A 230,686-nucleotide genomic window follows, 5' to 3' on the forward strand; every position below is an offset into this window, starting at 1 on the left:
GGCTGGCGTACCGCTGGCCGGCACCAACTGGATACCGGGGAAGAACGGCTTCTAGAGCATGATCCTGAAAAGTGAATTCCGGTTTCCGGAAGAGATCACGCTCGAACGAAGAAACAGCACACCGAAAATACCATAAGCGAGGAACTATAATGGGGAACGATCTCGCCGCATTCGCCAAGGAGAACGGCGTCAAATATTTCATGATCTCCTACACCGATCTGTTCGGCGGCCAGCGCGCCAAGCTGGTGCCGGCGCAAGCCATCGCCGACATGCAGAAGGACGGCGCCGGCTTCGCAGGGTTTGCCACCTGGCTCGATCTGACGCCGGCGCATCCGGACATGCTGGCGGTGCCGGATCCGGATTCGGTCATCCAGTTGCCATGGAAGCCCGACGTCGCCTGGGTCGCCGCGAACTGCATCATGGACGACAAGGAGGTCGACCAGGCGCCGCGCAACACGCTGAAGCGGCTGATCACGGAGGCTGCCGGCGACGGCATGCATGTGAAGACCGGCGTCGAGGCCGAATTCTTTTTGATCTCGCCGGACGGCAGCGTCATCTCCGACAAATACGACACGGCCTCGAAACCGTGCTACGACCAGCAGGCCGTGATGCGCCGCTACGACGTCATCGCCGAGATATGCGATCACATGCTGGCGCTGGGCTGGGGCCCCTACCAGAACGATCACGAGGACGCCAACGGCCAGTTCGAGATGAACTGGGCCTTCGACGATGCGCTCGCGACCGCCGACAAGCACTCGTTCTTCAAGTTTATGGTCAAGTCAGTGGCCGAGAAGCACGGCCTGCGCGCCACCTTCATGCCAAAACCCTTCCAGGGCCTGACCGGCAATGGCTGCCATGCTCATATCTCGGTGTGGGACAAGACGGGCAAGACCAATGTCTTTGCCGACAATTCGATGGAACTCGGCCTGTCGGCCAAGGGCAAGAATTTCCTCGGCGGCATCATGAAGCATGCCTCGGCGCTTGCCGCGATCACCAACCCGACGGTCAATTCCTACAAGCGCATCAACGCGCCGCGCACAATCTCCGGCGCGACCTGGGCGCCGAACACGGTCACCTGGACCGGCAACAACCGCACCCACATGGTGCGCGTGCCAGGCCCCGGCCGCTTCGAACTGCGCCTGCCGGACGGCGCGGCCAACCCTTATCTGTTGCAGGCCGTCATCATCGCCGCCGGCCTCGACGGCATCCGCTCGAAGGCCGATCCGGGCAAGCGCTACGACATCGACATGTACCAGCACGGGCACACGGTGAAGGGCGCGCCGAAACTGCCGCTCAACCTGCTCGACGCGCTGCGCGAGTTCGACAAGGACAAATCGTTGAAGACGGCGCTGGGTGAGGAATTCTCGTCGGCTTACCTAAAGCTGAAGCACCAGGAATGGAATTCCTATGCTTCGCACTTCACGCAATGGGAGCGCGACCACACGCTGGACATCTAGCCGTACCAGCGGTGCGAGCGACCTCGGAATGAACTGATGAAATACTCGATCTTCTCGCTCGCACGGGCCGCCCTTTCCGGCCACAAGAACTGGCAACGCACCTGGCGCGACGCCACGCCGAAAGATCGCTATGACGTGGTGATCATCGGCGGCGGCGGCCATGGCCTTGCCACGGCCTGGTTTCTCGCCAGCGAATACGGCGTCAGGAATGTCGCCGTGCTGGAAAAGGGCTGGATCGGCTCCGGCAATGCCGGCCGCAACACCACGATCATCCGCTCCAATTACGGCCTGCCGGGCAACACCGGCTTCTACGAATTGTCGATGAAGCTGTGGGAGCGGATGGAGCAGGACCTCAACTACAATTCAATGGTCAGCCAGCGCGGCGTCATCAACCTCTACCATTCGGACGCGCAGCGCGACGCCTATGCGCGACGCGGCAACACCATGCGCATCAACGGCATCGACGCCGAACTGCTCGACCTCGCGGCGGTCAAGAAGATGATGCCGTTCCTGAACTTCGACAATGCGCGCTTTCCCGTGCAAGGCGGGCTGTTGCAGCGGCGCGGCGGCACGGCGCGGCACGACGCCGTGGTCTGGGGCTACGCCCATGCGGCGAGCGGTCTCGGCGTCGACATTATCCAGAATTGCGAGGTGACAGGCTTTGTCAGGGACGCCAACGGCAAGGTGACCGGCGTCGAGACCTCGCGCGGCAGGATCGGCGCCGGCAAGGTCGGCATGGCGGTCGCCGGCTCCTCGTCGCGCGTCGCTGATATGGCGGGCCTGCGCCTGCCGATCGAAAGCCATGTGCTGCAAGCCTTCGTTTCCGAGGCGATCAAGCCGCTGATCCCAAACGTCATGACATTCGGCGCCGGCCATTTCTATGTCAGCCAGTCGGACAAGGGTGGGCTGGTCTTCGGCGGCGACATTGACGGCTACAACTCCTATGCCCAGCGCGGCAACATGCCCGTGATGGAAGACGTCTGCGAGGGCGGCATGGCGCTGATGCCGATGATCGGCCGCGTGCGCCTGCTGCGCCAGTGGGGCGGCATCATGGACATGTCCATGGACGGCTCGCCCATCATCGACAAGACGCCGGTCGACGGCCTCTACTTGAACGCCGGCTGGTGCTATGGCGGCTTCAAGGCAACGCCAGGATCGGGCTTTGTCTTTGCCCATCTGCTGGCCCGCGACACGCCGCATGAGGAGGCCGCACGGTTCCGCCTCGACCGGTTCCGGACTGGCGCCATGATCGACGAAAAGGGCCAGGGCGCCCAACCGAACCTGCACTGAGGACGGCCAGAAAATCATGCGTATTGTCTGTCCCTTCTGCGGCGAACGCGAACTCGGCGAGTTCACCTATCTCGGCGACGCCAAACCGGTGCGGCCGGCGGCGGATGCCGGCGAGGATGCCGTCTTCGACTATGTCTATCTGCGCGACAACATCGCCGGCGTGATGAACGAGAACTGGTACCATGGCGGCGGATGCCGGGCTTGGCTGAAGGTCACGCGCAACACGCTGACGCATGAGATTTCCGCGGTCGAACCGGCGCCGGGTGCCGGCGCGGCGAAGGTTGACGCGTGATGGCCGGCGCGCAGAAAAACCGGCTGGACAATGGCGGTCTCATCGACCGCACGGCGCCGCTGAACTTCCGTTTCGACGGCAAGAGCTTTTCCGGCTTCCAGGGCGACACTCTGGCGTCGGCACTCGTTGCCAATGGCGTCAAGCTGGTCGGCCGCTCGTTCAAATACCATCGCCCGCGCGGCATCCTGACATCAGGCTCGGAAGAGCCCAACGCGCTGGTCGAACTGCGCACAGGCGCCAGGCGCGAGCCCAACACCAAGGCAACGACGGCCGAGCTCTACGAAGGGCTCGAGGCCGCCAGCCAGAACCGCTGGCCGTCGCTGCGCTTCGACGTCATGTCGGTCAACCAGCTGTTCGCGCCGATCTTCGTCGCCGGCTTCTACTACAAGACCTTCATGTGGCCGGCGAAATTCTGGGAAGCGATCTACGAGCCGGCGATCCGCCGCGCCGCTGGCCTTGGCCGCGCCGCCGGTGTTGCCGATCCCGACCACTACGACAAGGCCTGGGCGCATTGCGACGTGCTGATCGCCGGCTCCGGTCCGGCTGGTCTGGCAGCGGCACTTGCCGCCGGCCGCGGCGGCGCCCGCGTCATCCTGTGCGAAGAGGATTTTGCGCCCGGCGGGCGGCTGCTGTCGGATGGCGGCACGATCGATGGCCTGCCGGCCGCCGAATGGTTGTCGCGGGCCCTGGCTGAGCTCACGGCAATGCCCGATGTCCGCATCATGACCCGCACGACACTGTTCGGCGTCTATGATGGGGGCACCTATGGCGCGCTGGAGCGGGTCAACGACCACCTGCCCTCGCCGCCCGAACACCAGGTGCGTCAGCGGATGTGGCGGATCGTTGCGAAGCGCTGTGTTGTCGCGGCCGGCGCCATCGAACGGCCGATCGTCTTTGCCGGCAACGACACGCCCGGTGTGATGATGGCCTCGGCGATGCGCACCTATGTCAAGCGCTACGCCGCCACTCCCGCAAAACGCGTCGCGCTGTTCACCAACAACCAGGATGGCTGGCGCACGGTCGAGACCGCACTCGCAGCCGGACTGCGGATCGCCGCGGTGATCGACGCGCGGGCCGACGTCTCCCCTGCCCATCGCTCGCTTGCCTCCAAGGGCGGCTTCCCGGTGCTGCACGGCGCTGTCAGCGGCGTTGACGGCGGCAAGGATGGCGTCAGGAAAATCGCCGTGTCGCTGACCGGGGGCGCGCGCGCCGAGGTCGAGGCTGACGGGCTTGCGGTTTCCGGTGGCTGGAATCCGGCGGTCGGGCTGACCTCCTATCATCGCGGCCGGCCAAAATGGCGCGACGACATCGCCGCCTTCGTTCCCGACGGCGCGCCGCCCGGCATGGTCGCGGCGGGTGCCGCCAATGGTGCCTTCGGCCTCGGCGCCTGCCTGGCTGAAGGGTTCGCCGCAGGTGCTGCAGCAGCGCGCGATGCCGGGCGTGCCGGCAAGACCGGCTCAGCCCCACTCGCCGGCGACGAGGCGTTCTCGCTGACGCCGCTCTGGCACGTTGCCGGCAAGGGCAAGGCCTTTGTCGACTACCAGCACGATGTCACCGCCTCCGACATCGAGCTGGCGCAGCGCGAGGGTTTTGAATCGGTCGAACATCTGAAGCGTTACACGACGCTCGGCATGGCGACCGATCAGGGCAAGACCTCGAACGTCGCCGGCCTCGCCATCATGGCTGCGGTGAGCGCCCGCTCCATTCCCGAGACCGGCACGACGATCTACCGGCCGCCTTATGTGCCCGTCGCCATCGGTGCCTTCGCCGGCCATCATCGCGACGAGACTTTCCACGCCACAAGGCTAACGCCGTCGCATCACTGGGCAGCCGAACGGGGTGCCGTTTTCGTCGACACCGGCCTGTGGAAGCGCGCGCAGTGGTATCCGCGCGCGGGCGAGAAGGACTGGCTGGACTCTGTGACCCGCGAGGTCAAGGCAGTACGAAGCGGCGTCGGCTTCTGCGATGTCTCGACGCTCGGCAAGATCGACGTGCACGGCCCGGATGCCGGCGCCTTCCTCGACCGCGTCTACATCAACACTTTCTCCAACCTCGCCGTCGGCAAGGCACGCTACGGGCTGATGCTGCGCGAGGACGGTATCGTCTACGACGACGGCACGACGTCGCGGCTGGCCGAAGACCACTACTTCCTCACCACCACCACCGCCAAGGCCGGGCTGGTGATGCAGCATCTCGAATACTGTCGGCAAGTGCTGTTCCCGGAACTCGACGTCCAGTTGACTTCGGTCTCCGACCAATGGGCACAGTTCTCCATCGCCGGACCGAAGACCCGCGATCTGCTGAAGGAGGTCGTCGACCCGGCGGAGGATCTTTCCAACCAAGGTTTCCCGTTCATGGGCGCGCGGGAAGTCGCCTTGCGCGGCGGTATCAAGGCACGGCTGTTCCGCATCTCTTTCTCCGGCGAGATGGCGTTCGAGATTTCCGTTCCCGCACGCTACGGCGAAGCGATGGCGCGCAATCTGATGCTGGCCGGCCGGCCTTTCGGCGTCACGCCTTACGGCACCGAGGCGCTTGGCGTGATGCGCATCGAAAAGGGCCATATCGCCGGACCGGAACTGAGCGGCACGACGACGGCCGCCGACCTAGGCCTCGGCAAGATGATGTCCACCAAGAAAGATTTCATCGGCCGTGTCATGGCCGGGCGCGAGGCGCTGGTCGCGCCAGACCGTCAGGTCGTCGTCGGAGTCAGGCCCACCGACAGAGCGCGCCGGCTGCGCTCCGGTGCGCATATTATCCCGAAGGGGCAGACGCCCGGGCCAGGCAACGACCAAGGCTATGTCACCTCGGTCTGCTTCTCGCCGACATCAGACCAGTGGATCGGGCTCGCGCTCGTCGAGCGCGGCCGCGAACGCATCGGCGAGATCGTCCATGCGCACGACCCGATTCGCGGCGAAGACTATGATGTCGAACTGTGTCATCCCGTCTTCTACGATCCGGATGGAGGGCGCCAGCGTGGCTGAGTTTTCCTGGGACATCCGCAGTCCGCTTGACCGCGCGCTCGTGTCGGGTGCGTATGGCGCACGTGGCGATGCCGGCGTCTTGCTGACCGAGATCCGCAATTTCGACCTCGTCCAGGTGATGGCGCGACGCGGCAAGGCAGCCGACATGGCCAAGGCCGCGAAGGGCAGGTTCGGCGTCGCCGCTCCGGAAACGCCGAAGGCGGTCACCACGGCGGACGCAACACTGATCTGGTCGGGGCCGGATCAGTTTTTCGTCCTGTCGCAAGGCGGCAAGCATGGGACGGGGGCGCTTGCGCCTGCCTTTGCCGCATCGACGTCGCTGTCCGACCAATCGCACGCGCGCGTGCTGATCAGCGCCTCCGGCGCCAAGGCACGCGCAATGCTGGCCAAGCTGTCTTCGATCGATCTGCACCCCGATACGTTCGCGGTTGGGACGGCGGCCGCAACCTCGATGGATCACACCAGCGTCACGATCTGGCGCGGCAATGACCGGGCGGATGGCCAGGCGGTGTTCAACGTTCTTGTGTTTGCGACTTTTGCCGAAAGCCTGTGGCATACGATGCTCGACTCGGCTGTGGAGTATGGCGTCAACATCGGGCATTCCGAGGAATTGACCTAGTCTAGCACCTTACCGTGGCCTTCCCTTCTCCCCCCGTGGGAGAAGGTGGCCTCGCGAAGCGAGGTCGGATGGGGGGTGCTACAGCTTGGCAATGACGGTGATCCGTCACGCACCCCTCAACCGTCTCGGCGCTCCGCGCCGATCCACCTTCTCCCACAAGGGAGAAGGGAAGATGGGCGCTTCACCTTGCCAAACGCAACCGCACTGCTATTCTTGCTGCTAAAATAATTTTACACACAGGCAAACTTGTTTCTCGAACCGCAAGGCTGAGATGAGCCAGTCGCCCTACCCCACGATCACAACAGGACCGCCGCGCCCGAGCCTCATCCTGAGGCCTGGCCAGATCGCGCTGCCGCCGGGCATGGAACGCTACACGATCCAGGGCAATGGCGCGGTGCTGATCGAGGTCGAGGCGGGTGATACGATCACGGTCCGCAATGTCGAGGGCGGCCAGGCCTGCGAACTGCTGGCCTGGGACGCCACGGGCGTCACCGATGCCGCCATCCTCGGCGAAAGATCCAACAGCAATGCCGCCGGCATCAAGGATTTGCTGACCGCTGGCGATGACAGTCTCGGTGCCTTGCGGCGGGGCATCGCGCGCCGGCAAGTTCAGCTTGACCAGGCCAAGGCAGTCCGCGTCTTCGGCAGTGCCACGCCTGCAGGCACCGAACAGGGTTTTACCGTCGCTCGCGACGGCTCGATGATCATCGCCGCCCCCGGCGGCCCGATGCTGGTCGATGGCCACGACACGGCAACGCCGCTTACGGTTGTCGTGCGGCGCGTCACGATCCGCCTGAAAACAAAATCGCAGCTTGCCGATCCCCTCGCCGATCCGGTGCTCGACCTACGCGTCCATTCGGCAACCGCCGAATCCTATTTCGTCAAGGCGGGCGACTATCTGCAGATCATCGATGTCGACGGGCGCCAGTGCACCGATTTCCAGTGCTTTTCGGCGCGCAAGCTCGACAAGGGCCTCGACCATCCACTCGACGTGACGACGACGCGCACGTTGATGGGATCGAGCTATCCGATGCCGGGCCTGCACTCGAAATACTACGACCAGGACATGGAGCCGCTGGTCGAGGTGGTGCAGGATACGTGCGGCCGGCATGATGCCTTCGCACTCGCCTGCGCGGCGAAGTACTATGACGACATCGGCTATCCCGGCCACACCAACTGTTCGGAGAATTTCAACGGCGCCCTGGCCGGCAAGGGTGTCAGTCCTCGCGCCGGCTGGATGGCGATCAACTTCTTCTTCAACACCGCGATCGACGCGCATGGCATCATGGTCTCGGACGAGCCGTGGTCGCGCCCCGGGGACTATGTGCTGCTGCGCGCGCTGACCGACATCGTCTGCGTCTCCTCCGCCTGCCCCGACGACACGACGCCGGCCAATGGCTGGGACCTGACCGACATCCACGTGCGGACCTATTCCGGCCAGCACAAATTCTCGCGAGCGATCGCCAGACGCATGACGCCCGATTCGGAACCGAAAATGACCCGCGAGACAGCCTTTCATTCGAGCTTTGCCAAGCACACCCGCAACTTCGCCGAGTACAGGGGCTATTGGCTGGCCAACGCCTTCGCCAAGGATGGGCCGATAGCTGAGTACTGGGCCTGCCGGCAGGACGCGGTGATAATGGACCTGTCGCCGCTGCGCAAGTTCGAAGTCACCGGCCCGGATTCCGAAGCGCTGCTGCAATACACGCTGACCCGCGATGTGAAGAAACTCGGCGTCGGCCAGGTCGTCTACTCCGCCATGTGCTACGAGCATGGCGGCATGATCGACGACGGCACGTTACTCCGGCTCGGCAAGGACAATTTCCGTTGGGTCGGGGGCGACGATCTTTCCGGCGAATGGCTGCGCGAGACGGCAAAAAAGCTCGATCTCAACGTGCTGGTGCGCTCATCGACCGACCAGATGCACAATGTCGCCGTGCAGGGCCCGAAAAGCCGTGACATCCTCAGGGACGTGATCTGGACATCACCGTTACAGCCATCAATCGATGAGCTCGAATGGTTCCGCTTCGCCGTCGCCCGCATCGGCGGCGGCAACGGCGTACCGGTCGTCGTCTCGCGCACCGGCTATACCGGCGAGCTCGGCTACGAAATATGGTGCCATCCGCGCGACGCCGAAAAGGTGTTCGACGCCATATGGAAAGCCGGCCAGCCGCATGGGCTGAAACCAATGGGCCTGCAAGCGCTCGACATGGTGCGCATCGAGGCTGGACTGATCTTCGCCGGTTACGAATTCTCGGACCAGACCGACCCGTTCGAGGCCGGCATCGGCTTTACCGTGCCGCTAAAGAGCAAGACCGATGATTTCATTGGCCGCGAGGCGCTGATCCGGCGCAAGGAAAACCCGCGGAACAGACTGGTCGGTCTAGACATCGACGCCAATGTCGCTGTCGGCCATGGCGATTGCGTCCATGTCGGCCGTGCCCAGATCGGTGTCGTCACCTCGGGCATGCGTTCGCCGGTCCTGAACAAGAACATCGCGCTGGCGCGGCTCGACGTCACCCATGCGGCCATCGGCACCGAGGTCGAGATCGGCAAGCTCGACGGCCATGCCAAAAGGCTGCCGGCGCGTGTCGTCGCCTTCGCCCACTACGACCCGCACAAGACCAGACCGCGTTCCTGAGCATTGCCTCCAGGACAGGCAAAACCGCGCACCAGCAGTGCCGCGAGCCTTATTGTCGCGTGCGCGCGCAAGCGTGATGTGTACGGTTTCACAAAACGCTTGACCTGAAAGCGCGCCGGATCAATCTTCACTCTTAAGAAAAAAATACGACTGAGTGGAAACATTAGAGTCGTGTTGTCGTGGGCCGGGGAGCAAGCTTCGCAAAGTCGAGGCATCGCCGGCGGGGAACATCGAAAAAGGGGAAGTCACTGACATGAGCACCATAAGTACGGCCCTGGAGCAGCCTGCCGATAGCAAGCTGCTCAGGCATATCGACTGGCGCGGCGCCTTCTGGGTGGCAAGCGGCGTTCCGGCACTGGTTCTGTTTTCGATCGGCGGCATTGCCGGCACGACCGGAACGTTGGCCTTCCTGATCTGGACGGTGTCCATGATCATGGGTTTCCTGCAATCCTTCACCTATGCCGAGATCGCCGGCCTGTTCCCGAACAAGTCCGGCGGCGCCTCGATCTACGGCGCAACGGCTTGGCTGCGCTATTCCAAGTTCATCGCGCCGCTGTCTGTGTGGTGCAACTGGTTCGCCTGGTCGCCGGTGTTGTCGCTCGGCTGCTCGATCGCGGCCGCCTACGTCCTCAATGCGCTGGCGCCGGTGCCGTTGTTCACCGAGACCTCGGCGGAAGTCGTCGCCTATATCGCGGCGCATGCCGGAACGGCGCCCGCCGACGCGATTGCAGCGGTGACGACCGCCGCGACGCCGGCAATCCGCAACTGGACGCTGTACAGCCACACGCTGGGTCCGGTCTCCTTCACCTTCAATGCGACCTTCTTCATCGGCGCGGTACTGATGCTGATCATCTTTTCGATCCAGCATCGCGGCATCCTCGGCACCGCCAATGTGCAGAAATATATCGGCCTGCTGGTCATCATCCCGATGCTGATCGTCGGCGTCGTGCCGATCTTCACCGGGCAGATCAACTGGGCCAACTTCTCGCCGCTGGTGCCGCTGGCGGCCGCCTATGCGCCGGATCCCGGCGCCTGGAATATCGCCGGCTGGACGCTGGTGCTCGGCGGCATGTTCATTGCAGCCTGGTCAACCTACGGCTTCGAGACCGCCGTCTGCTACACCTCCGAGTTCAAGAATCCCGGCACCGACACGTTCAAGGCCATCTTCTATTCCGGCCTGCTCTGCATGCTGTTGTTCATCCTGGTGCCCTTCACCTTCCAGGGCGTGCTGGGCCTCAACGGCATGCTTGCAACGCCGATCGTCGACGGCTCCGGCGTCGCTGACGCGCTTGCCGGCATGGTCGGCGGCGGCAAGCTCATCCACAGCCTCCTGGTGATGCTGATGATCCTGGCGCTGGTGCTGTGCATCATGACGGCGATGGCCGGCTCCTCGCGCACGCTCTACCAGGGCTCGGTGGACGGCTGGCTGCCGCGCTATCTCAGCCACGTCAACGAACATGGCGCGCCGACCCGTGCCATGTGGACCGACCTCTGCTTCAACCTGATCGTGCTGGCCATCGCCTCGGCCGATGCGACGAGCTTCTTCTTCATCCTCGCCGTGTCGAACTGCGGCTACATCATCTTCAACTTCCTCAACCTCAATGCCGGCTGGATCCACCGCATCGACAACGGCCATATCGCACGGCCATGGAAGGCGCCGACCTGGCTGCTCGCAATCGGAGCGATCTTCGCCTATGTCAACGCGATCTTCATGGGCGCCGGTGCCAAAGTGTGGAACCCGATGGCGTTGTGGGCCGGGCTCATCACCGCGGCGCTGATCATTCCGGTGTTCTGCTTCCGCCACTACATCCAGGACAAGGGCAAGTTCCCCGACCACATGCTGGCCGATCTCGGCATGACGGGAACCGACCTCTCGGTGAAGAAAGCAGGCATGCTGCCCTACCTGACGCTGGTCGCCGGCGTGGTGGTGATGCTGATCGCCAACTGGGTATTCGTCATCTGACAGGGCAACTTGACAAATATCGGGCGCGCTTCGGCGCGCCCGATGCTTTTCGGCCACCAGCCTTCACCTCACCCAGCCTTGCGGATCGACGCTTCCGTATCTTCGAAGAACCGGTTGGGCGGCCGCTTCAGGCCGAGATTCTCGCGCAGCGTCGAGCCCTCATACTTCAGCCTGAAGATGCCGCGCCGCTGCAGCTCGGGCACCACCTTCTCGACGAAGTCGTCGAGCCCGGCGGGCAGATAGGGAAACATGATGTTGAAGCCGTCCGATCCCTCGGCGACCAGCCATTCCTCCATCTCGTCGGCAATCGTTTTCGGCGTGCCGACGAAAGCAAGGCCGGAATAGCCACCCAGTCTCTGGGCCAGCTGGCGCACCGTCAGGTTTTCATCCCTAGCCAGTTCGATGACGCGCTCGCGGCTGCTCTTCGAGGCATTGGTCTCCGGTATTTCCGGCAGAGCGGCGTCGGGATCGAAGGCCGACGCGTCATGCCCAAGAGCGATCGACAACGAGGCAATGCCGCTCTCGTAATGGACCAGGCTGTCGAGCTTCGCCCGCCTGGCCCGCGCTTCCTCGACACTGTCGCCGACTATGACGAAGGCGCCAGGCAGGATCTTGATGTCGTCGCGGGAACGGCCAAGTTTCTGCGCCCTGGCTTTTACATCGGCGAAGAAGCGTTGGCCCGACGCGAGATCGCCATGGGCGGCGAAAATGACTTCCGCCGTTTCCGCGGCCAGCTGCCGCCCGGCCTCCGACGCGCCGGCTTGCACGATGACCGGCCAACCCTGTACCGGTCGCGCGATGTTGAGCGGTCCGCGCACGGAGAGATGTTCGCCCTTATGGTCAAGCACATGCAATTTGGCGGGGTCGAAATAGAGGCCGCTTTCGGCATCGCGGAGGAAGGCGTCGTCGGCAAAGCTGTCCCAGAGGCCGGTGACGACATCGTAGAATTCCCGCGCCCGGTGATAGCGCTCGTCATGCTCGACATGTTCGTCCAGCCCGAAATTCAACGCCGCATCGGGATTGGACGTCGTCACGATGTTCCAGCCGGCGCGCCCGCCGCTGATATGGTCGAGCGACGCGAATCGACGGGCGATGTGATAGGGCGCGTCAAAGGTTGTCGATGCGGTGGCAACCAGCCCGATGTGATCGGTGACGGCGGCAAGCGCCGACAGCAAGGTGAACGGCTCGAACGAGGTCACCGTGTGGCTGCGCCGAAGCGCCTCGATCGGCATGTTCAGCACGGCCAGATGATCGGCCATGAAGAAAGCGTCGAATTTCGCCGCCTCCAGCGTCTGTGCGAAACGCTTCAAATGCGCGAAGTTGAAGTTGGCGTCGGGATAGGCGCCCGGATAGCGCCAGGCGCCGGTGTGCAAACTGACGGGACGCATGAAGGCGCCGAGCCGCAATTGCTTTTTTTCTGCCATGGGAAGACACCCTGATAAGGACGAGCGGTACCGCTCCGGTGCCGCTCAGCATGGAACCGCTTGGCCGCACTGGGAAGGAATTCTGTTTTGCAGAATCGGCGCCAGGGAGCATTTTAATCGGCGTGATGGGATCGGCCGTCGCGCCGGATCATCCGCCATCGACATCAGCGACGACGGATGATCCGCGCCGCGCTATTCGGCCGCCAGCGCCAGTTGCGGCCTTTCCGGCAGTTCCGTCGCGGATGCTTCTGCGACGGCGTCGACACCACGCTTCTTCGGCTCGCGGCCAAAGAACAGGGCGTAGCCGGCGGGCAGCACCAGGATGGTCAGCACGGTGGCGACCACGATGCCGCCCATCATCGCATAGGCGAGTGGCCCCCAGAACACGGCGCGCGAGATCGGGATCAGCGCCAGCACCGCCGTCATCGCCGTCAGCACAATCGGCCGGAAACGGCGCACAGCCGAGCCGATGATGGCCTCCGAGCGCTCCATGCCTCTGGCGATGTCCTGGTCGATCTGGTCGACCAGGATAATCGAGTTGCGCATGATGATACCGAGCAGCGCGATGACGCCGAGAATGGCGACGAAGCCGAACGGCGCGCCGCTGATCAAAAGGGCCGCGGCCGCACCGATGATGCCGAGCGGACCGGTGGCCAGCACCAGCATCGCCTTGCCGAAGTTCTGCAGCTGGATCATCAAGAGCACGACGATGATGGCCAGCATGATCGGCGCCTTGGCGGCGATCGAAGCCTGGCTTTCGGCTGAATCCTCGGCACCGCCCTGGATTTCGATCTTGTAGCCGGGCGCCAGGCCGTCGCGCAGGCCCTGGATGTCCTTGTACATCTTGGTGACGACGTCGTTGGACTGCACGCCGTCGGGCAGCGTGGCACGTACGCTGATCGTCGGCAGGCGGTCGCGGCGCCACTCGATGCCTTGCTCTAGCACCGGAACCACCTTGGCCACCTGCGACAGCGGTACGAAACCGCCGAAATCGGTCGGGATATAGACCGAGTCGACCGACGACAGCAGGCTGCGGCTGGCGTCCGGCTCGCGGGCGACGATCGACACCGTCTCCTCGCCGTCGCGGAAATTGTCGAGCGGCGCGCCGGACATGGTTGCCTGCAGCATCTGGCGGATGCGCTGCGAGGTGACGCCGAGCGCACGGGCACGGTCCTGGTCGATCACCAGCTTCATCGCCGGCACCGGTTCGAGCCAGTCGTCATGGACCGCGCCGAGCAACGGATTCTCGCGGAACTTCGCCTTCACCTGGTCGGCGATGCGGCGCACCTCCTGGCGATCCGGGCCCATGACACGCATCTGCACCGGCCAGCCGGTTGGCGGCCCGAGGAACAGACGGTCGACCTTGGCACGGATCGAGGGGAAGTCCTCGGCCAGAACCGTGCGCAGCTTGACGATCAGCCGCTCGCGGGCCGGCTCGTCATTGGCCATCACCAGCATCTGGGCGAAATTCGGATTGCTGAGCTGTTGGTCGAGCGGCAGGAAGAAGCGCGGCGCGCCTTCGCCGATATAGGTGGCGATGAAGCGCTTGTCCTTGTCGTCCATCATCTTGGCCTCAAGCGCCTTGGCCTGCGCTTCGACCTCCTTGATGCTGGTGCCTTCCGGCAGCCAGAGGTCGACGAGGATTTCCGGCCGCGACGATTGCGGGAAAAAGTTCTGCGGAATGAACTGGAACGCCCACAGGCTGGTGGCGAAGGTTACCAGCGTCATGACAAGCACGATGATGCGATGGCGCACCGCCCAGCCGACGGTAGAGCGAAGCCGGCGGTAGAAGCGGGTGTCGAATGCATCGTGATGGGTACCGGCGTGCTTGCGCTGCTTGAGGATCATGTTGCCGAGCCACGGCGTGAAATAGACCGCGACGAACCACGACACGATCAGCGCGATGCCGACGACATAAAACAACGTGCGCACATATTCGCCGGCCGTGGAGGCGGCGAAGCCGACCGGAATGAAGCCGGCGGTGGTGATCAGCGTGCCGGTCAGCATCGGGAAGGCGGTCGATGTATAGGCGAAGCTCGCCGCCTCGATCTTGACCAGGCCCTCCTCCAGCTTTCGCTCCATCATCTCGACGACGATCATGGCGTCGTCGACAAGCAGGCCGAGCGCGATGATCAGGGCGCCCAGCGAAATGCGCTGCAGGTCGATGCCGAGCTCGTACATGATGGCGAAAGTGGCTGCGAGCACCAGCGGAATGGCGATGGCGATGACAAGGCCCGAACGCCAGCCGATCGACAGGAAGGAGACGACAAGCACGATCAGCAGCGCTTCGCCGAGCGCGTGCATGAATTCGGCCACCGCGTCCGTGACGACGCCCGGCTGGTCGGAAATCTGGTCGACCGACACACCATATGGCAGCGCCTCCTCGAAGCGCTTGTAGGTTGCCTCGACATCCTTGCCGACATCGGTGACCTTGAAGCCCTTGGCCATGACGACGCCAAGCTGCACGCTTTCGTGGCCGTTGAAGCGGTACTTGCGCTGGAAGGGATCTTCGAGCCCCGAGGTCACGGTGGCGATGTCGCCGAGCCTGGTGACCTGGCCGCCGGCACGCAGGCGCAGTTCCCTGATATCGGCGGCCTTGGTGACGTCTCCTTCGACCGAAATGCGCACCGAATTGACGCCGGTGTCGACGGCACCGGCCGGATCGACATTGTTCTGGCCCTTGATCGCATTCTGCAGGTCGGTCAGCGTCAGGCCACGTTCGGCCAGCGCCTTGGACGACACGTCGATATAGAGCTTTTCCGGCTGGTCGCCGATGATGACGGCCTTTTCGACGCCCGGCGTGGTCAACAGCATGTCGCGCGCCTGGATGGCGAATTTCTTCAGCTCGGGATAGGAGAAGCCATCGCCGCTGATCGAATGCAGCGTGATGAAGGTGTCGCCGAACTCGTCGTTGAAATAGGGGCCGAGCAGGCCCTGCGGCAGGTCGCCGGATATGTCGCCGACCTTCTTGCGCACCTGATAGAAGGCGTCCGTCACCTCGGCGGCGTTGGTATCGCCCTTGATCTGCACCGTGATGATGGCGCTGCCGGCGCGGGTGAAGGAGCGCACGAAGTCGAGATGCGGCGTTTCCTGCAGCTTGCGCTCGATCTTGTTGACGACCTGGTCCTCCATCTCCTGGATCGAGGAGCCCGGCCAGATCGCCTGCACGACCATGACGCGGAAGGTGAAGTCGGGGTCTTCCTTCTGGCCCATGCGCATCAGGCCGAGCGCACCGGCGATGATGATCAGCCCGAACAGGAACCGCGCTATTGAGGGGTGGCCGATGGCCCAGCGCGAAAGGTTGAAGGGCCGCTTTTCTTCAGTGGAGGTCGTCATCGGTGCTGTCCACTTTGCTGTTTGCCGGCGCCTGGTGCCTCGAAGAAGCGCGGCGCGCGAAAACGAAATCAGTTGCGTTCGATACTGGCTTCCGGGCGGCGAGGCTTTCCGAGCGGAGAGACACTCATCGCGGTGGGACGCTAGGGTCGATGCGGGGGTACATCGGCCTTGACGTCTCGACCTTCGGGCGCACGCCGCCCGGAAACCTGCGGCCGCGGGAACGCGCGGCCGACCTGTCTGTCGTCAGCGCAGTCGGCTGGCGTCGTCACCATCGGCCGAGGCGGATTGCTGCGCGATGCCGCCGGCGAGCTTCACCTTCAGATTCTCGGTCATGAACTGTGTGCCGGCGGCGACCACGATATCGCCGGGATTCAATCCTTCGGCGACGCGCACGCCATCGGCGGCGAACTTGGCAACCTTCACCGGACGGGCGTGGACGGTGTCGGCGCCACGATCGACGGTCCAGACGATCGACTGGTTATCTTTCTCAGCCAACGCGCTCAGCGGGATCGATACGAGTTGCTTTTCGTTGGCCGCCGAAGCCTCGATATTGGCGGTCATGCCGAGAAGCACACGCTGGTCGTTGGGCAGGCTGACGCGGACGGCGAAGGTGCGCGACTGCGGATCGGCGCTGCCGGCAACCTCGCGGACCTTGCCGTCGAGCGTCAGTGTGTTGTCGGACCAGAAGCCGGCCTTGACCGGCTTGCCCGGCTTGAACTCGGCGATCTCCATTTCGGGGACCGCGATCAGCACTTCCTTCTCGCCGTCGACCGCGACGGTGACCACCGGCGCGCCGGAGCCGACCACCTGGCCGACATCGGCATTCACCGCCGTGACGATGCCGTCCTTGTCGGCCTTGAGGTCGGTATAGCCGACCTGGTTCTTGGCCTGTGCAAGTGACGAACGGGCGGAGTCGCGCGTGGCGACCGCCTGGTCATAGGTCAGCGTCGCCTGTTCGAGCTGCGATTTCGGCGAGAAATTCTTGGCGAAAAGCTGCTCGGCGCGCTTGCGCGCAAGCTCTGTCGTCTCGACCTGCCGTTCGGCGGCATCAAGAGCTGCCTGCGCGCTCTTGACCGAAAGGTCGTAGTCGGTGGGATCGATGCGGGCGAGCACATCGCCCGGCGCCACGTGCTGGCCGATGTCGACAAGGCGCTCGGTAATCTTGCCGTTGACGCGGAAAGCCAGCGCGCTTTCGGTGCGGGCCCGCACCGAACCGGAATAGGAAAGCGTGCGAGTGTCATGCGCCTGGGCAATCTCGACGACCTTGACCGGGCGGATGATCTCCTTGACCTCCGCCTTTTCCTGGCTGCAGCCGGCAAGCGTGAGCCCTGCAACGACCAAGCCCGCGACCGGCAGCCGGCGGATGATGGAATTGGACAAAGACATCTGGTACTCCCGACTGAGGCGAACTGTCGACACCGGCGACCGGCGGCTATTTCAAGGCTCTGATGGCGTAATCGATAAGTTCGTCGGGCATTGCCCGGTTGGTCTTGGCAAGGCACTGCGCCACCATCTGCGGGTGGCAGAGAATGACGGTGGCGGCGCCAAAGCAGCGCGAGGCGGCTTCGGGATCCTGCTCCCTGAACTCGCCGGTCTCGACGCCCTCGCGGATCACCTCGGCGAACAGGTCGTGAATGCTGTTGACGTGCTTGTCGATGACGCTCCAGTCGCGCTCGAGCGCGACTATGACCATTTCATGGACCTTCTGCTCGTCGAGCATGGTCTCGAGCGTCATCTTGTACTGGGCATGAATGTAGCGACGCAGCCGCTCCTCCGCACTGATCGGCAGGTGCATGATCTCGTAGGCCATCTTGTAGCTGGCGCCGAGCATCCGGCCGCAAACGGCTTGGTGGATTTCAACCTTGGAGGCGAAGAAACGGTATATGTTGGCCGGCGACATCCCAAGTTCGCGGGCTATGTCCGCGACATTCGTCTTGCCGTAGCCATAGTGCCGGAATAGGCGCTCGGCGCAGTCGAGAATGCGTGTCACATTCTCCTGCCTGGCGGCATCGGCCATGATGTTGGCTGCTTCGGACATGGGTCCCTGTCGTTTTACGAGTGACGAATTTTAATTTTCGTCACTCGTAAATTGAAGAGAGGGCGATGTCAACGCGAAATCGACGTACGCGTATAATTGGTGACAGATGGTGACAGAAGGCTGACGCGACAACCGGCGCTCGCGATAGGAGGCAGTCGCTGATGAGTTCGTCATCCTAGGCGGAGCAAGGAGCGCAGCGACGCGGCGCAGACCCTAGGATCCATTCCATGACGTCGGTCAAAAAATGCTGCGGATCAATATGTTACATCAAAAGGCCCGCAGCGAGCCATTCCCAACCGCTGGAGCACGGCCGCGAGGTCACGGCATGGATCCTAGGGTTTCCGCGACGGAGCTTCGCTCCTGCTCCACCCTAGAATGACGAAGTCGCCGGTCCGCGGCAAATTGTCGAGGTCTAGCAAAAATGACGGTGCGCTCACGCCACCTTGGCCATCTCCCGCAGCCGGAACTTCTGGATCTTGCCGGTCGACGTCTTCGGTATCTCCGCAAAAATCACCGCTTTCGGCACTTTGAAACGGGCAAGCAGTGCACGGCAATGCTCGATGATCTCGGCTTCGGTCGCGGTCTTGCCGGGCTTCAGTTCGACATAGGCCACGGGCACCTCGCCCCATTTGTCGTCCGCGCGGGCAACCACACCGCACGACGCCACAGCCGGGTGTTTGTAGAGTGCGTCCTCGACCTCGATCGAGGAGATGTTTTCGCCACCCGAGATGATGATGTCCTTCGAACGGTCCTTGAGCTGGATGTAGCCGTCGGGATGCATGACGCCGAGGTCACCCGAGTGGAACCAGCCGCCGGCGAAGGCTTCGTCGCTTGCCTTGCGGTTCTTCAGATAACCCTTCATGACGATGTTGCCGCGGAACATGACCTCGCCGATCGTCTCGCCGTCGGCCGGCGTCGTCTGCATCGTCTCGGGATCCATGACGGTCAGGCCTTCGAGGGCTGCGTAGCGGACGCCCTGCCTTGCCTTCTTGGCGCTGCGCTCGCCTTTTGCCAGACTGTCCCATTCACCGTGCCATTCGTTGACCACCGCCGGACCATAGGTCTCGGTCAGGCCGTAGAGGTGGGTGACGGCAAAGCCGGCATCGGCCATGCCCGACAGCACGGCTTCCGGCGGCGGCGCGGCCGCGGTGTTGAAGGTGACGGTCTGCGGGAATTCGCGCTTGTCCTCATCCCGGGCATTGATCAGCACCGACATCACGACCGGCGCGCCACACAGATGGGTGACGCCATGATCGGCAATGGCATCGTAGATCGGCTTCGGCCGCACCCAGCGCAGGCAGACATGGGTGCCGGCCTGGACGGCGAGCGTCCAAGGAAAGCACCAGCCGTTGCAATGGAACATCGGCAGCGTCCACAGATAGACGGCGTGCTTGGCCATGCCGGCATGGATCGTGTTGGTGTAGGCCATCAGCGCCGCACCACGATGGTGGTAGACGACACCCTTCGGATTGCCCGTCGTGCCGGAGGTGTAGTTGAGCGAGATGGCGTCCCATTCATCGTCCGGCATCGACCAGGCGAAGCCCTCGTCGCCGCCAGCGACAAAATCCTCATAGTCTGATGCGCCGATCCGCTCGCCTTTCGGATAGGGCGCGTCGGCGGCGTATTCGGGATCATCATAGTCGATGACCAGCGGCTTGACCTTGGCCAGGTCAAGCGCCTGCCGGACGACACCTGAGAATTCACGGTCGACGATCAGCACCTTGGTCTCGGCATGGTCGAGCTGGAAGGCGATGACCGCAGCGTCGAGGCGAGTGTTGAGCGAATGCAGCACCGCCCTGGTCATCGGCACGCCGAAATGCGCCTCCAGCATTGGCGGCGTGTTGGACAGCATGACGGTGACCGTGTCGCCCTTGCCGATGCCGCGCTTCTGAAGCGCCGAGGCAAGCTTCAGCGAGCGACGCCAGAAATCACGATAGGAGGTGCGCTGGCCGCCATGGATGATGGCGGCATGATCAGGATAGGTCTTTGCGGCCCGCTCCAGATAGGTAAGCGGCGTCAGCGGCTGATGGTTGGCCGCGTTCCTGTCAAGATCCTGTTCGTAGCGATTGCCCATCCCGGTCTCCCCAAAGTTCTTTTCGAGCTTTCTAACCCCAGGACTCTTGTCAGGCCATCCCCCCGGAGGGCCGAAAATGCTATGCTATGCAGGCTTTGTAGAACGGCGATCCCGGATGCACCTTGCCGAGAGACGATCGTGTCCCCGCATCTGAATTTGACTTTTGTCGAGAGCCGTGACTAATGTCAGCCGAGGAGACGGCATGGCGATCCGACCGGCAGAACAGCTCATTCACAAGGCCGCCTGGCTCTACTATGCGCATGGCCTGCGGCAGGACCAGGTTGCGAGCCAGCTTAACATTTCCCGTGCTTCGGTGGCCATGTATCTGCGCAAGGCGCGCGAGACCGGCATCGTCAACATCTCGACCTCGACCCAGCTGTTCACCGACGACGTCATGGCGCGCAAGCTCGAGGACGCGCTGGGCCTCGACGCGGTCTGGATCGCGCCGGAGAACGGCCACATCCCCGACCCTTCGACTGATATCGCCGTGCTGGCGGCGAGCGTCTTTCTGGAACTGGTCAAGAAGGGTGACCGCATCGGCGTCGCCTGGGGCCGCACCGTCTACATGATCGCCGACATCATGTCCTATGCCGACCTGCAGGAGGTCACGGTGGTGCAGCTTTGCGGCAACCTCGGCGCACCCTACTCCTATCGGCCCGACCAGTGCACCATGGAAATCGCACGCCGGCTCAACGCCAAGGGGTTGAACTTCTATGCGCCGCTGGTGCTGTCGACGGAAGAGCTGGCGCGCGCGCTGCGGGACGAACCGGTGATCCGCGAGCAGTTGTCGGGAATCAAGGACTGCGATCTCGCACTCTACTCGGTCGGCGCGGTCGACGCCGAGAGCCATCTGGTCAAGTGCGGCGCGCTGACATCGGGCGAGATGGCGGAGCTGCGCAGCCGAGGTGCCGCGGGCGTCATTGCCGGGCAGATCATCGACGCCGAGGGCAAGGTGCTCGACTGCAGCTACAACCGCCGGGTGATCTCCGCCGAGCTTGCCTCGCTGCGCGCCATCGAAAAACGCCTGATGGTGGTGCAGGAGGACAGCAAGTTCGAACCGCTGCTCGCGGCGATCGCTGGCGGGCTCTGCACGCATCTGGTGGTCGGCGCGCATATGGCGCAGCGGCTGCTCGATCATGCCGGAGCGGCAACCCAAAAGGCATCCTGAACCAGCAACCTTTCGCCGGCGCATTGTCATCAAGGCGTCGCGGCATCCTGTTTCACCACCCAAGACAGCAACTGGACGAAGCGAACATGAAGAACCTGTGGAACGACGAAGCGGCGGAGAAACTTGTCGCCGACTATGCCAAGAAGGGCGTCGGCCGCGACCTGGCCTTGCGCGTCTACACCACGCGGCTGCTGGGCGGCGTGCCGCAGCTCGTCCTGCATGGCGGCGGCAACACCTCCTGCAAGATCAAGGCAACCGACCTCGTCGGCGATGAATGGGACGTGCTCTGCGTCAAGGGCAGCGGCTGGGACATGGCCGTCATCGAGCCGCAAGGCCTGCCGGCGGTCAAGATGGGCGCCCTGCTCAAGGCGCGCGCGCTGGACAAGCTCTCCGACGAGGACATGGTGGCGCTGCAGCGGGCGAACCTGATCGATCCCTCTTCGCCCAATCCCTCGGTCGAAACGTTGCTGCATGCCTTCCTGCCGCACAAATTCGTCGACCACACCCATTCGACCGCGATCCTGGCCATCGTCGACCAGGAAGATTCGAAGCCGCTGGTGAAGACGGTCTTTGGCAGCAAGATGGGCTACGTGCCCTACATCATGCCAGGCTTCGACCTTGCCAAGGCGGCGGCCGACGTTTTCGATGCCGACCCGACCGTTGAAGGGCTGATCCTCGACAAGCACGGCATCTTCACCTTCGGCGACGATGCCAAACAGGCCTATGACCGGATGATCCACTATGTGAACGTCGCCGAGGACTATGTGGCCAGGCACGCCAAGCCGAAGGCGGCAAAGGCCGCGCTGCCGGCAAGGCTCGCGACGCCGGCCTCCATCGCTCCGATGCTGCGCGGCGCCGTCGCGGTGTCGCGCGGCGAAGGCCGCTTCGACCGCATGATCTCCGACTTTCGCACCTCCGACGCGATCGTCGATTTCATCAACTCGGCCGCGATCGCCGACTATGCCGGACGCGGCGTGTCGACACCGGATCTGTCGATCCGTATCAAGACAGGCCCGATGGCGGTGCCGGCGCCCGATGCCGACAAGGCGGGCGACTACAAGGCCATCATCAAGAGCCATGTCGACGCCTTCGCCAACGATTATCGCGCCTATTTCGAGACCAATGACGCGCTCGACGACGTCAAGCGCATCATGCTCGACCCGATGCCGCGGCTGACGCTGGTGCCGGGCCTCGGCATGTTCGGCCATGGCCGCACGCTGAAGGATGCCAAAATCGCCTCCGACGTCGGCGAAATGTGGATCGAGGCGGTGCGCGGCGCGGAAGCGGTCGGACGGTTCCATCCGCTGTCCAAGGCTGACCTCTTCCCGCTGGAATACTGGTCGCTCGAACAGGCCAAGCTTGCCTCCAACAAGCCGAAGCCGCTGACCGGCCAAGTGGTCCTGATCACCGGCGGCGCCGGCGCGATCGGGGCGGCAACGGCAAAACTGTTCGCCGACAATGGCGCCCATGCCGTCGTTGTCGATCTCGATGCCGACAAGGCTGCTGATGCCGCAAAGAAGGCCGGCAACAATTCGATCGGCGTCGCCGCCGACATCACCGATCCAGCCCAGGTGCGTGCCGCCTTCGACAAAGCGGTTGCCGTCTTCGGCGGCGTCGACATCCTGGTCTCCAATGCGGGAGCTGCCTGGGAAGGCCGGATCGGCGAACTCGATGATGCGCTTCTGCGCAAGAGCTTCGAGCTCAATTTCTTCGCCCACCAGTCGGCGGCGCAGAACGCCGTGCGCATCATGCTCGAACAGGGCACAGGCGGGGCGCTTTTGTTCAACACCTCCAAGCAGGCGGTGAACCCCGGTCCAAAATTCGGCGCCTATGGCGTACCGAAGGCGGCGACTTTGTTCCTGTCCAGGCAATATGCGCTCGACTACGGCGCCCATGGCATCCGCTCCAACGCCGTCAACGCCGATCGCATCCGGTCCGGCCTTCTGACCGACGCCATGATCGCCAGCCGCTCCGGCGCGCGCGGCGTCTCGGAGAAGGACTACATGTCCGGCAATCTGCTCGGCCAGGAAGTGACCGCACAGGACGTGGCTCAGGCCTTCCTGCATCACGCGCTGGCCGAACGCACCACCGCTGACGTGACGACTGTCGACGGCGGCAACATCGCGGCGGCGCTGCGGTAGGCATTTTCGGCTGACAACAAAAAAGGGCGGCTCACGGCCGCCCTTTTCATATCTGTCGTGACGATCCTTACTTCGCGTTCGGGTTCGGCATCCAGGCCGGCATGGCGACATCGGCATGGGCGAACTGCGGCAGCTTGGCCGACAGGTCTTCCATGTTCTTGATGTCTTTGTCGATCAGTTCCTTCTGGGTGATCAGCGTCGGCGGCACAATGACGTTGTGGCCGGGGTCCTCACCAGCGAGCAGTTGTGCCAGAGCGCGCACCGAGACCTGGCCGACAACGGCCGGGTTGGTCGCCGCGGTCGCTGCCCAGGCGCTGTCGGGCTCGCGCATCGCCGCGATATCCGAAGTCGAGATATCGGCCGAATAGATCTTGATGCCCTTGTTCAAGCCGGCTTCGTCGACGGCGATCTTCACGCCCTTGGCGAATTCGTCATAGGGGGCGAACATCACCTTGATATCGGGATGTGCCGACAGCACCGAACGCGCCTGGTTGGCGACGGAGTTGGCGATCGGGTTGTCGAGCGTGCCGAACATGGCCACTTCCTTGATGCCCGCATACTTCTTCTTCACGTCGACCCAGGTCTCGTTGCGGCGGTCGAGCGGCGCGATGCCGGCGACATAGACATAGCCGGCATTCCAGCTTTCGCCATTGTCCTTGACCGCCTGCTCGAGCGCGAGGCGGGCAAGGTCTTTGTCCGACTGTTCGATCTGCGGGATCTTGGGGTTTTCGACATTGACGTCGAAAGCCACCACCTTGATGCCGGCGTCGACAGCGCGCTGGGCGGCGTCCTTCATCGATTCCGTCAGGCCGTGCTGGATGATGATGCCCTGTACGCCGAGCGCGATCGCCTGGTCGACCATGTCGGACTGGAGGGCGGCGTCCTGGCGGCTGTCGAGCACGCGCAGATCGATGCCGAGCGCCTTCGACTGCGCCTCGACGCCCGAGAGATAGGCCTGGAAGAAGTCACCAGTCGAGAGATAGCGCACCAGCGCGATCTTGACGCCGGGCTTGTCGAACGGCGCCGGCTTGTCCGCGGCCAGCGCGGGAAACTGCATCAGCATGGTTGCCCCGGCCAGCCCGAGCGCCACCTTCCCCAGAAGTCTTCTTGTGATGTTCACCTTGTTTTCCTCCACTCTTGTTGAGCCCAAAAACCTATCCGGCCGAAACTATCTCCGGCCCCTGCCCGACAAGGCAAAGGTGAAGACAAGGGCGACGACCAGAACCACGCCCTTGACGAAATCCTGCGTGTAGTAAGGCGCGTTCATCATCGTCAGGCCTTGCAGCAGGATGCCGACGAACAGCGCGCCGACGGCGGTGCCGAAGGCGTTCGGCTTGGCGGCGCCAAGCACCGCGTAGCCGATCAGCGCCGCGGCGACAGCATCGAGCAGCAAATTATTACCCGAGGCGATATCGCCGCGTCCAAGCCGGGCAGCGAGCAAAATGCCGCCGATCGAGGCAAAAACTCCTGAAATAACGTAGGCCCAGATCTTGTATGCCTTGACAGGGGCACCGGCGAGTTCAGCGGCGCGCTCATTGCTGCCGACCGCATACATCATCCGGCCGAAGCGCGTGTATTCAAGGAAGAACCAGATCAGCACGGCAAGTACCAGCAATACGACCACCGACACCGGAATGAGGTTCGGGATGAAGAAATCGAAGCGGTGGCGGCCGAGCGCAAGGAAGGCGTCGGAGAATTTGCCGTTGGCGACCGAACCGTCGGGCATGGTCATGCCGGTGGCGATGGAGCGGCCCTCGGTCGGGATGCGCTGCAAGCCGACAAGCAGGAACATCATGCCGAGCGTGGCGAGCAGGTCCGGCACGCGCATATAGACGATCAGCCAGCCATTGATCAGGCCGACAATGGCACCGATGAGCAGACAGACGACCACGGCGACGACGGCATTCTGCTCCAGCACCACCATGACATAGGCAGCCGCCATCATGGCCGATGTGGCGACCGAGCCGATCGACAGGTCGAAGCCGCCGACAACCAGCGTGGCGGTGACGCCGAGCGCCAGCACGCCGGTGATGGCGACGGACTGGAAGATGAAGACGGCACTTTGCGGCGAGACGAAACCGTCGGCCGCGATCGCGAAATAAGCGACGAGTCCGACCAGCAGGACGATGAACCCGTAGCGGATTGCGTGGTCGCGCAGCATCATTCAGCGCACCCCGGCGCCGCTGCCCACTTTAGCCAACTCGAACCCATGGTCTCTCCATTCCAATTCCATCGACCGCCACGCTCAGGCAGCGCTGTGCAGCGGCCCGCCGGCGACCTCGGCCAGCAGGCGATCGAGATCGACTTCGGCGTTGCGGTGTTCGCCGACGATCGTGTGTTCCGACATCACCAGGATGCGGTCGGCCGTCTCCAGCGCCTCGTCGAGTTCGGTGACGAACAAAAGCGTCGCGCGGCCATGGGCGCTTGCCCTGAGCTTGGCGGCGATGTCGCGCCTGGCCGAGATATCGACGCCCTGAAAAGGCTCGTCGAGCATGAACAGCGCGGCGTCCTGCGCCATCCAGCGGGCGACCATCACCTTCTGCTGGTTGCCGCCCGACAATGCCGACATTTCGTCCTTCTCGGAGCGGCAGACGATGCTGAGTTCCTCGATCTGCCGGCGCGCGGTTGTGCGTTCGAGCCGGCGCTTGAGCACGCCCATGTTCGACATCCGCTTCAGGAACGGCAGGCTGACATTACGCTCGATGTTGAAGCCGCCGACAATGCCGCTGGTAGCGCGGTCCTTGGCGACGAGGAACACGCCGGCCGCGATCGCATTGCCGGCGGATCGCGGCGCGTAGGGCCTGCCATTCATCGTCATCGTACCCGACAGCGGCTTGCGCACACCGAACAGCGTTTCGGCAAAAGCGGTCTTGCCGACACCGACGAGGCCGGTGATGGCGACGACCTCGCCATCGCCAAGCGTCAGCGAGATCGGCCTGGCGCCCTGCGCGATGCGCAGGCCTTCAACGGTCAGGACCGGCTTGGCGGAACTTCTGGCAACGATCTGGTCGAGATGGATCTTGCGGCCGAGCATGGCATTGACCGCGCCTTCATAATCGAGCGGCTTGGTGTCAAAGGCACCTGAAACGATGCCGTCACGCATGGAGACGATGCGATCGGCAAGCCGCCTGATGTCGGACATGCGGTGCGAGATATAGAGGATCGCCACGCCCTGCTCGCGCAGCCTGTCGACCAGGGCGAACAAACGGTCGGCTTCGGCGCTGGAGAGCGAGGAGGTCGGCTCGTCGAGGATCAGCACCTTCGGCTGGTGCGCCAAGGCGCGTGCGATCGCCACCATCTGGCGATCGGCCAGCGAAAGGTCGTTGACGCGGGCCTTGAGATCGATGGCCAACCCCATGCGGTCGGCGACGGCCTTGGCCTCGCGGCGCACCCGGGCCGGATTGAACAGGGTCGGCGCGCCCTTGCCGCTCAGCCTGTCGAGCGTCAGGTTGGTGGCGACATCGAGGTCGGCCACGACACCGTCATTGATGTTCTGATGCACGGTGACGACGCCGGAGCGGATCGCTTCGGCCGGCGTGTTCGGCGCAAAGTCCTGCCCGGCAAGCGTCATTGTGCCGCCGCCACGCTCGTAGACGCCGCTGATGATCTTGACGAGGGTGGATTTACCGGCGCCGTTGGCGCCCATCAGCACGGTCACTTCGCCGGAATGCAGCTCGAGCGAGATGCCGCCAAGCACCTCGTTGCGGCCAAAGGATTTCCTCAGTCCCTCTACGCGGAACACGGCATTGCCGACCATGCGTTCCTCCCTGACCTCGACGCTATGGTCAATATCGGCAATTGTCAACACGATTGACAATTGCCAGACAGCTTCCTAGCTTGGCCCCGCCGCTAAGGCTCCCTTATGATCGGAGCGCACAGGCGGGAGGGAGACGAATGACTGGGAAATTGCCGTTCGAAGCATTGTCGGTGGAGACGCTTGCAACGCGCCTCGGCACGAACGAGGCGCTGTGCGCGAAGATCGGCAAGGACACGACACGATGGAAGGTCCGCGAAGTCGGCGACGGCAATCTGAACCTGGTGTTCATCGTCGAGGGTGCCGGCGGCGGCGCCATCGTCAAGCAGGCCCTGCCCTATGTCCGGCTGGTCGGCGACAGCTGGCCGCTACCGCTGAAGCGATCCTTCTTCGAGTATCACGCGCTGACCCGTCAGGAGGCGCGCGCGCCGGGCTCGGTGCCGGCGATCTATCATTTCGATGAAGGCCAGGCGCTGATCATCATGGAGTATCTGGCGCCACCACATACCATTCTCAGGCGCGCGCTGATCGACGGGCGCCAGTTGCCCAACATTGCCAGGGATATCGGCCTGTTCATGGCCCGTACGCTGTTCCGCGGGTCCGACCTGTCGATGGTGACCAGGGATCGCAAGGCCGATCTGGCGCTGTTCGCCGACAATGTCGACCTCTGCGACATCACCGAGAACCTGGTGTTCTCCGATCCCTATTTCGACGCGAAGTTGAACCGGCATACCTCGCCGCAACTCGACGGTCTGGTCGCGGACCTGCGTGCCGACCGCGACCTCAAGGTGGAGGCGCAACGGCTGAAGCACATCTTCGCCGCCAATGCCGAGACGCTGCTGCATGGCGACCTGCATTCCGGCTCGATCATGGTCACCGACACAGAGACCCGGATGATCGATCCGGAGTTCGCCTTCTACGGGCCGATGGCCTTCGATGTCGGCATGCTGCTCGCCAATTTCTGGATGTCCTTCTTCTCGCAGCGCGGACATGAGCAGAAAGGCAAGCGCGACGCCATGCGCACCTATCTGCTCGGGGTCACCGCACAGACATGGGCGGTGTTCCGCGCCGAGTTCTCGCATCTGTGGCGCACCGAGCGCACCGGAATGCTCTATCAGAGAAGCCTGTTCGAGGATCAGGGCGACATACTCGCCGCGGAGCAGGCGCTCGATCACGTTCTGCACCAGATCTGGACCGATCTTCTCGGCTTTGCCGGCATCGAGGTGCACAGGCGCATCCTCGGCCTTGCCCACAATGCCGATTTCGAGACCATTGCCGACGAGGATCTGCGCGCCTCCTGCGAGGCGAAGGCGCTCAAATTCGGCCGTCACATCGCCGTCAACCGGCGGCGGATACACAGCATCGACGAGGTCAACAATCTGGCCGCGCTGATCGAACAGGAGAGCAGCATTTGAACGTCGGCGAGCGCCACTATCGCACCATCTGGCTGAGCGACGACGGACGTTCGGTTGACATTATCGACCAGCGTTGGCTGCCGCATGATTTCCGCGTCGAGACGATCGGCACGGTTTCCGGCATCGCCACCGCCATCCGCGACATGTGGGTGCGCGGCGCGCCGCTGATCGGCGTCACCGCCGCCTACGGTGTCGCCCTGCAGATGGCCGACGACCCATCCGACGAAGCGCTCGATGCCGTTTGGGAAACGCTGCACGAGACGCGCCCGACGGCGATCAATTTGCGTTGGGCGCTCGATGAGATGCGGCGCTTCCTCAAGCCGCTGCCAAAAGAACAACGCGCCGAAGCCGCCTATCGGCGCGTTGGTGAGATCGCCGACGAGGATGTCGGTCTGAACCGCGCCATCGGCGAGAACGGTCTTGCCGTCATCAAGGCGATCGCGGCGCGCAAGCAGCCGGGTGAGACGGTCAACATCCTGACGCATTGCAATGCCGGCTGGCTGGCCACCGTCGATTACGGCACCGCCACCGCGCCGATCTATCTGGCAACCGAAGCCGGCATTCCGGTCCACGTCTATGTTGACGAGACCCGACCGCGCAACCAGGGCGCCCAGCTGACCGCGTGGGAGATGGCAGGCCACGGCGTGCCGCACACTCTGATCGTCGACAATGCCGGCGGCCATCTGATGCAGCGCGGGGCGATCGACATGGTCATCGTCGGCACCGACCGGACCACCGCCGACGGCGATGTCTGCAACAAGATCGGCACCTATCTGAAGGCGCTCGCCGCCGCCGACAATGACGTGCCGTTCTATGTCGCGCTGCCCTCGCCCACCATCGACTGGACGGTGCATGATGGGCTCAAGGAAATCCCGATCGAGCAGCGCTCGGCCGACGAGGTCTCGCTGGTATGGGGCAAGACCGCCAGCGGCGAGATCGCCCAGGTGCGCATCTCGCCCGAAGCGACGCCCGCGGCCAATCCGGCCTTCGACGTGACCCCGGCGCGGCTGGTGACTGGCTTGATCACCGAACGCGGCATAGCCAAGGCATCGCGCGAGGGCCTGAAGGCGATGTTCCCCGAACGGGCATAACCCATGCCGGCTAGTACAGCGGCTTGCTCATGTGGTTGGGCGTTGGCCATTGCGTGGTGACGCCGGGCTGCACCGGGCGCTCGAGATAGGTCGACAGCACCACATAGCTGCGGGTCGAGGTGACGCCGGGCGTTTCGTAGAGGCGAGCGAGCAGGCCTTCCAGCGCCCGCGTGTCTTCGGTGCGGACCTTCAGCAACATGCAGGTGTCGCCGGCGACGGTGTGGATTTCCTCGACTTCCGGATATTGCGAAACCGCCATCAGCTCCGGGGTCTTGCCCCAGCCCCTGGTGTCGATATGCACGAAGGCCAGCAGCGGCTTCTTCACCGCCTTGGGGTCGATGATCGCGGCTGTGCCGCGAATGGCGCCGCTGCGCCGAAGACGCTTCACCCGCTCATGCGCGGCTGGCGGCGAAAGCCCGACCCGATCGCCGAGTTCCGCATAGCTGACCGTGGCATCGTCGACGAGAACGCCTAATATCTTTCTGTCAATTTCGTCGACATCGCGGGGCGCCGGCGTGTTCCGCGGAATGGTATCTGTTTCTTCATCCATATCGACAATCCTGATTGCCACAGAATTTAATACGGTCATTATGGCCATATGTCGAACAGCAATCAAGTAACAGCCCTGCCAACGGATGCCAGGCCGCCGATCCCGGCCCTCGCCTATCTGTTGACCGGATGCATCGCCGTGATCGGCTCGAATTCGCTGGTCCTGGGCCCGATAGCCCCGGCCGTGGCGTCGTCCTTCGCGAGCAGCGTCCCGACCGTGATGATCGCGGCGGCCGCCTTTGGGCTCGGGACCTCGGCAAGTGCCCTGTTCCTGGCCCGCTATATCGACCGGCTCGGCGCCCGCCGGATGCTGCAGGGGGCATTGCTGTTGCTGGCCATGGCCCTGGTTGCCAGCGCGGCCGCACCGATACTGACCGTGCTGGTCGCGGCCCAGCTGGTCGCAGGTATTGCCGCCGGCGTCGCCATGCCGGCGATCTATGCGAGTTCGGCGGCGATCGCGCCGCCCGGCCGCGAAAGCGGGACCATCGGCGTCGTGCTGACCGGATGGACGCTCAGCATGGTGGCCGGTGTTTCGCTCTCGGCCGTGCTTGCCGATCTCGTGCACTGGCGCGCCGTCTTCGCGGCCGTCGCGGTACTGGCAATGCTGGCGCTGACCAGTCTCACGATGACCTCGCTGAGCGACATCAGGAAGAGCGGCCCGGCCCCGACGCCGCTGGCGGCGCTCGGCATTCCCGGCATCGTGCCGCTTCTCATCGCTTGCGCCGCCTTCATGACCGCCTTCTACGGTGTCTATGGCTATCTCGGCGACCACCTGCACAGCGGACTTGGCAAACCGGTGAGCGCCAATGGATGGGTAGCCCTTGCCTATGGCATCGGCTTCGGCACGGCTGCTCTCCTCGACGGGGTGATCGATCGCCTGGGCGCACGCCGCGTCATGCCATTCGCCTATCTTCTAGTCGCCATCGTCTATGTCGCGATCGCCGCGAGCAGCCACAGTTTCGGCCTGACGCTCGCCATGGTGGCGGTTTGGGGGCTTGCCAATCATTTCGGACTGAATGTCCTGGTGATGAGCCTTTCGGCGCTCGATCCCTCACGGCGTGGCACGATCATGGGCCTGAACAGCTCGGTAACCTATCTGGCGGTCTTTGTCGGCACCACCGGTTTCGGGCCGCTCTATTCCAGCTTCGGCTTTGCGGTCTGCGCGATGGTTGCGGCACTGCTGATGCTGGTTGCCGCAGCGGCGGCAGCGTGGCGCACGCGACAGATCGCTTCTTTTACGTGATTGCTCCAGTCGACGGAACGTGATTGGCCACCGGCCTTTCGCCCGGTTGACAGTGACACCCCCGCCCCTCCATACAAAAGCCCGTTAATGTTCTCAGGGCGGGGTGAAAGTCCCCACCGGCGGTAAGGGTCTCAAACCCAAGCCCGCGAGCGCTTTCCAGTTTGGAAAGGTCAGCAGATCCGGTGTGAATCCGGAGCCGACGGTTAGAGTCCGGATGAAAGAGGACGAAACGGAAGACGGACCGCATCGGCGGGCCGGATTCCGTGTCGTGCGTCCTGATTCTGGTTCGAAACGGAAGGATGGACCCATGAATCAGCATTCCCACAAAGACTATGAAACAACCCGCATCGCCGTCATTCGAGCGCGCTGGCATGCCGATATCGTCGACCAGTGCGTAAGGGCTTTCGAAACGGAACTCGCCGAACTAGGAGGCGACCGCTTCGCCGTCGATGTCTTCGATGTGCCCGGCGCCTACGAAATCCCGCTGCACGCCAAGACCTTGGCTGAGACCGGCCGCTATGCCGCGATCCTCGGCACGGCCTTCGTCGTCAATGGTGGCATCTACCGGCATGAGTTCGTCGCCGGCGCCGTCATCGACGGCATGATGAACGTGCAACTGTCGACCGGTGTGCCGGTGCTTTCTGCGGTGCTGACGCCGCACAATTTTCACGACAGCGCCGAGCATCACCGCTTCTTCTTCGAGCACTTCACGATCAAGGGCAAGGAAGCGGCCAACGCCTGCGTGCAGATTCTCGCCGCCCGGGAAAAGATCGCGGCATGAAATCTTCCCGGCCGGGTGGAAATCGCGATAACACCCGGTAGTATTTGCGAAAATACCGAGTTCGGGGAGGATGCCGGTGCAGACCAAGAAGATCATCAATGACGGCAACCGCGCCGTCGACGAGATGCTCGAAGGGATCCTCGCCGCGCATCCTCGCCACCTCATGAGCGCGGACGGCAGCCCGCGCTCGATCATCGCCCGCGACGGGCCGCGGCCCGGCAAGGTCGGGCTGGTCATCGGCGGCGGCTCCGGCCACGAACCGACCTTTCTAGGCTTTGTCGGCAAGGGACTGGCGGACGCGGCGGCCATCGGAAACGTCTTTGCCTCGCCGCCACCCGATCCGATCCTGGAATGCGCCAAGGCGGTGAGCGGTGGCGCCGGCGTGCTATTCATGTACGGCAACTATGCCGGCGATGTGATGAATTTCGACATGGCGGCCGAGATGGCCGCGATGGACGACATCGAGGTGCGCACGGTGCTGACCACCGATGACGTCGCCTCGGCGCCGCGCGACCAGCGGCAGAAGCGCCGCGGCGTCGCCGGCAATTTCTTTATCTTCAAGGCGGCCGGCGCCGCCTGCGACCTCATGCTCTCCCTGGACGAGGTCGAGCGCATCGCGCGCAAGGCCAACGACCACACCTTCACCATGGGCGTGGCACTGTCACCCTGCTCGCTGCCGCAGACAAGGCGGCCGAATTTCGAGATCGGCGCCGACGAAATGGAGATCGGCATGGGCATCCATGGCGAACCCGGCATCGCTCGCGGCAAGCTTGGGAGCGCCGACGAAATCACCGACGAGATGCTGGACAGGATTTTCGCCGAGATGGCGCCGAAGCGCGGCGACAAGGTCGCGGTGCTGGTCAACTCGCTCGGCTCGACGCCGCTGATGGAACTCTACATCATGAACCGCCGGGTCAAGCAGCGGCTCGACGACATCGGCGTTTCGATCCACGCGACCTGGGTCGGCAACTACTGCACCTCGCTGGAAATGGCCGGCGCCTCGGTGACGCTTTTTCATCTCGACGAGGAGCTGCAGATCATGCTCGACCACCCCTGCGACTGCGCCATGTTCCGTGCCGGCTGACGAAGGAGCGTTCCCGTGACCATCGATGCCGCCGACTTGAAAAGAATGTTCGATACGATCGCGGTGGCGATCGAGGCCGACAGGGACAGGCTCTGCCAGCTTGACGGGGTCATTGGCGACGCCGACCACGGCATTGCCATGGCGCTCGGCTTCAACGCCGTGCGCGATGCGCTGGCGCCACTCGACCTTGCCTCGATCGAGCCGACGGCGCTGCTCAACACGGCGGCGAAATCGTTCCTGAATGCCGTCGGCGCTTCCTCGGGTCCGCTTTATGCAACGGCCTTCATGCGCGCCGCCGCCGCCGCCAAGGGCAAGGCGACGCTGGCGGAGGCGGACTTCATCACCCTGTTCCAGGCAATGGCGCAAGGCATCAAGGATCGCGGCAAGGCGGAACCTGGCGAGAAGACGATGGTCGATGCCTGGCAGCCGGCGGCCGAAGCAGCGGCCGCGGCCAATCTTGCCGGCAAGAACTTGGCTCAGAGCCTCGAAGCGGCCCTTGCCGCCGCCGGGCGCGGCGCGGAAGCAACCAAGGACATGATCGCCGCCAAGGGCCGCTCCTCGCGGCTCGGCGAGCGATCACTCGGGCACGTCGACCCGGGGGCGGCGTCGGCCGTCACCGTGATCAGCGCGATACGCGACAGTGTCGGCCCTATAGCTTCAGATCGAAGCTGACCTTGACGGCATGTCCCTGGGCGTCCTTGGCGATCTGGCCGGAATAGGATGCGCCGAGTTTGGCATTGGACGACAGGAGAACGTCGAACCCGGCTTCGACGGCCAGGGCATCCCTGGCGATCGGCACGCCCGAAATGGTGAAGGATGCTCCGGTGTTGAAGGCCAGATCGGAGGTCGGGCCGACGTTGCCGTAGGCGTGCTGCCAGCCCAGCATGCCGTGCAGGGCGGCCCCGGTCACCCCCGTGTCGAACTGGGTCGAAGCGCGAACGCCAAATGTCGAGAAGGTGTTTTCGGTCGTCGCCTTCTGTGCCGTCAGCGCCGAAGTCGCGCCGCCGGTTTCGGCGAAACCATCGGTGTTCAGATGGACATAGGCGAGGTTGGCGAAGGGTTCGAAGGCATTGTGGCCGATGTCGAACCGGTAGGCCAGTTCGCTGAAAGCTTGCGCCGTCGTGGCATTGTAGTCGGCGGAGACCTGTTCGCTGAAGGCAGGAAAGACCACGCTGCGCCTGGTCTCGATGTCATGCCAGCCATAGATCGCGCCGGCGCGGAAACCGAACTGTCCCAGTTGCGTGCCGGCATAGACGCCGAGATTGTAGTTGTCGCTCGAACCGGATGAAGCCCGGTCGGTGACATCGAACCTCGAATGGCTGTAACCGCCGAGCACGCCAAGCCGCCAGCTTCCAACCGGTGCGTCGGCGCCACCGATGAACCCTGTCGTGTTGCGGCCGAAGGCCGCGGCATCGCCGGAACCGTTCGTATCGCCCGTCATTGCCAGCGCCTGACTCCAGATCACGATGCCATCGGCATTGGCGGGCGCGGCATGCACGCCGCCGGCATCGATGCTGGCGGTTGTCAGGACCGGTGCGGAGACCGCATCGAAGGCGGAGCGAATTCGGCTGCTGGCGGCATCCCGCGCGAAGCGGCTGTCCTCCACCAGAGCGCCGCTGATGTCGGTGTGGATCTCGCCGGAAAGCGCGTTTCCATAGGGACGCAGATAGCGATAGAAACCGACCGCCTCCACGGTGGGGTCACTCTCCAGCGCTTCCCGATTGAGGATGTACATCGACCAACCGTCCTTCGTCTGGTTGAAGGAAAGCCCTTCGACTTCCTGTTCGCGGCCGATGTTCAGATTGCCCAGATTCTCGACTTCGCCGGTCTTGAGGTTCGCCCGGTAGATGATCTTCTGGTCATTGTCGGTCGAAAAATACATCCAGCCGTCCAGAAGCTTGCCGCCCTGTGCCTGGTCGATGGTGTGCGTCAGCGGGATGTATTCCTTGAAGCTCCAATCCGACAGATTGTAGACCGCTATCTCCGTCGCGTTCTCATAGGCCATGCCGTAGCCGAGGCCGTTCTTGGCATCGACGGCCACCCAGCTGGCAATATCATGGATGCCATGGGGCGGATTGAGCGAAAATGCCTGACCGGTGAAGCTCAGGTCACTCGCGCGATACACCGCGAAAACCGGGTTTTCGTATTTGCCCCCGGTGACTGGGTCGCGCTGGCTCGAGTCCAGCGAAATATAGAGAAGCCCGTCGGCATAATCGATGTCGCCGATGTGGTTCAGCCCGATATCGGAATATTGGGACGGAAGCTTGAGGACATCGGGAATGGCGGGCGAGACAGTCAGGGACGGGTTATAGTTCCTGTCAGTGCGCTCGAGAATATTGGTGCCGGAGAAATACCAGTTCGTGCCGTCCGTCGTCACGCCCTGTTGCTTCGCGGATATCGCGTCGCCGGTGAAGGTCGTCTTCTCGACCATGATCCAGGGTTCGACGGCAAACGCCGGCACCGATGTCATGGCGAGCGCGCTGGACAGAACGATGCAGGAGGCTATGGTTTTCGGAAGACAGGCCGTCCCCTTGAGGGCGGCTTTGCTGGCGTGATCGATCATCTTGGAAGACATTTCTGACGCGTTCCTGTTGGTGTTTGTAATCGACGGCTCGACGCGCACGACATCGACCAACGACGCTGGCAATCGCCGGCGATGGCAAGACACGAGGTTTTGTGGCTCTTCGGGTGCTATCTGCGCTGTGGTTCGTCGATCGCTCTGGTGGAGAGTTCAACGATGTGCTCACTAGGGCGGGGACGTGACAATCATATGAATAATTGGAATAGTATGAAGAATTCAGCCCCTCTCTCTCGGGCGTCCCGGATGACGTCGCGCATGGCCGGCTCGTCGCATTCCGGTCTTCACGGCAGACTGCTCAATGAGATCGGCCTCAGCATCGTGCGTGGCGAACTGATTCCCGGCGACCAGTTGCCGAATGGCGACGATTGGAGCGCCTCCTATGGCGCGAGCCGCACGGGCCTGCGTGAAGTCGTCAAGGTTCTGGCTGGCAAGGGCATGGTGGAAATGCGCCCCCGGACCGGGACCAGGGTGCGCCCGCGCAAGTATTGGAACTTCCTCGATCCCGATGTGCTCTTGTGGCGCTTCGGCTCGAGAACGACAGCAGAGGAGGCACGTTCCCTGTTCGAGCTGCGCCGCGCGATCGAACCGACAGCCGGGGCCTTGGCGGCGCAGCGCGCCAGCCCGGAGCAGATCGCCGATTTGCGGGCAATCCTCGAAGAGATGGAACAGGCCGGTGATGACGGCGAACGTTTCGCTGTGCCGGATCTGGCTTTCCACCAGGCGATCCTGCACATGTCGGGCAACGAGTTGATCGGTTCGCTCGCCGCTTTGATCGAGACCGCGCTGGTGATCAGCTTCCGGCTTTCGGACGACAACCCAGCCGGTCAGCGCCATTCGCTCAGCCTGCATCGGCAGATTGTCGAGAATATCGAAAAGCGCGACTCGGTAGCCACCAGCAAGGTGCTGATCGACCTGCTGGACGGAGCGGAAGAGGATGTGCGGCGTTCCCTCGCCGCCAGGCTCGGCAGACAGAAGTAGGCCGGCATCGCAGCATGCACGGCGCGGAACAAGCCCGCCCGGCTATGCCACGGGCCCGCGGCTCATGCAGGCTTCACCGCGTCGAGCCTGTTGATCGCCTCGACATTGCCCGCCGATGGCCCCTTTTCGTCGAACTCGGAGGCAAGCCACGTGTCGACGATCGCCTTGGCCAATTCCGGGCCGATGACGCGGGCGCCCATGGTGATGATCTGGGCGTTGTTGGATTTCACGGCGCGCTCGGCCGAATAAGTATCGTGGGTGAGCGCGGCGCGGATCCCCGGCACCTTGTTGGCAGAGATCGATACGCCGATGCCGGTGCCGCAGAACAGGATGCCGCGATCGTTCTCGCCGTCGATGATGGTCTGGGCGAGTTTTTGCGAGAGGTCGGCATAGTAGCCGGCCTGGCTGAGATCACTGACCTTCAGGCCGGATTTGGTGGCAAGGTGTGCGGCGATGACATCGAGCAGCGGCTTGCCGGCGCTGTCGGCTCCGATGGCTATTCTCATGGTTTCCCTTTCGTGTTTGGATGATTTCAGATCGCCGCCGAAGCGCGGCCGAGGATGTCGATGTAGCCATCCGCCTGCCAGGCGGAGCGGCCGATGAAGAGCCCATCGATATTGGGCTGACCGATCAGCTCGGCGGCATTGCCGGGATTGACGGAGCCGCCATAGAGCACGGGCGGCACGGACGGCAGCAGGCCGCCGGCGACCTTCTTGATCAACCTCTGCTGCTTGTCGGCATAGTCGGAGCCGGCCGGAATGCCCCTGTCGCCGATCGCCCAGACAGGCTCATAGGCGAACAGGATTTTCGCGCCCTTCGCCTCGCCCTCGAGGAATTGCAGAGCGCCCTCGACCTGGGCGCTCAACACGGCATCGGCCTTGCCGCCTTCACGCTCGGCCAGCGTCTCGCCGACGCAGATCAGCGGTATCAATCCGTGCTTCACGGCGGCCGCCGTCTTCAGGCCGACAGCATGATCGGTCTCGCCGAAATGCTCGCGCCGTTCGCTGTGGCCGAGCTCGACCAGATCGAGTCCGCAATCCCTCAGCATCAGCGGCGAGATCTCGCCGGTCCAGGCCCCGGCATCGGCCCAATGCATGTTCTGAGCGCCGACCTTGACGCGCGTCGCCGACAGCGCTTGCTTGACCTCGCGCACCGCCGTGAAAGGCGGGATGACGAAAGGCTGGATGCGGTCATCGAAGCCTGGGATGAAACCGGTCAGGCGCTCAGCGAAAGCCATCGCCTCGGCGAGCGTCTTGTTCATCTTCCAGCTTGTGCCGACCCAGTAAACCACGCGTACTGCTCCTTGCTTTTGTCCAGCGATCAGTTGACGCCTTCGGGATCATGATCCCTTGTCGATCACCGTCAGCGACACGCCGGCGGCATCCAGCGCGGCACGCATCGCCGGCTCGGGCGCGCGGCCGGTGAAGACCGCGTCGAACGCGCTGAGATCGGTGAGGAAGTGCAGCGCCGTGCGGCCGAACTTGCCGTGATCGACCAGCAGATATTTGCGGGTCGCCGCCGCCATCATCAGCCGCTTGGCCTGCACCACTTCCTGGTCCTGGTGGAAGGCGGAAGCGCCGTGAATGGCGGAGGAGGACAGGAAGGCGACGTCGGCACGCAGCGATTTGAGCGACGCCTCGGCCAGCAGGCCGAAGAAGCCGTGGAACTTCTTGCTGTACTGGCCGCCGAGCGCGATGAGGCTGATGCCGCCCGCGCCTGCCAGATCCTGGATGACGGCCAGATTGTTGGTGATCACGGTCAGCGGCCGCAGATCGGCGAGATGCCGCGCAATGCCGCCAGCCGTCGAGCCATCGTCGATGATCACGGTCTGGCCGGGCTCGATCATGCCCACGGCGGCAGCCGCAAGGCGCTGCTTTTCCTCGGTCGCCTGCTTCTGGCGGTAGCGGAAATCGCTTTCGAACAAACCGCTCGGCTGGATCGAGGCGCCGCCGCGCACCTTGCGCAAGAAGCCGCTTTCCTCAAGCTCGTCGAGGTCGCGGTGCACGGTCATCTTGGAGACGCCAAAGAGCAAAGCCAAGTCGTCGACGCCGGCCTGACCGGCGTCCATCAGAAACTCCATGATCCCTTGACGCCTGATATCGCTCTTCATTGCCGCTGACCGCCAACGCGTGGCTCCCTGATCGAACTCAAATGATAACACCTATCGTCGCAAAAGTGACAGACATTTTGTGATAATGGGACAACTTCTTGGGATATTTCGCTTGCCCTGATCGCGGCGCTGTAACAAGAATTGCGGCCGGGACGGTCCGTCACGGTTGCGGTTGCGCCGAAATCCGGCCAGAAGCATCGGGGGCTGGACGATGCGCGGACAGTCCGCAACCACAGGTTCGAAACCAGATACGGGAGACTATTCGTTGGCTCGCATCACACTGAGACAATTGCTCGATCACGCCGCCGAATACGGCTATGGCGTGCCGGCCTTCAACATGAACAACATGGAACAGGGCCTCGCCATCATGGAGGCGGCGGAAGAGACCAAATCGCCTGTCATCCTGCAGGCAAGCCGCGGTGCGCGCGCCTATGCCAATGACGTGGTGCTGGCCAAGCTGATCGACGCGCTGGTCGAGATCCACCCCGACATCCCGGTCTGCATGCATCTCGACCATGGCAATAACGAAGCCACCTGCGTCACCGCGATCCAGTACGGCTTCACCTCGGTGATGATGGACGGCTCACTCAAGGAGGACGGCAAGTCGCCGGCCGACTACGCCTATAATTCGGGCATCACCAAGCGCGTCGTCGACATGGCGCATTGGGGCGGCGTCTCTGTCGAAGGCGAGATCGGCGTGCTGGGCTCACTGGAGAGCGGCGGCGGCGAGCAGGAGGACGGCCACGGCGTCGAAGGCGCGATCAGCCACGACCAGCTTTTGACCGATCCCGAGCAGGCTGTACAGTTCGTCAAGGACACTCATGTCGATGCGCTGGCGGTGGCCATGGGCACCAGCCACGGCGCCTACAAATTCTCGCGCAAGCCGGATGGCGCGGTGCTGGCGATGAACGTCATCGAGGAGATCCACCGCCGCCTGCCCAACATGCATCTGGTCATGCACGGCTCGTCCTCCGTGCCGGAGGAGTTGCAGGAGATCATCAACAAATATGGCGGCCAGATGAAGCCGACCTGGGGCGTGCCGGTGGAAGAAATCCAGCGCGGCATCAAGCACGGCGTGCGCAAGATCAACATCGACACCGACAACCGGATGGCGCTGACCGGCGCGATCCGCAAGGTGCTGACGGAAAACCCGAGCGAGTTCGACCCGCGCAAATATCTGACGCCGGCGATGGCGGCGATGCGCAAGCTCTGCAAGGAGCGCTTCGAGCAGTTCGGCACCGCCGGCAACGCGCCGAAGATCAAGCCGCTGCCGGTCTCGGAGATGGCCAAGCGCTACAAATCAGGCAGCCTCGACCCGAAATTCGGCTGAGTGCCACCGACCGAAAACCTGGCTTCATCTTCGGGCAGGAGCCACACAGGCTCCTGCCCGATCTCTATTCGGCCCTTGGCAAAAGGCTGGGCCTGCCTGTCTCGATGAACGGCGCCCAATAGTCGACGGACTCGCGGATCATGGCCACCACCTGGTGGTCGACCGGCTCACGCTCACGGAACGACAGTTCGAGGCAGATCTCGTTGTCGGTGCCGCCGCCACGCCGCACCGTCTCCAGCAGCTTTTCCGGCGTGATGCGGCCGTCTCTGTTGTAGGCTGATGTGAAGGGCCAATGGCCGCCCTTGTTCATCGACGACTGCTTGATGTGGATGATCGGCGACTTCCTGGGAAAGGCCCCGGCCCAGGCATAGGGGTCGATGTCGGCCGGATTGCTTGATGTGACGTCGCCGTGGTCGATGTCGACCATCATCTCGAGCGGAATGGCCATGCCCGCGGCGTCGATCGCGTCTTGCAACAGCCGGCAGTTCTCGATGGTGTGCCCGAACTCCCGTCCGACCGACATCGGCTCCCAGAACAGGTAGCTCAGGCCGGCCGCGCGGGCATGCTGGGCGACCTCGCGCCAGCAGTCCAGCGCGATGTCGAACAGCTGGGCGCGGCGTTCGGGATCGTCAAAGTCGCGATGGGTGAAGATGGCGAATTGCGTGCCCATGCCGCTGGCGCCAAGCTCGGCCGAGATGTCGGCGAAGGTCTTGAACCAGTCGACATAGTAGCGGCGCACATCCGCGTCGGGGTGGCCGAAATGATTGAGCCGGCCGTAAGGGCCGGTCATGCCGGAGGTGACACGCACGCCGGTGCGGGAGAGTGCGCCGCGAAACAGGCGGACGAATTTGACGATCGTCGCCGCGGGCCAACCCGGATTGACGAATTCATGCGTGAGTTGCACGTCCCGGATGCCAATGTCGTAGGCGATGGTGTCGATCAGGTCAGCCGGATCGGCAAAACGGTTCACCAGCGGATTGGTGTTGAGGGAGAGCGTGAAGGCCAAGGCGCGCTCCCTCTTTCAGCGTTGGCTGGTGGCGAACAGTGCCGTCATTGCAACGTCGCCCCCTCGCGGTTGAGTTGCTGGCGGTATTTTTCGGCGTCCCAGTTCAACAGTTCGGCATTCTCCTTAGGACTGAGATAATTGACGCGCGCCGCGCCATCGACGCGGGCGACGACGTCGGCCAGACAACGCGCCATCGCCTCGGCGCCGGCATTGGCGTCCCGGCGCATCAGCACGCCCTTGCCGGGAAACAGGAGGGACGTCGGCGCGGCTGCGGTGCGGGCGACGATCGCCGCCGCGTTCTCTCCGGGACCGGCGATCACCGAGCCGACGCCAAGGAAGATGACATGATCCGGGTAGAGGCTGCCGGAAGCCGCGATGCGGCAACTGGCGAGGTCGGTCGCGACGTCATGCGCGGCGGCCGACGCCGGCAGCCGGTAGTCGCTGCCGGCGGCGAGCCTCAGCAAAGCGTCGAGATCGGGGGCTGGGGCCGGCCGCGGCGGCCTCGCGAGCAGCCCGGTCACCCGTTGTAGAAGCAAGGCCGCTTCGGCGACCGTGTCGGCGGCGACCACCAGCCCATGATTGCCAAGCACGAGCACGTTGGTCGCAGGCTTCAGCCGCTCGGCGATCCCTTGCGCCAGCGGGAAGCCGGGCCTGCGATAGGGCACGAAGGCCCAATCGAGGCCGCGCAGGCGTTCCTCCAGCAGGGCTTCGGCATTGGCCTGCACGGCGATCGAGATCGTCTCGACGCAATGGACGTGGACGACGATCTTCTGCGGCAGCAGAGCATGTACCGTCGTCTCGATGGAGGGCCGCAGCTGGCGAGGATTGAGGTCCGCCAGCGTGAACTGACCGGCAGTCTCGGCCGCCGGGCTGCGCTGCGCCACGGCGTCCAGCAGTGGCGCCAGCGCGACCGGCACCATGATCTCATCGTCGCGCGCGTTCTTCAGCCAGGTGCCCGAGGCTTTGATCCACAGCACGCCGGCCTGCTTGATGGAGGTGTTGCCGCCGGCGCCCTGGACCAGCAGCGGATCGGCGCCGATACTGGCCGACAAGGAGCGCAGCATGCGGAATTCACTGGTTCCAGTATTGACGAGCCCCCCCATCAGCCTGCCTTCGCCAGCCGGTTCGCGCACCAGTGCTCGAAAGCCGTCCTCTCCTCGGCGGACAGATGCAGGCCATGCTTGGTGCGCCGCTGCAGGATATCGGCCGACGTCAAAGCCCACTCCCGGTCGAAGAGATAATTGGCCTCGCGCTCAAAGAAGTCCTTGCCGAAGCAGCGTCCGAGTTCATCTATCGAACGGGCCGCGCCAACCAAAGCTCGTGTCCTGGTGCCGTAGAGCCGACCATAATGCTTGAGCAGCGATGCCGGTATCCAAGGATACTCGTGTCCGAGGTCGCCAAGAAACTGTTCGAAATCGGCATTGGCGATGTCACCGCCGGGCAGATGCGCCTTCGCGGTCCACGGCTTGCCCATTTTGGGGAAGAACGGGGCGATCCTGTCCAGCGCATGCTCGGCCAGTTTGCGGAAGGTGGTGATCTTGCCGCCGAAGACAGAGAGCAGCGGCGCCTGCCCGTCCGGTGCGTCGAGCTCGAAAATGTAATCGCGGGTGACGGCGCTGGGGTTGTCGGCATTGTCGTCGTAGAGCGGCCTGACGCCGGAGAACGAATAGACGACATCGCCGCGCGCAAGTCCGCGCTTGAAATAGCGGTTGACCACCCTGATCAGGTAGTCGATCTCGCTCCCGTCCGCCGCCACATCCTCAGGCCGTCCATCATAGGGAATGTCGGTGGTGCCGATCAGGGCGAGATCGTTCTGATAGGGGTTGATGAAGATCACACGCTTGTCGCTGTTCTGGATGAGATAGGCCTGACGCCCCTCCCAGAATTTCGGCACGACGATGTGGCTGCCCTTGACCAGGCGGACATTGCGCCTGGAGTTCTGGCCGGCAACGCGGTTGACGATGTCGTTGACCCAGGGGCCGGCGGCATTGATCAGCGCGCGGGCCCGAACCATCGTCCTGATGCCCGTCCTGCCGTCCTGCATCTCGACAACCCACAGGCCGTTCTCCCGGCGGGCGGCGGTGCAGGCGGTGCGGGTGAAAACCCTGGCGCCGCGCTCGGCGGCGTCGAGCGCGTTGATGACGACGAGGCGGGCGTCGTCGACCCAGCAATCGGAATATTCGAAGCCGCGCCGGAAGGCGTCCTTGATCGGCGCGCCCTCGGGCGCGGTGCGCAGGTTGAGCGTGCGCGTCGCCGGCAGCCGCTTGCGGCCGCCGAGATGGTCGTAGAGGAACAGGCCGAGCCGCACCAGCCAGGCTGGCCGGTCGTCCGGGCTATGCGGCAGCACGAAGCGCATCGGCCAGATGATGTGCGGTGCCGATTCCAGGAGCACCTCGCGCTCGATCAGCGCTTCGCGCACCAGGCGGAATTCGTAATATTCGAGATAGCGCAGGCCGCCATGGACGAGCTTGCCCGAGCGGGAGCTGGTGCCTTCGGCGAGATCGTCCTTCTCGCACAGGATGACGGAAAGGCCGCGGCCGGCGGCATCGCGCGCAATGCCGGCGCCGTTGACGCCGCCGCCGATGACGAAGAGGTCGACGATTTCAGCGCCACCGCTCATGTCGCCATGGCCTCGATGCCGATTTGATGCGTCATGGCCATTGCCTCAGCATGGATTGACCGGAGGCAGGCCGGCGAGGTAGCGGCGCACCTCTTCGGCGGCCTGTTCGGCGGCATAGGTGACGGTGCGCACCGAAGCGCCGGCAATGTGCGGCGTCAGCGTTACATTGGGGAGCTGCAGCAACGGCCAGTCGGCAGGCACCGGCTCGACCGCGAACGTCTCCAGCATGGCGCTGGCGATCTGGCCTGAAACAAGCGCCTCGTAGAGGGCGTCATAGTCGACCAGCGGCCCACGCGCGGTGTTGATGAAGATCACTCCCGGCTTCATCCGCGCGATAGTGTCCGTGCCGATCATGCCGCGCGTCTCCTCGGTCACCCGGGGATGTAGCGTGACGACATCGGAGCGGGACAGCAGATCGTCCAGCGCGACGAGTTCGACGCCGGCATTGCGGTCGTCGACACTCAATTGAACATAAGGGTCGCAAACGAGGACACGGCAACCGAAGGCGCGCAAAAGGCGGACGACCTTGGTGCCGATATTGCCGTAGCCGATGACACCGACGGTCATTTCGTTGAGTTCGCGACCGGTGCGGTCAGCGCGGTAGAGATCGCCGCGCCATTCGCCCTTGCGCAAGGCCTCGTGGCCGACCCGGATCAGCCGCGTCTCGGCCAGGATGGCGCCGATGGTGAACTCGGCCACCGCGGTCGCGTTGCGGCCAGGCACATTGACCACGGTGATGCCGTGCGCCTTGGCCGCGGCCATGTCGATGTTGATCGGGCCACCGCGCGAAACCGCGACCAGCTTGAGACCCGGCAGGCGCCGCATCATGCCGTCCGACAGGGGCGCCAACTGGGTGACAAGGATTTCGGCATCGCCGATGAAATCGACGACCTCGTCGGGGTGGCCGAAATACTCCTTGATCTTGTCGAGGCCGAGCGCCGGATCGCCGAACTCCATCGGCTCGTCGGGCCAGGCCGTCTGCAATGTCCTGATATCGAGGTCGCCGCTCGCGACCTTCTCGATTTTGGCGCGAAAAACCTCCGGAAGCATGAAGTTGTCGCCGATGATCGCTATTCTCTTACGCATACTCGATTTCTCAACTTGCCTGCACTGAAGCCATCGCGCGCCAGACCGGCCGCAATGCCTGGTGCGCCAACATGTAGGATGGGGTCATCTTGTCGTAGATCGCGGCGAGGCTGCGATCGCTTGGCTCGGCCTCGCCAAGCAGCGGCGTCACCCATTCGCCGACGCATTCGTCCATGGACGGGTAGAGACCGACACGTACAGCGGCGATCATCGCCGCGCCAGCCGCTCCTGCCTCCTCGCGCGCGCTGGTGCGGATGTCGGCCCCGACCGCCGCACCCAGGATCTTGCGCAGTGCCGGGCTCCTGGCCGCGCCGCCTGTCAGGCGGACTTCGCGCGGCAACGGCCCCATGGCGGCGTAGCAGTCACGCGCCGCGAAGGCCAAGCCCTCGAAGACGGCGCGGACGAGGTCGGCATAGCCGTGCCGTGAGGAGATGCCGACGAAGCCCGCCCGCGCATTGGCATCGACGAACGGCCCCCGCTCCCCCGCCTCCGACACATAAGGCTGATAGAGCAGCGAGGCGGGCTGCGAGGCCGCTATCCAGGCATCGACCAGCGCGATCATCTCGCCATTGCTTCGCGAAATGCCTTGGGAGGCGAGGATGCCGGAGGCAAGGCCAAGCACCCAGTCGATGTTGAGCGTCGCCGCCATGTTCGACTGCATCTGCGCGAACACGCCGGGCGCCGGCATCGCCATGGTGTAGCCCGTCGCCGCGTCGTTCAGCTGTACATCGTCGGGTGTCTCGGCCAACCGCATATGCATGCCGGTCGAGCCGATGATCGAGCAGCCGGGCTTGCGCTCGCGGTCGAGCAGGCCGGCACCAAGCGCGGTGCAGACGACGTCGACATAGCCGAGCACCACCGGCGTACCGGCCAGCATGCCGGTGGCGCCGGCCGCCGCCTGCGACAGCCCGGTGCCGTGCCTGGTGCCGTCGACGATCGGCGGCAGCAGATGCCTGAGATCGGCGACGCCGAGCACGTCGAGCACATCGTCGCAATAGTCGCGAGTATGGAAATCGCCGAAGGTGAAGGTTCCCTCGGAGGGATCGGTGGCGCGTTCGCCGGTCAGCTTGAAATAGAGCCAGTCCTTGCAGTGGAAGGCGGTCGCCGCCTTGCCGAGCATTTCGGGCATGGTGCGCTTCATGAAGACGAACTGCGAACCTTGCTGGCAGGCGGCAAGCCCGCTGCCGGTCTTTTCGAAGCGAAGCCGGTCCTCGGGACGCGCACGGATCTCCTCGACGATGGCCGCGGCGCGCGCGTCGAGCCAGAGCCAGCCCTTGGCCACCGGCTCGCCCTTGGCATCGATCAGCCAGGTGCCATCGCCTTGCCCTGTCACCGCGATCGCCACCGTCCGGCTGGCGAGATCGGGCACCTTGTCGGCGAGCTGGCGCAATGTCGTGGCGGCATCGCTCCATGTGCGCGCCAAATCCTGTTCGGCGCCGCCGCCCGGCAGCGTTTCATAGTGGTTGGGCAGTGCCGCGGCTGCAATCTGCCTGCCCGCCGTGTCGAAAGCGATGGATTTGATGACGGAGGTGCCGGCATCGATGCCGATCAGTATGTCGCGCATCACGCAAGCTCCATGCCGTGCGAAATCGCTTTGCCACTGGCCTGGTCGAAGACATGCAGGTTCTTCGGATCGATGCTGACATTGATCGGCGCGCCAAGATCCAGGCGGGTGCGATCATGCTCGACCAGCACCAGCGAGCCGCCGGCGAAGTCGGCGGCTATGTGCGTCTGGTCGCCGAGCCATTGGTTGGCCGAAACCCTGGCGGGAACACCTTCCTTCGAGCGCCGGACCGCATAAGGCCTGATGCCGATGACAACCCGCTCGCGGCTGAGCAGTTGATCGCGAACCGGCGCGCTGAAGGCGTCCTTGTCGTAGTCGAGCGAAAGGCCGTCGGGCAGCCTGAGATTGATGCGACCGGCGGCTGTCGCGACATAGGCCTCGAAGACGTTCATCGGCGGCTCGCCGACGAACGTGCCGGTGAACAGGTTGGCCGGGCGCTCCTTGATCCTGTCCGGCGTGTCGAACTGCTGCAGCACGCCACCCTCCATCACCGCGATGCGATCGGCCAGCGCGTTGGCCTCGGTCTGGTCGTGGGTGACCAGGATCGCGGTCAGGCCGCGCTCCTTGATGAAGTGCTTGATGCGGCCGCGCAGCACGGCGCGCAGCTGCGGTTCGAGCTGTCCCATCGGCTCGTCCAGCAGATGCAGATCGGCCTCGCGGATCAGCGCCCGGCCGAGGCTGGCGCGCTGCTGCTGACCGCCGGAGATCGAGCTTGGATAGCGCTCCAGTATGTCCTCGATCTCGAGCAATTTGGCGATGCTGGCGACCTTGGCGTCGACCTCGCTCTTCGGCAGCCTTGCCGCCTTGAGCGCGAAGGCCATGTTTTCGCGCACGGTCAGCGGCGGGTAGAGCGAATAGCCTTCGAAAGCCATCGCCACATTGCGCTTGACCGGCGGCAAGGTGTGCACCTGTCGGCCGCCAACAGCGATCGCGCCGCGCGAGACCTCTTCGAAGCCGGCGATCATGCGCAGCGTGGACGTCTTGCCGCAGCCGGACGAACCGAGCAGCGCCACGATCTCGCCCTTGGCGATTTCCATGGTCAGGTTCTTGACCGCGTGGACGCCCCGGTCGATCGGGCCATAGAACTTGTCGACGCCCGAAATGGCGAGTGCGCTCTGGCTCATGCCGCTTCTCCATTGCGCAAAGCGACAACGTTCTTCGAGCCGATACGCTCGCCGCTGGCGTGATCGAACAGCAAGGCGCTCTTGCCGTCGACGGCGATATGAGCCTTGCCTTCGCTGCGGCCGGGCGTTCCGGCCGGGCGTGAAACCAGGATCTCGCGGCCGCGCACGGTGCGCACCAGCGTGACGATCTTTTCGTTGAGCGGCGTCTCGGCCTCGACCGTCACGGGGATGGCGCCCGGGATGCCTTCCTCGACGAAGCTCAGCGCTTCGGGCCGCAGGCCGATCACGCAGTCGCGGCCGACCGCCGTCTCATAGGCGCCGGCCAGATGGACCTGGACATTGGACAGGCCGACATAAATCCCCCTGGTATCCCGCGCGGGCTTGACGTCGAGCAGGTTGATGGTGGGGTCGCCGAACAGCCGAGCGATCTCGATATTGGCCGGCTCTCGATAGATCTGCTCAGGCGTGCCGAGTTGCCTGATGACGCCTTGGGACATGACGGCGATACGGTCACCAAGCGCCATGGCTTCCTTGTAGTCCTGGGTGACGTAGACGACGGTGGCGCCGCGATCGGCAAGCAGGCGCGGCAGTTCCAGCCGCATCTCGAAGCGCAGCTTGGCGTCGACATTGCGCAAGGGATCGTCGAGCAGGAGAAGCGGCGGCGAGCCGACAAGCGCGCGGGCAAGTGCCGTACGCTGCTTCTGGCCGTTGGAGAGCGCGCGCGGCTTGTGGGAGAGCACATGGCCGATCTTCAACAGCTTGGCGACGCTTTCGACGCCGGCCTTGATCGCGCTTGGTGACGACCGCTTGGCTTCCAAGGGCGTCGCGATGTTGTCGAATGCGCTCATATGCGGAAACAGCGCGAAATTCTGGAAAGCCATGCCGACGCCACGGAATTCCGCATCCACATCTGTCATGTCGTCGCCGCCGATGAAGATCTTGCCTTCATCGGGATCGATGACCCCGGCGACCAGCCGCAGCAGCACCGTCTTGCCGGCGCCAGAGGGTCCGAACAGCACAAGGGTTTCGCCATCGGCGACGGTCAACGACAGATTGTCGAGGACGGTCTGGCTCTTGTAGCGCTTGACGATGTTTCTGAGTTCGAGGCTGGCCATGTCTATCCTTTCACCGCGCCGAGCGAGAGGCCTTCGACCAGATAGCGCTGCGCATAGAGGGCGAGCGCCAGTGTCGGCGTGATCGAGAGCACGATGGCCGCCGAGATCTGGCCGTACTGGATGCCCGAGGAGGTGATGAAGGCGAGCGCGCCGACCGTCACGGGCTGCTTGTCGGCCGACGCCAACACCAACGCGAAGACGAAATTGTTCCAGGCGAAGATGAAGGCGAGCAGGCCGGCGGCGGCGATGCCGGGACCGGCGAGCGGCAGCGCGATCTTGCGGAAGGTGGCGAACCAGGAATGGCCGCCGATGCGGTAGGCATATTCGATGTCGGCCGGGATATCCTCGAAATAACCGCGCACGATCCACAGGATCAGCGGCAGGCAGATCAGCTGGTAGACCCAGATCAGCCCGATATAGGTGTTGGCGAGCCCGAGCTTCTGGAAATAGAGGGTGAGCGGCAACAGCACCAGGAGCGCCGGCGCGAATTTGAACGACAGCAGCGTGAAGGCGATGTCCTCCGAGCCGCGGAATTTATGGCGCGCGAAGGCGTAGGCCGCCGGCACGCCGAGCAGCAGCGAGACCGCGACCGAGGTCACCGACAGGAACACCGAATTCCAGAGATTGCGCATGAAGGCGATGTCGAGCGTGCCGGCGGCGGTCATCAGCTTGCCGGTGATCAGCGCCGTGTAATTGGCGAGCGTCGGCTCGAAGACAAGCTGCGGGGGGATCCGCAAGATGGTCTCGTTGGTCTGGAACGACATCATGAAGATCCAGACGATCGGGAACATGAAGAAGATCACGACCAGCGTCAGGGCTATGCCACGCAGGATGCGTTCGAGAAGCGAGGTATGTTCCATCCCGGCCTCCTATGCCTGGCCACGGGCGCGTTCGCGCAGCCGCAGCCAGTTCTTGATGAAGATGTTGGAGAGCAAGTAGGTGATCGCCCACAGGATGATCATCAGTGCCGCCGAGCGGCCGACATTGGTCGACTGGAAGAAGTTGAGATAGGCCTCGACCTGGAAGACGGTCAGCGTGTCGCCTGGCCCGCCTTGGGTCATGGCATAGATGATGTCGAACTGCTGGATGGAATCGAGCAGGCGAAACAACGTCGCCGTCAGGATGTAGGGCGTCAGCATCGGTAGCGTGATGCGGAAGAAGACAAAGCTCCTCGGCACGCCATCGAGCGCCGCCGCCTCGAAGGGCTGCGTCGGCAGGCTGCGCAGGCCCGCGAGCAGCAGGATCATGATGAAGGGCGTGTAGACCCAGATGTCGACGAGCACGACGGTGAACAGCGCCGTGGACGGCGACGAGGCCCAGCGGAAATCCTGCAGCCCGATGAGGCTGGCGAGATAGCTCAAGACGCCAAAGCCGGGATTGGTCATAAGCTTCCACATCAATGCCGCAAGCGCGGGCGCCGTCATCAGCGGCATCAGGAGCATGATCGAGATGAAGTTGTTCAGCGTCGAGCGCTTCTGCAGCAGCAGGGCGATGGCAAGGCCGAGAAGCAGTTCCAGCACGACGGTGGTGCCGGCATAGAGCAGCGAGACCTTGAGCGTGTTCCAGAACTTCGGATCGGTGAAGAAGGAGATGTAGTTGTCGCCCCAGTTGAACTGCCGCGCCCAGGGCTGGCTCAGCCGATAGCGCTGGAACGAATAGACGACCGAGGTCAGGAACGGGATCAGTATGCCTATACAGACAAGCAAGGCCGGCAGGCTGAGCACGTAGGGCAGCACCCGCTTGCTGATCCTGAAGCCGGATGGCCCGGTCCTTTGGGTTGTGACGGCGGTCATCCGCTGCTCCGTGATCCCTGTTGCTTCGCCCTGCCGGCCGCCCGAGGGAGCCGGACGGCCGGTGGGCGAGTTGGCGGCAACCTCGCGGTGCCGCATCGCAGTCCTGAAATGGTGGGCAGGACTGGCCTGCCGCAGCAGGCCAGTCTCCGGGGTCCGGCCTAGCCGAGACCGGCTTCCTTGAGCTGGCCGTTGATGCTTTCGGCAAGCCTGTCGAGGCCCTCGTCGACCGGCACTTCCTTGGCCACCATCTTCTGCAGCGTCGCCGCCCATTCGGTGGTGAGGTCGAAGAACAGCGGCTGCGCCGTGAACTTGATCGAGGCACCGGCCGCCGAGGCGTCGAACATCTCGACGTAGCCCGGATAGCTCTTGTTCAGCTTCTCGCGGAACATTTCGTCCTTCCAGACCGACTGGCGGACCGGATCGACGAAATCCATTTTGGTGGCGCCGAACAGTCCGTGCTCAGGACCGGAGGCCCATTGCAGGAAGTACCAGGTCGCGTCCTTGTCCTTCGAGAAGTTGGACATCGCCAGCGACCAGATCCAGATGTTGGGCGTCGAGGCCTTGGCCTCAGGATTGGCGGTGAAGGCGGCATAGGCAAGCTTGCCGGCCATCTTGTTGTCGCCGCCATTCATGAAGTAGCCGAGGCAGTCGGCGTCGAAGATCATCGCCGAGGCGCCGGCGCCGAGGTCCGTGCCGACCTGGTACCAGGTGTAGGTCGACCAGTCCTTGGGGCCGCTCTCCTGGATCATCTTCACCCATTTGGCGTGGAAGGCCTTGGAGCCGGCCGTGTTCATCGCGGCCGCGAGCTTGCCATCTGCGGAAACAGTCAGGTCCTTCTCGTTGAAATTCGAGTAAGCCGACAGGAAGCCCGGATGGATCGTCGCCCAGGAACGCGAGCCACGAACGCCTATGCCGTAGACCCCGCCGCCAATGTCCTTCTGCAGCTTGGCAGCGGTGGTGATCATCTCATCCAGATTGCCGGGAACGCCGACGCCGGCCTTGTCGAACATGCCCTTGTTGTAGGTGATGTTGTTCTGTTCGAAAGCCCACGGAATGCACCACTGCTTGGCGTCTTCGGAGCCCAGCGCACCGCCCGGCTTGCCGTTCCAGGCGCAGGACGACTTCACGCCCGGCAGGATATCGTCCCAAGCATAGTTCGGGTTGGTCTTGGCCGGGTCCTTGATCCATTCGTTGAGGTCGGTGATCCAGCCTGCCGGACCATAGGTCCAGGTCATGTAGGCACCGGTCATGAAGGCATCGTATTCGGGCGAGCTTGCCGAAAGCGCCGCCGTGACCTTGTCGAAATAGACGTCTTCCGGGAACACGTCGTAGACGACATTCATGCCGGTCAGTTTCTTGAAGTTCTCGAGGTCGGCGATCATCGCATCGGCATAGGGATGCTTGTTGAGCAGGAGCTTGATGGTCTTGCCCTTATGCGCCTGCCAGTCGAAATCGGCGGCGAGTGCGCGGGTCTGCCCCAGATTGAGCAGCGTGCCGGCGGTGCCGGCCGCAAGGCCCATCGCACCCAGGCCCTTGATCAGTCCGCGACGGTCGACCTGTCCACGCAGGAAGGCGTCTATGAGGTCTTTCTCTTTCTCATGCATTTCGTCTTCTCCTCCACAGGGTAGTTTCAACCAAACTGATGCCGGCTACCCGACCGGCGTCTCCTCCACGAGCGATCGCGCCGTCCGCTCGTCTGTTATCAGGCCCCTGAGATAGCGGCCTTCGAGCACCGACTTGATGGCGCGAACCTTGATCTTGCCGCCGGCGACGGCGACGATCCGGCGGCTGGCAATGTCCTCCCGCGTCAGCGCCAGCGCCCGGTTGGAAACGGTGGTAGCCACCGCCTTGCCGGCCTCGTCGAAGAAATGACCGAGCAATTCGCCGACGCCGCCATTGCGGCGGATCTCCTCCATCTCGCCCTTTTCGATCATGCCGGTGGCAACCAGCGATGCCTCGCGCTCGGCGGTGCCGATACCGGCGAACAAGAGGTCGGCGGAGCGCGCGAGATCGAAGACCTCGCTGATGCCCTTCTGCCCGAGCAGCACGGTCCGGTCCTCGGCGGTATTGGCGAACATCGGCACCGGCATCACATAGGCTTCGGCGCCGGTGCGTTCTGCCAGGCGGTGAATGACATCATGCGGGTTGGCCGAGAATTTCCGCGTCAGGCCGCCAAGCAGCGAGACGAAGCGGATCTTGTCGGTCGAGGTGCGCGGCAGATACTCCACGCAGGCGGTCAGCGTGCGGCCATGGCCGACACCGATCAGCGCCTCCTCGCCGCGCTCGATCTCGCGCTTGAGGAACTGCGCGCCGGCAATGCCGAGCGCCTTGAGCGGCAGATCCTCGGAATCGAAATCCGGAACCACCTCGCAATAATCGAGGCCGTAGCGGCGGGACAATTCGTCCTCGAGCTGCACGCATTCGGAGACTTCGCCGTCGATATAGACCTTCACCAGCCCTTCCTGGTTGGCCTTGGTGATGAGGCGATGGGCCTTGAGGCTGGTCAGCCCCAGCCGCTTGGCGACCTCGGACTGGGTAAGGCCGCCGGCATAGTGAAGCCACGCGGCGCGCGTCGCCATGCTGGTTTCGTCGTCGCGCAGGAGGCCGTTGCCAAACCCTACCATTTCCACCCTTTGATATTTTTATCAGTTGTTGCAAAATTTTTCACACGACTCGATCAGAGTCAAGCGCCAGCCTTCCCCCGTCGTGCACGGAGGTTCAAAAGGGCTCCTGGCCGCCCAGGGACACGGAGAGCGCGCGCGAGTGCGCCGCGCCTGCGTTACTTCGCAGGCCGCCTGCCCGGTGGCCGGTCAATTCGAAGGAAAAAGATCTACTGCAAGGTCCTTGCGGCGGACGGCATGGCGCGGTCGTGCGCGACGCCCAGATCCTCCGCGCCGATCGCCCTATCGAGGCCGGTCGCCACGACGGAAACCCTGAACCGGCCTTCCATGCTCTTGTCGAAGATCGCGCCGACGATGATGTCGGCGTCTTCATAGACCTCCTCGCGAATGCGGGTGGCGGCTTCGTCGACCTCGAACAGGGTCATGTCGCGGCCGCCCGATATCGAGACCAGGACGCCCTTGGCACCCTTCATCGATACTTCGTCGAGCAGCGGGTTGGCGATCGCGGCTTCGGCCGCCTTCATCGCCCGGCTTTCGCCTGACGCCTCGCCGGTTCCCATCATGGCGCGGCCCATGCCGCGCATCACCGATTTGACGTCGGCGAAGTCGAGATTGATCAGGCCTTCCTTGACGATGAGATCGGTGATGCAGCTGACGCCGGAATAAAGCACCCGGTCGGCGAAGACGAAGGCATCGGCGAATGTGGTCTTGGCATCGGCGATCCGGAACAGGTTCTGGTTCGGGATGACGATGACCGTGTCGGCGCTTTCGCGCAGTCGCTCGATACCCTCTTCGGCCATCTGCATGCGGCGCCTGCCCTCGAAAGTGAAGGGCTTGGTGACGACCCCCACCGTCAGGATGCCGGCCTTGCGCGCCGCTTGCGCAATGATGGGTGCGGCGCCGGTGCCGGTACCGCCGCCCATGCCGGCGGTGACGAAACACATATGCGTGCCGGCCAGATGGTCCATGATCTCGTCGAGCGATTCCTCGGCCGCGGCGCGGCCGATCTCGGGCAGCGATCCCGCGCCCAGCCCCTCCGTGACGTGCGCGCCAAGCTGGATCAGCCGCGTCGCCTTCGACATGGTCAGCGCCTGGGCATCGGTGTTGGCGGCTATGAATTCGGTTCCCTGAAGCTGCTCCGCGATCATGTTGTTGATGGCGTTGCCGCCGCCGCCACCGACGCCGATAACGGTGATCTTGGGTCTCATCTCGGAGATTTCCGGCTTCTTGAACTCGGCCATGCCTGCTTCTCCTTCGCCAATTGCGCGCTTCACGACCCACCCGCGGATTGCCTGCAAGACATTGCAATCGAGCGGCATGACGCGAATCAGTCCGTTCGGATGGATGCCCCAAAAAGCCAGAGAGAGGCCGGACGTGCAAGTGCGTGGAAGCTCAAGATTTGTGATGAAGGGGCCGACATCGTGCGACCGGCTGTCCGATCCCGGGCGATTGACCCTGATCCGGCCTTCTTCAGGGCGCCTTGCGCTCTGGAACCTGGCTGGTCGCCCGCTCCAGGATCGGCATCATCAGCGCGAACAGCTCCGCCTGCGATGACAGGCTGCATCTGTTGTAGAGCTGTTTGCGGAAAACCTTCACCGTCTGCGGGCTGACCCCGAGGTTCAAACCGATCGATGGCGAGGAGTGTCCCTGCAAGATGAGGAGCGCCACTTCGGCCTGACGCTTGCTCAACAGCACATTGTGATGCGTCCGCATCGCCGCGATCAGGCTGTCGGTGATCGACATCGGGCGCGGAGCGACCGCGGGCGGGGCTTCGGACGCAACCCAATGCGCGCGCAGCAGCGACATGATCGCCGGCTCATGCGCGCGCAGGCAGTCCTCGGCCTTGGCCGCGAAGGCCTGGCCGGAAGAACCGTCCTTGCCCATCGAGATGGTGATGGTGGCGTTCTCCCCGATCGGCAACACGACCGATATTTCGTCGGTGATGCCGATCCGCCCGTAATACCACTTGAAATAGCGGCTGCGGCGAAACTGGTCAGGCGCCACGTCGAGAAGACGATAGAGCCCCGGCGCGCCGCGCCTCAGGTGAAAATGATAGATCGGATCAAGCAGATAGGCGGCCGGCAGATATTGTTCGGCGAGATAGCGAAACACATCGGGACCATAGATCTTCTTGTAGAGCACGTTGGGTACAGCGGTACCCGAGAAAACGATGACGATGACATTGTCGTAGCTGAGGCAACGCCGCAGATACTCGGTAACAGCCGGATAGAACTCGCGTTTGCCGATCGCATCGATGGCCAGCGCCAGACCTTCAAAGATGGACTTTGTCACCAATCATACCCCAATGGGGGTATATACCCCCAAGAAACGATGCCCGTAGTGTAAATCAAAAAAAACAGGGGTACGAGAGAATTGTCCAGCATGCCATTCAAGAGAGCGCACAGGCCGGGATCGCGGCGCGGATCTTTGCCGCGATGAAACGCCCCGTCGATCATGGCGCCATGGCCGTTTCGGGCTACACGGTTCCCTGGCACATAGCCGCCGGAGCGCCGGTCGCGCTTCATGTCTCCTCGTCCCGGCCGGTGCGCGACGTGCGGATCGTGCGGCTCGATACGCCCACGGCCGAATTCATGGACTGGCGTGTCGAACCGACAGGGAATGCCGCGTCGCATCGCGACTTCGACCACGGGTCCTTCCCCAGGATCGCGGCAACGGAACTGGCCAAGACCACTAAGATCAGCGGCGTCGCCTTCGAAGTGTATTTGACCCGAAATGACGGCGCCCGCGTGCTCTTCGAATGCGGAAATCTGCGCCTTGGGTTGCAGGACGGACGTCTGACATCGAGCCATGACGGCAAGCCGCAGGAAATCGGCGAGATTTTGCCGGCGAATACGTGGCTGACGGTCGAGATCTCGTCCGATGGCAATGCGACGATCCTGAAGATCGGCTCGGACGACCTCTTGTCGCCATATCGCCTGCATCGTCAATTCGATCGGCCCTGGTCTCCCATCGGCGACATGGTCTTCGGCGCCAGCGCGGCGAACGATGTCAAAACGCTGAATGCCAAGTTCTCGGCGATAGCGCTGCAGACCGCGACGGGACACATCGCCTGGACGTTCCCCACCTTGCTGCCGAGCGGCCCGATCGCCTCGGCCGGCGGAGACAGCGTCCTCTTGCTGGAAACCGTCAACCAGCCGGCATTCTGCATGACCTCGCGGCGCTGGGATGGATCAAGTTTCGACCCCCGGCTGGTGCCGTCGCATTACGATGCGGTGCATTGCCATGACGACGACATGGGCGCGTTGCAGTGGCCGGCCTCGTACCATGTGCATGTCCCCGACGAGGCGCCCGCGGGCGTCTATGCCTTCGAGGTCGGCCATGACGAAGGCGCGGAGCGCATCGTCTTCTTCATCACCTCATCCGTGCGCCGTACGGCGCTGCTGTTCCTCGTACCGACGGCCACCTATCTCGCCTATGCGGATGAATTCCTGCCGGCGCATCTCTACGAATGGATGTGCGAGGATCGTGGCCACCGCTTCGCGATCGATAACAACCTGAAGTCGCTCTACGACTATCACAGCGATCTCAGCGGCGTGTCGATCGCTTCCTACAAGAAGCCGAAGGCGACGCTGCGCGACGACTATAATTACCCGCTCTGCGGTTGCCCGCACAATCTGCCGGTCGACCTGCATTTCCTGCGCTTCTGCCACAATAACGGCATTGCCTTCGACCTCATCACCGACCGCGACCTGCATGAGCGGGGCGTTGCCGGCTTGCAGGATTATCAAGCGGTCATCACCGGCAGCCATCCCGAATACATGTCGGTCGAGATGGAACATGCGCTGCGCCAGTTCGCCGCGACGGGCGGCGCCATCGCCTATCTCGGCGGCAATGGTTTTGCCGGCAAGGTGGCATTCCAGGACGATCTGATGGAGTTGCGCCGTTCGCCGCTCGAGGCGGGCCGCACCTGGGACGGGCCGATCGCCGAACAGTCGCTGTCGATCACCAACCAGCCGGGCGGCCATCTTCGCGCCAGCGGGCGTGGCGAATTCTCGCTGACCGGCGTCGCCATCTCGCTCATGGGCTTCGATGGTGCGCGGCCTTTCACGCGTACGCCGGACAGCCATCACCCTTCAGCCGCGTGGCTGTTCAAAGGGGTCGCCAACGAGACCTTCGGCGACGAGGGCATCGTGCTTGGCGGCGCGGCGGGCTACGAGGTCGATGCCACCGATCCGCATCTCGGCACCTCTCCCGATACGATGGTGATTGCGCGCGCAACCGACTTTCCGGACAGCTTCGTCCACGACGCGACACGCTGGTACGAGGGTGGCGTGGACGAACGCGCATCGCGGCGCTGCGCGGAGATGACGCTGCGCCATCTGCCTTCGGGCGGTCTGATCTTTTGCGCAAGCTCGGTCGCCTGGTGCGGCGCGCTGCCGACCGGCGATGCCATGAACGACGTCGGCAGGATCACGAAGAATTTGCTGACGCATCTGGCGGCGGCAAAGAGCCGGACGAACCCGGACCGACAGCAACAGAGCGGGGGCCAACCCGCCGCCCGATCGGGTTCGACGGCATAGCGACATTTCAACATCACACTTTGGGAACAAGGACCAGGATCATGGGATTGAGAAAACATTTCATCGGGGCGGCCGCCCTGTTGGCACTCGCCACCGCAATGCCGTTCGCGGCACAAACGGCAAGGGCACAGGACCTGCCGGTCGAACCGGGCGTGTTCAAGCTCGCAATATCGCCGTGGCTTGGCTACGGCATGTGGTACATCGCCCAGGAAAAGGGCTTCTTCAAAGCCAACGGGCTGGAAGGCGTCGAGCTGACCAATTTCGTCGAAGACAAGGACATGGGCGCGGCGGTTGCCGCCGGTCAGGTCGACGGCGACAATGAGTCCATCCAGCAGTTGCTGGCCAAGGTGCAGGCCGGCATTCCGATCAAGGGCGTGCTGCTGCTCGATGCCAGCACAAAGGCCGATGCCATCCTGGTCAACAGCGACATCAAGACCGTCGCCGATCTCAAGGGCAAGCAGGTTGCCTTCGAGCGCGGCTCGACCAGCGATCTGCTGCTGAACTACGTGCTGCAGAAGAACGGCATGACCATCGACGACGTCAACGTCCTGCCTATGCCGGCCGCCAGCGCCGGCACGGCTATCATTTCCGGCACCGTGCCGGCGGCCGTGACCTATGAACCGTATATTTCGGCCGCTATCGGCGCTGACAAGAACATCAAGGTGCTGGCCGAGGCCGGCGAGGCGCCAGGCTTGATCAGCGACGTGCTTTCCGTGCCGGAGGAGACGCTGAAGAAGAAGCCGGGCCAGGTGCAGGCCATGCTGAAGAGCTGGGACCAGGCGCTCGACTATTACCGCGCCCACACCGAGGAAGGCCGCGCGATCATCGCCAAGGGCGTCGGCGCCGAACCGGCGGATCTCGCCACGGCCTTCGACGGCGTGTCGTATTATTCGGTCGGCGAAAGCCAGAAGGCACTGAACGGCGTGTTCAAGTCCGACACCTATCCCGGCATCGTCAAGGCGGCGATCGCCGCCAAGCTGATCGACAAGGATATCGCCTACGACGCCGCCATCGACCCGACCGTGGCACATTCGAAGTAAGCGTTGCCAGACCGGCGGGCGAGCCAATGCGGCTCGCCCGTCAATGGCGGGAAGAAATCCAGACATGACCAGCACCGCCGTTCAAGTGGCCTTGACGTTCGATTTCGATGGCTATTCGACATGGATCGGCAGCCATCGAGCGACGTCGCCGAGCATGCTCTCGCGCGGCGAGTTCGATCCGATCGGCGCGCGCCGCATCCTCGACGTGCTGGAACGGGCCGGCATCCCGGCAACCTTCTTCGTGCCTGGCCATTCGGCGCTGGCCTTCCCGCCGGTGGTGCGCGCCTTCCGCGATGGCGGCCACGAGATCGGCCATCATGGCTGGGTCCATGAGAACCCCGTGCTGCTGACGCGCGAGGAAGAGCGCACCGTCCTGCTGAGAGGCCTGGAAGCACTGGACAAGGTCGCCGGCGTCAGGCCCTCCGGCTACCGGTCGCCGGCCTGGGACAACAGCCCATCCACCGTCGAACTGCTGCTCGAGTTCGATTTCGAATACGAGAGCTCTATGATGGGCAACGACCACGAACCATACTGGTGCCGGATCGGTGACGCATGGTCGACCACGGAAGAATTCCGCTTCGGCCTGCCGGTCGACCTCGTCGAAATGCCTGTCGCCTGGCATCTCGACGATTTTCCACAATTCGAATTCCTGGCGACCGACAAGGGCTATCTGCCAGGCGGCCGCGCGCCGTCGACGGCGCTTGAGATCTGGAAGGCCGAGTTCGACTTCCTCTACCAGCGGATCGGCAGCGGCGTGATGGTGGTGACCATGCACCCGCAGATCATGGGACGTGGCCACAGGCTGCTGATGTTGGAAGAATTCATCCGCCATGTCGCCTCGCATGAGCGCGCCGGCTTCACGACTTGCCAGGACTATGTGCGGCATTGGCGCAAAGGGCGTTCGCCTTCGCTGCCCGCGGATGCCGGCGATAACAGGTTGGCCAGATGAAAACGGCAATCGTGACGGGGGCCGCCGGCGGGATCGGCGCGGCTATCGCGATGCTGTTCGCCTCATCAGGCGCGACCGTGATCGCGCTCGACCGGTCGTTCACCGGTGTAAGCGAACAGGCCACCGGTGCCGGCCAGATCCTGTCGGCCTCTTTCGATGTCGCCGACGAAGCCGATTGGACTGCCATTTCCGACATGGTTTCCGAGCGGTTCGGTCATCTCGATGCGCTGGTCAACAACGCCGCCATCTTCAATCCGGTGCCGTTCCTGGAAGAAAGCGTTGCCGGTTTCCAAGCCGTTACCGATGTCAACCAGCTAGGTACGTTCCTCGGCATGCGCGCTGCCGCGGCGCTGATGCCGGCGCAGGGCGGTTCGATCGTCAATGTCTGCTCGACGGGCGGGTTGAGGGGGTTCAGCGGCGCCTTCGCCTATTCGACCTCGAAATGGGCGATCCGCGGCATGACCAAGGTCGCAGCCCGCGAACTTGCCGGCCGCAACATCCGGGTCAACGCGGTGCATCCGGGCCTGGTCGACACGCCGATGCTTGGCGAGAACACCGCTGAAAACCTGGCTGCGATGACCGCCTCCGTGCCGCTCAACCGATTGGCCAGCCCGCAGGAAGTCGCGCATCTCGTGGCGTTCCTGGTGTCGCCCGGCAGCGAATACATCACCGGGTCGGAATTCACGATCGACGGTGGGCAGACGATCTAGAGACTTAGAAAAGAGCTGACGATGGAAAGGCGATTTCTGGGAAAGACCGCAGTGGTGACCGGCGCCGGCAACGGCATCGGCCTGGCCACGGCCAGGCGCCTGCAGGCCGAAGGCGCGGAGGTGCTTTCGGTCGACTGGAACGCGGACTACCTGGCGGATTGCGCGGCACCGAAACTGACGATCGATCTCGCAGAGGACGATGCCCCGACGCGGATCATAGCTGCCGCCAAGGCGCGGTTCGGAACCGTCGACATGCTGATCAACAATGCCGGCGTCGCCGGACCGAAGGCGCTGGCCGACAGCAGCGACGCATTGATCGACCATGTCATGGGCATCAACGTGCGCGCGGCGATGCGGCTGACGCGCGACATGCTTCCCCATCTGACGAAACCCGGCGGCTGCATCGTCAATGTCTGCTCGGTGTTCGGCGAGATCGGGTTTCCCAACACCGCGCCCTATGCCGCGTCCAAGGGCGCATTGTCGCAACTGACGCGCCAGTTGGCCGCCGACCTGTCGGCCGACGGGATCCGCGTCAATGGCGTGGCGCCCGGCGTCATCAACACGCCGATCGTCGCCGAGCGGATCGCTTCGGACGCCTGGTACCGGCGCGCCATGATAGAAACCACGCCGATCCGGCGCGTCGGCACGGCCGAGGATGTCGCCGGCGGCATCCTGTTCCTGTGCGGTCCGGACGCCCAGTTCATCACCGGCCATATCCTGAACATCGACGGCGGCTGGCTGGCCGCGCGCGTCGCCCCGTGAGGGGCGTTTCGACAGCACGAAGGAAATAGAATGTCACCTGTAGCAATCCACGACCTGGCCAACATGTCCTCCGAGGCGCGCACACGCCTGCTCGAGCGGACCGAGGCCGATCTCACCGACACGATCCGCAAGGTCGAGCCGATCATCGCCGCCGTGCGGACCAGGGGTGACGACGCCCTGGTCGAGCTTGCCGCCAAGTTTGACGGCGTGACGCTGGACCGCACGGCGTTGAAGGTGTCCGCGAGCCAGATCGCCGGCGCCGAGAAGGAACTTGATCCCGAGATCGTCGCGGCGATCCGGCTCTCGGTGGCGCAGGTGAGGCGCTTCCATGAGGCGCAAATGCCCGACAATCTCTGGCTGAGCGAGGAAACCGAAGGCGCGCTGATCGGCGACCGCTGGACGTCGATCGATTCCGTCGCCTGCTACGTGCCCCGCGGCAAGGGCTTCTTTCCGTCGAGCGCGATCATGACCGCCGTGCCCGCCAAGGTAGCGGGCGTGCCTAGGGTGGTCATCGTGACGCCACCCGGGCCGGACGGTTCGGCCGACGCCGCCACGCGCTTCATCGCGTCCTTGATCGGCATCGAGGACATCTATCTCTGCGGCGGCGCCCAGGCGGTGGCGGCGGTTGCCTACGGCACCGAGACCGTGCCGAAATGCGCAAAGATCGTCGGCCCAGGCAGTCCATGGGTCAGCGCGGCGCGCCAGCTTCTGTCGAACCGGATCGATCCGGGCAGTCCGGCCGGTCCGAGCGAGTTGCTGGTCTATGCCGACAGCTCGGTTCCGGCCGCACTTGCCGCATTGGAGCTGACGGTTGAATCGGAGCATGGCCCTGACTCATCCGCCTTTGTCGTGACGACCGATCGAGCCCTGGCGGAGGCCATCGCCGCCGCGGTGCCGCAGTTCTGGGAGGCGATGGGGGAGTATCGCGCCGATTTTTCCCGCACGGTGCTCAACGGCAGGAATGGCGGCATCGTGCTGGCGCCTTCGATCGAAGCGGCTTTCGACTTCATCAACGACTACGCGGCCGAGCATCTGGCCGTGCTGTCGACATCGGCCTTCGAGCTGCTGCCGAGGATCCGGAACGCCGGCGAGATCCTGCTCGGTCCGCATTCGGCAATTCCGATCGCAAACTTCGTGCTTGGACCGAGCCACGTCCTGCCGACGGGCGGGCGCGCCAACACCGCCTCGCCACTCGCCGTCTTCGATTTCATGAAGCGCTCCTCGATCGCCTATTTGTCCCAGGCGGCTTATCAAAGGCTGGCGCCGGCGGCGCGCACCTTCGCCCAATATGAAGGCTTCATGGCGCATGCGAATTCGGTCTCGGAGATCCGCGACCGTATCTTGTCGAACAGCAGCCCTTTCACCGGCCCGTGAGACGACGATGACCCTACAGAACGACACAACCATCTCCAAGCAGACCATGCAACGTCCCCAGCGCAAACCGTTGCTGAGCATGGCGGCGGAGATTTCCGGCTCGACCTATCTCTTCATCGCCATCTGCGCCTTCCTGCTCTTCATCGCGGCGTGGTTCCTGGCGACCGGGCTTGGCGTGGCGAAGCCGATCTTCCTGCCCTCGCCCGCCGCCGTCGTTGCCAAGCTTGGAAAGCTGGCCGCCGATGGAACGCTGGCCAGCGATATCGGCAACAGCGTCTACCGCATCATGGTCGGCTTCCTCATCGCCTCGGTGATGGCGTTGGCGACGGCCATCCTGATCGGCGCCTACCGCTTCTGGGAAGCGGCGATCGAACCGTTCCTCGACTTTGTCCGCTACATGCCGGTCGTGGCCTTCGTGCCGCTGACCATCCTGTGGAGCGGCACCGGCGACATCCAGAAGTTCCTGATCATCTGGATCGGCACCTATTTCCAGCAGGCGCTGATGTTCAAGGACAACATCAAGCGCGTTCCCACGGACTTCATCGGCTTCGGGCGAACACTGGGGATGAGCGATTTGCGCGTGCTGATGCGCATTGTCGTGCCCTCGGCGATGCCGCAGATCTGGGACACGCTGCGCATCTCGCTGGGCTGGGCATGGACCTGGGTGACGCTGGCCGAACTGGTCGCCGCCAATTCGGGGCTTGGCTACCGGATCACGGTCGCCCAGCGCTACCTGCAAACCGACATGGCGATCGGATACATTCTGGTGCTCGGCATACTGGGGCTGGCGACGGACCAGATCATGCGTTTCCTCGGTCGGCATTTCTTCAAATATGAGAGGAAGTCCTGACATGCAGGCGCATCCCAAGCTGAAGATCTCGCATCTGCAAAAATCGTTCACGAACGGACGTTCGACGATCAGGGTGCTTGACGACATCAACCTCGAAGTCGGCGACAACGAGTTCGTTTCGCTGGTCGGCGCGTCGGGCTGCGGCAAGAGCACGCTGCTGTCGATCATCGCCGGCCTGCAGGACTATGAACAAGGCGAGATGCTGGTCGACGGCAGTCCGATCAACGGGCCGGGCCGCGACCGTGGCGTCGCCTTCCAGTCCTACACCTTGCTGCCATGGCTGACGGCACTGCAGAATGTCGAGTTCGCGCTGCGCGAGACCGGGCATGATGCCAAGGACATCCCCGAAGTGGCGCGCCAGCATCTCGACCTGGTGAAGCTCTCGCGCTTTGCCGACAGCTTTCCGAGCCAGCTTTCCGGCGGCATGAAGCAAAGGGTCGCCATTGCGCGTGCCCTCTCCTACCGGCCGAAGATGCTTCTGATGGACGAGCCTTTCGGCGCGCTCGACGCGCTCACCCGTGGCCAGATGCAGGAACTGCTGATGCAGATCTGGCAGGAGCATCGCCTGACCGTGATCTTCGTCACCCACGATGTCGAGGAGGCGGTCTATCTGTCCGATCGCATCTTCGTCATGGGCCTCAACCCTGGTCGCATCAAGGAGTGCATCACCGTGCCTTCCATAAGGCCGAGGCCGACCGGCATTCAGCATGACCGCGACGTCCTCGAACTTCAGGCGCAAGTGCTGAAGTCCATTCGCGAAGAGACCCGCCGCGCCGAGTTCGATTGAGCGTCAGGCCAGGAGCGGCCCATCGTTTCAACCAGAGCGGCGCGGCGAATTCCGGCGCCTGACGAAATGGACTAGGGTCGAGCCCGCCGCGATCCGCGAGGGCGGCGGCAACCTTTCTGCGACGGTGGCGATGATCATCTTCGAGCCAGCGAGCGAGGCGGTTCTCGAGAAAGCGAAAAAGGCCGCAGCCGCGCGCTAAAGGACGGCATTCGTACCGGAGAGCGGAAGCGCTACTCGCCCCGGCTGCTTTGCCGACACAGCTTGCGGCGCCGCGATCGAAGCGTCTATCATACGGTGACAAATTGCTCGCCGGAGTCCCGCCGTGCTCCGCCCAGACGGGATTGTCCGCGGTTATCAGGGGTAGATTTCAGAACGAATGAAGTAGTGCCCCGCCAATGGCCGACAGAACACAATTCGGGTTGAGCGCGGTCGACACCGTGCCCCTGCATGAGAAGGTCTATCTGGAGCTTGTGCGGGCCCTGATGTCCGGTCAGTTCACGCCCGGACAGAAGCTGACCTCGCGCAAGCTCGCCAAGGAACTCGGCACCAGCGACATGCCGGTGCGCAGCGCCTTCATGCGGCTGCAGGCGCTGCGGGCGCTGAGCCCGATGCCGAACGGCAGCGTCGAGGTACCGGTGATCTCCGCCGACCGGTTCTCGCAGTTGACCGCCGTGCGTACAATCCTCGAAGGCTCGGCGACGGAGCTCGCGACAAAGCTTGTCAACGGCAACAATCTGAGGACGATCCGCCGCCATTGCACGGAATTGACCTTGGCTGCGCGCAAGGGCGATATCGGTGACTATCTCAGGAAGAACTACGCCTTCAAATTCTCGATCTATCGTCATTGCGGCAACGAGCAGCTGATCTTCCTGGTCGAGACCGTGTGGATGCAGGTCGGCCCCTTCCTCAGGAATCTCGCCATGGGGTTCGAGGACGATCTCTCCTTGATCCTCGCCATCGACTATCACGAGGAAATCGTCGCGGCGATCGAGGCGCGGGACGCGGCGCGCGCCCGCGCGGCCATCGTGCGCGACATCGACGAGGGTGCCGCACACATCCTGCGGCAGGCCAGATTTCCGGACGCCAGAACCTAGGATTCCGGCAACAGCCTTTCGAACCCAGAGGCCGATCATGCCGGCTCGGCGGCGAACCCGGCACACCGAATGCCCCTTGGCTTTCCACCCTCTTGTCTCTATGTTGCGATCGCAGATCGCGCAATTGGTTTTGAAATGCCTCCCGACATCCCAGCTAGTGACTTGAAAAAATAAGGAAAAATTCCCGGCGGCGGCCGGATATTTTTCCGAAAACTCACAAGCATCTTTACCAGGGATAGCGCAGCCGGCACGGCTTGGGCGCCTTCGAAAACCAGAGGTTTTAAAATTGAGCGATGCAGTTGCGGACGTTCTGAGCTGGCTTGAAAGCAGAAACGACATCCAGAGCCTGAGGGCGGCGGTGTGCGACCTCAACGGCGTCATGCGGGGAAAACGCATCCCGGTCGAGCAGGCCCGCAAGGCGCTCGAAGGCAAGCTGCGCATGCCCTACTCGCTGATCGGGCTCGACATCTGGGGCGAGGACATCGAAGGCAACACGCTGGTTTTCTCGACCGGCGATGCCGATGGCCTTTGCCAATGGACGGGACGCGGCATCCTGCCGGTGGACTGGACCGCGCATCCGACGGCGCTCGTTCCTCTCTGGCTTGCCGATGAGAGCGGCGCGCCCTATCTCGGCGATCCCCGACGAGCGCTGGCCCGTATCCTCGACCGCTACAAGGCGCTTGGCCTGACCCCGGTCGCGGCGACCGAACTTGAATTCTATCTGGTCGATCCGCAGTCGCAGCGGCCGGTCGGACCTGTCTCGCCGGTCACAGGACGGCGTCTCGATTCCGATGCGGCATTGTCGATCGACGAGATCGACGACTTCGAAGCCTTCATCCACGACGTCTACGAGGCCTGCCGGGCGCAAGGCATTCCCGTCGACACGGCGATTGCCGAAAACGGCGTCGGCCAGTTCGAGATCAACCTCAACCATGTCGCCGACGCTTTGCGGGCGGCCGATGACGCCGTGCTGTTCAAGCGCACGGTGAAGGGCATTGCCCGCAAGCACGGCTTTGCCGCCTGCTTCATGGCGAAGCCCTATGGCGACCGTGCCGGCAACGGCTTTCACGTCCATTTCAGCCTCGTCGACGCTGAAGGCCGCAACGTGTTCGACGACGGCACGGATCAGGGCTCGGAAACCATGCGCCACGCGGTCGGCGGCCTGCTGGCCGCGATGGCCGAGAGCACCTTGGTGTTCGCGCCGCATTTCAATTCCTACCGCAGGCTCCGCCCGCGCTCCTATGCGCCGACCGCGGTCGCCTGGGGCTACGAAAACCGCATGGTCGCGATCCGCATTCCCGGCGGCCCGACCGGGGCGCGCCGCATCGAGCATCGCGTGTCGGGAGCGGACGCCAATCCCTATCTGGTGCTTGCCGCCATATTGGGCGCGGCCCTGATCGGCATCGAAAGACAGATGTCGCCGGGCGAGCCGACAGGGAACGACGGACAAGGCGTGACACCAGCCAAGCTGCCGCCGGACTGGGCCTCCGCGATCGCCACCTTCGAAAGCGGGACCCATGTGGCGGAAATCTTCCCGTCGATCCTGCGCGACTCCTTCGTCGCCTGCAAACGCCAGGAATTGAACACCTTTGCCCTCAATGTCAGCGACTTCGAGATCGAGACCTATCTCGAGAGCGTCTAGCGCAACTAACCATCGGCATTGGAGCTTCGTCGGCCTGATCGCGCCGCATCTTGTCCGGCTCGTCGGCTTTTCCCGCGCACGGCTTCACCTCGCCGGCGCGATGCTTCTGGACGCCCTGCTGATGATCGTCTCGGACTGGCTGTCGCGCATGGCGGCCTTTCCCTACGAACTGCCTGCCGGTCTGTTCGCTTCACTGCTCGGCGGCCCGTATCTTGTCTACCTGCTTGCCAGGGGCGCGGCGCGCCAAGGCTGAGCGCCTCGAACTCCCGGGATCATTCGGCCTTCAGCACCGAGACCGCCGCCTCGCTGTTGTGGACATAGTCGTTGGCGTCGGGCTGCTTCTGCACCAAAAGGATGAACAACAGGTCGGTCAGCGTCAGCTGCGCGTCGCGCGCGGTGATGGAGGAGGAGCGCGCTCGCTCCTCGTCGGCGATGGTGTAGAGGCGGATGTCGGCGACACGGCTCAGCGGATTGTCGTGCAGGCCGGTAACGGCGATCACCATCGTGCCGCGCCTGTGGGCAAGCTCGGCGATGCGCAAGGTCTCGATGCTGGCGCCGGAATAGGAGAGCGCGAACAGCACGTCGCCAGGTCCGAGCGTCGCGGCATTGGCCATCTGGATGTGGCTGTCGCTGTCGTGCAGCACATTGCGGCCGAGCTTCATCAGCTTGTAGGAGAAGTCGCGCGCCACCAGCGAGGAGGCGCCGACGCCGACCAGATGGATGCGGCGCGCGCCATCGAGCAGTTCCAGCGTGCGGGAAATGATGCGCTCGCTGTTGGCGGCGACGGTTTGCTGCATCGACAGCAGCTTGCTGCCGATCAGCTTCCTCAGGATGACCGGATAGGTGTCGCCGACCTCGATCGAACCGTGGATGACACCGGCCGGCACCTGCCAGTCCTGCGCCTTGGCCTCGCTGACGGCGAGCTTGAGCTCCTGGTAGCTGGCATAGCCGAGCTTCTGGCTGAACTTGACGACACTCGACTGGCTGCGGCCGATCTTGGCCGCAAGGGCGGCCGTCGACAGGCGCAGCATCTGGTCGGGATTGTCGACGATGTACTGGCCGATCTCACGATCACCTGGCGCCATGCCGTCGAGCTTCGCATTGATCGTCTTGAGAACGGACATGAACCCTCTGGAGCGTTTCGGTGCTGAGAGGAATAAAATATTCCAAATTCGATTGACAGCCAAGAATGCGGAATTAATTCTCGAACCGGACCGGCCAGGTTCGGAATCGGATGGACCTTCCGGAGAGACCGGACCCGCCGCCCGGCTTCGACATACAAGGGTTCAGCCATGGACAGATTGCGGATCGTCGGCGGACGAAGACTGGAAGGCGCGGTCACCATATCCGGCGCCAAGAACGCGGCCCTGCCGCAGATCGCGGCTGCCCTGCTCAGCCCCTACCCGCTCGAACTGACCAACCTGCCCGATGTGACCGATGTCGAAAACATGCTCGGCGTGGTGCGGCTTCACGGTGCGGACGTGACACGGTCGGCCCACGCCGCGACGATCGATACGAGTGCCGCCGTTTCGAAGGAAACGTCTTATGACACGGTGCGGAAAATGCGCGCGACGGTGCTGGTGCTGGCGCCGCTTCTGGCCCGTTTCGGTCATGCGCGGGTTTCGCTGCCCGGCGGCTGCGCGATCGGCGCGCGGCCGGTCGACATGCATGTCGCCGCGCTTGCGGCACTGGGCGCCAGGATCGCCATCGAGAACGGCCTGATCGTCGCCTCCACGCCGAACGGGCTTCTCGGCACGCGCATCGTGCTCAGCTCGCCATCGGTCGGGGCAACCGAAACCGCCATGATGGCGGCGACCATAGCCAGGGGCGAAACCGAGATCCTCAACGCGGCACGCGAACCGGAAGTGGCTGATCTCGCCGCTTGCCTCAACGCGATGGGCGCGCGCATCGAGGGCGCCGGCACGCACCGCATCCTGATCGCCGGCGGCACCAGCTGGCACGCGGCCCGGCACGACATCATACCGGACCGTATCGAGGCCGGCACTTATGCGATTGCCGCGGCGATCACCGGCGGCCAGCTTGAGCTCACCCAAGCCCGGCTCGAACACATGGCCTCGGTGGTGCAATTGCTGGAGGCCACCGGCGTCAGCGTCTGGCCGGGCGACCGTGGACTCATCGTGTCGCGCGACCGGCCACTCAAGGCCGCCGATCTTACGACGGAGCCCTATCCGGGTTTTCCGACTGACCTGCAGGCGCAGTTCATGGCGCTGATGTGTTGCGCCGACGGGGCCTCCCTGCTGCGCGAGACCATCTTCGAGAACCGCTTCATGCATGTGCCCGAACTGATGCGGCTCGGCGCCAACATCAAGCTGCAAGGCACGATGGCTTTGGTTCGCGGCGGCGAGAAACTGCATGGCGCGCAGGTGATGGCCACCGACCTGCGCGCCTCGGTGTCGTTGGTGCTGGCGGCGTTGGTCAGCGAAGGCGAGACGATCATCAACCGCGTCTATCATCTCGACCGCGGCTATGAGCAGCTGGACCGCAAGCTGCGCCTTTGCGGCGCCGACATCGAGCGGCTGAGCCCATGAGCGGCCCGGACTGTTTTCTCGGCGTCGACGGTGGCGGCACCGGTTGCCGGGCCCGTATCGAGGATGCGGAAGGCAACGTGCTGGGACAAGGCCTGTCCGGCCCGGCGACAACGCGGCTCGGCATCGAAGCGGCATGGGCCTCCATAGCCAAGGCCTTTGGCGCGGCACTCGAGGAGACGGGTTTCGGGCCGGCCGAGACCGCAGGGATTCGCGCCGGCATCGGCCTTGCCGGCATCGGCCGCAAAGGCGCGCTGGGGGCGTTGCGGGCGATCGCGCATCCCTTTGCCAGCATCGACTTCGTCAGCGACGGGGTCGGCGCTTGCCTGGGTGCGCATTCCGGCCAGGACGGCGCCATCGTCATTGCCGGGACTGGCTCGATCGGGCTCGGCTTTGTCGAGGGGCGCGACCTGCGTGTCGGTGGTTACGGCTTTCCGATCTCCGACGAAGGCAGCGGCGCCGATCTTGGGCTGAAGGCCGTGCAGCTGGCGTTGCGCGCCCATGACGGCCGGCACGAGCGGACGGCGCTGCTGGCGGAGGTGATGCAGCGCTTCGACGGCGACCCGACGGAAGCGGTCGCCTGGATGGACCGCGCCAGCGCCACGGATTACGCAGCCCTGGCGCCCATGGTGATGCGCCACGCCGACCAGGGCGATCCGGCCGGACGGCGCATCGTGCAAAGTGCCGCCGAGCAGATCGACACGTTGGTGCGGGTGCTGTTCGAGAAAGGCGCACCGCGTATAACCCTGCTGGGCGGCCTCGCCAGCCCGCTCGAACCCTGGCTTGCGCCCGATGTCCGGCGCCGGCTGAAACCCGCCGACGGTGACGCCGTATCAGGAGCGATCATCCTTGCCAAACGATCGCACCGCGCACGGTAAGCTTCACTGAAAAGGAATAAAATATTCCAGATATTTGTTGACGATGTGAATATCAAATTCTAAAAAGTTAACGAGGGAAAACTGATCGGGCCGGCCGGAGCGTCCCTGAGTGCTGGCGCCGGTTGGGGCCGTGCTCGACGCCGGTCGTGCGACAGGACTTTTTGAAAGCATTGGAATGACGGAACAAGGATTGATGTCCGAGCTGGACCGGCTGGTTTCCGAAGGCCGCAACCCGCGCACCGTCGACATAGACCTGCTGCCGACCATCGATGTCCTGCGCAAGATCAATGACGAGGACAGGCTTGTCCCCGCGGCTGTTGAAAAGGTGCTGCCGGAAATTGCCGCAGCGGTCGACCGCATCGTGCTCGCCTTCCAGAAAGGCGCGCGGCTGATCTATATCGGCGCCGGCACTAGCGGCCGGCTCGGCGTTCTCGATGCTTCGGAATGCCCGCCCACTTTCGGCGTGTCCGAAGATATGGTGATCGGCTTGATCGCCGGCGGACCCGACGCGTTGGTTCGGTCGACGGAAGGCGCGGAGGACGATCCGAGGATGGGGGCGCGGGCGCTGCAAGATATTGGCCTCACGGCCAACGATGTGGTCGTCGGCATCGCGGTCAGTGGGCGCACGCCCTATGTCATCGGTGGATTGACCTATGCGAAGCAAGTGGGCGCAACGACGGTCGCCTTGTCGTGCAATCCGGCGTCGACCATTGCCGGCATCGCCGACATCGCCATTTCGCCGGTCGTTGGCCCCGAAGTCCTCACCGGCTCGACCCGGCTGAAGTCCGGGACCGCGCAGAAACTGGTGCTCAACATGCTGACCACGGCCTCGATGATCCGCATCGGCAAGAGTTTTCAGAACCTGATGGTCGACCTCAACCCGTCCAACAAGAAGCTGGTGGCGAGGGCAACCAGGATGGTCATGCAGACGACGGGCTGTACGGTACAGCGGGCCAAACAGGCACTTCATCAGACAGGTAACGATGTGAAACTGGCGATCCTGGTGACGATCACCGGCATGGATGTCGAGGCGGCTCAGGCCGCCCTCGCGAAGGCCGGAGGTTTCCTGCGAAGGGCGATCAGCGAGAGCGCGGTGTGACACCGCTTGAGACAAGACGGCGCGAAGCCGCATAGACTGGGCCGATACTCCAAAGCGTGTGTGTCTTGGAAGCGGCTCGCGGAAACTGCAAGGCATCAAGTCAAATCATAATGGGAGACGAAAATGATAGGGCATCTCACAAGAACGCTGCTGTCGGGTATCACCCTGGCAGCGATGCTCGGCATCGCGACGGTTCCGACGCAGGCGGCGACGTTGCACATGGCCTGGTCGCAAGACGCCACCGGGCTTGATCCGCACAAGCAGACGGCATTCTCGTCGCTGCGGCTTTTGGAACTGATCTATGAGCCGCTGGTGCGGGTCGATGCCAGCCTGCGGATCATTCCAGCCATCGCCACGTCCTGGGAGTTCTCCAAGGACGGCAAGGAACTGACCTTCAAGCTCGACCCCAAGGCGAAATTCCAGGATGGCGCGGCCGTCACCTCAGCCGATGTCAAGGCCTCGTTCGAGCGCATCCTCGACGAGAAGACAGGAGCGGCGGCCCGCGCCAACTTCCTGTCGATCGCCGGCATCGACACGCCCGATGCGGCGACCGTCGTGTTTCATCTGTCACAACCCGACGTGCCGATCCTGACGGCGATGAGCGACGTCAACGCGGCGATCGTCCCGGCCAGCGAAATCAAGGCCGGCTCGATCGGCACCAAGGCGCTCGGCTCCGGCCCGTTCAAGCTCGACAAATGGGATCCCAACGCCAAGGAAGTGCTGAGCGCCAACAAGGGTTGGGCCGGTGGCGCGACCGGCGTCGACGGCATCGAGATCAGCGTGCTGCCTGACGAGGCCGCGATCCTTGCCGCCATGCGCACCAAGCAGATCGATTTCGCGCTGCTCAACGACCCGCTGGTCGCCACGCTGGTGCCGAAGGAAGCCAGCCTGCAGCTGAACCGCGTGCCGGTTCTCGCCTACCACGTGCTGCAGCTCAACCCTTCGCGCAAGCCGATGACCGAGCTCAAGGTGCGTCAGGCGATCTCCTGCGCCATCGACCGGCAGGAGGTGCTGGACACCGCCTCGCTCGGCGAAGGCAAGGTCACCGGACCGCTGACCATCCCGGCGCTGGCGACCGATCCGAGCCAGCTGTTCTGCTACAAGCGCGACGTGGAAAAGGCCAAGAAGCTGATGGCCGAGGCCGGTTTTGCCGATGGCTTTTCGGCGACCGTGATCGGCGCCACCGGCGAGCCGCCGACGGCGGCGGCGGAAGCACAGGTCATCCAGTCGCAGCTCGCCGAAATCGGCGTCAAGCTCGACATCAAGATGATGGAGCTCAACGTCTATGTCGATGCCTGGCTGAAGGGCGATTTCGACATGGCGATCGCGCTCAATGGCGGCCGCGCCGACCCCTACACCATGTATAACCGCTACTGGACCAAGGCAGGCAATCTGCAGAAGGTGGCGAACTACATCGACGATACGCTGGACAGCCAGATGCAGCAGGGCCGCGCCGAAACCGACCCGGCCAAACGCAAGGCGATCTTCGCCGCGTTCGAGAAGCACCTCGCCGAGGTGTCGCCCTGGATCTGGCTCTACACGTCCTACAGCTACACGGCCCAGCAGAAGAACATCGCCGGCTTCGTGCCGACGCCGACGGGCACGCTGTTCAGCCTGAGCAAGGTTACCATCCAGCAGTAGCCCTGCCAGGCACTAGAGCCGGATGATTCAGGCCGAATCGACCTGAAATCTGAATCCGCCTCTAGATCAAAGGGATAGAGCATGATGTCGTCCGAAAACCGCTTCACACTTTTCGGCATCATGCTCTAGACGAGAGGTATCCTTCGCGTGAACTATCTGATGCGGCGACTGGCGACGTTTCCTCTCGTCCTGCTTGGCGTGTCCATCCTGGTCTTCGTGGCGATCCGGATGGTGCCGGGCGATTCGATCACGGCGATGCTGGGCACCGAAGCCGGCCTGCTGACGCCGGCGCAGCGGGATGCGCTCGCCGCCTATTTCGGCATCGACCAGCCTTGGTTCGTCCAGTACTGGCGCTGGATCGGCGGCATCCTGCACGGCAATATCGGCATCTCCGTCACCTATGGCAGGCCGGTTCTCGACGTCATTCTCGAGCGATTTCCGCTGACGCTGGAACTGGCTCTGCTGTCGATGATCATCGCGCTCGCCGTCGGCATGCCGGCCGGGATCTATGCCGCCACGCATAATGAAAAGCCATCCGACCTTGGGGTGCGCATCGTCGCCATGATCGGCCAGTCGACGCCGAGCTTCGTGCTTGGCCTCTTGATCATCTACGCGCTGTCGGCCGGCTTCGGCGTGCTGCCGGCGATGGGCGAATTCGCGCCGCTCTGGCAGGATCCCTTGCGCAATCTCAGCCAGCTGATCCTGCCCGCCATCACGCTCGGCTTCGCCTTCGCCGCGTCCGTCACCCGCATATCGCGTTCGGCCATGCTCGACGTGTTGAGCGACGATTATGTGCGCACCGCGCGCAGCAAGGGCGCGCCGGCGCGCAGCGTCATCTGGCGGCATGCCTTGCCCAATGCGCTGATCCCGGTGGTGACGCTGAGCGGCATCGAATTCGGCTATCTCCTGGGCGGCGCCGTCATCGTCGAGCAAATCTACGCGCTGCCCGGGCTTGGACGCATGGTGCTCGACGCCATCCTGCAGCGCGACTACGCTCTGGTGCAGGGCAGCGTGCTGTTCATCGCCTTCAACTTCATGATCGTCAACCTCCTGGTCGACCTCGCCTATGTCGGGCTCGATCCGCGCATCCGGCTTGGAGAGCAGTGATGCGTATCCTGCGCGCCATTTTCGGCCATGGCAGCGGCCGCATCGGAGGCGTCATCGTCGGCATCTACCTGCTGATCGCCATCCTCGGCCTCGCCGGGCTGACGCCGCACAATCCGATCACGCAGTTCCGCGTCGACCGGCTGCATGCGCCAAGCGGCGCCTACTGGATGGGCACCGATTTGTTCGGCCGCGACGTGGCCAGCCGGCTGATGGCGGGCATCGGGCAGTCCTTCACGGTCGCCTTCTTCTCGGTTGCCTTCGCGACCCTTGCCGGCACGGTTCTCGGGCTGGCGGCAGCCTGGCTCGGACGCCGCTGGGACGGCGTGGTGATGCGCATCATGGACGTGCTGCTGGCCTTCCCGGCGATCCTTCTGGCATTGCTCATCGTCACCGTCGCCGGGCCGGGCACATGGACCAGTGTCGTCGCCATCGGCATCGTCTACACGCCGATCTTCACCCGCGTGGTGCGCGGCCCTGCTTTGTCGCTCAAGGCGCGCGAATTCGTCGACGCCGCGCGCACCTTCGGCAGCAGTTCGAGCTACATCGTCACGCGGCACCTGCTGCTCAATCTGGTGGCGCCGCTGACCGTGCAGGTGACGCTGGCGCTGGCCTGGGCGCTGCTGACCGAAGCCGGCCTGAGCTTCCTCGGTCTGGGAACACAGCCGCCCGCCGCCTCGCTCGGCCTGATGCTGAGCGACAGCCGCAATCTGATGGAGACCGCGCCCTGGCTGATGATCTTTCCAGGCCTGACCATCATGATCAGCATCCTTGGCTTCAACCTTCTGGGCGACGCCTTGCGCGATATCCTCGACCCCAGGATGCGGAGGGCGCCGGCATGACGCCGCTGCTGTCCGTCCGCGATCTGCGCGTCGGCTTCGGCCGCAATCCTCAAGCCAATGAAGTGGTGCGCGGCGTCAGCTTCGACCTCGCCGACGGCGAAACACTGGCCATTGTCGGCGAAAGCGGCTCCGGCAAATCCGTCACAGCGCTGTCGATCAACCGGCTGATCGATTTCGGCGGCGGCCGCATCATTGGCGGCTCGATGAAACTGAAGCGTACCGACGGCAGCCTCTTCGACCTGATGGCCGCCACCGAACCGCAACTGACCGGCATTCGCGGCGCCGAGATCGGCATGATCTTCCAGGAGCCGATGACATCGCTCAACCCGGTTCTGACCATCGGTACGCAGATCGAGGAATCGTTTCGCCTGCACCGCGGGCTGACCGGCAGGCAGGCCACGGCCGCGGCCAAGGATGCGCTCGACCGCGTGCGCATTCCCGACGCAGCGCGGCGGCTGAAATACACGCCCAACCAGTTGTCCGGCGGCATGCTGCAAAGGGTGATGATCGCCATCGCGCTGGCCTGCAATCCACGCCTGCTGATCGCCGACGAGCCGACCACGGCGCTCGACGTCACCGTGCAGGCGCAGATCATGGCCCTGCTGGCCGAACTGAAGCGCGAGACAGGCATGTCTGTCATCTTCATCACCCATGATATCGGCCTCGTTGCCGGCATCGCCGACAAGGTGATGGTGATGCAGAACGGGCAGGCCGTGGAGCAAGGCGAGCTAAACCAGATCCTCGATCACCCGCGGCATCCCTACACGCAGCATCTGCTGCAGGACGTGCCGCATTTCGCCAACGGAAGCGCTACGCGCGCGGACGGACAGCGCGCCGGGGACGCACATGCAGAACCGGCCTTGAAGGTCGACGGACTGGTCGTGAGGTTCCCCCTCAAGAGTAATTTCTTCAGTCGCGCCACCGGCGCCGTGCACGCCGTCGACGGCGTCGATTTCGACCTGATGCCGGGCGAGACCTTGGCCATCGTCGGTGAGAGCGGTTCTGGCAAATCGACAACCGCGAAGGCGGTTCTCGGCCTGGTGCGCGCGACACGCGGCAGCTTCTCGGTCGGCACCCGAGCGGCTTCCGCCGAGCGCGGCACCAAGCCCGTGCAGATGGTGTTCCAGAACCCCTATGCCTCACTTAACCCGAGGCTGACGATCGAGAGCATCCTGGCCGAACCGGTGATCGCCACCAGCGGCCGGGTGAATGCGGAAACGCTGGCGAGGATGGCGAACCTTCTGGAACGCGTCGGCCTGCCCAGGAACAGCCTAGGGCGCTACCCGCATGAATTCTCCGGCGGCCAGCGGCAGAGGCTTTGCATTGCCCGCGCGCTGATGCTCAATCCGTCGGTCGTCGTTCTCGATGAAGCAGTGTCGGCGCTGGACGTCTCGGTGCAAGCCAAGGTGCTGGAGCTGCTGGTCGACCTGCAGCGCGAGTTCGGGCTGGCTTATCTCTTCATCTCGCACGACATGGCTGTCGTCGAGCGGATCGCTCATCGCATCGCCGTCATCTATGCCGGCCAGATCGTCGAGATCGGCGACGCGGCCTCGGTGCTGTCAAAGCCGAAGCATTCCTATACGAAGAAGCTGATATCAGCCGTTCCAACCATCGAGCGGCGGCGTGAGCATTTCGAACTGGACACACGCCAAGTGCCTTCGCTTGTGCGTCCTCGGGGATTTGAACCGACGCCGGCGCGGTGGGAGCAGTTTGGGCCGGACCATCGAGCAAGGGTTGAGGCGTGACTTCAGTTCCCTCCAGCGATCTTCAACAGCTCTTCGACCGGGTGTTTGCGCCACTAGCAGCAGCTGTATCCGCCAAGCGTATTCCCGGCGGCGTGCTCGGCATTGTCGACAGCAATGGCCACCGCATCGCCAGGGCGATCGGCTCGGCGCAGTTGGTGCCGAGGCAGCGCTCCATGCAGGTCGAAACCTGGTTCGACCTTGCATCGCTGACCAAGGTCATCTTCACCACGCCGCGCATCCTGGCGCTGGCGGAGGACGGCGTCATCGATCTCGACGCGCCGCTGATCTCGGTTCTGCCTGACCTTCGCCAGTATGACGCAGGGGCCTGGGAGCGGCAGGTGACGTTTCGCCAATGCCTCGGCCACCAGACCCCGTTCCCCGCCGTCGAGCCGATCTACACTTACGGGCGTGACCCCGACCTGCTGCGCGCCTTCATCCTGCAGCGCGAATGGCGCGCCCGTGACCCCGTCTATTCCGACATCAATTTCATCCTGCTCGGCTTTGCGCTGGAACGGCTTTCGGGCAACACCATCCGCGACCTGGATCCTGGCCCCGGCTTTGCATGGTCAACGGAGCCGGATGTCGCCGCGGCGACCGAGGACTGCACCTGGCGTCATCGCGTGCTGTCCGGCGAAGTCCATGACGATAATTGCTCGGCCCTGCAGGGTGCAGGTCATGCCGGCCTGTTCGGAACGGCCGCTTCGGTGCTGGATTTCGCGCAGGAGCTGCTGACCGGCGCTTCCAAGAATTCGATCGCGCTGATGCGCACGCCCTTGTCCGCCACTCGTACTCATGGCTGGGAGCGCCCGTACGAGGGCTGGTCCGGCGGGTCCTTGTGCAGCCCGGGAACGATCGGCCATACCGGCTTCACGGGCACCGGACTGTGGGTCGATTTCGACAGAGGCAGGGCCTGGACCTTGCTCACCAACCGGATCCATCCGACACGTCATTTCGACAGCGGAATCGCTTCGCTGCGGCAGACGGTCGGCGATCTCGTCAATGGACTCTAGGAGCTAGATGATGGAACCAATCTGGGCTGTCGGCCTGATGACCGGCACCGTGCTTGACGGCAATATCGACGTCGCGCTGATCAAGACCGACGGCGAGCGGATCGACGATTTCGGCACGTATCGGCTGATGCCCTATCCCCAATCGATCCGCTCGCTGCTGGAAGAGACGCTGACGGCCGCACGGGCCTGGAACTTCGTCGGGCCGGAACCGGCGATCTTCCGCAAGGCCGAGGAAGCGCTGACGCGTGCCCAGTCGGCAGCGGTGAAGGAATTGGTCGAAGGCTACGGCATGACGATGGCCGATATCGGCGTCGTCGGCTTCCACGGCCAGACCGTGCTGCATCGCGCGCCGCAGGTCGGACGGCTCGGCCAGACCCGGCAACTCGGCGACGGCGAGCTGATGCACGCCATCTTGGGCACCAAGGTGGCCTATGATTTCCGGTCGGCCGACATGCGCGCCGGCGGGCAAGGCGCCCCCCTGGCCGCGGCCTATCACACCGCGCTGATGCGCAGCGCTGGCGCCAGCGGCGAGGTCGCCGTGCTTAACCTCGGCGGCGTCGCCAACATCACCTGGTGGGACGGCGCCGACAATGTCGTCGCCTTCGACACCGGCCCCGCCAACGCACCGCTCAACGATTTCATCAAGTCGAGGGGGCTAGGCGAAATGGACCGCGACGGCGCGCTTGGCCGGGCGGGAACGGTCGACGAGGCAAGGCTCGCCAAGCTGTTGCAGCATCCTTATCTCAGCAAGCCCTATCCCAAATCGCTGGACCGTTTCGACTTCGGCGCCGCCATGGCCGATGGCCTCAACGTCGAGGATGGTGCGGCCCTGCTCACCGCCTTCACCGCCGGCGCCGTCGGCAAGGCCCTCGACCTCTTGCCACACCGGCCGAAGAAGCTGGTGGTCAGCGGCGGCGGCCGCCACAATCCGACGATGATGGCCATGCTCGCCAGCCGCGCCGGTGTCGAGGTGGTGCAGGCCGAAAGCCTCGGCTGGAGCGGCGACGCGGTGGAGGCCGAGTGTTTCGCCTTCCTCGCGGTGCGCGTGCTGCGCGGCCTGCCGATCAGTTTTCCGAGCACCACGGGTGCGCCGCAGCCGATGCGCGGCGGAAAGCTTGCCGGTTAAACCAGTTTCTTCTGCAGGAAGATGCGGCTGCGCCCGACCGGAAAATCGGCCAGCGTTCCGAAGGGCTGATAGCCCTGGCGCCGGTAGACCTTGTCGGCGTTCGGGTTGAAGGTGTCGATCAACGCGCCGTGGCAACCGCGCGCCACGGCTTCCTGTTCGGCCGCGTCCAGCATCTTGCCGGCCATGTGCTGGCCGCGCAGCCTCTCGTCGACCCACAGCCATTGCACGTAAAGCCAGCCCCAGGCCGTGTAGCCCGAAATGCCGGCGACAATCGCGCCATCCTCGTCACGCACGAACACAGCCAGCGGTTTCCTTTCGGACGCGCCGACATCGCCATCGTTGAACACCGTCAGGCGCTCGCCGAGAAAGGCCAGTTCTTCCGGCAAGGGGTTTGCCGTTGTTTCTAGGTTCGTCTTCATGGCTCTTTCCGGAAAGCTCGGCTGGATGGGAGTGAAGCGTTACGAGGCGCAAAGCCCTGGCGCAATGTCTATGTCGGCTCTCGAACAGGGTGCGGATCTCCGCCATTGCGGAATTCGGATGCGGCGATGCCGTAGCGCTTGAGCTTGTCGTAGAATGTCTTGCGCGGCACGCCGAGCGCGTCGATGGCCCCGCGCACATCGCCACCATGGTCGCGCAGCGCATCGCGGATGAGCTGTGCCTCATATTGCCCGACCCGCTCCGGCAACGCCGCCGAGGGTTCCGCAAGCCGCGCGGGCGCCTCGGCTTCGTCGTCCGGGCCGAGACCGAGCGCCACGCGATCGGCAAAATGGGCGAGCTCGCGCACATTACCCGGCCAGTCATGCGACTGGAGATGATCGCTTACCGCGGCGTTCACCTTTGCGACCGGCCGACCGAAGCGCTCCGCCGCCTTGCCGAGGAAATGCCCGAACAGCATGGGGATATCGCCGCGCCGCTCACGCAGCGGCGGAATGCGCAGCGTCACCACGTTGAGGCGAAAATAGAGGTCCTCGCGGAAGTCGCCGCGCTGGTCGGGCCGGCCGAGATCGACCTTGGTCGCCGCCACGACCCTGAGATCGAGGCGCCGGGTCTCGTTCGAGCCAAGCGGGGTCAAGCTGCGTGTCTCCAGCACCCGCAGCAGCTTGACCTGGAGAGCCGGCGGCATGGATTCGATCTCGTCGAGGAACAGCGTGCCGCCGCTGGAATGCTCGACGCGGCCGATCCGCCGCCGCTGCGCGCCGGTGAACGCTCCGGCCTCGTGGCCGAACAGCTCGCTTTCGATGACGGTCTCGGGCAGAGCACCGCAGTTCAACGCCACGAAGGGCTTTGCCCGGCGCCGGCCCCACCGGTGCAGGAGGTCGGCCACCACTTCCTTGCCGGTCCCGGTCTCTCCTTCCACCAGCACATCGACATCCATGTCGGCGATCTGGCGCAAGGTTTCGCGCAGGCGGCGGATCGAGGGCGCTTCGCCGATCAGCGGCAGGCCGTCGGCAGCCTGTGCCGCGGCTTCACGCAGGCGCCTGTTCTCCATCACCAGCCGTCGCTTCTCGCTCGCCCGTTTCAGCGCCTCGACGAGCCGATCGCCGGCATAGGGCTTCGGGATGAAATCATAGACGCCGTCCTTGAGCGCGGCGACGGCAAGGTCGACATCGCCATGCCCGGTGACCAGGATCACGGGTATATCAGGGTCGATCGCCTTGATGCGATCGAACAGCTGCAGCCCGTTCATGCCCGGCATGCGGATATCGCTGACGACGACGCCATCGAAGTCCCTGTCGACGACAGCAAGCGCTGCCTCCGCGGCGTCGCGCGCGACCACCGTGAAGCCGGCGAGTTCGAGCAATTGCGTGGTGGCGTGCAACAGGTCGGCATCGTCTTCGACGAGCGCCACCAGCCCTGGTCCCTCGTTCATTCAATTCGCCTCAAATCAATGGTGAAGGATGCCCCGGCGGCGCTGTCGGGATCGAGCCGCAGCGTGCCGCCCAGTTCCTGGGCGATCTCCTGCGAGATCACCAGCCCGAGGCCGAGCCCTTTCTCCTTGGTGGTCTGGAACGGCATGAACAGATTGCCCGCCGCTTCCGGCCCGAGGCCGGGACCGTTGTCGCGCACCGAGATCAGCACCCTGTCGTCGCGCTCGGCGAGATCGATCTCGATGCGGGGATCTGGCTGGTCCTTCATGGCATCGAGCGCATTCTGCAGCAGGTTGACCAGGATCTGCTCCAGCCGGATGCGGCTTGCCATCACCATCGGCGATGCATTGCCGCGTGGCTTGACGATGGTGACGCCGGAATCGCGGATGCGGCCGGAGAGCAACGACAGTGCGCCGTCGATCGCCTCGCGCACCGGCAGCGGCGAAGCGGCGACACCGGGCCGGCGGGCGAAAGTCCGCAAGGTGCTGGTGATGGCGCCAATGCGTTCGGTCATCGAGACGATCGACGTCAGATTGCCGGTTGCCGGTTCTGTCTTGCCGCCTTCGAGAAAGCGGCCGGCATTCTCGGCATAGGTGCGGATCGCGGCGACCGGCTGGTTGATCTCATGCGCGACGCCCGCGGCAATCTGGCCTAGGATGGAAAGCCGGTTGGCCTGGGCGAGATCGTCGCGCAGCCGGCGGACCTTGGCTTCGGCGCTCTCACGCTCGGCGATTTCGCCGGCGAGTGCCGAGTTGGAGCGTGTCAGTTCGGCGGTTCGCGAGGACACCCGGCTTTCGAGCTCGGCATTCATGCGCGCCAGCGCCTCTTGCCGCAGCCGGCGTGCGCGGCGGCGTCTTGTGAGCACATAGGCAAGCAAGCCGGTCAGCAGCAGCCCAAGCAGCGTCGTCAGGCGCGCCGTGTTGGCGGCGGACGAGAGGGCGGCGTCGGCCGGCGTCAGCAGCCAGAGGCGCCAGCCCGGGACCGCATCGGGCAGGCCCTGCACCACCTCGACGAACTGGCGCGGCTTTCCCGAGCCCTCGATCGTCGCCAGGCCGTCGCCGGCAGCGCGCCGCATCGGCAGCGGTTCGAAGGCGGCATCGGCCAATTGCAACTGCTCGTGGGCAGCGGCGGCATCTTGGGCGGAGAGCGGCGCCAGCGCGTGAAACCGCCATTCGGGCTCGCTGGTGGCCAGAACGACGCCGCGTTCGTCGGTGACGAAAACCAGGAACCCGCTGGAGCGCCAATTGGCCTCGACACCGTCGAGCTCGACCTTCAACACCACGACGCCCAGCGGCTTGCCGTTGTCGTCGACGCGACTCGAAAGATAGAGACCCGGCCGGCCGCTGATCGTGCCCAGGCCATACTGGCTGGCGGAGCCTTTCGCCATTGCCTCGTTGAAATAGTGGCGGAAATTATAGTCGATGCCGACAAAGCTGGTCGGCTCGCCGGCATTGCTGGCCGATATCGCGATGCCCGCCGTGTCGATGACGTAGATGGCGGAGGCCGAGGCATCGCCGGCGATCGCCTTGAGCTTGTCGTTGAGAGCCGCTTCCTGCATCGTCCCGGCCCGGCGCAAGGCCCCGCGCACCGCGTCGTCGCGTGCCAGCACCAGCGGGACGAGGCGCTGTTTCTCGATTTCGCCTGTCAGCGTCCCCGCCGCCAGCGGCAGGGCGGCAAGTGCCGTGTCGCGCAGGTCACTGGTCGCCTGGCCGGTGGCGATGCGTCCCGCAATGGCGATCGCGCCGGCCAGTATCGCAAGGGCGATAACGACGATCAGCCAGCGGCCTTCGCGCAGCCGGCCAACCGCCTCGCGCAGCGCTTCGCCGCCGGCGAACCCGGCCGAGCCGCTATCAGTGCGTGCCTGCGGCGTCTGCCTCTCCCTTTTCTCGCGGCCTTGTGGCCACACTCTAATGCGAAATTCCGCCCAGGCAAACGCCTCCTGTGCGGAAATCCGCACACGCCTCCACCGAAGGCAGCCGAAGAATGCCCGGAATCCCGGGATTCCGGGCTTTCCCCGATCTGGCACAGCGCTTGCAAAACTCCCTCCAGCGGCGGGCGACCGGAACGCCGCGATGGGAGAAGTCACGCAGGACGGGTTCCGTCCATCCGGCCAGGGAGAGTTCGATGCACATCGCAGACCAACCGGGCGCGGCCGCCGCGCAGCGCAAGCCCCTCTATGCCCAACTCTACGTGCAGGTGCTGGTGGCGATCACCGTCGGCATCCTGCTCGGCCATTACTATCCGTCGATCGGCGAGAGCATGAAGCCGCTCGGCGACGCCTTCATCAAGCTGGTCAAGATGATCATCGCCCCGGTCATCTTCCTGACGGTGGCGACCGGCATCGCCGGCATGAGCGACCTGCAGAAGGTCGGCCGCGTTGCCGGCAAGGCGATGCTCTATTTTCTCACCTTCTCGACGCTGGCGCTCATTATCGGCCTCATCGTGGCCAATGTCGTACAGCCGGGCGCCGGCTTCAACATCGACCCGGCAACGCTCGATGCCTCGACCGTCAACACCTATGCCGCCAAGGCGCATGACCAGTCGGTCACCGGTTTCCTGATGAACATCATTCCCGGCACGATCGTCGGCGCCTTCGCCGATGGCGACATTTTGCAGGTGCTGTTCTTCTCGGTGCTGTTCGGCATCGCGCTGGCTCTGGTCGGCGACAGGGGCGCGCCGGTGCTCAACTTCCTGCAGGCGCTGATGGCGCCTATGTTCAAGCTGGTCAGCGTCTTGATGAAGGCCGCCCCCATCGGCGCCTTCGGCGCCATGGCCTTCACCATCGGCAAATACGGCATCGGCTCGGTCATCAACCTCGCCATGCTGGTCGGCACATTCTACGCGACGTCGCTGCTGTTCGTGTTCGTCGTGCTGGGTGCGGTCTGCCGTTACAACGGGTTCTCCATCCTGTCGCTGCTCCGCTACATCAAGGAAGAGCTGCTTTTGGTGCTGGGCACTTCCTCGTCGGAAGCCGCCCTCCCCTCGCTGATGGAGAAAATGGAGAAGGCCGGCGCCAAGCGCTCGGTGGTCGGCCTGGTCATCCCCACCGGCTATTCCTTCAACCTCGACGGCACCAACATCTACATGACGCTGGCCGCGCTGTTCATCGCGCAGGCGACGAACATCCACCTGTCGATGGGCGACCAGATCCTGCTGTTGCTGGTTGCCATGCTGTCCTCGAAGGGTGCCGCCGGCATTACCGGCGCGGGCTTCATCACGCTCGCCGCGACGCTTTCGGTGGTCCCCTCCGTGCCGGTCGCCGGCATGGCGCTGATCCTCGGCGTCGACCGTTTCATGTCGGAGTGCCGGGCGCTGACCAACTTCATCGGCAACGCCGTCGCCACGCTGGTGGTCGCGCGCTGGGAAGGCGAACTCGACGAGGCCAAGCTGGCGAGAGCCCTGGCGGGTACGGCCGACGACAGCCTGCCGGCGGACATCGTTCCAGCCGAGTGATCCCGCGGGAACGCACGATAGCGAATGGCCGGAGGCATTGCCTCCGGCCATTTCATGCCTCGAAGACGTCAGGCGGCGCGCGTTCCGCCAAGTGGCGCCAGCGCCTTGCCATCGGCGGCGAACAGATGGCAGTGGGACGGATCGACCTGCATCGCGACGGGGCTGTGCAGCGGGGTAGTGTCGGTGCCTTCGGTCTGCACGACAAGCCTGGCCGTCTCGCCGATATCGGCATGCAGGATAGTCAAGCCACCGAGCCGCTCGGCCAGCACCGCCTCGCCCTTGAACTGGCCCGCATCGGCGATGCGGATATGCTCCGGCCGGATGCCAAGCAGCAGTTCGCTGTCCGGCGCCAGCCCGCCCGCAGCGGCTGGAACGACCAGGCTGGCACCGCCCGGCAAGGCGACCGCAACGCCATTCCCATCCGCGGACACGACCCGCACCGGCAGTATGTTCATCTTCGGCGAGCCGATGAAGCCGGCAACGAAGACATTGGCCGGGCGGTTATAGAGATCGAGCGGAGAGCCGACCTGCTCGATCGTGCCGCCATTGAGGACGACGATCTTGTCTGCCATGGTCATCGCCTCGGTCTGGTCGTGCGTGACATAGACGATGGTGGCGGCGAGCCGCTCATGCAGTTGCATGAGTTCCAGCCGCATGTTGACGCGCAGTGCCGCATCAAGGTTCGACAGCGGCTCGTCGAACAGGAAGACTTTCGGCTGGCGCACGATGGCGCGGCCGATGGCGACGCGCTGGCGCTGGCCGCCGGACAGTTCCTTGGGCCGCCGGCCGAGCAGATGCGACAGCTGCAGCACGTCGGCCGCGGCCTTGACCTTGGCGTCTCGCTCGGCCACCGGCAGGCCGGCGATCTTCAGCGCGAAGCCCATGTTCTCGGCCACCGTCATATGCGGATAGAGCGCGTAGGACTGGAACACCATGGCAAGGCCGCGTTCGGACGGATCGACCTCGTTGATGCGCGCGCCGTCGAGCATGAGCTCGCCCGCTGTGATCTTCTCCAGCCCCGCGATCATGCGCAGCAGCGTCGACTTCCCGCAACCGGACGGGCCGACGAAGACGACGAACTCGCGGTCGCCGACATCGAGGTCGACGCCCTTGATGACCTCGGCGTTGCCATAGGACTTGCGCACGCCGCGCAACTTGAGCTCAGCCATTGAAGTCCCTCCTCTTGTCCGGATAGATGCTTGGCCCGACAGGCATGCGGGCGGCCAACGCATCCAAATCATCAAACAGCACAAGGCTGGCGGCGCCGACCAGCCCGGCATGGCGGCCGAGCTGCGCCTGGACCACCGGCACGTCGCGATAGGCACGCATGGCGCGTTGCCGAATGGTCGCCTCGATGACCGGATGCATCAGGTCGAGGCCATTGCCGATGCCGCCGCCGACGACCAGCACGTCGGGCGAATAGAGATGCAGAAGATTGGTGAAGCCGACGCCCAGCCAGCGGGCTTCCTCCTCGAGCAGGGCCAAAGCGAGATCGTCCTGCAACCGCGCCGCCTCGACCACATGGCGTCCCGTAACCTCGGCGTTGGCCGAAAGGCGACGCAGCGTCGAGCCATCGAATGCCGACGTCGCGGCGTTGGCGCGGCGGCCAAGTGCCGTGCCCGAGGCGACGGCCTCGAAACAGCCGACGACGCCGCACATGCAGCGCTCGCCTTCATTGGTGATGGTCATGTGGCCGATCTCGGCGGCAAGGCCGCGACGGCCGTGCAGGATGCGCCCATCGGCGACGACACCGCCGCCGATGCCGGTCGAGACCGTGACGAAGACCAGCGAGCGTGCGCCATGGCCGGCACCGAAGCGCCATTCGCCAAGTGCCGCGGCGTTGGCGTCGTTCTCCAGCCGCACCGGCAGGCCAAGCCGCCGCTCGAGCATGTCGGCCAGCGGGACGTCCTGCCAGCCGGCCAGCGTCGGCGGCCCGACGGCGATGCCGGCCAGCGGATCGAGCGGTCCAGGCGCGCCGACGCCGACGCCGACAATGGCAAGCCCCGGCGCCTCGGCATGCACGGAGGCGGCCAACGCCTCGATCTGGCCGATCACCACGTCGGGGCCGGCCTGCGCCTGCGTCGGCACGGCGGCGAAGGCCAGGATCTTGCCGTCGCGGTCGACCAGCGCGGCACGAAGCTCGGTACCGCCAAGATCGATCGCGAGGGCGGCCTCGGTGCTCATGCCGCGACCTTCAGCCCGTGCAGCCAGCCGATGCGACCGGCCAGATCCTTGTCGCCAAAGGCAAGCGAACCGAGCACCACGGTCTCGGCGCCGGCGGCACGCAGCAGCGGCACGGTCTCGTGGCGGATGCCGCCATCGGCGGCAAGAACGACGGCGTCCTCGCGACCAGCTTCTCGCAGGATGGCGCGGGCAGCACCCAGCCTGTCGCAGGCCGTCTCCGACAGGCCCTGGCCCTTCACGCCGATCGCGGTGCCCAGCAGCGTGACGAAGGCGACCTCGGAGACGAAAGGCTTCATCACCTCGACCGGCGTCTCCAGCCTCAGCACGACACCGGCTTCGGCGCCGAGCTCACGGGCCAGCCGTGCGGCGCGCAATCCCGCCTCGCCGTTTTCGGCATGGACGCTGATCATGTCGGCGCCGGCCTCAATGAACTGGCGCGTCTGCGCCTCGACGATTGCGGCATCGACCATCAGATGGACGTGGATGGGCTTCGCCGTCAGGCCGGCAATGCGGGCGACGAGATCGGGGAAGAACAGGAAGGACGGCGCGAAATGGCCGTCCGCCACATCGATGTGATGCAGATCGACATAAGGTTCGATGCGCTTCAGGTCGCTCTCGAAATTGGCGAGATTGGCCGACCAGAGCGAGAATTCGGCGATCAGGCGATCGCGCGGCAATGCGGCGATGGCGGCCGGGCCTGACAGAGGCTTTGAAGTCATGATTGGTCCTGGTTGTTGAAATTTCTGTCGAGAAAGGCGCCGATGGCGGCGCGGATTTCGGCGAAATGGCGATCCTTGTCGGTGGCCTTTGGCGTGACCTCGGCGAAGACCGCATTGCGGATGGTCTCGGCGAGCTCACGGGCGGTGGCCAAGGGATGGACGAGGTCGATGCCGCTGCCGATGATGAGCGTGGGTCTTGCGAGGCTGGCGGCTAGCGCCCGCGTCACGCCGGGCCCGTCATTGGCGATCGCCTGCATCACCTCGGCAAAGACATCAGCGTTTTCGCGCTGGAAGAAGCCGAGCAGCGAGGCGAGATTGTCCGGCGCTTCCGTGCGAAAGCGGGCCGATGTCGCGGAGGATGCGAAGGTGTCCCGGGCCTCAGCCAGTGGAAGCCGGCGGATGAGGTCCGCTACCTCCGTGTAAGGGCGCATGTTTTGCGGCGCCGCAGCGAAGGCCCAGGCGGGACGCACCAGCACCAGGCCAAGCACGCGGTCCGGGTGGCAGGCGGCAAGCCGCAACGCGATCGCCGCACCCATCGAGATGCCACCGGCGATGAAGCGGTCAAGCCCGGCCGCATCGGCGGCCGCCAACACGTCATCGGCGAACATCGCGATCGAGAACGGACGCTTGCTGCCAGCGCCGGAGCCGCCCTGCGCGCGGCACTCGACGGTCAGCCGGCGGCACGACGGGCCGTCAGGAAAATTCTGCGCCACCTGATTGGCATCGCCGCCGAGGCCGTGCTGGAAGACGACGGGAAGCTCGCCCTGTCCGGTGTCGAAGACACGAAGGGCGGCATCGTCGCGATGCATGACCGTCGGCGCGGCGCTCATCACAGCAGTCCCCGCAAGAAGGCGGCGACACCAGGCGCCTCACCAGCGGACAGGCCGTGGGTGACGAGCGCACCATCGAAACCCGCTCCCTTCAGCCGCGCGACGAAATCCGGAAAATCGACGATGCCTTGCCCTGCCGTGGCGAAGCGGCCGTCACCATGCCGATCCTTGGCGTGCGCCATGGCGATATGGCCGGCGGCCTCCTCGATCGCGTCCGCAACGATCGCACGCGCTTCGTCCGGCGTCGCGTGCTCGAACAGGTTCGCCGGATCGAGCACGATCTTGAGATGGCTGGAGCCCATGTCGGCGATCAGGCGCGTCGCATCCGCGGCGGAGGTGACGATATTGGCCTGCTCGGGCTCGATGCCGAGATCGACGCCGGCTTCTTCCGCCAACGCCAGCGCCTTCGCCATCTCGGCAGCCATGTCGGACCAGGCGGACGGTGTGGCATTGTCGGGATGATACGCCCATTGATCGGCGGCATTGCGCGAACCGGTGCAGAGCGTGACCAAGGGAATATCCAGGGCAGAAGCCGTCTCGATGACGACGGCAAGGCGCCGCAGGCCATCGTCACGCACGGCCTTGTCGGGATGCGCCATATTGTACGTGCCCGACAGGGCGACGAGCGAAACGCCTGATGATTGCGCGGCAGCGCGAATGGCTAAGATAGCTTGTTCTGGTACCGCATCCGGCATCGACGGCAGGCCGGCGCAAGCGAGATTGAACTGCGTCGTCTCGTATCCGGCCTGCTTCACCGCGGCCAGCACAGCGGCCGGGTCGCTGCCCGTGAAAGTCTTGGCGAAAATGCCGAGGCGCATCAGACCGCGCCCGAAACCGAGGCGAGTTCGACCCGCTCGCCGGATACAACCGAGCGGGCAATCGCCACCATGGCGCGGATCGAGGCGATACCGTCCTCGACATTGGCGCCGCGCATCGGCGCGCCGTTCAGTACGGTATCGGCAAGACCTTCCAGCTGGCGGCGGAAAAAATGGCCGTCGGCGCCGAGTGGTCTGCGCGAGGTCGCGTCCTTCTCATGGAAGATGTCGACCTCGCTGGCGCGGAAGTACCAGGGGTTGAACGTCTTGGCGATGACCGAACCGTTTTCGCCATAAAGCTGAAACCCCTCGTGCCAGTCCATGCGTACGGCCACCGTGAGATCAAGATGGCCGAGCGCGCCGCTGGCGAATTCGGTTTCGACGAACCAGCAATAGGCGCCGAAACGCTCGTTGAGGCGGGCGCGCACGGCGGTGATCTCGCCGCACAGGAAGCGCGCGGTATCGACGAGATGCGAGCCGTGCGCCAGCATGAAGTACTGCCGCAAATCGGCCTTTGGATTGCCCGAAGGTTTCCTCGCCAGCTTGCTGGTGACGGGCAGCGGCTGAATGGCGTCGGTGTTGGTGTAGCGATGGGTGGAATCGCAATACCAGGCCTTCAGCGCCAGCACCTCGCCCATCTCGTCGCGGACGAAGTCGCGGGCCGCCTCAAGCGCCGGGTCGAAGCGCTTCATGTGACCTACCTGCAGCACCTTTCCGGAGCGCTTCACCGCTGCCGCGAGAGCCTCGCCTTCCTCGACGGAGGTGCCGATCGGCTTTTCGCACAGAACATGCTTGCCGGCATCGAGCGCCTTGATCGACATCGGCACGTGATAGGCGTCTGACGTCGCCACGATCACCGCCTCCAGCTCGGGATCGGCGAGCATCGCGTCATAATCGGCATACATCTTCCGAGGCTCGTAGGTGGCGCCCATGCGGGCGAGCAGGTCGGGCGCCGCGTCGCAGATGGCGTAGAGGTCGGCATTTCCGGCCTTCGCGCAGGACTGCAAATGCGCGAACTGCGCGATGGGGCCGCAGCCGAGCACACCGACCCTGAGGCGTCTGTCTTGTTTCTTGATCATCGTCTCGTTCTTCAGGCGCCGTAGCCGCGCATTGTCTGGCGGTTGGTCTTGACCGCGCCGGCGGGATCGGCGGCGGCCGTCTCGGATTCCTCTTCCAGCACCAGCCAGCCGTTGAAACGCGGCGCGGTGTTCGCGATCTCGATGACCGTCTGGGTGTCGCAGACGCCCTTGCCCAGCATCGCCCAGGTACCGTCGGCGTCGACGTCCTTCAAATGGATATAGCGGATGCGGTCGCGGTAGGTGCGCAGCGTGTCGGCCATGTCCTTGTGGCCGCGCAATATGTGGCCGGTGTCCGGCACCCAGCCGACCAGGTCGGGGTCGAGCAAGGCAAAGATCCTGTCGTAATCGGCGCGGTCGAACAGCAGCGTGTTGTGATGCGAGCTCGGATGCACCGCCACCTGGACGCCCGCCTTGCGGCCAAGCTCGCCGGCCTTGTTGTAAATCTCGGCGGCGATGGCGAACTTGTCATCGCGCGGCCCTTCGGACACCACGGTTGCCGACCCCATCGACACCAGCGCGCCGGGAAAGGCGGAAGCGAAATCGATCCAGCGCTGCGCCGCCTCGAGGTCGGCGCCGATCTCCTCCTTGAGCGTGAAACCGCTCTTCGAACCGAAGGCGAAGGAGACGAGCGTCAGGCCGGACGATTTCAGCGCGGCGGCGAACTGCGACGGCCGATCGGCATAGCGGCCGATCATGGTGTCGGTGATCTCGATGCCGGCATAGCCGCCATCGGCGATCGCCTTCAACAGATCGTCGGGGCCGCCGGTCCAGGCTTTTCCAAGCATTTCCCAGGTGAAGGTCTGGCAGCCGACCTTGAGCTTCGTCTGTGTCATGTCGTTCATTCCTTGACGCCGCCCTGGGTCAATCCCTCGATGATGTGGCGCTGGAAGAACAGCACCAGAAGGATCAGGGGCACGGTCACCACGGCGGAGGCCGCGGCGATGTCGCCCCAGGGGACGTAATAGAGGTTGGTGAAGTTGGCGATGCCGACCGGGATCGTCTGCCGGTCGATGTTGGAAGTGAAGGCGAGCGCGAACAGGAATTCGTTCCACGCGGTGATGAAGGCAAGCAGGCCTGTCGTCACCAGGCTCGGCAGCGACATCGGCAGGATGATGCGCCAGAGCAGGCCGGGAACGCTGACGCCATCCATGCGCGCCGCCTCGTCGATCTCGCGCGGCAGGGTCTCGAAATAGCCGAACAGCACCCAGGTGACGAGCGGCAGGCCGAGCGCCAGATAGGTGATGATCAGCGCCGTGTAGGTGTCGAGCAGGCCGAGATTGGTGGCGACGAGATAGAGCGGGCCGACCAGCGCGATCTGCGGGAACATCGACACCGACAGGATGACCATGAGGACGCCGAAGCGGCCCTTGATGTTGAGCCGCGACAGCGCGAAGGCGGCCAGCGAGCCGACAAACAAGCACAGGAAGGTCGTCGCCAGCGAGACCACCAGCGAGTTCCAGACATAGCGGTGAAGCTGCTTCTCGAAAAAGGCGTTGTAATAATGCTCCAGCGTGAAGGGATGCGGGATCAGCGACGGCGATCCCGAGGTCAGCATCTTGTCGAGCTGGAAGGAGGTCGAGAACTGCCAGAGGAAAGGACCGCCCGACCAGATGAGGATCAGCAAGGCGCCGGCATAGATGGCGAAGCTCTGCAGCGGTGAGCGCGTCTCGTTCATTGCGCCCTCCTGATCTGGCGGACAAGGAAGACGACGAAGACCAGCGCGATGATGCCCTCGGTGATGAACATCGCTGTCGACACGGCCGAGCCGTAGCCGAACTGCAGCGTCGAGAAGAGCACCTTGTAGGACAGCGTCGACAGCGTCTCGGTGGAATCGGCGGGGCCGCCGCCGGTCAAGACATAGACGAGGTCGAAAACGCGGAAGGCATCGAGCGCGCGAAACAGGCCTGCTATCAGCAAGGTTGGCATCAGGAGCGGCAAGCGGATATGCCAGAAGGTGATCCAGCCCTTGGCGCCGTCCATGCGTGCCGCCTCGATCAGCGAATTGGGCACCGTCTGCAGACCGGTCAGAAGCAGCAGCGCCATGAACGGCGTCGTCTTCCAGACATCAGCGATGATGATGGTGATCATCGCCGTGTCGGGTGAGCCGTACCAGTTGATGTTCTGGTCGATCAGCCCGGCATGCAGGAGGATGTAGTTGACGATGCCGTTTTGGCCGTCGAACAGCCAGCCGAACATCTTTGAGGTGACGACGGTAGGCATCGCCCAGGGCACCAGCATGGCCGCGCGGACAAGCCCTCGCCCCTTGAAGGCCTCGCACAGGATCAGCGCCATGCCGAGCCCGATCACCGTCTCCAGCACCGTCGAGGCGGCAGTGAACCCCATTGTGTGCCACCAGGCGTTCCAGAACTGCGGGTCGCCCCACAGCTGCGCATAGTTGGAAAAGCCGATGAAATCCTGATCCTGCGTGATCAGCGAGGTGTTGGTGAGCGAAAGATAGAGCCCGTTGACGATCGGGTAGAAGGAGACCGACGCCAGCGACACGAAGGCCGGCGTCAGCAGGATGAGGGCCCAGAAGGCGCCGGGGAGCGCCCTGCCAAGCCGCCGCGGCCGGCCGGCGCCTGGAATGGTGGCGGCCGCGGTCATGGTCAGGCGACGATCTTGTTGATCTGGTCGGCGAGCGTGTCCATCTCGGCCTGGACCTTGCCCGAAACCAGCGCCTTGGAGATGCCGGACTGCAAGGCAAGCGTCACGTTGGCGTATTGCGGCGTGATCGGCCGCGCCGTGGCACCGGTGAACACTTTCTCCAGGCTCGCCATGAAGGGCTGTTCCTTCTTGATCTGCTCGTCCTGGAACAACGCCGGCCGTGTCGGCGCCAGGCCAAAATTCAGCGCGATGCGGTGCTGGGTCTCGGTCGACGACAGCCAGGTGAGCAGCTCGATCGCGGCCTCGCGCTGCTTGGAGTTGGCATTGACGCCAAGCTGGTAGCCGCCGAGGCAGGCCGAGCTCTTGCCGCCGGGGAACGACGGCAGCGGTGCCACGCCAACCTTGTCAACGACCTGCGAAGCCTTGGCATCCTGCGCGATCGGGTAGACATAGGACCAGTTGCGCATGAACATCGCCTTGCCGGAGGTGAAGGGCTGGCGTGACGGCTCCTCGTCCCAGGACAGCACGTCCTGCGGGCTGATCTTGGTGGTTGCGATGGTGTCGTGCAGGAACTGGATCGCCTCGACCGCACCCTTCTGGTTGATCAGCGACGACTTGCCGTCGGGCGCCAGGATCGCGCCATTGTTGGAGGTGATGATCTCGACGGCGTCGCAGACCAGGACCTCGGCCTGCTTGCCCTGCCAGAGATAGCCGAAGTCGACATCACCGGCCTTTTGCGCCGCAGCGGCGATGGTGGCCATGTCGGCCCAGTTTTCCGGCACCTTGCCGCCATGCTTTTCCAGCACATCCTTGCGGTAATAGAACATGCCCGAATCCATGAACCAGGGAAGGGCCGTGAGCTTGCCGCCATAGGTACAGGCGTTAAGGGTTCCAGTGAAGTAGGCGCTGCGCTTGTCGGCCGGGAAATACTCGTCCAATGGCAGCGCCCATCCGGCGGCGGCAAAGCCGGCGATCCAGATCACGTCCTGGCTGAAGACGTCGGGCGTGCCGTTGCGCCGGGCGAGCTGCTGCACCAGGCCTTGGTAGACTTCGGTCGAAGAGCTCGGCGGCGGCAACTCGATGTTCTTGACCAGGATGCGGTCCTGCGATTCGTTGAAGGCCTTGATCAAGTCGCCGAAGGTCTCCTTGCCGAAGAAGGCCGCGCTGGCGAAGCTGATTTCGGCGCGCGACTGGGCACGGGCGCGGCCAATGCCGAGGGACGTCCCCGCCCCGAATGCGGCCGCGCCGAGCAGGCCGGCGGAACCGATGAGAAACTGGCGACGATCGGCGATCGTCACATGACCCACAGGCTTAGGTGCGGCGGTCGGCCGTTTTTTCATATCTGTCATTTTCTCCTCCTAGGGCTGGCAGCCTCCCGATGTCGCGCCAGCATTTTCGCATGTTCTATAAAAATTTTACGCGCGTCAATATTTAAAATGTTGTATAGCGTTTTTCGAAGGCGATCCATTGCCAGGGCAGTGGATTCGAGAAAGCATGACCATGTAGGGAGGAGCGATCGAAAATGCAGGCAAAATCAAAGGCAAAGCTCGCAATCGGCGTTATCGGATGCGGCAACATCTCGATGACCTATCTGCGCAATGCCGCCCTCTTTGGTGGAATCGAACTGCGCGCCTGCGCCGATATCTCCGCCGACATGGCGGCGCTGCGGGCGAAGGAATATGGCATCGAGGCGCTTGGCGTCGATGCGCTGCTGGCCGACCCCGAGATCGATCTTGTGCTTAACCTGACCATTCCCGCCGCGCATTTCGACATTTCGTTTTCCGCTCTTTCGGCGGGAAAACACGTCTTCACCGAAAAGCCGCTCGCGACGTCGGCCAGCGACGGGCGGCGGCTGGTGGCGGAAGCGGCCAAGCGGGGCGTCCTGCTCGGCTCGGCGCCTGATACCTTCCTCGGCGCCGCCGGCCGCCGGGCGCGGCGCCTGATGGATGAGGGCGCCATCGGCCGCCCGGTCACCGGCACCGCCTTCATGATGGGGCGCGGCATGGAGCATTGGCACCCCAACCCGCAATTCTACTACCAGCCAGGCGGCGGCCCGGTGTTCGACATGGGCCCCTATTATCTGACCATGCTGGTCAATCTGCTTGGCCCCGTCTCGCGCGTCATGGCGATGGCGACGCGCGGCCAGGAGGAACGCCTGATCACCGCCGAGGGACCGTTCAAGAACACCACCTTCAAGGTCGGCACGCCGACAAATGTGCTGTCGCTGCTCGAATTCCGTTCCGGCGCCACCATTACCTTCGGCGCTTCATGGGACGTCTTCAAGCATTCCAACCATCCGATCGAACTGCATGGCACGGAAGGTTCGCTGCGCCTGCCCGATCCCGACACGTTCGGCGGCACCGTCTCGCTGTCCGAACGTGGCGCGGAGTGGAAGGATTTCGCCAGCGAAAGCGAACTCTACGGCGCTCGCAACTGGCCCTATGCAGCACCCGACCGCGCCAACTACCGCATGCTCGGCGTCGCCGATCTCGTGCGCTCTATGAAGACAGGAGCAACGCCTCGCGCCTCCGGCAATCTGGCGCTGCATGTGCTTGAGATCATGGAAGCGATCCTGCGTTCGGGCGAAACCAAAAGCTCGGTCGCCATTGCCGGCGACGTCGTCCAGCCGGCGCTGCTGACTGAGGACGAGGCAAGCAGCCTGCTCGCATAGGCCCTTTGTTTTCACGCAATTCCGGACGGAAAACCGCCGTACACTTTTCCTGGAATTGCTTTCGACGGAGATGGCGATGACGCTCGATCCTGATGCCTTGCGCGCCCTCGAAATCGGCCGTGCGGCCGGTGGCGAGCCGTTCGAGAACGGCAGTGTGGCGGCGGCACGGGCCGCCTACGGCGCTTCCTTCCCGACGCAGCAGGGCGAGCACGAGCCGGTCGCGGCAACCTCGCAGCGGCACATCGACGGGCCGAACGGCCCGGTCACGATCCGCGTCCATCGCGGCATCGGAGCGCCGCGGACAGGGGCGCGTGCAGTACTCTATCTGCATGGCGGTGGCTGGGTCATCGGAAATCTCTGCTCGCATGACGAGATCTGCCGCTGGCTCGCCAATCTGGCTAACGCCGTCATCGTCTGCCCCGATTATCGGCTGGCGCCGGAGCACACGTTTCCCGCCGGGCTCGAGGATTGCACGGCGGCGCTCCGCTTCATGGCGGAAAACGCCGGAGAGCTTGGCATCGATCCGGCGCGCATCACCGTCGCTGGTGACAGCGCCGGCGGCAACCTTGCCGCCGTTCTGGCCTTGCTCGCCCGGGACAGGCTAGCGCCACCGCTTGCCGCCCAGATCCTGATCTATCCCAACACCGATGCGCGCCAGACGGCGGACAGCTACCGACGTTTCGGCGACGGCTTCGGGCTCACGGCAGCCACCATGGCCTGGTTTCGCGACCACTATGTGCGAACGCCGGACGACATCACGGACTGGCGCGTCTCGCCGCTGCTTGCATCAAGCATGGCTGGCGCCGCACCGGCGTTTGTCGTGATCGCCGGCCACGACATCCTCGCCGACGAAGGGACGGCCTATGCCGAACGCCTGCGCGTCGAAGGGGTGCCGCTGGTCCTGCGGCACTGGCCGGGTCAGATTCACGGCTTCGTCTCGATGGGACGTCACATTCTGGCGGCGCGACAAGCGGTGAGCGAGGCGGCGGCCTGGCTGCAGTTGCAGACGCGCGCTCAGGCCGACTGACGCATCACCAGCGTCGCGCCGAGCTTGACGTTGCGCGCCATCTCCTGCCCGGGTGAACCCGCATCGTCCAGCAAGGCCAACAGGATCTCGACGCTACGGCCGGCCATGGCGGCAAAATCCTGCGCCATGGTGGTCAGTGCCGGACAGGTGTAGCGGCTCAGTGGATGATCGTCATGGGCGGCGACACGGAAATCGCAATCGGCCCGGCGGCCGATCTTCAGCCCGCGCGAAAAGGCGGCAGACATGACACCGAAGGCGAGACGGTCGTTCGCGCACAACAGCGTGCGGGCCGGCAGGCCGCCCTTCTCGAGTGTCCTGTCCATCCATTCATGGCCGATACGCTCGAAATCCCAGCTGTAGTCGCCCGCTGCCTTGAGAATGACGGGTTCCAGGCCGGCGGCTAGCATCGTCTCGATGTAGCCCTGCAGGCGTTCCCCGGAATTGTGGTTGACGTGCGGAATGTCGACATAGACCGGCGGTTCGCCGGACCGGCAGAGATAGTCGACGATGGTCGAGATGCTCTGGTGGTTGTCGTTGCCGACGAAAGGCGTGTCGCCCTCGATGTAGGTGTCGAAATAGACGATCGGAATGTCCTCGCTCATCCGCTCGAAGACGCCGGGTTCGGAGACCAACCCCAGCGGAGCGACAATGGCGCCGGCAACCTTCAGCGACAGCAGCGTCTTGACCGATTCCGCCTCCAGTTTCGGCGAACCGTGCGAGGAGATGACGATCGGCCAGAACCCCTCGTCGCGGCAGCGCAGTTCGATGCGGCTGACCATTTCGGCATAGAATGGATCGGTGAGCGCCGGCACGACGATGCCGACATTGCGGGTGCGCTTGCGGTTGAGATTGCGCGCGAAAACATTCGGCTGATAATCCGATGAACGCAGTGCTGCCTCGATGCGCGCCCGGGTCGCCGGCTTCACGCTCGCCGGATCGTCGAAATATTTCGACAGGGTCGGCCGTGATACGCCGGACGCCCTGGCGAAATCATCCATCGTGCGGTGGGTCTTCTCCGCCATCGATATTTCCAGCCCCTTTGCCCCGCGCCCGCCGACAACCTTCCGGTCGGGCCAGAATCAGTCCTGCGACCGTTGCCGTCAGGCAGCATTGCTCGACCGAATTTGTTCAGTCAAATTTTCACGTTTCCACTACAATGCAAAAGCATTGCGCACGTCAAATTATTTATTGACGCTCCGAAAACCGCAACCTAGGCTTTGGCCTTGTACGGACGTGGAGAAGGCGCTCGGCAACCGGCCGCGGGGCAGTCTGGGAATGGTGAGGACATGAAGAAACTGGTTTGCGCCGGCGAGATCCTGGTCGAGATCATGGCCGAGCGGATCGGCCAGAGTTTCCTTGCCCCCGGCCCTCTGGTCGGCCCGTTTCCCTCCGGCGCGCCGGCGATCTTCATCGACCAGGCGGCGCGGCTCGGCCAGCCGGCGGGCCTGATCGCAGCCGTCGGCGATGACGATTTCGGCCATTTGAACATCGAGCGCCTGCGCGCCGACGGCGCCGACATCTCGGCCATCAAGGTCCACCGTGGCGCCGCCACGGGCACAGCCTTCGTCACCTATGAGACCGACGGCAGCCGGCACTTCGTCTACAACATCAAGCAGAGTGCCGCCGGCCTTATCGAGATCGGCGCCGAGGCGCGCGCGCTGCTGGCCGGCGCCGACCATTTTCACGTCATGGGCACGTCACTGTTCTCGCCCGAGGTGATCGAGGTGGCGCGCAACGGGATCGAAACTGTCAAGGCGCGCGGCGGTACCGTTTCCTTCGACCCCAACATCCGCAAGGAGATGCTCGATCTGCCGGGCCTGCGCGATGCACTGCATTTCGTGCTGTCGAAGACCGATGTCTTCCTGCCGAGCGGTCCGGAACTGTTCATCTTCGCCAAAGCGGCCGACGAGGAAAACGCGGCGCGTGAAATGCTGGATCGCGGTATCTCCACCGTGGTCGTCAAGAAAGGCGCGCAAGGCGCCGTTCATTACGACCAGACCGGACGGACCGCGTCACCGGGCTTCGTCGTCGACGAAATCGACCCGACCGGCGCCGGGGATTGTTTCGCCGCGGCCTTCGTCTCCTTCTGGCTGCGCGCAGAAGCGCCCGAGAAGGCGCTGCGCATCGCCAATAGCTGCGGCGCGCTGGCGGTGACCAAGAAGGGCCCGATGGAGGGCATCGCCTCGCTTGCCGCCGTCGAAGCCTTCCTTGCGACCGCCAAGACCGGAGCGCCAGTATGAGCCGGGCTACGGACGGGTTGTCGGCCATAGCGGCGGACCGGGCGGCGGGCGAACGCCGTGGCATAACCTCGATCTGTTCGGCTCATCCGCTGGTGATCGAAGCGGCGCTGCGCCACGGCAAGGCGCGCGACGCCGATGTGCTGATCGAGGCCACCTGCAACCAGGTGAACCACGAGGGCGGTTATACCGGCATGACGCCAAGGGATTTCCGCCGCTTCGTCGAGACGGTCGCCGGCAAGGTCGGCTTCCCCCTGGAGAGGCTGGTGCTCGGCGGCGACCATCTCGGCCCCAATCCATGGAAACACCTGCCGGCGCCCGAGGCGATGGCCAAGGCCTCGCGCATGGTCGACGCCTATGCCGAGGCCGGCTTCACCAAGATCCATCTCGACGCCAGCATGGGTTGTGCCGGCGAAGGTGCCGCACCTGCCGATGCGACGGTCGCCGCGCGCGCCGCCGAACTGGCGGAAGTGGCCGAGGCCGCGACCGAACGCAGCGGCGGCCCCAAGCCGGTCTATGTCATCGGCACCGAAGTGCCGGTGCCGGGCGGCGCCCTGGAAGCAATGGACCATCTGGCGGTGACCACACCGGAAGCCGCGCGTGAAACCGTGCGTGTCCACCGCGATGCCTTCAGCCGGCGAGGTCTCGACCAGGCCTTTTCGCGGGCGATCGGTGTCGTCGTGCAGCCGGGTGTCGAATTCGGCAATGCCGAGGTGATCACCTATGAACCGGAACACGCCCGTGCATTGGGCGATACGTTGCGGGACCTGCCGCAATTTGTCTTCGAGGCGCATTCGACGGACTACCAGCCGATTTCGGCGCTGACCGCGCTGGTCGATGACGGCTTCGCCATCCTCAAGGTCGGGCCATGGCTGACCTTCGCGCTGCGCGAAGCGCTCTACGGTTTGAGCCATATCGCCGAGGTTCTGGTTCCCGACCGGACGCGCGAAACCCTGCCGGCGGCGATGGATCGCGTCATGCTGGCGGCGCCGGACAATTGGAAGAATTACTATCACGGCTCCGAGGCTGAGCAACGGATCGAACGCCATTTCTCCTACAGCGACCGCATCCGCTATTACTGGCCGGCGCCGGCGGCCCAGCAGGCCGTGGATGCGCTTATGCAGGCGCTCGGCGATCGTGACATCCCCCTGCCCCTCATCAGCCAGTATCTCGGCCGTCTCGACGGCGCGGTGGCGACCCGGTCCGTGGCGCCAAAAGCCGGAGAATTGCTGATCGCCAGCGTAACGGACGTTCTCGACATCTACGCGCGCGCAACCGGCTGACCATGGCTACGGCCTGGGCATCAGGACCAGCGCGCCAGTCGTGCGGCGCGACTCCAGATCGCGGTGCGCATTGGCGGCATCGGCGAGACCGTAGCGCGTCGGTGCCTCAACCTTGACCACGCCCTGGCGAAGCGCCTGGAAGAACCTGGCGACGTGCGGCTCAAGTTTTTCCGGTGTGTCGGTGAAATGGGCATAGTTGGGCCGCGAAATGGTCAGCGACTTCGACGCGAAGCGGCCGATATCCCAATTGCCGATCGGCCCGGAGGCCTGGCCGAAGCTGACGAGATGGCCGCGCACGGCAAGGGCCGCGAGCGAGCCGGCGAAGGTGTCGTTGCCGACGGCGTCATAGGCGACGTCGGCTCCCCTGCCCCCTGTCAGCCGCATGACGGCATCGGCGAAATTTTCGCGGGAATAAACGATGACATGGTGCGCGCCGAGACGTTCGACGGTGCGTGCCTTGTCGTCGCTCGAAACGGTCGCGATCACCGTCGCGCCGAGATGACGCGCCCATTGCACCAGCAACTGGCCGATGCCGCCGGCCGCCGCATGGATGAGGACGATTTCGCCCGGCTTGACGGCATGAACGTCGTGCAGCAGGAAGCTCGCGCTCACGCCCTTGAGCAGGCCTGCGGCGGCGATCTCATCGGTGATGTCGTCCGAAAGATGAACCAGCAATTCAGGCGCCATGTTGCGCCGCTCGCTGTAGGCGCCGACCGGCGGACAGGCATAGGCGACGCGGTCGCCGGCCGAAAAGCCGGACACCGCCGAGCCGACTGCCTCGATGATGCCGGCCGCTTCCATGCCGGGCACGCCGGGCGGCTTCAAAAGGTCGAAAAACCCGGTGCGACAATAGACGTCGATGAAATTGACGCCGATCACCGTGTGACGGATCCGCACTTCGTTCGGCGCCGGCGGCGGCAGTTCGATGTCCCTGAGCCGCAACTCCTCCGGTCCGCCGTAACGCTCGACAACGATCGCAGGGGTCGTTGCGGTCTGGCCAGGCGCGATCCTTGGCGCCGCACGCGCCATGTCGATGGACGGCCCCGGCGCAACAATTGCCTGGGACGGTCTCGTCTCGACTGGCGAGCCTACGCTCCTGCGCTTCAGAAGATTGCGCACCGCCGCGAAGCCGGCCTGATAGATGTCCTCGGTGACCAGCCTGACCAGTTCGTCGCGGCGATGCGCCGGCGGCTGGAATTCAGAGCGCCACTCCCAGAAGGTGGCATTGCCGTCGGTCACCGGCTTAAGCCGGATCGAGGCGACATAGCCCATCAGAGGCAGCGGCGCTTCGAGCAGGCAGTAGCTCAGCCGGCGGTCCCTGTCGGATAGTGCCAGCAATTGCTCGCGCAATTCGCCGCCGTCGTTCAGCCGAAAGTGGCGCACGGCGCCAACCGCATCGACCGCTTCGCCGCCCTCGATCTCGCTGAAGGCGATCGCCGGATGCCAGCGGTCATGGCCGTTGAAATCGCGCAGGATCGCCCAGACCTCGTCAACCGGTGCCTCGATGATCGTGCTCTGGCAAACCTTGACCATCGGCCGGCGTCAGCGCCCGAACCGGTGTTTCAGCGCTCTCAGTGCGGTCTGGAAGACGCCATTGCCGATCTGATGCACCAAGGCCGCCTCGCGATCGGGCGCGCAGTCGAACTCCGCCTGCCACTCGGCGAGCGTCAGGTTGCCGTCGGTGATCGGCGTCAGCGACAGGGTGGCGACATAGTTCTCCACCGCCATCGGGCTTTCGAGGATCGCGTAGCTGCACGACAGGTCGTAGTCGGACAGCGCCAGCAGCCTTTCGCGGATGCGGCCGCCGTCCTTGAGCGTGAAACTCCTGATGCAGCCGATCTGGTCGGCCTGCGCGTTCTGCTCGATGCGGCTCTCGGCGACGAACGGCGCCCAGCTCGGCAATGCGTTGAAGTTGCGCACAAGCTTCCAGACTTCCGCGGCGGGAGCCGGAATGACCGAAGAGACATAGACCTTGGTCATGCTTGCGAGCCGGCTGTGGGCATGGCCGTTCGCGCATGCATTGTCTCGCCCCGGGCCAGCTCGACCCTTGCTTGGCAGTCATCGCGAACCGACGCAGCATGGCGATCAGGCGCAAGACATGGTCTCGCACGGCCCAACCAAACGCAAGAGAACACCGCCCTCACCTCAATGATCGCGGTCGTCATCGTCGTCCTTGGCGGCCTTTCCCTTGCCCTTCTTGTCGCGGGTCAGGCTGGAAATGTCCTTGGCATCGCGCAGCACGTCGGTCATGCGGCCGAGCGAGCCGCCCTCGATGCCGATCTCCTTCATCAGATTGTCGATCATCGGTGCCTGCACCCGGTAGCGCAGCGCGGAGTCGATGACCTCGTCGGTGACGTTGCGGTTGCCGCCGGTGCCGCCGTTGAGGCCGTCGACATGCAGGATCTTGATGCCGTCGATCTTCTCCATCGGCTTGACGCTTTCGCGGATGATGCCTTCCATGTGGTCAAGCAGCTTGCCGCGCAGGCGCCCGGCGCGGGCCTCGTTCGACAGCAGGTTCTCGGCCTCGTTGAGCTGGCGATGGCCCGATGCGTCGACCTCGTAGCGCTGGGCCGCGGCAAGGGCGTGGATCTTCTCCGCTTCCGCCGAAGCGACTGCGGCGATCTTCTGCGCTTCCGCCAGGCTTTTCGCCGCCTTCATCTCGGCATCCGCGGCGGACGTGATGCGCAGCGCCTCGCGCTCTGCCTCGCGCTGCGCGCCGATCAGGTCGGTCAGCTTGCGGCGCTCGGCGATCTCGCGTTCGCGGGCGGTGAAAGCCTGTTCCTCGGCCTGGACGGCCTTGGCGCGTACCGCCTCGGAGGCCGCGATCGCCGAGGACCGTTCCTGCGTCTTCTTGGCGATGTCGATCGCCTTCTGGATCTCCGCGATCTCGATCTTCTGGTCGCGTTCGACGCCGAGTTGCCTGATATCGCGATCCTTGATCAGCCGCGCTTCCTCTATGCCGCGCTCGGTGGTGATGCGGGCGCGCTCGACCTCCTCACTCGCCGAAATCTCGGCCTCCTCGAACGCCTGGCGCTTGGCGATCTGCAGCGCTTCAAGGTGACGCTCGCGTTCGATGCGGACCTCGTCCACCACCCGTTCCTGCGCGATTCGCGCCGTCTCGGTGGCCTGGTTCTCGACGATCTCGGCACGGCGTTTTTCCGCCTCGGCCCGGGTCACTTCCAGCGCCTTTTCGGCGAGCGCGATCTGGCGTTCCAGTTCAGCCACTTCGAGCAGTTTCTTGCGTTCGATCTCGAGCTTGCTTTGCGCGCCCTCACGCTCGATGCGGGCCTTTTCCAACGACAGTTCGAGCGCGATCTGCTCGCGCTCGGTCAGTTCGCGCATCTTCATCTCGGTCTCGTCGAGCGAACGGCGGCGCGCGATCTCGCGGCGTTGCGTGTCTTCCTCGCTCTTGATGCGCTCCTCGGTGATGTTGCGCTCCTGGTTGAGCCGCGATTTTTCGACGGCCTCGCGCGACGAGAGCTGTGCCTGCTCGGATTCCTGGTCACGCAACGCACGCTCAATGGCCAATTCAGACCGCTGCGCGGCGCGGCGGATCTCGACCTCGCGTTCCTGTTCGAGGCGCGCGTATTCGGTGTCGCGGTCGATCTCCAGCACCTTGCGCTGTGTGTCGAGGTTCTGGTTGCGGATGTCGACCAGCGTGCGCTGTTCGATCTCGTTGCGCATGCGGCGGCGGGTCTCGATCGATTCCGTCAGTTGCGTCAGACCCTCGGCGTCGAAGGCGTTGGAGGGATCGAAATATTCGAGGCTGGTCTGGTCGAGGTCGACGATGGCGACGCTCTCCAACTCGAGCCCGTTGGCCGCGAGCGACTCCTCGGCGAGCCTGCGCACCTTGGCGGCATAGTCGCCGCGCAACTCATGCATCTCTTCCAGCGTCATCTGGGCGGCGACGGTGCGCAGCGCGCCGGCGAACTTGCCTTCCAGCAATTCGCGCAGGCTGTCGGGCTGCAGCGTGCGGCGGCCAAGCGTCTGCGCGGCAGCGGCCACCAGTTCGCGGCTGGCGCCAACGCGCACGAAGAACTCGGCGATCAGGTCGACGCGCATGCGGTTGCGGGTGATCAGCGCCAGCGCATCCTCGCGGCGCACCTCGATGCGCAGCACGTTCATGCTGACCGGAGTGATCTCGTGCAGGACCGGGATGACGAAGGCACCGCCGTTGACCACCACCTTCTCACCCATGAAGCCGGTTCGCACGAACGCCGTCTCCTTGGTCGAGCGGCGATAGAGCCAGCGCAAGACGTAAACGGCGATCACCACGACGACCGCGGCAATGATCAGCCACAACAGGAAAGCGCCAAAGGTCTGCGCGTCCATGATCTATCCTCCCCAAGACAATGCGGTCGGCACGGGGCGACCGGCGATATTTTCAAACATCCACCCGCATGGTGGCGAAGTCCAATTCTTCATGCCCGCCTCTGCAGCTTCGGCGTGACCGCGTGGAATGCAGCGATCGCCGCGTCGACGAAAGGCGTGTCGTTGATGTTGGCCCGCACCCGCTCGACATGGCGCAAGGGCGTGCGGCGCACCGTCTTCTCGATCGCCTCGAACAAAGCGTTGTCGGCTTCCGGGTCATGAAAGGGCTGACCGGGCGCGTCGAGCATCGAGACACCGCCCTCCGGCAGCAGGAAGCGCACCGGACCGTTCATGGCGTTGAGCCGCGTGCCGATCCATTCCCCGAAGGCGCGGTTTTCGTCGCGCGTGGTGCGCATCAGCGTGACGTTGGGATTGTGGATGACGAATTTGCGGCTGCGGAATTTCTCCGGCACGCCGTCGCGCGGCCCGAAATTGACCATGTCGAGCGCGCCCGTCGAACCGACATAGGGCAAACCAGTCCGGATCGCAGCACCGAAGCGATCCTCCGTCGCCGGGAACACGCCGCCAACGATCATGTCGGCCACTTCCGTGGTGGTGAGGTCGAGGAAGGCCGACAGCAGCCGGGAGTCGCCGAGGTTTTCCATCGCCCGCCCGCCAATGCCCGTGGCGTGGAAGACGAGGCAGTCATAGTCGGCTTCGAGGCGTTTCGTGACAGCTTGCACCAAAGGTGTGGTGACGCCGAACATGGTGATACCGACGGCCGGCCGCGCCAGCTTGCGTCTTGCTTCCCAGGCCTCGGCATTGGGCAGTTGCGCGACCATGCCGGCCATGGCGTGCGCTGCGTTGGACAACACCTGTTCGGTGATCGAGTTCAGCCCCTGAACATCGGCGACCGAATGGAACATCATGATGTCGGCGCCGCCGACATATTTGGCGACATCGCCGGCCGCCACCGTCGAGACCATCAGCTTGGGGATGCCGACCGGCAGCACGCGCATGCCTGCCGTCGCCAGCGTTGTGCCGCCGGAACCGCCGGCCGAGATGACGCCGCCGATGCGTGGCTCACGCTCGATCCAGCGTGCGAAAGCTTCCGCCATGGCGCTGACCGAGCCGCCGCGATCATTGGTGAAGACGGCGGAGGATCCACGCGCGTGCATGCCGGCCACCTGCATGGCGGGCACATCGGCGCTGGCCGGTTTTCCCGATGTCGACAGGTCGACGGTGCGCACGGGCAGACCAAGCGACTTCAGCCGGTCGGCAACGAAGCGCAATTCCTTGCCCTTGGTGTCGAAGGTGCCGACGATCAGCACGGTCCTGCCGATGCGTTCGGCGAAGGGGATGGCGAAGACCTTCTTCAAGTCGTCCTGCGGTGCGGTCTTGTCGACCGCGGCCTGTCGCAATTCGGTGACCGGCACGTTCCAGCGATTGGGCATTTCGGTGACCGGTCGATAGACGCCGCTCCGCGGCATCGGTTCGGTCGTACCGGCGCCAGCCCTGTCGACGCGATAGACTTCCGCCAGTTGGTCCCGGGCCTGCGCGGCTTCCGCCGGCGTGACCGGTGCCTCCTCGGCATGGCGGCCGACGCCGAGCAGCCGTTGCTGCAACTCACGGTCGGCGGCGAGCGCCTTGGCGTCCATCAGCCGGTTGATGCGGCCATTGACCATGATGGCGACCTGGTTCGAGACCGCGGTCGCCACGCCGATATTCTGTTCGATGACCAGCACCGCCATCTCGCCTTCGGCGGCGAGGTCGATCAGCATGCGCTCGACCTGGTCGACGATGACCGGCGCCAGGCCTTCGGTCGGCTCGTCCATGACCAGCAGTTTAGGATCGCTGAGCAGCGCCCGCGAAATCGCCAGCATCTGCTGTTCGCCGCCCGACAGCTGCGAGCCGCCATTGGCGCGGCGTTCGGCGAGCCGTGGAAAGGTCTGGTAGACGCGCTCGACCGTCCAGCTGGCATCGCGCCTGTTGCCGGCGGCCAGACGCAGATGCTCGTCGACGGTCAGGCTCGGCCAGACACGGCGCCCCTGCGGGACATAGCCGACGCCGAGGCGGTGGATTTCGTGCGGCTCAAGAGAGGTGATCTCCCGGCCATCGACGCGGATCGAACCTGACTTCGCCCGTTTCAGCCCAACGATGGTGTTGCAGAGCGTCGACTTGCCCATGCCGTTGCGGCCGACCACCGACAGCACGCCGCTTTCCAGCGTCAGCGACACGCCCTGCAGCGCATGGCTCTCGCCATAGAAAACCTGCAGGTCGTCTATGCGCAGCATTGCCTTCGCGATCTTTCCGGGACGCTCAGCCATGCTTGCCCCCGAGATAGATCTCCTGGACTTCCGGATCGGCTTCGATCTCCCGCGGCGTGCCTTCCTTGAACAGGCGGCCATTGTGCATCATCGAGACATATTCCGAGACGCGCAGCGCGACATCGAGATCATGCTCGATGATGATGTAGCCGATATGCTTCGGCAGCGCGTTGAGGATGGCGACGAGGTCGCGACGTTCGGTCGGCGACAGGCCGGCCGCCGGCTCGTCGAACAGGATGAAGCGCGGCGCGCCCGCCAGCGCCAGCGCGATCTCCAACTGGCGCTGCTGGCCATGGCTCAGCGTCGCCACCAGCGTGTCGCGATAGGCTTCGAGGTGCACGGCGTTGAGGATCGATTCCGCCTGCACCATGTTGACGTCGGTCGTGGCCGGACGCAGCAGCGAAAACCGCCGACGCGAGACGCCCCGGCAGGCGAGAAAGATGGAATCGAGAACCGACAGGCCCTTGAACAGTTGCGAGATCTGGTAGGTGCGGCGCAGGCCGCGCCGGATGCGCTCGTGGGGAGGCAGATCGGTGATGTCCTCGCCGAAGAAGCGGATGCGCCCCGCCGTCGGCAGGAAATCGCCGGTGACGGCGTTGAACAGGGTCGTCTTGCCGGCGCCGTTGGAGCCGAGGACCGCGCGCCGTTCGCCGGCCGCGATCCTCATGGTGATGCCCGAGAGCGCCACCAGCGCCCCGAAATGCCGCGCCACGCCATCAAGCTCCAGCGCATAGGCGCCGGTGCTCTGGAGACGGTTTGCTGCGAAGCTTTCGGTCACTGGCGGCTGCACTCAATCGTGGTGTTACGGGCAGCTCGGATTGTCGCGGTTGACCGCGCCGAGCTTCATGAACTCGTCTTCGGGAATGCCGAGCGTCTGGTTGACCTGCGGCACGACCTTGACCAGCTTGTTGAGGAGATTGCCGTCGGCGCCTTCAGTGACCTCGGTCAGGAAGATGTCGGCGATGGCATTGCGGTTCTTGTCGAGCGACACCTTGCCCGTCGGCGTGTCGAAGGACAGCTTCGACAGCGCGTCGCGCAGCTTCTTGCCGCCATCGGAGACATCGCCGCCAACCTGGTCGAGACCAAGCAGCGTCGCCTTCATGTCGACATAGTAGCCATGAGCGAACAGCGAGGGCGACGGAAACGCACCCGGCTGCTTCTTGTAGGCCTCGACGAAGGCCTTCCAGGCCGGCGCGTCGTTGGTGTCGGCGGTCGGGCCAGCGGATGGCGTGCCCTTCAGCACTTCCTTCAGCTTGCCTTTCGACGTCAGCACGGTCTGGTCGACAGTGATCGAGCCGCCGATCAGCGGCGCGGTGCCGCCACCCTGCTGGTACTGGGTCAGGAAGTTGACCGCATCGGCGCCGCCGAGCGCGACGTAGATTGCGTCGACATCCTCAGGAATGGCGGCGATGACCGAGGAAAAGTCCTTGTTGCCGATCGGCACCCAGGATTTCGACGGCACATGGCCGCCGGCCTTGCAGAACTCGGCCATGAAGCCGAACACCTGCGTGTAGGGGAAGGAGTAATCCTCGGCGACGGTGGCGACCTTCTTGTAGCCCTTGTCCTTGAAGGCATAGGTGCCGAGGCCGGCCATCCACTGCGCGCCATCGGTCGAGAAACGGAAGAAGTTCTCAGCCGGGTCGCGCAGCGTGGTGTCCTGCGCCGCCGATGTGCCGTTGATGAAGGTCACGTTCGGCTGCGTCTTGGCGTAGTCCTTGACGGCGATGCCCTCGTCGCCCGAAAGCGGGCCGACCAGCACCTTGACGCCGTCCTGCTCGACCAGCTTGCGCGCCGCGCGCACGGCGCTGTCGGGCGAGGCATCGGACGAGCCCTTGACGATCTCGATCTTCTTGCCAGCGACGGTGCCGTTCATCTCGGCAACGGCGGTCATGGCGCCGCGCTCGCCGTCCTCGCCGAGCACCGTGAACGGGCCTTCGAAGGTTGCGAGCAGGCCGATCTTGATGGTGTCGTCGGCAGCCAGCGCCATCGAAGGCGCGGTCAGCCCGGTGAATACCGCCAGCGCCAGCAATGTCCGTCTATGCATTCTCATCGTTTTCCTCCCTTTGATTTGGTTTTGCAGTGGTTCATCCATCCCGGCTCCTATGGGCCTGGACGCAAGGACTCCTGGGCAAGATGTGGCTTGATCCTCCCCCACAACCCAAGAATTCCATCCGGTGAGACGAAGACGATCACCAGGAACACCATGCCGATCAGCGTGTTGAAGCGCTCGGCGCCGACGATATCGATGGCGAAGGTCTGCATCAGCACGACGACGACCGCGCCGAGAAACGGCCCGATCGGATGGCGCAGGCCGCCGATGACGGCGATGATCAGCACGTCGATCGCGGCATCGACGCCGATGGTGCCGGGCGAGACGCGGCCGTTGAACCAGACCAGCAGCACGCCCGCCAGTCCGGCGATGACACCGGCGAGCAGCCAGGCGAAGACCTTGTGCGCGGTGACATGGTACCCCAGCGCGCGCATGCGGCGCGGATTGTCACGGATCGCCTGCAAGGTCATGCCGAAGGTCGAGCGCGAGCCGTAAAGCACCGCCGCGTAGGACAGCGCCGCCAGGCCCAGGCAGAGATAGTAGAATGGCTTGGCATCGCGCCAATTGACGCTCCAGAAGACCGGCGCACGGATGCCGGCATAGCCGGAATGGCCGTTGAAGATGGCGTAGTTCTGCTGCGCGAAATAGAAGGTCGCGGTGGCGATCGCCAGCGTGATCATGATCGTGTAGATGCCCTCGGTGCGCACCGAGATCCAGCCGATCAGCGCCGACGCCAAGGCCGCCGCGAGAACGGCGAACGGAACCGCGAGCCACCACGGCCAGCCGAGACCGAGAATGCTGGAGTTGTTGTTGCCAAGGATGGCGATGGCATAGGCCGCTATGCCGGCGACGGTGATCTGCGCCAGGCTGACCATGCCGCCATAGCCGGCGAGCAGCATCAGCGACAGGCCCAGCATGCCGAAGATCAGCGAATAGCCGCCGATCTGCGTCAGGAAGAAATCGGTCGCCACCAATGGATAAAGCACCAGTGCGACGGCAAGGATGATGTGGCCGGCGCCGAGCTTCTCCAGCCAGTTCCGCTGCGGCGTGGCGCTGGTGGTGGCGATGGCCAGGCTCATCGTGCCTTCCCCATGATGCCTTGCGGCCGCACCGCCAGCGTCACCACCATGATGACGAAGGTCAGCACGATGCCATAGGTCGGGAAGTAGACGAGGCCGATCTGCTCGGCCAGGCCGATCAGCAGCGCACCGATGGCGGCGCCCGTGATCGAGCCCATGCCGCCGACGATGACGACCACCAGCGAGGCCAGGAGATAGCGGACATCCTCGCCTGGCGCGACCGACAGCGCCGAGCCCCCGACGACGCCGGCAAAGCCGGCAAGGCCGGCGCCGACGGCAAAGACGATGGCGAACACCGCATGCACATTGACGCCCGAGGCCTGCAGCATGGCGCGGTCGTCGACGCCGGCGCGGATCATCATGCCGACGCGGGTCTTGTGCAGCATCAGCCAAAGACCGACGCCGATGACGATCGCCGCCGCCAGCACCACGATGCGGTAGAGCGGATAGGTGAGGAAGACCGAGGCGCCGTTGGAGCGCACCGCCGTTATAACGGGCAAGGTCAATGCGCCATCAAGCCATTCGGGCGTGGTGATCTGGTAAGTGCCGCCGGCCCACACCGCCAGCATCAGGTCGGCTGCGACGATCGAGATGCCGATCGAGACCAGGGTCTGGCGAAGATCGTCGCCCTCCAGCCGACGGAAAACGAAAACCTGCATGACGACACCGACGATGGCCAGCACCGCGAAGCCGGCAGCGACGCCGAGCAGCCAGTAGCCGGTGCGGTTGGTGACTTCGTAGCCGATATAGGCGCCAAGCAGATAGAGCGAGCCATGCGCCAGATTGACGTTGCGCATCAGGCCGAAGATCAGGGTGAAGCCGCTGGCAACGAGGAAATAGAGGCCGGCCAGGGTGATGCCGTTGAGGATGGCGCTGACGAAGGCCTTCTTCGAGATAAGGATCGCGTTCAGCCAATCCGGCCAGACCGCGAAGACCAGCCATGCGACGACGGCGGCGGCGAGCAGGCCAACGAGGCCCCATGCCTGCCGGCCGGTGATGCCGCCGCTCTCGGAGAGCGTCTGAGATGGCTGGTCGAGCAGGCTCATGCCGTCAGCCGCCGGCGCTGCTCGTTCATGCGCGGCGCCTTGTGGAACTTGCCGTCCTTCATGATGGCGAGGATGCGGTTCTTGTCCTGCAGGATGCGCACGTCAGAGATTGGATCACCGTCGATCAAGAGAAGGTCGGCGAGGTAGCCTTCCTTGATCATGCCGAGCTCGTCGCCCATGTTCATGATCTGACCGCCATATTTGGTGCCGGCCTGGATCGCCTCCATGGGCGAGAAGCCCAGCATCTCGACGAAGGTCTGGATGTCCTTTGCGTTGGTGCCTTGCGGCGTCCAGGCAAAGCCATAGTCGCCGCCGATGCAGACACGGATGCCGCGCCGGTGCATCTTCTTCATCGTCTCGATGCACATTTCGAGTTCGCGCTCGTATTCGAGCGACAGCGGCGAGCCCGGCTTGATGCCCCACTGCTCGGCGTGACGTGCCGTGTTGATCAGCCAGGCGATGCCCGGCGCGACGAAGTGCTTGTCCTTGGCCGCTTCGAGCATGTCGAGCGCTTCCTCGTCGGCGAAGGAGGCATGGTAGATGTTCTGGATGCCGTGGCGGATGCACTGTTTGACCGAGCCCGACGAACGCGCATGCGCCGACAGTACCTTGTTGCGGCAGCGTGCCTCGGAGGCGGCCATGGCGACCTCTTCTTCCGACATCGGCGTCTCCTCGGCGCCCATGCCCGTGATGCTCTCGCCGGACAGGTTGAGCTTTATCGAATCGACGCCGTATTTGATCAGCCGGCGCACGGTGCGACGGATTTCCTCGGGCCCCGAGACGACGAGGCCGAGGTTCAGCCCCTCATGCGGGATGTGCGACGGCGCGGAATCGCCGAGGCCGCCGACCGTGGTGATTTCCGGACCCGCCGCGAGGTAGCGCGGTCCCGGAAAACGACCCTGGTTGATGAATTTCTTGGCGACGACATCGAGACGCGGCTTTGCGGCCGCCGCGCCCCGGCCGGCGGTGAAGCCGGCGTCAAGCACCAGCTTGGCCATCTCCATGGTGACCAGCATGTGCTCCTCGATTTCCATCATCTGGATGGGGTCGATGCCGGGCGCGTTGTTCCAGGACAGATGCAGATGGGCATCGATCATGCCCGGCATCAGTGTCGCGCCCATACCGTCTATGACGGTTGCACCTCCTGCCGCGCCACCGCTGTAGGAGGACGACGAGGACGAGCCGAAGCGCGACGAGCCCTTGGTGATCTGCTTGATGCGGTTGCCTTGCACCAGCACCTCGCCGGTGTAAGGATATTCACCTGATGCGTCGAGCACGCGCACATTGGTGAACAGCGTGCTGCCCGAACCGTTGCCGTTCCAGCTGTCGTCTGCCATCACAAGCCTCCCAACTTGCCGAGCGCACAGTTCTACGCTCGATCAGAAATCCTCACCTATCAACCCGTCTCAAAAAATCGGCGAGCTTCTGGCTGCTTTCGCGCGGGCTTTCCACCGTGGCCCAGTGCCCGCACCGATCCAGCGACGAGAATACGGCGCCCTTGATCTTGTCGGCAAGCGCCTGGGCGACCCCCGGCGGATTGACCGTGTCGGCGTCGCCGGTGACCAGCAACGTCGGCGCCGAGATCCTGCGCGCATCGACCGCGGTCGCCTTGGCCAGAGCCTCGCAGGTGCGGGCGTAGGATTCGGGATCCTGACGCGTGATCGATTCCCGCACGAAGGCAACTGCCGCCGGCGAGGTTTCCCTTGTGTGCGCGGAAATCGCGTTGGCGACGATCTGGTCGGCGATATCGGCAACACCGCCCGAACGCGCCAGACGCGCCCGGTTGGCGAGCCCTTGCCGTGTTGCGTCCGTCGGTTCCGCCAGGGCGCCGAACAGCGCCAGCGATGTAACCAGCGATGGCTGCGTCGCGGCGATCTGCTGGCAAACGATGGTGCCCATCGAATGGCCGACGAAGTGCGCGGCAGCAACCCCCATGCCGGCCATGGCGCGGATCACGGCCTCGCTCATCCCTTCGACGGTCAGCGGCTCGATCGGGCGCGGCGAGCGGCCGGAGCCCGGCAGGTCGAGCCGGATGACGCGATAGGCGGAAAGCGCCGCCATCTGCGGCTGGAACATGTTCGAGGTACCGCCGAGGCCATGGATCATCACCACGGCGGCGCCCTCGCCGACAACTTCCGCAACGACCTGGCCAACCGTCACCGTGGTCATTGCGCATGCTCCGTGAAGCGGTTTTCCAGCGTGCCGATGCCATCGATCTCGATCCGCACGACGTCGCCGGCCTTGAGGTATTTCGGCGGGTCGAAACCGATGCCGACCCCGACCGGGGTGCCGGTGGCGATGATGTCGCCGGGCTTCAGCGTGATGCCTTGCGACAGCGTGGCGATGATGGTCGGAATATCGAAGATGAGCAGCGATATGCGGGAATTCTGGCGCAGATCCTCGTTGACGAAACACCGGATGCCGGCTGTTGCCAGGTCGAGTTCGTCCCTGGTCACCGCCCACGGGCCCATGGGACAGAACGTGTCTTGCGACTTGCCGATCAACCACTGGCTGTATCTGCCTTGCAGATCGCGGGCCGTGACGTCGTTGACGATGGTGTAGCCCCAGACATGGTCGAGCGCGTTCTCCTTCGATATACCGCGCCCGCCCTTGCCGATGATGACGGCCAGCTCCGCCTCATAGTCGATGGCGGTCGAGACCGATGGATCGATCAACACGCTGGCATGGTTGGCGACGACCGATTCGGGAACCTTGGAAAAGATGATCGGATGCTTCGGAATCGCGCCGGCGCCGGCGCTGGAATCGAAGCCGCTGCGGGCGAATTCGTGCGCGTGCTCGTGATAGTTCTTGCCGACGCAGAAGATGTTGCGGCGCGGTTGCGGGATGGGCGCTTCGATTTCCACCTGCGCCAGCGGGATGGGCGACAGGGTGCGCGGCATGCCGGCGCCGTTGCGCTCTATCAAAGCCAGAATGCCTGATTTGGCCTGATCAACGGAAAAATCGAAGGGCGCGATCGTCTGGGCGTCGAGATCGACAAGCCCCACGCGACGTTCGCCGGCGATCGAAAAAGTCGCGACCCGCATCCAGATCCTCCCTGAACCAATACTGAGCCAATTATTCGCTCTTTTGTTACACGCTATCGCCGATTGGTTTAGCCCGCAAGAAGAATCTGGGTTGGTCGCACCAAAAAGGATCTGGTTGCCAGCCCTACCGCTTCACAGGATATCGACCGCTGCCATGCGATGGACGACGGAACCTGAAGCTGCTATCAATGGTTCAGTATCGGATCAGATAAAAGTGACCGGACATGCCCAAGCTCGTCGCCAGCGATATCGCCACCGCGCTGAAGAAGCGGATTTCTTCCGGTGAATGGATCGAGAATGGCCGCATGCCGCCGGAACGCGATCTGGCGAGCGAATTCGGCGTGGCGCGCAACACGGTGCGCCGCGCCGTCTCCTTCCTCGAGGACGACGGCACCGTGGTTCGGCATGTCGGGCGCGGCACATTCCTGACCGCCACCAATCCTGGTTCGATGGCAGCGGTTGTCGGCCGGATGGAAGGCACCAGCCCGGCCGACATGATGGAGATCAGGCAGCTGCTTGAGCCGGCGGCGGCGGCCTTCGCCGCCACCAATGCCAGCGCCATGGAACTCAACGCGGTGCGCGAGGCGCACAAGATCGCTTCGGAGTCGCAGGACATGCCGACCTTCGAGCATTGGGATGCGGAGTTTCACCACCGCATCTTCGCCTGCTCGCGCAACGACTTCCTCAAGGAGATCCACAATCTGATGCGCATCCTGCGCAATCAGGCGCCATGGTTCGAAATGAAAAAGCGTTCCTTTTCCGAAGAACGCCGCGGCATCTATTGCAGCGAGCACCAGATCGTTCTCGATGCGCTGCTGCGCCGTGACCCGGAGAGCGCCAGCCAGGCCATGCTGGCGCATCTGAGAACCGTCGAGCGCAACCTGCTGGGCCGGTAAATCCGCGCACCGCTATCCTCAATAGGGCAGGCCGACATAGTTCTCCGCGAGCGCGGTCGACGCGGCGCGCGAGTGCACGAGGTAGTCGAGTTCGGCCTCCTGGATGCGCTGGCCGAAGTCCCCGGTATCGGGAAAGCGGTGCAGCATGGTCGTCATCCACCAGGAAAAACGCACAGCCTTCCAGACCCGAGCCAACGCCTTGGCGGAATAGGCATCGAGACCCGCTCCGGATTTTCCCTGATAGAAGTCCCGAAACCCGTTGAAGAGATAGCGCACGTCGCTGGCGGCGAGGTTGAGGCCCTTGGCGCCGGTCGGCGGCACGATGTGAGCAGCATCGCCGACCAGGAACAGCCGGCCGAAGCGCATCGGCTCGGTAACGAAAGAGCGCAGCGGTGCGATCGACTTTTCGAAGGATGGCCCGGTGGTGACGCTGGCCGCCGTCTGTTCCGGCAAGCGGCGGCGCAGCTCGTCCCAGAAGCGATCGTCCGACCAGGCCTCGACTCGGTCACCCTCGGGGCACTGCACATAGTAGCGGCTGCGGTGCGTCGAGCGCATCGAGCACAGCGCAAAGCCCCGCTCATGATTGGCGTAGACAAGTTCGTGATCCGCTGGCGGCACTTCGGCCAGCACGCCGAGCCAGCCGAACGGATACTGCCGCTCGAACGTTTTCAGCGCCCGCTCCGGCACCGATCCGCGGCTGACGCCATGATAGCCATCGCAGCCGGCAATGAAGTCGCAATCCATGCGACGCGTGATGCCGTCCTTGTCGTAGGTGACGAATGGTGCGGCACTGCCGAAATCATGCAGTGCCACATCCGACGCCTCGTAGACGGTGACAAGGCCGGCCGCCTCGCGCCTGTCCATCAAATCATGCGTCACCTCGGTCTGGCCGTAGACCGTGACATGCCTGCCACCGGTGAATTCGGCGAGATCGATGCGGTGCAGGCGCCCGTCGAAGGCCAGCGAGATGCCGGAATGCGGCAAGCCTTCGGCATGCAACCTTGCGGCAGCACCGGCTTCCCCAAGCAGATCGACCGTGCCCTGTTCGAGCACCCCTGCCCGCACGCGGCCAAGCACATGGTTCCGACTTGAGCGTTCCAGAATGACCGTCTCGACACCGATGCCGGCCAGAAGTTGCCCAAGCAGCAGGCCGGAGGGTCCCGAGCCGACGATGACGACCTGCGTGCGCATCAGTGGCCGAGACTTTCGATCTGCGCGGCGAGTTCGGCGGCAAGGCGCAGCGATGCCGCGGTCGCGACCACCATCTGCGGCAGCAGCAGCCATTCCAGCGTCCATGCCGCGCCCGAACGTTCCTGCTCATGCACCAGCGCCTGATGCATGCCGGAAAGCTGCGTGGCGTTGAAGCGGGCCAGCGCCACCAGCGCTTCGGCTTTCACCGGGTTCTGCTTGTGCGGCATGGCCGACGAGCCGCCGCCGCCGGAAAGCGTGATGTCGGCGCCGCCCTGCGCCATCAGGGCGATGTCCTGACCAAACTTGCCGAGGCTGCCGGTCAGCAGCGACAGCCAGCCGGCGAAATCGGCGAGCGCGTCGCGCTGGCTGTGCCATTGCGGCGCATCGCCAAGGCCGAGTTCTGCGGCAAGCGCCGCGCGCACCGCCGGTCCCTTGTCGCCAAGCTTTTCCAGCGTGCCGGCGGCGCCGCCGAACTGCACGACCAGCAGGCGCCCAGACTGTTCCGATAGTCTTTCCCGATGCCGCCGCAGCGGCCCGCGCCAGGCGTTCACGCGATCAGCTACTTGGATAGGGATCGCGGGCTGCATGCGGGTCATGCCGGTCAGCGCCCTGCCCCCAAAACGCTCCTCAAGCGATGTGAGGCGCAAAACGGTCTCGGTCAGGAGCAGGCCGAGATGGTCGACGACGGATTTCAGTCGAAGCACCAGGCCAGTGTCGATGACATCCTGGCTTGTGGCACCGAAATGCACCTTGTCGCCGTGCGGCTCGCCAACCGCCACTCTGAGTTGGCGTACCAGTTCCGGCACGATGACGCCGTCCTTGGCGGCAGCGGCGCGCAGCAAGGTCGTGTCCGGCCGGAACGAGGCCAGCACCACCCCGATCGCCACCGCCGCGTCCCTGGTGATGATCCCGTTTTCGGCTTCCGCTTCCGCCAGCGCGCTCTCGAACGCCAGCATTGCCTCTATCTCGGCCTCGACGGAAAAATGCCTCGCCGCCTCCTCGTCGCCGAGAAAGGCGGAAAGCAATGGATGGTCGAAGGCCGATATGGTCATATCGCGGATCTCCTAGCTGTCGAAGAAGACCGTTTCCTTCTCCCCCTGGAGATGGACATCGAAGACGTAGGTGTCGCCCTGGCGCTCGGCGATCAGCGTCGGCACGCGGACGCGCTGCTCGATACGCGCCAGGATCGGATCCCCGGCATTGGCTTCTTCCTCATCGGAGAAGTACAGCCTTGTGTGCAGGCCGAGATTGATGCCGCGCGCGACGATCCACAGCGTGATGTGCGGTGCCATCGGGCGGCCATCGCGGAACGGCACGCGGCCGGGCTTGATCGTCTCGAAGGCGCAGACGCCAGTGTCCATGTCGGTCGGGCAACGGCCCCAGCCGAAGAAGTTCGGATCGGCGACACCACGCAATTCAGCCGGCGAATTGTAGAGTCCGTCCGCGTCAGCCTGCCAGATCTCGATCAGAGCGTCCTTGAGCGGCGTCCCGGTGCCGTCAAGCACCCGGATGCGCAGGCCGATGCGCTCGCCTTTTGTCTTCTCGTTGACCATGGTCGCGCCAAGGTCACTGGCATAGACGCCACCGATGCCGCAAAAATTGGGCGTCAGCCCGATATGGACGTAAGGGCCCGCCGTCTGCGAAGGGCTTTCCCTGAGCCTGTCAGGCAACTCGGCCATCAATTGCCCTCCAGCCGGTTTTCGAACAGCGACGAGCGGCGCCCGCGCAGCACGATATCGAACTTGTAGGCGAGCGCATCCATCGGGATCGTCGCCTGCGTGTCGAGGACGGCCGTCAGCGCCTCGATGGCCGCCTTGTCGGCGATGCCGCGAACGATCGGGCATTTCCAGATGAGCGGATCGCCCTCGAAATACATCTGGGTGATCAGCCGCTGGGCAAAGCCATGGCCGAACACCGAGAAGTGGATATGCGCGGGGCGCCAGTCATTGGGGCCGTTCGGCCACGGATAGGGCCCGGGCTTGACGGTGCGGAAGGCATAGAAGCCATCCTCGCTTGTGATGGTGCGGCCGCAGCCGCCGAAATTCGGATCGAGCGGCGCGAGATAGCCATCCCTCTTGTGGCGGTAGCGGCCACCGGCATTGGCCTGCCAGAATTCGAGCAGCACGCCGGGCACCCCAATGCCGCGTTCGTCGAGCACGCGCCCATGGACGATGATGCGCTCGCCGATGGCGCTCTCGCCCGGCCTGGCGAAATTATGGATCAGGTCGTTGTCGAACTCGCCCAGCATGGCGTGACCGAAGACAGGTCCCGCTATTTCCGACAGCGTGTTGTCGAAGGACAAAAGCGGCTTCCGCGGCGAGCGCAGCACCGAACTCTTGTAGCCTGGCGTCAGCGCCGGCGGGTGCCATGTCCGGTCGCGCTGGAAGAAGGCGCCGGTCTCGGGCCTCCGGTTCGAGCCGGACTCAGCGGGCATTGTCGGCTCCGTCCATCTCCGAAAACACGTCCTTGGCGATCTTGAAGGCACGGTTGGCGGCCGGCACGCCGGCATAGATGGCGACATGCAGGAACGCCTCGCGGATGTCGTCGCGCGTGGCGCCGGTGTTGGCGGTGGCGCGCACATGCATGGCCACTTCCTCATCATGGCCGAGCGCGGCCAGCAGCGCCAGCGTGACGATCGAACGCTCGCGCCTGGTGAAGCCCGGCCGCGCCCACACCGTCCCCCAGGCGGCCTCGGTGATCAGCTCCTGGAACGGCTGGTCGAAACCGGTCGCCGCGACATTGGCCCGATCGACGTGGCGGTCGCCGAGCACCGACCGTCGCACGGCAAGGCCTGTCCGATATCTTGCCGTATTGCCGGGGACTTCATCCATGGGTTTCTCCAGGGGCAAGCGATGCGACAAAACCGCGGATCAGCGCGACCAGCGCCTCCGGCTGCTCGATGCACGGAATGTGCCCGGCGTTGCGGATGATTTCGAAACGTGCGCCGGGGATCAGATCCGCCAGCGAGCGGACAAGATCGGGAGGCGTCGAGCCGTCCTGGTCACCGACGACGCAGAGTGTCGGGACAGCGATGCGGCGCGCGCTCTCGGTGAAATCGGCGTCGCGGACAGCCTTGCATGTCCCGATATAGCCCGGCAGCGCCTGCCGGGTCAGCATGTTGCGGCAACCGGCAAGGTCGGCGGGGCGCCCGGCATGGAAATCCGGCGTGAACCACACTTTCATCACGCCATCGGCGATCGCCTCGATGCCGTAGCGCTCCACGACCGCGATACGGCTGTTCCAGCTTTCGGCGGTACCGATCTTGTGGGCGGTGTCGCTGAGGATCAGGCCCAGGACGCTTTCAGGGCGGCGGACATGCAGGCCCTGCGCCACCATGCCGCCGACCGACAGGCCAAACAGCACGACCTTGTCGAAACCGAAGTGGTCGACGAGGGCGTGCAGATCGTCGACATGGTCGTTAATCGAGTGGACGCCGCTGCCGATGTCGGAGAGACCGTGGCCGCGCTTGTCATAGACGAGCAGCGGCATCTCGCCGGCCAAAAGCGCAACGACTTCATCCCAGATCCGCAGATCGGTGCCGAGCGAATTGATGAACACGATCGGGGGCGTCTTGCCGTCCGCCTCGACATATCGGTGGTGCAGCGTGATGCCGCCAATGGTGACGAATGGCACGATTTCGATCCTCCATCTCCACATTGCACGCCGCATTTGGTTCGGTAAAATGATATTTTGCGCCGTTTCATTAACTCGGGGGTTATCAAATTCATGCCCGACAGCCGCATCCGGTTCCGTCACCTGCAGGCATTCCTGGAAGTCGCCCGGCAGGGCAGCGTGGCCCGCGCCGCCGACTTCCTGCATGTCAGCGCGCCGGCGGTGACCAAGACCCTGCGTGAACTGGAAGAGGCGCTCGGCATCGCCGTGGTCGAGCGCGACGGGCGTGGCATCCGGGTCACCAGGCTTGGCGAAATCTTCCTGGACCATGCCGGCTCGGCAATATCGGCGTTGAAGCGGGGCATCGATTCCGTTCGCCAGGACGGTACCATCCATCGCCACCCGATCCGCATCGGCGCGCTGCCGACAGTGTCGACGAAGGTGATGCCGCAAGCCATGAGCCTGTTCCTCAAGGAGAACACCGGAGCTGCGATCAAGATCGTCACCGGGGAGAACGCCGTGCTGCTCGAGCAGTTGCGCAGCGGCGCGCTCGATCTCGTCGTCGGTCGGCTGGCGGCGCCCGAAAACATGACCGGTTTCTTCTTCGAGCACCTCTACTCGGAACAGGTGCTGTTCGTCGTGCGCGCCGGGCATCCGCTGCTGGAACCGGGAGCGGACATCTTCGCCAGGCTCGACGAATTCCCGGTGCTGATGCCGACCCGGGAATCCGTCATCCGTCCCTTTGTCGATCGCCTCTTCATCACCAATGGCATGACCGCGCCGGCAACCGAGATCGAGACGGTCTCGGATTCCTTCGGGCGTTCCTTCATGCGGCAGAGCAATGCGGTGTGGATCATCTCGGCCGGCGTGGTCGCCAACGAGCTCGCGAGCCGCGCCTTCGTCGCCTTGCCGGTCGACACCGAGCAAACCAAAGGGCCGGTCGGCCTGACGATGCGCACCGACACCGCGCCCTCGCCCGCCTTCACGATCCTGCTGCAGACCATTCGCGAAGCCGCAAGGCCGGGCGCCTGACCTTCGGCGCGTTCATGCATCAAGGCCGGACCTGCATGTCGACCGGGCGGCCGACCGTCGATGAGAAGATAGCCGATCGGTTCGTTTCCAAGCTTGCGGCCCGCGCGTCGCAACGGTGATCCGCGCGGCCATGTCGTGCCGGGCTCGCCGCGAGGCCGCCAAGTTTGTCACCGGCAACGACGTCAGACGCCCCGTGACGGCGTGAAGCGAACGCAGGCGGATCGCCTCTGCCCGGGCGCCAGCATTATCCAGCCAGTGTTGGTGTCCTCGTCGTTCACGCGGTTGAAGGCATCGGTGATGTTGCTGACCGGCTCGGCGCAAAAGAACGGCTCACCCGGCGGCGTGTAGAGGACGAGGAAATCGAGCGGTGCCTCGGCCTCCATGTCCAGTTGCCGCTCATGCTCCGGCCAGGAGATCCGGGCACGGCGCGTCCATCCGGTGAAAACCGTGTCGAAATCCACCTCCGACACGTCAAAGCCGATGGATGGATCGGCCCCTGCCGGTGGCGGGACGTGACGGACAGGCAGTATCTCCGCGTCGGTCTCCCACATGCCGGACACCGACGCCTGGACATGCGTCCACGGCGTCGACGGGAAATAGGGATGGAGGCCGAAGCCAGCCGGCATCGGCGCGTCCGACAGGTTGCGTACGGCAATGGTTATGGAAAGCGTACCGTCAGCCAGCGTGATCTCCTGCTCGGCTTCATAGCTCCATGGCCAGGAATCGGCGGCGTGGCGATAGCGCAGGACGATCGTGCCGGCTTCGTGCCTCACGACCGTCCAAGGGTGGCGCCAGCCATGGCCGTGCTCATGGTGCGGGTCCTCCGGCCGACTAGGCAGTTGGACCGTGCGGCCCGCGAATTCGAAGCGTCCGCCTCTTACGCGATTGGAATAGGGGACAAGCGGGAAGCAGGCCATGGCGCCGGCATCGCGACGGCTGATCGCCAGCGGATCCGCTGGGCGCAGCCAATCCACGACAGAGCCATCTTGCCACCACCGATACGATGCCACGGCGCCGCCGGCTGCAGGAGCAATGTCGACAGTCGCGATGCCGTCGCTGATCGAGACCAGTTCGGTCTGCTGCGCGGCAACGGCAGCGGAATTCTTTGTCATCGGCATCCCCCATCCCTTGACTCCAATCGCCATGGCTATAAGACATATCATATGAATAGTATGAAGAATAAGAAATCTTTCAGCACCGCGCGTACGTCACGGGTTGCCGTGGCGGTCTCCAGCGGCTCCACCGCGCTGCACGCGACCGTCGTCGAGCAGATTGGCTTGCGCATCGTCCAGGGCGACTTCCTGCCAGGAGAAGCCCTGCCCAATGCGGACGATTCCAGCGAGATGCTGGGCGTCAGTCGCACGGTGCTGCGCGAGGCGATCAAGGTGCTGGCCGGCAAGGGGCTGGTCGAATCGCGGCCGAAAACCGGCACACGCGTGCGTCCCCGCTCCGACTGGAATTTCCTCGACCCCGACGTGCTGTCATGGCGCTACGCCGGCGGCATCAGCGCCGACGATGTGCGCGCGCTGTTCGAATTGCGCCGCGCCATCGAGCCGATGTCGGCAGCCCTCGCCGCCCAGCGCGCCAACCCGGCGCAGATCGCCGAGATCCAGGCGGCACTCGCCGAAATGGAAGCGGTGAGCGACGATGGCGACCGCTTCGCCAAGCCCGATCTGGTGTTCCATCAGACCATCCTGCGCATGACCGGCAATGAGCTGATCGGCTCGCTGGCCGCACTGGTCGAAACCGCGTTGGTGATGAGCTTTCGCCTCTCCAACGACAATCCGGATGGACAGCGCCACTCCTTGCCGCTGCATCGCGAGGTCGCCGAGAAGATCGCCGCCGGCGACGCGCTCGGTGCGCAGAAAGCGTTGCTGGTGCTCATCGACAATGCCGAGGACGACGTGCGCCGCAGCGTCGAGAACCGCAACAAACGCCGCAACGATCGGGGCCAGCAATCGTGACCGACACCAAACGCAAACTGCGGTCCGAAGCCTGGTTCGGCGGTGAAGGCAAGAACGCCTTCATGCACCGCAGCTGGATGAAGAACCAGGGCATCCCGGCAGACGCATTCGACGGCCGCCCGGTGATCGGCATTTGCAACACCTGGTCGGAATTGACCCCGTGCAACGCGCATCTCCGCGCCTTGGCCGACCACGTCAAGCGCGGCGTCTATGAGGCCGGCGGCCTGCCGCTGGAGTTTCCGGTGATGTCGCTGGGCGAGAGCAACATGCGCCCGACCGCCATGCTGTTCCGCAATCTGGTGAGCATGGATGTCGAGGAATCCATCCGCGGCAATCCCATCGACGGCGTGATCCTGCTTGTCGGTTGCGACAAGACCACGCCGGCGCTGCTGATGGGGGCTGCCTCGTGCAACCTGCCGACCATCACCGTCTCCGGCGGGCCGATGCTCAACGGCAAGTTCCGCGGACAAGACATAGGCTCGGGCACGCATGTGTGGAAATTCGCCGAGGAGGTGAAGGCGGGGCGCATGCCGGTCGCCGACTTCCTCGCCGCCGAGCAAGGCCAGAGCCGGTCGGCCGGCAGCTGCATGACGATGGGCACGGCCTCGACCATGGCCAGCATGGTGGAAGCACTCGGCATCGGCATGCCGGACAATGCCGCGATTCCGGCGGTGGATTCGCGCCGCGGCGTGCTTGCCCAGCTGGCTGGACGCCAGATCGTCGAGCTCGTCCGCCGCGACGTGACGATAGCGCAGATCCTCACCAGGCAAGCGTTCGAGAATGCCATCCGCGTCAATGGCGCGATCGGCGGTTCGACCAATGCGGTGCTGCACCTGATCGCCATCGCAAACCGGGTTGGTGTCGATCTCAGCCTCGAGGACTGGGACCGTCTTGGGCGCGACGTTCCGACGATTGTCGACCTGATGCCGTCGGGCAGATTCCTGATGGAAGACTTCTACTATGCCGGGGGGCTAGCTGCGGTCATGGCGTCGCTTGATGAAGTGGGGCTTCTTCATCGCGACGTCATGACCGTCAGCGACAAGACGATCGGTGAATTGGTCGACGGCGCGCCCAATTACAACCGCGAGGTCATCCGTCCGCTGAGCGAACCGCTGACAGAGCAAGGCGGCATCTCGATCCTGCGCGGCAATCTGGCGCCCAACGGGGCGGTCATCAAGCCGTCGGCGGCGACGCCCGAGCTGATGCAGCATCGCGGCAAGGCTGTCGTCTTCGAGAACATCGAGCACTACTACGCCCGCATCGACGACCCGGAACTGGATATCGACGCCTCTTCGGTGATGGTGCTGAAGAACTGCGGACCGCGCGGCTATCCCGGCATGGCCGAGGTCGGCAACATGCCGCTGCCGGCCAAGCTGCTCAAGCAGGGCGTCTCCGACATGGTGCGCATTTCGGACGCACGCATGAGCGGCACGGCCTACGGCACCGTCGTGCTGCATGTGGCGCCTGAAGCGGCGGCAGGCGGCGCGCTGGCGCTGGTGCGCGACGGCGATCTCATCGAGCTCGACGTTGCCGGCCGCCGTCTGGAATTGCTGGTATCGGACGAGGAACTGGCGATCCGCCGTCTCGACTGGAAGCCGCCGGCACCGCCCGAAGGCGGCTACCAGAGCCTCTATGTCGAGCGTGTTCTGCAGGCCGACAAGGGCTGCGATTTCGACTTTCTCGTCGGCCGGCGCGATGCCGGCATTCCCCGGCACTCCCACTAGAGACGCACGATGACGGATCCAATCGGCAGCTACGCGACCTACCCAAGCCTCAAGGGCCGCAGCGTCTTCATCACCGGCGGCGGCAGCGGCATCGGTGAAAGCCTGGTGCGCCATTTCTGCGCGCAAGGCAGCCGTGTGGCTTTCGTCGATCTGGCCGAGGAGCCGTCTCGGCGGCTCGTCGATGCGATCGCGGCCGAAGGACATAGCGCACCGCTGTTCATTCCCTGCGACCTGCGCAATGTCGAAGAGCTGCAGGCAGCCACAACGCAGGCAGCACGGCACAATGGTCCGATCCAGGCGCTTTGCAACAATGCCGGCAATGACGACCGGCATCAGACCAAGGACGTCACGGTCGCCTATTGGGATGACCGCATGGCGGTCAATCTGCGCCACCAGTTCTTCGCTGCGCAGGCGGTGCGCCCGCAGATGAGTGCGCAGGGCGGCGGCTCGATCATCAATTTCGGCTCCATCACCTGGATGGTCGGCGATCCCGATTGCCCGGCCTATGTCACCGCCAAAGCCGCTGTCTACGGCATGACGCGGGCGCTGGCCCGTGAACTCGGCCCCGAGCGCATCCGAGTCAACTGCATGGTGCCCGGCTGGGTGATGACCGAGCGCCAGATGCGGCTGTGGCTGAACCCGGCCGGCGAACGCCAGATCGACGAAAGGCAGTGCCTGCCGGACCGGCTGCAGCCCTCCGATATCGCGCGCATGGCGCTGTTCCTCGCCGCCGACGACAGCCGCATGTGCACGAGCCAGCAGTTCATCGTCGATGCCGGCTGGGTGTAACCCGCGCGGCTCCAAGGGAAGAAGGGTATTTCATGCGTCTTGTTCAGTTCAGAATGCCGGATGGCAGCAGGCGGGTCGGCCGTGTTTCCGATGACGGCAACCGCCTGCATCCGCTCGAAAAGACGGCCAGCGTGCTGGACCTCGCCGAAGCGGCGATCGCCGAGGGTGTATCAATCGCCTCGCTGGTCGAGAAGCGGACGGGCGCCGCGACAGTCGACTATGACGAGCTGTTGCGCGATGGCCGCGTGCTCGCCCCGTTGGATCACCCGGAGCCGGCGCGGTTCCTGGTCACCGGCACCGGCCTGACCCACACCGGAAGTGCCGCCGCACGCAACCAGATGCATGTTCTGACGCATGGCGAAGGTGCCGAGGAATCCGATTCCTTGAAAATCTTCCGCATGGGATTGGAGGGCGGTAAACCCGGCGCCGGCAAGATCGGCATCCAGCCCGAGTGGTTCTTCAAGGGCGTCGGCACCTGCATTGTGCCGCCTGGCGCGCCGCTGCCGATGCCGGCATTCGCGAAAGCCGGGGCAGAGGAAGCCGAGATCGTCGGACTTTACCTGAATGGTCCGGACGGCCATCCCCACCGCATCGGCTATGCGCTCGGAAATGAATACTCCGACCACGTGACGGAGGGCGAGAACTATCTCTACCTCGCGCATTCCAAGCTGCGCTCCTGCTCGATCGGCCCCGAACTGCTGATCGGCGAGCTGCCGAACGAAGTGCGCGGCTATTCACGCATCCTGCGCGACGGCACCGTCATCTGGGAGCAGGAATTCCTGTCGGGCGAGGCGCACATGTCGCACTCGATCGCCAACCTCGAGCATTTCCATTTCCGCTACCCGATGCACCGCAGGCCGGGTGACCTGCACGCCTATTTCTTCGGGGCGGCGGTGATGAGCTACGCCTCCGGCGTCAAGACGGCTTCCGGCGACGAGTATGAAATCCAGGCACAGACATTCGGCAAGCCGCTCCGCAACAGAATGGTGTCGGTGCCGGACGAGGGGCTGGTCACCGTCACCCAGCTGTGACGGCGAAAGTCCGACAATTACGGTCCACCAGAACGACAATGGGAGATTAAAAATGGGACTGAAGAAAGTGTTTCTAAGACTGGCGACAATCGGGCTCGGCATCGGCCTGATGACATCGGCCGCATTGGCCGCGAACCTGCGGGTTCTGGCTTGGGACGGCTACGCCGACCCGGATTGGGTGAAGGACTTCACGGCCGCCACCGGCATCGGCGTCGATGTCGTCTTCATCGGCAGCGACGACGAGATCTGGGCCAAGATCAAGGGCAGCGAAGGGCAGGATTTCGACGTCTTCGCCGTCAACACCGCCCAGTTGCAGCGCTACATCAAGGCCGATCTGGTGTCGCCGATCGACATCACCAAGCTGCCCAACCAGAAGGAAGTGCTGCCGCGCTTCCGTGACCTGTCGCAGGTCAGCGGCGACACCAAGGACGGCAAGGTCTACGGCATTCCCTTCTGCTTCGATTCCATCGGGCTGATCTACGACACCGACAAGGTCAAGCCGGCCCCGACTTCGATGTCGGTGCTCTGGGATCCGGCCTACAAGGGCAAGATCCTGGCCTATGACAATGGCGAACACAATTTCTCGTTCACCGCACTGACGCTCGGCTACAAGGATCCGTTCAACCTCAATGAGGAGCAGATGGCGGCGGTCAAGGCCAAGCTGGTCGAGCTCAAGCGCAATGTGCTGAGCTTCTACACCACCGCCGACGAGGCGCAGCAGATCTACCAGAACAATGACGTTGCCCTGATCTGGGCCAATTACGGCCAGCAGCAGGTCAAGGCACTGCAGAAGATCGGTGCCCACGTCGCCTACATCAATCCAAGCGAGGGAGCGCTGGCCTGGCTGGACAACTGGGTGATCTCCAAGGGCGTCCGCGACAATGCGGCGGCTGAGAAGTGGATCGACTTCATGCTGACGAAGAAGGTCAGCGGCGAGCTTTCCGAGCGCACCGGCTTCGGCAACACCGTGGTCGAGTCGAGCAGCGCCGGCAGCAACGACAAGCTGGTCTGGCTCAACAATGTCGAGGACCCGCTCAAGCGCTCGGATATGTGGAACGAGGTCAAGGCGACGCCCTGATCCTTTCCGCACCTGATTTCGAAGGACCCGGCGGTCCGGACGTACCGGACCGCCGCAGCGTATGCGAGACTATATCATGAACCAGAACACCGACCTGCTGACGCTGCGGTCCGTCTCGAAATCCTACGGCACGGTTCCCGTGCTGCACGACATCGACCTGTCGATCAAGGACGGTGAGTTCCTGACCGTTCTCGGGCCTTCGGGTTCGGGCAAGACGACCGTCCTGCGGCTGATCGGCGGGCTTGAGCCGCTGACGTCAGGCGAGATCCGCCTCGACGGTCAGGACATCAGCCGCATGCCGATCAACAAGCGGCCCTTCAACACCGTGTTCCAGGACTATGCGCTGTTCCCGCACATGACCGTTTCCGGCAATGTCGGATACGGGCTTTCGGTGCGCCATGTCCAGCGCAAGGAGATCGCGCGCCGTGTCGCGGAGGCGCTGGAACTGGTGCAGCTCGGTCGTTTCGCCGACCGCTTCCCGGCACAGCTTTCCGGGGGCCAGCGCCAGCGCGTCGCGCTCGCCCGCGCGCTGATCTGCCAGCCGCGCCTGATCCTGCTCGACGAGCCGCTCGCGGCACTCGACCTCGAATTGCGCCGGCAGATGCAGGAGTTCCTGAAATCCATCCAGCGCGAGATCAAGACCACCTTCCTGTTCGTCACCCATGACCAGGAGGAGGCGATCGGCATGGCCGACCGGATCTGCGTCATGCAGGCGGGGCACATCCGCCAGCTCGGCACGCCGCACGACCTCTATTACAAGCCGAATTGCGAGTTCGTGGCGCGCTTCTTCGGCGAGAACAACCTGGTGGCCGGGAAACTCGGTCCCGTCCAGGGCGACCTGCGATCGATCGAGACCGCGCTTGGGCGCCTTGTCTGTTCGATCGGCGGTCAGCCGCATTTGCAAGCCGCGCCGGATGGCGCCGCCGCCTTCGCGGCGTTCCGTCCCGAAGCCTTGCATCTTGCCGACGCCAAGGACAGCGGCAACCGCTTTTCCGGCACCATCGCGGACATGGCCTTTGCCGGCTCGTCAACCGTCGCCACGATCGCCTCGGATGCCGGCAATGCCGCGCAACGCCTGCGGCTGCGCATGCCGAGCCGGATCGGCGGCAGCGTGCTGAGATCCGGCGAGACGGTCTCGCTGTGCTTTGCGCCGCATGAAGGCCATCTGGTGCTGGCATGAGCGCGGCCGCAACGATACAGCCCCCAGAAAGGCGTTTGTCGCTGCTGGTGACGGTGCTGGCCTTCGCCTTGCCTGTGATCTTCGTGCTCGTGCCGCTGGCGATCTTCCTGGTCTACAGTTTCTTCAGCGTCGACCAGGGCACGATCGTCTACGCGCCGACGCTGGGCAACTATGTCAGGTTCTTCACCGACCCGATCTTTCTGCCCGTATTCTGGAACACCATCGTGCTGTGTTTGTCGGTGGCCGTCATCTGCATCCTGCTCGCCTATCCCGCCGCCTATTTCCTGACCACCCTCAGAGGGCGGTGGCGCTATGCCTTGCTGATGCTGCTGCTGGTGCCGCTGCTGATGAGCTACGTCATCAAGATCTACGCGATCCGCAGCATTCTCGGCCTCAACGGCTTCCTCAACAAGGCGCTGGTGGCGCTTGGCATATTGCAGCAGCCGTCGACGCTTTTCGTTTTCAACATGAACGCCATCCTGTTGACGCTGAGCCTGCTTTTGATCCCCTTCGCCATCCTGCCGATCTTCCTGTCGCTGGAGCGCATTCCGCAGACCTTGCTGCGCGCTTCCGATGATCTCGGCGCCAGCGGCCTGCAGACATTCCTGCGCATCACCTTGCCGCTCAGCCTGCCCGGCGTCGCCTCGGCGGCGAGCTTCGTCTTCGTGCTGGCGATCGGCGACTTCCTGACGCCGCAAATGGTCGGCGGGATCAGCGGCTTCACATTCGGGCGCATCCTCTACAGCCAATTCGGCACGGCCTATAACTGGCCGTTCGGCGCGGCACTCTCGGTGGCGCTGGCAATCGTGGTGATCTGCGCCATCCTCATCGGCGAACGCTTCGGACGCAGCCGGGGGACGTCGATATGAGCGCCCTGCCCCGGCCCGCCACCATCTTCCTGGCCGCGATCACAACGTTGGTCGCGGTGTTGCTCTACAGCCCGCTGTTCGTGCCGATCGTGTCGTCCTTCTTCACCATCTCGCATGGCGATGTCGACTGGTCGTCGCCCACCCTCTCGACCTATCGGGCGCTGGCCGGGAACGACGACATCCTGGCTGCCCTGCGCACCACGCTTATCGTCGGTATCTGCACCGTCATCCTTTCAGTGGTCAGCGGAACGCTGCTGGCGCTGTACTATCACGGCCGCCGTTCCGGACGGTCGATCCTGCAGTTCATCATCTTCCTGCCCTTCCTGATGCCGCCGATCATCAGCGGCCTTGCGCTGCTGATCTTCTTCCGCGAGATCGGCCTCGAGCGCTCGCTGCTGACGGTCGTCATCGGCCATACTGTCTTCGTGCTGGCGATCGTCTACCGAACCGTGCTGATGCGCCTGCAGTCGATGAGCCGCACGCTGGTCGAAGCGTCCTACGACCTCGGCGCCACCGGTTGGCAGACCTTCTGGCGCATCATCCTGCCGAACCTGTCGAGCGCGATGGTCGGCGGCGCCATCCTGGCCTTCGCGCTATCCTTCGACGAGACAATGATCACCATCCTGGTGACCGGCACGCAAAGCACGCTGCCGGTCAGGCTGTGGGCGATGATGCGGCTTGGTTTCTCACCCGACATCAATGCACTGGTGGCGCTGATCCTGATGTTCACCGTGCTGCTCTGCGTGCTCGCCGCCCGCTTCCTGATTCCCAGGCAGATGGCGGCGGAGCGGACCTGAGCTATCGAACGCGCATCATCGTGCGAAGGCCGTCGGATCGAGATCGAAGACACGCCCCCGATTGAGAATGTTCTTCGGATCGAGCGCCGTCTTCAGCCGCCGCATCGTGGCGATCTCGGTGTCGCTGCGGACCAGATGCAGCCACTGCTTCTTGTCGAGGCCGATGCCGTGCTCGGCCGAAACGGCGCCGCCCGCCACCGCCACGCCGCAATAGACGATGCCGTAGGCCGCCGCCGGATCGACAGTGCGCACCTGGTAATGCAGATTGCCATCGCCGAGATGGCCAAAGACATAGATGTCGGCGTTGGGGTCAAAGGCGCGGATCGCGGTCTCGGCTTCTTGCAGGAACGCCCCCATCCGTGCCAGCGGGATGCTGATGTCGACGCCAATTAGGCCTTTGATCGAAAACAGAACGCGATTGGCGTCCTCCCGCACGTCCCAAAGCGCCCGGAATTCGCGCGGCGACTGAGAGACGACGACATCATCGACCACGCCGTCCTCGACCGCCTGCATCAGGACTTCCGCGAAGCGCTCGCTGTCGCGTTCGGGCTCGCTGCCCTGAATCTCGGCCAGCACATAGACCGGAGAGCCGGCCGGCAACGGCGCCGACATCGCCATACTGCCAACCATGATGTCATAGAGCGGCGCGAAGTTGACCTCATAGGCGGACAATAAAGGGCCGAGCTTTTGCCGCAGCAGCCCAAGCAGGGCGATCGCCGCATCGAGCGAAGCGAGCGCGCAGAAGGCGTTCACCTCGGAGGCCGGCTTCGGATGCAGCCTGAGCGCGGCGCGGGTGACGACGCCGAGCGTCCCTTCCGCGCCGATGAAGAGCTGACCGAGGTCGTAGCCGGAATTGTCCTTGGGCAGCCCCTTAAGCGAGGACAGGACGCTGCCGTCGGCAAGCACGGCTTCCAGTCCCAGCACCTGCGCCCGGTACATGCCGTAGCGCAGCACACGGATGCCGCCGGCATTGGTGGCGATGTTGCCGCCGACCGTGGCCGAACCGCGCGCGCCGATATCGACGCCGAACATGAGCCCGGCACCATCCGCCACCTCTTGCACCGCCTGCAGCGTCACACCGGCTTCGGCGATGACGGTGGCGGCTTGAGCGTCCGGCGCGGCGAGGCCGCTCATGCGTTCCAGCGACAGCACGATCTCTCCAGGTTGGACGCGTGTGCCGCCGGCCAGCCCGGTGCGTCCGCCCTGGACGACGACCGGCTGGCCGAGAACGTTGCACCCGGCGAGTGCCGCCGCGACACCGACGGTATCGCGCGGGCGCAGCACCACTTCGGGCAGCACGCCAAGCTTGCCGTCGGGATCGTCGCGATAGCGTTGTTCGACAGCGGAGCCGGCAAGCACGCCGCCCTCGCCCAGCCGATCGCCGAGCGCGGAGAGAAGTCGTTCCGTTTCAGGCGACATCGGGATCAGGCGCTTGCGTGGCGAAGCGCAGCGTCTGCATCCATTGATCGGACGGTCCGATGAGTATTCGATCCGACACGCTCGCCATCCTTCAATTGCAGCTGGCCGATCCTATTCTTGATCGCTTGCCTTGCAAGCGATATCGGCCTGCCCCAGGCGATGCCGGCATCAAGTCGCGACAAGATGCGATCGATGCCGGAAGCGCCGTTTCAGCTTACTGAAGCTTGGCCTGCAGCGCGTTGACGTCGTCGGTGGTCATTTCGCCATCGGTCGTCACCTTGCCGTCGACGATCTTCCACAGCCGGAACGGGCCGGTGATGTCGCCATACTTGTCGAAGGCAACCGGGCCGATGACGCCTTCGTAGCGGATCGGCTTGCCGTCCTTGATCAGGCCAAGTGCCTTGGCGAACTCCTCCTTGCCGGCAAAGATCGGCGTGCCGGCCGGGTCGACGGCCTTGTACATCGCGTCCTTGATCTTGGCCGGATCCTCGGAACCGGCGATGGCGATGGCCAGCCCGACGATGGCGCCGGCATCATAGGAACGGTCGGCCGCCGGGTTGGACGGCTCGATGCCGGAGAATGCCTTGTAGTTCTTGGTGAAATACTCGGTCGATGCGGTCGGGCTGGTTCCCGATGACGTGCCATAGGCGTCCTTCAGATAGTCGGCGCCGACCGACTCGATGAAATCAGGGCTGTTCATGCCGTCATTGAGCAGGAATTTCTGCACGCCGCCCTGCGAAATCCAGGTGCGGGCGACGGTCGCGCCGTCGACCGGCGTGCTGACGAGATAGAGCCCGTCCGGCTCGCCCGCCATCGCAGCCGTCACTTCCGAGGCATAGCTGGACTGTTTCTCGTTGTAGGGCGTGTCGGAGACGATGGTGCCGCCGAGCGCTTTGTAGGCGCGCGAGAACTCAGCCACCATGTTGACGCCGAAGTCGTTGTTGACATGGATGATCGACAGCTTCTTGAAACCCTTGTCGATGGCGTATTTCGCGGCGGCGACACCCTGCAGCGCATCCGAGGTGATGGTGCGGAAGAAGATGCCGTTGGTCTTGCCGTCGCGGCCGAGCGCGGTCAGCGTCGGCGAAGAGGATGCCGGCGAAACCTGGACGATCTTGGCCGGTGCGGTGACCGAGGTCAGGATCGGGATCGACACCGAGGAGATGATGCCGCCGATGATGACCGGCACTTTCTTGACTTGAACCAGCTGGGTTGCGGCGTCGACCGCGATATTGCCCTGGCTCTGGCTGTCACGCGTATCGGTCGCGAGGTCGCAGCCGCGGACACCGCCGGCTTCATTGATGTCGCGGAAGGCCATTTCGACCGACTTGGCACCGGCCTGGCCATATTCGCCGGCCGGGCCGGTCAGTTCCATGACGAGGCCGACGGTGATCTTGCAATCGGCGGCCTGCGCGGCGCCCGCCAACGTGACGAGAGCGAGCGCGGTGGTGAGTTGGAGTATCGTCTTTCTCATTGTTGTTCCCCTTGGGTTGTCAGGCAATAATTTGATCTCTGGAGCGTGTTCAGCGTTCCGGCACCTGCAGCCAGGTTTCATGCAGGTGCCGCCATTCGACGCCGTTGGGCGCCGATGAACTGGTGGTGAAGACGGCGCTCGACTGGCGGCGGCTGTGCTTGCCGCCACGCAATTGCGCCTCGACGTACAAGACGACAATCGTGTTCGCATCCTGCCAACCGGGCCGGATGTCCTCGATCGAAATGGCGAAGCCGTCATCGCACGTGGCGCGGCTGGAGCGGACATGATCGACGACAGCAGCGCGATCGAGCACTTTGCCGTTCGGCGCGACCATGCTGAAGCCGTCGCCCATGGCACGCTCGAAGCGCATGAAATCCACGGTGTCCGCGCGCGCGGCGACAAACCAGTCGACGAAGAAGCGATGCAGGCCGGTGACCTCGGCGCTGGCCTGCGAAAACAGCGTCGCGTTGGTGGCGCTCATGTGCGGCCTGCATTGAGATTGTAGTGCATGATCGAGCCGTGGCGGCCGTGGCGGTCGCGCTCCAGCGTGTAGACGTCGCCCAGGGGGCCTCGGCTTTGCGCGATCACGGCCGCGATCCTGGCCCGGTCATCGGCATCGAGCGTGACCTCCATGATGCCCGCGTTGGCCAAAGCATGCGCCTGGTTGCGGGCGCCGACGATGACGGCGGCGACTTGCGGCTGCTCCAGCACCCAGGCGCTGGCGACGGTGGCGATGTCGACACCGTGGCGATCGCCGACGGCCTTCAACGCCTGGAGCAGTTGCTGGAACAGGTCCCAGCCGCCGAAGTCATCGATGATCAGCTTGTATTTGACCAGCGAGCGGTTTTCGAGCGGCGTGGCGGGTTCAGCCGCGCCGAGCCACTTGTCACTGAGAAAGCCACCCGCCACCGAGCCGTAGCAAAGGAAGCTGACGCCGTTTGTCTTCGCAAGCGCGGCGAGGCTGTGTGCAGGTCGCTGGTCAAGCACGGAATATTGCAGTTGCTGGCTGACCAGCGGAATGCCGGCGGCGAGAATTTCGGCGAGCCGTGGCGTGTCGAAATTGGTGGTGCCGAGATTGCGCACCTTGCCCTCCCGGCGAAGCTCGTCGAGCCAGCCCATCGCATCGACATAACGAGGCTGGTCATAGTCCCACCAGTGGAACTGCACGAGATCCAGACGCTCGGTCTTCAGCCGCCGCAGCGACTGGTCGACGATGCCCCTGATGTAATCCCGGCTGATGCCGGTCAGCCTTTCGAGGTCGGGCACCAGCTTGGTGTGTACCTTCATCCTGGCCGCGACATCGAGGCCGCGTTCGCTGGCCAGCCGCAAGCGGGCGGCGCCGATCAGTTCCTCGACGCCGGTGTAGATGTCGGCGCAGTCATAGGTCCAGATGCCGGCGTCGAAGGTGGCGATCAGGTCGGTCACAGCCTGGCCGCGGTCGATGGCCCCGTGCCCACCAGCCAGTTGCCAGCCGCCGCGAATGACGCGGGAGATCGTGTAGCCTGGGCCGAGTTCGAAGGTCTTGGCGGTCATGTCTGCTCATTCTCCTTCGGCAGCGGTACGGCCGTGGTCTCGGCATGGCTGAACCGCCGTTTGCCGGTCCTGACGATCCGCAGCCGGCTGGCGCAATTGGGATCGGGACACGCGATCTCGGCGTCCGATGTCATCCAGTCATTTGGATGGGTTGGCCGTTGCTTTGCCGCCAGCAGCGGAAGCACGGCGGCAAGCGAGTAGATCGAGAAACCCTGCCCCGCCGGCATCGACAGCATCTCGCCCTTGAGTTCGAAATAGTCTCCGGCCTTGGCGCCGCAATAGATCGGCTTGCCCTCGGGGATGACCGCCTCGACGCGAAGGTCGAAGAGTTCGAAACCGTCGTCGGCCATGTCAGGCCTCCACCAGGCTGAAGGTGATGTCGCAGGCGCCGTTGCGGCGGATCACCCCGCAGGCAACGGCGAACTGGTCGCGCTGATCGGCTCGCACCTGAGCCACCACGCTGCCGGCCAGCCAGCCGATCGGGAACAGCAGGCGCGCGCCCTGCCCATAGAACAGACCGATGTCGAAGATCGCGTTGGGATTGCCGCCCCACATGCGCGGCGGCACATAGGACAGCACGATATCGCCGGGCTGCGGCGTCAACGTCGCGTTCTCAGCCGGCAATGGCCTGGCATAGGCTTGCCCCTCGATATCGGCGGCGGGAACCGGGCAGGAAATTTCCGGTCCCGTCCACATGGCGTGGATGCCCGGAACGACACGCGGCGTGTCGAGATATGCCTTGAGGAAGGCGGCGTTTTCAGGCGCCTTTTCGGGCAGCAACAGCGCCGTGACCGCAAGCTTCGAGCGTGGCTCGGTGATTCTGATGGCGGTCATGTCTGATCCTTCGCGGCGGCGGCTTGCAATTTGCTGCGCAGGAAGGTGAAAGGCCGGCTGATGTCGGCGACCAGCGACTCGCGCGCTGCCTGTGCATCCTGCGTTGCCAGCGCCGTGACGATGCGGCGGTGGTAATGGGCGGTGTCGACCTCGCCGGCCTCCGAGAACGCATAGATGGCCACGCGGATGCATGGCCCCGATTGCAGCCACAGGCTCTCGATCATCGGGATCAGCACCGCCGAACCGCAGCAGCGATAGATCTCGAAATGAAAGCTCTGGTTAAGCGTCACTTCGCGATCGACATCCTTCTTGTGTTTCAGCGCCCGCATCTCGTCCCATTCGCCGAGAATGGTCTCGATGGTGGCGATCTGGCGCGAACCCATGCGGGCGGCGGCCAGCGCGATCGCCTCACCCTCGATCAGGATGCGGGCCCGAAGGAGATCGTCGAGCCGTTCCAGCGTGATCGGCGGCACACGCACCGAGCGGTTGGGCAGCGCTTCGAGCGCCTTCTCCGTGATCAGCCGGCCAAGCGCCTCGCGCACCGGCATGGTCGACGTGACCAGCGCATCGGCAAGCCCACGGATCGTCAGCACCTGGCTCGGTTCGAACAGGCCGCCGATCAGGGCGCGGCGCAATTCCGAATAGACACGGTCCTGCACGGTTTCGCGGCCGACCGGAGCAAGCTGGGCAGCGATCGCCTCGTTGTTCTTTTCGATGGCAGCCTTTTGCATGGAATCCCGTTCCTGGCCGGTTTTCGGCTTGCGGACGAAATTAAAGCCGAATAGCGTGATCAACGCAAGTGTGATCACAAATCAAAAACCAGGGGACGGCAACGACCGTCTCCGGCCAGAGGGTTGATGAGCGAGGCAGCGGAGCGCCAGGGGCAGAAGGCCCGTGCGTCGGTTCTGACAGCAAGCAGGGTTGTCAGACGGTTCGGCGGCCTTGTCGCCGTCAACGATGTCTCGTTCGACGTCAAAGCAGGAGAGATCCTTGGCCTGATCGGGCCGAACGGCGCCGGCAAGACAACGATGTTCGACCTGCTTGCCGGCAGTATCCTGCCTTCCAGCGGCGACATCCTTATCAATGGCGTGCGCGTCTCCGGCGAAGCCGCGCATCTGCGCATCGGCCGTGGCCTTGGCCGCACCTTCCAGATCCCGCGCCCGCTGCCCAATCTGACGCTGATCGAAAACATCATGCTGGCCGCGCAGGGCCAGGCCGGCGAAAGGCTGCTCGCCAACTTCGTCACGCCGTGGCGGGTGGCGGCGGAGGAAAAAGCGGCCAGGGCGAAGGCGCTGGACCTGTTGGATCTCGTCACCCTCACCCATCTCGCGCATGAGCCGGCGCGTGTGCTGTCCGGCGGCCAGCGCAAGCTGCTGGAACTCGCCCGCGTCATGATGGCCGATCCGGCGATCATCCTGCTCGACGAACCCGCCGCCGGCGTCAACGCGACCCTGCTGGAGGTCATCATCGACCGCATCCGCGACATCAACGCGCGCGGCATCACCTTCCTGCTGATCGAACACAACATCGACATGGTGACGCGGCTTTGCCACCGCGTGCTGGTCATGGCGAGCGGCCAGTTGCTCAGCGAAGGCACGGCGGAAGAAGTCGCCCGCGACCCGCGTGTCATCGAGGCCTATCTCGGGGGCACCGCATGAGCGAGACCGTCCTCGATGTCCGTGATCTCGAGGCCGGTTACGAACCCGGCGTGCCGATCGTGCGCGGCGCCTCGATCACTGTCCGCAAGGGCGAGATCGTCGTCGTTCTCGGCCCCAACGGCGCCGGCAAATCGAGCTTCATCAAGGCGATCGCCGGCCTTGTCCCGATCACAGGCGGCACGGTGTTCCTGGACGGCAAGGACATCACCGCCGCGCCCGCCCACACCATGGTGAGGCTTGGCCTGGCCTTCGTGCCGCAGACCGAGAACATCTTCCCGCTGATGTCGGTCGAGGACAATCTCAGGGTTGCCTGCGGCGTCCTCGAACGGCGCGAAATCCCCGGCCGCATCGACGAGATGTACGCCGCCTTCCCCGACCTCGTCCGGCAGCGCCGCACCGCCGCCGGCAATCTGTCGGGCGGACAGCGCCAGATGCTGGCAGTCGCCCGGGCGCTGATCGTCCATCCCAAGGTGCTGGTGCTGGACGAGCCGTCGGCCGGCCTGTCGCCAAAATTCGTGTCGATGGTGTTCGAGATGCTGGCCGGCATCCGCAAGTCCGGCGTCACCATCCTTCTTGTCGAACAGAACGCCAAGGCGGCGCTTGCGATAGGCGACCGCGCCTATGTGCTGGTCGAGGGCAAGGACCGGCACGAGGGTGTTGCCTCCGAACTGTGGAACGATCCTGTGGTCGCCGAACTCTATCTCGGCCAGCGCCCCTCTCACGTCGGCAAGGGAGGCGCGGCATGAGCCTGCAATTTGTCGTCGACGGACTGCTGACCGGTTCGATGATCGGCCTTGGCGCCATCGGCGTGACGCTGACCTATTCGATCCTGCGCTTCTCGAATTTCGCCCATGGCGACTTCATGGCCTGGGGCACATACGCGACGCTGGCCGTTGTCAGCGCCATTGGTGCGACCTTCGGCAAGGTAGCACCCATCGCGCCGCTGTCCTTCGGCTGGCCGCTCCTGGTTGCGCTGGTCGTCGGCATGGCCTTCACCGCCTTGCTGGCGCTGCTGCTCGACAAGGTCTTGTTTTCGCGGCTGCGCTCGCAAGGACAAGCGATCATCGTTGTGATGGCGAGCTTCGGCGCCTCGATGGCGCTCAGAAGCTTGCTCGAATTCACCTTCACCTCGCGGCCGACTTATTTCAGCCGGGCGATCCAGATCGCCATGCCGGTCGGCTTCGGCATCCGCATCACCCCCGACCAGATCGCGCTCTTGCTGCTGACCGCCATACTCGTGCTCGGCGTGCATCTGTTGATGACGCGCACGCAGACCGGCCGCTCCATGCAGGCATTGAGTCAGAACCCGGCATTGGCACGCATCGTCGGCATCGACGTCGCCAGCGTGGTGCGCGTCACCTGGATCATCGGCGGGGCGCTGGCCTGCGTCGCCGGCGTGATGATCGGCATCCTGGTGCAGATCCGCCCGTTCATGGGCTTCGACATGCTGCTGCCGATGTTCGCCGCGGCCATCCTCGGCGGCATCGGCAGCATCCCGGGCGCCGTGCTCGGCGGCCTGATCATCGGGCTCGCCGAAGCCGGGGCGGTGCAATTGATCGGCGCCGAATGGCGCGCCGCCGTCTCCTTCATCATCCTGATGGCGGTGCTGTTCGTGCGGCCGATCGGCCTTTTCGGAGTTCGGGAAAGATGATCGATCTCATCGGTTACGGCGCCTTCTTCCTGACCACCGCGCTGATCTTTTCCCTGGTCACACTGGGGCTCAATCTGCAGTGGGGGCTGACCGGGCTGTTCAATGTCGGCCTTGCCGGCTTCGTCGCCATCGGCGCCTACACCTCGGCCTTGCTGACCACACCGGATGATGCGGCACGGCTTGGCGGTTTCGGCCTGCCGATCCTTGTCGGCTGGCTGGGCGCCATGGTCGTCGGCGGTATCGCCGCTGCGCTCACCGGCATGGCGACATTGCGGCTCAGGTCCGACTATCTGGCGATCACCACATTCGGCGTCGCCGTCGTTGTGCAACTGGTCGCGCTCAATGCGCAGAAGCTCACCGGCGGGCCGTTCGGCATCGGCTTCATCCCTCGTCCCTTCGGCGGCCTTGCCGAGACGCCGCTGCTGTTCAACCTGTCGAACCTTGCCGTTATCTGCGTCGTGACGCTGATCGCCTATCTCTCACTGGAGCATCTGTCGCGCAGCCCGTGGGGACGCGTGCTGAAGGCGCTGCGCGAGGACGAGCGAGCGGCGATCTCGCTGGGCAAGAGCGCGCGCTTCTACCGGGTCCAGGCCTTTGCCGTCGGTGGCGCAATCATGGCGCTCGCAGGCGCGTTGCAGGCGCATTTCACCGGCTTCATCGCGCCGGACAACTATCTGCCGATCCTGACCTTCCAGGTGTGGGTGATGCTGATCGTCGGCGGCTCGGGCAGCAATCTCGGCGCCGTGATCGGCAGCGTCCTGGTGTGGGGGATATGGGCCGGATCGGGTACGCTGACCAGCGTGCTGTTTGCGCCCGAGCAGCAGGCGCGCGCGGCCTCGCTGCAGATCGTCGCCATCGGCGTCATGCTCTGCGTCATCCTGCTGATCCGGCCGAACGGACTGTTTGGCGACAGGCCACGGCGGCCACGGCTGGACAAGCGAGCAAAGGCGGCCGCGACCAAGGGCAGTTCCGGCTCATGAATGCCGTGACCCGGCACGAGGCACGGGGCGTTTCGCTCTGGCACGCTGTCAGCCGCGACCGCCGCCAGCGGTCGCCAATACAGGGCGAGATCGATGTGGACCTTGCCATTGTCGGCGGCGGTTTTTCCGGCCTCTCGACAGCACTGCATGCCGCGGGGAAAGGACTTTCCGTCGCGGTCCTGGAAGCCGAAATCATCGCCTGGGGGGCGACAGGCCGGAATGCCGGCTTCATCGTGCCGAACTTCGCCAAGATGGACCCGGACAACATCCTTGCACATCTCGGCCTCGAGCGCGGTGAACGCCTGATCGACTTTGCCGCCGGCAGCGCCGACCTTGTCTTCGACCTGATCCGGCGGCACGGCATCGACTGCGACGCCGTGCAGAACGGCTGGATCCAGCCGGCGCATTCAGCGGCAGCTTTCGAGAAGGTCAAATCGCGCGCCGGGCAATGGGCACGGCGCGGCCGGCCAGCCGTTACCCTGGATCGGCGGGACGTCGGGGCGCTGACGGGCGCGCGCGGCTATGTCGGCGGCTGGATGGATCGTTCGGGCGGCGTGCTCAATCCGGTTGCCTATGCGTGCGGGCTCGCCGATGCGGCGGAGAAGGCTGGCGCGAGGATCTTCGAACGGACGCGCGTTGCGTCGATCGACCGTGTGGCCGATGGCTGGTCGCTGAAAACGCCATCGGGCTCGGTGCGTGCCGGCAAGGTGCTGGTCGCTACCAACGCCTATGGCGGGTCGCTCAATCCGTTGCTGCAACGGACCTATATTCCGCTGAAGGTCTTCCAGATCGCGACCATGCCCCTGCCGCGCGAGGTGCGCACACGGCTGCTCCCCGGCGGGCAAGGCGTCGGCGACACCAGGCGCAATCTCTTCACCTTCCGCTTCGATGCCGAGAACCGGTTGATCAGCGGCGGCATGCATATTCTGAACGCCGGCGCCGATACGCGCGTGCCACGAGCGATCTGGCGGCGGCTCGCCCGACATCTCGATTTGCCGGACCTGCCGCCGCTTGCCTATGGCTGGTCGGGTATGGCAGCGGTCGAACCGGATTTCCTGCCGCACCTTCTGGATCTTGGACCAGGGCTGATCGCCGGTCGCGCCTGCAACGGACGTGGCATTGCCATGACGACGGCGATGGGCAAGGTGCTGGCCGACTGGGCCGCCGGGACCAAGGCGCGTGATCTGCCGCTGCCCTTTGGGCTGCCGGCACCGATCCCGTTCCACGCTTTGCTGCGGCACGCGCCCAACATGCTGCTTGGCTGGAGCATGTTGCGCGACCGGTTGGACGAAACCCGATAAGGCGATCATGTCCGGTCTGCGGACGATCGATCGGTCGTGCGAAGATTTTCGGCGAGAATCGCGGCCGCCACGGCGATGTCCTCTTCGAGGAATGCTCGAACGTCAGGGCCATTGCGCTGCTCCAATGCGGCGACAATCCTGCGATGCGCGTCGTTCGATTGCGGAATATAGCGATCGGCCTGCATCAGCAGCTTGAGATACGGCCCGACCCTGCCCCAGAGATCGCGGATCATGTTCAACAGGATTGGCGCACCGGCATGCTGGTAGATGGCGAAGTGAAACGCCTCGTTCAGCGCGAGATAGGCCCTGGCGTCACCAGCCTCGATGGCGCCCTGCATGCCGGCGAGCGTGGCCTGTATGTCGGCCAGCCCGCTTTCGGCGATCCGCGACCCCGCCATCTCGCCCGCCAGCCCCTCGACGGCGATGCGGATGCGCGTCAGCTCCTCGAAGGCAGGCACGGATAGCAAGGGCACGATGACCGAACGGTTGTTCTGCATCTCGAGCAGTCGCTCGGCGACCAGCCTTTGCAGCGCCTCTCGGATCGGCGTCGTCGAAATGCCGAAGGTCTCGGCGAGCTTGCGGATGACCAGCGTCTGGCCTGGGCTGAAGCCGCCCGAAATCAATTCCTGCTTGAGCGCGCCATAGGCGCGGTCGTTGAGGGTTTGATGTTCGAGCTTCAGCATGCGCGCCGCGTTCCGATCACCAATTCGACAAAGCGCGATCGAGCGTCTCGGCCAGTTGCTCGGCATTGTCCCTGGCGAACGGCAGCGGCGGCCTGATCTTCAGCACATTGCCGCGCGGACCGCAGGACGAGATCAGCACGCCATCCTCGCGCATGGCTTCGACGACCGCCGATGTCTTGCTGGCGGCCAGCGCCTCGTCCACGTCGGCGGTCAGTTCGACGCCGAAATAGAGGCCGTTGTGCCTGACATCGCCCACCATGCCGTGCCGGCCCTGCAGCGCGCGCAGCAGGTCGCCGGTATAGGCACCGACATTGCGCGCATTCTCGATCAGACCCTCGCCCTCGATCACCTCGAGCACGGCAATGCCGACAGCGGCCGCGACGGGATTGCCCCCGAAGGTGTTGAAGTAGCCGGTGTTGGAGCCGAAGGATGAAACAAGCCGCGGCCGCACGAGCACCGCGCCCATCGGATGGCCGTCGCCGATCGGTTTGCCCATGGTGACGATGTCGGGTTCGAGGCCATAATTGACAAAACCCCACATGCCCTGGCCAAGCCGGCCGAAGCCGGACTGGACCTCGTCGGCAATGACGATGCCGCCGGCTTTCCTGACGTGATCCGCCGCCTCGCGCATGACCGCCGCATCGGGGAAGAAAATGCCGTCGCTGGAAAAGGCCGAGTCGAGCAGCAGCGCCGCCGGACGGATATTCTGCGCGCGCATGTCCTCGATGGCGGCGGCGACATTCCTGGCGAAATCATGCGCGACGCGGCCATGGTCGCGGAACGTGTCCGGCGCGGCCACGGTCCGGTGGTGCGCGGGCACGCCCTTCGCCCCGACCGCCGCAGGCGACAGCTGCGCGGTGGCGATCGTCGCGCCGTGATAGGCGAAGTCGGTGATGATGACGCCGCTGTTGCCAGTGGAATGCTGGGCGATGCGGATGGCGAGATCATTGGCCTCGCTTCCGGTGCAGGTGAACATGGCGTGGCCAAGATGGGCCGGAACGGTGCCGAGCAGTTTTTCCGCGTAGTCGAGGATGATCTCGCTGAGATAGCGCGTGTGCGTGTTGAGCGTGGCGGCCTGGCCCGACAGCGCCTCGACGACGCGCGGATGGCAGTGCCCGACCGAGGCGACATTGTTGTAGGCGTCGAGGAATTTGCGCCCCTGCGCGTCGTAGAGCCAGACCCCGCTGCCGCGCACCAGGTGGATCGGGTTGCGGTAGAAGGCGCGGTAGGTCGGCCCAAGCAACCTGGCGCGGCGCTCGATCAGGGCTTGCTCGGATGCCGTCGGTACCGCATTTGCAGGATATGGCGAGGACTGGGACACGAGCATCTACTCCGGATTGGAATGATCTAGAAAAAAGCGGCGGGCATCCGCGGACGACAGCCCGTCGAGCCGTTCAAGCGAGGCCCAGACCTCGGTGATGAGGCGCAGCACATAGTCGCGCTTGGCCGGGAACCGTTCGGCCTGCCAGCTGGCGATGTTGGCGATGAGCGCAAGGCGGGCACGGATCAGATCAAAAAGGATGCCGATTTCTTCGGCCTCGAGCGGCTGCACCGACTGGTAGCCGGCAACGAAGCGCGCGGCGGGCGCGAGCGGATGCCCCTGCGCCGGCCAGCGGTAGACGGCGCCGATGGCAAGGTCACAGATCAGCGGCGAATGGATCATGTCGCCGAAATCGAGGATGCCGGTCACGACCTCCGGCCGCGAAGCGTCCATCACCACATTGTAGGAATTCATGTCGTTGTGGACGATCTGGGCGCGCAGGCTCGGGATGACCGGCGCCGCATGCGCCTCGAAGGCATCCATCACACGCTCGACCATGGCCCGATGGCCGGCATCGGCGATATGCGCCATCATCGGCCGTGTCTTGGCGACCTTTCTGATGTCCCAGAGCAGGTCGCTGCCGGCCGCCGGATGGAAGAAGCCGCGCAGTGCCCGGCCAAGGCGGGCGAGGAAGATACCGAGATTGCGATCCTGCGCCGCCGACGTCGGCGAGCGCGACAGCAACTGGCCGGGCAGATAGGTGACCAGCCGGATGATGCGGGGCGCCGATCCGCCGACGCCGACCGTGAACTGCGCTTCGCCCTCCAGGCTCTTGCGCACCGAAGGAACCAGCAAGGTCGGGTCGACGGCAAGGATGTGGTCGAGCGCCCTGTTCTGGAAGTCCGTGAAGCCAGCCTCCTCTGCCGGGTGGGAAACCTTCAGGACGAACTCGCCATCGCCTTCGGTCTGGACGTGGAAATTGTGGTCGCGTTCGCCCGGCAGCGGACGCGCGCTGCCGGTGAGGCCGTAGTGCCGGCGCAAGATTGCTAGCGCGTCGGCGATCGAAACGTCAGGCGCGTCCTCGGCGAGCGTTTCACCGAAACCGTCGGGCACGGCTGCATTCATGCGCTCACCTCCGGATCGATGGGCTCGAGGCCACACCAGTCGGCGATGAACAGTGCAATGGTCTGGGTGACCTTGCGCACCGAATCGAGATCGACGGCCTCGTCGTAACCATGCGGCATGCGGCAGATCGGGCCATAGACGATCGCCGGCGTATCGGCATAGAGGCCGAAGAAGCGTGCATCCGTCGTCGCCGAGGTGACGTGTTCCGTCAGCGGCTCGCCCCACACGGCGACATGGCTGCGGCGCAGCACGGCTTCCATCTCGTCGGCGCCCTCCAGTACATAGCCCTCGGCCATGAAGCCGTTATAGGTCATCTTGGGCGGGCGATTGGCCAGGAATGGATCGGCACGGGCCGCATCGGCGATGCAGGCTTCGAGCTCGGCCCTGGCATCTTCGAGCTTCTGCCCGGGATAGGTCGCGACCCGCATCTCGAAGACACAACGCGCCGGAACGCTCGATGTCCATTCGCCACCTTCGATCTTGCCGAGATTGAAGCGGATTGGATGCGGGTGATTGCAGAAATGCGGATCATCGACCTTGCGCGCATTCCAGACGATTTCGAGCTGCTTCAGTGCCTGGATGATGACGAAGGCCTTTTCGATGGCATTGGCGCCGGCCGAGAAAGCCCCCGAGGCATGCTGCGGATCGCCGTCGACCTCGACCCTGAACCAGATCGGTCCGACCTGCGCGCGCATCAATCGCGGTTCCAGCGGTTCGGGAATGAAGGCGGCATCGGCGCGGTAGCCGCGCTGCAGGCAGGCAAGCGCGCCATTGCCGGTGCACTCTTCCTCGACCACCGACTGCAGGAACACGTTGGCGGCCGGCTGATAGCCGAGGCCGCGCAAGGCGGCCAGCGCGTAGAGACAAGCCGACAGGCCTGCCTTCATGTCGCCGGCGCCGCGACCATGCATCCAGCCATCCTCGATGGCGGGATCGTAGGGATCGCGCACCCAACGGTCGAGCGGCCCCGTGGGTACCACGTCGATATGGCCGTTGAGGATCAGCGAGCGGCCGGTGGCGTTTCTCGGCGTGTGGGTGGCAACGACATTGAAGGCGTCATCGTAGGACACCGCCACGGGAGAAAACCCCGGCAGGTCGCGAATCGCATCGACATCGACACGCCACATATCGACTGCATAACCATCGGCCTCATAGGCCGCCGCCATGAAGGATTGCGCCGCGTGTTCCTCGCCGCGTTGGGAGGGAAAGCGCACGAGGTCCGCCAGGAATGCGACTTGTCGTGCGAAGCCGTCATCGACCGCGCGCAAAATGGCTTCGTCGGCAATTCGCTCAGGCATGATATTCCGCTTTCTCGTGAATGGTGTATCATATCTCATATGCCATTTCCTGGAAAGGCAAGGAGACAGGTCGGGCCAAAACCATGGCCCAACCCGGGAACCTCTTGGCAGGCGGGCTCAGAGTTGGCATCAGCTTCCTGCATGCTGGCGAAACCGCATGGCGAAGATCGAGGACAGATGCTGGTCACCGAAGGCCCATTGCCGGATGAAATCACCGTTCTCTCGTCCGGCTACCGGCGCGTGCCGGCCGGCAAGATCGTCAATGCCGTGACATGGATGGAAGCGCGCGCACCGGTGCCGGGTCTCGCTCAACCCCTGGCAATGACCCGGATCACCAAGCCCGACAGTACCGCCTACCGCGCGATCTTCCTCGAGATCGGCGCTCCCTGGCTCTGGGATCGCGCCGCCGAAATGTCGGATGCTGAAGTCGCCGCGCATTTCGCCGACCCGCGCCAGCATCTCTATTACGGCCATGATGAACGTGGCGGCCATGTCGGCATGGCCGAATTCCGCGTGGCGGACGGCAACGAGATCGAGATCACCTATTTTGGCCTGTTCCCCGCCTTGACCGGCCGGGGTCTCGGCAAGCGGCTGATGGCGGGAGCGCTCGACCAGGCATGGCGCCTCGGCCCGGAGCGTATCTGGCTGCACACCAGCAGCATAGACCATCACAGCGTCATCGGGTTCTACCGAGCTTGCGGGTTCGAACCCTTTGCGGCGGGGTTCGAAATCACCGACGATCCCCGGATCAAGGGAACCTTGCCGCGCGATGTGGCCCCGCAAATCCCGTTGATCGAAACGGAATGGGTGCCCGGCGCCAGATGAGACCGTCTTCGCAACCTGCCAGCCTTTCGTCGTCTCACCATCGCCGGTGGGTGCGGCGCGAAAGCATCCTGTCGAGGCTGGAGCGGCACATCGACACGCGCATCGTTCTGTTCGCCGCGCCCGCCGGTTTCGGCAAGTCGACGACGATGGCGCAGTGGGCCGCGGAAGTCGCGCGTCTGGGCCGACTAACCGCATGGTTCTCCTGCGAGGCGACGGACAATGACGAAGGCGCCTTCCTGTCGCATCTGGTGGGCGCGTTGCGCCATCTCGTCCAGAATCCCGCCGAACTCGACCTCGCCTTCCAGTCGAGCCCGATCCCGCAGCTCGACGTCGTGCTATCGGCCCTTGTAGCGGGTCTTGCGGCGCGCGACGCCGACATCACCCTGTTCTTTGACGACTACCACGCCATCGAGGCGCCGGTGGTGAAGCGGTTCATGGAGCGCCTGACGAGGCAGGCACCGGCCAACGCCGCCTTCGTCATCGGTTCGCGCAACCTGCCAGACCTGCAACTTGGCAAGCTCAGGGTGCTTGGCGACGTTTTCGAAATCGGCCCGGACGATCTGCGCTTCGCCTCGTCCGAGGCCGAGGCCTTCTTCAACGACAAGCTGGGCCTGAGCGTCAGCAGCGGCACGGTGGAAACCTTGTGTTCACGGACCGAAGGCTGGGCCGCCGGCCTGCAGCTCGCCTCGCTGTCGCTGAGCGCCGCGCATACGCCAGAAACCGTCATCGGCAATTTCACCGGCGCCAACCGCAACGTCGCCGACTTCCTGATGGGGGAAGTGTTCCTGGAGCTGCCGCCGGCCCTGGCGAAGTTCCTGCTCCACAGTTCGATCTTCGAGCGCTTCAGCGCCGAGGCCTGCCGGGCAGTATTGCGCGCGGCCGACGCCGAGGCCGACATCACAGAGATCGAGAGCCGCAACCTGTTCCTGGTGCCGCTCGACGAGGAGCGGCGCTGGTTCCGCTACCATCATCTGTTCCATGACTTCCTCAGCCGCGAAATGGAACGGCGCGAACCGGAGATGATCGCTCCCCTGCACCTGGCCGCCGCCGAATGGTTCGGCGAACGCAAGATGCTGACCGAAGCCATCGGACACGCGCTCGCTGCCGGCGACCAGGCGCGCGCAGCGGTGTTCGTCGAAAACAATGCGCTCGAACTCATCGCCCAGTGCCAGCTGCTTTATGTGCGGCAGTTGCTGGCACTGCTGCCGCGGAAGCTGGTCGACCAGCGCATCCGGCTGCAACTCATCGTGCTGTGGCTGGCGGTGCACTCAAGCCAGCCTGAAATTGCCCAGCAGACGCTCGCCAATGCGCGCAAGCTCGTCGAAACCGGGCCGGCCGACGGCAAGGATCCCGGCACGCTGACCGGCACCACCATCGAGGCCGAGATCGCGGTCCTCGATGCCGCTGTGCACAGCACGCTGGAGCAGTTCGAGGCCGCGCGTGATACCGCGCTGTCCGCCCTGCGCATCATCGCGCCGGACGCCTGGTTCATGGAGGGTGCGACGGCCAACGTCATCGGCTACAATCTCTATGCGCTGGGCGATCTCGAAGGGGCTCGGGCTGCGGCCGACGCCGCGCGCAAGGCGCATGAGCGAAGCGGCAGCCTGCTCGGCGTCACCATCGCCAATTGCTACATGGCCGTCATCGAGCGTTCGGCCGGCCGCCTGCCCGCCGCCGAACGGCTGCTGCGCAACACGATCATCGAGGCCAGGACGCGGATCGGCGCGAACTCATATGCCGAGGCGCTTGCCGGAACGCTGCTTGCCGAACTCGCCTATGAGACCAACGCATCCGGCGAGGCGCTGACATTGGTCGAGAATCTCGGGCCGCTGATCGAGGGCGCCGCCGTCATCGTCTATCCGCTGGCCAGCGTGCCGACCTATGCTCGTGTGCTGCAGCTGACCGGTCGTGGCGACGCGGCCCTCGACATGCTGGAGCGCGTCTACCAGCGTGTGCGCGGTTCCGTTTATCGCCGCCTCGCTTCGGTGCTGGTGCATGACCGCATCCGGCTGCTCATCGACCAGAGCCGCGTCGCCGAGGCGCGCTCTCTGCTGAGCGAGCATCGCCGCGAAAGCGCTGAAACCGCCCCTACCGTCGCCAATGAATTCGAGTTCTTCGCCGAAGGCAGGCTGCTGACGGCGGAGAAATCCTACGCAGCGGCGGCGGCCATTTTTGACACGTTGCTGGAGCGAACGAAAAGCAGCGGACGCATGCGCCGCCACATACTGGCGCTGATCCTGCGCGCCAGGAGCGCCGGCCACGACCAGCGCGAAGCTGATCGCTATCTTCTCGAAGCGTTGCGCCTTGCCCAGCCTTCCGGCTTCATCCGCTCCTTCGTCGACGAGGGCAGGCCTGTCATGGAAGGGTTGATGCGGCTGCGCGCGGCGCAAGCGAAGACCGAGCCGTCCCTGTCGGCCTATGCAACGCGCATCATCCATGCCGCGCAGACCATGCCTGTGCCAACGCGCAAGCCGGCCGCATCCGCGCCCGAAAAGGAACAGCTCACCCAGCGCGAGTCCGAATTGCTGCGCTACCTGTCGGAAGGCATGTCCAACCGCGATATCGCGGTCGCGCTGTCGGTGGGCGAAACAACGGTGAAATGGCATTTGAAGAACATTTTCGGCAAGCTCTCCGTATCGAACCGAGTCCAGGCCGTGCGCGCCGCGCAGGCGGCCGCCAACCTTCGGCCCCCTTCGAAAGGAGGGGCATAGACATCTGGCCCAACCCCCTCCTTCGGGTCGGGCCATGGCATCGTTAGCCTGCTAGCGTCATCCGGGATTGCAGAGGACGCTGCGTATGGCGACAGGTTACGTTTTTCACGAACAGCTGATGTGGCATGACACCGGCTCCAGCGCCGACATGATGCCTCCCGGCCGTTTCGTGGAACCCGGACGGCATCTGGAATCGCCCGGGTCGAAGCGCCGGCTCAACAACCTGATCCAGGTCAGCGGCCTGGGGCGCCATCTGGTGCCGATCATCCCCGAGCCGGTGACGGTCGAGGACCTGCTGCGCGTGCACACGCAGCGCCACGTCGACGATATCAGGACACTGAGCGAGCGCGGTTCGGGCTTCGCTGGGCCGCAGGCGCCGATCGGCCTCAACAGTTTCGACATCGCCCTCTTGTCCGCCGGCACCACCTATGCGGCAATGCGCGCCGTGCTCACTGGCCGTGTCGACAACGCCTATGCGCTGGCACGCCCGCCGGGTCACCATGCAGAGCCCGACCAGGCGATGGGCAACTGCCTGTTCTCCAACATCGGCGTCTCCGTGCGCCGGCTGCAGCACGAGGGCCTGCTCGGCCGCGCGGCGATCGTCGACTGGGACGTGCATCACGGCAACGGCACCGAGACGGTGTTTTATTCCGACCCGTCGGTGCTGACGATTTCGCTGCATCAGGACAATCTCTACCCGACCGGACGCGGCGCGCTGGCCGATAATGGCAAGGATGAAGGTGAAGGCTACAACATCAACATCCCTCTGCCGGCCGGCAGCGGCACCGGCGCATATGAAGCGACCTTCGACCGCATCGTTGCCCCGGCGTTGCGTGCCTTCAAACCGGACCTCGTCATCGTGGCTTCCGGTTTCGATGCGTCGGGCTTCGATCCGCTCGGCCGCATGATGCTCAACAGCGAGTGCTTCCGGCGCCTTGCCGCGCGCATGGTGGCGCTCGCGGCCGAGACGTCACAGGGACGCCTGGTCATGACCCATGAAGGCGGCTATTCCGAAGGCTATGTGCCGTTCTGCGGCCATGCCGTCATCGAGACACTGGCAAACCACCGCACCGAAGTGGCCGATCCCCTGTCGGATCATATCGACGAGTGGGCCGGGCAGGACTTGCAGCCGCATCAGGCCGCGGTGATCGATGCCGCCGAGGGCCTGCTCGCCGGCTTGCGCCAACGCCTCGCAAGTGCTGCCTGACGCGATGGATTTTCTGGTTACCACGCTCCTCAACGCGCTGACGCTGATCAGTATCCTGATGCTGGTCGGGCTCGGGCTGGCGATCAGCTTCGGCCTGATGAACGTGACCAATCTGGCGCATGGCGAGTTCGTCACGGTCGGCGCCTTCGCGGTCTATTTCGTCCAGAGCATCGGCGGCTCCTTCTGGCTGGGGCTGGCCGCCGCCCCCATCGCCGGCGCGGTGGTCGGCTGCCTCCTGGAATTCGCCATCATCCGCCATCTCTATTCGCGGCCGGTCTCGACCGTGCTTGCCACTTGGGGCGTCAGCCTGATCCTGCAGCAAGGGCTGGAACTGACCTTCGGTCTCGGCGCCAAGCCGGTGACGCCGCCGATCGAGGGCACGTTCGACCTCTTCTTCACCGTCTATCCCGCCTACCGGCTGATCCTGATCGCCATCGCCATGCTGACCCTGCTCGGCGTCGTGCTGCTGATCAGCCGGACATCGTTCGGCCTCGACATCCGCACCGTCATCCAGAACCGCGAAATGGCCGAGGGCGTCGGCATCAACACGCGGCGCACCTACGCCATCGCCTTCACCTTCGGCGCGGCCATCGCCGGGCTCGCCGGTGGGCTGGTCGCGCCGCTGGCGATCGTGCTGCCGCAGATGGGCGTCAACTATCTCGCCAATGCCTTCTTCGTCGTCATTGTCGGCGGCGTCGGCTCGATCGGCGGCCTCGTCGCCGGCAGCGTCTTCGTCGGCGGCCTGACCAGCGTGCTCAACTACCAGATCTCGCCGTCGCTGGCGCAGGCGATCGTGCTGCTGGCGGCCATCGTAGCTGTCCGTCTACGGCCGAACGGCCTGTTCAACGGGGCATCACGATGATCGCCCGGGACCGTAACTGGCTGCTGATCTTCGCCGTCTGCGCCGTACTCGCCATCGTCTATCCCTTCTTCGCCGACGGCTATCAGCTGACGGTGATCCGCGATGCGCTGATCTTCGGCCTGTTTGCCGCCAGCCTTGACTTCTTCTGGGGCCGCACGGGCATCCTGTGCTTCGGCCACGCCGCCTTCTTCGGCATCGGCGGCTACATCATGGCGCTCATCACGCTCAATGACGCCATCCCCTTCGGCAGCCTGCTCGGCATCATGAGCGCGGTGGCCGGTGCCGCCTTCGTGGCCGCCGTCATCGGCTACTTCCTGTTCTTTGGCGGCATCCGCGGCAGCTATTTCACCATCGTCACGCTCGCCATGGGCGTCATCTGTCAGCAGGCCGCGATCTCCTGGAGCTCGGTCACCGGCGGCGACAGCGGCTTGATCGGCATCCCGCCGATCGAATTCGATCTTGGCGGGATGCATGTCGATCTCAGCCAGGACTTGCCCAGCTACATCTTTGTTGCATGCATCGTCGCGGTGGTCGTGCTGGCGCTGTGGTCGATCAGCCGTGGCCGCTGGGGCACGGTGCTGACCGCCATCCAGGACAATGAGGTCCGGGCTGCCGCGCTCGGACACAACGCGCCCCTACGGTTGCTCCTCACCTTCGTCCTGTCGGCCGCGATGGCCGGGCTTGCCGGCGCGCTTTATGTCTGCATGGCCGGGCTGGTGGCCCCCGACCTGTCCGGCCTGCTTCTGTCGACCGAAGTCATCGTCTGGGTGGCGGTCGGCGGGCGCGGTACGCTGCTCGGCCCGGTGCTGGGCGCCATCGCCATCCAGCGCGCGCAGCAGACAATCAGCAGCTTCAATCCGAGCCTGTGGCCGCTGCTGCTCGGCTGCGTCTTCGTCATCATCGTCTTCGTGCTGCCGGACGGCATCCTGTCGATCTACGCACGGCTGAAGAGCCTGTTCAAAGGCAGGAGGCAGGCGCAATGAGCGACGTGCTGCTTCAAGCCGAGAATGTCGGCATCCGCTTCGGCGGCCTCCAGGCGCTGGAAGGGTTGAACCTGACGGTGCGCGACAAGGAACTCTGCTGCATCATCGGGCCGAACGGCGCCGGCAAGAGCACCTTCCTCAACGTGCTGACCGGCACGCTTCGCCCGTCCAGCGGCAGCGTGCGCCTCCTCGGCCACGACATTGCCGGCCTGCCGCTGCACCGCATCGCCCGGCTCGGGATCGCGCGAAAATTCCAGATCCCGTCGGTCTTTCCGAACCTCTCGGTCGAAGACAATCTGAAGGTGGCACGGTGGGGTGCGCCCTCGCCGCTTCGCCCGGTCGGCGAATTGCTGGAGCTGGTGGCGCTCACCAATCGAGCCGCCACGCTGGCCGGCGAACTGGCGCATGGCCAGAAGCAATGGCTGGAGATCGGCATGGCGCTGGCGATCGAACCACGGCTGCTGCTGCTCGACGAGCCGACGGCCGGAATGACGCCGCAGGAAACGATGGCGACCGCGCAGATGCTGCTGCGGCTCAAGGGCGAGTTCTCGATTGTCGCCGTCGAGCACGACATACGCTTCGTGCGGGCGCTGAACTGCGAGACGCTGGTGCTGCACCAGGGGCGCCGGCTGCGCAGCGGTCCTTTCCACGACATCGAGGCCGACGAAATGGTCCGCGACGTCTATCTGGGGAGGCGCTGACCATGTTGCGGACATTTGCCGTCTCGGCCGGCTACGGCCCGCTCCCGGTGCTGAACGGCATCGACCTCAGCGTGGCGCCGGGCGAAGTCGTCGGCCTGCTCGGCCGCAATGGTGCCGGCAAGACGACGCTGCTGCGCGTCATCGCCGGCGCTTTGAGGGCCAGTGGCGGCGCCGTGGTTCTCGGCGACCAGGATCTCACCAATGCAGCGGCCTTCCGCCGCGCGCGGGCGGGCATCGCGCATGTGCCGCAAGGCCGGGGCATCTTCAACCAACTCACCGTGCGGCAAAACCTGGAAGTTGGTACGCGTGCCGCCCGTGATCGCGGCGACGGCGGCATCGCGGCCGACATCTTCGGCTATTTTCCGATCCTGCGCGAACGCGAGGCACAGATCGCGGGCACGCTCTCGGGCGGCCAGCAGCAGATGCTGGCGATCGGCCGCGCGCTGTGCGGCCTGCCGTCGGTGCTGCTGCTCGACGAGCCCTCGGAAGGCATCCAGCCGAACATCGTGCAGTCGATCGCCGAACTGGTGCCGCGGATCGCCCGCGAGCGCGGCATCGCGATCGTTCTGGTCGAGCAGAATCTCGATCTCGTTCTCAAGGCGGCGGACCGCTGCCTGGTGATGGAGAAGGGCAGGATCGTGCATGAAGGCACGCCGGAGGCGTTCGCCGACGAGAGCCTGCTGAAGGATTTGTTGGCCCTATGAGGCGCCACTGAAGCGCGCCTGGGACCTGTTGGCTTTGTAAGGCGTGCATGGGGCGCGCCTGGACTGGAAGGGAACACAAAAATGATAAGCAGAAGAACTATCCTGAAATCCGGCGGCGCTGCCGCCGCCTTCGCCATGGTCGGCGCGCCATCGATCCTGCGCGCCGCCGACACCGTCAAGGTCGGCCTGTCGATCCCGATCACCGGCCTGCAGGCGATCCTCGGCGAGACGCTGCTCAATTGCTACAAGCTCGCCGCCGCCGAACTCAACGCCGCCAACGGCATTGGCGGCCGCCAGGTCGAGCTTTTCATCGAGGACAACCAGACCACCACCAAGGGTGCCATCGACAAGGCACGCAAGCTCCTCAACGAGGACAAGGTTGACGTGATCATGGGCACGATCATCTCGCCCGAACGCAGTGCGACGCTGTCGGTGACGTCGAAGGCCAAGAAGCTGTTCTTCTACCCGACCAATTTCGAGGGCGGCGAGTGCAACCGCTATTTCGTCGCCACCGGCCCGATCCCGATGCAGCAGGTCGACCCGATGATGCCGTGGGTGGCCGAGAACCTCGGCAAGACGATCTACATCATGGCCTCGGACTATGCCTGGCCGCAGAAGATGACCGAGGCGATCACGGCTGCCTACGAGAAGGCCGGCGGCAAGATCATCGGCGCCGATTACTATCCGTTCGGCACCACGGATTTCGGCCCGGCCTTCCAGAAGATCAAGTCTCTGAAGCCCGATGTCGTCTGGTCGATGGTGGTCGGCAACGACGCTGTCACCCAGCTCAAGCAGTATCGCAGCTTCGACATCAAGCAGCCGCTGATCGCGCCGCTCGACGAGGTCTTCAACAAGGACGCGCTGCCGCCCGGCGTCGCCGCCGGCACCTATGCGCCGCAGCCTTACTGGATGGCGCTCGACAATCCGGTGAACAAGAAATTCATCTCGAGCTTCCGCGAAAAATTCGGCCAGGAAAAGATGGTCAACGGCATCGGCGAGGCCGGCTACAATGGCCTGCATCTCTATGCGCTGGCCGCCGAGAAGGCCGGATCGCTGAAGGACGACGATGTGCTCAAGGCGCTGCCGACCATCGAGTTCGACGCACCGCAAGGCAAGATCCGCGTCGATGCCTCCAACAACCACACGCTCTGCCATTCCTATGTCGGCAAGGCTGCGGCCGACGGCATCAGCTACGAGATCGTCAAGGATTTCGGCACCATCGCGCCGGTCACGCCCTACTGCAAGGTGTAGGCCCTCGCCCGACCAATCCTGATGGCGGCGTTGCCGCCGCCGTCAGGGCTTCTGTGGCGCCGGCAGCCGCTCGCGCAGTTCGTCGACAAGCACCCTGGTATTTTCGGAATAGTCGATGGGCACGACGACGAGATGCACGCCGCCGCCCGCGAAGGCCTGTTCCAGCGCCGGCCGCAATTGGGCGATCTCGCCGACCCTGGTTCCCCTGGCGCCATAGGCCTCGGCGTATTTAACGAAATCGGGGTTGCCGAAGGTCATGCCGAAATCCGGGAACTCGTCGACCGCCTGCTTCCATCGGATCATGCCATAGGCATGGTCTTCGAGCAGCAGGACGACAAGGTTCAGCTTGAGCCGGACGGCGGTCTCCAGTTCCTGGCTGTTCATCATGAAGCCGCCGTCGCCGCAAATGGCCATGACGCGGCGTTGGGGATAGAGCAGTGCCGCCATCATCGCCGACGGCAAGCCGGCGCCCATGGTGGCCAGCGCATTGTCGAGCAGCAGCGTGTTTGCCATGCGCGTGCGGTAATTGCGCGCGAACCAGATCTTGTACATGCCGTTGTCGAGGGCGAGGATCCCGTCCGCCGGCATCACGGCGCGCACGTCATGCACGATGCGCTGCGGCGTGAAGCGGTCTTCGGTGGCGCGCGCGGCTATGCGGCTCAAGATGCCTTCACGCAGCGGCAGCAAGGCCTGCGCATTGGGGATCCTGCCTTCGACGCGGTCGGCCAGCAGCGCCAGCGAGGGGCCAAGGTCGCCGACGATCTCGGCCTGTGGGAAATACACCTGCTCGACATCGGCTGAGTGATAGCCGACATGGATCACCTTCGGCCCGTTGGTGCCCATGATGAAGGGCGGTTTCTCGACCGTATCGTGGCCGATGGTGATGATCAGATCGGCCTGTTCTATGGCCTCGTGCACATAGTCGCGCTCCGAGAGCGCCGCCGTCCCCATGTAGAGTTCGGTGCCGCCAGGCACGGTGCCCTTGCCCATCTGTGTGGTGAAATAGGGTATCTGTGTGCGCAGCACGAACTGAGCGATATCCGGGGTCACGCGCGGGCGCGACGCCGCCGCGCCGAACATCAACAGCGGGCGCTTCGCCTCCATGATCATCCGGGCAGCCCGATCCAGCGCGTCCGCGCCGGCGATGGGCAGGTCGACCGGATGCGTCGGCACCAGCGCGACCGGATCGCACTGGGCCGCCGCTATGTCTTCCGGCAATTCCAGATGCACCGGACCCGGGCGCTCCTCCTGCGCGACGCGGAAGGCCTCACGCACCAGCGAAGGGATCATCTTGGGCGAGACGATCTGGCGCGACAGCTTGGTCAGCGGCTTCATCGCCGCGACGATATCGACGATCTGGAAGCGCGCCTGCCGCGATGACAGGATGCCCTTCTGGCCGGTGATCATGATCATCGGCATCGCGCCGAGCAGCGCATAGGCCGCGCCGGTCGTCAGGTTGAGCGCGCCGGGGCCCAACGTGGTGATGCACACACCCGGCTTGCCGGTGAGCCTGCCGTAGGTAGCAGCCATGAAGGCCGCCGCCTGCTCGTGGCGGGTCAGGATCAGCTGGATCGAAGAGCGACGAATGGATTCGACGATATCCAGGTTCTCCTCGCCGGGAATGCCGAAAATCCGCTCGACTCCTTCGTTTTCGAGGGCCGCCACGAACAGATCCGAACCCTTGGTCATCAACCGTCTCCTGCAGTGCGCACATTCCGTCAGCCACCTTCATATGGCACCGGAACGCCGCCTCAAAGACCTGAAGCGCGCACTCATTTTGCAGAAGAGACCCGAATCCACGTCTCGCGGGTCAAAGGCGCGTCGAGCAGGCCGCCTTGGGCGATGCAAAGAGCTGCGCCGGCGCGGACCATTGGCTGGCTGGTGCGCCGCGCGTGCCGGTGATCAGCGAGCGCAGTTCCGACAGATAGGTCTGCACGAAGAAGGAGGTCTGGCTTTCCAGCGGCGTATAAGGGCCAGGCCTATAGGCGCGCGACAGGATGCCGTCGGCATTGTCCTCGGTGATCTTCTTGTCCTGTACCGTGGTCACGTCCCACATCCAGCTGATGGCGTCGGCATCGACGTCCTGATCGGCGTCCTTGTCGACGAGCCAAGTCAGGATGACGTCGGTCTCCATGGCATTGCGCGGTATCATCTGGAACAGGGTGACATAGTCGTTGGCAGCGCTGGCGAAGGACAGCCGCCCGAGGCGGAAGCCGCTTTCGCCGCCATCATAGGCGCTGCGGCCGCCCATCAGGCACGAGACCCCCTCGCCCGTGTTGGACAAGGTGTTGCGGCCCGAGCCGATCGGCTTGCGGTGCATGGCGAACGGCATGGTGTCGAGGTCGCCCGGCTGCCATGCGCCCTTGTGGAATTCGGCATCGCCGATGACGCTGTGCCACGCCTCGATTTCATTCTGCCATTCGACCGCCTTGTCGGCATCGCGGGTCGCGGTGACTTTGACATGGCCGTTGACGCGGTAATATTCGGGATGCGCCGGCCGGCAATGGTAGCATTCGAGGAAGTTCTCGAGCACCAGCTTCCAGTTCGCCTTGGTCAGGTAGTTCTTGCGGGCGACAATGCGCGCCTGGTCGAGGCCGTTTTCGCGCAACCCATCCGTCAGCCCCGCCGCGACAGGCTCGATATCGGGCAAGGAATTGGCGTCCAGGCCACAGAACACCAGGCCGCCGAAACATTTCGAGGGCACGCGATGCAGTCCGAGCGCTTCCGGGTCCACGCTTGGCGGAAGATCCTGCCGCGACTGCAGTTCGCCGGTCAGCCTGAACGACCAGGCGTGATAGGGACAGACCAGAAGCTTGCCGCGGCCATCCTTGGTGCAGAGCCGCGAGCCGCGATGGGTGCAGACGTTGTAGTAGGCCGCGATGTCCGCCTCGCCGTCACCGAAGCGCACAACGATGATCTCCTCGTCGAACAACTGACGCACGATGTAGCGCCCTTTCTCGAGCACTTCGCTGGCATGGGCGACAAGCACCCATTGGCGCGGGAACCACAGATCCCGCTCCAGCGCGAAGATGGCCGGGTCTGTATAGAAAGCCTGTTCCAGCGACCAATCCTGACGCTGCCGGTCAATCAGGCGGACAATCTCGTTTCGATCGATGAGCTGGCTGTTCGGTGTGTTGGCCTGCACGGCGAACACCTTTCTGCACGCTGGCGTTAGGATGATGTTTCGATAGAGTTTGCGATGCCAAAACGGTTGCGGCAAATACAGAAATGGTAGACCTTCATATCGAAAAGGCATGAAGGCAGAACCGGGCTCGAATCGTGAAGACCCTCAAGACGTCACTTCCGCTTCTGAACGCCATGGTCGCCTTCGAGGCGGCCGCGCGGCATGGCGGGCTGACACCCGCCGCGCAGGAACTCAACATCGCGCAATCCGCGGTCAGCCGCCACGTCGCCAATCTCGAGAGGCAACTTTCGGTCGAATTGTTCACGCGTCAGGGCAACCGCGTCGCCATCACCGGAGCCGGCATGGCGCTGGCCGAAGCGATCCGCGAAGGGCTGACGACCATCAGGCAAGCGGTGGAGGAGCTGACCGAGCACGACAGCGACACATTCGTCGTCGGCTGCAGCCATGACCTGGCGCAAGCGTGGCTGATGCCCCGCTTCGGCCTGATCACTTCGCTTGTCGCCGAAGGCCGGGTGCTGCTGCAGACATCCAACGACTACAGGGATTTCGACCAGCCTGAAGTGGCACTGTCGATCCGCTTCGGCGAGCCCGAACAATGGCCTGATCTTGTTACCGAAAAGCTGTTCGACGGAGAATGGTATCCCGTCTGCGCGCCAGCTTTCCTGGCCCGGCATCCGGCGCTTGCGACGGAAGAGCCGCAGACTTTCCTTGACGTGCCGCTGCTGCATCAGGCGACGCCGCCCAGGGCGATCGACAGCTGGCAATCGTGGATCGGAACCGACCGCAAGCTCGAGGGGCCCAGGTTCACGAGCTATATGTCGATGATACACGAGACCATCGCCGGGCGCGGCGCGGCGCTGGCCTGGGCCGGCTTCGCCGATGAACAGCTTCGCCGCGGCCAGCTCATTCGTTTGACCAAGGCCTCGCGTCGCCACGCCGGCTCCTTCCACATCGTGACGCGGAAGAATGCCGGTCCGCTGGTCAGGTCGGTGGCGCATGCGCTGCTTGGCAGCGTCGGCACCAGCTGAGGGATCAGGCTTCGCGGCCAAACCTTGAGGCGTCGTGGCGCGCGCCCCAGGCCGGCATGGCGGCCTCGACCTCGGCTTCGGACTTGAAGGCATCGGAAGCGTAACGGTCGACACGGAAGCGTCCGGGCGAGACGAACGGGGCCTGACCGAGGGCGAGTTCGCAGGCGAGCCGGCCAAGGCCCGGGCCATGGGTGACACCGCTCTCATTGTCGCCGCCGGCGATCACGACGTTGTCGCTGCCCGGGACCTTACCGACCACGAGGCTGTTGTCAGGTGTGTAGCACGGCACGCCTTGCGCCCAACTCGCGATCTTCGAACCGCGCAGCGGCGGGAAAATCGTCTGCAATTCCGCAAGCTCTTGCTCGGATGTCGCCTGCATCAGTTCCAGATTGTGCGGCTGACCGGGTTCGATGTCGCTGTCGGCCGTTTTGTAGAGAGGTTGATAGTGCCGCCCGGTGCCCCACATGACAGCGCCGAATGTTTCGCGCAGCCACAGCCGCAACTCGCGGCACTGGACTGTCGGGATCGTTGACGGCAACCCCCTGTTGTCGGTGACGATGCGCGTCGCGACGACCCGCAGCAGCGGCAGCTGCCAGCCAAGGCCCGCGATCACCTGGTTGTTCCAGGCGCCGGCGGCAACGATCGCGCCATCGGCCTCAATGCTGCCCTGGTCGGTTTCGATCGTCACCCGGTCACCCGCATCCTGGATGGCGGTGACGCGCGTCCCGTTGCGGAAGACACCGCCAAGCTCGCCGATCTGGCCGGTGAGCACCTTCATCGCCAGGCTGGTATCCAGCTGGATGCCGTGCGGGTTGTAAGCCGCCGAGTGCACGCGCGCCGGATCGATCAGGCCTTGCATCTTCTGGCCGATCCGCGCGGCGTTCAGATCCTGCATTTCCGGCGGCGCGTAGGGAGAGTCCAGCACCGGACGCACGAAGCGCTCGCGTCCATCCTCGGTCAGCGCCATGATCAAGGTGCCGTTCGGCCGGTAGCCGATCTCGACGCCGACCTCGTGCAGCCGGCGATAGAAATCGAGCCCATACTGCTGCAGCTGAAAGCCTTCCTCGCCGAGCGGGATCATGCCCGCGGACCAGTGGGAGACGAACCCCGCACCGGCGCCGGTGGTCGCCGCGCCCGGCTGACCCGCATCGATGATGGTCACCCGGCGCACGCCGGACCGCAGCAGATGCACGGCCGCGCTGCAGCCGATGATGCCACCGCCGATCACGGCGATATGCCGGTTGCCGCCTCCGGTGTGGTTGCCGTTTGTGCTCATCTCTTCTGTTCTCCCTTCACTGATAGCCCGGTCCCGCCCCGGCGGGGCCGATATGTCTTTCCAGCCACCACAGGATGCGCGCGGCGCTGTCGATGTATTCGGGGTAACCGCGCAGGCTGTGCCCAGCCTTCGGATAGATGACGAGAGCGCTCGGCGCTCCGGACCTCAGGGCCGCGAAATGGCATTCCTCGGCCTGTCCCGGCGGTGTGCTCTTGTCGATGGCGCCGGCCATGATCAGCGACGGCACGATCTTCTTCTGCCTGTGGAACGCGGGGCTCCGCGAAAAATACTCGCCGCCGGGTTGCCACGGCGACGTCGTCAGCATGATCTCGTCAAATTCAGGGATTTGCGATGTGCGGTGCTGGCTATACCAGTCACCAACCGGAGAGATCGGCACCGCCGCGGCGAAGCGGTCGCTCTGCGAGGGCAGCCAGGCTGACATGAAGCCGCCATAGCTGGTGCCGGTGACGGCGACGCGCGCGGCATCGACCAGCCCGCGCGCGACCAGCGCGTCTACCCCGCTGATGATGTCCTGTGCGTCGGCGCCGCCCATGTCGCCCTTGACGGCACGGGCAAAGTCGTCGCCGCGCCCGGTGCTGCCACGCGGATTCGGGAACAGGACCATCCAGCCACGGCTGGCAAGAATGGCGCCGGCCCGCGAGCGGCCAAGCCAGCGGTTGCGGTGCGCCGAAACCGGCCCGCCATGAACGTCCACCAGGAGCGGCGTCGGGGCCGTCGCGCCAGACGGCCGCACCAGCCAGCCCTGGATCGTCAGCCCGTCCGGCGCCGGCCATTCGAAGGGCTCGACCATACCGCAGGCGGCCATCGCCTTGGCGGCACCGGGCGCGGCCAGCGAGGCCAGTTCAACAATGGAGCCATCCGTCTCTTCGGCCAGGAACGGCGCGCGCGACCAGGATTCGGCGATGAACAGCGAGCCCCTGTCCCCGATCGGGTGAGACGCGGGCACCCACTCGCCATGGGTGAGTTCGCGCGACGCCCAATGTTGCGTCGCGACCGCACGGTCGAGCGAGAAATCGCCGCTCACGGTTTCTGGGCCACCAGCACCGGCAAAATGGATGACCGTTGCCGAACGCCATTCGACCGATGTCACATCGATGCCCGGCGTGTCGGCAATTACAACCGCACCGGTTTTCAGATCGAGAATGGAAAGCAGACCCGCGACCAGCCCGCGATCGCTGCAGAATGCCTGGACGAAGGCGACCTTGTCGCCGCCCGGACCGCCCCTGACGCAGCCGATCTGGTCCTTTGGCGTGTGGATCGTCCGCGCGGAGCCCGAGCCGGCATCGACCAGCGCCAGATGCGCCCTGTACCAGCTGCCCTCGCTGTGATCGTCGCTGACCAGGGCAACAATACTGCCGTTGCCGGACCAGCTCGCTTCCCAGACGTTCAGCGGCGGGGCGGTGAGCGGGCGGGCGGCACCCTCGATATCCCAGATCCATATGCGGCGCCAAAGGTCCTCGCCCTCGCCCAGCCGAACCTCGGGCAGCCAGGCAACGGCTTCCGCCTGTTGTTTCTGGGCATAGCCGCCGTGGATACCGGCAAGGTCGGCCGCGGTTCCGGCAACCACCAGAAGAAGTTTCTTGCCGTCCGGCGACCAGTCGAGCTGTTCGATGCGCCCTTGCAAGGCGGCGCTCGCGACAACGACACTGTCGGACCATATCTCGATCAGGTCCGTCGCGGGACCGTCACCCTGGCAGGCGAATGCCAGCCGCGCCCCGTCAGGCGACAAACGGATCTGCCGCGCTTCCCTTTCGCTCAGACGTTTGAGCGGACCGCCACCGCGTGCGACCTGGTAGAGCCTGCTCGCGGGTCCATCCTCGATCGTTCCTTCGAAACTCTGGCCGATGAAATGGAGTTGTCCCGCGCCATGATGGCCGCACAGCGAGCGGCCGCCGAAGACGTGGCCGGGGGCGCCAAGAAGATCGCTGTAGAAGCCATGGACGGCTTCGAATTCCGCCGAGGAGCGAAAATCCCGTTGCATCGGATACCCTCATAATCATGCGCTGCGGACACCACCGCGCGGAGCCGCGCCGCACTGACCTGATGGCAACGACGGCGACCATACAGGCTCAATCGGAGCTGTCTAGACACATGTGTCTGTGGCCTGATAGTTGATAGGCGCTGCATCTGGATCATGCGACCGGAACGCTGATTGATCCGGCGTTCCGAGATGTTGGTACTGCCGAGAGAGCGAGGAAAAAGTGACCGTTTCGAATGCCGCCCGGGCAATTTTTGACAGTGAAATCATTTGGGACGCGCATTCCGGCTTCATGCCGGATCCGGCGGCGGACCTGAACAATCTGCAGATCTGGCGCGATGCCGGCATCGACTATCTGTCGATCGACGTCGGCTTCGATCTGTTGCCCTGGGAGCAGACCGTCAGGACGCTGGCGAATTTCCGCCACTGGATCCTTTCCAATTCCCAGCATTACACCCTCGTCTCCTCGGTCGCGGAAATCCGCAAGGCCAAGGCCGAGGGCAAACTCGCGATCACGTTCGACATAGAGGGCATGAACGCGCTCGACGGCCGCATCGAGATGGTGGAGTTCTACCACCAGCTCGGCGTGCGCCAGATCCTGTTTGCGTACAACAGGAACAATCTTGCCGGCGGCGGCTGCCACGACGTCGAGACCGGCCTGACAGCGTTCGGCCGCGAGGTCATCGACGAGATGAACCGTCTCGGCATGTTTGTCGACGTCACCCATACCGGCTACCGCACTTCAATGGAGGTCATGGAGTATTCCAACCGGCCGGTCATCTTCTCGCACTCCAACCCCAAGGCGCTTTGCGGTCACGGCCGCAACATCACCGACGATCAGATCAAGGCCTGCGCACGCACCGGCGGCATTGTCGCGATCGTCGGGCTCAATCGTTTCCTCGGCGAAGGCCGGACGGATTCGGAGAGGCTGGCCGACCACATCGAATATCTCGTCGATCTGATCGGCCCGCGCCATGTCGGCATAGGGCTGGACTACGCCTTCCCGGTCGACGTCAAGGGTATCGACCGCATCATCTCCGACAACCCGCAATTCTGGCCCAAGAACGAATATCCCGAAGGTGCCACGACCTACTCGGCCCCTGGCCAGATGCGCGAACTGGCCGAGGTGCTGCTGCGCCGTGGCCAATCGGAGCATGCGGTGCGCGACATCATGGGCGGCAATTTCATGCGGCTCGCGAGCGAGATCTGGAAGTAGTCGAGAACACGGGCTGCGCTTCAGCTCTTGCTTCCGCCGACCGGCGGGCCAGCTTGCCAGGGGCCGACCGCATTCGCCCCGCCCGGAGTGCCGGCAGGGCGGATCGGATATCGGAATTTTGCGCAAGACGCGCCATATCCAAGATCTGAACATGCCAGCAAATTTCGCTAGACATACATGTCTATCCCTAGCAGTTTTAGCTGACCAATAAATTCGGCGCGGTTCGAAAAAGCCAGCAGATCAAGCACGACAATTAAAACAGCAGAGGGGTAGAGCATGTCCATTTTGACCGACACCAGGGTTTCGCGACGCGGCCTGCTGGCTGGAGCCGGAGCCTTTGGTCTTGCCTCGATGGTCAATCCAAAAATCTCCTGGTCGGCCGATGGCCCGATCCTGAAGGTGCGCTCATACGCCGACATCCAGACGCTCGACCCCTGCTTCCGGCTGGCCGCGCCCGAAGGCGACATCACCAGCGTCATTTTCGCCGGCCTCGTCGTCACCACGCCTGGCGAGAGCTGGGGCTGGCGGCCAATGGCGGCGGAGACGATCACGCAACTCGACCCCCTGACGGTCGCCTTCAAACTGCGCGACAATATCGGCTTCACCGACGGCTATGGTCAGATGACGGCGGAAGACGTCAAATTCTCGATCGAGCGCATCGCCGACCCGGCCAACAAGAGCCCCTATGCCGGCGACTGGGCGACGCTCAAGGAGGTCGAGGTCAAGGACAAGCTCTCGGGCATCATCCATCTCAAGCAGGCCTTCGCGCCGCTGTGGACATCCACCTTGCCGACGCCGTCCGGGACCATCCTGTCGAAGAAAGCCATCACCGAACTCGGCGGCAAGTTGGGCGTCAAGCCGGTTGCGCAGTCGGGCCCCTACATACTGAAGGAATGGCTGCCCAAGCAGCGCACGGTGCTGGTGCGCAACCCTGACTGGAAGTACGAGCCGGGCGGCTTTGCCGAAATCCACATCCATCCGATCGAGGACGAAAAGACAGGCGAACTCGGCTACGAGGCCGGCGATCTCGATTACACCTGGACCGCGGTCTCCTCGATCTCGCGGCTGAAACAGACGCCGCCGCCGAAGACCAAGGTCGTCGAGAAGCCGTCGCTGGCCTTTGTCTGGCTGGGCATGAACCAGGATGTCGCGCCGTTCAACAATCCGAACATGCGCCGCGCGGTGCAATATGCGGTGGACCGCAAGGCGGTCGTCGATGCGGCTTATTTCGGCGCAGCCGCCACCGCGACCGGCATCATCGCGCCCGGCCTGCCCGGCCACCGCGAGAAGAACCTTTTCGACTACGATCCGGACCGCGCCCGCGACATGATCGCCAAGGAGGGGCTCGCCGGCACCACGATCACGCTCGACATCCTCAACAAGACCGAGCGCCTGACTGCCGCTCAGGTCGTGCAGTCGAACCTGCAGGATGTCGGCCTCAACGTCGAGATCAAGCAGAACGACAGCGGCACCTTCTGGACGCTCGGTGCCAAGGAAGGCGACTACTGGAAGAAGCTGCAGATGATCATCAGCCGCTTCTCCATGCAGCCGGACCCAAGCTGGGCCACCGCGTGGTTCACACGCGACCAGATCGGCGTCTGGAACTGGGAGCGTTTCTCCAGCGAGGAATTCGACAAGCTCAATGCCGAGGGCATGGTCGAACTCGACCCGGCCAAGCGCGACGTCATCTACAAGAAGCTGCAGGACCTGATGGAAGAGAACGGCAACTACGTCTTCCTCACCCACGAAGTCACCGGCGTCATGTATCGCGACTCGGTCGCGGCCGGCCTGAAGCCGAACGGTGAACCGGTGTTCACCGATTTCAAACCGGCATGACATCGACCCGCGGGGGCCTGCCCCCGCCGGAGACGTTCCGACGGGTAATGACATGATCCGCTACGCTCTCAAGCGTCTGTGGCTGGGCGCCATCATCATCAGCTTCGCGCTGATGATGATGTTCGCCATGGTTTACCTCATCCCCGGCGATCCGGCGTCCGTCGCGCTGGGACCACGCGCGACGCCGGAGATGAAGGAGGCGTTGCGCGAGCGCATGGGCCTGGATCAGCCCGTCTGGCGGCAATTCGTGAACTTCTATGGATCAGCCTTGCATGGCGACCTCGGCACGGAAGTCTTGTCCGACCGCCCGGTGCTGAACGTGGTGATGGAGCAACTCCCGTTCACGCTGGCGCTCATCATCGGCGGCATCACCTGGTCGGTGGCGCTCGGCATTCCGCTTGGCTGCATCGCGGCGGTGCGGCGCGGCGGCTTCGTCGACCAGGTGATCGGCGTATTGTCGGTGGCGATGATCGCGGTGCCGTCCTTCGTCGTCGCCATCTATTCGCTACTGGTCTTTGCCGTTGCCCTGCAATGGCTGCCGGCAATCGGTGCCGGCGACCCCGGAAACCTCGCCAGCCAGCTTCAGCATCTCATCCTGCCGTCATTGGCGGTCGGCCTTGGCTGGATCGGCTATATCTCGCGCATGGTGCGCGCCTCGATGCTGGAGACGCTGGAGGCCAGCCATATCCGCACGGCGCGCGCCTTCGGCCTGCCCGAACACCGCATCATCTACACCTACGCGCTGCGCATCGCCGTGCTGCCGACCATCACCCTGCTCGGCGTCGGCATCGGCCACATGCTGTCGTCTTCGGTCTTCGCCGAAATCGTCTTTGCCCGCCCCGGCATAGGCAAGCTGGTCTATGAAGCGATTTCGGTGCGCAACTACCCCATCGTCTCCGGAGCCGTGCTGGTCACCACCGTCTTCTTCGTCCTCGTCAACGTAGCGGCAGACATACTGGTCGGCCTATTGGATCCCCGTGTCAGATCAAGTTTCAACTGAGCTGTCCTTTCGCGGCAGCCGCCTCGGCGGCGTGTGGCGCACCGTGCGCCGCATCATGCGCGAGCCGCTCGGCGCCATCGGCCTGACGCTGGTTGCGGTGGTGGTGCTTTCGGCTGTATTCGCCAGTGTCCTGACCAGCTATACGCCGAGCAAGATTTCGCCAGCCGAGCGCTTCGCCTCGCCCAGCCTTCTGCACCTGCTCGGCACCGACCATCTAGGCCGCGATCTTTTTACCCGGGTTCTCTACGGCGGACGCGTCGCGCTGATGATCGCGCTGGGGTCAACCCTGGTGTCGCTGATTGTCGGGGTGGTGCTGGGCCTGATCGCCGGCTATGGCCCGCGATGGCTCGACAATGTGCTGCTGCTCATCTTCGACGCGGTGAAGAGTTTCCCGACCGTCATGCTGGCGCTGACGCTGGTCACCCTGTTCGGGCCCTCGCTCTATGCGGTGGTGCTGGTGGTGATGCTGGTCAACGTGCCCGGCTATGCGCGCATCATCCGCACCCAGACGCTGGTGCTCAAATCCGCCGAACATGTCATGGCGGCGCGCTCGATGGGCGCAAGCGCCGGCCGCATCCTGCGCGTCCATATCTTGCCCAACATCATCGGCCCGATCCTGATCCTGGTGTCGATGGACATCCCCGTGGTGGTGGCGATCGAGGCCGGCATGAGCTTCCTCGGGCTTGGCGTGCGGCCGCCGACGCCGAGCTGGGGCGCAATCCTCAATGACGGCTTCGCCAACATCCGTGATTCCTACTGGATCGTAATCGCCGGCGGCCTGCCGATCGTGCTGACCACGCTCGGCTTCACCTTCTTCGGCGAGACCTTACGCGATCTCTTCGATCCCCGGCTGAAGGGGCGGTCATGACGGTTCTCGCGGTGAAGAATCTCAGCGTTGCCTTCCACACCGAGAGCGGCCGGCTGGAGGCGCTGAAAGACGTCAGCTTTTCCGTACCCTCCAACCGCAGCGTCGGCGTGGTCGGCGAATCCGGCTGCGGGAAGTCGACGCTGATCAACGCCATACTCGGCCTGCTCGCCGACAATGGCGAGATCTCGTCGGGCGAGATCGTCTTCGAAGGCGACAATGACCTCACCCGGCTTGACCCGACCGCGATGCGCGGGCTGCGTGGCCGCAGGATCGCCACCGTGTTCCAGGATCCGATGGGCGCGCTCAATCCCGTGCTTTCGGTGGGACGGCAGATGCGTGACATCCAGTATCGCTCAGGCCTATCGAAACGGGACAAGGACGCGCGCTCGGTCGCCATGCTGCGCAAGGTCCGCATTCCCGATCCGGAAAGCCGGCTGGCGCAGTTTCCGCACGAATTCTCCGGCGGCATGAAGCAGCGCATCGCCATCGCCATGGCGCTGATGATGGAACCGGCGCTGCTGATTGCCGACGAGCCGACCACCGCGCTCGACGCGACGCTGGAGGTGGCCACTATCGAGCTGCTCAAGGACCTGCAGCGCGAGATCGGCTGCTCGGTGCTTTTCATCTCGCATCACCTGGGGGTTATCGCCGAACTCTGCGACGAGATGATCGTCATGTACGCCGGCGAAGTGGTGGAGAGCGGCACGACCCGCGAGATCTTTCATGATGCGCGTCATCCCTATACCCAAAAGCTGCTCGCCTGCGATCCGGCGCGGCTGTCGCAACGGGTCGCCCGCCTGCCGACCATCGCCGGAACCTTGCCGGACCTGCGCCGGCGGCCGAGCGGCTGCGTCTTCCAGCCGCGTTGCGACCGCGCCGATGCGCAATGCCTGACGACGCCTCCCGACGCTCCACTTGGCGGATCCCACATCGCCCGCTGCTGGCACGCGGACGTTCCCCTGGGGGTGATGAGCGCATGAGCTCCGATGACCTGCTCCGCGTCAGCGATCTACGCGTCTCGTTCCGGGTAGGCGGGCTGACCGCCAGGCTGGCTGGCCGCGCCACTGAGATCGAAGCGGTCTCCGGTGTCAGCTTCAACCTGCAGCGCGGCACCACTTTCGCGCTGGTCGGCGAATCCGGCTCCGGCAAGACCACTCTCGCACGTACGATCAATGGTCTTCAGCCCGTCAAATCGGGCACGATCCTGTTCGAAGGACAGGAGTTGCAGGGTCTCTCCAACGCCGCGATGAAGCCGGTGCGGCGGCGCATGCCGATGATGTTCCAGGATCCGATCGGGTCGCTGTCGCCACGGCTCAGCGTGCGGTCGCTGCTGTCGGAGCCCTTCGTCATCCATGGGCTCTCCAACCGTGATCTCGACGCCGAGGTCACGCGGCTTCTGACGCTGGTCGGGCTGCCGCGCGAGTTCGCCGACCGCTATCCGCACCAGCTGTCCGGCGGCCAGGCACGCCGCGTCGGCGTCGCGCGGGCGATCGCGCTCGATCCCGTGCTGGTGGTAGCCGACGAACCGACGGCTGGCCTCGATGTCTCCGTACAGGGCGAGGTGCTGAACCTGCTCAACGATCTGCGCGACCGCATGGGCCTGTCGATGCTGATCATCACCCACAATCTGCATGTCGTGCGCCAGATCGCCGACCGCATGGCGGTGATGTATCTGGGCCGTTTCGTCGAACAGGGCGAGACCGAAGCGATCTTCCGCGCGCCGCACCATCCCTATACAGCGGCACTTCTATCGGCCAATCCGGAGCCCGATCCCGACAGGATGCACCAGCGCATCACCCTGCCGGCGGACGTGCCGTCGCTGCTGGCGCGGCCGAAGGGCTGTGAATTCCATACACGCTGCCCGCAAGCACGGGACCGTTGCGCGGTCGATGCCCCTATCCCGGCCGCTGTGGGCGACAGCCGTCTGACCTGCCATTTCCCGCTGAACACATAAGGACAGCCCTCGGCACAACTATTGGCCGGGGCGTCGAGAGGAGCCGCATGCAAGATATCCGCGTCATCACCGATTTTCCGCGCAAGGTGCGCGAGATCGAGAACCTCTGGATTCCGATGCCCGACGGCATCAAGCTGGCGGCGCGCGTCTGGCTGCCGGAAGACGCCGACGCCGATCCGGTGCCGGCGATCCTTGAATACCTGCCCTATCGCAAGCGCGACGGAACGGTGGAACGCGATGCGCTGACGCACCCCTATTTCGCCGGGCACGGCTATGCCGGCGTGCGTGTCGACATGCGCGGCTCGGGCGACAGCGAAGGGCTGTGCAAGGGCGAGTATCTGAAGCAGGAACAGGACGACTGCCTGGCGGTGATCGAATGGTTGGCCCGGCAACCCTGGTGCTCGGGCAGCGTCGGCATGATCGGCATCAGCTGGGGTGGCTTCAACGGGCTGCAGGTCGCCGCCCGGCGCCCGCCGGCGCTGAAAGCTGTCATCTCGCTGTGCTCGACCGACGACCGCTACAATGACGATGTGCATTACCTCGGCGGCGCCATGATGTGCGACAATCTGATGTGGGGAACGACGGCCTGGGCGATCGCCATGACGCCTCCTGATCCGCTGATCGTCGGCGACCGCTGGCGTGACCTGTGGGAGCAGCGGCTGAACGGCAACGGCATATGGATGCAGGACTGGTTCGAACACCAGCGCCGCGACGATTTCTACAAGCATGGCTCGATCTGCGAGGACTATGCCGATGTCGAAATCCCGGTCTATGCCGTGGGCGGCTGGGCCGATGGCTATCCCAACCCGATCTTCCGCATGCTGGAAAACCTGCCCGGTCCCCGCAAGGGCCTGATCGGCCCCTGGGGGCACAAATATCCCCACTTCGCCATGCCCGGCCCACGCATGGGCTTCCTGCAGGAATGCCTGCGCTGGTGGGACCAGTATCTGAAGGGGATCGATACCGGCATTGCCGACGAGCCGATGCTGCGCGCGTGGATCCAGGATCCGGCGCGGCCGGCCGCGATCTATGATGAGCGGCCCGGCCGCTGGGTGGCCGAGCCTTCCTGGCCAGGGCCGGGCGTCGGGCAAAAGGTGCTGAACCTTGCTCCACATGTGTTGAGCGAGGCCAAGGGCGATAACGCGATCCTGGAGATTTCATCGCCACAGACGGCCGGACTGTCTTCAGGCGCCTGGTGTGGCTACGGCGTCATGCCGACCTTGCCGGTCGACCAGCGGAGCGAGGAAGGCAACGCCCTGATCTTCGAGACGGCGCCGTTGACAGAAGCGGTCGAGATCCTCGGCTTCCCCGAGTTCGAGGTCAAGCTCGCCTCCGACAAACCGGTCGCGCTCCTCTCCGCCACCCTGTCGCAGGTGTTCGCGGACGGTGCGGCCTCACGCGTCAGCTACGGTATCCTCAACCTCAGCCATCGCAACGACGACCTGGAGATCGAGCCGCTGGTGCCAGGGCAAGCGGAGACAGCGCGCATCAAGCTGCGCTGCTGCGGACAGCGTTTCGAGGCCGGCGAGCGCATCCGGCTGGCGCTGGCGACGTCGCACTGGCCGATCGTCTTCCCGACGGCCGAACAGGCGACGCTGTCGATCCATTGCGGCGACAGCCGGCTGATCCTGCCGGTGCGCGCGCCGCAGAAGCTGGATGACACGCTGGGAGCATTTCTCGGCCCGGAGAGCGCCAGCCCGATGGAGCAGGAGGTGCTGGCCAAGGGCGACGGCTTCCAGCGCTCGGTGTCGACCGACCAGGTCACCGGCGAAACCGTCTACCAGGTGATCAATGACGGCGGCACGGTGCGGCACCCGCATACGGGAATGACCCTTTCGGCAAGGCATGTCGACCGCTTCACCATCCACCCCGACGATCCGAACACGGCGGTCGGCACCTGCACATGGGAGAAATCCTACGGCAGAGGCGACTGGCAAGCGCGTGTTTCGGTCAAGGCGACGGTGCGCGCGCTGCGCGATGTCTGGCGGATCGAGACCCACATCACCGCGCATGATCGCAACGAGGTGGTCGTCGACCGGAGCGAGGTCAAGGAGTATCCGCGCGACCTCAACTGAGAGGCCCGGCACGGCTCGCGATCACGCCATCAATTTCGGCAAGGCGGCCGCCAGCGCGTCGACGGCGAGCCGCACCTTGAGCGGCAGATGCGGCGTCCGCAGCCAAAGGGCGTGGCAGTCGTAGGGATAGCGCGGCTGGTCCGGCAACAGCGCCACCAGCGCACCGGTTCGAATGCGCTCGCGCACCAGCCACCAGGGCAGCCACGCCAGCCCCATGCCTTCGACCGCAGCATCGGCGATGGCATCGAGATCGTCGAGCCGCAGCCGGCCGCTGGGCACGATCTCCCGCGCAGTTTGCCCTTCACGCGCAAACAGCCAGGGCTGAACGACCTGGCCGAGGCGGCGATAGACGATTGCCTGATGGTCGGCGAGATCCTCGATCCGCCGCGGTTCGCCATGGCGTTGCAGATAGGAGGGCGCCGCGCAAACGATCATGCCCTGGCGCGCGACACGGCGCGCGATCACGCCAGCCTTGTCGTCCAGATCGCCGGTCCGGATGGCGAGATCGTAGCCGTCCTCGGCAAGATCTGCGAAGCGGTCGCTGAGCGACAGGTCTAGTTCCAGCATCGGATATTGCCGTGCCAGTTGCAGCAGCACGGGGGTGACGCAGTGGCGGCCGAAATGCGCCGGCATGGTGACGCGCAGTTTTCCGCGCGGTTCGGAGAGTTGGTCGGCGGCCAGCGCGTCGGCGGCCTCCGCCTCGGCCAGCACGACCCGGCAGCGTTCGTAATAGGCACGGCCGAAATCGGTCAGGCTCTGACGGCGCGTGGTGCGGTTGATGAGGCGCACCCCCAGCCGTTCCTCGAGAAAGCGGACGTGCTTGCCCACCATAGGTCCGGACAGGTCGAGCGCGACCGCAGCAGCCGCGAACGAGCCAAGATCGGCCGCCTTGACGAACACGGCCATGCTCTCGAGTCGATCCATATTCGAAACCCTTGGTTTCTACTGCTTTATCACTACGCCCATTTATCCATGAAACCTTTATCTGCATAGCTCATTCGGTTCAGATAATTTGGAGTAACCCGAATGGCACGTGTTGTCCGCTTCCACCAGCATGGCGGTCCCGAGGTTCTGCGCATCGAGGATGTCGACCTCTCCCCACCGGCTCCGGGCGAGGTTCAAATCCGTATCAAGGCACTCGGCATCAATCGCGCCGAAGCGCTGCTGCGCGCCGGCACCTATATCGAGACACCCGCCCTGCCCTCCGGGCTTGGCCTCGAGGCGGCGGGGGTTGTCGAAACAGTGGGCGAAGGCGTGAAGGGTTTCGCGCCGGGCGACGCTGTCAGCGTCATCCCGCCGCAATCGATGGTGCGCTGGCCGGCTTATGGCGAGTTGGTCACCTATCCCGCCGCGCTGCTCGTCAAGCACCCACCGTCGCTCGACTGGAAAACGGCGGCGGCTGTCTGGATGCAATACCTCACCGCCTATGGCGCGCTGATCGACATTGCCAAACTTGGCGATGGGGATGCCGTCGTCATCACCGCGGCCTCAAGCAGCGTGGGGCTTGCCGCGATCCAGATCGCCAACAAGGTTGGCGCGGCAGTCATCGCGGTGACGCGGACATCGACGAAGAAACAGGCCTTGCTCGATGCCGGAGCGGCTGAAGTTGTGACCCTAGCCGAGGAGGATCTCACCGCACGGCTGAACACAATCGTGGGACCGAAAGGCGTGCGCGTCGTGCTGGATGCAGTCGGCGGCCCGATCTTCGGGCCGCTGACGGCAGCGATGTCAAAGGGCGGCATCCTGATCGAATATGGCGGCCTCAGCAGCGAGCCGACGCCGTTTCCCCTGGCTGCCGTGCTGGGCAAGACGCTGACGCTGCGTGGCTACCTCGTCCACGAGATCACCGGCGACCCGAGGAAATTGGAGGCAGCGAAGACGTTCATCCTCGAGGGCCTGGAGACAGCCACGCTGAGGCCAATCATCGACAGGACCTTTGCCTTCGACCAGATCGTCGAAGCGCATCGCCATCTCGAATCGAACGACCAGTTCGGCAAGATCGTAGTGACGATCTGAGATCGTGGTGACGGTCTGAGCAACGGCAAACAAATCACCCGGGCCGGCACTATCGCCCTTGAAGGCGCGGCTCCGCGTTCCTAACTGACTGGTGCGGGCCGGGCCCCTCTGACTGTCGCCAATGGCGACCGTGATGTCGGACCGCTTTAACGGGCCCGTTTCCATCCTTTTAGGTCAAGCGGGCTCAATCCTTTCGGTTTGGAGCCCCGTATGACATCTTCCCTCCTTGGCCTGGTTTGCCCCTCCTGCCGCGTCGCGCTTGTGATGAGCGAACGCCAGGGTATCGAAATCGACTACTGTCCGCAGTGCCGCGGCGTCTGGCTTGATCGAGGCGAACTCGACAAGATCATCGAGCGTTCCGGCAGGGAGGCGTCGCCCGCGCTGCAGCAGCAGCCGGCAGCCTTCTCGCAGCCGCAGCAAGGCCATGGCCGCGATGACGATTATTCGCGCTCGCAGGGTCACCGTTATCCCAAGCGGAAGAAATCATTCTTCGAAGAATTGTTCGATTGACCGGGCTCCGGAGCCCGGGCCGACGTTTGCTGAAAATTTCCAAAACCACATCGATAAAGGTTCATTTCCGATGATGTCTCGCACCAGCCGATTTGCAACCCTGTTTGCCGGACTGTTCCTCGCATTCTCCATGGTCGCGATCGATCATGCCGAAGCGCGGCGCGGCGGCAGTTTCGGCAGCCGCGGCACGCGCACGTTCCAGTCGGCGCCGCCGACAAGGACCGCTCCGGCGCCGACCGCTCCGGTCGAGCGTTCGATGACGCCCAACACCGGCGTGAACCCTGCCGCCCGGCAGCCTCAGGCCGGCCCGCAGAGGCCGGGCTTCATGAGCGGCTTCGGCGGAACGATGATGCGCGGACTGCTGATCGGTGGCCTGATCGGGCTGCTCCTGGGCCAAGGCTTCGGCGGCCTGGCCGGCATGTTCGGCTTCCTGCTCCAGGCCCTGCTCATCGGTGGCGCGATCATGCTGGCCATCCGCTTCTTCCGCTCGCAATCCGCGCGTGGCCCCGCGCCAGCGCTCGCCGGTGCCGGCAATGTCCAGGCGTCGCGATTTGAGAACCGCGCAACGGGACAGCAGCAGGCGGCAGGCTCGTTCTCAATCCCCGGCTTTGGTTCGGGCGGAGGCTCTCCGGCCACTGCTGTCTCCGAGGAGATCACACTGGCTCAGAGCGACCTCGATGCGTTTCAGCAGTTGCTGACCGACGTCCAGGAAGCTTTCGGGCGCGAAGACCATGCCGCCCTGCGCCAGGCAACGACGCCCGAAATGGTGTCCTATCTCTCGGAAGAACTGGCCGACAATGCCCAGAAAGGTCTCAGGAACGAGGTCTCTGACATCACTCTGCTGCAGGCCGACATCGCCGAAAGCTGGCGCGAGGATGACCGCGACTACGCCACGGCGGCGCTGCGCTACGAGTCTCGCGACGTGATGCGCGAACGGGCCAGCGGCAAGGTCGTCGAGGGCGACGAGGGCCATCCGACCGAAACGACCGAGCTATGGACATTCACGCGTCAGAACGGCTCGAGCTGGAAACTCTCGGCCATACAGCAGGCCTGAGCCCGGCCAGTTCATCCGGAGGGGCGCTGCAAGCCCCTCAGCGCACGATCCTGACGCACATCGGCGTGCCGATCTCGATGGCGCGTCCGGTGTCGGTTCAGGCTGCCGACGAAGACCAGACAGTCCGTGCTCATGATTCCTCCCTGCCCGCCTGCGCCTGGGCGTGCGGGGCCGGTCAAAATTTCGCCTGCCCTCGCTTGCAACGCAACCCCATATGTGAAAATACTATTTACAAAAGAAGATTGACGGGAGGAGACGCCGTGCAGCCAAGCGCTTTCAGCGGTATTCAAGCGGTTGCCCGGAGCCTCCTGCGAGACCGCCGGAGCCAGCCATGACCGACTTCGCCCCGACCGTGGGGGTCGCCTCGACGCACCCGAGGAACATGCCCGAGGAGCACGCCGCCTTGCCGGTGTGGAATGCCGAGAACTGGTTCTACGAAGACTGGCCGGTCGGCCAGAAAATCCGCTCCTTGCGGCGCACGATGGCCGAGGGCGACAGCCATCTGTTCAACACGCTGGTGCTCGACATCCACCCCTACGTGCAAGACCAGATGTTCGCCGAGAGCGAAGGCATTTTCGGCAAGCGGCTGATCGCCGGCGCCTTCGTCTTTTCGGCGGGCCTCGGGCTGGTCGCCACCAACTGCGTCAACGCCTTTTCCTACGGCTATGACAAGCTCCGCTTCATAAAGCCTGTCTTCATTGGCGACACGATCTATTCGATCCGCTCCAACCTCGACAAGAAGCCCCGCTACAAGGAGATGGGGCTGATCCGCGCCAGCTACGAAGTGTTCAAGGGCGAAGGCGAACTCGTTCTGTATTGCGAGCACCTGCAGACGGTGAAGTATCGCAACCCCGCCGATTTCGTCGGCAAGACGGAGAAATGAGGATGCCGGCAGCAGCCGAATTGCCGCTCGCCGGTCTCGTCGTCGTCGACATGAGCCAGTTCCTGTCCGGGCCCTATTGCTCGCTCCGGCTGCTCGATCTCGGCGCCCGCGTCATCAAGATCGAACGCCCGGACGGTGGCGACCTGTCGCGCCGGCTCTATCTCAGCGACACCGAGATCGGTGGCGACTCCACCATCTTCCACGCCATCAACCGGGCCAAGGAAAGTCTCGCCATCGACCTCAAGAACGAGGCCGATCTAAAGGCGTTGCGCGGGCTTCTGGCCAAGGCCGACGTGCTGATCCAGAATTTCCGGCCAGGCGTCATCGAGCGGCTCGGCTTCGACTATGAGGCGGTCCGCAAGATCAATCCAAGGCTCGTCTATGCCTCGATCAGCGGCTATGGCGAAGAGGGTCCATGGGTAAAGCGGCCCGGCCAGGACCTGCTGGCGCAGTCGCGCTCCGGCGTGATGTGGCTGAATGGCGACGAGGACCAGGGACCGGTGCCGTTCGGGCTTGCGATCGGCGACATGCTGGCGGGTGCTGCCTGCGCGCAAGGCATTCTGGCCGCCCTGGTGCGGCGCGGCATCACCGGCCAGGGCAGCCATATCGAAACCAGCCTGCTCGAGGCGCTGGTCGACTTCCAGTTCGAGGTGCTGACGACGCATCTCAATGACGGCCGCCGCCTGCCGCGACGCTCGAGCTTCCGCAGCGCGCATGCCTATCTCTCGGCACCTTATGGCGTCTACCCGGCCAAGGATGGCTATCTCTCCATCGCCATGACGCCGATCCCGAAACTCGCCGATCTGCTGTCGCTCAATGAGCTGGCGCCCTATCGCGACAAACCGGCCTCGTGGTTCACCGCGCGCGACGACATCAAGGCGATCATCGCGCAACGGATCGCCACCAAGACCATCGACGAATGGCTTGCCATTCTCGAGCCAGCCGACATCTGGTGCGCCAGGGTACTGACCTGGCCGGAGATGCTGGCAAGCGAGGGATTTCAGTCGCTAGACATGCTGCAGACGGTGACACGCGAGGACGATGTCTCTATCCTCACCACCAGTTCGCCACTCAGGGTCGACGGCATCAGGGCCAAGGTCGATCGCGCCGCACCGCGCATCGGCGAACACAGCGCGGCGATCCGCGCGGAGTTCGGCCTTTGACCACGCTCAAGGGCATGACCTGGAGCCATCCGCGCGGCTATGATCCGATGGTTGCCTGCTCGTCTCTCTGGCAGCGGAAAACCGGCGTCGCTATCGAGTGGGACAAGCGCTCGCTGCAGGACTTCGAATCCTTCCCGGTCGAGGAGCTGGCCCGCGCCTACGACCTGATCGTCATCGACCATCCGCATGTCGGCCAGATCACGGCGGAAAGCTGCCTGGCGCCACTGGATGTCGCCGGCCGCGAAGCGGAGCGCACCGCGCTCGCTTCGGGCAGCGTCGGCCAATCCTATCCGAGCTATAGCTGGCAAGGGCGGCAATGGGCCTTCCCGATCGATGCCGCCAGCCAGGTCCAGGGCTGGCGGCCGGATGCGCTCGATACGCCGCCGGCTCGCTGGAGCGAGGTGCTCGATCTCGCCCGGCAAGGCCGCGTGTTATTGCCGTTGAGGCCGCCGCATGTGCTGATGGTTTTCTACACGCTGGCCGGCAATCTCGGACACGCTTGCGCCACCGATCCTTCCGGTGATCTCATCGATATCGAAACCGGCAGCCAAATTTTCGAGGCCATGCGCGCGATCGCCGCGCTGGTCGAGCCGGCCTGTTTCGAGATGGACCCGATCGCGGTTTCCGAACGTATGGCGGAGGCGGATTCCAAAATCGTCTGCGCGCCGCTGATCTACGGCTATGTGTCCTATGCGATATCAGGGTTTCGCGCGCACCGGCTTGCCTTTGCAGACATCCCGGCCGTCGGCTCCAACGGCCCAATCGGCTCGGCGCTTGGTGGCACCGGCATAGCGGTGTCGGCCTTTTCCCAGGCAAAAGAAGCCGCGATCGATTTCGCTTACTGGGTCGCCAGCGGCGATGTCCAGCGCGGCCCGTATGCCGCCGCCGGCGGACAGCCGGGTCATGCCGCGGGCTGGGAGGATCAGACCGTCAACGCCGCGACCGGCAATTTCTATCGCGGTACACGCGCAACGCTCGAGGGCGCATGGGTGCGGCCGCGCCATGACGGCTACATGGCGTTCCAGCAAGCAGCGTCCGACCGCATCCTTTCCGGCATGACTTCCGGGCACAAAGCCGCCCAGGTCGTTGCCGATCTCAATCGCCTGTTCCGGGAGAGTTCCCTCGCACAGGTATCCGGCGCTGCCGGTGAAGGAGCCTGAACGAAAACAAACGAAGGGCCGATGTTTGCAGGCCACGACCCAGCGAGAAGCCGAGGCGACCCAGCTTATTCAAGCCGCCACAGCCTGCGGGCATTACCAGACAACAATCCCTCGCGCTCCGCGACGCTGCAGCCGGAAAGCAGCGCATGGGTAGCAGCAACCCAGGTCGAGAGCCCGCCACCAAGCGTGCAGACCGGCCAGTCGCTGCCCCAGACGACACGGTCCCAGCCGAACGCTGCGATGGTGTGCTCGACATAGGGCCGCAGCGTCTCGACCGTCCAGTTGCCAGGATCGGCATAGGCGACGACGCCGGAGATCTTGGCCATGACATTCGGGCGTCGCGCGATCTCGCTCATGTGCTCGCGCCATGGGTGCTTGCCATTGCCCTTGATGTCGGGAACGCCGCAATGGTCGAGGACGAACTGGACATCGGGCGCCAGGTCGGCCAGCGCGACCGCCTTGGGAATCTGGTGCGGCAGCACGACGAGATCGAAGGTCAGGCCGGTGCCGCCAAGCCGCTTGATGTTGCCACGGAACAGGTCGCCTTCCGAGAGGTCGTCGGGCACAACGTGGAGCACGCGGCGGAAGCCCTTGACGAACGGATTTGCCTGCTGGCGCTCGAGATAGGCGGCAAAGCCAGCCTCTTCCGGCCGGCACGATGCGATCACGCCTGCCAGCATGCTGCCCGCCTGCCGCGACAGGCCCTGGACGCGGGCGGTCTCTGCCTCGATATCGGCCGGATCGACATCGACCTCCATATGCAGCACGCGCTCGACGCCGACGCGCCGCGCTTCCGTGGCATAGTCCTCATAGGAGAAATCGCGGTTGAGCGCTGGCACGCCGGCAAGCCAGGGATAGCGCAAGGCCGAGCGATCGATGAGATGCAGATGAGTGTCGATGATCATGGCGAGGCTCCTCCCCCAGCGTTGTCAAATCATCTCACGGAGGAATTCTTCATTCAAATAAGAATTCATACCGATGAGCCAACGGTCGAACCTGCCAGATGCGACAGCTTCTCGCATGTTGCCAGCAGGAGTTCGATGGTCCGTGTAATGTCAGGCGCGGCAGGCGTGTTGATGACGGTGATGTAGGGGATCGACAGGGCGGCGATCGCCTTGCCGTCGGAACTGCGCACCGGTGCCGACAGGTTGAAGACGCCGGCGGTCTGCATCGACGCCATCATTTCGTAGCCACGGTCGCGGATCTGGTCGAGCCGGGTGAAGAACTCGGCCGATTGCGCCGTCTTGTCGGTGCTGCGGACGTGCTCGGAGATCATCATCTGCCGCTCTTCCTGCGAGCGGAAGGCGAGCAGCACATGGCCTGAACCGGTATCGAACAGGCTGATGTGGGAGCCGACCCGGATCGAGATGCCCCAGTAGTTCGGCGCCTCTTGCTGGGCGATCACGACGGCGGAACCACGATCAAAAACAACGAGTTGGTTTGCCTGCTGCGACGTCTCGGCCAGTTCGCGCATCAGCGGCGTGGCGTAGGAAACCAGCCGCCGCACAGGGGCATGCAATTGCGCCAGGCCGAACAGTTTGAGCGTCAGCGAGTAGCGGTCGCCGTCCAGCCTTGTGACGTAGCCGCGCCGCACCAGCCGGTCCAGCATGCGGTAGAATTCGTTGGGACTGCGGTCGAGTCTCTTGGCGATTTCCGCCTGCGTCAGGCCGCCATCGACGCCGGCCAACAGTTCCAAGATGTCGAGCCCCTTGTCGAGCGCCGGCGCGCGATAGCGCTCGTCTTCGCTGTCATCCATGGGCACTTCTCCAGTGAATTCTGCCCTTCATATACGCAGGAACGTGACCGGCGGAAACAAAATTTCGCCTTGACGTACGTATGAATGTTTTGTTTGTATATGAATGTAGCACTTCTTGTCACGCGGACAAGTTGCGGTCGCGCCAAGGCGCACCCAGGGAGGAAACCAATGAACAGACTGCTTTCCGGCGTCTCCGCCGGTGCATTGGTGCTTGCATTTGGTGCAGGCACGGCCCTTGCCGGCGACCTGCCCGGCAAGTTCGAAGGCGTGACCGTCGACGTGAAGCTGATCGGCGGCCAGCAATATGAGAAGCTCTACGAGCGCATTCCCGAATGGGAGAAGGCGACCGGCGCCAAGGTCAACATCCTGACCAAGAAGAACGGCTTCGACATCGACAAGGAGCTCAAGTCCGATATCGCCTCGGGCAGCACCAACTGGTGTGTCGGCTGGAACCACTCGTCGTTCGCGCCGCAGTACACCGGCCTCTACACCGACCTTAGCAAATTGCTGCCCAAGGCGGAGATCGACGCCTTCGTACCGTCAACGATCAAGGCGGCGACCATCGACGGTAAGCTGGAAATGCTGCCGCGCGCCCAGTTCGACGTCTCTGCCCTCTACTACCAGAAGGGCCTCTACGAAAACGCCGATAACAAGACCAAGTTCAAGGCGAAATACGGCTACGACCTGGTGCCGCCGGATACCTGGAAGGAGGTCACCGACCAGGCTGAGTTCTTCGCCAACCCGCCCAATTTCTACGGCACGCAGTTCGCCGGCAAGGAAGAGGCGATCAACGGCCGTTTCTACGAGATGGTGGTCGCCGAAGGCGGCGAATATCTCGACAAGGACGGCAAGCCTGTCTTCAACTCCGAGGCCGGCATCCGGGCGCTCGACTGGTTCGTCAACCTCTACAAGGCCAAGGCCGTGCCGGCCGGCACCACCAATTACCTCTGGGACGATCTCGGCCAGGGATTTGCCTCGGGCACGGTGGCCATCAATTTGGACTGGCCGGGCTGGGCCGGCTTCTTCAACGATCCGAAATCGTCGAAGGTCGCCGGCAATGTCGGCGTGAAAGTCGCGCCGAAGGGGTCTTCCGGCAAACGCACCGGCTGGTCCGGCTTCCACGGCTTCTCGGTGACCGAGAACTGCCCGAACAAGGAAGCCGCAGCTTCCCTGGTCTGGTGGCTGACCAATGAGGACAGCCAGAAGCTCGAGGCCGCCGCGGGTCCGCTTCCGACCCGCACCGCGGTTTGGGACTGGGACCTGAAGCAGGCTGAAAACGATCCCTACAAGAAGGAGGTTCTCTCCGCCTTCCAGGAAGAAGCCAAGCATGCCTTCGCCGTGCCGCAGACACCTGAATGGATCGAGATCTCGAATGCCGTCTATCCCGAGTTGCAGGCAGCGATCCTTGGCGACAAGACCTCCAAGCAGGCGCTGGACGAAGCGGCCGCCAAGGCGACCCAGATCCTGCAGGACGCCGGCAAGCTCTAGAACCGTCTCCCAAGGCTGCCTCCCCCATGGTGATGGGGGAGGCGATCGCGTCTTGTCGGAGGCTCCGCGGTGCAAATCGCCTTTCGGCGCCCCACCCACGCAAAGCAAAACCCCAAAGGATTCTGATGAAGGGCTTCAAGCCATCGGCGCCGTTCCTGCTGCTGCTCCCGGCCTTCATCGTGCTGGCGGCGGTCGTCGTCGTGCCGCTGCTCTTGTCGCTCTATTCCAGCTTCACACCCTTCCGCCTGACCAAGCCCGAGACATTCTATGTCTTCATCGGCGTCCGGAATTATCTCTCGATCCTGGCCAATACCGAGTTCTGGTGGGCCTTCGGCCGTACGGTGCTGCTGCTGACCATCGCGCTCAATCTCGAAATGCTGCTTGGCCTCGGCCTTGCCATGCTGGTCGAGAAGGCGACACGCGGCCAGCGCATCCTGCGCACGCTGATGATGTTTCCGATGATGTTCTCGCCGATCCTCGTCGGCTTCCAGTTCAAGTTCATGTTCAACGACAATATCGGGCTGGTGAACAACGCCCTGCAGTCGCTTGGCATCACACAGGACGCCATACCGTGGCTGATCGAGGGCCATCTCGCTTTCATCGCCATCTCGATCGCCGAGATCTGGTCGTCGACCGCCATCTTCGCAATCCTGATCCTGGCCGGCCTGCTCGCCATGCCCAAGGAGCCGATCGAGGCGGCGCGCGTCGACGGCTGCACGCCATGGCAGACATTCCGTTATGTGACCTGGCCGTTCGTCATGCCCTTTGCCTATATCGCCATGACCATCCGCTCGCTCGACGTTGCGCGCGCCTATGACATCGTCAAGATCATGACGGATGGCGGACCGGCGGGCCGCACCGAGCTGCTGTGGACGCTGGTTGCGCGCACCGCCTACAGCGATGGACGCATGGGCATCGCCAACGCCATGGCCTATTTCTCGATCCTGCTGTCGATCGCCTTCACCGTCTATTTCTTCAACAAGCTCGCCGCGGCGCGCACGCAGATCGGTGCGGAGTGGTGATGGACGAGAATTCTTCCGCCCGCCTGAAGCGCCGGCTGCTCGGCATCGTCTATCGCATCGGCCTGTTCCTGGCGATGCTGATCATCTGCCTGCCGGGCCTGTGGATCGTCATCTCGTCGCTGCGGCCGACCGTAGAGATCATGGCCAAGCCGCCGGTGTGGATCCCGCAAGAGGTCTCGTTCGACGCCTATGTCTCGATGTTCTCAGGCATCGGCAAGGGCGGCATCCCAGTCATCGAATATTTCCGCAACTCGCTGATCATCTCGGTGACCTCGACGGTGATCGCGGTCGCCATCGGCATGGCCGGCGGCTATGCCTTCGCGCGCTATCGTTTTCGCGGAAAGTCCAGCGTCTTCCTCGGCCTGATGCTGACGCGCACGGTGCCCGGCATCGCGCTGTCGCTGCCGCTGTTCTTCCTCTATGTGCGGCTCGGCATCATCGACACGCATTTCGGGCTGATCCTTGCCTATGTCGCGCTCAACGTGCCGTTCACGATCTGGCTGATCGACGGCTTCTTCCGCCAGGTGCCGAAAGACCTGGCAGAGGCCGCCCAGATCGACGGCTGCACGCGCTGGCAGGCGTTCTGGCAGGTCGAGTTTCCACTCGCCGGTCCTGGCATCGCCTCGGCCGCCATCTTTGCGTTCCTGACCTGCTGGAACGAATTCGCGCTGGCTTCGCAGCTGACCCGCTCGGTCAGCGCCAAGACGCTGCCGGTCGGCCTGCTCGACTACACGGCCGAGTTCACCATCGACTGGCGCGGCATGTGCGCGCTCGCGGTGGTGATGATCATCCCGGCGCTCACCCTCACCTACATCGTCCAGAGACACCTTGTCGGCGGCCTGACCTCCGGCGCGGTGAAAGGCTGATCCCATGGCAACGGTTTCTCTCAAAAAGCTGACCAAGCGTTACGGCAATACCGGGATCGTGCACGGCATCGATCTCGATATCACCGACCGCGAATTCATCGCGCTGGTCGGTCCGTCCGGCTGCGGCAAGTCGACGACGCTGCGCATGATCGCCGGGCTGGAGGAGATCAGCGGCGGCTCGATCGAGATCGGCGGGCGCGTCGTCAACGACCTGCCGCCGCGCTCGCGTAACATCTCGATGGTATTCCAGTCCTACGCGCTCTATCCGCACATGACGGTGCGCGAGAATCTCGGCTTCTCCCTGAAGATCGCCGGTGCTGCCAAGGAAGAGATGGACCGCCGCGTCGCCGAGGCCTCGGCCATTCTCGGCCTCGACACGCTGCTCGACCGCCGCCCGTCGCAACTGTCCGGCGGCCAGCGCCAGCGTGTCGCCATGGGCCGCGCCATCGTGCGCGACCCCGACGTCTTCCTGTTCGATGAGCCGCTGTCCAATCTCGACGCCAAGCTCAGGACGCAGATGCGCACCGAGATCAAGAAGCTGCACGCCAAGGTACAGTCGACGGTGATCTACGTCACCCACGATCAGGTCGAGGCGATGACGCTGGCCGACCGCATCGTCATCATGCGCGACGGCCATATCGAGCAGGTCGGCACGCCCGACGAGGTGTTCCGGCGACCGGCGACACGCTTCGTCGCCGGCTTCATCGGCTCGCCGCCGATGAACCTGCATGAGGCGACGATCGATGACGGCCAGATGATCTTCGCCAGCGGCGAGAGACTGCCTTTGCCCGGCCAGTTCAAGGCCAATGTCACGACCGGCGACAAGATAGTGTTCGGGCTGCGGCCCGACGACATCTATCCGACCGGCCACGGCATCAGTTCCGGCGGAGCGGCTGACGTCCATGAGATCGAGCTGCCGGTTACCGTCACCGAACCGCTCGGCAACGAGACGCTGGTGTTCGTCGAATTCAACGGCACGGACTGGGTGTCGCGCATGCTGAACCCGAGGCCGCTCCGGTCGGGTGAGCGGGTGGCGATGAGCCTCGACCTGTCGCAGGCGCATCTGTTTGCCATTGAGACCGGAAAGACATTGCGGAGCTGATCGATGGCTAGAATCGAGAAAATCGAACTGCGGATGGTGGACCTTGTGCCCAAGGTCAAGCGCACCGACGCGATCCAGAGCTTCGTCAGCCAGGAAACGCCGATCGTCACGATCACCGATTGCGACGGCGCGGTCGGTACGGGCTACAGCTACACGATCGGCACCGGGGGTTCGTCGGTGATGCGGCTCTTGTCCGATCATCTGGCGCCGCGCCTGATCGGCCGTGATCCCGACATGATCGAGGCGATCTGGCACGATCTCGAATTCGCCACGCACGCCACCACGATCGGCGCGATCACGGCGATCGCCATCGCGGCGATCGATACGGCGCTTTGGGATCTCAGGGCGAAGAAACAGAACCTGCCGCTGTGGAAACTTGCCGGCGGCGCCAAGGACCGCTGCCCGCTCTACACCACCGAGGGCGGTTGGCTGCACATCGAGACGGCCGCCCTTGTCGATGACGCGCTGGCCGCCAAGGCCAAGGGCTTTCGCGGCTCGAAGGTGAAGATCGGCAAGCCGCACGGTTCGGAAGACCTGGCGCGCCTGTCGGCCGTGCGCAAGGCTGTCGGCGACGGCTACGAGATCATGACCGATGCCAACCAGGGTTTTTCCGTCGACGAGGCGATCCGGCGTGCGGCGAGGCTGCGCGAACTCGACCTTGCCTGGATCGAGGAGCCGCTGCCGGCCGACGACATCGACGGGCACCTGCGTTTGTCAAACTCGACGCCGACGCCGATTGCGATCGGCGAGTCGCTCTATTCGATGCGCCATTTCCGCGAATACATGCAGAAAGGCGCCTGCTCGATCGTCCAGGTCGATGTCGGCCGCATCGGCGGCATCACGCCCTGGCTCAAGATCGCCCACACGGCGGAGGCCTTCGACATTCCGGTCTGCCCGCATTTCCTGATGGAATTGCATGTCAGCCTGACCTGCGCTGTTCAGAACGGCCGGTATGTCGAGTACATTCCGCAGCTCGACCAGTTGACCGGCAAGCATATGCGCATCGAGGATGGGCACGCACTGGCGCCCGACGAGCCCGGCATCGGCATCGATTGGGACTGGGACGCGGTCAAGGCCATGAGCATCGCCGAATTCACCACGGCGATCACCAAATAGGAGACGGATATGCAGCGGATGGGGATGGTGCTGGGGTTGAAACCGGAAAAGGTGGAGGAGTATGTCCGCCTCCACGCCGCCGTCTGGCCCGACGTGCTGACCATGATCTCGGCCTGCAACATCAAGAATTACTCGATCTACCTGAAGCGGCCCGAGAACCTCCTGTTTTCCTATTTCGAATATCACGGCACCGACTACGCGGCCGACATGGCCAAGATGGCAGCGGACCCGAAGACGCAGGAATGGTGGGCGGTCTGCATGCCGTGCCAGGAACCGCTGGCGACCCGCAAGGAGGGCGAATGGTGGGCTTCGATGGACGAGGTCTTCCATCATGACTGAGGGCGGTTTCTACCCTGCCTCGCTCATCCAGTCCTGGCCCAAACCCTCGAAGCCCCGGCCGATCGTCACTTTCGGCGCAGGTTCGATCGTCGGAGATGCGCATTTCCCGGCCTACAGAAAAGCAGGTTTTCCGGTTGCCGGACTTTATGATCCGGATCAGACAAAGGCGCGGACCCTGGCCGAGAAATGGGGGGTCACCGCATTCCGCTCGGTGGAAGAAGCGGCCACCGTCAAGGATGCGATCTTCGATCTGGCAACGCCGCCGGGACGGCACGCCGAGATCCTGAAAGCTCTCCCGGACGGCGCGGTCGCGTTGATCCAGAAGCCGATGGGCAATTATCTCGGCGAGGCTACCGAAATCCTCGAAATCTGCCGCGCCAAGAACCTCAAGGCGGCCGTGAACTTCCAGCTGCGCTTCGCGCCGATGATGCTGGCGCTCAAGGATGCCATCGCCAAGGGCTGGCTCGGCGAGGTCGTCGATTTCGACGCATGGCTGGCGCTGGCGACGCCGTGGCAATTGTGGGAGTTCCTGCTCAAGGCGCCCCGCGTCGAGATCGCCATGCACTCGATCCATTATCTCGATCTCGTCAGGCAATTGCTTGGCGACCCCAAGGGCGTGCACGCCAAGACACTCGGCCATCCCAACCACAAGGTGGCGCAGACGCGCACCAGCGCCATTCTCGACTATGGCGACACGGTGCGCTGCGCGCTGTCGATCAATCACGACCATAAGTTCGGTCGCCGTCACCAGGCCTGCGAATTCCGCATCTGCGGCACCGAAGGGGCGGCCTACCTCAAGCTTGGCCTCAATCTCGATTATCCCACTGGCGAGCCGGATATCCTGGAAATCCATCCAAAGGGTGGAACGGACTGGGTCACCGTGCCGCTTGCCGGTGAATGGTTCCCCGACGCCTTCGTCGGACGCATGGCCAATGTGCAGCGCTTTGCGGCCGGAGAAGACCACGAACTGGTCAGCTCGGTCGAGGACGCCTGGAATACCATGGCACTGGTGGAAGCCGCCTATAAATCGAGCGCGGCGCCGGCGACGCCGATCGCGGAAAGACCTTGATGGAACAGATCCAGTATTTCGAGGATTACGAGATCGGCTCGTCGCGCCTGACCAGCGGCCGCACCATCACCGAAACGGATTTCATCGTCCATGCCGGCCACACCGGCGATTTCTTCCCCCACCACATGGACGCCGAATATATGAAGACGACGCCGTTCGGCCAGCGCATCGCGCATGGCACGCTGGTGTTCTCGGTCGGCATCGGCTTGACGGCAAGCATCGTCAACCCGGTCGCCTTCTCCTATGGCTATGACCGGCTGCGCTTCATCAAGCCGGTGTTCATCGGCGACACGATCCGCACGCGCACCACCATCACGTCCAGGGAAGACGATCCCAAGCGACCGGGTTCCGGACGCGTGATCGAACGCTGCGAGGTGGTCAACCAGCATGGCGAAGTGGTGCTGGCGGCCGACCACATCTACATCGTCGAACGCAAGCCGGCGCAGGGCTGAAGCTCACTCAATCTCAAGAACCGGTGGCGCGTGCGGTGATACGCTCGAGCCCAAGCAGCAGGACCAGCGTGGCCGCTACCAGGATCATGGTCAGGGCCGCGCCGGCAAAGATGTCGCCGCGATCGGTAAGGCTGAAGATCGATACCGGCAGCGTCACCCAGCCCGGCGGATAGACCATGACGGTGGCGCCGAGTTCGCCCATGGACAGCGCGAAGCTCAAGCCGAAGGCGGCGACGAGATAGGGGGCGAGCAGTGGCAGCGTGACGTGCCAGAGCCGGTAGGCCGGACGCGCGCCGAGGCTTGATGCCACCTGTTCGAAGTCGGGCGAAAGCCGTGCCAGGCCGGCCGAGACATTGCCGAAGGTGAAGGCCGAGATCAGCACGAAATGCGCGATCATGACGATCGCCACCGTGCCGTTGAGCAGCAGCGGCGGATGGCTGAAGGCGACCAGCAGGCCAAGGCCGACCGACACAGAAGGCACCGCACTGGGGATGAAGAACAGCAGGCCCAGCAGGCGCTTCAATGCGTGCCCTTGAAGGCGAAGCGAAAGGGCCGCCCAGGTGCCGCTGACCAGCGCCAGCGCGCTGGCCAGGAAGCCGGTGATCAGGCTGGCCTTGACCGAGTTCCAGGCCGACCCCCTGATGACATCGGTGTAGTGCTCCGTCGTCAGGCCGTTGGGCAGCACGCCGTTCCACTGGTCGGCAAGGCTAGACAGAAGGATGACAGCCAGCGGCGCCAGGAACAGGACGCCGAAGATCAGCGCGAAAAGCAACCACAGCACGATGCGACCAGGGCGGGACCAGACCAGCATGGCTAGACCCCCAACCGGCCGGCCGCGAAACGGTAGAGGCCGAACAGGCCGAGCGACAGCGCGATGTTGACCACTGCGATGATGCAGGCCACCTGATAGGCCGATTCCTGGATCGCTTTCCCGTAAATCAGCAGCGGCAGCGTGATGACGCCCTTGGCGCCGATGAACAGCACGATGCCGAACTCGTTGACGGTCAGCAGCAGGCAGAGACTCCCCCCGGCGATGAGCGCGGGCACCGCCGCCGGCAGGATCACCTGGCGCACGATGCGGAACGGCCTGGCGCCGAGCACGCTTGCCGCTTCGATCTGGCCCCGGTCGACGAGCGAAAATGCAGCGAGCAGCGGCCGCAGGATAAAGGGCGTGTAGACCGTGACTTCGGCCAGCACCACGCCCCATGTCGAATAGAGGAAATCGACGGGTGGCAGCGGCAGTGAGAAGGCCTCCATCAGCCCGGTGTTGAGCATGCCGGCAGAGCCGTAGAGGAAGGTGAAGGCAAGTGTCACCAGGAAGGTCGGCAGCGCGATGAAGGTGTCGATCAGCCGGGCGATGAAACCACTGCCAGGGAACGGCACGAAGGCCAGGATCAGCGCCAGGACGAGGCCGACGATCAAGCATCCGGCCGTCGCCGTGACCGAGATCGTCACTGTGTTGATCAGCGCGTTGAGAAAGAAGCGCGAATGCAGGACGCGAAAAATCTCGGCGGCATTGGCGACGCCGCTGTCGTCAAGGAAAGCCTGCCGGGCAATGAGCGCCAGCGGATAAAAGAACAGCAGCGCCAGCAGAGCAGCCGGTGGCACGATCCAGAATTTGCCGGGTTCCCGCCTGATCGCCGGCACGTCAAGGGCGACCGCCTCAGACACCGGCGTCTTCCGGCAGCAGCGAAGTGTCGGCAGGGGCGAAGAACAGCGGCACCCGGGCGCCGGGTTCGGGCAAGGCGATCGGCAGCTTCGTCGCCGAGACGCGAACCGGCGTGCCCTCGACATCGAGCACGAGATGGGTGAGTTCGCCCTGCCAGTGCACCTCCCTCAACGTGCCGACGATGCGGTTGGTGTGCTCGCTGTCGGCCGTCAGGCTGAGATGCTGCGGCCTGATGCAGAGCAAGCTCTTGTCGCCGGCCTTCTCGTCACGACCGGCACCAGTCAGCACCGCATCGCCATGCCTTGCCGTGGCAAAGCCCTTCGACCCGACGCCCTCGGCGACCGTCACCGGCAGGAGGTTGGCGCGGCCGAGGAACTCGGCGGTGAACCGGTTCGGCGGGCGGCGGTAGAGTTCGGTTGTCGGTCCGTGCGAACAGACCCTGCCGTCACGCATGATGGCGATCTTGTCGGCGAGCGTCAGCGCCTCGGTCTGGTCGTGAGTGACGTAGAGGATGGTCAGGCCCGGCAGGCTACGGTGCAGGCGAGCAATCTCCTCGACCATGTTGCGGCGGATCTGCGCGTCGAGCGCCGACAGAGGCTCGTCGAGGAGCAGCACACGCGGCCGAACAGCCAAAGCGCGGGCAATCGCGACGCGCTGCTGTTGACCGCCCGAAAGCTCGCGCGGATAACGCCGGGCAAAGGTCGCCATGCCGACGGTGCCGAGCGCATCCCTGACCCGCTCGGCGATCAGCGCCTTGTCGGCGCCTTGCGCCCGCAGGCCAAAAGCAACGTTGTCTTCCACCCGCATATGCGGAAACAGCGCATAGTTCTGCACCACCATGCCGAGCCCTCGCTCGTAGGGCGGCAGGTCTGTCACATCGGTGGCGCCGATGCGGATGCGGCCACTTGCCGGCCGCACGAAACCAGCGACAGCCCGCAAGGCGGTGGTCTTGCCAGAACCGGACGGGCCGATCATCGCCAGGATTTCACCCGGCGCGATGTCCAGGGTCAGCGGATGCAGGACGACATGCGCGCCATAGGCGACGCTGACCTTGTCGAAGTGGACATTGGAGCCGGCGCCGCGAATTTTCGCGGCGTCGATGTCCATGACATTGGTACCAGTAAAGGCGGCGGCCGACATGGCTTGGTCCTCCGGATCTTTGCCCTCGGGTGTCAGCTTCCGGTCGCCTCGTTCCACTTCTTGACGTAGTCTGGAAGCTTGCTCAGTGCCTCGTCCCAATTCGGCGACCAGATGGTGACGCCCTTCATCGCCTCCTGCGCCTTTGCGAAGTTGGCGTCATCAGGCTTCACGTCCTTGCGGGCCGGCAGGCCGAGCGCAACCGAGCTCACCGTCGACTGGGCCTCCTTGGAAAGCAGGAAGTCGATCAGCTTCTTGCCGTTGTCGGCATTGGGTGCGCCGGTGACCAGACCGATTTCATAGGGCAGCGCAAAGGTGGAGCGGGTGCCATCCGGCCCGGCGGGCCAGAAAACCCTGATGTTGGGATTGTCGGCCATCTGCGACATGTTCATCTGCAGATCGCCATTGGCGACATGCAGTTCGCCCTTGTTGACCAGTGCGGTCAGCTTGCCGGTGGAGGCGGACGGACCGACATTGTTGTCCTGCAGCTTCTTCATGAACTCGAAGCCGGCGTCCTCGCCGCCGAAGGCGTGGATGATCTGCAGCATGACGGCTGTGCCGTCACCGGCCTGGCCGGGGGTCGAATACTGGATCTTGCCCTTGAATTTAGGGTCGAGCAGATCGTTGTAGCTCTTGGGCGCTTCCGACAGCACGGCGCTGTTGTAGATGAAGTTCATGTAGTTGTTGACCAGCGGCCGGTACTTGTCGGCGCCGCCGTCGATCTGGTCGGCGCCTGCCGGCTTGTAATCCTGCAGCAGACCGTCGGCGGCGGCGCGCTGGACGAAGGGCGGCAAGGTCACCAGCACGTCGGCCTGCGGATTCGACTTTTCCTTGGCGACGCGCTCGACGACACCGCCGGAGCCGGCCTCGATATACTGCACGGTGATGCCGGTCGCCTTGGTGAAGGCAGCGAATTCGGTCTCGTACCAGCTGCCATTGCCGTCATGCAGGCCGTCGGCGGAATAGATGGTGACGACGCCGTCGGCGAATGCCGGTCCGACGAGAGCCGACGACGCCAGGAGCGACGCGGCGAAAGCCATGGCTATGGTTGCATTGCGCGATTTCATGGATCAGTTCCCCTGTGATTGTTGGCACATTCTTCGATGCACTAGGACCAATCGGCTTCGGATCTCTGGCGGACGTTGAGCCGGCTGGATGTCGTCGTTGTGACAACTTTGAGGATTGGGGATCGATAAGTAAAATCTATTTATTTTATGACAGGCAAGCTTCTACTGATATTTGTCATGGAACTGTCGCATCCCTGTCTCAGGCACGATCCTGGCTGCGCGGGAAGTTTCTATCTATTTGAAAAATATAGTCTATCAGGCGAACGAGACGCCCGAGACCTGCACCCGCAAACGCGGATCATGCGAGCGGATGGTCACCGGTCGACCTTCGAGGATCTCGAAGCAGCGCGCGAGCGTGTCGTCTTCAAGCCGCCGCATCGCCTCATGCGTGAAGAAGGTAAGATGCGGAAACAGGATCACATTGTCGCGATCGAACAGGGCGCTCATCGGATGGCCTGACCTCGCCAATGGCTCGACCGAATAGACGTCAAGCGCGGCGCCACCGATACTGCCGGCAACGATCGCATCGACAAGCGCCGCCTCGTCGATCAGTGCGCCGCGCGAGACGTTGATGATGATTGCGGAGGCCTTCAGGCAAGCGAGTTCCGCCTTGCCGATCAGGCCGCGCGTCTTGTCATTGAGCACGCAATGAAGGGAAACGAAGTCGCAGGCGCGCAGCATGGCATGGAGATCATCGACCTTTTCGATGCCGGCGGCCTGCAGGGTTGCGGCATCGACACCAGGATCGAAGCCAAGCACGCGAGCACGAAACCCTTGGCCTGCCATGCGCGCCATGCTGCGGCCGATCTTGCCGCAGCCGACGAGCCCCAGCGTGGCGCCGGACATGTCTCGGCCGAGCCAGCGCTGCTCGGGCCAGACCCAGCCGTCACGCGATACCGCCGCTGTGATAGCCGGCAATCGCTTGGCCAGCGCGATCATCAGGGCGAACGCACCCTCGGCGACGGTCTCCTCGGCATACTCCGGCACGTTGACGACGGGAATGCCGCGCCGCATCGCGGCAGGGATGTCGATCGCATCGATGCCGACGCCGTATTTGACGATGCCCTTCAACTTCGGCGCTGCGTCGATCACCGGCGCGGTGATGGGCGTGTAGCACATGAGAAGGAGATCGGCGTCGGCAACGGCGTGCATCAAGTCCGCCTCGGCAATGCCGTCCGGCAGCGTCACCAGGTCGACGCCGCTTGCCCGCAAGCCGGCATCGATGCCTGGGCATTCGAGTTCCCGGTCGGTGCGCACGGCCTTCATGATCAGGCCGCGAGCACGGCGCGCTCGACGATGTCGAGCGCGCGGTCGAGATCGGCTTTCGAGATGACCAGCGGCGGCGACAGCGTCAGCACATTGCCATGGCTGATCTTGAAGCTCAGGCCCTGCTCGAGGCAGGCGTAGAAGACGCGTTCGGCGAGATCACGCGCCGGCTGGCGCGTGGCGCGATCCTCGACCAGTTCAACGCCGACCATCAACCCCCTGCCCCTGACGTCGCCGACTTCAGGCGAACGCGCCATCAAGTCCTGCATGCGTCCAAGCATATGCCGACCGAGCTCGGCCGCGCGTTCGACCAGCCCCTCTTCGAGGATGATGTCGATGGTGGTCAGCGCGGCGCGCGCCGTCACCGGGTTCTTTTCGTGGGTGTAGTGACCGATGGCGAAGCCGCCGGTGACGTCGAGGTCGCGGCGCGCGATGACGGCGGCAATCGGCAGGATACCGCCGCCCAGCGACTTGCCGAGAACGACGACGTCGGGTGTCACGCCGTCATGCTCGTGGGCGAAAAACCTACCTGTCTTGCCGAGACCAGTCGGGATCTCGTCGAAGATCAGCAGCGTTCCGTGCCGGTCGCAGGCCTCGCGCACGCGCTTCCAGAAGCCCGGCGGCGGCGGGTTGGGTGTCGCGCGCATCGGTTCGGCGACGACCGCGGCCACATCCTGCTCGCGGTCAAGCACATAGGCGATCATGTTGGCGCAGGCGAGCCCGGACGCTTCAAGGGAATCGTGGCCATAGGGGCAGCGATAGCCGTCCCAGGGCGCGACATGCTCGGTACCGGTCATCATCGGGCCTGATATGTGGGAGCGGAAGGTCGCCTCGCCGCCAACGCTTGCCGCGCCGAAGCCGGCGCCGTGAAAGGCATCCCAGAACGACACTGTCTTGAAGCGGCCGGTCGCGGCGCGTGCGATCTTCAGCGCCACTTCGATGGCATCCGAGCCGCCTGTCGTGAACAGCACCTTGCCGAGATCGCCGGGCGCCAGCGCCGCCAGTTTCTCCGCCAGTTCGACAGCGGGCTCGCAGGTGAAGCGGCGCGGCGCGAAACAAAGTTCATCGAGCTGCTTCTTGATCGCTGCCACCAGCCTGGGATGGGCGTAGCCGAGGTGATGCACGCTGTTGCCGTGGAAATCCATGAAACGACGGCCGGCGGTGTCCTCGATCCAGATGCCTTCCGCCTTGGCGATCGTCGACAGACAGGGGCTGGAGAGGCTCTGATGCATGAAGGCGGCCGCGTCGCGATCGAGCAGACCGCGGATGCGGGGATCATCCTGGCCGGCGTCCCAGCGGCCGCGTGCCGCCGTCGTGTTGGAATCGCCCTCGGTATGCACAAGCTCTGATATTGCGGCCATCATCGTCTCCGAAACGCGAATGAGGGAGCGTGGAACGCCCCCTCGACTAATCTGCCAGTCGACGCTGTCCGGTCACGACCAAGGCAGCGAGAATGTCTTCACATTGGTGTAGCTCTTCATCGCTTCGATGACGCCTTCCTTGTAGCCATTGCCCGAATCCTTGATGCCGCCGAAGGGCGACATCTCGATGCGATAGCCTGGCACTTCCCAGATGTTGACCGTGCCGACCTGCAGGCCCGCAATGTATTTCTGCATGCGCGGAAAGGAGTTGGTGCAGACACCCGACGACAGGCCGAAGGCGGTCGAATTGGAGAGTGCGATCAGCGCCTCGTCATCGTCCGGCGCGCGCACGATCGGGATGATCGGCCCGAATGTCTCTTCCATCACCAGTTCTGATGTGTGCGGCACGCGATCGACGACGATCGGCGGCAGCAGCGCACCCTGCCGGCCGGGATTGTAGAGTATTTCGGCGCCTTGCTCCGCGGCCATGTGGACGCGGGTTTCGAACAGTGCCGCGGCCTTCTCGTGCACGACGGTGCCGAGATCGGTCGAGCGATCCATCGGGTCGCCGAAGCGGATTTTTTTCGCCCGCTCCAGCACCAGCGGGACGAAACGGTCGGCGACGCTTTCCTGGACAAGGATGCGCTTGACCGCAGTGCAGCGCTGGCCGGAGTTTTTCGTCGCTCCGGCCACCGCCAGGTCCGCCGCCTTCGCCAGATCATCGTCCGACAAATCGTTGAGGATGATCAGCGGATCGTTGCCGCCGAGTTCCAGCACCTGGCGCTTGTAGCCGGCGGTGCGGGCGATCATCTTGCCGACCGGCACGCCGCCGGTGAAGGTGATCAGGTCGATGTTCTCATTGGTGATCATCTCGCTGCCGATATCGGCCGGCCAGCCGGTCACCACCGACAGCATTTCCGGCGGCAAGCCGGCCTCATAGAGAATGTCGGCCAGAAGCAGCGCCGTCATCGGCGTCAGTTCGGTCGGCTTCACCACCACGCAATTGTTGGTGGCGATCGCCGGCGCCACCTTGTGCGAGACCATGTTGAGCGGATGGTTGAACGGCGTAATCGCCGAGATCGCCTTCAGCGGCTCGCGGGTGGTGAAGATCTTGCGCGCCTTGCCATGCGGGGTGAGATCGCAGGAAAAGATCTGGCCGTCATCCTGGATGCACATCTGCGCCGACAGCGTGAACACGTCATAGGCGCGGCCAACCTCATAGAGCGAGTCGGACTTGGAGATGCCGAGTTCGAGCGTGATGAGATCGGAGATCTCTTCTCGGCGCGACGCCAGCGCTTCAGCGGTGCGAAACAGGATCTGCTGGCGCTCGTAGCGTGTCAGTTTCGACTTGTAGCCGGCGGCGATTTCGAATGCCCGTCGCGCATGCTCGGCGCGGCCGGCCGGCACGGTGCCAATGACGGTGTCATTCCAGGGGTAACGCACTTCGACGATATCATCGGCATCAACCTTCTTGCCGGCGATACGCATCGGCTCGTGGCGAACTTTGATGGCAGGGTCAAGCTTGGTCATGTGAGTCTTCCCGGTGCTCAGTGAGCAACATTGATTTTTGTCGGCTAGGCCATCGCGTCTCATCAATAGCTTCCCCCACTCCGTCGCCGCTTCGCGGCGCCACCACCCTCCGGAGGGAGAGGAAGGGAGCCAAGGCTGGCAAGCTCAGCGCCTTTCCTCTCCCCGTCGATCGGGGGAGAGGTGGCCCGAAGGGTCGGAGTGGGGGTCGACTAGCGCAATCACCTACTGGCCACCCAACTCAACCCTCACGCCAGCGCCGCCGCCATCGTCGCGTAGTAGAAAGCGTCGAAATTGCGCAGCGTCGGCTCGTTCGGCAGGTCGGGCAGTAAGCGGTTGACGATGAACGGCACCTCCTGCTCGGTCAGCCCGCCATGCGAGCGAAGCGGCTCGTTGAGGGCCGCCAGATCGTGGCGATGCTCCGACGTGCCAATCGTCTTGTTCTCGGTCGAGATCAGCACGATGTCGCCGATCCTGTCGGCAGGAAGCTCGAAGCGCTCGCAGGCGGTCGGGCTGTCAACGACCAGCATGATGCCGTCTGTCTTGGCGAGCCGCGTCATGATGCCGGCCTGGTCGGCGCCATCGGGCAGATAGGCGGTGGCGAAGGAACCGAGCGCGCCGTGGTGGACGACATAGGGGTCAGTGATCGGCAGGATGACACGGGCAGCGTCCTTGCCAAGCCACTCGTCGAGCAGGTCCTGGACATAGACCACATCTGGCGAACCGTCCGCCTTATGCTTGGGCTTCATGCCATGGTCGGCGGTGACGACGATCGCCGCGCCCAGCGCATCGAGCTCGGCCAGGTACTTGTCGAACATCTCGTAGAAGTCATTGGCCTGGGGCACGCCGGGCGCATATTTGTGCTGCACATAGTCGGTGGTGGTCAGGTACATGATATCAGGACGGAATTCCCTGAGCAGCCGGACGCCGGCGGCGAAGACGAATTCCGACAGCTCAGCCGAATAGACTTCAGGCACCGGCAGTCCGAAGTGCTTGGAGGCATTGTCGATGCCGTGCTCGGCCTTGGTGGTGGTGTCGGACTTTTCCGCCGAGAAGCACAGTGCGCGGCCCTCATCGAAAGCCAGTCCCTTGCCCAGCAACGCGCGCAGCTTGTCCTTGGCGGTGACCACGGCAACCCTGGCCCCGGCATCGTAGAAAGCCTGGAAAATGGTCGGCGCGCGCAGGAAGCGCGGGTCGTTCATCATCACTTCCTTGCCGGTCTCGCGCTCGTAGAGATAGTTGCCGCAAATGCCATGCACCGACGGCGGGCGACCTGTGGCGATCGACAGATTGTTGGGGTTGGTGAAGCTTGGAATGACCGAGTGCGCGAAGCGCACCGTGCCCTTCTGCTTGATCCTGACCAAAGCCGGCATCAGCCCGGCCTTGATCGCCTCGTCGAGATAGGCCGGCTCGCAGCCGTCAAGACAGATGGCGATCGCCGGCACACGTGGCCAGGCGTAGGTGCGACCGTTGACGGCGACGTTGATGGGAGACATCTGGTTCATCGAAAATCCTCGAAATCGGCCGCGTCAGGCGGCGAGTTTGGCGCGCTCGGCGATTGCCGCGGCGGGTGGGGCGGCGGTGTCGACGCCCATTTCCTTCAGAGACTGTGCCGCCGCCTCGACGACGCGGCGCATCACATGTTCGTCCATCTGGCCGATGCAGCCGACGCGGAAGGAATCCACGACCGTCAGCTTGCCCGGATAGATGATGAAGCCCTTGTCCTTCATCAGTTCGTAGAAACGATCGAAGGCGAAGTTGGCGTGGGCCGGATTGAAGAAGGTGACGATGATCGGCGACAGCCAACGGTCTTTCAGCAGAGTCTCGAAGCCAAGTTCGCGCATGCCGGCGACCATGACATCACGGTTCCTGGTGTAGCGGGCGCCACGGCCGGCGACGCCGCCTTCGGCCTCGTGCTGGCGCAGCGCTTCGAGAAAAGCGGCCACGACATGGGTCGGCGGGGTGTAGCGCCATTGGCCTGTCTTGTTCATGTGCGCCCACTGCGCATGGACATCGAGCGACAGCGAATGGCTGCGGCCCTTGGCTGCTTCAAGTTCGCTCTTGCGGGCGATGATGAAGCCGAAGCCTGGCACACCTTCGATGCATTTATTGGCGGAGGAAACCATCGCCTCGTAGCGGATCTCGTTGACGTCGAGCGCAACGGCGCCGAAGGCGCTCATGGAATCGACCAGCAGCTTGCGGCCCTTTGCATGGACCGCTTCGGCAATCTCGGCGACCGGGTTGAGGATGCCCGAGCTGGTCTCGCAATGGATGGCAATGACATGGGTGATGGCGGGGTCCGCATCGAGAGCGGCCGCCACCTCGTCGCCGCATGGCGGCAGGTAGTCGCCCTTGTCGATCAGCGTATAGGCGCGGCCGAGATATTGCATGGTCTGCGCGGCGCGTAGGCCGTAGGCACCATTGGCCAGGACCAGAACCTTGCCGTCCCTGGGCACGAACGAGCCGAGCATCGCCTCCACGCAGAAGGAGCCGCTGCCCTGCATCGGCACGCAATCGAACTCGTCGTTCGCGTCACCGGTCAGTGCCAGCAGGCGGCGGCGCAAGTCTGATGTCATGGCACGGAAGTCGCCGTCCCAGGATCCCCAGTCGCGCAGCATGGCCTGCTTGACCGAATAGGCCGTGGTGAGCGGCCCCGGGGTCAACAGATACGGCTCGCCCAGCGCCGGCCTGGCCAGCGGCTCCGCGGCAAATTTCGTCTCGGCGAGCATGGTGTCCTCCGACAGATCGCTGCTTTTTGATGTGGCCTCATTCTTGGCCCGAACGACATATTTGTAAAATCGTTATTTTGTATCGAAGTATCGATTTAGGCGATGAGCTTCTTTGCCGGTTTCATGGAGCAATTCAGCCTTGCCACGCCACGGCGGACGCCATCTCGCCTGTCGCCTCACTGCCCCTTGCCAGCCGGCTCTCGAGCAGATCGCCGCTCTGCGTCAACAGGGGGTAGGCGACCGAAGCCATCAGCGAGTTGATTTCCTTCAGTGCCCTGACCGCCTCCAGATGGATGTCGCTGGTGTCGATGCTTTGCGGCATTCCCGACTGCAGGCGCTTGAGATGACGGTCATGGCTCATGCGTTCCAGCTTGCGCATCCTCTCCTTCTCGACGACGAGTTGCCGCGCCGAATCGAGATCGCTCGATACCAGCACGTTGAGCGCAAGCTGCATGTTGGCCATGACACGGTTATGAAGCCCGGCCAGTTCGCTCCAGCCATCGCGCGAAAAGCGCAGGTTCTTGTCACGCAATTCCTGGGTGAGCACGAGCAGGTTCTTGGCGACGATGTCGCCGGCGCGTTCGAGATTGATGGCGAAGTCGGTGAGTTCGATGCCGCGCTGGGCCTCGGCCGCGGTCATGCTGCCGCGATTGACCTCGGCAATGTAGAGCTTGATCTCGGTGTGGGCGCGGTTGACCTCGTCATCGAGCTTCTGCACCTGTCGGATCTGCTCGGCAGCGCCGGCATCGAAGAAATCCATCACCGGACGCAGCATCACCTCGACGACCTCGCCCATGCGCAGCAACTCGCGCGTCGCACTGGCCAAAGCAAGGCCCGGTGTGCGCATGACGCTGCGGTCGAGCGCGCTGGCACGACGCGACATGAGGTCCGTGTCCTCGCCTGCCTTTGCCGGCGGCTTGTCGGCGATCAGCAAGGTCACCAGCCGCTCCATCATGCCGGTGAAGGGCAGGCAGCAGACGACCAGTGCCAGATTGAAGGCGAGATGCAGATTGACCAGTTGCCGGCCTTCGGTTGCGCCGAACATATCCGTCGGAAACGCTACGGCCTGAAGCGCAAACAAGGCGGCGAGCGCCGCCGTGCCACGAAAGATCAGATTGCCGAGCGGGACACGACGCGCCGCGACGGCCTCGCCGCGCGTCAGCCACACCGCGATGAGCGCACCGCCGCAATTGGCGCCGAGGATGAAGAACAGACCGACCTCGACGGGCAAAACGCCTTGCGCGGCGAGTGTGACGAACAGCAGGACCGCCGCCACACTGGAATGGATCAGCCATGTGAACAGGGTCGCCGCGGCAAAGGCGGTGAAGTAGTCGGCGCGCAAATAGGAAATCACCAGCGGCAGCAATGTGCTCTGCCGCATTGGCGCGGTCGCCTCGCCGATCATATGCAGCGACAGCAGAACGAAGGCCACCCCCATCAGGATGCGCCCGCCTTGCCTGATGCCGCGCGCCTCGAACTTCAGGAACATCGCTCCGCCGACCAGGATCAACGCCGGCACCAGCCAGCTAAGGTCGAACGACAGCACCTGTACGACCAGCGCCGAACCGAGGTCGGCGCCAAGCAGGATGGGCAGCCCTGATGACACCGACACCATGCCGCTGGCGGCAAAGCCGGTCGTCAAGATGGCGACGGCGGTGGAGCTTTGCAGCAGTACCGCAAGCAGCGTGCCGACACCCGCCGACCTGATCCGGGCGCCCCGGGTTTGTCTCAACGCATCGCGCAGTACGGGGCCGCAGGCTCGCTCCACTCCGGTGCGCACCATGCGCACCGCCCAGAGCAGCAGCATGACGGCGCCCGCCAGATGCAGCAGGATGATGGAGAATTGCATGGCCGTGCCTCCGATGCCAACGGCCGGCAGGACGTCGACCCACACTCAGGCTGATGGCGGGCTGAACATAAGTCAAATCGTTCGTTTCTATCTTTCAGTTAGTGTGCCTTATGCTAAGCTGTCGGCGATCCCAGGGTCTCGGAGGCACAGAAGATGCGCTACGTTCAGCTGCGGGCCTTTCACCAGGTGGCTATCTCAGGTGGTTTTTCGCGCGCCGCCGAAGCGCTGTTCCTGACCCAGCCCGCCATATCGGATCAGGTGCGCAAACTGGAGGAAGAGTATGACGTTCTGCTCTTCAACCGGAACAAGAAGCAGGTCACGCTGACCCATTCGGGCCAGAAGTTGCTCGAGATAACCCACCGCATGTTCGATACCGAGCAGCAGGCGCTGGAACTGCTGACGGAGTCGCGCGCGCTGCGTTCCGGCACGCTGCGCATCGTCGCCGATGCAGCGCACCATTTGCTGCACATCCTCGGCAGCTTCCGGGCTCGTTATCCCGGCGTCCAGGTTTCGGTGCGCGCCGGCAACACCGAAACGGTGATCAGCAGCCTCTACAGCTACGATGCCGATATTGGTGTCCTGGGCGAGGTGCCGACCGGGCGCGATTTCGAGGTGCTGAAACTGAATTCGACACCGATCATCGCCTTCACCTCCATCGACCATCCGCTGTCGGACAAGAAGTCGCTGACGCTGAAACAACTCGCGCAGGAACCACTTGTCATGCGCGAGCGCGGTTCGAAGACGCGCCAGAAGCTCGAGGACCTGGCCGCGGCGTCGAAGGTCGAACTCAGGCCTGTGATCGAGGCGGAGGGCCGCGAAGCCGTCCGCGAGATCGTCGCCTCGGGTGCCGGCATCGGCTTTGTCTCGGCGGCCGAGTTCGGCCAGGATTCGCGTCTGGTGGCGATCGCCATCGACGCGCCCGAAACCCTGATGGACGAAGCGCTGATCTGCCTGCGCGAGCGTAGCGGCGGCAAGCTCGTGCGTGCCTTTCTCGACATGGCGCGCTCGATGTCGGCGGACTAAGCGGCGGCCCTGATCTCCAGCGCATCCGCCTTCACCCGCTCCGACTTCGGATCGTAGGGGCTGCGCAGATGAGCCATGGCGGCATGGCGCACACCGGCAAGGTCGATTTCGAAACGGCCGTCGGTGAGGAACGCGGCATCGACGCCGGCTTCATTCTCGATCAGCCCGAGCGCCACCGAGCGGCCGAGCGTGTGGCCGTAGGCGGCTGAGCGAACCTCGCCGACAGGCTTGCCGTCGCGCAGGATCAGTTCGCCGCCCCACAACATCGGCTCGGCATCGTCGAGCGTGAACAGCACGATGCGCCTGGCCGGTGCCGCCGACGGCTTTGCCTTGACCAACGCCTCGTGGCCTATGAAGCCGCCCGGCTTGTTCATGGCGACAGCGAAGCCAAGCCCGGCCTGCCAGGGATTGATATCAGGGGTCAATTCCCTGCCCCAGGCGCGAAACCCCTTTTCGATGCGCAAGGCGTCGAGCGCGTAGTAGCCGGCATCCAGGAGGCCGAATTCACGCCCCGCTTCATGCAGCGCCTCGTAGACGCCGACGGCGAATTCGGTCGGCACGATCAGTTCCCAGCCGAGTTCTCCGACATAGGTCATGCGATTGGCATAGGCGGTGGCGTAGCCGATATCGATCTCGCGGATGGTTGCGAAGGGGAAGCCGGCGTTGGAAAAGTCCGCTGACGACAATTTGCCAAGCAGATTGCGTGAACGCGGCCCCATCACAGCCAGCACCGCATAGGACGAGGTGACGTCGGTCAGGATCGCATGGGCATCGGATGGGATATTCTTGACGATCCAGTCGGCGTCGTGGACCGCCTGCGCCGAGCCGGTGACGATGAGGAATTTCTCCGTGGCAAGCCGCATCACGGTAAGATCGCTTTCATAGCCGCCGCGCGCGTTGAGCACGGCCGTGTAGACGGAGGTTCCCACCGGCACATCGACATCTGCGGCGCAGATCCGGTTCAACACCGCACAGGCATCGCGGCCCTGGACGAGCAGCTTGGCAAAGGAGGTCTGGTCGAAGATGGCGACCGCTTCACGCGTCGCCTTCATCTCGCGCTTGACTGCCTCGTGCCAGTTCTGGCGGCCAAAGGCGTAGTCGTTCTCGGCCTTCTCTCCCGGGGCGGCGAACCAGTTGGCACGCTCCCATCCCATCTTGGAGCCGAAGCAGGCACCCTTGACGGCGAGCCGGTCGTAGAGTGGTGAGCGGCGGAACGGCCGTGCGGTATCCAGTTCGCGGTTCGGCCACGGCATGGCGTAGTGCAGGCCGAGCGTCTCCTTGACCCGGTCATGCAGCCAACGCGGATTGTTGTTGAAGGAGGCGAAGCGCCTGATATCGACCGGCCACAAATCCATGGTCGGCGCGCTGTTGACGATCCATTCGGCCAGCGCCCTGCCCGCGCCGCCAGCGCTGGCGATGCCCATCGAATTGAAGCCGGCGCCGACATAGAAATTCTTCAGTTCCGGCGCCTCGCCCAGGATGAAATTGTTGTCCGGCGTGAAGCTCTCGGGGCCGTTGTAGAATTTCTTGACCTCGGCCTCAGCCAGTTGCGGTACGCGGACGAGCGCATTTTCCATCAGGATCTCGAACTGGTCCCAATCGTCGGGCAGCAGCGCGAACTCGAAGTTTTCGGGAATGCCGTTCATGCCCCACGGCTTGGCATGCGGCTCAAAGCCGCCCATGACAAGGCCACCGACCTCCTCCTTGAAGTAGATGAAGCCGTCGGGATCGCGCATGACTGGCAGGTCCGGATGCACACCCTCGATCCTGCCGGTGACGATGTACATGTGCTCGGCCGAGTGCAGCGGCACCGAGACACCGCACATCAACCCGACCTTGCGGGCCCATTGGCCGGCGCAGTTGACGACGATCTCGGCGGCGATGTCGCCGCGATCCGTTTCGACGCCGCAGGCAACGCCGTTCTTCACGCTGATGCCGGTGACCTTGACCCGCTCGAATATTCTGGCGCCGCGGTTGCGCGCGCCCTTGGCCAGCGATTGCGTCAGATCCGTTGGATTGGCCTTGCCGTCGCCCGGCAACCAGACGGCGCCGACCAGATCGTCCGTCGCCATCACCGGCCATAGATCTCCGGCTTCCCTGGGCGAGATGACATCGATCTCCACCCCTTGAGCACGGGCCGAAGCGGCCGTGCGCTTCAGCACTGTCATCCGGTCGGCGGTACGCGCAACCGACAGCGAGCCACAATTCTTCCAGCCTGTGGCAAGACCGGTCTCGGCCTCCAGTTCGCTGTAGAGCAGCGTGGAATAGCGGATCAGGCTGGTCATGTTGGAGTGGCTGCGCAACTGCCCGACCAGGCCGGCGGCATGCCAGGTGGTGCCGCCGCTGAGTTGGCCCTGCTCGAGCAGGACGACATCGGTCCAACCAAGCTTGGTCAGATGATAGGCGACCGAACAGCCGATGATGCCGCCGCCGACAATGACGACACGTGCCTGGGTTGGAAATTCATGTGCCATGAGCGTTCCGCCATGTGAGGGATGGCCGGCACATTAGCACAGGAAAGTCAAATATCAACTCAAAAAGTCACAAAATATCACATCAACATCGCCACGATGAGTCCGGGCCCCTTTTGCGAAAGCGCTTCGACAAGCGCCGGTTCGGGACTGGCGTCGACGATCACTCCGGCAGCGCGGTCGAAGTTTGGAATCCTGAGCGGCGTCAGCTTGCCGAACTTGCTGCTGTCGAGCACGAAATAGGCCCTGCCGGCGAGCGCGATCATACGGCCACGCTGCTCGGCCCCGGCGCGAGTGAAGTCGGTGACCTCTCCGTCCGGCGACAGGGCACCGCCGCCCAGAAAGGCGATGTCGACGCGAAAGCGCGCCATGGCATCGAGCGTGTCGATGCCGGAAGCCGCTTCCTCGCCCGGATCGATCTCGCCACCCAGCATGTGGACGCGCATGCCGGGGACATGGCACAGATGCAGCGCGATCTTCAGGCTGGCGGTGCAAATTGTGAGGTCGCGCAAGCCAGCCATGGCCTGCGCGACAGCAAAAGTGGTGGTGCCGGAATCGAGGAAGACAACCATTCCGTCCTTGATCAGGCCGGCGGCCGCCTTGCCGATCGCCGCCTTGCCTGGGGTATTTTCCTGGCTGCGCAGGCTCATCGCCGGTTCACTCGGCTCGAAGCGGGCGGCACCGCCATGCACGATGCCGAGCCTGCCCTGGTCCGCAAGCAGCTTCAGGTCACGGCGGATGGTTTCGCGCGAGACATCGAAGAACTCGGCCAGTTCGGCGACGCTGACGGAACCCTGGGCGCCCAGCCGCCTGAGGATCTCGTCGTGGCGGCGCGGGGCAAGGGCGCGCGCCGGCAAGTGACTGACGGGAGACATGGCGATCCTCGCGGAGGGCATTGATGTTGCAATATGTGGCAGTGAACGGATATTGACGCAACTGCACTTGGCGTACCGGTTTTGATCAGCCCTCGGTACTGCCTGCCGAGGCTCGTATTTTTCGCGACAGACCGCCGCCCTCTATCGCTTTGACGAGTGTCTCGCTTCCTTCGCGCAGATGTCGCCGCAGAATGCTTACGGCCACCTTGCCGTCATGCCGGCGGCAGGCGGCCAACAGGTCGCGATGCTCGCTCTGCGAGCGCGTACGATAGTCGAGGTTCGACAAGAGGATGCGGACATAGCGATCGGCGGCGTTGTGATGCGCCTCGATCAGGCCAAGCAGGCGCTGGTTGCCGCAGGCATTGTAGAGCGACAGATGAAAGGTGCGGTTCAACGCGCCCCAGCGGCCGACATTGCGCTCCGCATCGATCTGGTCGAGCGCCTGTTCGGCCTCATCGAGCTTGCTGTCCGACAAAGCCGGCACGGACAGCCGCAGCGCTTCGCACTCCAGCAATTCGCGCACGGCGTAGATCTCGCTTATTTCGGCGCCGTCCATCCGGGCGACATGCGCGCCCTTGGTCGGGTGAATGGAAACAATACCCTCCGCCTCCAATTGGCGAAGGGCGTCTCGAATCGGCATGCGGCTGAAGCCGAACTGCTCGGCCAAGTCGTCCTGGCGCAGCGCGGTTCCCGCCTTCAGCGTCCCGCTGGCTATGGCCTCGCGCAGGACATTGGCAACCTGTTCCGCCACGGTCTGCGGCCTCTCAATCAGGCCTTCGGAAAATCCGCGCAATCGATGCTCCCACCTCGGATGGCATCAGCCTAGTGGAAAAGCATCGAGGATATAAGTATCCTCGTGTACAGGATTGGGCTTGGCCGGGAACCGCTTTGATCAATCGACCCGCACGGCAACCACCGCCACGCAGTCGCCGGCCTTGACCAGGCCTGGAAAATGCCGCGCCGCCAGCATGCCCGACATTTTTGCCCAGATTTCCTGCGGGGCGACGCCGGTGCGGCCAACGGAATGGATGCGCGCCAGCACCGAGCCTTCCTGGACGGACTCGCCGAGATCGACCATGGTCTCGATCATGCCGTCGTCCTCGGCGAAGGAGAAGCAATCGCCGGACGGCATGTCCAGCCACTGAGTTCTGCCCTTCTCGACCGCACCAGCAACAATGCCGGCATGGCGCAGCACATTGAGAATGCCGCGCCGCGCGATACGCACTGTTTGCGCGCGTGAGGTGCCGCCGCCGCCAAGCTCGGTGCTGACGAAGACCTTGCCCATTTCCTCCGCCGCCGTGTCGTACATGCCGACGGAATCGATCTCGATCATGCGCATCGAGAACGGGGCAGAGAATGCCGCCACCGCATCGAAGGCTTTCTGCTCGAGCGCCTTGTCGAGCAAAGTGTGCGCGGCGCAGAACGGGACGAAGTCCAGCGTCTTTCCACCAGAGTGAAAATCGAACACGATGTCGGCGCGGGGCAGCAATTCGCGCTGGAAATAGTCGGCGATCTTCTCGGTCACCGTACCATCCGGCCGGCCGGGAAAGCTGCGGTTCATGTTGCCCTTGTCGATCGGTGATGTCCGGGTGCCGGCTCTGAAAGCCGGGTAGTTCATCGCCGGCACGATGATCACCGTGCCACTGACTTGCGCGGGATCGAGCGTACGGGCGAGATCGTAGAGCGCCAGCGGCCCTTCATACTCGTCGCCATGGTTGCCGCCGGAAAGCAACGCCGCCGGTCCCTTGCCGTTGCGGATGACGCAGATCGGGATCATCACCGAACCCCAGGCAGAGTCGTCTCGGCTGTAGGGCAGGCGCAGGAAACCATGCTGGACACCGTCGCGGTCGAAATCGACGGTCGGTGCGATCGGCGACGGGCGGAGGCTGGACAGCGGGCTCAATTCTTCACCACCAGTTTGCGCGGCACATTGGCCAGGCACTCTACACCGGTTTCGGTGATCAAGATGGATTCGGTGATTTCCAGACCCATCGTCTCCAGCCACAAGCCGGTCATGAAGTGGAAGGTCATGCCGGGCTTGAGTTCGGTGCGGTCGCCGGGGCGCAGGCTCATTGTGCGCTCGCCCCAATCCGGCGGATAGGACAGGCCGATCGAGTAGCCGGTGCGGTTGTCCTTGACGATGCCGTATTTCTTCAGGACGGCGAAGAAGGCGTTGGCAATGTCTTCACAGACGTTGCCGGGCCTTGCGGCCGCCAGGCCCGCCTCCATGCCTTCCAGCGTCGCGTTCTCGGCATCGAGAAATTCCTGTGTCGGCTTGCCGAGGAACACGGTGCGCGACAGCGGGCAATGGTAGCGGTTGTAGCAGCCGGCGATCTCGAAGAAGGTACCCTCGCCCCGCTTCATCGGCTGGTCGTCCCAGGTCAGGTGCGGCGCCGAAGCGTCCACGCCCGACGGCAGCAGCGGGACGATCGCTGGATAGTCGCCACCGATACCGCCAACGCCCCGCGTGCCGGCGTCGTAGATCTCGGCGACGAGATCGCATTTGCGCATGCCGACTTCAATCTTGTCGACAATGCGCTGATGCATGGCTTCGACGATGCGGGCGGCCTTGCGCATATAGTCGATCTCGGTCGGGCTCTTCACCGCGCGCTGCCAGTTGACCAGGGCGGTGGCATCGACGAAGCGGGCATTGGGCAGATGCTTCTGCAGCGACGCGAACGCAGCGGCCGAGAACCAGTAATTGTCCATCTCGACGCCGATGGTGAGCTTGCCCCAACCGCGATCGATCACCACGCTTGACAGGAAGTCCATCGGGTGGCGCTCCGTCGACTGCACGTAGTGATCGGCGTAGCCGATGATGTTGTCATGCGCGAGATAGGCGGTGCGTTTGGCGCCATTGGCGTCCTGGCCTCGGCCATACCACACCGGCTCGCCCGAAGGCGGCACGATGACCGCCTGGTGTACATAGAACGACCAGCCGTCATAGCCGGTCAGCCAGGCCATATTGGAGGGGTCGCTGATAACAAGGAGATCGACGCCCTTGACCTCCATGGCTTTCCGCGTTTTCGCGAGGCGATCGGCAAATTCGCCGCGCGAGAATTTCAGGTTTGGTTGCATTGTTCTTGGTCCTCGTTTGTGGGAGCTTGAGCACGATCCTTTCGGAAAACGGGTTTCCACTTTTCCGGATCGTGCTCCTGCGACCAGCGTCAGCTTTCAAAAATGGTTCCGGAGTTGGTCGCCCGCGCGCGGTCGCGGGCGAGCGTGGCGATCGCGGTGTCCTGCACGCCAGTGCCGGTCAGGTCGGCGATGGTGATGTCGCTGGCCGAGCGCCGGCCATGTTTGACGCCGGCGATGACCTGGCCGAGTTCAATGACTTCAGCATCAGCCGGCATCACTCCCGCCGCGATCGCATGGTGGAGTTCGCCCAGCCGCCGTGTCTGGCGGGCGCTATCAGCGACATAGAGATCGGCCATGCGCAGGATCGCCGGCGCGATCTCGTTCTTGTGCTCGGCATCCGAACCCATGGCGGTGATGTGCTGGCCGGCGGACACGAAGCCGGGCTTGATCAGCGGCTCGGTCGACGGCGTGGTGGTAACGATGATGTCGGCGCCGGCGACGGCGCTTGCCGCGTCGGGCTCGGCGCGCACGACAATGCCCAGTCTTTCGTGCAAGCGGGCAGCGGCGGCTTCGGCCTTGGCGGCGTCGCGCGCCCAGATGCGGGCCTCCTTGATCGGCCTGACAAGGCGCAATGCTTCCAATTGCAGACCTGCCTGCAAACCGGCGCCGAAGATCGCCGCCACGGTGGAGTCCTCGCGCGACAGATGTTTGGCCGCGACCGCACCGGCGGCGGCGGTGCGGACATCGGTCAGGTAGCCGTTGTCGAGCAGCAGCGCCTCGACCACACCGGTCTTTGCCGAAAGCAGCACCATCATGCCGCCGCCGCTCGGCAGGCCGAGTTTTGGATTGTCGAAGAAGCCGGAGCCGATCTTGACGGCAAAGCCGTCGATACCGGGTACGTAAGCGGACTTCACGTCGACTTCGCCGCGACGCTCGGGGATGTCGAGCCGCAAGATTGGCGGCATCGCCACCGGTAGAGTGGCAAGTGCGCGGAAAGCGTTCTCGACGCAGGCAACGGCATCGAGATCGAGCGTCACGATCTTGCGCAGCTCTCTCTCGGTGAGGATCGTCATCCGGCTCATGCGGCACGCTCCGCGATCGCCTCACCGCAGATGATCTTGCGGTGCGCGTTCATGTCGATGTTGCGGCCGGAGAGCAGCACCACCACCGGCCCCTTCGTCTTGACCTTGCCGGCGAGCAGCGCGGCGATGCCGACGGCGCCGGCGCCCTCGACGATCTCGCGCTCCCGCGCATAGGCGTGGCGTATGCCGGCGGCGATCTCGTCCTCGCTGAGCAGGATGACGTCGTCGAGCAGGTCGCGGCACATGGTGAAAGTCAGCCTGTTGTCGAGGCCGATGCCGCCGCCGAGCGAATCCGCCAACGTCGGCAATTCCTCCACCAGCACAGGCCGGCCGGCATCAAGGCTCGCTTTCATCGCGGCACCCCGCGCCATCGACACGCCGATGATTTTTGTTCCGGGGCTGACACCCTTGACGGCGGCAGCTACACCGGAAGCCAATCCGCCGCCGGAAAGTTGCACCAGTACGAGACCGGCATCAGGAACCTGCTCGATCATCTCCAGCCCGAGCGTGCCTTGCCCGGCGATGATGGCGGGATGATCGAAGGGCGGCAGCATCACCAGTCCCTCCCGCGCCACCAGCCGCTCGACCTCCTGCTGCGCGTCGTCCTGGCTGTTGCCGACGATGCGGACCTCGGCGCCGAGCCGGCGGATTTCGTCGAGCTTGTTCCGGGGCACCAGACGCGACATGCAGATCACGGCGCGCATGCCTTCGAGTTTCGCCGCATGCGCCAGTGCCCGGCCGTGATTGCCGGTCGAGGCGGCAACGACGCCCCGCGTCTTCTCCTCCGCGCTGAGCGACGCGACGGCATTCGAGGCGCCGCGCAGCTTGAAGCTGCCGGTGGTCTGGCGGTGCTCGAGCTTGAGGTAAACCGGCACGCCAAAGCGTTGCGAAAGGCTTGGGGACGTCACGGTTGGCGTCCGCTCGACCTTGTTGTGAATTCGCTCGCGCGCGGCATGGATATCGCTGAGGGTCACTGTCGCCATAGTCGTCAGTCGCGCGGCAAAGGCAGCGTCATCAGACGGCCGAATTCAGGGTGGGCTGTGTCATCGCCACACAGCCGCAAACAATTCCAGGCACTGGCCTGGTTGCTGGTAACCACCGGGCGACCGATCGCCTTTTCCATCCCTGTGACCGCAAGCGCGCCGCGCAGCGCCGTGCAGGATACAAACAGGGCGTCGGCCTGTGGGTGAGTCACTTGCCGCGTAAGATCGACAAGCGCCGCTGGCGGAATCCGCGCCATCTCGCGATCGTCCTCGAAGCCGAGACAGGTGAAGCTGGCGATCTCGAAACCACGCGCAGCGAAATACGTCGCCATCGGCCTGGAGGTTTCGACCGTGTAGGGCGTCAGGATGCTGATGCGACGCACGCCGAAGGCGTTCAGCCCGCGCACGCCTGCCATCGGCGGCGTGACCACGGGAATGCCTGACTTGGCGGACTGAATCGCCGCCTCGATCTCGGCATCGCCGATCACCACCGAGGCCGAGGTGCAGGAATAGCAGATCGCGTCGAGCTTCTCGCCGGGCAGGATCAATGCCGCGCCTGCCGTCAGCGCCGGCTGCATCTTGCGCAGGTTTTCCGGCGTCGTCGGATTGGCATAGGGGATGCGCGCGACATAGACGCCGATCCGATCGCTTGCCACCATGCGGCGAAAGTCCGGTTCGCTGGTGTGATCCGTGGCCAGGATGATCAGGCCGATACGCTTGTCGAGCGGACGATCGTCGAGCAATGGCCGCTTCGGATGGACTGTGATTTCGGGCAAGGGTTTCATCGGTTACCTCTCGATCTTGCCGTAACGACGCTCCAGCCAGCGCAGCAGCACGACCGAACAAAGACTGATGGCGAGGAAGAAGGCGCCGACCAGCGTGATCGGCTCCAGATAACGATAGTAAGTGTTGGCGACGCTTTTCGCCTGGTTCATCAATTCCAATACGGTGATCGCAGAAAGCAGCGGCGTCTCCTTGAACATGGCGATGAAATAGTTGGCCAGCGCCGGGATCATCGGTGGGATGGCCTGCGGGATGATGATGTGCGTCCAGGTCTGCCGGGCGTTGAGGTTGCAGGCCTTGGCGGCCTCCCACTGGCCGCGCGGCACATTGTCGATGCCGGCGCGGTAGACCTCCGCCGTGTAGGTGCCGTAATGCAGCCCAAGCCCGATGACGCCGGCAACGAGCGGCGGCAGAAGAATGCCGATGTCGGGCAGCACGTAGAAGATGAAATAGAGCTGCACCAGGAGCGGTGTGCCGCGGATGAATTCGGCCGCCCAGCCGACGCTACGCGACAGCACCTTGTTGGGCGACCGGCGCGCCAGCGCAATGCCCAGCCCCACGATCGCCGCCAGCACCGAGCCGAGCAGCGTCGCCAGTATGGTGATCTTCACCCCCTGGATCAGCGTCGGCAGGATCTGCCGGACAAAATCCCAATCCCAATCCATCAGCGAACCTTTGCCATCAGCGCGCCCCGACCATCAGACACGCACTCCGTCGAGGCCGCGCGCCATGCGGCGCTCCAGCGAGCGCACGCCCCATGAGATGAGCAGCGCCAGGATGAAATAGATGACCAGGATGGTGGCGAACGGCACCATGGTATTGCCGGTCTGTGCACGCACCACCTGCGCCTGGAAGGTGAGATCCGCGAGCGAGATCAGCGAGACCACCGAAGTCGCCTTGAGCAATTCGATGGCGTTGTTGCCGAAGGTCGGCAGCATCACAAGAAACGCCTGCGGCAGGATGACGTGGCGCAGGCCTTGCCAACGGCCGAGATTGAGCGCGATGCAGGCTTCATGCTGTTCGCGGCCGATCGATTGCACGGCGCCGCGCACCACTTCGGCGGCATAGGCGCCGACATTCAAGCCGAGTGCCAGCACGCCGGCTTGCAGCGGGGTCAGTTCGAAACCCACCAAGGGCAACACGAAATAGGCGAAGAACAGCTGCACGAAGATCGAGGTACCGCGGAAGAACTCGATGTAGGCGGTGGCGAGCGCGCGCAGCACGAGGAAGCGCGACAGCCGTCCCATGCCGGCAAGAAAGGCCATGATCAGGGCAAGCACCGACCCCATCAGCGTCAGCTCGATGGTGACAAGCGCTCCCTGCAATATCAGGCCGAAATAGCCGGACCACTGGGTCATGTAGGTTCCAACGTTGGCGTTTAGCTTCCTTCTCCCCGCCTGCGGGGAGAAGGAAAAAGAAGGCGCCTACTTCGCCGCGCAGAGCTTGTCGCGCGTCGTCGACATCGCGGCGGCGGCCGAGAAGCCGTAAGGCTCGATGATCTTGGCGAACTCGCCCGACTTCTTCATCTTGGCGAGTTCGACGTCGAAGGCATCGCGCAGCGCCTCGTCGCCTTTCTTGAAGGCGGCGCCGTCGCAATACACCGGCGCGCCCTGCACCGGCGCGATGACCTCTAGGTTCGGATCATTGGCCTTTTTCATCAGATCGTTGATCGACAGGACCGGCAGCGAATACGCGTCGATGCGGCCGTCCTGTACCATCTTCAGGCCGCTCTGGCCGTCCGGCACGACGATGACACGTTCGCGCGGCACGCCGGCGTTGAGCGCCAGTTTCTCCTCGGTGCCGCCGCCGGGCGCGCCAATGGTGGCGGACGTGTCCTTGGCGACGTCCTCGTAGCTCTTGAAGCCCTTTGGATTGCCCTTTTTCACCAGCATCGCCTCGGCATCGCACAGCACGGGTTCGGAATAGGCAACCGCGGCGCAACGCTCCGGCTTCATGAACAGGCCGGCGGTGACGACGTCGAAGCGACCGGCCTGCAGGCCGGGGATCATGGCGCCATATTCGGAAATCGAGGCAACGACATCGGCGACACCCAGCCGCTTGAATATCTCGCGCGCCACGTCGGGCGCGGCTCCCGAAACCTTGCCGTCGGCGGCGACCGCCGTATAGGGCGGTTCATTGGCGATGGCGAGGCGGGCGAAGCCCTGCGACTTGAGCTGCTCGAGCTTGCTGTCGTCGGCCGAGCCCGGAATCGAGGCGGCCAGCACCGCCGTCAGTGCAAGGCCGGCGACGCCGGCCAGAATGCCAAGTTTCTTCATTGTTCCCAACTCCTTGTTTCTTGGTTTTGTCATTTGGTTTTGATTGCGGGACGGCTACGCCTTCCCGCAGGCATGGCGGTCAGACGCGATGTCCGGCCGCGATGATCTTCTTCAGGAAGCCTTGCGTGCGCTCCTGCTTGGGATGGCGGAAAATCTCGTCGGGCTTGCCTTCCTCGACGATCTTGCCGCGATCGAAGAACAGCACCCGGTCAGCGAAGTCGTGGGCAAAGCCCATCTCATGAGTGACCAGCAGCATGGTCATGTCGGTCTCGGCGCAGAGTCGCCACAAGACGTTCAACACCTCCTCGACCAGCTCCGGATCGAGCGCCGATGTCACCTCGTCGAACAGCATGATCCTGGGCTGCAGTGCGAGCGCCCTGGCGATCGCCACGCGCTGTTTCTGGCCGCCCGACAGCTGCGCTGGCATCGCCTTGGCCTTGTCGGCCATGCCGACCATGTCGAGCAGTTCTATCGCCCGCTTCTCGGCGGCGGCGCGCGGCGTGCCCTTGGTCAGCATCGGCGCCAACGTCACATTGTCGATGACGCTCTTGTGCGGAAACAGGTTGAACAGCTGGAAGACCATGCCGATCTTCTGGCGCATCCTTGCCAGATGCCGCTCGTCGGCCGGCAGCAACTGGCCGTTGCGCTCCATGTGGTAGAGATGCTCGCCCTCGATCTGGATGTGACCGCCGTCGATGCGCTCCAGCGTCATCAGGATGCGCAGGATCGTCGTCTTGCCCGAGCCGGAGGGGCCGATCAGCGCCAGCTTCTCGCGCGGCATGACCTGCATCGACAGGCCGTCCAGCACCTTGAAGGCGCCGAAGCTCTTCGAAATGGCATCGACCTTGATGATGGGTGCGGACAAATGAATTTCCCCGTCCTGGAGAAGCCTGTGCCCTTAACGATGCGGAACGCGCCAAATCATGTCAATTGGGAAAATAATATCATGACAATTATTCTGATTCCGCACAATTTCGAAGCATGGGCGGCCTAAATCGCCAGCAGCAGATGCTCCGGATCGCCAAGCAAGAGCTTGGTGACAACGCCGAGGCCGGCGCGCAGTTCCCCTTCGGTGGTCGAGCCCAGCGAGATACGGACAGCCGGATGCCACGGCGCATCCGAAATGCGGAAGGACGTGCCAGGCGCGATCGCCACGCCCTGGAGCCGGGCCTGGGCGACAAAGCCCTCCTCGGCGCGGTCGTCGGGCAGTTGCAACCAGACGTGCAGCCCGTCGCGCCGGGCGCGATAGTCGATCCCGGCAAGCACCTCGGCCGCGATATCCTGCCGCCGCCGCAGGGCCGTGCGCTGCCAGCGGACGAGTTCCATCGCGGTGCCGTCGGTCACCCATTTGGTGGCGATCTCGGCCACCAGCGGCGTTGCCATCCAGTTGGAGACCAGGTGCCGGTTGGCGACGGCGGCGACATAGCGGTCGGGCGCGGCGAGATAGCCGATGCGCAGGCCGGGCACGGTGATCTTGGTGAAGGAGGTGACGTAGAGCGTGCGCTCCGGGGCAAAGGCGGCGACCGGCGGCGGCCGGTCCTCGACCAGCGGCCCCAGCACATCGTTCTCGATGATGGCGATGTCGTGCTTGCGCGCGACCGCGGCGATCTCGGCGCGGCGCCCAGCATCCATCAGCGTTGCCGTAGGATTGATCACCGAAGGCTGCACAAACACGGCGCGGATGTCGGAAAGCCTGCAGGCCTCGTCCAGCGCTTCCGGGATCAGGCCATTATCGTCGATCGGCAGGCCTTCGAGGTTGAAGCCGAGATAGCGCGCCAGCGGCACCAGGGTATGATGGCCGATCGCCTCGGTGGCGACGGTCGATCCCGGCGGCGCCACACTCATCAGCGCCACTGTCATGCCGGCGGTGGCGCCGTTGGTCAGGCTGATATTCTGCGCGGAGGCATCCAGCCCGCAAAGTTTCAGCCATTCGACCGCCACGGCACGGTGGCGCGGAAACACCATGTTGGGCCGGAAGGATAGCGCCGAACTCGACGGCAGGTTTTCGGCGAGCCACCCCAATGCCTGCTTCAGCCGCTCCAGATGCATCGGCTCGCAGACCGGCTTCAGGATGGACAGGTCGATGACCTCGCCAAGACGCTCCGGCAGGTAGGGTGGCTCCGGTTCGCGGCGCTGCGTCTGGACGAAGCTGCCACGGCCGATCTCGCCCGAAATCAGGCCGCGCCGGATCAGCTCCTCATAGGCGCGGCTGACCGTTTGCACCGACAGTTTGAGGTCATCGGCCAGCCGGCGATGCGTGGGCAGACGGGCGCCATTAGCGAGACGCCCGTCATGGATGGCGCGCGCGAACTGATCGGCCAGCGATTGATAGGCTGGCCGCCGGATGAGCGCGGGATCTGGTTGCCACAATGTCATGACTTATTAGAGATCGAAATCAGTGCAATTGACAATCGAAATAATGCGCCCTCATGGTACCGTGGACGAAAAAGTGGGCTCTGATGACCGCAGCGAAACTCGACGCTATCGACCTCAAAATCCTCGACGCCATCCAGCGCGACGGGCGCATCACCAAGCTGGCACTGGCCGAGCAGGTAGGGCTGTCGCCGACGCCGTGCTGGATGCGGCTGCGCAAGCTGGAAAAGGCCGGTATCGTTGCGGGCTATCACGCCCGGATCGCCATGCGCGTCGTGGCGCCGGTGGCCACCGTGCTGATGGAGGTGACGCTGGCCAGCCACCGCCAGGCCGATTTCGACCGCTTCGAGCGCGTCATCCGCGACATCCCCGAGATCGTCTCCTGCTGGTCGGTGGGTGGCGGCGTCGACTATCTGCTGAAAGTGATGGCGCGCGACATCGACGCCTACCAGCGGCTGGTCGACGGGCTGCTCGAGCGCGAGATCGGAATCGATCGCTACTTCACCTACATCGTGACCAAGACGGTGAAGGAAGAGATCGCGCTTCCCATCGCCGAGTTGCTGCCGGCGTCACCGTAGTACCGGAGAGATCGTCTGCCGGGACGGTGCAATAGAGAGAATCTCTCTCCTTCCGGGTGCCCAAACAGCCTCTCTGTCTACGCATGGCGGATAGTCTTCCCGCATCAGTCCGAACCGGGAGGCCTCGACCATGTCCGCGCATTTCGCCCGCTCGCATCGCCACGAAGCGCTCGACCGCCTAGCCGACCGCCGGCTGCTGCGCGAGCTCGCCTATGTCGACGGCCACTGGACGGCGAGCGAGGCCGCCGAAAGTTTCGAGGTCACCGATCCGGCGACCGGCACCACCGTTGCCTTCGTTGCCGCGCTGGATGCACGGCAAACGACAAAGGCGATCGATGCCGCCGCACGAGCCTTTCCTGCCTGGCGGTCGCTGCTGCCGCAGGAGCGGTCAAGAATCCTGCGAAAATGGTTCGAGCTGATCATCGCAGCGAAAGATGATCTGGCTTTGCTGATGACCTTGGAACAGGGCAAGCCGCTGCAGGAATCGCTGGGCGAAATCGACTACGCCGCCTCCTTCGTCGAATGGTACGCCGAGGAAGCCAAGCGCCTCAACGCCGAGAGCGTCACCAGCCATCTGCCGAACGCGGAAATGATGGTGCGACGCGAACCGCTCGGTGTCGTCGGCGTCGTCACGCCGTGGAATTTTCCGTCGGCCATGTTGACCCGCAAGGCGGCCGCCGCCCTTGCAGCCGGCTGCACCATCGTCGCGCATCCATCCTCGGAAACGCCGCTGTCGGCGCTGGCGCTGGCCGAACTTGGCGAGCGCGCCGGCCTGCCGGCCGGGGTCTTCAACATCGTCACCGGCAAGGCCGCGACGATCGTCGGGCGGATGTGCGAGGATCCGCGAATCCGTGCCATGAGCTTTACCGGCTCGACCGAGATCGGCAGGCTGATCGCGGCACAGAGTGCGCCGACGATGAAGCGGCTGGTGATGGAGCTTGGCGGCCACGCGCCGCTGATCGTCTTTGCCGATGCCGATCTGGACAAGGCCGTGAGCATCGCCATCGATGCCAAATTCGCCACATCGGGCCAGGATTGCCTTGCCGCCAACCGCATCTACGTCCAGCGTCCGCTCTACGATCGCTTCTGCGCCGCCTTTGCGAGACGCATCGAGGCGCTGCGGACCGGTAATGGCCTCGCCGAGAAAACCGACATCGGACCGCTGATGCATGAGCGCGCGGTCACTAAGGTCGAGGAGCAGGTCGCCGATGCGCTTGCCCATGGCGCGCGCTGTCTCACCGGCGGCAAGCGCCATCAGGCCGGGCCATTGTTCTACCAGCCGACACTGCTGGCCGACGTCACCGATGAGGCGTCGATCATGCACGAAGAGACCTTCGGGCCGGTCGCGGCGGTCGCGCCCTTCGACAGCGAGGACGAGGTCATCGGATGCGCCAACGCCACCGAATACGGCCTGGTCGCCTATGTCGTGACAGAGAACGGCGCGCGCCAGCAGCGCATGGGCCGCGCGCTCGACTACGGCATGGTCGCCGTCAACCGCGTCAAGATCACCGGCGCGGCGATCCCGTTTGGCGGCGTCAAGCAATCCGGCATCGGCCGCGAAGGTTCGCGCCATGGGCTGGAGGCTTTCACCGATCTGAAATATCTCTGTCTGGACGTAGCTTAAGATGTGTCGATATTCAGGTGATGCCGGCCTGCAAATGCCAGGCTTCTGCGCTTCCGGTGCTCACGTACTTGAGTACGCTCCGCTCCGGTTCTCGAAACCTGACATTTTCGGCTCGGCCTGACCTGAATCTCAACACATCTTAAGTCGCGTTCGCTTTCCTCAAGGAGTCAGAAAAATGCTCGACCAGTCCAACGAACTCGCCGCCTGGGATCGCGACCACTTCTTCCATCCCTCGACGCATATGGGCACGCATGCGCGGGGTGAGAGCCCGACCCGCATCATGGCCGGCGGTGAAGGCGTCACCGTGTGGGACAACAATGGCAAGAAGAGCATCGATGCCTTTGCCGGCCTCTATTGCGTCAATGTCGGCTATGGCCGCCAGAAGATCGCCGATGCGATCGCAACCCAGGCGAAGAACCTTGCCTACTATCATGCGTATGTCGGCCACGGCACCGAGGCCTCGATCACGCTTGCCAAGATGATCATCGACCGCGCGCCGAGGGGCATGTCGAGGGTCTATTTCGGCCTCTCCGGCTCGGACGCCAACGAAACCAACATCAAGCTGATCTGGTACTACAACAATGTGCTGGGCCGCCCGGAGAAGAAGAAGATCATCTCGCGCTGGCGCGGGTATCACGGCTCGGGCGTGATGACCGGATCGCTGACCGGGCTCGACCTGTTCCACAATGCCTTCGACCTGCCGCGCGCGCCGATCCTGCACACCGAAGCGCCTTACTATTTCCGCCGCGCCGACCGCTCGATGAGCGAGGAGCAGTTCTCGCAGCATTGCGCCGACAAGCTCGAGGAGATGATCCTGGCTGAGGGTCCTGAAACCGTCGCCGCCTTCATCGGCGAGCCGATCCTCGGCACGGGCGGCATCGTGCCGCCGCCGGCTGGCTACTGGGAGAAGATCCAGGCCGTGCTGAAGAAGTATGACGTGCTGCTGGTCGCCGACGAGGTGGTGACGGGTTTCGGCCGGCTGGGCACCATGTTCGGCTCCGATCACTACCGCATCAAGCCGGATCTGATGACCATCGCCAAGGGGCTGACCTCGGCCTATGCACCGCTTTCGGGCGTCATTGTCGCCGACAAGGTGTGGAAGGTGCTGGTCGAAGGTTCCGACAAGCTCGGCTCGCTCGGCCATGGCTGGACCTATTCGGCGCATCCGATCTGTGTTGCCGCGGGCGTGGCCAATCTGGAACTGATCGACGAGATGGATCTGGTGACAAATGCCCGCGAGACCGGTGCCTATTTCCGAGCCGAACTGGCAAAGGCCGTCGGTAGCCACATGAATGTCGGCGACGTGCGCGGCGACGGCATGCTGGCGGCGGTCGAGTTCGTCGCCGACAAGGACGACCGGGTGTTCTTCGATGCTTCGCAAAAGATCGGTCCGCAAGTGGCGACGGCGCTTGCCGCCAGCGGCGTCATCGGCCGCGCCATGCCGCAGGGCGACATACTCGGCTTCGCGCCGCCGCTCTGCCTGACGCGCGAAGAAGCCGACATCGTGGTGGCCAGGACCGCCGATGCGGTTAAAAGCGTGTTTGCCAATCTCTAAGATCGAACCCATGAATGCCATGACAAAAAATCTCCCCGCCACCATGGCCGCCGTGCTGCTCACCGGGCACGGCGGACCGGAAAAGCTCGTCTACCGCACCGATGTGAAAGTGCCGGCACCCGCGCCTGGCGAAGTGCTGGTCGAGGTCACAGCTTGCGGCATGAACAACACCGATGTCTGGGTGCGCCAGGGCGCCTATGGCACGGAGGAAGACGCCTCCGCCGTGTCAACCTGGCGGCGGCAGGGCAACACGCTTGTTTTCCCGCGCATCCAGGGCACCGACACGGTTGGCACCATCGTTGCGGTGGGTGATGGCGTTTCGCCGGACCGTATAGGCGAGCGGGTTATGGTCGATTTCTCGATCTACAATCGCGACGACGATTCGCTGGCCGACATAGATTATATGGGCCACGGCCGCGACGGTGGTTATGCCGAGTATCAAACCGTGCCGGCCGAGAACGCGCATGTCGTCGACACGGACATGACCGATGTCGAACTCGCCACCTTCTGCTGCGCCTACCTGACCGGTGAACAGATACTGGAACGCGCGGGCCTGAAGGCCGGCGAGCGGGTGCTGGTCACCGGCGCCTCCGGCGGCGTCGGCTCGGGCATCGTGCAACTGGCACGGGCGCGCGGCGCCATTCCCTATGCCGTCGTCGGCAAGGGCAAGGAGCAGGCGGTGCTCGATATCGGCGCCGAGGCGGTCATCGCCCGTGGCGTCGCCGACCTGCCGCAAGCCGTGACCGAGGCGACCGGCGGCCAGCCCATCGACGTGGTGGCCGATCTCGTCGGCGGCGCGGTCTTCAACGATCTCCTGCGTATTCTCAGGCCCGAAGGCCGTTACACCACCGCCGGTGCGATCGCCGGCCCGGTCGTGCAGCTCGATCTCAGGACCATGTATCTCAAGCAGCTGCAGTTGCATGGCTCCAGCCAGGGCACGCGCGCCGATTTCCGCCGGATCGTCGGATATATCGAGGCGGGAAAAATCCGGCCGCTGGTCGGCGGCGTCTACAGGCTCTCCGATTTCCACCACGCGCAGGCGGATTTCGTTGCCAAGGATTTTGTCGGCAAGCTGGTGGTGGTACCCGATGCTGTCGCGGAGCAGCCGGTGTAGTTCCAAAAATCTCGCCCCTCCCTTGCCTGCCTTCTCGCCGCTGCCACAATGGGAATGACTTGCAGTCCAGCCAGCAAGCCGCCACAAACGGCGATGCCCATGCCGTTTGGTCCGGGCGTCTGGTCACAGGAAACAGCGAGACATGACAGCCCGAATGATAGTGCTCGACGCCAATCCGCTCGGCGTCGCGGATGTGGCTGAGATTGCCCGACGCAGAGCCCGCCTGATGGTGGGCCAAGAGGCGATGCGCCGCATCCGGGCGAGCCGCGCCCTCATCGAGCATCTCACCGGGCTTGGCAAGCCGATGTACGGCGTCACGACTGGCCTCGGCGCCTGTGTCGACACGCCGCTCGCGCAGGCCGACCTGATCGCCTTCCAGCACAGCGTGCCGCTCAGCCACAGCATGGGTATCGGGCCTGCCCTGCCGACCGAAGCGGTGCGGGCGTTGATGACCGCACGCATTTCGGGCATGGCGGCCGGCGGCACCGGCACCTCCGAACGCGTGGTCCTGGGTCTTGTCGCCGCGCTCAACGCCGGCGTCCATCCGGTGATCCCCACATGGGGATCGATCGGCGCGGCCGACCTTGCCCATCTCGGCCATATGGCAAGGTCGCTGCGCGGCGATGGCGAGGCGGAGTTCCAGGGCAGGATCATGCCCTCCGCCGAGGCGCTGGCTCTCGCCGGACTGGAACCGCTCGACCTGCGCGAAAAAGACGGCCACGCCATCATCGTTGCCAACAGCCTGTCGACCGGAACGGCGTGCCTGTGCCTCGAAGACATCGCCCATCTCATTGACTGGGCGCTGGCTGCCGTGGCGCTCAACTATGAGGCGTTTCGCTCCTCCCTCACCGCGATCGACGCGGATGCCCTTGCCGCGCGGCCGGCCTTCGGCCAGCGCGAGATCGGCGCGCGGCTGCGTAAGGAGCTTGTGGGCAGCGGCCTGTGGCAGGACAAGGCGGCGCGGCGCCTGCAGGATCCGCTCAGCTATCGCTGCGTGCCCCAGGTCTGGGGCGGCCTGCTCAATGCGTTCGAACAGGCAAGGCTGGCAACGGAGATCGAACTGACCCATTCGGGTGACAACCCCGTCATCCTGGCCGAGGGCGAACGGGTGGTTTCCAACGGCAATTTCGACCTGACGGCGATGACGCTGGCCTTTGAACAGCTTGGCCAGGCGCTCGCGCATTGCGCCGTCGGGACCGCCAACCGCTGCATGAAGCTGATGTCGCCAACCATAGCGGACCTGCCGCGCTTCCTGTCGGCGAGAGGCGGCAGCCGTCAGGGCTATGCGGAGCTGCAGAAACCATTGTCAGCGCTCGAAGCCGAAATCCGGCATCTGGCCAACCCGATGTCGCTCAGCCCGCTGGCGGTTTCGGACGGCATCGAGGACCAGTCGTCGATGGCGCCGCGCGTGGTGGCCAAGACGGCCGAGATCATCGAGCGCATGCGCTATCTCGTTGCCATGGAACTGATCTTCGCGGCGACAGGCGTGGAGTTGCGCGGCGTCGTCGACAGCATGGGCGACGGGCCGCAGCGCACCTTCGCCGCTGTCCGCGCGCTCGTCAGCCCGCTCGACGACGACCGCGAGATGAGCGCCGACATGACGCGGGTGGCGCGGATGGTGGCGGGACCAAGATACTGAGCCAGCGCCATTTTTAAACCCGGCCGGTCTGACCCTACTGGTAAGGGCCCCTGAGATTGAGCTTCTCGGCCAGAAGGCAGAAGCGGTCGATCAGCCGGACAAGTTCCTCGCCTTGTTCGCCGACAATCGCGCCGCGCTCGGCGGGCGGCGCCTCCGATAGAGCCTTCCACAAGCGGCTTTGCCGGTCACAGACGTCAGCCAGTTCGGAGCATTCGCTGGCGGCCAGTTTCAGGAGATGATCCGCCGTCACCGGTCCGATGCCGGGCGGCGTCGTCGCGCCAAGGGAAAGATACCCTTCCGGCACGGTGCCTTTCGCATTGGTCACCGATTTGCGGCGGATGACATCGAAAATCTGGTCGACGGCCTGCTTGGCGCCGGCCACGCGCGAGGGATGGTCCGTATCGGCCGCGGCGTGCGGCAGAAGTTCAAGCCTGGCCCCATGCCTTTCGACAAGGCCGAGATAGGGCAGCATCGGGCCGGAGAGACGCCCGGTCGACATATCGCTGAAGAGATCGGCATCGATGGCGGCGTGGCGCACCTGCCCTGCATCCAGCGCGTCGCCAAGCGCCGCAACGTCGACGAGTTCACCGCGGTCGTAATTGACCAGCACCGCGCCCCTGTTCATGCGTGACAGGACATCCGAACCGATGAGCCCGGCATTGGCGTAGCGGCCAGTCCGCGCGTCCTGCTTGCCCAGGCCGACATGGACACTCAGCACATCGGCGCCTTCCGCCGCATCGACAAGGTCCGCCGCATAGGCGAAACCCTCGGCCTCGATCCAGTCGCGGTGCCGTGGCCGTGCATGAATCACCACGCGCATGCCGAAGGCGCGGGCGAGCTTGGCCACCTCGCGGCCGATATTGCCATAGCCGATGATCGCGATCGTCTTGCCTTCGAGCTTCTCGGTCGGAAAATCGCGCAGTTCCCTGCCGGTATCGAAGGCGCCGCGCGCCACCCGGTCGTGCAGCAAGGCGACCGGGAGATCCGGCAGCACTTTCAGGATCGCCTTCATCACCATCTGCGCGGTGGCGCGGCTGTTGATGCCGGGCGTGTTCATCAGCACCGCGGTGCCGCCCTCGCCGCTGCCGCCGCCCCAGGAGCGAGAGCCCATATTGCCGGTGCCGGCGCCGATGCGCACGCCGGCCAACGGAAAAACGGTCTCGGCGGGCAGAAAGGTCGCCGCCGCGATGACGCCGTCATAGCGTCCGTCGCCCGCGGCTTCGATCAGTTCCTCCCGGGTGCTGAGGTCCGGCCGGTAGAAGAAATGCACCCGGCCCTGTTCGAGATCGGCTTTGTCGCCAAGCGCGGACAGGTGGAAGCGGCCGCCCTTGGCCTCGATATGGGCGCGCGCCTCGCTCGGATCAGGCTTGCCGTCGGGTCCGAGGCGCAAGCCGACCAGATCGCAGATCAGCACGGTGTAGACGGCTTGCGGATCGATCAGATCCGCGACCTGTGTGCTGGTGTTTGTGGTCACATCGTTCCCCCATGCAAATGCGGCAAGCCCTGCTACCGGCAGCAGGGCATCCTGAATAGCCAGAACCTATCGGCCCGGAAAGGTTCCGGATCGATCGCTGGCGGCAAACCGGCGGCAAGTTGCGACACGATCGCCTTTTCAGGCACAGTGCGATGCCGCCATTGGCCCCTTGAAGGGTCAAGTCCGACACGCGTAACATCGCGCCATCAGAACTGAGTTTGCTTTATTCATCCGGGCTAATGTCCGGATTGGACTGGATATTTTCCTTTGAGCACGGATGCAGCCACCGGCGTGGCGAAGCGCGGCAAATCGTTTGCCCATGTGGCGGAAGCCTCTTGGGGCAAGGGCCTCAGCACCTTGCTGCGGATCGTGCGCATGACGCTGCGCCACCCCTGGCAAGTCGCCATCACCCTCGCCTCGACCTTCATCGCCGCGACGCTGCAGCTTTTCATTCCGCGCTTGCTCGGACGCGCCATCGACCAGGCTCAGGGCGTGATGGCCGCGGGTGCCGGAACCGCGGCCGAGCAGGCGCTGTGGAACACGGCGCTGACGCTGCTCGTCGTCAGCATCCTGCGTGGCCTCTGCACCATGGCGCAGAACTATTATGGTGAGGCGGTCGGCCACCAGACCGGTTATGAACTGCGGCTCGCCTTCTACGAGAAGATCCAGCGCCTGAGCTTCTCCTTCCACGACCGGGTCCATACCGGCGATCTCATCACGCTCGGGCTGCTCGATCTCGACGGCGTGCGCATGTTCTTTTCCACCGGCATCCTGCGCGTGGTGCTGCTCGGCGTGCTGATCGGCGTTGGCGCCTACCTCCTGATCAGCACCGATCTCGTGCTCGGACTGTTGAGCCTCAGCTTCGTGCCGTTCGTTGCCTGGCGCTCCTCGGTCACTCAGCTCAAGCTGCGCAGCACCTGGCTGACCCTGCAGGAACGGCTGTCGGTGCTGAGCCGGGTGATGGACGAAAATCTCGGCGGCATCCGCGTCGTGCGCGCCTTCGCGGCGCAGCGCCATGAGCTGGCGAAGTTCGACCGCGCCAAGCAGGATGCTCTCCAGCTGGCCAATGAACGCGTCGACATCCGCGTCTCCAACACCAGTGCCATGAATTTCTCCTTCCTCGCCGCCATGGGGCTGGTGCTGTGGTTCGGCGGCCAGAAGGTGATCGCGGGCCAGATCAGCGTCGGCACGCTGGCCCAGTTCCTCACCTTCATGACCATCCTGCAGATGCCGGTGCGCCAGCTCGGCCTGATGGTCAATTCGTTCGCGCGCGCCTCGACCTGCGGCACGCGGCTGTTCGAACTGCTCGACACCGAGCTCGACATCAAGGACGCGCCTGACGCCAGGGAACTGGACATCACCAAGGGCGTGCTGCGTTTCGACAATGTCGGCTTCCGGTATGAGGGCGCGGGCGGCCGCCCGACCCTGTCCGGCATCTCTTTCGAGGCCAAGTCCGGCGAGACGGTCGGCATTGTCGGTCCGCCCGGCAGCGGCAAGTCGACCATCGCGCATCTGATCCCGCGCTTCTACGACGTGACCTCGGGCGCGATCACCATCGACGGCCAGGACATCAGCAAGGTCACGCTGCAATCGCTGCGCAAGGTGGTCGGCGTCGTGCAGCAGGACGCGTTTCTGTTCACCACCTCGATCGAGAACAACATCGCCTATGGCAACCCATGGGCGCGCGAGACCCGTATCGGTCAGGCCGCCGAGTATGCCCAGCTGCACAACTACATTATCGGGCTTCCGGCCGGCTACACCACGGTCGTCGGCGAGCGCGGCGCGTCGCTTTCCGGCGGCCAGCGCCAGCGCCTGACCATCGCGCGCAGCCTGATGCTGCGGCCATCGGTCCTGGTTTTCGACGATTCCACCGCGGCCATCGATGCCGGCACCGAGCAGCGCATCCGCGCGGCGATGAAGCGCTTCGCCAGGGATCGTGTGACGCTGATCATCTCGCACCGGCTGAGCTCGCTGATGCATGCCGACCAGATCCTGTTCGTCGAAGGCGGCCGCATCGTCGAACGCGGCACGCATGAGGAATTGCTGGCGCTCGGCGGTCGCTATCGCAAGCTCTACGATCTGCAACTGCGGCCGGACGACGATCGGCTCGAGGGAGCCGCATGATGCCGACGCAGGACGAAGACGAGAAGGATGACAAAAGCGGACGACCGACAAAGGCAGTCGTCGGCTCACACCGCGACGAGGAAGAGGTTTTCGGCAAGGCCTATGACCCTCGCATCATCAGGCGCATCTGGAGTTTCGTCAGACCGTATAGGGGCCGGATCTTCATCTCGGTCGCCGCGGTGCTGGTGTTCACGCTGACGCAGCTGGCGATCCCGCTGGTCATCCGCTACGCCATCGACCACGGCATGGCTCCGGGCAAGCTCGACCGCTCGGTGATGATCTCCGCGATCGCCGCCTTTACCGTGATCATTCTCGTCAACTACGCTGCCAGCCATGTGCAAGAGAGCGTCGTCGGCAAGGTGGCCGAGAACGTGCTGTCCGATTTGCGCCGCGCCATGTTCAGCCACCTGCAGAGGGTGTCACTGAGCTTCATGGACAAGACCGAGGTCGGCCGGCTGATGTCGCGCCTGCAGGGCGACGTCAATTCGATGCAGGAATTCCTCGAGACCTCGGTGATGTCGGTGGGCGACATCGTGCTTTTGTTCGGCATTGTCACCGTCCTGCTCTGGCTCGATTTTCGGCTCGGACTGCTGACGCTGTCGACCATGCCGATGCTGTTCATCGTGCGCCTGTTCTGGCTGCCGCGCGCCAAGGTCGCCTTCATGGCCGCGCACGAGACCAACTCCATCGCCAATGGCGCTCTGGCCGAAGGGATCCACGGCGTGCGCACCGTGCAGAGCCTCGAGCGCCAGCATGTCAACTTCGACCTTTACGACGAGAAGGTGCTGGCCAATCTCAATGCCCATCTGCGGTCGGCGAAATACGCTCAGGTGATGGTGCCGATCGTCGACACGCTGACCGGCATCGCCATGGCGACGGTCATCGTGGTCGGCGGTTCGATGGTGCTGTCGCACAGCCTCGATGTCGGCGTCATGGTGGCATTCCTGTTCTATATCCAGCGCTTCTTCGACCCGATCCGCTCGCTGACCATGCAGTACAGCGTCATGCAGCGCGCCATGGCTTCGGGCCAGCGCATCTCCGAAGTGCTCGACGTTCCGGTGGATGTCAGCGACAAGGAAAACGCGGTGGCGCTGTCGCGCGACATGGACGGCTCGGTCGAGTTCAGGAATGTCACCTTCGGCTACCGGCAGAACCAGCCGGTGCTGAAGAACATCTCCTTCCGCGTCAATCCGGGCGAGACCGTGGCCCTTGTCGGTCCAACCGGGTCCGGCAAGTCGAGCTCGATGGCGCTGGTGCACCGCTTCTACGATGTCTGGTCAGGCGAGGTTCTGGTCGGCGGCCATGATGTGCGTGACCTGACGCAGGATTCGCTCGGCGATCAGGTGGCCATGGTGCTGCAGGAGCCGTTCCTGTTCTCCGGCACGGTGCTGGAGAACATCCGCTACCACAAGACATCAGCCAGCCGCGAAGAGGTGGTGCGCGCCGCACAGGCGGTCGGTGCGCACGACTTCATCGAGCACTTGCCCGATGGCTACGACACCGAGCTCGAACAGCGCGGCGGCAATCTCTCGCTCGGCCAGCGCCAGCTGATCAGTTTTGCGCGCGCGCTGGTGGCCGACGCCAAGATTCTGGTGCTCGACGAGGCCACGGCCAGCATCGATTCCTACACCGAGATGCTGATCCAGAAGGCGCTGATAAAGCTTCTGGAGGGCCGCACCGGACTGGTCATCGCCCATCGGCTGGCCACCATCCGCGGCGCAGACCGCATCATCGTGTTGCAGAATGGCGAGATCGTCGAAAGCGGCAACCACGAGCAGTTGATGCAGAGGAAGGGCCTCTACGCCCGCCTCTACAACATGAACTACGCCTCGTTCGACGACATTTCCGAGGAAGAGATGGGAATGGACGCGGCGGTCGGCAAAGCGACGTGAGCGGTTCGAACCGATCGCCCTGCCCCTCCCCGAGAGATCTATTTGCGGGATCGCCTGACGTGGCCGCTGACCTGCACGCCGTCCTCGGCGCGCAGGTACAGGAAGCCGGGAATGGAGAGCAGCGGGATGGTCGCGGTCAGCAGGAACACCCGGTGGAAACGTTCCGGCGTGAGCACGTGGGTCTCCCCCGCGATCAGGCCCAGCAGCATGGCTGCGATCGAGACGCCAAGCGAAACGCTGAGCTGCTGCAGCACGCCGCCAAGGCTGGTGGCGCGGCTGAGCTTGTCCGCAGGCAGGTCGGCATAGGACAGCGTGTTGGAGGTCATGAACTGGGCCGAGCGGACGATGCCGAACAGGAAGACATAAACGCCGATCATCCAATGCGGCGTATCGGCATTCATCAGGGCGAAACCAGCCACGGTGGCGGAGCCGACAACGGCGCTGCCGATCAGCACTACACTGAAGCCGAAGCGCCGCAGCAGCGGCGACAGCAGCGGCCGCATCAGCAAGGCACCGAAGCTGCCGACGAATGTCAGCGACCCCGAGGTGACCGGGCTCATGCCGAAGCCGACTTGCAACATCAACGGCATGAGGAACGGCACGCCGTTGAGACCGACGCGGCACAGGCCACCGGCAAGCGTGCCGACCCAGAAGGAGCGAAATCGAAACAGCGTCAGGTCGACGGCCGGCGCCACGACGCGGCGCGCATAGCGCCCGAAAGCGAGCAGCAGCAGGACGGAAGCGGCCAGGACCAGCACTGTGGCTGAAACGGGGATGATCGGCCGGCCGATGTTTTCCAGCCCGAATTGCAGCAGCGCCACGCCGCATCCCACCATCAGGAACCCGGCGAAATCGAAGCGCTGCACCGCTTCCTCGTGGAAATCGTCGACGAAGCGCAGCGCCGCCAGGATGCCAAGGCAACCGAAGGGCACGTTGACGTAGAATATCCAGCGCCAAGAGGCGTAGGTGGTCAGCAGGCCGCCGAGCAGTGGCCCGATGACCGGCCCCATGATGGCCGGCAAGGTCATGTAGGTCATGGCGGTGATCAGCCCGCTGCGCGGAAAGCTGCGCAGCAGGATGAGCCGCCCGACCGGCGTCATCATGGCGCCGCCCAACCCCTGCAGCGCGCGCATGGCCAGGAGCATGCCGAAACTGTCGGCCATGCCGCACAGGGCCGAGCCAAGGGTGAAGGTGAACAGCGCCAGCGCGAACACTCTTCGCGCGCCGAACCTGTCGGCGAACCAGCCACTGACGGGAATGAACACGGCGAGCGTCAGAATGTAGGTGGTGATCGCAAGGTTGAGCCGGACCGGCGTCGTGTCGAGGCTGTGCGCGATGGCCGGGATCGCGGTGGTGATGATGGTGGAGTCGAGCTGCTCCATCAGAAAGGCGATGGCGACGATGATCGGGATGATCAGCCTCAGCCGCGGATCGCGCTCGGTGGCAAATTGAGGCTGTTCCAATGCTCCGGCCAATTCCATCATGCAGGCTGCTTATAGGTCGTAGCCAAGTGGCGCATCCTAGTTCAAAGGCAAGATTGCCTCACTTGTGCCAGCCAGCCGGAGCCTGATCGCACGGCCGTCTTATGGTCCGACAAATAGGTTGGGGGTAGTCCTTTCCACCCTGCCGGAAGTCAACAAATCTTGACCGGCGCCGTGAGCGAACTGGGCACCGGCTGGACCGGCGACGTCACCCAAAGACGCTGCGCGGTTCAGCGAGCGCCCGTCCCGATTTCGTGAAGGAACGTGTCCGACGCGCACGGCTTTCCTTCCCATATCTCTGGAACGGAAAGGAGCCATCCCATGAAAAGGCAACTCGTATTCTTCAGCTCCGTCCTGCTGACCCTGGTCACCAGCGCGATCCCATTTGCAACCGTCGCCGATGCCGCCGTCGTCAAGCATCATTATGTCCACCTCACCGCTGCCCATGGCGGCCATTCGAATGGCAGGCATGGAGGTCACGGCGGCTGGGTTGGCGGCGGCTGGACCGGCGACAATTCGGCGACCGGCAATGGCTGGATGGACAACTACTACAACGGTTACGGCAGCTACCATGGCTACGCCGGCGACTTCTGCGGAACCATCGCGTGGACGCTCGACCTGTGCGGTCCCCACGGCCCCTGATCGCTGACCGCCGCCGGCCTGAGCAAGACAGGCGATCCGGATGTTCCGGGACGCCTGTGTCGCGCACTGCGCCGGGCCGCGTTCCCATGCGCAGTGTCGCAAGCAAATGCCATGGTTCCGTCGGGCTCGGGAATGTCGAGGGCCCGGATGCTAGGCGATTTCGGGGCGTCTTGATGCCTCACGGATCGCCTTGTGGACGTCGCGCTGCAAATCCATGAAGGCCGGGGTTTCCATCACCTCTTCCCTGCGCGGCCGTTCGATGTCCACGTTGAAGGTCTGCATGATGCGTCCCGGGCCGATCCCCATGACAACGATGCGGTCCGACAGATAGACCGCCTCCTCAACGTCATGCGTGACGAAGAGCACGGTCAGCCTATGTTCTTCCCAGATCTGGGTCAGCAGTTCCTGCATCTGATGCCGGGTCAAGGCATCGAGCGCGCCGAACGGCTCGTCCATCAACAGCATCTTCGGCCGATAGGACAGCGCGCGCGCAATGGCGACGCGCTGCTTCATGCCGCCCGACAGTTCGGACGGAAAGCGGTCGGCGCTCTGCGACAGCTTGACGAGGTCGAGATGCTCGAGCGCGATCTCACGGCAGGCCGTGCGGTCGTAACCGGCGGCCTTGAGGGCGAACTCGATGTTCTGCCGCGCCGTCAGCCAGGGAAGCAGCGTGTAGGACTGGAAGACGACGCCACGGTCGAGACCAGGCTGCAGGATCGGCACACCATCGATGCTGAGATCGCCGGCGTCGAAGTCCTGCAGGCCGGCGACGATCGACAGCAGCGTGCTCTTGCCGCAGCCCGACGTGCCGACAAGGGAGACGAACTCATTGTCGGCAAGATCGAGGTTGATGTCGCGCAACACCTCCGTGCGCCGCTCGCCCGTGCCGAAGCTCTTGTCGAGACCTGCGATGCGCAATTTGGGAACAGTCATCGGCGGTTCCTCATTGCGAATGGCCTTCCTGCCGGAACAGAACCTTTTCCAGGGCCTTCATGACCTGGTCGGTGATGAGACCGAGCACGCCGAGAAGCAGGATGTAGCCGATGATGGTGTTGGTCTGGAAATAGCGCTGCGACACGGTGATGCGATAGCCCAAGCCGGACGTCGCCGCGACGAGTTCGGCCAGCACCAGCCAGGTCCACGCCCAGCCCAGGCTGATGCGCAGCGTATCCCATATGCCAGGCAAGGCGCTGGGCACGACAATGCGCGTCAGGATCTTGCGGTCCGGCAGCCCGAGCGTGCGGCCAAGGCCGATGAAATCGGCGGGAACCCGTTTCACATTGTCCATGACCATCAGCACCTGCTGGAAGAAGGTGCCGATAAAGATGATCAGGAATTTCTGCGTATCGCCGGTACCGGCCCACAGAATGGAGAGCGGCACGAAAGCGACGACCGGCATGTAGCGGATGAAATCCACCAGCGGCTCGATACCAGCCTCCCAGGAGCGGAAGCTGCCGATCAGCACGCCGATGGGGATCGACAGGGCCGAGGCGATGAGGAAGCCGATGGAGATGCGATACGCCGAGGCCGTGAGATCTATCCAGAGCGTGCCGTCGGTGGCGAGCTTGGCGATCTGGGTCGCGACGCTGCCGGGCGACGGCAGGAAGATGGGCTTTACCCATTCCAGCCCGGTCGCCGCCCACCAGGCAAGGCCAAGCCCGACAAAGACGGCCACCGCGATCATCAGGAAACGCGAGCGGGCGATGGGCACGCCGATCCCGGAGGATCGGCGGCGCCTTGCTTGTTTCGCGACCGGTCCCGCTGCCGGACGGGTCAGGCCGGTTTTCGCGGGGGGCTCTCCGGACATTTGCGTTACCACCGCGATCCGGCCTCTGTCATTCCGCCGCCTTGACGAAGGACGGGTCGATCATCTGCTCAGGCGTCACATCCGCCTGAAGCAGCTTGGCGTTCTTGGCGGCCGCTTCGACATCGGCGAATGTCTTGGTGGTGAAATCGCCGGTCAGCGCGGTCTTGTTTTCGGCGAGCGAGTAATAGCGCACGCCGTCGAATGCGGTGTTCAGGTCCTTGACGTCGGAACCGACTGCCTTGGCGATGATGGCGCGGCCGCCGGGTGTGTCTGAATTATAGTCCTTGAGCGCGGCGTCCCAGCTCTTGATCATGGCCAGCACCTGACCGGGCCGCGACTTGATCACTTCGTCGCGCACCACCAGCACGTCGCTGATCAGGCCGGGATCCTCGCCGGCGGTGAACAGCAGCTTGACGTCCTTGTTCTGTGCCATGGCGACAGTGAGGTACGGCTCGTAAGTAACGGAGACCGGCACGCGGCCGGCGATCAAGGCGCCGCCGGCATCGGCGGCCGGCATTGGAACCGGCTGGATATCGGCGACCGACATACCGTTT

202 protein-coding genes, 1 pseudogene and 1 riboswitch (2 of these 204 cut by a window edge) are annotated in these 230,686 nt (G+C 64.3%); of the genes and pseudogenes, 98 read left to right on the forward strand and 105 right to left on the reverse strand.

The window, feature by feature from the left end; translation table 11 throughout:
- From EB230_RS26530 to EB230_RS26565, 8 genes are all read left to right on the forward strand, one after another.
- Positions 1–55 carry the 3' end of an FMN-binding glutamate synthase family protein gene (locus EB230_RS26530; RefSeq protein ID WP_056564310.1) on the forward strand. It extends 1,274 nt beyond the left edge of the window, so the window shows 55 of its 1,329 coding nt (coding positions 1,275–1,329); its start codon lies off the left edge, out of view; the stop codon is at positions 53–55.
- A 94-nt stretch (positions 56–149) separates the two neighbouring features.
- Entirely contained in the window at positions 150–1,457 is a 1,308-nt protein-coding gene (gene glnT, locus EB230_RS26535; protein ID WP_056564313.1) for a type III glutamate--ammonia ligase, read from the forward strand.
- Between the two features lie 36 nt (positions 1,458–1,493).
- The gene (locus tag EB230_RS26540; protein WP_056564316.1) at positions 1,494–2,747 is read left to right on the forward strand and encodes a sarcosine oxidase subunit beta family protein; all 1,254 of its coding nucleotides are present in this window, start codon (positions 1,494–1,496) and stop codon (positions 2,745–2,747) included.
- Between the two features lie 16 nt (positions 2,748–2,763).
- A complete protein-coding gene (locus EB230_RS26545; protein WP_056564319.1) occupies positions 2,764–3,039 on the forward strand; it encodes a sarcosine oxidase subunit delta in 276 nt (91 codons plus the stop codon).
- Positions 3,039–6,020 (forward strand): sarcosine oxidase subunit alpha, encoded by a 2,982-nt coding sequence (locus EB230_RS26550; protein ID WP_172374227.1) that lies wholly within the window; start codon positions 3,039–3,041, stop codon positions 6,018–6,020. Before EB230_RS26545 ends, EB230_RS26550 begins: the two co-directional genes overlap by 1 nt.
- Positions 6,013–6,639 carry a sarcosine oxidase subunit gamma gene (locus EB230_RS26555; protein WP_172374228.1) on the forward strand — a complete coding sequence of 209 codons (627 nt, stop codon included), beginning with the start codon at positions 6,013–6,015 and terminating at the stop codon, positions 6,637–6,639. The genes EB230_RS26550 and EB230_RS26555 overlap by 8 nt, the downstream gene beginning before the upstream one ends.
- Positions 6,640–6,910: 271 nt before the next feature.
- Entirely contained in the window at positions 6,911–9,280 is a 2,370-nt protein-coding gene (locus EB230_RS26560) for an aminomethyltransferase family protein (RefSeq protein ID WP_056564326.1), read from the forward strand.
- Positions 9,281–9,533: 253 nt separating this feature from the next.
- Entirely contained in the window at positions 9,534–11,243 is a 1,710-nt protein-coding gene (locus tag EB230_RS26565) for an APC family permease (protein ID WP_056564329.1), read from the forward strand.
- A 68-nt stretch (positions 11,244–11,311) separates the two neighbouring features.
- Here the strand turns inward: EB230_RS26565 and EB230_RS26570 are convergent, their stop codons facing one another.
- The 5 genes from EB230_RS26570 to EB230_RS26590 all read right to left on the reverse strand — a co-directional run bounded on the left by EB230_RS26570 (position 11,312) and on the right by EB230_RS26590 (position 20,115).
- On the reverse strand, positions 11,312–12,667 hold the full coding sequence (locus EB230_RS26570) for an LLM class flavin-dependent oxidoreductase (protein ID WP_172374229.1): 1,356 nt from the start codon (positions 12,665–12,667) through the stop codon (positions 11,312–11,314).
- A 192-nt stretch (positions 12,668–12,859) separates the two neighbouring features.
- On the reverse strand, positions 12,860–16,003 hold the full coding sequence (locus EB230_RS26575) for an efflux RND transporter permease subunit (RefSeq protein WP_172374230.1): 3,144 nt from the start codon (positions 16,001–16,003) through the stop codon (positions 12,860–12,862).
- Between the two features lie 243 nt (positions 16,004–16,246).
- On the reverse strand, positions 16,247–17,389 hold the full coding sequence (locus EB230_RS26580) for an efflux RND transporter periplasmic adaptor subunit (protein ID WP_056564339.1): 1,143 nt from the start codon (positions 17,387–17,389) through the stop codon (positions 16,247–16,249).
- 46 nt (positions 17,390–17,435) lie between these two features.
- Positions 17,436–18,041: a TetR family transcriptional regulator gene (locus EB230_RS26585; RefSeq protein ID WP_056564343.1), complete on the reverse strand. Its 606-nt coding sequence runs from the start codon at positions 18,039–18,041 to the stop codon at positions 17,436–17,438.
- A gap of 433 nt (positions 18,042–18,474) precedes the next feature.
- Positions 18,475–20,115, reverse strand: a complete 1,641-nt coding sequence (locus EB230_RS26590) for an acyl-CoA synthetase (RefSeq protein WP_056564346.1) — start codon at positions 20,113–20,115, stop codon at positions 18,475–18,477.
- Between the two features lie 202 nt (positions 20,116–20,317).
- Here EB230_RS26590 and EB230_RS26595 point away from each other — a divergent pair, with 202 nt between their 5' ends.
- Both EB230_RS26595 and EB230_RS26600 read left to right on the forward strand, forming a co-directional pair.
- A complete protein-coding gene (locus EB230_RS26595) occupies positions 20,318–21,283 on the forward strand; it encodes a sugar-binding transcriptional regulator (protein ID WP_172374231.1) in 966 nt (321 codons plus the stop codon).
- An 86-nt stretch (positions 21,284–21,369) separates the two neighbouring features.
- Positions 21,370–23,424: a bifunctional aldolase/short-chain dehydrogenase gene (locus EB230_RS26600; protein ID WP_172374232.1), complete on the forward strand. Its 2,055-nt coding sequence runs from the start codon at positions 21,370–21,372 to the stop codon at positions 23,422–23,424.
- A gap of 67 nt (positions 23,425–23,491) precedes the next feature.
- Here EB230_RS26600 and EB230_RS26605 read toward each other — a convergent pair whose 3' ends face one another.
- The 3 genes from EB230_RS26605 to EB230_RS26615 form a co-directional block, all read right to left on the reverse strand.
- On the reverse strand, positions 23,492–24,544 hold the full coding sequence (locus EB230_RS26605) for a substrate-binding domain-containing protein (RefSeq protein WP_056565665.1): 1,053 nt from the start codon (positions 24,542–24,544) through the stop codon (positions 23,492–23,494).
- Between the two features lie 48 nt (positions 24,545–24,592).
- Positions 24,593–25,588: an ABC transporter permease gene (locus EB230_RS26610; RefSeq protein WP_056564354.1), complete on the reverse strand. Its 996-nt coding sequence runs from the start codon at positions 25,586–25,588 to the stop codon at positions 24,593–24,595.
- Between the two features lie 81 nt (positions 25,589–25,669).
- A complete protein-coding gene (locus tag EB230_RS26615; protein WP_172375168.1) occupies positions 25,670–27,181 on the reverse strand; it encodes a sugar ABC transporter ATP-binding protein in 1,512 nt (503 codons plus the stop codon).
- A gap of 137 nt (positions 27,182–27,318) precedes the next feature.
- Here EB230_RS26615 and mtnK point away from each other — a divergent pair, with 137 nt between their 5' ends.
- Together mtnK and mtnA are read left to right on the forward strand one after the other, a co-directional pair.
- Entirely contained in the window at positions 27,319–28,593 is a 1,275-nt protein-coding gene (gene mtnK, locus EB230_RS26620) for an S-methyl-5-thioribose kinase (RefSeq protein ID WP_056564361.1), read from the forward strand.
- A complete protein-coding gene (gene mtnA / locus EB230_RS26625) occupies positions 28,590–29,684 on the forward strand; it encodes an S-methyl-5-thioribose-1-phosphate isomerase (protein WP_172374233.1) in 1,095 nt (364 codons plus the stop codon). The genes mtnK and mtnA overlap by 4 nt, the downstream gene beginning before the upstream one ends.
- A 10-nt stretch (positions 29,685–29,694) precedes the next feature.
- Here mtnA and EB230_RS26630 read toward each other — a convergent pair whose 3' ends face one another.
- Positions 29,695–30,234, reverse strand: coding sequence for an Lrp/AsnC family transcriptional regulator (locus tag EB230_RS26630; protein WP_172374234.1), 540 nt, complete (start codon positions 30,232–30,234; stop codon positions 29,695–29,697).
- Between the two features lie 48 nt (positions 30,235–30,282).
- Here EB230_RS26630 and EB230_RS26635 point away from each other — a divergent pair, with 48 nt between their 5' ends.
- The 4 genes from EB230_RS26635 (at position 30,283) to dhaL (ending at position 34,013) form a co-directional block, all read left to right on the forward strand.
- Positions 30,283–31,476 carry an MFS transporter gene (locus EB230_RS26635; RefSeq protein WP_172374235.1) on the forward strand — a complete coding sequence of 398 codons (1,194 nt, stop codon included), beginning with the start codon at positions 30,283–30,285 and terminating at the stop codon, positions 31,474–31,476.
- 85 nt (positions 31,477–31,561) lie between these two features.
- Positions 31,562–31,706, forward strand: a riboswitch (FMN riboswitch).
- A gap of 77 nt (positions 31,707–31,783) precedes the next feature.
- Positions 31,784–32,257 (forward strand): 6,7-dimethyl-8-ribityllumazine synthase, encoded by a 474-nt coding sequence (locus EB230_RS26640; protein WP_172374236.1) that lies wholly within the window; start codon positions 31,784–31,786, stop codon positions 32,255–32,257.
- 70 nt (positions 32,258–32,327) lie between these two features.
- The gene (locus EB230_RS26645) at positions 32,328–33,341 is read left to right on the forward strand and encodes a dihydroxyacetone kinase subunit DhaK (protein ID WP_171883326.1); all 1,014 of its coding nucleotides are present in this window, start codon (positions 32,328–32,330) and stop codon (positions 33,339–33,341) included.
- Positions 33,342–33,356: 15 nt separating this feature from the next.
- Complete coding sequence (gene dhaL, locus EB230_RS26650) at positions 33,357–34,013, forward strand: dihydroxyacetone kinase subunit DhaL (protein WP_172374237.1); 657 nt, start codon at positions 33,357–33,359, stop codon at positions 34,011–34,013.
- Here the strand turns inward: dhaL and EB230_RS26655 are convergent.
- Complete coding sequence (locus tag EB230_RS26655; RefSeq protein ID WP_172374238.1) at positions 33,991–35,916, reverse strand: autotransporter domain-containing protein; 1,926 nt, start codon at positions 35,914–35,916, stop codon at positions 33,991–33,993. The two genes, dhaL and EB230_RS26655, sit on opposite strands and share 23 nt — an antisense overlap.
- A gap of 81 nt (positions 35,917–35,997) precedes the next feature.
- Between EB230_RS26655 and EB230_RS26660 the strand changes: the two genes are divergently transcribed.
- Positions 35,998–36,900, forward strand: coding sequence for a FadR/GntR family transcriptional regulator (locus EB230_RS26660; protein ID WP_246738850.1), 903 nt, complete (start codon positions 35,998–36,000; stop codon positions 36,898–36,900).
- A 62-nt stretch (positions 36,901–36,962) separates the two neighbouring features.
- Here EB230_RS26660 and EB230_RS26665 read toward each other — a convergent pair whose 3' ends face one another.
- From EB230_RS26665 to EB230_RS26675, 3 genes are read right to left on the reverse strand one after another with little or no spacing between them, the layout of a single operon-like run.
- Positions 36,963–37,406, reverse strand: a complete 444-nt coding sequence (locus EB230_RS26665) for an RpiB/LacA/LacB family sugar-phosphate isomerase (RefSeq protein WP_172374239.1) — start codon at positions 37,404–37,406, stop codon at positions 36,963–36,965.
- A gap of 26 nt (positions 37,407–37,432) precedes the next feature.
- Positions 37,433–38,191 carry a triose-phosphate isomerase gene (locus EB230_RS26670; protein ID WP_172374240.1) on the reverse strand — a complete coding sequence of 253 codons (759 nt, stop codon included), beginning with the start codon at positions 38,189–38,191 and terminating at the stop codon, positions 37,433–37,435.
- Between the two features lie 48 nt (positions 38,192–38,239).
- Positions 38,240–39,010, reverse strand: coding sequence for a DeoR/GlpR family DNA-binding transcription regulator (locus EB230_RS26675; RefSeq protein ID WP_056564390.1), 771 nt, complete (start codon positions 39,008–39,010; stop codon positions 38,240–38,242).
- A gap of 265 nt (positions 39,011–39,275) precedes the next feature.
- On the opposite strand from EB230_RS26675, the gene fba reads away from it, so the two are divergent.
- On the forward strand, positions 39,276–40,340 hold the full coding sequence (fba, locus tag EB230_RS26680) for a class II fructose-bisphosphate aldolase (RefSeq protein WP_056564392.1): 1,065 nt from the start codon (positions 39,276–39,278) through the stop codon (positions 40,338–40,340).
- Between the two features lie 64 nt (positions 40,341–40,404).
- On the opposite strand, the gene EB230_RS26685 is transcribed toward fba, so the two are convergent.
- The 13 genes from EB230_RS26685 to EB230_RS26745 form a co-directional block, all read right to left on the reverse strand.
- A complete protein-coding gene (locus EB230_RS26685; RefSeq protein WP_056564395.1) occupies positions 40,405–41,346 on the reverse strand; it encodes a TIM barrel protein in 942 nt (313 codons plus the stop codon).
- 44 nt (positions 41,347–41,390) lie between these two features.
- Complete coding sequence (locus EB230_RS26690) at positions 41,391–42,479, reverse strand: class II aldolase (protein WP_246738851.1); 1,089 nt, start codon at positions 42,477–42,479, stop codon at positions 41,391–41,393.
- Positions 42,449–43,966 (reverse strand): glycerol-3-phosphate dehydrogenase, encoded by a 1,518-nt coding sequence (locus EB230_RS26695; protein WP_056564399.1) that lies wholly within the window; start codon positions 43,964–43,966, stop codon positions 42,449–42,451. The genes EB230_RS26690 and EB230_RS26695 overlap by 31 nt, the downstream gene beginning before the upstream one ends.
- A gap of 45 nt (positions 43,967–44,011) precedes the next feature.
- Positions 44,012–45,052 (reverse strand): 2-hydroxyacid dehydrogenase, encoded by a 1,041-nt coding sequence (locus EB230_RS26700; RefSeq protein ID WP_056564402.1) that lies wholly within the window; start codon positions 45,050–45,052, stop codon positions 44,012–44,014.
- Positions 45,053–45,062: 10 nt separating this feature from the next.
- Positions 45,063–46,616: an FGGY-family carbohydrate kinase gene (locus tag EB230_RS26705; protein ID WP_056564405.1), complete on the reverse strand. Its 1,554-nt coding sequence runs from the start codon at positions 46,614–46,616 to the stop codon at positions 45,063–45,065.
- A complete protein-coding gene (locus tag EB230_RS26710) occupies positions 46,616–47,740 on the reverse strand; it encodes an ABC transporter ATP-binding protein (RefSeq protein WP_056564408.1) in 1,125 nt (374 codons plus the stop codon). The genes EB230_RS26705 and EB230_RS26710 overlap by 1 nt, the downstream gene beginning before the upstream one ends.
- Positions 47,737–48,855 (reverse strand): ABC transporter ATP-binding protein, encoded by a 1,119-nt coding sequence (locus EB230_RS26715; RefSeq protein ID WP_056564411.1) that lies wholly within the window; start codon positions 48,853–48,855, stop codon positions 47,737–47,739. The genes EB230_RS26710 and EB230_RS26715 overlap by 4 nt, the downstream gene beginning before the upstream one ends.
- Before the next feature lie 2 nt (positions 48,856–48,857).
- The gene (locus tag EB230_RS26720) at positions 48,858–49,715 is read right to left on the reverse strand and encodes a carbohydrate ABC transporter permease (protein WP_056564414.1); all 858 of its coding nucleotides are present in this window, start codon (positions 49,713–49,715) and stop codon (positions 48,858–48,860) included.
- Positions 49,716–49,724: 9 nt separating this feature from the next.
- On the reverse strand, positions 49,725–50,648 hold the full coding sequence (locus tag EB230_RS26725) for a sugar ABC transporter permease (protein ID WP_056565674.1): 924 nt from the start codon (positions 50,646–50,648) through the stop codon (positions 49,725–49,727).
- Between the two features lie 158 nt (positions 50,649–50,806).
- Entirely contained in the window at positions 50,807–52,252 is a 1,446-nt protein-coding gene (locus tag EB230_RS26730) for an extracellular solute-binding protein (RefSeq protein WP_172374241.1), read from the reverse strand.
- Positions 52,253–52,297: 45 nt separating this feature from the next.
- Positions 52,298–53,272 carry a sugar-binding transcriptional regulator gene (locus EB230_RS26735; protein WP_172374242.1) on the reverse strand — a complete coding sequence of 325 codons (975 nt, stop codon included), beginning with the start codon at positions 53,270–53,272 and terminating at the stop codon, positions 52,298–52,300.
- Between the two features lie 206 nt (positions 53,273–53,478).
- The gene (ftsZ, locus tag EB230_RS26740) at positions 53,479–54,510 is read right to left on the reverse strand and encodes a cell division protein FtsZ (RefSeq protein ID WP_056565678.1); all 1,032 of its coding nucleotides are present in this window, start codon (positions 54,508–54,510) and stop codon (positions 53,479–53,481) included.
- Positions 54,511–54,739: 229 nt separating this feature from the next.
- The gene (locus EB230_RS26745; RefSeq protein ID WP_246738852.1) at positions 54,740–55,561 is read right to left on the reverse strand and encodes a LuxR C-terminal-related transcriptional regulator; all 822 of its coding nucleotides are present in this window, start codon (positions 55,559–55,561) and stop codon (positions 54,740–54,742) included.
- Positions 55,562–55,704: 143 nt separating this feature from the next.
- On the opposite strand from EB230_RS26745, the gene EB230_RS26750 reads away from it, so the two are divergent.
- The 11 genes from EB230_RS26750 (at position 55,705) to EB230_RS26800 (ending at position 67,271) form a co-directional block, all read left to right on the forward strand.
- Complete coding sequence (locus EB230_RS26750) at positions 55,705–57,810, forward strand: N,N-dimethylformamidase beta subunit family domain-containing protein (RefSeq protein ID WP_172374244.1); 2,106 nt, start codon at positions 55,705–55,707, stop codon at positions 57,808–57,810.
- Positions 57,811–57,851: 41 nt separating this feature from the next.
- Complete coding sequence (locus tag EB230_RS26755) at positions 57,852–58,850, forward strand: ABC transporter substrate-binding protein (RefSeq protein WP_172374245.1); 999 nt, start codon at positions 57,852–57,854, stop codon at positions 58,848–58,850.
- Positions 58,851–58,914: 64 nt separating this feature from the next.
- Complete coding sequence (locus tag EB230_RS26760) at positions 58,915–59,799, forward strand: polysaccharide deacetylase (RefSeq protein ID WP_172374246.1); 885 nt, start codon at positions 58,915–58,917, stop codon at positions 59,797–59,799.
- Positions 59,796–60,509: an SDR family NAD(P)-dependent oxidoreductase gene (locus EB230_RS26765; RefSeq protein WP_172374247.1), complete on the forward strand. Its 714-nt coding sequence runs from the start codon at positions 59,796–59,798 to the stop codon at positions 60,507–60,509. The genes EB230_RS26760 and EB230_RS26765 overlap by 4 nt, the downstream gene beginning before the upstream one ends.
- Before the next feature lie 21 nt (positions 60,510–60,530).
- Positions 60,531–61,271, forward strand: a complete 741-nt coding sequence (locus EB230_RS26770; RefSeq protein WP_172374248.1) for an SDR family oxidoreductase — start codon at positions 60,531–60,533, stop codon at positions 61,269–61,271.
- Between the two features lie 30 nt (positions 61,272–61,301).
- On the forward strand, positions 61,302–62,645 hold the full coding sequence (hisD, locus tag EB230_RS26775) for a histidinol dehydrogenase (RefSeq protein ID WP_172374249.1): 1,344 nt from the start codon (positions 61,302–61,304) through the stop codon (positions 62,643–62,645).
- 46 nt (positions 62,646–62,691) lie between these two features.
- Positions 62,692–63,495, forward strand: a complete 804-nt coding sequence (locus tag EB230_RS26780; RefSeq protein ID WP_172375173.1) for an ABC transporter permease — start codon at positions 62,692–62,694, stop codon at positions 63,493–63,495.
- A 1-nt stretch (position 63,496) separates the two neighbouring features.
- Positions 63,497–64,282, forward strand: coding sequence for an ABC transporter ATP-binding protein (locus tag EB230_RS26785; RefSeq protein WP_246738853.1), 786 nt, complete (start codon positions 63,497–63,499; stop codon positions 64,280–64,282).
- Between the two features lie 395 nt (positions 64,283–64,677).
- Positions 64,678–65,376 (forward strand): GntR family transcriptional regulator, encoded by a 699-nt coding sequence (locus tag EB230_RS26790; RefSeq protein ID WP_056564449.1) that lies wholly within the window; start codon positions 64,678–64,680, stop codon positions 65,374–65,376.
- A 286-nt stretch (positions 65,377–65,662) separates the two neighbouring features.
- Positions 65,663–67,018, forward strand: a complete 1,356-nt coding sequence (locus EB230_RS26795; RefSeq protein ID WP_172374251.1) for a glutamine synthetase family protein — start codon at positions 65,663–65,665, stop codon at positions 67,016–67,018.
- Positions 66,975–67,271 (forward strand): iron chelate uptake ABC transporter family permease subunit, encoded by a 297-nt coding sequence (locus tag EB230_RS26800; RefSeq protein ID WP_246738854.1) that lies wholly within the window; start codon positions 66,975–66,977, stop codon positions 67,269–67,271. Before EB230_RS26795 ends, EB230_RS26800 begins: the two co-directional genes overlap by 44 nt.
- 19 nt (positions 67,272–67,290) lie before the next feature.
- On the opposite strand, the gene EB230_RS26805 is transcribed toward EB230_RS26800, so the two are convergent.
- Positions 67,291–68,142, reverse strand: a complete 852-nt coding sequence (locus EB230_RS26805; RefSeq protein ID WP_172374252.1) for a MurR/RpiR family transcriptional regulator — start codon at positions 68,140–68,142, stop codon at positions 67,291–67,293.
- A gap of 168 nt (positions 68,143–68,310) precedes the next feature.
- Here EB230_RS26805 and murA point away from each other — a divergent pair, with 168 nt between their 5' ends.
- The 9 genes from murA (at position 68,311) to EB230_RS26850 (ending at position 79,009) form a co-directional block, all read left to right on the forward strand.
- Positions 68,311–69,567: a UDP-N-acetylglucosamine 1-carboxyvinyltransferase gene (gene murA / locus EB230_RS26810; protein WP_056564457.1), complete on the forward strand. Its 1,257-nt coding sequence runs from the start codon at positions 68,311–68,313 to the stop codon at positions 69,565–69,567.
- On the forward strand, positions 69,564–70,442 hold the full coding sequence (locus EB230_RS26815) for an N-acetylglucosamine kinase (protein ID WP_172374253.1): 879 nt from the start codon (positions 69,564–69,566) through the stop codon (positions 70,440–70,442). Before murA ends, EB230_RS26815 begins: the two co-directional genes overlap by 4 nt.
- Positions 70,443–70,617: 175 nt before the next feature.
- Complete coding sequence (gene murQ, locus EB230_RS26820; protein WP_172374254.1) at positions 70,618–71,541, forward strand: N-acetylmuramic acid 6-phosphate etherase; 924 nt, start codon at positions 70,618–70,620, stop codon at positions 71,539–71,541.
- Between the two features lie 123 nt (positions 71,542–71,664).
- Positions 71,665–73,182: an ABC transporter substrate-binding protein gene (locus EB230_RS26825; RefSeq protein WP_172374255.1), complete on the forward strand. Its 1,518-nt coding sequence runs from the start codon at positions 71,665–71,667 to the stop codon at positions 73,180–73,182.
- Positions 73,183–73,329: 147 nt separating this feature from the next.
- Complete coding sequence (locus EB230_RS26830) at positions 73,330–74,289, forward strand: ABC transporter permease (RefSeq protein WP_172374256.1); 960 nt, start codon at positions 73,330–73,332, stop codon at positions 74,287–74,289.
- Complete coding sequence (locus EB230_RS26835; RefSeq protein ID WP_056564472.1) at positions 74,289–75,128, forward strand: ABC transporter permease; 840 nt, start codon at positions 74,289–74,291, stop codon at positions 75,126–75,128. The genes EB230_RS26830 and EB230_RS26835 overlap by 1 nt, the downstream gene beginning before the upstream one ends.
- The gene (locus EB230_RS26840; RefSeq protein WP_172374257.1) at positions 75,125–76,873 is read left to right on the forward strand and encodes an ABC transporter ATP-binding protein; all 1,749 of its coding nucleotides are present in this window, start codon (positions 75,125–75,127) and stop codon (positions 76,871–76,873) included. Before EB230_RS26835 ends, EB230_RS26840 begins: the two co-directional genes overlap by 4 nt.
- A complete protein-coding gene (locus EB230_RS26845; RefSeq protein ID WP_172374258.1) occupies positions 76,870–77,883 on the forward strand; it encodes a serine hydrolase in 1,014 nt (337 codons plus the stop codon). The genes EB230_RS26840 and EB230_RS26845 overlap by 4 nt, the downstream gene beginning before the upstream one ends.
- Before the next feature lie 10 nt (positions 77,884–77,893).
- A complete protein-coding gene (locus tag EB230_RS26850) occupies positions 77,894–79,009 on the forward strand; it encodes an anhydro-N-acetylmuramic acid kinase (RefSeq protein ID WP_056565685.1) in 1,116 nt (371 codons plus the stop codon).
- On the opposite strand, the gene EB230_RS26855 is transcribed toward EB230_RS26850, so the two are convergent.
- From EB230_RS26855 to EB230_RS26865, 3 genes are all read right to left on the reverse strand, one after another.
- Positions 79,006–79,428, reverse strand: coding sequence for a GNAT family N-acetyltransferase (locus tag EB230_RS26855; RefSeq protein WP_056564481.1), 423 nt, complete (start codon positions 79,426–79,428; stop codon positions 79,006–79,008). The genes EB230_RS26850 and EB230_RS26855 overlap by 4 nt on opposite strands.
- 68 nt (positions 79,429–79,496) lie before the next feature.
- A complete protein-coding gene (locus EB230_RS26860) occupies positions 79,497–80,879 on the reverse strand; it encodes a sigma-54 dependent transcriptional regulator (RefSeq protein ID WP_172374259.1) in 1,383 nt (460 codons plus the stop codon).
- The gene (locus EB230_RS26865; protein ID WP_246738855.1) at positions 80,876–82,783 is read right to left on the reverse strand and encodes a sensor histidine kinase; all 1,908 of its coding nucleotides are present in this window, start codon (positions 82,781–82,783) and stop codon (positions 80,876–80,878) included. Before EB230_RS26865 ends, EB230_RS26860 begins: the two co-directional genes overlap by 4 nt.
- Before the next feature lie 218 nt (positions 82,784–83,001).
- On the opposite strand from EB230_RS26865, the gene EB230_RS26870 reads away from it, so the two are divergent.
- On the forward strand, positions 83,002–84,330 hold the full coding sequence (locus EB230_RS26870; RefSeq protein ID WP_172374261.1) for a dicarboxylate/amino acid:cation symporter: 1,329 nt from the start codon (positions 83,002–83,004) through the stop codon (positions 84,328–84,330).
- Positions 84,331–84,398: 68 nt separating this feature from the next.
- On the opposite strand, the gene ugpC (EB230_RS26875) is transcribed toward EB230_RS26870, so the two are convergent.
- From ugpC (EB230_RS26875) to EB230_RS26920, 10 genes are read right to left on the reverse strand one after another with little or no spacing between them, the layout of a single operon-like run.
- Complete coding sequence (ugpC, locus tag EB230_RS26875; RefSeq protein WP_056564490.1) at positions 84,399–85,499, reverse strand: sn-glycerol-3-phosphate ABC transporter ATP-binding protein UgpC; 1,101 nt, start codon at positions 85,497–85,499, stop codon at positions 84,399–84,401.
- The gene (locus EB230_RS26880) at positions 85,492–86,514 is read right to left on the reverse strand and encodes an ROK family protein (protein ID WP_056564493.1); all 1,023 of its coding nucleotides are present in this window, start codon (positions 86,512–86,514) and stop codon (positions 85,492–85,494) included. Before EB230_RS26880 ends, ugpC (EB230_RS26875) begins: the two co-directional genes overlap by 8 nt.
- Positions 86,511–87,233, reverse strand: coding sequence for a ribulose-phosphate 3-epimerase (locus EB230_RS26885; protein WP_056564496.1), 723 nt, complete (start codon positions 87,231–87,233; stop codon positions 86,511–86,513). Before EB230_RS26885 ends, EB230_RS26880 begins: the two co-directional genes overlap by 4 nt.
- On the reverse strand, positions 87,230–88,063 hold the full coding sequence (locus EB230_RS26890) for an alpha/beta hydrolase (protein WP_056564500.1): 834 nt from the start codon (positions 88,061–88,063) through the stop codon (positions 87,230–87,232). The genes EB230_RS26885 and EB230_RS26890 overlap by 4 nt, the downstream gene beginning before the upstream one ends.
- The gene (locus tag EB230_RS26895; protein ID WP_056564504.1) at positions 88,063–88,881 is read right to left on the reverse strand and encodes a sugar phosphate isomerase/epimerase; all 819 of its coding nucleotides are present in this window, start codon (positions 88,879–88,881) and stop codon (positions 88,063–88,065) included. Before EB230_RS26895 ends, EB230_RS26890 begins: the two co-directional genes overlap by 1 nt.
- The gene (locus EB230_RS26900) at positions 88,881–89,957 is read right to left on the reverse strand and encodes a Gfo/Idh/MocA family oxidoreductase (RefSeq protein ID WP_056564508.1); all 1,077 of its coding nucleotides are present in this window, start codon (positions 89,955–89,957) and stop codon (positions 88,881–88,883) included. Before EB230_RS26900 ends, EB230_RS26895 begins: the two co-directional genes overlap by 1 nt.
- Before the next feature lie 11 nt (positions 89,958–89,968).
- Positions 89,969–90,790 carry a sugar phosphate isomerase/epimerase gene (locus tag EB230_RS26905; protein ID WP_056565692.1) on the reverse strand — a complete coding sequence of 274 codons (822 nt, stop codon included), beginning with the start codon at positions 90,788–90,790 and terminating at the stop codon, positions 89,969–89,971.
- Positions 90,791–90,795: 5 nt separating this feature from the next.
- Positions 90,796–91,632 carry a carbohydrate ABC transporter permease gene (locus EB230_RS26910; RefSeq protein WP_056564514.1) on the reverse strand — a complete coding sequence of 279 codons (837 nt, stop codon included), beginning with the start codon at positions 91,630–91,632 and terminating at the stop codon, positions 90,796–90,798.
- Entirely contained in the window at positions 91,629–92,561 is a 933-nt protein-coding gene (locus EB230_RS26915; RefSeq protein WP_056564517.1) for a sugar ABC transporter permease, read from the reverse strand. The genes EB230_RS26910 and EB230_RS26915 overlap by 4 nt, the downstream gene beginning before the upstream one ends.
- A 2-nt stretch (positions 92,562–92,563) precedes the next feature.
- The gene (locus tag EB230_RS26920; protein ID WP_172374262.1) at positions 92,564–93,910 is read right to left on the reverse strand and encodes an ABC transporter substrate-binding protein; all 1,347 of its coding nucleotides are present in this window, start codon (positions 93,908–93,910) and stop codon (positions 92,564–92,566) included.
- A gap of 173 nt (positions 93,911–94,083) precedes the next feature.
- Between EB230_RS26920 and EB230_RS26925 the strand changes: the two genes are divergently transcribed.
- Positions 94,084–95,232: a Gfo/Idh/MocA family oxidoreductase gene (locus tag EB230_RS26925; protein ID WP_172374263.1), complete on the forward strand. Its 1,149-nt coding sequence runs from the start codon at positions 94,084–94,086 to the stop codon at positions 95,230–95,232.
- A gap of 76 nt (positions 95,233–95,308) precedes the next feature.
- Complete coding sequence (locus tag EB230_RS26930) at positions 95,309–96,259, forward strand: alpha/beta hydrolase (protein ID WP_082582532.1); 951 nt, start codon at positions 95,309–95,311, stop codon at positions 96,257–96,259.
- Here EB230_RS26930 and EB230_RS26935 read toward each other — a convergent pair.
- Positions 96,247–97,281 (reverse strand): LacI family DNA-binding transcriptional regulator, encoded by a 1,035-nt coding sequence (locus EB230_RS26935; RefSeq protein ID WP_056564528.1) that lies wholly within the window; start codon positions 97,279–97,281, stop codon positions 96,247–96,249. The genes EB230_RS26930 and EB230_RS26935 overlap by 13 nt on opposite strands.
- 264 nt (positions 97,282–97,545) lie before the next feature.
- Between EB230_RS26935 and EB230_RS26940 the strand changes: the two genes are divergently transcribed.
- Complete coding sequence (locus tag EB230_RS26940; RefSeq protein ID WP_056564531.1) at positions 97,546–98,499, forward strand: sugar kinase; 954 nt, start codon at positions 97,546–97,548, stop codon at positions 98,497–98,499.
- Positions 98,496–99,779, forward strand: a complete 1,284-nt coding sequence (locus tag EB230_RS26945; RefSeq protein WP_056564534.1) for a D-tagatose-bisphosphate aldolase, class II, non-catalytic subunit — start codon at positions 98,496–98,498, stop codon at positions 99,777–99,779. The genes EB230_RS26940 and EB230_RS26945 overlap by 4 nt, the downstream gene beginning before the upstream one ends.
- 6 nt (positions 99,780–99,785) lie before the next feature.
- On the opposite strand, the gene EB230_RS26950 is transcribed toward EB230_RS26945, so the two are convergent.
- The 11 genes from EB230_RS26950 to EB230_RS27005 form a co-directional block, all read right to left on the reverse strand.
- Positions 99,786–101,312, reverse strand: a complete 1,527-nt coding sequence (locus EB230_RS26950; protein ID WP_082582527.1) for a zinc-binding dehydrogenase — start codon at positions 101,310–101,312, stop codon at positions 99,786–99,788.
- A 9-nt stretch (positions 101,313–101,321) separates the two neighbouring features.
- Positions 101,322–101,759: an SRPBCC family protein gene (locus EB230_RS26960; RefSeq protein ID WP_172374264.1), complete on the reverse strand. Its 438-nt coding sequence runs from the start codon at positions 101,757–101,759 to the stop codon at positions 101,322–101,324.
- A gap of 165 nt (positions 101,760–101,924) precedes the next feature.
- On the reverse strand, positions 101,925–104,111 hold the full coding sequence (locus EB230_RS26965; protein ID WP_172374265.1) for a flotillin family protein: 2,187 nt from the start codon (positions 104,109–104,111) through the stop codon (positions 101,925–101,927).
- An 89-nt stretch (positions 104,112–104,200) separates the two neighbouring features.
- Complete coding sequence (locus tag EB230_RS26970) at positions 104,201–106,417, reverse strand: ABC transporter permease (RefSeq protein WP_172374266.1); 2,217 nt, start codon at positions 106,415–106,417, stop codon at positions 104,201–104,203.
- On the reverse strand, positions 106,410–107,195 hold the full coding sequence (locus EB230_RS26975) for an ABC transporter ATP-binding protein (protein ID WP_056565703.1): 786 nt from the start codon (positions 107,193–107,195) through the stop codon (positions 106,410–106,412). Before EB230_RS26975 ends, EB230_RS26970 begins: the two co-directional genes overlap by 8 nt.
- A 24-nt stretch (positions 107,196–107,219) precedes the next feature.
- Positions 107,220–108,467 (reverse strand): ABC transporter substrate-binding protein, encoded by a 1,248-nt coding sequence (locus EB230_RS26980; protein WP_056564548.1) that lies wholly within the window; start codon positions 108,465–108,467, stop codon positions 107,220–107,222.
- A gap of 50 nt (positions 108,468–108,517) precedes the next feature.
- Complete coding sequence (locus EB230_RS26985; protein WP_172374267.1) at positions 108,518–109,546, reverse strand: branched-chain amino acid ABC transporter permease; 1,029 nt, start codon at positions 109,544–109,546, stop codon at positions 108,518–108,520.
- Entirely contained in the window at positions 109,543–110,592 is a 1,050-nt protein-coding gene (locus EB230_RS26990; protein WP_246738856.1) for a branched-chain amino acid ABC transporter permease, read from the reverse strand. The genes EB230_RS26985 and EB230_RS26990 overlap by 4 nt, the downstream gene beginning before the upstream one ends.
- On the reverse strand, positions 110,589–111,929 hold the full coding sequence (locus EB230_RS26995) for an amidohydrolase family protein (RefSeq protein ID WP_172374268.1): 1,341 nt from the start codon (positions 111,927–111,929) through the stop codon (positions 110,589–110,591). Before EB230_RS26995 ends, EB230_RS26990 begins: the two co-directional genes overlap by 4 nt.
- Before the next feature lie 52 nt (positions 111,930–111,981).
- The gene (locus EB230_RS27000) at positions 111,982–112,761 is read right to left on the reverse strand and encodes an alpha/beta fold hydrolase (protein ID WP_056564558.1); all 780 of its coding nucleotides are present in this window, start codon (positions 112,759–112,761) and stop codon (positions 111,982–111,984) included.
- Positions 112,758–113,636, reverse strand: a complete 879-nt coding sequence (locus tag EB230_RS27005; RefSeq protein ID WP_056564561.1) for a fumarylacetoacetate hydrolase family protein — start codon at positions 113,634–113,636, stop codon at positions 112,758–112,760. Before EB230_RS27005 ends, EB230_RS27000 begins: the two co-directional genes overlap by 4 nt.
- A gap of 224 nt (positions 113,637–113,860) precedes the next feature.
- Between EB230_RS27005 and EB230_RS27010 the strand changes: the two genes are divergently transcribed.
- Positions 113,861–114,532 (forward strand): FCD domain-containing protein, encoded by a 672-nt coding sequence (locus EB230_RS27010; RefSeq protein WP_056564565.1) that lies wholly within the window; start codon positions 113,861–113,863, stop codon positions 114,530–114,532.
- Positions 114,533–114,550: 18 nt separating this feature from the next.
- Here the strand turns inward: EB230_RS27010 and pobA are convergent, their stop codons facing one another.
- From pobA to pcaD, 6 genes are read right to left on the reverse strand one after another with little or no spacing between them, the layout of a single operon-like run.
- A complete protein-coding gene (pobA, locus tag EB230_RS27015) occupies positions 114,551–115,723 on the reverse strand; it encodes a 4-hydroxybenzoate 3-monooxygenase (protein WP_172374269.1) in 1,173 nt (390 codons plus the stop codon).
- Entirely contained in the window at positions 115,723–116,775 is a 1,053-nt protein-coding gene (locus EB230_RS27020) for a 3-carboxy-cis,cis-muconate cycloisomerase (RefSeq protein WP_172374270.1), read from the reverse strand. Before EB230_RS27020 ends, pobA begins: the two co-directional genes overlap by 1 nt.
- A 12-nt stretch (positions 116,776–116,787) precedes the next feature.
- Positions 116,788–117,402 (reverse strand): protocatechuate 3,4-dioxygenase subunit alpha, encoded by a 615-nt coding sequence (gene pcaG / locus EB230_RS27025; RefSeq protein WP_172374271.1) that lies wholly within the window; start codon positions 117,400–117,402, stop codon positions 116,788–116,790.
- Positions 117,402–118,157 (reverse strand): protocatechuate 3,4-dioxygenase subunit beta, encoded by a 756-nt coding sequence (gene pcaH, locus EB230_RS27030; protein WP_056564573.1) that lies wholly within the window; start codon positions 118,155–118,157, stop codon positions 117,402–117,404. The genes pcaG and pcaH overlap by 1 nt, the downstream gene beginning before the upstream one ends.
- A complete protein-coding gene (gene pcaC, locus EB230_RS27035; RefSeq protein ID WP_172374272.1) occupies positions 118,147–118,554 on the reverse strand; it encodes a 4-carboxymuconolactone decarboxylase in 408 nt (135 codons plus the stop codon). The genes pcaH and pcaC overlap by 11 nt, the downstream gene beginning before the upstream one ends.
- Complete coding sequence (gene pcaD, locus EB230_RS27040; protein WP_172374273.1) at positions 118,547–119,356, reverse strand: 3-oxoadipate enol-lactonase; 810 nt, start codon at positions 119,354–119,356, stop codon at positions 118,547–118,549. Before pcaD ends, pcaC begins: the two co-directional genes overlap by 8 nt.
- A gap of 93 nt (positions 119,357–119,449) precedes the next feature.
- Between pcaD and pcaQ the strand changes: the two genes are divergently transcribed.
- Positions 119,450–120,367, forward strand: coding sequence for a pca operon transcription factor PcaQ (gene pcaQ, locus EB230_RS27045; protein ID WP_172374274.1), 918 nt, complete (start codon positions 119,450–119,452; stop codon positions 120,365–120,367).
- A gap of 2 nt (positions 120,368–120,369) precedes the next feature.
- Positions 120,370–120,514: pseudogene (locus EB230_RS27050) on the forward strand (aldehyde dehydrogenase family protein); the annotation flags it as partial.
- A gap of 35 nt (positions 120,515–120,549) precedes the next feature.
- Here the strand turns inward: EB230_RS27050 and EB230_RS27055 are convergent.
- On the reverse strand, positions 120,550–121,479 hold the full coding sequence (locus EB230_RS27055; RefSeq protein WP_172374275.1) for an aldose 1-epimerase: 930 nt from the start codon (positions 121,477–121,479) through the stop codon (positions 120,550–120,552).
- A gap of 60 nt (positions 121,480–121,539) precedes the next feature.
- On the opposite strand from EB230_RS27055, the gene EB230_RS27060 reads away from it, so the two are divergent.
- The 8 genes from EB230_RS27060 to EB230_RS27095 all read left to right on the forward strand — a co-directional run bounded on the left by EB230_RS27060 (position 121,540) and on the right by EB230_RS27095 (position 129,799).
- Positions 121,540–122,331 (forward strand): FadR/GntR family transcriptional regulator, encoded by a 792-nt coding sequence (locus tag EB230_RS27060; protein ID WP_056564582.1) that lies wholly within the window; start codon positions 121,540–121,542, stop codon positions 122,329–122,331.
- Positions 122,328–124,055: an IlvD/Edd family dehydratase gene (locus tag EB230_RS27065; RefSeq protein WP_056564585.1), complete on the forward strand. Its 1,728-nt coding sequence runs from the start codon at positions 122,328–122,330 to the stop codon at positions 124,053–124,055. Before EB230_RS27060 ends, EB230_RS27065 begins: the two co-directional genes overlap by 4 nt.
- Before the next feature lie 9 nt (positions 124,056–124,064).
- Positions 124,065–124,844 (forward strand): SDR family oxidoreductase, encoded by a 780-nt coding sequence (locus EB230_RS27070; protein ID WP_056564588.1) that lies wholly within the window; start codon positions 124,065–124,067, stop codon positions 124,842–124,844.
- A 32-nt stretch (positions 124,845–124,876) separates the two neighbouring features.
- Positions 124,877–125,875, forward strand: a complete 999-nt coding sequence (gene araD1 / locus EB230_RS27075) for an AraD1 family protein (protein WP_056564591.1) — start codon at positions 124,877–124,879, stop codon at positions 125,873–125,875.
- Positions 125,876–125,927: 52 nt separating this feature from the next.
- A complete protein-coding gene (locus EB230_RS27080) occupies positions 125,928–126,953 on the forward strand; it encodes an ABC transporter substrate-binding protein (protein ID WP_056564594.1) in 1,026 nt (341 codons plus the stop codon).
- A 76-nt stretch (positions 126,954–127,029) separates the two neighbouring features.
- Positions 127,030–128,133, forward strand: coding sequence for an ABC transporter ATP-binding protein (locus EB230_RS27085; RefSeq protein WP_056564597.1), 1,104 nt, complete (start codon positions 127,030–127,032; stop codon positions 128,131–128,133).
- Positions 128,130–129,002: an ABC transporter permease gene (locus tag EB230_RS27090; protein WP_056564599.1), complete on the forward strand. Its 873-nt coding sequence runs from the start codon at positions 128,130–128,132 to the stop codon at positions 129,000–129,002. Before EB230_RS27085 ends, EB230_RS27090 begins: the two co-directional genes overlap by 4 nt.
- Positions 128,999–129,799, forward strand: a complete 801-nt coding sequence (locus tag EB230_RS27095; RefSeq protein ID WP_056564602.1) for an ABC transporter permease — start codon at positions 128,999–129,001, stop codon at positions 129,797–129,799. The genes EB230_RS27090 and EB230_RS27095 overlap by 4 nt, the downstream gene beginning before the upstream one ends.
- Before the next feature lie 15 nt (positions 129,800–129,814).
- On the opposite strand, the gene EB230_RS27100 is transcribed toward EB230_RS27095, so the two are convergent.
- The 7 genes from EB230_RS27100 to EB230_RS27130 all read right to left on the reverse strand — a co-directional run bounded on the left by EB230_RS27100 (position 129,815) and on the right by EB230_RS27130 (position 135,790).
- Positions 129,815–131,218 carry an FAD-binding oxidoreductase gene (locus EB230_RS27100; RefSeq protein ID WP_056564606.1) on the reverse strand — a complete coding sequence of 468 codons (1,404 nt, stop codon included), beginning with the start codon at positions 131,216–131,218 and terminating at the stop codon, positions 129,815–129,817.
- Positions 131,219–131,432: 214 nt separating this feature from the next.
- Positions 131,433–132,692 (reverse strand): ABC transporter substrate-binding protein, encoded by a 1,260-nt coding sequence (locus tag EB230_RS27105; protein ID WP_056564608.1) that lies wholly within the window; start codon positions 132,690–132,692, stop codon positions 131,433–131,435.
- Positions 132,693–132,741: 49 nt separating this feature from the next.
- Entirely contained in the window at positions 132,742–133,173 is a 432-nt protein-coding gene (locus EB230_RS27110; protein WP_056564612.1) for a hypothetical protein, read from the reverse strand.
- Positions 133,170–134,225 (reverse strand): aldo/keto reductase, encoded by a 1,056-nt coding sequence (locus EB230_RS27115; protein WP_056564614.1) that lies wholly within the window; start codon positions 134,223–134,225, stop codon positions 133,170–133,172. Before EB230_RS27115 ends, EB230_RS27110 begins: the two co-directional genes overlap by 4 nt.
- Positions 134,222–134,575 (reverse strand): TIGR04076 family protein, encoded by a 354-nt coding sequence (locus EB230_RS27120; RefSeq protein ID WP_056564617.1) that lies wholly within the window; start codon positions 134,573–134,575, stop codon positions 134,222–134,224. Before EB230_RS27120 ends, EB230_RS27115 begins: the two co-directional genes overlap by 4 nt.
- A gap of 1 nt (position 134,576) precedes the next feature.
- Positions 134,577–135,059 carry a DUF3830 family protein gene (locus EB230_RS27125; protein ID WP_056564620.1) on the reverse strand — a complete coding sequence of 161 codons (483 nt, stop codon included), beginning with the start codon at positions 135,057–135,059 and terminating at the stop codon, positions 134,577–134,579.
- Positions 135,056–135,790 (reverse strand): GntR family transcriptional regulator, encoded by a 735-nt coding sequence (locus EB230_RS27130; RefSeq protein ID WP_081294765.1) that lies wholly within the window; start codon positions 135,788–135,790, stop codon positions 135,056–135,058. Before EB230_RS27130 ends, EB230_RS27125 begins: the two co-directional genes overlap by 4 nt.
- A gap of 126 nt (positions 135,791–135,916) precedes the next feature.
- Here EB230_RS27130 and EB230_RS27135 point away from each other — a divergent pair, with 126 nt between their 5' ends.
- Genes EB230_RS27135 through EB230_RS27155 form a run of 5 tightly spaced genes read left to right on the forward strand, consistent with a single transcriptional unit; the run spans position 135,917 to position 140,649 of the window.
- Positions 135,917–136,717, forward strand: a complete 801-nt coding sequence (locus tag EB230_RS27135) for an ABC transporter ATP-binding protein (RefSeq protein ID WP_056564625.1) — start codon at positions 135,917–135,919, stop codon at positions 136,715–136,717.
- Entirely contained in the window at positions 136,714–137,463 is a 750-nt protein-coding gene (locus EB230_RS27140) for an ABC transporter ATP-binding protein (protein WP_056564628.1), read from the forward strand. Before EB230_RS27135 ends, EB230_RS27140 begins: the two co-directional genes overlap by 4 nt.
- Positions 137,460–138,368 carry a branched-chain amino acid ABC transporter permease gene (locus EB230_RS27145; RefSeq protein ID WP_056564630.1) on the forward strand — a complete coding sequence of 303 codons (909 nt, stop codon included), beginning with the start codon at positions 137,460–137,462 and terminating at the stop codon, positions 138,366–138,368. Before EB230_RS27140 ends, EB230_RS27145 begins: the two co-directional genes overlap by 4 nt.
- Entirely contained in the window at positions 138,365–139,348 is a 984-nt protein-coding gene (locus tag EB230_RS27150) for a branched-chain amino acid ABC transporter permease (RefSeq protein ID WP_056564633.1), read from the forward strand. The genes EB230_RS27145 and EB230_RS27150 overlap by 4 nt, the downstream gene beginning before the upstream one ends.
- Positions 139,345–140,649: an FAD-dependent oxidoreductase gene (locus EB230_RS27155; protein WP_056564636.1), complete on the forward strand. Its 1,305-nt coding sequence runs from the start codon at positions 139,345–139,347 to the stop codon at positions 140,647–140,649. Before EB230_RS27150 ends, EB230_RS27155 begins: the two co-directional genes overlap by 4 nt.
- A 5-nt stretch (positions 140,650–140,654) precedes the next feature.
- Here the strand turns inward: EB230_RS27155 and EB230_RS27160 are convergent, their stop codons facing one another.
- The 4 genes from EB230_RS27160 to EB230_RS27175 are packed head-to-tail and all read right to left on the reverse strand — an operon-like array spanning position 140,655 to position 145,016.
- Positions 140,655–141,332, reverse strand: a complete 678-nt coding sequence (locus tag EB230_RS27160; protein WP_056564639.1) for a GntR family transcriptional regulator — start codon at positions 141,330–141,332, stop codon at positions 140,655–140,657.
- A 16-nt stretch (positions 141,333–141,348) separates the two neighbouring features.
- Positions 141,349–142,659, reverse strand: coding sequence for an aspartate aminotransferase family protein (locus EB230_RS27165; protein ID WP_172374276.1), 1,311 nt, complete (start codon positions 142,657–142,659; stop codon positions 141,349–141,351).
- Positions 142,660–143,718: a phosphotransferase gene (locus EB230_RS27170; protein WP_056564644.1), complete on the reverse strand. Its 1,059-nt coding sequence runs from the start codon at positions 143,716–143,718 to the stop codon at positions 142,660–142,662.
- Positions 143,715–145,016, reverse strand: coding sequence for an ArgE/DapE family deacylase (locus EB230_RS27175; RefSeq protein ID WP_056564646.1), 1,302 nt, complete (start codon positions 145,014–145,016; stop codon positions 143,715–143,717). Before EB230_RS27175 ends, EB230_RS27170 begins: the two co-directional genes overlap by 4 nt.
- A 123-nt stretch (positions 145,017–145,139) precedes the next feature.
- Here EB230_RS27175 and EB230_RS27180 point away from each other — a divergent pair, with 123 nt between their 5' ends.
- The 8 genes from EB230_RS27180 (at position 145,140) to EB230_RS27215 (ending at position 154,260) form a co-directional block, all read left to right on the forward strand.
- Positions 145,140–145,841, forward strand: a complete 702-nt coding sequence (locus EB230_RS27180) for a GNAT family N-acetyltransferase (protein ID WP_246738857.1) — start codon at positions 145,140–145,142, stop codon at positions 145,839–145,841.
- Between the two features lie 50 nt (positions 145,842–145,891).
- Complete coding sequence (locus tag EB230_RS27185) at positions 145,892–148,552, forward strand: LuxR C-terminal-related transcriptional regulator (RefSeq protein WP_244493908.1); 2,661 nt, start codon at positions 145,892–145,894, stop codon at positions 148,550–148,552.
- Between the two features lie 85 nt (positions 148,553–148,637).
- Positions 148,638–149,759 (forward strand): class II histone deacetylase, encoded by a 1,122-nt coding sequence (locus EB230_RS27190; protein WP_172374277.1) that lies wholly within the window; start codon positions 148,638–148,640, stop codon positions 149,757–149,759.
- Between the two features lie 4 nt (positions 149,760–149,763).
- Positions 149,764–150,621 (forward strand): urea ABC transporter permease subunit UrtB, encoded by an 858-nt coding sequence (gene urtB, locus EB230_RS27195; RefSeq protein ID WP_056565717.1) that lies wholly within the window; start codon positions 149,764–149,766, stop codon positions 150,619–150,621.
- A complete protein-coding gene (locus EB230_RS27200) occupies positions 150,618–151,604 on the forward strand; it encodes a branched-chain amino acid ABC transporter permease (RefSeq protein WP_172374278.1) in 987 nt (328 codons plus the stop codon). The genes urtB and EB230_RS27200 overlap by 4 nt, the downstream gene beginning before the upstream one ends.
- Positions 151,601–152,305 carry an ATP-binding cassette domain-containing protein gene (locus EB230_RS27205; protein WP_172374279.1) on the forward strand — a complete coding sequence of 235 codons (705 nt, stop codon included), beginning with the start codon at positions 151,601–151,603 and terminating at the stop codon, positions 152,303–152,305. The genes EB230_RS27200 and EB230_RS27205 overlap by 4 nt, the downstream gene beginning before the upstream one ends.
- A 2-nt stretch (positions 152,306–152,307) precedes the next feature.
- The gene (locus tag EB230_RS27210; protein WP_056564660.1) at positions 152,308–153,009 is read left to right on the forward strand and encodes an ABC transporter ATP-binding protein; all 702 of its coding nucleotides are present in this window, start codon (positions 152,308–152,310) and stop codon (positions 153,007–153,009) included.
- 81 nt (positions 153,010–153,090) lie between these two features.
- Complete coding sequence (locus EB230_RS27215; RefSeq protein WP_172351599.1) at positions 153,091–154,260, forward strand: substrate-binding protein; 1,170 nt, start codon at positions 153,091–153,093, stop codon at positions 154,258–154,260.
- 42 nt (positions 154,261–154,302) lie between these two features.
- Here the strand turns inward: EB230_RS27215 and EB230_RS27220 are convergent, their stop codons facing one another.
- The gene (locus EB230_RS27220; RefSeq protein WP_172374280.1) at positions 154,303–155,949 is read right to left on the reverse strand and encodes an acetolactate synthase large subunit; all 1,647 of its coding nucleotides are present in this window, start codon (positions 155,947–155,949) and stop codon (positions 154,303–154,305) included.
- 121 nt (positions 155,950–156,070) lie between these two features.
- Positions 156,071–157,405, reverse strand: a complete 1,335-nt coding sequence (locus tag EB230_RS27225) for an aromatic ring-hydroxylating dioxygenase subunit alpha (protein WP_172374281.1) — start codon at positions 157,403–157,405, stop codon at positions 156,071–156,073.
- 134 nt (positions 157,406–157,539) lie between these two features.
- Between EB230_RS27225 and EB230_RS27230 the strand changes: the two genes are divergently transcribed.
- The gene (locus EB230_RS27230) at positions 157,540–158,433 is read left to right on the forward strand and encodes a LysR family transcriptional regulator (protein WP_065004927.1); all 894 of its coding nucleotides are present in this window, start codon (positions 157,540–157,542) and stop codon (positions 158,431–158,433) included.
- A 4-nt stretch (positions 158,434–158,437) separates the two neighbouring features.
- Here the strand turns inward: EB230_RS27230 and EB230_RS27235 are convergent, their stop codons facing one another.
- Positions 158,438–159,709: an FAD-binding oxidoreductase gene (locus EB230_RS27235; protein ID WP_172374282.1), complete on the reverse strand. Its 1,272-nt coding sequence runs from the start codon at positions 159,707–159,709 to the stop codon at positions 158,438–158,440.
- Positions 159,710–159,725: 16 nt separating this feature from the next.
- Positions 159,726–161,711: a S9 family peptidase gene (locus tag EB230_RS27240; RefSeq protein WP_172374283.1), complete on the reverse strand. Its 1,986-nt coding sequence runs from the start codon at positions 161,709–161,711 to the stop codon at positions 159,726–159,728.
- A gap of 220 nt (positions 161,712–161,931) precedes the next feature.
- On the opposite strand from EB230_RS27240, the gene EB230_RS27245 reads away from it, so the two are divergent.
- The 7 genes from EB230_RS27245 to EB230_RS27275 all read left to right on the forward strand — a co-directional run bounded on the left by EB230_RS27245 (position 161,932) and on the right by EB230_RS27275 (position 170,657).
- The gene (locus EB230_RS27245; protein WP_081294663.1) at positions 161,932–162,924 is read left to right on the forward strand and encodes a membrane dipeptidase; all 993 of its coding nucleotides are present in this window, start codon (positions 161,932–161,934) and stop codon (positions 162,922–162,924) included.
- Positions 162,925–163,200: 276 nt separating this feature from the next.
- Positions 163,201–164,760, forward strand: a complete 1,560-nt coding sequence (locus EB230_RS27250) for an ABC transporter substrate-binding protein (RefSeq protein ID WP_056564680.1) — start codon at positions 163,201–163,203, stop codon at positions 164,758–164,760.
- A gap of 52 nt (positions 164,761–164,812) precedes the next feature.
- Entirely contained in the window at positions 164,813–165,760 is a 948-nt protein-coding gene (locus EB230_RS27255) for an ABC transporter permease (RefSeq protein WP_056564683.1), read from the forward strand.
- The gene (locus tag EB230_RS27260; RefSeq protein ID WP_244493909.1) at positions 165,738–166,628 is read left to right on the forward strand and encodes an ABC transporter permease; all 891 of its coding nucleotides are present in this window, start codon (positions 165,738–165,740) and stop codon (positions 166,626–166,628) included. The genes EB230_RS27255 and EB230_RS27260 overlap by 23 nt, the downstream gene beginning before the upstream one ends.
- A complete protein-coding gene (locus EB230_RS27265; protein WP_056564687.1) occupies positions 166,625–167,608 on the forward strand; it encodes an ABC transporter ATP-binding protein in 984 nt (327 codons plus the stop codon). The genes EB230_RS27260 and EB230_RS27265 overlap by 4 nt, the downstream gene beginning before the upstream one ends.
- A complete protein-coding gene (locus EB230_RS27270; protein WP_172374284.1) occupies positions 167,605–168,582 on the forward strand; it encodes an ABC transporter ATP-binding protein in 978 nt (325 codons plus the stop codon). The genes EB230_RS27265 and EB230_RS27270 overlap by 4 nt, the downstream gene beginning before the upstream one ends.
- Before the next feature lie 47 nt (positions 168,583–168,629).
- Positions 168,630–170,657: a CocE/NonD family hydrolase gene (locus EB230_RS27275; protein WP_056564693.1), complete on the forward strand. Its 2,028-nt coding sequence runs from the start codon at positions 168,630–168,632 to the stop codon at positions 170,655–170,657.
- A gap of 21 nt (positions 170,658–170,678) precedes the next feature.
- Here EB230_RS27275 and EB230_RS27280 read toward each other — a convergent pair whose 3' ends face one another.
- A complete protein-coding gene (locus EB230_RS27280; protein ID WP_056564696.1) occupies positions 170,679–171,581 on the reverse strand; it encodes a LysR family transcriptional regulator in 903 nt (300 codons plus the stop codon).
- A gap of 102 nt (positions 171,582–171,683) precedes the next feature.
- Between EB230_RS27280 and EB230_RS27285 the strand changes: the two genes are divergently transcribed.
- From EB230_RS27285 to EB230_RS27310, 6 genes are all read left to right on the forward strand, one after another.
- Complete coding sequence (locus tag EB230_RS27285) at positions 171,684–172,673, forward strand: zinc-dependent alcohol dehydrogenase family protein (RefSeq protein ID WP_056564699.1); 990 nt, start codon at positions 171,684–171,686, stop codon at positions 172,671–172,673.
- 210 nt (positions 172,674–172,883) lie between these two features.
- Positions 172,884–173,183: a zf-TFIIB domain-containing protein gene (locus EB230_RS27290; RefSeq protein ID WP_056564702.1), complete on the forward strand. Its 300-nt coding sequence runs from the start codon at positions 172,884–172,886 to the stop codon at positions 173,181–173,183.
- Positions 173,184–173,253: 70 nt separating this feature from the next.
- The gene (locus EB230_RS27295) at positions 173,254–174,237 is read left to right on the forward strand and encodes a Tim44 domain-containing protein (RefSeq protein ID WP_056564705.1); all 984 of its coding nucleotides are present in this window, start codon (positions 173,254–173,256) and stop codon (positions 174,235–174,237) included.
- 331 nt (positions 174,238–174,568) lie between these two features.
- On the forward strand, positions 174,569–175,120 hold the full coding sequence (locus EB230_RS27300; RefSeq protein WP_056564709.1) for a MaoC family dehydratase: 552 nt from the start codon (positions 174,569–174,571) through the stop codon (positions 175,118–175,120).
- Positions 175,121–175,122: 2 nt separating this feature from the next.
- Positions 175,123–176,283 (forward strand): CaiB/BaiF CoA-transferase family protein, encoded by a 1,161-nt coding sequence (locus EB230_RS27305; RefSeq protein WP_056564710.1) that lies wholly within the window; start codon positions 175,123–175,125, stop codon positions 176,281–176,283.
- 14 nt (positions 176,284–176,297) lie between these two features.
- Positions 176,298–177,443, forward strand: coding sequence for an extracellular solute-binding protein (locus EB230_RS27310; RefSeq protein ID WP_081294759.1), 1,146 nt, complete (start codon positions 176,298–176,300; stop codon positions 177,441–177,443).
- Between the two features lie 65 nt (positions 177,444–177,508).
- Here the strand turns inward: EB230_RS27310 and EB230_RS27315 are convergent, their stop codons facing one another.
- Together EB230_RS27315 and EB230_RS27320 are read right to left on the reverse strand one after the other, a co-directional pair.
- Complete coding sequence (locus EB230_RS27315; RefSeq protein ID WP_056564716.1) at positions 177,509–178,348, reverse strand: amidohydrolase; 840 nt, start codon at positions 178,346–178,348, stop codon at positions 177,509–177,511.
- Between the two features lie 65 nt (positions 178,349–178,413).
- Positions 178,414–179,199 (reverse strand): IclR family transcriptional regulator, encoded by a 786-nt coding sequence (locus tag EB230_RS27320; protein WP_056564719.1) that lies wholly within the window; start codon positions 179,197–179,199, stop codon positions 178,414–178,416.
- 168 nt (positions 179,200–179,367) lie between these two features.
- Between EB230_RS27320 and EB230_RS27325 the strand changes: the two genes are divergently transcribed.
- From EB230_RS27325 to EB230_RS27360, 8 genes are all read left to right on the forward strand, one after another.
- Positions 179,368–180,687, forward strand: a complete 1,320-nt coding sequence (locus EB230_RS27325) for a sugar ABC transporter substrate-binding protein (RefSeq protein WP_172374285.1) — start codon at positions 179,368–179,370, stop codon at positions 180,685–180,687.
- A 125-nt stretch (positions 180,688–180,812) separates the two neighbouring features.
- Positions 180,813–181,709 carry a sugar ABC transporter permease gene (locus tag EB230_RS27330; protein WP_172374286.1) on the forward strand — a complete coding sequence of 299 codons (897 nt, stop codon included), beginning with the start codon at positions 180,813–180,815 and terminating at the stop codon, positions 181,707–181,709.
- Positions 181,709–182,575: a carbohydrate ABC transporter permease gene (locus EB230_RS27335; protein WP_056564727.1), complete on the forward strand. Its 867-nt coding sequence runs from the start codon at positions 181,709–181,711 to the stop codon at positions 182,573–182,575. The genes EB230_RS27330 and EB230_RS27335 overlap by 1 nt, the downstream gene beginning before the upstream one ends.
- Before the next feature lie 4 nt (positions 182,576–182,579).
- Entirely contained in the window at positions 182,580–183,677 is a 1,098-nt protein-coding gene (gene ugpC / locus EB230_RS27340; protein ID WP_056564730.1) for a sn-glycerol-3-phosphate ABC transporter ATP-binding protein UgpC, read from the forward strand.
- 3 nt (positions 183,678–183,680) lie between these two features.
- The gene (locus EB230_RS27345; protein WP_056564733.1) at positions 183,681–184,793 is read left to right on the forward strand and encodes a mandelate racemase/muconate lactonizing enzyme family protein; all 1,113 of its coding nucleotides are present in this window, start codon (positions 183,681–183,683) and stop codon (positions 184,791–184,793) included.
- A gap of 9 nt (positions 184,794–184,802) precedes the next feature.
- Positions 184,803–185,132 carry an L-rhamnose mutarotase gene (locus EB230_RS27350; protein ID WP_056564736.1) on the forward strand — a complete coding sequence of 110 codons (330 nt, stop codon included), beginning with the start codon at positions 184,803–184,805 and terminating at the stop codon, positions 185,130–185,132.
- Entirely contained in the window at positions 185,125–186,201 is a 1,077-nt protein-coding gene (locus tag EB230_RS27355) for a Gfo/Idh/MocA family oxidoreductase (protein WP_056564739.1), read from the forward strand. Before EB230_RS27350 ends, EB230_RS27355 begins: the two co-directional genes overlap by 8 nt.
- Positions 186,198–186,653: a MaoC/PaaZ C-terminal domain-containing protein gene (locus EB230_RS27360; protein ID WP_172374287.1), complete on the forward strand. Its 456-nt coding sequence runs from the start codon at positions 186,198–186,200 to the stop codon at positions 186,651–186,653. The genes EB230_RS27355 and EB230_RS27360 overlap by 4 nt, the downstream gene beginning before the upstream one ends.
- A gap of 13 nt (positions 186,654–186,666) precedes the next feature.
- Here the strand turns inward: EB230_RS27360 and EB230_RS27365 are convergent, their stop codons facing one another.
- The 10 genes from EB230_RS27365 to EB230_RS27410 form a co-directional block, all read right to left on the reverse strand.
- Entirely contained in the window at positions 186,667–187,464 is a 798-nt protein-coding gene (locus EB230_RS27365) for an ABC transporter permease subunit (RefSeq protein ID WP_172374288.1), read from the reverse strand.
- A gap of 2 nt (positions 187,465–187,466) precedes the next feature.
- Positions 187,467–188,324: a 2-aminoethylphosphonate ABC transporter permease subunit gene (locus EB230_RS27370; protein WP_056564748.1), complete on the reverse strand. Its 858-nt coding sequence runs from the start codon at positions 188,322–188,324 to the stop codon at positions 187,467–187,469.
- The gene (locus EB230_RS27375) at positions 188,317–189,462 is read right to left on the reverse strand and encodes an ATP-binding cassette domain-containing protein (RefSeq protein WP_172374289.1); all 1,146 of its coding nucleotides are present in this window, start codon (positions 189,460–189,462) and stop codon (positions 188,317–188,319) included. Before EB230_RS27375 ends, EB230_RS27370 begins: the two co-directional genes overlap by 8 nt.
- 32 nt (positions 189,463–189,494) lie before the next feature.
- Positions 189,495–190,526 carry a 2-aminoethylphosphonate ABC transporter substrate-binding protein gene (locus EB230_RS27380; RefSeq protein ID WP_065004922.1) on the reverse strand — a complete coding sequence of 344 codons (1,032 nt, stop codon included), beginning with the start codon at positions 190,524–190,526 and terminating at the stop codon, positions 189,495–189,497.
- A gap of 255 nt (positions 190,527–190,781) precedes the next feature.
- Positions 190,782–191,792 carry an NAD(P)-dependent oxidoreductase gene (locus EB230_RS27385; RefSeq protein ID WP_172374290.1) on the reverse strand — a complete coding sequence of 337 codons (1,011 nt, stop codon included), beginning with the start codon at positions 191,790–191,792 and terminating at the stop codon, positions 190,782–190,784.
- Positions 191,793–191,794: 2 nt separating this feature from the next.
- On the reverse strand, positions 191,795–193,156 hold the full coding sequence (locus EB230_RS27390; protein ID WP_246738858.1) for an aspartate aminotransferase family protein: 1,362 nt from the start codon (positions 193,154–193,156) through the stop codon (positions 191,795–191,797).
- A gap of 69 nt (positions 193,157–193,225) precedes the next feature.
- Entirely contained in the window at positions 193,226–194,683 is a 1,458-nt protein-coding gene (phnY, locus tag EB230_RS27395; RefSeq protein WP_172374292.1) for a phosphonoacetaldehyde dehydrogenase, read from the reverse strand.
- Between the two features lie 245 nt (positions 194,684–194,928).
- Complete coding sequence (gene phnA / locus EB230_RS27400) at positions 194,929–196,185, reverse strand: phosphonoacetate hydrolase (protein WP_056564762.1); 1,257 nt, start codon at positions 196,183–196,185, stop codon at positions 194,929–194,931.
- A gap of 24 nt (positions 196,186–196,209) precedes the next feature.
- Entirely contained in the window at positions 196,210–197,409 is a 1,200-nt protein-coding gene (locus EB230_RS27405) for a 2-aminoethylphosphonate--pyruvate transaminase (protein ID WP_172374293.1), read from the reverse strand.
- 133 nt (positions 197,410–197,542) lie between these two features.
- Positions 197,543–199,258: a Na/Pi cotransporter family protein gene (locus EB230_RS27410; RefSeq protein WP_056564770.1), complete on the reverse strand. Its 1,716-nt coding sequence runs from the start codon at positions 199,256–199,258 to the stop codon at positions 197,543–197,545.
- 153 nt (positions 199,259–199,411) lie between these two features.
- Here EB230_RS27410 and EB230_RS27415 point away from each other — a divergent pair, with 153 nt between their 5' ends.
- The gene (locus EB230_RS27415; RefSeq protein ID WP_056564771.1) at positions 199,412–200,281 is read left to right on the forward strand and encodes a LysR substrate-binding domain-containing protein; all 870 of its coding nucleotides are present in this window, start codon (positions 199,412–199,414) and stop codon (positions 200,279–200,281) included.
- Here EB230_RS27415 and EB230_RS27420 read toward each other — a convergent pair.
- The 13 genes from EB230_RS27420 to EB230_RS27480 all read right to left on the reverse strand — a co-directional run bounded on the left by EB230_RS27420 (position 200,278) and on the right by EB230_RS27480 (position 214,205).
- A complete protein-coding gene (locus EB230_RS27420; protein WP_172374294.1) occupies positions 200,278–202,755 on the reverse strand; it encodes an FAD-dependent oxidoreductase in 2,478 nt (825 codons plus the stop codon). The genes EB230_RS27415 and EB230_RS27420 overlap by 4 nt on opposite strands.
- A 77-nt stretch (positions 202,756–202,832) precedes the next feature.
- The gene (locus tag EB230_RS27425) at positions 202,833–203,627 is read right to left on the reverse strand and encodes a DeoR/GlpR family DNA-binding transcription regulator (protein ID WP_056565732.1); all 795 of its coding nucleotides are present in this window, start codon (positions 203,625–203,627) and stop codon (positions 202,833–202,835) included.
- A gap of 85 nt (positions 203,628–203,712) precedes the next feature.
- Positions 203,713–204,420, reverse strand: coding sequence for a GntR family transcriptional regulator (locus EB230_RS27430; protein WP_056564778.1), 708 nt, complete (start codon positions 204,418–204,420; stop codon positions 203,713–203,715).
- Between the two features lie 99 nt (positions 204,421–204,519).
- A complete protein-coding gene (gene doeB, locus EB230_RS27435) occupies positions 204,520–205,521 on the reverse strand; it encodes a N(2)-acetyl-L-2,4-diaminobutanoate deacetylase DoeB (RefSeq protein ID WP_081294756.1) in 1,002 nt (333 codons plus the stop codon).
- Positions 205,522–205,526: 5 nt separating this feature from the next.
- On the reverse strand, positions 205,527–206,705 hold the full coding sequence (gene doeA, locus EB230_RS27440; protein WP_056564785.1) for an ectoine hydrolase DoeA: 1,179 nt from the start codon (positions 206,703–206,705) through the stop codon (positions 205,527–205,529).
- Between the two features lie 89 nt (positions 206,706–206,794).
- Positions 206,795–207,787: a cyclodeaminase gene (locus tag EB230_RS27445; protein ID WP_172374295.1), complete on the reverse strand. Its 993-nt coding sequence runs from the start codon at positions 207,785–207,787 to the stop codon at positions 206,795–206,797.
- Positions 207,784–208,770: a hydroxyectoine utilization dehydratase EutB gene (gene eutB, locus EB230_RS27450; RefSeq protein ID WP_056564792.1), complete on the reverse strand. Its 987-nt coding sequence runs from the start codon at positions 208,768–208,770 to the stop codon at positions 207,784–207,786. The genes EB230_RS27445 and eutB overlap by 4 nt, the downstream gene beginning before the upstream one ends.
- 5 nt (positions 208,771–208,775) lie before the next feature.
- Positions 208,776–209,555, reverse strand: coding sequence for an ectoine utilization protein EutA (gene eutA, locus EB230_RS27455; protein ID WP_056564796.1), 780 nt, complete (start codon positions 209,553–209,555; stop codon positions 208,776–208,778).
- A gap of 3 nt (positions 209,556–209,558) precedes the next feature.
- Positions 209,559–210,218: an ectoine/hydroxyectoine ABC transporter permease subunit EhuD gene (ehuD, locus tag EB230_RS27460; protein ID WP_056564800.1), complete on the reverse strand. Its 660-nt coding sequence runs from the start codon at positions 210,216–210,218 to the stop codon at positions 209,559–209,561.
- Positions 210,219–210,251: 33 nt separating this feature from the next.
- Positions 210,252–210,911: an ectoine/hydroxyectoine ABC transporter permease subunit EhuC gene (gene ehuC / locus EB230_RS27465; protein WP_056564803.1), complete on the reverse strand. Its 660-nt coding sequence runs from the start codon at positions 210,909–210,911 to the stop codon at positions 210,252–210,254.
- A 66-nt stretch (positions 210,912–210,977) separates the two neighbouring features.
- Complete coding sequence (gene ehuB, locus EB230_RS27470) at positions 210,978–211,829, reverse strand: ectoine/hydroxyectoine ABC transporter substrate-binding protein EhuB (RefSeq protein WP_056564808.1); 852 nt, start codon at positions 211,827–211,829, stop codon at positions 210,978–210,980.
- Positions 211,830–211,908: 79 nt separating this feature from the next.
- Positions 211,909–212,694, reverse strand: coding sequence for an ectoine/hydroxyectoine ABC transporter ATP-binding protein EhuA (gene ehuA / locus EB230_RS27475; protein ID WP_056564810.1), 786 nt, complete (start codon positions 212,692–212,694; stop codon positions 211,909–211,911).
- 125 nt (positions 212,695–212,819) lie between these two features.
- Positions 212,820–214,205, reverse strand: coding sequence for a PLP-dependent aminotransferase family protein (locus EB230_RS27480; RefSeq protein WP_056564813.1), 1,386 nt, complete (start codon positions 214,203–214,205; stop codon positions 212,820–212,822).
- Positions 214,206–214,288: 83 nt separating this feature from the next.
- On the opposite strand from EB230_RS27480, the gene EB230_RS27485 reads away from it, so the two are divergent.
- From EB230_RS27485 to hutH, 5 genes are all read left to right on the forward strand, one after another.
- Positions 214,289–214,780, forward strand: a complete 492-nt coding sequence (locus tag EB230_RS27485) for an Lrp/AsnC family transcriptional regulator (protein WP_056565735.1) — start codon at positions 214,289–214,291, stop codon at positions 214,778–214,780.
- Positions 214,781–214,910: 130 nt separating this feature from the next.
- A complete protein-coding gene (locus EB230_RS27490) occupies positions 214,911–216,404 on the forward strand; it encodes an NAD-dependent succinate-semialdehyde dehydrogenase (RefSeq protein WP_172374296.1) in 1,494 nt (497 codons plus the stop codon).
- 175 nt (positions 216,405–216,579) lie between these two features.
- Entirely contained in the window at positions 216,580–217,959 is a 1,380-nt protein-coding gene (locus EB230_RS27495; protein ID WP_172374297.1) for an aspartate aminotransferase family protein, read from the forward strand.
- 10 nt (positions 217,960–217,969) lie between these two features.
- Entirely contained in the window at positions 217,970–219,073 is a 1,104-nt protein-coding gene (locus EB230_RS27500; RefSeq protein ID WP_172374298.1) for an alcohol dehydrogenase family protein, read from the forward strand.
- Positions 219,074–219,215: 142 nt separating this feature from the next.
- Positions 219,216–220,712: a histidine ammonia-lyase gene (gene hutH, locus EB230_RS27505; RefSeq protein ID WP_172374299.1), complete on the forward strand. Its 1,497-nt coding sequence runs from the start codon at positions 219,216–219,218 to the stop codon at positions 220,710–220,712.
- A gap of 34 nt (positions 220,713–220,746) precedes the next feature.
- On the opposite strand, the gene EB230_RS27510 is transcribed toward hutH, so the two are convergent.
- Positions 220,747–222,186, reverse strand: coding sequence for a 2-hydroxyacid dehydrogenase (locus EB230_RS27510; protein WP_172374300.1), 1,440 nt, complete (start codon positions 222,184–222,186; stop codon positions 220,747–220,749).
- Positions 222,187–222,453: 267 nt separating this feature from the next.
- On the opposite strand from EB230_RS27510, the gene EB230_RS27515 reads away from it, so the two are divergent.
- A complete protein-coding gene (locus tag EB230_RS27515; RefSeq protein ID WP_172374301.1) occupies positions 222,454–224,310 on the forward strand; it encodes an ABC transporter ATP-binding protein in 1,857 nt (618 codons plus the stop codon).
- Positions 224,307–226,202 (forward strand): ABC transporter ATP-binding protein, encoded by a 1,896-nt coding sequence (locus EB230_RS27520; RefSeq protein ID WP_056564836.1) that lies wholly within the window; start codon positions 224,307–224,309, stop codon positions 226,200–226,202. The genes EB230_RS27515 and EB230_RS27520 overlap by 4 nt, the downstream gene beginning before the upstream one ends.
- Positions 226,203–226,240: 38 nt before the next feature.
- On the opposite strand, the gene EB230_RS27525 is transcribed toward EB230_RS27520, so the two are convergent.
- Positions 226,241–227,665 (reverse strand): DHA2 family efflux MFS transporter permease subunit, encoded by a 1,425-nt coding sequence (locus EB230_RS27525; protein ID WP_246738859.1) that lies wholly within the window; start codon positions 227,663–227,665, stop codon positions 226,241–226,243.
- Positions 227,666–228,004: 339 nt separating this feature from the next.
- On the opposite strand from EB230_RS27525, the gene EB230_RS27530 reads away from it, so the two are divergent.
- A complete protein-coding gene (locus EB230_RS27530; RefSeq protein WP_056564841.1) occupies positions 228,005–228,325 on the forward strand; it encodes a hypothetical protein in 321 nt (106 codons plus the stop codon).
- Between the two features lie 150 nt (positions 228,326–228,475).
- Here the strand turns inward: EB230_RS27530 and EB230_RS27535 are convergent, their stop codons facing one another.
- The 3 genes from EB230_RS27535 to EB230_RS27545 all read right to left on the reverse strand — a co-directional run.
- Positions 228,476–229,258 (reverse strand): ABC transporter ATP-binding protein, encoded by a 783-nt coding sequence (locus EB230_RS27535; protein ID WP_056564844.1) that lies wholly within the window; start codon positions 229,256–229,258, stop codon positions 228,476–228,478.
- Between the two features lie 10 nt (positions 229,259–229,268).
- Positions 229,269–230,036 carry an ABC transporter permease gene (locus EB230_RS27540; protein WP_162258870.1) on the reverse strand — a complete coding sequence of 256 codons (768 nt, stop codon included), beginning with the start codon at positions 230,034–230,036 and terminating at the stop codon, positions 229,269–229,271.
- Between the two features lie 124 nt (positions 230,037–230,160).
- Positions 230,161–230,686, reverse strand: partial view of an ABC transporter substrate-binding protein gene (locus EB230_RS27545; protein ID WP_056565741.1) — the 3' portion only. 482 nt of this gene lie beyond the right edge of the window; only the last 526 of its 1,008 coding nucleotides appear in the window; its start codon lies beyond the right edge, outside the window; its stop codon occupies positions 230,161–230,163.

It is taken from the genome of Mesorhizobium sp. NZP2234, from assembly GCF_013170765.1.
GTDB classification, from domain to species: Bacteria; Pseudomonadota; Alphaproteobacteria; order Rhizobiales; family Rhizobiaceae; genus Mesorhizobium; species Mesorhizobium loti_D.

Bases quoted from the DNA above. Each gene is read 5' to 3' on its own strand.
- glnT (WP_056564313.1), top strand. From the start codon at position 150: ATGGGGAACGATCTCGCCGCATTCGCCAAGGAGAACGGCGTCAAATAT.
- EB230_RS26540 (WP_056564316.1), top strand. From the start codon at position 1,494: ATGAAATACTCGATCTTCTCGCTCGCACGGGCCGCCCTTTCCGGCCAC.
- EB230_RS26545 (WP_056564319.1), top strand. From the start codon at position 2,764: ATGCGTATTGTCTGTCCCTTCTGCGGCGAACGCGAACTCGGCGAGTTC.
- EB230_RS26550 (WP_172374227.1), top strand. From the start codon at position 3,039: ATGGCCGGCGCGCAGAAAAACCGGCTGGACAATGGCGGTCTCATCGAC.
- EB230_RS26560 (WP_056564326.1), top strand. From the start codon at position 6,911: ATGAGCCAGTCGCCCTACCCCACGATCACAACAGGACCGCCGCGCCCG.
- EB230_RS26565 (WP_056564329.1), top strand. From the start codon at position 9,534: ATGAGCACCATAAGTACGGCCCTGGAGCAGCCTGCCGATAGCAAGCTG.
- EB230_RS26570 (WP_172374229.1), bottom strand. From the start codon at position 12,667: ATGGCAGAAAAAAAGCAATTGCGGCTCGGCGCCTTCATGCGTCCCGTC.
- EB230_RS26575 (WP_172374230.1), bottom strand. From the start codon at position 16,003: ATGACGACCTCCACTGAAGAAAAGCGGCCCTTCAACCTTTCGCGCTGG.
- EB230_RS26580 (WP_056564339.1), bottom strand. From the start codon at position 17,389: ATGTCTTTGTCCAATTCCATCATCCGCCGGCTGCCGGTCGCGGGCTTG.
- EB230_RS26585 (WP_056564343.1), bottom strand. From the start codon at position 18,041: ATGTCCGAAGCAGCCAACATCATGGCCGATGCCGCCAGGCAGGAGAAT.
- EB230_RS26590 (WP_056564346.1), bottom strand. From the start codon at position 20,115: ATGGGCAATCGCTACGAACAGGATCTTGACAGGAACGCGGCCAACCAT.
- EB230_RS26595 (WP_172374231.1), top strand. From the start codon at position 20,318: ATGGCGATCCGACCGGCAGAACAGCTCATTCACAAGGCCGCCTGGCTC.
- EB230_RS26600 (WP_172374232.1), top strand. From the start codon at position 21,370: ATGAAGAACCTGTGGAACGACGAAGCGGCGGAGAAACTTGTCGCCGAC.
- EB230_RS26610 (WP_056564354.1), bottom strand. From the start codon at position 25,588: ATGATGCTGCGCGACCACGCAATCCGCTACGGGTTCATCGTCCTGCTG.
- EB230_RS26615 (WP_172375168.1), bottom strand. From the start codon at position 27,181: ATGGTCGGCAATGCCGTGTTCCGCGTAGAGGGACTGAGGAAATCCTTT.
- mtnK (WP_056564361.1), top strand. From the start codon at position 27,319: ATGACTGGGAAATTGCCGTTCGAAGCATTGTCGGTGGAGACGCTTGCA.
- EB230_RS26630 (WP_172374234.1), bottom strand. From the start codon at position 30,234: ATGGATGAAGAAACAGATACCATTCCGCGGAACACGCCGGCGCCCCGC.
- EB230_RS26635 (WP_172374235.1), top strand. From the start codon at position 30,283: ATGTCGAACAGCAATCAAGTAACAGCCCTGCCAACGGATGCCAGGCCG.
- EB230_RS26640 (WP_172374236.1), top strand. From the start codon at position 31,784: ATGAATCAGCATTCCCACAAAGACTATGAAACAACCCGCATCGCCGTC.
- EB230_RS26645 (WP_171883326.1), top strand. From the start codon at position 32,328: ATGCCGGTGCAGACCAAGAAGATCATCAATGACGGCAACCGCGCCGTC.
- EB230_RS26655 (WP_172374238.1), bottom strand. From the start codon at position 35,916: ATGTCTTCCAAGATGATCGATCACGCCAGCAAAGCCGCCCTCAAGGGG.
- EB230_RS26660 (WP_246738850.1), top strand. From the start codon at position 35,998: ATGGCAAGACACGAGGTTTTGTGGCTCTTCGGGTGCTATCTGCGCTGT.
- EB230_RS26665 (WP_172374239.1), bottom strand. From the start codon at position 37,406: ATGAGAATAGCCATCGGAGCCGACAGCGCCGGCAAGCCGCTGCTCGAT.
- EB230_RS26675 (WP_056564390.1), bottom strand. From the start codon at position 39,010: ATGAAGAGCGATATCAGGCGTCAAGGGATCATGGAGTTTCTGATGGAC.
- EB230_RS26695 (WP_056564399.1), bottom strand. From the start codon at position 43,966: ATGAGCGGTGGCGCTGAAATCGTCGACCTCTTCGTCATCGGCGGCGGC.
- EB230_RS26700 (WP_056564402.1), bottom strand. From the start codon at position 45,052: ATGCGTAAGAGAATAGCGATCATCGGCGACAACTTCATGCTTCCGGAG.
- EB230_RS26705 (WP_056564405.1), bottom strand. From the start codon at position 46,616: ATGCGCGACATACTGATCGGCATCGATGCCGGCACCTCCGTCATCAAA.
- EB230_RS26710 (WP_056564408.1), bottom strand. From the start codon at position 47,740: ATGAGCCAGAGCGCACTCGCCATTTCGGGCGTCGACAAGTTCTATGGC.
- EB230_RS26715 (WP_056564411.1), bottom strand. From the start codon at position 48,855: ATGGCCAGCCTCGAACTCAGAAACATCGTCAAGCGCTACAAGAGCCAG.
- EB230_RS26720 (WP_056564414.1), bottom strand. From the start codon at position 49,715: ATGGAACATACCTCGCTTCTCGAACGCATCCTGCGTGGCATAGCCCTG.
- EB230_RS26725 (WP_056565674.1), bottom strand. From the start codon at position 50,648: ATGACCGCCGTCACAACCCAAAGGACCGGGCCATCCGGCTTCAGGATC.
- EB230_RS26730 (WP_172374241.1), bottom strand. From the start codon at position 52,252: ATGCATGAGAAAGAGAAAGACCTCATAGACGCCTTCCTGCGTGGACAG.
- EB230_RS26735 (WP_172374242.1), bottom strand. From the start codon at position 53,272: ATGGTAGGGTTTGGCAACGGCCTCCTGCGCGACGACGAAACCAGCATG.
- ftsZ (WP_056565678.1), bottom strand. From the start codon at position 54,510: ATGGCCGAGTTCAAGAAGCCGGAAATCTCCGAGATGAGACCCAAGATC.
- EB230_RS26750 (WP_172374244.1), top strand. From the start codon at position 55,705: ATGAAACGCCCCGTCGATCATGGCGCCATGGCCGTTTCGGGCTACACG.
- EB230_RS26755 (WP_172374245.1), top strand. From the start codon at position 57,852: ATGGGATTGAGAAAACATTTCATCGGGGCGGCCGCCCTGTTGGCACTC.
- EB230_RS26760 (WP_172374246.1), top strand. From the start codon at position 58,915: ATGACCAGCACCGCCGTTCAAGTGGCCTTGACGTTCGATTTCGATGGC.
- EB230_RS26765 (WP_172374247.1), top strand. From the start codon at position 59,796: ATGAAAACGGCAATCGTGACGGGGGCCGCCGGCGGGATCGGCGCGGCT.
- EB230_RS26770 (WP_172374248.1), top strand. From the start codon at position 60,531: ATGGAAAGGCGATTTCTGGGAAAGACCGCAGTGGTGACCGGCGCCGGC.
- hisD (WP_172374249.1), top strand. From the start codon at position 61,302: ATGTCACCTGTAGCAATCCACGACCTGGCCAACATGTCCTCCGAGGCG.
- EB230_RS26780 (WP_172375173.1), top strand. From the start codon at position 62,692: ATGCAACGTCCCCAGCGCAAACCGTTGCTGAGCATGGCGGCGGAGATT.
- EB230_RS26785 (WP_246738853.1), top strand. From the start codon at position 63,497: ATGCAGGCGCATCCCAAGCTGAAGATCTCGCATCTGCAAAAATCGTTC.
- EB230_RS26790 (WP_056564449.1), top strand. From the start codon at position 64,678: ATGGCCGACAGAACACAATTCGGGTTGAGCGCGGTCGACACCGTGCCC.
- EB230_RS26800 (WP_246738854.1), top strand. From the start codon at position 66,975: ATGTCAGCGACTTCGAGATCGAGACCTATCTCGAGAGCGTCTAGCGCA.
- EB230_RS26805 (WP_172374252.1), bottom strand. From the start codon at position 68,142: ATGTCCGTTCTCAAGACGATCAATGCGAAGCTCGACGGCATGGCGCCA.
- murA (WP_056564457.1), top strand. From the start codon at position 68,311: ATGGACAGATTGCGGATCGTCGGCGGACGAAGACTGGAAGGCGCGGTC.
- EB230_RS26815 (WP_172374253.1), top strand. From the start codon at position 69,564: ATGAGCGGCCCGGACTGTTTTCTCGGCGTCGACGGTGGCGGCACCGGT.
- murQ (WP_172374254.1), top strand. From the start codon at position 70,618: ATGACGGAACAAGGATTGATGTCCGAGCTGGACCGGCTGGTTTCCGAA.
- EB230_RS26825 (WP_172374255.1), top strand. From the start codon at position 71,665: ATGATAGGGCATCTCACAAGAACGCTGCTGTCGGGTATCACCCTGGCA.
- EB230_RS26835 (WP_056564472.1), top strand. From the start codon at position 74,289: ATGCGTATCCTGCGCGCCATTTTCGGCCATGGCAGCGGCCGCATCGGA.
- EB230_RS26840 (WP_172374257.1), top strand. From the start codon at position 75,125: ATGACGCCGCTGCTGTCCGTCCGCGATCTGCGCGTCGGCTTCGGCCGC.
- EB230_RS26850 (WP_056565685.1), top strand. From the start codon at position 77,894: ATGGAACCAATCTGGGCTGTCGGCCTGATGACCGGCACCGTGCTTGAC.
- EB230_RS26855 (WP_056564481.1), bottom strand. From the start codon at position 79,428: ATGAAGACGAACCTAGAAACAACGGCAAACCCCTTGCCGGAAGAACTG.
- EB230_RS26860 (WP_172374259.1), bottom strand. From the start codon at position 80,879: ATGAACGAGGGACCAGGGCTGGTGGCGCTCGTCGAAGACGATGCCGAC.
- EB230_RS26870 (WP_172374261.1), top strand. From the start codon at position 83,002: ATGCACATCGCAGACCAACCGGGCGCGGCCGCCGCGCAGCGCAAGCCC.
- ugpC (WP_056564490.1), bottom strand. From the start codon at position 85,499: ATGGCTGAGCTCAAGTTGCGCGGCGTGCGCAAGTCCTATGGCAACGCC.
- EB230_RS26880 (WP_056564493.1), bottom strand. From the start codon at position 86,514: ATGAGCACCGAGGCCGCCCTCGCGATCGATCTTGGCGGTACCGAGCTT.
- EB230_RS26885 (WP_056564496.1), bottom strand. From the start codon at position 87,233: ATGACTTCAAAGCCTCTGTCAGGCCCGGCCGCCATCGCCGCATTGCCG.
- EB230_RS26890 (WP_056564500.1), bottom strand. From the start codon at position 88,063: ATGAGCGCCGCGCCGACGGTCATGCATCGCGACGATGCCGCCCTTCGT.
- EB230_RS26895 (WP_056564504.1), bottom strand. From the start codon at position 88,881: ATGCGCCTCGGCATTTTCGCCAAGACTTTCACGGGCAGCGACCCGGCC.
- EB230_RS26900 (WP_056564508.1), bottom strand. From the start codon at position 89,957: ATGATCAAGAAACAAGACAGACGCCTCAGGGTCGGTGTGCTCGGCTGC.
- EB230_RS26905 (WP_056565692.1), bottom strand. From the start codon at position 90,790: ATGACACAGACGAAGCTCAAGGTCGGCTGCCAGACCTTCACCTGGGAA.
- EB230_RS26910 (WP_056564514.1), bottom strand. From the start codon at position 91,632: ATGAACGAGACGCGCTCACCGCTGCAGAGCTTCGCCATCTATGCCGGC.
- EB230_RS26915 (WP_056564517.1), bottom strand. From the start codon at position 92,561: ATGACCGCGGCCGCCACCATTCCAGGCGCCGGCCGGCCGCGGCGGCTT.
- EB230_RS26920 (WP_172374262.1), bottom strand. From the start codon at position 93,910: ATGACAGATATGAAAAAACGGCCGACCGCCGCACCTAAGCCTGTGGGT.
- EB230_RS26925 (WP_172374263.1), top strand. From the start codon at position 94,084: ATGCAGGCAAAATCAAAGGCAAAGCTCGCAATCGGCGTTATCGGATGC.
- EB230_RS26930 (WP_082582532.1), top strand. From the start codon at position 95,309: ATGACGCTCGATCCTGATGCCTTGCGCGCCCTCGAAATCGGCCGTGCG.
- EB230_RS26935 (WP_056564528.1), bottom strand. From the start codon at position 97,281: ATGGCGGAGAAGACCCACCGCACGATGGATGATTTCGCCAGGGCGTCC.
- EB230_RS26940 (WP_056564531.1), top strand. From the start codon at position 97,546: ATGAAGAAACTGGTTTGCGCCGGCGAGATCCTGGTCGAGATCATGGCC.
- EB230_RS26945 (WP_056564534.1), top strand. From the start codon at position 98,496: ATGAGCCGGGCTACGGACGGGTTGTCGGCCATAGCGGCGGACCGGGCG.
- EB230_RS26950 (WP_082582527.1), bottom strand. From the start codon at position 101,312: ATGGTCAAGGTTTGCCAGAGCACGATCATCGAGGCACCGGTTGACGAG.
- EB230_RS26960 (WP_172374264.1), bottom strand. From the start codon at position 101,759: ATGACCAAGGTCTATGTCTCTTCGGTCATTCCGGCTCCCGCCGCGGAA.
- EB230_RS26965 (WP_172374265.1), bottom strand. From the start codon at position 104,111: ATGGACGCGCAGACCTTTGGCGCTTTCCTGTTGTGGCTGATCATTGCC.
- EB230_RS26970 (WP_172374266.1), bottom strand. From the start codon at position 106,417: ATGGCTGAGCGTCCCGGAAAGATCGCGAAGGCAATGCTGCGCATAGAC.
- EB230_RS26980 (WP_056564548.1), bottom strand. From the start codon at position 108,467: ATGAGAATGCATAGACGGACATTGCTGGCGCTGGCGGTATTCACCGGG.
- EB230_RS26985 (WP_172374267.1), bottom strand. From the start codon at position 109,546: ATGAGCCTGGCCATCGCCACCACCAGCGCCACGCCGCAGCGGAACTGG.
- EB230_RS26990 (WP_246738856.1), bottom strand. From the start codon at position 110,592: ATGAGCCTGCTCGACCAGCCATCTCAGACGCTCTCCGAGAGCGGCGGC.
- EB230_RS26995 (WP_172374268.1), bottom strand. From the start codon at position 111,929: ATGGCAGACGACAGCTGGAACGGCAACGGTTCGGGCAGCACGCTGTTC.
- EB230_RS27000 (WP_056564558.1), bottom strand. From the start codon at position 112,761: ATGACCACGGTGACGGTTGGCCAGGTCGTTGCGGAAGTTGTCGGCGAG.
- EB230_RS27005 (WP_056564561.1), bottom strand. From the start codon at position 113,636: ATGCGGGTCGCGACTTTTTCGATCGCCGGCGAACGTCGCGTGGGGCTT.
- EB230_RS27010 (WP_056564565.1), top strand. From the start codon at position 113,861: ATGCCCAAGCTCGTCGCCAGCGATATCGCCACCGCGCTGAAGAAGCGG.
- pobA (WP_172374269.1), bottom strand. From the start codon at position 115,723: ATGCGCACGCAGGTCGTCATCGTCGGCTCGGGACCCTCCGGCCTGCTG.
- EB230_RS27020 (WP_172374270.1), bottom strand. From the start codon at position 116,775: ATGACCATATCGGCCTTCGACCATCCATTGCTTTCCGCCTTTCTCGGC.
- pcaG (WP_172374271.1), bottom strand. From the start codon at position 117,402: ATGGCCGAGTTGCCTGACAGGCTCAGGGAAAGCCCTTCGCAGACGGCG.
- pcaH (WP_056564573.1), bottom strand. From the start codon at position 118,157: ATGCCCGCTGAGTCCGGCTCGAACCGGAGGCCCGAGACCGGCGCCTTC.
- pcaC (WP_172374272.1), bottom strand. From the start codon at position 118,554: ATGGATGAAGTCCCCGGCAATACGGCAAGATATCGGACAGGCCTTGCC.
- pcaQ (WP_172374274.1), top strand. From the start codon at position 119,450: ATGCCCGACAGCCGCATCCGGTTCCGTCACCTGCAGGCATTCCTGGAA.
- EB230_RS27055 (WP_172374275.1), bottom strand. From the start codon at position 121,479: ATGACAAAGAATTCCGCTGCCGTTGCCGCGCAGCAGACCGAACTGGTC.
- EB230_RS27060 (WP_056564582.1), top strand. From the start codon at position 121,540: ATGAAGAATAAGAAATCTTTCAGCACCGCGCGTACGTCACGGGTTGCC.
- EB230_RS27070 (WP_056564588.1), top strand. From the start codon at position 124,065: ATGACGGATCCAATCGGCAGCTACGCGACCTACCCAAGCCTCAAGGGC.
- araD1 (WP_056564591.1), top strand. From the start codon at position 124,877: ATGCGTCTTGTTCAGTTCAGAATGCCGGATGGCAGCAGGCGGGTCGGC.
- EB230_RS27080 (WP_056564594.1), top strand. From the start codon at position 125,928: ATGGGACTGAAGAAAGTGTTTCTAAGACTGGCGACAATCGGGCTCGGC.
- EB230_RS27085 (WP_056564597.1), top strand. From the start codon at position 127,030: ATGAACCAGAACACCGACCTGCTGACGCTGCGGTCCGTCTCGAAATCC.
- EB230_RS27090 (WP_056564599.1), top strand. From the start codon at position 128,130: ATGAGCGCGGCCGCAACGATACAGCCCCCAGAAAGGCGTTTGTCGCTG.
- EB230_RS27095 (WP_056564602.1), top strand. From the start codon at position 128,999: ATGAGCGCCCTGCCCCGGCCCGCCACCATCTTCCTGGCCGCGATCACA.
- EB230_RS27100 (WP_056564606.1), bottom strand. From the start codon at position 131,218: ATGTCGCCTGAAACGGAACGACTTCTCTCCGCGCTCGGCGATCGGCTG.
- EB230_RS27105 (WP_056564608.1), bottom strand. From the start codon at position 132,692: ATGAGAAAGACGATACTCCAACTCACCACCGCGCTCGCTCTCGTCACG.
- EB230_RS27110 (WP_056564612.1), bottom strand. From the start codon at position 133,173: ATGAGCGCCACCAACGCGACGCTGTTTTCGCAGGCCAGCGCCGAGGTC.
- EB230_RS27115 (WP_056564614.1), bottom strand. From the start codon at position 134,225: ATGACCGCCAAGACCTTCGAACTCGGCCCAGGCTACACGATCTCCCGC.
- EB230_RS27120 (WP_056564617.1), bottom strand. From the start codon at position 134,575: ATGGCCGACGACGGTTTCGAACTCTTCGACCTTCGCGTCGAGGCGGTC.
- EB230_RS27125 (WP_056564620.1), bottom strand. From the start codon at position 135,059: ATGACCGCCATCAGAATCACCGAGCCACGCTCGAAGCTTGCGGTCACG.
- EB230_RS27130 (WP_081294765.1), bottom strand. From the start codon at position 135,790: ATGCAAAAGGCTGCCATCGAAAAGAACAACGAGGCGATCGCTGCCCAG.
- EB230_RS27135 (WP_056564625.1), top strand. From the start codon at position 135,917: ATGAGCGAGGCAGCGGAGCGCCAGGGGCAGAAGGCCCGTGCGTCGGTT.
- EB230_RS27140 (WP_056564628.1), top strand. From the start codon at position 136,714: ATGAGCGAGACCGTCCTCGATGTCCGTGATCTCGAGGCCGGTTACGAA.
- EB230_RS27145 (WP_056564630.1), top strand. From the start codon at position 137,460: ATGAGCCTGCAATTTGTCGTCGACGGACTGCTGACCGGTTCGATGATC.
- EB230_RS27150 (WP_056564633.1), top strand. From the start codon at position 138,365: ATGATCGATCTCATCGGTTACGGCGCCTTCTTCCTGACCACCGCGCTG.
- EB230_RS27155 (WP_056564636.1), top strand. From the start codon at position 139,345: ATGAATGCCGTGACCCGGCACGAGGCACGGGGCGTTTCGCTCTGGCAC.
- EB230_RS27160 (WP_056564639.1), bottom strand. From the start codon at position 141,332: ATGCTGAAGCTCGAACATCAAACCCTCAACGACCGCGCCTATGGCGCG.
- EB230_RS27165 (WP_172374276.1), bottom strand. From the start codon at position 142,659: ATGCTCGTGTCCCAGTCCTCGCCATATCCTGCAAATGCGGTACCGACG.
- EB230_RS27170 (WP_056564644.1), bottom strand. From the start codon at position 143,718: ATGAATGCAGCCGTGCCCGACGGTTTCGGTGAAACGCTCGCCGAGGAC.
- EB230_RS27175 (WP_056564646.1), bottom strand. From the start codon at position 145,016: ATGCCTGAGCGAATTGCCGACGAAGCCATTTTGCGCGCGGTCGATGAC.
- EB230_RS27190 (WP_172374277.1), top strand. From the start codon at position 148,638: ATGGCGACAGGTTACGTTTTTCACGAACAGCTGATGTGGCATGACACC.
- urtB (WP_056565717.1), top strand. From the start codon at position 149,764: ATGGATTTTCTGGTTACCACGCTCCTCAACGCGCTGACGCTGATCAGT.
- EB230_RS27200 (WP_172374278.1), top strand. From the start codon at position 150,618: ATGATCGCCCGGGACCGTAACTGGCTGCTGATCTTCGCCGTCTGCGCC.
- EB230_RS27205 (WP_172374279.1), top strand. From the start codon at position 151,601: ATGAGCGACGTGCTGCTTCAAGCCGAGAATGTCGGCATCCGCTTCGGC.
- EB230_RS27210 (WP_056564660.1), top strand. From the start codon at position 152,308: ATGTTGCGGACATTTGCCGTCTCGGCCGGCTACGGCCCGCTCCCGGTG.
- EB230_RS27215 (WP_172351599.1), top strand. From the start codon at position 153,091: ATGATAAGCAGAAGAACTATCCTGAAATCCGGCGGCGCTGCCGCCGCC.
- EB230_RS27220 (WP_172374280.1), bottom strand. From the start codon at position 155,949: ATGACCAAGGGTTCGGATCTGTTCGTGGCGGCCCTCGAAAACGAAGGA.
- EB230_RS27235 (WP_172374282.1), bottom strand. From the start codon at position 159,709: ATGAGCACAAACGGCAACCACACCGGAGGCGGCAACCGGCATATCGCC.
- EB230_RS27240 (WP_172374283.1), bottom strand. From the start codon at position 161,711: ATGCAACGGGATTTTCGCTCCTCGGCGGAATTCGAAGCCGTCCATGGC.
- EB230_RS27250 (WP_056564680.1), top strand. From the start codon at position 163,201: ATGTCCATTTTGACCGACACCAGGGTTTCGCGACGCGGCCTGCTGGCT.
- EB230_RS27255 (WP_056564683.1), top strand. From the start codon at position 164,813: ATGATCCGCTACGCTCTCAAGCGTCTGTGGCTGGGCGCCATCATCATC.
- EB230_RS27265 (WP_056564687.1), top strand. From the start codon at position 166,625: ATGACGGTTCTCGCGGTGAAGAATCTCAGCGTTGCCTTCCACACCGAG.
- EB230_RS27270 (WP_172374284.1), top strand. From the start codon at position 167,605: ATGAGCTCCGATGACCTGCTCCGCGTCAGCGATCTACGCGTCTCGTTC.
- EB230_RS27275 (WP_056564693.1), top strand. From the start codon at position 168,630: ATGCAAGATATCCGCGTCATCACCGATTTTCCGCGCAAGGTGCGCGAG.
- EB230_RS27280 (WP_056564696.1), bottom strand. From the start codon at position 171,581: ATGGATCGACTCGAGAGCATGGCCGTGTTCGTCAAGGCGGCCGATCTT.
- EB230_RS27285 (WP_056564699.1), top strand. From the start codon at position 171,684: ATGGCACGTGTTGTCCGCTTCCACCAGCATGGCGGTCCCGAGGTTCTG.
- EB230_RS27290 (WP_056564702.1), top strand. From the start codon at position 172,884: ATGACATCTTCCCTCCTTGGCCTGGTTTGCCCCTCCTGCCGCGTCGCG.
- EB230_RS27295 (WP_056564705.1), top strand. From the start codon at position 173,254: ATGATGTCTCGCACCAGCCGATTTGCAACCCTGTTTGCCGGACTGTTC.
- EB230_RS27300 (WP_056564709.1), top strand. From the start codon at position 174,569: ATGACCGACTTCGCCCCGACCGTGGGGGTCGCCTCGACGCACCCGAGG.
- EB230_RS27305 (WP_056564710.1), top strand. From the start codon at position 175,123: ATGCCGGCAGCAGCCGAATTGCCGCTCGCCGGTCTCGTCGTCGTCGAC.
- EB230_RS27310 (WP_081294759.1), top strand. From the start codon at position 176,298: ATGACCTGGAGCCATCCGCGCGGCTATGATCCGATGGTTGCCTGCTCG.
- EB230_RS27315 (WP_056564716.1), bottom strand. From the start codon at position 178,348: ATGATCATCGACACTCATCTGCATCTCATCGATCGCTCGGCCTTGCGC.
- EB230_RS27320 (WP_056564719.1), bottom strand. From the start codon at position 179,199: ATGGATGACAGCGAAGACGAGCGCTATCGCGCGCCGGCGCTCGACAAG.
- EB230_RS27325 (WP_172374285.1), top strand. From the start codon at position 179,368: ATGAACAGACTGCTTTCCGGCGTCTCCGCCGGTGCATTGGTGCTTGCA.
- EB230_RS27330 (WP_172374286.1), top strand. From the start codon at position 180,813: ATGAAGGGCTTCAAGCCATCGGCGCCGTTCCTGCTGCTGCTCCCGGCC.
- EB230_RS27335 (WP_056564727.1), top strand. From the start codon at position 181,709: ATGGACGAGAATTCTTCCGCCCGCCTGAAGCGCCGGCTGCTCGGCATC.
- ugpC (WP_056564730.1), top strand. From the start codon at position 182,580: ATGGCAACGGTTTCTCTCAAAAAGCTGACCAAGCGTTACGGCAATACC.
- EB230_RS27345 (WP_056564733.1), top strand. From the start codon at position 183,681: ATGGCTAGAATCGAGAAAATCGAACTGCGGATGGTGGACCTTGTGCCC.
- EB230_RS27350 (WP_056564736.1), top strand. From the start codon at position 184,803: ATGCAGCGGATGGGGATGGTGCTGGGGTTGAAACCGGAAAAGGTGGAG.
- EB230_RS27355 (WP_056564739.1), top strand. From the start codon at position 185,125: ATGACTGAGGGCGGTTTCTACCCTGCCTCGCTCATCCAGTCCTGGCCC.
- EB230_RS27365 (WP_172374288.1), bottom strand. From the start codon at position 187,464: ATGCTGGTCTGGTCCCGCCCTGGTCGCATCGTGCTGTGGTTGCTTTTC.
- EB230_RS27375 (WP_172374289.1), bottom strand. From the start codon at position 189,462: ATGTCGGCCGCCGCCTTTACTGGTACCAATGTCATGGACATCGACGCC.
- EB230_RS27380 (WP_065004922.1), bottom strand. From the start codon at position 190,526: ATGAAATCGCGCAATGCAACCATAGCCATGGCTTTCGCCGCGTCGCTC.
- EB230_RS27385 (WP_172374290.1), bottom strand. From the start codon at position 191,792: ATGAAGGCCGTGCGCACCGACCGGGAACTCGAATGCCCAGGCATCGAT.
- EB230_RS27390 (WP_246738858.1), bottom strand. From the start codon at position 193,156: ATGATGGCCGCAATATCAGAGCTTGTGCATACCGAGGGCGATTCCAAC.
- phnY (WP_172374292.1), bottom strand. From the start codon at position 194,683: ATGACCAAGCTTGACCCTGCCATCAAAGTTCGCCACGAGCCGATGCGT.
- phnA (WP_056564762.1), bottom strand. From the start codon at position 196,185: ATGAACCAGATGTCTCCCATCAACGTCGCCGTCAACGGTCGCACCTAC.
- EB230_RS27405 (WP_172374293.1), bottom strand. From the start codon at position 197,409: ATGCTCGCCGAGACGAAATTTGCCGCGGAGCCGCTGGCCAGGCCGGCG.
- EB230_RS27410 (WP_056564770.1), bottom strand. From the start codon at position 199,258: ATGCAATTCTCCATCATCCTGCTGCATCTGGCGGGCGCCGTCATGCTG.
- EB230_RS27415 (WP_056564771.1), top strand. From the start codon at position 199,412: ATGCGCTACGTTCAGCTGCGGGCCTTTCACCAGGTGGCTATCTCAGGT.
- EB230_RS27420 (WP_172374294.1), bottom strand. From the start codon at position 202,755: ATGGCACATGAATTTCCAACCCAGGCACGTGTCGTCATTGTCGGCGGC.
- EB230_RS27425 (WP_056565732.1), bottom strand. From the start codon at position 203,627: ATGTCTCCCGTCAGTCACTTGCCGGCGCGCGCCCTTGCCCCGCGCCGC.
- doeA (WP_056564785.1), bottom strand. From the start codon at position 206,705: ATGCAACCAAACCTGAAATTCTCGCGCGGCGAATTTGCCGATCGCCTC.
- EB230_RS27445 (WP_172374295.1), bottom strand. From the start codon at position 207,787: ATGAGCCGGATGACGATCCTCACCGAGAGAGAGCTGCGCAAGATCGTG.
- eutB (WP_056564792.1), bottom strand. From the start codon at position 208,770: ATGGCGACAGTGACCCTCAGCGATATCCATGCCGCGCGCGAGCGAATT.
- eutA (WP_056564796.1), bottom strand. From the start codon at position 209,555: ATGAAACCCTTGCCCGAAATCACAGTCCATCCGAAGCGGCCATTGCTC.
- ehuD (WP_056564800.1), bottom strand. From the start codon at position 210,218: ATGGATTGGGATTGGGATTTTGTCCGGCAGATCCTGCCGACGCTGATC.
- ehuC (WP_056564803.1), bottom strand. From the start codon at position 210,911: ATGACCCAGTGGTCCGGCTATTTCGGCCTGATATTGCAGGGAGCGCTT.
- ehuB (WP_056564808.1), bottom strand. From the start codon at position 211,829: ATGAAGAAACTTGGCATTCTGGCCGGCGTCGCCGGCCTTGCACTGACG.
- EB230_RS27480 (WP_056564813.1), bottom strand. From the start codon at position 214,205: ATGACATTGTGGCAACCAGATCCCGCGCTCATCCGGCGGCCAGCCTAT.
- EB230_RS27485 (WP_056565735.1), top strand. From the start codon at position 214,289: ATGACCGCAGCGAAACTCGACGCTATCGACCTCAAAATCCTCGACGCC.
- EB230_RS27490 (WP_172374296.1), top strand. From the start codon at position 214,911: ATGTCCGCGCATTTCGCCCGCTCGCATCGCCACGAAGCGCTCGACCGC.
- EB230_RS27495 (WP_172374297.1), top strand. From the start codon at position 216,580: ATGCTCGACCAGTCCAACGAACTCGCCGCCTGGGATCGCGACCACTTC.
- EB230_RS27500 (WP_172374298.1), top strand. From the start codon at position 217,970: ATGAATGCCATGACAAAAAATCTCCCCGCCACCATGGCCGCCGTGCTG.
- hutH (WP_172374299.1), top strand. From the start codon at position 219,216: ATGACAGCCCGAATGATAGTGCTCGACGCCAATCCGCTCGGCGTCGCG.
- EB230_RS27520 (WP_056564836.1), top strand. From the start codon at position 224,307: ATGATGCCGACGCAGGACGAAGACGAGAAGGATGACAAAAGCGGACGA.
- EB230_RS27530 (WP_056564841.1), top strand. From the start codon at position 228,005: ATGAAAAGGCAACTCGTATTCTTCAGCTCCGTCCTGCTGACCCTGGTC.
- EB230_RS27535 (WP_056564844.1), bottom strand. From the start codon at position 229,258: ATGACTGTTCCCAAATTGCGCATCGCAGGTCTCGACAAGAGCTTCGGC.